We start from the raw sequence: 227379 nt of genomic DNA, 5'->3' as shown, positions 1-227379 counted from the left end.
CGGGGAAGCCGCCGTACCCGAGGAAGTTCGACTTCGCGCCGTGCTCGGCGATCACCTTGCGGGCGACGTCGTCCAGGTCCTTGGTGGTGGCGCCGGGCACCGCGGCCTCACGGGTCGCGGCGTGGATGGCGGCGACGACCAGGCCCGCCTCACGCATCTTCGCGATCTGCTCGGGGGTCTTGATCTGCACCATGGGGCTTCCGCTCTCCGTCATCCGTCGAAACCGGCTACGTACACGAACCGGGTACGTAGACAACACTACGGCCGCGGTCCCCCGAACGGGCACCGCGGCCGAAACAGCGTAGTGGCTACTTGTCGCCCTGAAGGGCGTCCATCGCGCGCTTGGTGACCTCGTCCACCTTGCCGAGCGCCGAGATCGTGACGACCAGGCCCTGGGCCTTGTAGTGGTCGATGATCGGCTCGGTCTCGCGGTGGTACACGTCGAGCCGCTTGCGCACGGTCTCTTCCTTGTCGTCACCGCGCTGGTAGAGCTCGCCGCCGCAGACGTCGCAGACGCCTTCCTGCTTCGGCTTGCTGTACGTCACGTGGAAGACGTGGCTGGAGTCGTTGCGGCAGATGCGGCGGCCCGCGATGCGCTTGACGACCTCGTCCTCGGGGACCTCCAGGTCCAGGACGGCGTCGAGCTTCTGGCCGTCCGCCTTCAGCGCCTCGTCGAGCGCCTCGGCCTGCGACACGTTCCGCGGGAAGCCGTCCAGCAGGAAGCCGGCCTCGGCGTCCTGCTGCGCCATGCGGTCCTTCGCCATGCCGATGGTCACCTCGTCGGGGACGAGGTTGCCGGCGTCCATGTACGCCTTCGCCTGCTTGCCCAGCTCCGTGCCCTGGCTGATGTTGGCGCGGAAGAGGTCGCCCGTGGAGATGTGCGGGATCGACAAGTTCTTGGCAAGGAACGCGGCCTGCGTTCCCTTGCCCGCACCGGGCGGCCCGACGAGGACGATTCGCATCAGCGGAGGAACCCTTCGTAATTGCGCTGCTGGAGCTGGCTCTCGATCTGCTTCACGGTCTCCAGACCCACACCCACGATGATGAGGATGCTCGTCCCGCCGAACGGGAAGTTCTGGTTGGCCCCGAAGCCCACCAACGCCATCGTCGGCACGAGAGCGATCAGACCCAGATACAGCGAACCCGGCCAGGTGATCCGGTTGAGTACGTAGCTCAGATACTCAGCGGTCGGTCGGCCAGCCCGGATGCCCGGGATGAAGCCACCATACTTCTTCATGTTGTCCGCGACTTCCTCGGGGTTGAAGGAGATCGCGACGTAGAAGAAGGCGAAGAAGACGATCAGAACGAAGTACGTGGCGATGTAAATCGGGTGGTCACCCTTGGTCAGGTTCGCCTCGATCCACTGCTTCCATCCCGAGTTGCCGCCCGCGAACTGGGCGACCAGCGCCGGAATGTAGAGCAGCGAAGAGGCAAAGATCACAGGGATGATGCCCGCCTGATTGACCTTCAGCGGGATGTACGTCGACGTTCCGCCGTAGGAACGGCGGCCGATCATGCGCTTCGCGTACTGGACCGGAATACGGCGCTGGGCCTGCTCGACGAAGACCACCAGGCCGACCATGACCAGACCGACCAGGATGACGGTGCCGAACTCGATCCAGCCGCCGGCCAGGTCGCCCTGCTCCTTGATGGCCCACAGGGCGCTCGGGAAGGTGGCGGCGATCGAGATGAACATCAGGATCGACATGCCGTTGCCGATGCCGCGGTCGGTGATGAGCTCGCCGAGCCACATCACACAGGCCGTACCGGCGGTCATGGTGATGACCATGGTGACGGTGACGAAGATCGACTGGTCGGGGACGATCTCGCTGGCGACCGGGCAGCCCTGGAAGAGGGTGCCGGTGCGGGCGGTGGCCACCAGGCCGGTGCCCTGAAGGATCGCGAGCGCGATGGTCAGATAGCGCGTGTACTGCGTGATCTTCGCCGTGCCGGCCTGGCCCTCCTTCTTGAGGGCCTCGAGCCGCGGGATCACCACGGTCAGCAGCTGCAGAATGATGCTCGCCGTGATGTACGGCATGATGCCGAGCGCGAAGATCGTGATCTGCAGCAGCGCGCCACCGCTGAACATGTTGACGAGACCGAACAGGCCCTGGTTCGCATTGGCGTTGTCAATGCAGGCCTGGACGTTGCGGTAGTCGACACCGGGGATCGGCACATTCGTACCCACCCGGTAGATCACGATGATGCCGAGCGTGAAGAGCAGCTTCTTGCGCAGGTCGGGCGTCTTGAACGCCCGGGCGAACGCGGTGAGCACGGTGCCTCCTGCGACCCCCGCGCGCGTGCGTCAGAGGTGGTGGTCTGAGGTTCGACGAATACGTATCAGTCAAGAAAACCGTGCGGACAGACCGCACGGAGCTTAGACAGTGCACGCCACCTTACCGGCGACCGTGCCCCCCTTGGAACGACCAACCGGGGATGCCCCTTTTGTGGGGCATCCCCGGTTGGGAATCGCTCATGTCATCGACACGTCTGAGGGAATATCAGACGAGCTCGGTGACGGTACCGCCGGCGGCGGTGATCTTCTCCTTGGCGGAGCCGGAGACGGCGTCGACCGTCACCTGCAGCGCCACGGTGACCTCACCCTGGCCGAGGACCTTGACGAGGCTGTTCTTGCGAACGGCACCCTTGGCGACGAGACCCTCGACGGTGACCTCGCCACCCTCCGGGTACAGCGCGCTCAGCTTGTCGAGGTTCACGACCTGGAACTCGGTCTTGAACGGGTTCTTGAAGCCCTTGAGCTTCGGGAGACGCATGTGGAGGGGCATCTGGCCACCCTCGAAGCGCTCCGGAACCTGGTAACGGGCCTTGGTGCCCTTGGTGCCACGACCAGCGGTCTTACCCTTGGACGCCTCACCACGACCCACACGGGTCTTGGCGGTCTTGGCGCCCGGGGCGGGCCGGAGGTTGTGGACCTTCAGCGGGTTCTGCTCCGCCATGTCAGTCGACCTCCTCAACCGTCACGAGGTGGCGGACGGTGTGCACCATGCCGCGGAACTCGGGGCGGTCCTCCTTGACGACCTGCGTGTTGATGCCCTTGAGACCAAGGGAGCGCAGGGTGTCGCGGTGGTTCTGCTTGCTGCCGATGTACGACTTCGTCTGCGTGATCTTGAGCTGTGCCATTACGCACCCGCTCCCGCACGCGCACGAAGGAGAGCCGCGGGGGCGACGTCCTCGAGGGGCAGACCACGGCGAGCCGCGATCTCCTCGGGACGCTGCAGGCCCTTGAGGGCCGCCACGGTCGCGTGCACGATGTTGATCGCGTTGTCGGAGCCCAGGGACTTCGACAGGATGTCGTGCACGCCCGCGCACTCGAGCACGGCACGCACCGGGCCACCGGCGATAACACCGGTACCGGGGGAAGCAGGCTTGAGCAGGACGACGCCCGCGGCCTTCTCGCCCTGGATCGGGTGCGGGATGGTGCCCTGGATACGGGGGACCTTGAAGAAGTGCTTCTTGGCCTCCTCAACGCCCTTGGCGATGGCGGCCGGCACCTCCTTGGCCTTGCCGTAACCGACACCCACGGTGCCGTCACCGTCGCCCACCACGACCAGCGCGGTGAAGCTGAAGCGACGACCACCCTTCACAACCTTGGCGACGCGGTTGATCGCGACAACGCGCTCAACGTACGCGGTCTTCTCGGCGGCAGCAGCGCCACCGTCGCGACCCTTCCGGTCCCGCCGCTCGCCGCCACCGGCACCGCCACCGCGGCGCTGGGGTCCAGCCATTGGAATTACCTCTCTCTGTTTCCGCTAGCTACGGAACCGACTCAGAACTTGAGTCCGGCTTCGCGGGCGGCGTCCGCCAGGGCGGCGATGCGCCCGGCGTACTGGTTACCACCACGGTCGAACACGACAGCCTCGACACCGGCGGCCTTGGCGCGCTCGGCGACCAGGGCGCCGACCGACTTGGCCTGCGCGGACTTGTCGCCCTCGGCGCCGCGGATCGTGGTGTCCAGGGTCGACGCCGACGCCAGGGTGTGACCCTTGATGTCGTCGATGACCTGGGCCACGATGTGGCGGTTGGAGCGCGTCACGACCAGGCGCGGACGCTCAGCCGTACCCGAGATGTGCTTACGGATGCGGATGTGACGACGCTTGATGGCAGCACGCTTGTAAGCGTCGCCCTTAGCAATCTTGACACCGTATGCCATGGCTTACTTACCCGCCTTTCCGACCTTGCGGCGGATGACTTCGCCTTCGTACTTGACGCCCTTGGCCTTGTACGGGTCGGGCTTGCGCAGCTTGCGGATGTTGGCCGCAACCTCGCCGACCTTCTGCTTGTCGATGCCCTCGACCGAGAACTTGGTCGGCGACTCGACCTTGAACGAGATGCCCTCGGGCGCCTCGACCAGGATCGGGTGGCTGTAGCCGAGCGAGAACTCCAGGTTGGAGCCCTTCGCCAGGACGCGGTAACCGACACCGCTGATCTCGAGCTTCTTCACGTAACCCGTGGTCACGCCGGTGATCATGTTCGCCACCAGCGTGCGGGACAGGCCGTGCAGGGCCTTGTTCTGACGCTCGTCATTGGGGCGGGTGACGTTGAGAACGCCGTCCTCGCCCTTAGCGATCTCGATCGGCGCGACAACGGTGTGGGTCAGGGTGCCCTTGGAACCCTTGACCGTGACCGTGCGGCCATCGATGGTGACGTCCACGCCGGCGGGAACCGTGATGGGGAGCTTGCCAATACGCGACATTAGCTATTCCTCCGTTCCCGACTACCAGACGTAGGCGAGGACTTCCCCACCTACGCCCTTCTTGCCTGCCTGCTGGCCGGTCAGGAGACCGTGCGACGTGGAGATGATCGCCACGCCGAGGCCGCCGAGGACCTTCGGCAGGTTGGTGGACTTCGCGTAAACCCGGAGACCGGGCTTGGAGATCCGCTTGATGCCCGCGATGGAGCGCTCACGGTTCGGGCCGAACTTCAGCTCGAGAACGAGGTTCTTGCCGACCTCGGCGTCCTCGACCTTCCAGCCCGTGATGAAGCCCTCCTGCTGGAGGATCTCCGCGATGTGCGACTTGATCTTGCTGTGCGGCATAGCCACGGTGTCGTGGTACGCCGAGTTCGCGTTACGCAGACGAGTCAGCATGTCCGCGATCGGATCAGTCATGGTCATGAATTGGCCTTCGGCCTCTCTCGCCGGGGTTTCCTATCTGCGCCATCCCTCTCCCCACTCATGGGCGGGACGGGTGCGGCGCGGGGACCTACGGCGTAGTAAGTCGTACGGGGCGGCGGGCGCCCAACCACACAAGCCTAAGCCATGTGCGGCCGGGCCCCTGCCGACCCATTGCTTACCGAGAGCCTCCGGTAATCCCTCAAGTCCTCAGGACAGAAGGGAATTACCAGGAGCTCTTGGTCACGCCCGGCAGCTCGCCACGGTGAGCCATCTCACGAAGGCACACGCGGCACAGGCCGAACTTGCGGTACACGGAGTGCGGGCGGCCGCAGCGCTGGCAGCGGGTGTACGCACGCACACCGAACTTGGGCTTACGAGCAGCCTTGGCAATCAGAGCCTTCTTCGCCATCTCGCTCACGCCTCCTTGAACGGGAAGCCGAGGTGACGAAGGAGGGCACGGCCCTCGTCGTCGTTGGTCGCCGTGGTGACCACGGTGATGTCCATACCCCGGACGCGGTCGATCTTGTCCTGGTCGATCTCGTGGAACATGACCTGCTCCGTGAGACCGAAGGTGTAGTTGCCACGGCCGTCGAACTGCTTGGGGGACAGACCACGGAAGTCGCGGATGCGCGGGAGCGCGAGCGACAGGGTGCGGTCCAGGAACTCCCACATGCGGTCGCCACGGAGCGTGACGTGGCAGCCGATCGGCTGGCCCTCGCGCAGCTTGAACTGCGCGATGGACTTCCGGGCCTTCGTCACGGCCGGCTTCTGACCGGTGATCGTGGTCAGGTCGCGGATGGCGCCGTCGATCAGCTTCGAGTCACGGGCGGCGTCGCCGACACCCATGTTGACCACGATCTTGACCAGGCCGGGAACCTGCATGACGTTCTCGTACGAGAACTCCTCACGCAGCTTGCCCGCGATCTCCTCGCGGTACTTCGTCTTGAGACGCGGAGTGGTGGTGGTCGTCATCAGATGTCCTCACCCGTCCGCTTGGCAACGCGGATCTTGTTGCCCTCGTCGTCGAAGCGGTAACCGACGCGCGTGACGACCTTGTTGCCGTCCTTCTCCACGACCAGCTGGACGTTGGAGACGTGGACGGGGGCCTCGGTGGTCACGATGCCGCCGGCCTGCGAGCCGCTGGCGGTCGGGCCGGCCTTCGTGTGCTTCTTGACCCGGTTGACACCCTCGACCAGGACGCGCTCGTCGCGCGGGTAAGCGGCAATGACCTTGCCCTGCTTGCCCTTGTCCTTACCGGTGATGACCTGGACCAGGTCGCCCTTCTTGATCTTCATGCTTACAGCACCTCCGGCGCGAGCGAGATGATCTTCATGAACTTCTTCTCGCGCAGCTCACGGCCGACGGGGCCGAAGATACGGGTGCCGCGAGGGTCGCCGTCGTTCTTCAGAATGACGGCGGCGTTCTCGTCGAAGCGGATGTACGAGCCGTCCGGACGGCGGCGCTCCTTGACGGTGCGAACGATGACCGCCTTGACGACGTCACCCTTCTTCACGTTGCCACCGGGGATCGCGTCCTTGACGGTGGCGACGATGACGTCACCGATGCCCGCGTAGCGGCGACCCGAGCCACCGAGAACACGGATGGTGAGGATTTCCTTCGCACCCGTGTTGTCGGCGACGCGAAGTCGCGACTCCTGCTGGATCACGTCTATCTCCTGTTTGTCTGCCGGTTCCCGGCAGGGGCTTCGCTCTTACGAGCTGGGCCCCTGCCGAGCCTGGCGGAACTGATCCGAGGGGAAACCCCCTCGGAAATTACTTGGCCTTCTCGAGGATCTCGACGATGCGCCAGCGCTTGGTCGCCGACAGCGGACGCGTCTCCATCAGGAGGACGCGGTCGCCGACACCGGCAGCGTTCTGCTCGTCGTGCGCCTTGAGCTTGTTCGTACGGCGGATGACCTTGCCGTACAGCGCGTGCTTGACGCGGTCCTCGACAGCGACGACGACGGTCTTGTCCATCTTGTCGCTGACGACCAGGCCCTCACGGGTCTTGCGGAAGCCGCGGTCGGTCTTCGTCTCAGTCACGTTGCTCTCGCTCATCAGGCGCTCTCCACCGTCTCGATGCCCAGCTCGCGCTCACGCATCAGGGTGTAGATCCGCGCGATGTCCTTACGGACGGCCTTCAGCCGGCCGTGGTTCTCGAGCTGACCGGTCGCCGCCTGGAAGCGGAGGTTGAACAGCTCTTCCTTGGCCTCGCGAAGCTTGGCGACAAGCTCCTCGTTGCCCAGCTCGCGCAGCTCGGACGCCTTGGTACCGGCCGACATCACGACTCACCTGCCTCGCGCCGGACGATGCGGCACTTCATCGGAAGCTTGTGAGCAGCGCGGGTGAGCGCCTCACGAGCAATCTTCTCGTTCGGGTACGACAGCTCGAACATCACGCGTCCGGGCTTGACGTTGGCGACCCACCACTCCGGCGAACCCTTACCGGAACCCATGCGGGTCTCGGCAGGCTTCTTGGTGAGGGGGCGGTCCGGGTAGATGTTGATCCAGACCTTGCCGCCACGCTTGATGTGACGCGTCATGGCGATACGAGCGGCCTCGATCTGACGGTTCGTCACGTACGCCGGGGTCAGCGCCTGGATGCCGTACTCGCCGAACGCAACCTGCGTGCCACCCTTGGACATACCGCTGCGCTTCGGGTGGTGCTGCTTGCGGTGCTTGACCCTACGGGGGATCAGCATTTCGGTCAGGCCTCCGTTCCGGTGCTCTCGGCAGCCGGAGCGGCAGCGGCGGGAGCGTCGGCCTTGGGGGCCTCGGCAGCCGGCGCGGACTGCTGCTGCGGCTTGCGACCGCGGCCGCCACGCTCGCCACCACGGCCACCGCGGGCCGGGCGGTCGTTGCCGCCACGGGCCGGACGGTTGCCGGCGCGGGCAGCGGCGTTCTCGGCGCGGACCTCGGCGATGTTCTTGACGTCGCCCTTGTAGATCCAGACCTTCACACCGATGCGGCCGAAGGTCGTCTTGGCCTCGAAGAAGCCGTAGTCGACGTTCGCGCGGAGCGTGTGCAGGGGCACGCGGCCCTCGCGGTAGAACTCCGAGCGGGACATCTCGGCGCCGCCGAGACGGCCACCACACTGGATCTTGATGCCCTTGGCGCCCGCCTTCATCGCCGACTGCATGCTCTTGCGCATGGCACGACGGAAGGAGACGCGGGAGGACAGCTGCTCCGCGACGGCCTGGGCCACGAGCTGAGCGTCGACCTCGGGGTTCTTGACCTCGAGGATGTTCAGCTGGACCTGCTTGCCCGTGAGCTTCTCGAGGTCACCGCGGATGCGGTCGGCCTCGGCGCCACGGCGGCCGATGACGATGCCGGGACGAGCGGTGTGGATGTCCACACGCACGCGGTCACGGGTGCGCTCGATCTCCACCTTCGAGATGCCGGCGCGCTCCATGCCGGACGTCATCATCCGACGGATGGCGACGTCTTCCTTGACGTAGTCCTTGTACAGCTTGTCGGCGTACCAACGCGACTTGAAGTCGGTCGTGACACCGAGCCGGAACCCGTGCGGGTTTACCTTCTGGCCCATTACCGGGTTCCTTCCTTGCTGCTGACGACCACGGTGATGTGGCTGGTCCGCTTACGGATCCGGTAGGCACGGCCCTGGGCGCGCGGCCGGAACCGCTTCAGGGTCGGGCCCTCATCCACGTACGCCTCGCTGATGACCAGCGTGGAGGCGTCGGTGTGGTCGTAGTTGTGCGCGGCGTTGGCAATGGCGCTGTCCAGCACCTTGCCGACCGGCACGCTCGCGGCCTGCGGGGCGAAACGCAGGACCGCCTGAGCCTCCGTGGCGTCCATGCCACGGATGAGGTCCACCACGCGGCGGGCCTTCATGGGCGTGACGCGGATGTACCGCGCCTGGGCCCTGGCTTCCATGGTTGTCCCTTCAGTGTTCGTCATAGTCGTTCACACCCCGCTTAGCGGCGCTTCGACTTGCGGTCGTCCTTGACGTGGCCGCGGAAGGTGCGGGTCGGCGAAAACTCACCGAGCTTGTGGCCGACCATCGACTCGGTGACGAACACCGGGATGTGGGTCTTGCCGTTGTGCACCGCGATCGTGTGACCCAGCATGCTGGGGATGATCATCGAGCGCCGGGACCAGGTCTTGATGACGTTCTTGGTGCCTGCTTCGTTCTGGACGTCCACCTTCTTGATCAGGTGGTCGTCGACGAAGGGCCCCTTCTTGAGACTGCGCGGCATCTAAACCCGCTCCTAGCGCTTCTTGTTCGACTTGCGGCGGCGGACGATGTACTTGTTGCTCGCCTTGTTGCGATCACGAGTACGACCCTCCTTCTTGCCCCACGGCGAGACCGGGTGGCGACCACCGGAGGTCTTGCCTTCACCACCACCGTGCGGGTGGTCAACCGGGTTCATCACGACACCACGCACGGTCGGGCGGACGCCCTTCCAGCGCATGCGGCCGGCCTTGCCCCAGTTGATGTTCGACTGCTCGGCGTTGCCGACCTCGCCGATGGTGGCGCGGCAGCGCACGTCGACGAGACGGATCTCGCCGGACGGCATACGAAGGTGCGCCATGGCGCCTTCCTTCGCGAGCAGCTGCACGGAGGCACCCGCGGAGCGGGCGAACTTCGCGCCGCCGCCGGGCCGCAGCTCGATGGCGTGGATGGTCGTACCGACCGGGATGTTGCGCAGCGCCATGTTGTTGCCGGGCTTGATGTCGGCACCGGGGCCGCTCTCAATCCGGTCACCCTGCTGCGTGCCGCGCGGGGCGAGGATGTAGCGCTTCTCGCCGTCCGCGTAGTGCAGCAGCGCGATGCGCGCGGTGCGGTTGGGGTCGTACTCGATGTGCGCGACCTTGGCCGGCACGCCGTCCTTGTCGTGACGACGGAAGTCGATCACGCGGTAGGCGCGCTTGTGTCCGCCACCCTGGTGGCGAACGGTGATCCGACCGGCGTTGTTACGGCCGCCCTTGCTGTGCAGCGGGCGGACCAGCGACTTCTCCGGCGTGGACCGCGTTACCTCGACGAAGTCGGCGACGCTGGAGCCACGACGGCCCGGCGTAGTCGGCTTGTACTTGCGGATTCCCATTTCTCAGTCCTCGTCCGATATTCGGACCAGGGCACTCCGTTAGGAGGCCTGGCCGAAGATGTCGATACGGTCGCCCTCAGCAAGGGTCACGATGGCGCGCTTGGTGTCGGCACGCTTGCCGAACCCGGTGCGCGTACGCTTCCGCTTGCCCTGACGGTTGATCGTGTTGACGCCGGTGACCTTGACCGAGAAGACCGCCTCGACGGCCTGCTTGATCTGGGTCTTGTTGGCGCCCGGAGCCACGATGAACGTGTACTTGCCCTCGTCGAGCAGCGCGTACGACTTCTCGGAGACGACCGGCTTGACGAGGACGTCGCGCGGGTCCGAGAAGGACTTGCTCAGCGGGGTGGGCTCAACGGCGATCTTGCCCTCGGTCGCGATGCGCTTCGCCTTGGCGACGCGCGCGGCCTTGGCGGCCTTCGCAGCCTTGGACGCGATGCTCTGGTGACGGATGGCCATCAGGCTTCGCTCCCTTCGGTGTCAGTGGCCTTCGGGCCGGACACGAAGGACTCGAACGCGGCCTTGGTGAAGACCACGTCGTCCGAGACGAGCACGTCGTACGTGTTCAGCTGGCCCGGCTCCAGGATGTGGACCTGGGGCAGGTTGCGGGCGGAGAGCAGCGAGGCCTCGTCCGAGCGCTCGATGACCAGGAGCACGTTCTTGCGCTCGCTGACCTTGCCGAGCAGGCTCTTCGCGGCCTTCGTCGAGATCTCGCCCTCGACCACGCCGGAGACGACGTGGATGCGGGAGTTGCGGGCCCGGTCGGTGAGGGCGTGACGCAGAGCGGCGGCCTTCATCTTCTTCGGGGTCCGCTGCGAGTAGTCACGCGGCACGGGGCCGTGGACGACGCCACCGCCGGCGAACTGCGGCGCACGGGTCGAACCCTGGCGCGCGCGGCCGGTGCCCTTCTGGCGGTAAGGCTTCTTGCCACCACCACGGACTTCACCGCGGGTCTTGGTCTTGTGCGTGCCCTGACGGGCAGCCGCCAGCTGCGCGACGACGACCTGGTGGATCAGCGGGATGCTGATCTTCTCGACGTCGAAGATCTCCGCGGGGAGCTCGACGGTCCCGGCCTTCTCGCCGGCAGGCGAAAGGATGTCAATGGTGCTCATGGGTTACCTCAGGCCCCCTTGGCCGCGGTACGGACCAGGACGAGGCCGCCGTTCGGACCAGGAACTGCGCCCTTGATGAGCAGCAGACCCTTCTCCGCGTCAACGGCGTGGACGGTCAGGTTCTGGGTGGTGACCCGCTCGTTGCCCATGCGGCCCGCCATGCGCATGCCCTTGAAGACACGGCCGGGGGTGGCACAGCCACCGATGGAACCGGGCTTGCGGTGCACGCGGTGGGCACCGTGGGACGCCTTGCCGCCGTGGAAGTTGTGACGCTTCATCACACCGGCGAAGCCCTTGCCCTTGCTCTTGCCGGTGACGTCGACCTTGATACCGGCCTCGAACGTCTCGGCAGTCAGCTCCTGGCCGAGGGTGTACTCGCTGGCGTCAGCGGTACGGATCTCGACGAGGTGGCGACGGGGGGTCACGTCGGCCTTGGCGAAGTGGCCCTTGAGGGGCTTGTTCACCTTGCGCGGGTCGATCTCGCCGAAGGCGATCTGGACCGACTCGTAGCCGTCGCTGTCATTCGTACGGACCTGGGTAACGACGCAGGGTCCGGCCTTGACCACGGTCACCGGGACGACACGGTTGTTCTCGTCCCAGACCTGGGTCATGCCGAGCTTCTCGCCCAGGATGCCCTTGATCTGCTTGGTCATCTCTCTCGCGCCCTTCAGAGCTTGATCTCGATGTCAACGCCGGCCGGAAGGTCCAGGCGCATCAGCGAGTCAACGGTCTTGGGCGTCGGGTCGAGGATGTCGATCAGGCGCTTGTGCGTGCGCATCTCGAAGTGCTCGCGCGAGTCCTTGTACTTGTGCGGCGACTTGATGACGCAGTACACGTTCTTCTCAGTGGGCAGCGGCACCGGGCCCGCGACCGACGCACCAGTACGGGTCACCGTCTCGACGATCTTCTTCGCCGAGGAGTCGATGACCTCGTGGTCGTAGGCCTTGAGCCGGATGCGGATCTTCTGTCCCGCCATGGCTACTTAGTAGTCCTTCGTCTCGAAACGCTCTGGCTCCCGGAAGGCCCTTTTTTCTACTTCCTCCGACCCACGCGGTCGGGCGTGTCGCAGTCCCGCTCACACAGATCTCCCGAAGGATTTCCCTGCTAGGGGCTGCGGCCCTCGATGACCGCGGGTCCGGGGGAAGAAACCCACCGGGCGCCTGGTTGAACCACCGCACTGCACTTCCCGAAAGATTCCCGTACGTCCGCCACAGCGCTGCCTTACGGCAGATGGGGCGACGAGTACTGTGGGACTCGCTTCCGGTCCTCCCGGCGGGAGGCGCACAGCATCGGCACTCAACCGAGCAACCTGAACAGTGTGCCATACGTGGGATGCCGAAGGCCAATCGGGGCGAACTGTCAAGCTGCCACGGCCGGGATCGCGTACGCAAAGAGCCCCGCTCACCCAGAGGTGAACGGGGCTCTTCGCTGCGCTCAGTTCAGAGCGACCGGGTCTCCCCGATCCGCAAGCAAGCGAACTTACTTGTTGATCTTGGTGACCTGGCCGGCGCCGACGGTCCGGCCACCCTCACGGATGGCGAACTTCAGGCCCTCTTCCATGGCGACGGGCTGGATGAGCTCGACGGTCATCTCGGTGTTGTCGCCCGGCATGACCATCTCGGTGCCCTCGGGGAGGGTCACGACGCCGGTCACGTCCGTGGTGCGGAAGTAGAACTGCGGGCGGTAGTTGTTGAAGAACGGGGTGTGACGGCCACCCTCGTCCTTCGACAGGATGTAGGCCTGGGCCTCGAACTCGGTGTGCGGCGTGACCGAACCGGGCTTGATGATGACCTGGCCGCGCTCGACGTCCTCGCGCTTGATGCCACGGAGGAGCAGACCGACGTTCTCACCGGCCTGGCCCTCGTCGAGCAGCTTGCGGAACATCTCGATGCCGGTGACCGTGGTGGTGGTCTTCTCGGTCTTGATGCCGATGATGTCGACGGTCTCGTTGACCTTGAGGATACCGCGCTCGATACGACCGGTGACGACGGTGCCACGACCGGTGATCGTGAAGACGTCCTCGATCGGCATCAGGAACGGCTTGTCGACGTCGCGCTCGGGCTCCGGGATGGACTCGTCCACGGCCTTCATGAGCTCGAGGACCGAGTTGCCCCACTCCTTGTCGCCCTCGAGGGCCTTCAGAGCGGAGACCTTGACGACCGGAACGTCGTCGCCCGGGAACTCGTACTCGGAGAGGAGCTCGCGGACCTCGAGCTCGACGAGCTCCAGGATCTCCTCGTCGTCCACCATGTCGGCCTTGTTCAGGGCGACGACGATGTACGGAACGCCGACCTGGCGGGCCAGGAGCACGTGCTCCTTGGTCTGCGGCATCGGGCCGTCGGTGGCGGCGACCACGAGGATGGCGCCGTCCATCTGCGCGGCACCCGTGATCATGTTCTTGATGTAGTCCGCGTGACCGGGGCAGTCGACGTGCGCGTAGTGACGGCCCTCGGTCTGGTACTCGACGTGCGCGATCGAGATCGTGATACCGCGCTGGCGCTCCTCGGGAGCCTTGTCGATCTGGTCGAAGGCCGAGGCCTCGTTCAGGTCGGGGTACGCGTCGTGCAGCACCTTGGTAATGGCGGCCGTGAGGGTCGTCTTACCGTGGTCAATGTGACCGATGGTGCCGATGTTGACGTGCGGCTTAGTCCGCTCGAACTTCGCCTTCGCCACTGGGTCCTCCTGTGGAGTGGTTCTGTACGCCTTGCTTCATCGGCGCCAGGTGATCTTTGCTGGGAAGCCAGCCGCCGGGGTTCTCGCCTCTTGGGGTCGAACCCCGACGGATGGTGTCAAGCCTAAAGCGTGAACTCGGGTGAGTTACTCGCCCTTGGCCTTCGCGATGATCTCCTCGGCGACGTTCCGCGGAACCTCGGCGTAGGAGTCGAACTGCATCGAGTAGCTTGCGCGACCCGACGTCTTGCTGCGGAGGTCTCCGACGTAGCCGAACATCTCCGAGAGGGGCACGAGGCCCTTCACGACGCGGGCGCCACTGCGCTCCTCCATGGCCTGGATCTGGCCACGGCGGGAGTTGATGTCGCCGATGACGTCGCCCATGTAGTCCTCGGGCGTGGTGACCTCGACGGCCATCATCGGCTCGAGCAGCACGGGCTTGGCCTGCCGCGCGGCCTCCTTGAAGGCCTGCGAACCGGCGATCTTGAAGGCGAGCTCGGAGGAGTCGACCTCGTGGTAGGCACCGTCGAGAAGCGTGACGCGGACGCCCGTCATCTCGTAGCCCGCCAGGATGCCGAACTGCATGGCCTCCTGCGCACCCGCGTCCACCGACGGGATGTACTCCCGCGGGATGCGGCCACCGGTGACCTTGTTCACGAACTCGTACGACGCGTCGCCGTCCGTGATCGGCTCGATCGCGATCTGCACCTTGGCGAACTGACCAGTACCACCGGTCTGCTTCTTGTGGGTGTAGTCCACGCGCTCGACGGCCCGACGGATCGTCTCGCGGTACGCGACCTGCGGCTTGCCGACGTTCGCCTCGACGCGGAACTCGCGCTTCATGCGGTCGACGAGCACCTCGAGGTGAAGCTCGCCCATACCACCGATGATGGTCTGGCCGGTCTCCTCGTCCGAGTGGACCTGGAAGGAGGGGTCCTCCTCCGAGAGACGCTGGATGGCGACACCCAGCTTCTCCTGGTCGCCCTTGGACTTCGGCTCGATGGCGACCTGGATGACCGGCGCCGGGAAGTCCATGGACTCCAGGATCACCGGCTGCTTGTCGTCACAGAGCGTCTCACCCGTGGTGGTCTGCTTCAGACCCATGACGGCGACGATGTCACCGGCGCCCACCGACTCGATCTCCTCACGCTTGTTCGCGTGCATGCGGTAGATCTTGCCGATGCGCTCCTTCTTGCCCTTGACGGAGTTCAGCACCGCGGTGCCGGAGTCCAGGCGACCGGAGTAGATCCGGACGAAGGTGAGCTTGCCGAGGTGCGGGTCGCTCGCGATCTTGAACGCGAGGGCCGACAGCGGCTCGTCGTCGGACGGCTTGCGCTTGACGACCTCCTCCGGGTCCTTCACGCCGTGGCCCTCGATGGCCTCGACGTCCAGGGGGGAGGGGAGGTAGCGCACGACGGCGTCGAGCAGGGGCTGGACGCCCTTGTTCTTGAACGCGGTGCCGCAGAAGACGGGGGTGACGGTGGTGTCGCCGCCCTTGCCCGAGGCGATGGTGATGCGACGGATCGCCGCGTACAGCTGCTCCTCGGTGGGCTCCTGGCCCTCGAGGTACAGCTCCATCATCTGCTCGTCGTTCTCGGCCACGGCCTCGAGGAGCTTGCCGCGGTACTCGTCGGCAGCCTCGGTGTGCGTGTCCGGGATGTCGACGATGTCGTAGGCCTCGCCCATCTTGGTCTCTGCGGACCAGACGAAGGCCTTCATCGTGACGAGGTCGACGACGCCCTTGAAGTCAGCCTCCGCGCCGATGGGCAGCTGCATGACGATCGGGGTCGCACCGAGGCGGTCGACGATCATGTCGACGCAGCGGTGGAACTCGGCACCCGTGCGGTCGAGCTTGTTGACGAAGCAGATGCGCGGAACGCCGTAACGGTCCGCCTGACGCCACACGGTCTCGGACTGGGGCTCAACGCCGGCGACGCCGTCGAACACCGTGACAGCACCGTCGAGCACGCGGAGCGAACGCTCCACCTCGACCGTGAAGTCGACGTGCCCGGGGGTGTCAATGATGTTGATCGTGTGGTCGACATCGTTCAGCGGCCAGTGACAGGTGGTGGCAGCAGAGGTGATCGTGATGCCACGCTCCTGCTCCTGCTCCATCCAGTCCATCGTGGCAGCGCCGTCGTGGACCTCACCGATCTTGTACGAGACACCGGTGTAGAACAGGATCCGCTCGGTGGTCGTCGTCTTGCCCGCGTCGATGTGGGCCATGATGCCGATGTTGCGCACCTTGGCCAGGTCAAGTGAAGTGGTAGCCATGTTGGCTCAGTCTTCTCTCGGTCTCGATGTGGGTAGCGACTACCAGCGGTAGTGCGCGAAGGCCTTGTTGGACTCGGCCATCTTGTGCGTGTCCTCGCGCTTCTTCACAGCGGCACCCAGGCCGTTGGAGGCGTCGAGGAGCTCGTTGAGCAGACGCTCGGTCATGGTCTTCTCGCGACGGGCGCGGGAGTAACCGACCAGCCAGCGCAGGGCCAGCGTGTTGGCACGACCGGGCTTGACCTCGATCGGAACCTGGTAGGTCGCACCACCGACGCGGCGGGACTTGACCTCGAGGGTCGGCTTGATGTTCTCCAGCGCGCGCTTCAGCGTGATGACCGGGTCGTTGCCGGTCTTCTCGCGCAGGCCCTCCATGGCGCCGTACACGATGCGCTCGGCGGTGGAGCGCTTGCCGTTCAGCAGCACCTTGTTGATGAGGGAGGTCACCAGAGGAGAACCGTAGACCGGGTCGATGATGACCGGGCGCTTCGGGGCGGGGCCCTTACGAGGCATTCTTACTTCTCCTTCTTGGCGCCGTAGCGGCTGCGGGCCTGCTTGCGGTTCTTGACACCCTGGGTGTCGAGCGAACCGCGGATGATCTTGTAGCGAACACCAGGCAGGTCCTTCACACGGCCACCACGCACGAGCACGATGGAGTGCTCCTGCAGGTTGTGTCCCTCACCCGGAATGTAGGCCGTGACCTCGATCCCGGAGGTCAGACGCACACGCGCGACCTTACGGAGGGCCGAGTTCGGCTTCTTCGGGGTGGTCGTGAACACACGCGTGCAGACGCCACGGCGCTGGGGCGAACCCTCGAGTGCGGGCGTCTTGTTCTTCTCGACCTTGTCCTGCCGGCCCTTGCGGACCAGCTGCTGGATCGTAGGCACTACTTCTCCGGTTTCTGTGTGCCGAATAGTAAAGCTAACCTGGAACGTTGCCGACCCACGCGGTCGGGTGTGTCGAATGCTGCAGACTCCCGCCGCAAGACGGAAAGAAGCGCAGATTACGGCGGCCGTTCTCGGACTCCCGCTGCGGTTGAGGACACGCGCGCGAGCCCAGGCACACCCCAGGCACAAGGTCTGAGCGTACCTACCTCATCGAGTTCGGTCAAAACAAATGCGGTGGGGCGCGACACGCCGGACATCTGCGCCGATCAGCACCGCCGCAGAAAGTCCTTGATCAATTCGACGTCCGCCTGGTCCTTCGGCCGGAGCGAGCGCTCTTTCCAGACGAGGATCTGCGACAGCGGGCAGAACGGGATGCCGGAGACCCACTCCGCGCCCGCGATCAACTCGTCCGGCCCCGGCGTGCCCGGCAGCCACTGGTCGAAGACCTCGATGTCCCCGTCGCAGAGCAGCACCATGCGGCCGTGCCCGGAGGGCGCCGTGACCGGCTCGGCCAGCCCGGCGGCGATCTTCCATGCGGCACCCCGCGCGACGACGTCCAGATCGCCGATCCGGTCCCTGATGCCGTGTGCCAGCAGCGCGCCACTGCCCGCCACGACGTAGTCCGCGGTCGGCAGGTCCAGGGACAGCAGCTTCCGGACCAGAGGGTGCCTTCTCAGCTCCACGGCGGCGTCTCCTAAAGGACGGGCAGCCCGACCGCTGAGCGAGCAGCCATGCTCATCGCCAGCGAGGCGATGACACTGGCCAGCGTACCGATGAGGAAGTACTCGGACGCGTGTTTGCCGTGATCGTTCGTAGGGACACGGGCCAACGACTTCGCCGCAAGCACCAGGGCCGCGGCCTCCGGCCGGCCCGCGGCGAGGAACGCGAAGAGAAGTCCTCGTTCCAACAGTCCGATCGCCCGGCCCGCGCTCATGAATTCCACGGCCGCCCTGCGCTCCGGACTGTCCGGCAGCGCCAGGATCTCCCCGCGCACGGGCCCGGTAGCCGCCTTGGCCAGGGCCCCTCCCCCGAATACGGAAATGAGTGCGGCCGAAAGGAAGACGGTCACCTTGTCACTGAGGAACAGGTCCTTGGAGAGGGGTGCCACCGTCGCACCGGCGGACCACGCCGCGAGGGCCGCGGCCACCACGAGGGCCGCGACGCTCGCCCGCCGCGTACGGGCCAGCCGCCCCACCATCAGAGGCATCGTCACGGTGACGCCAGGCTCCGGCAGGCCCGCGGGGTGCTTCCACAGCACGCCTCCCAGAGACAGCAGGACGGCCACCGCCAGCGCCAGCCACGCCCTGTCCTCGCCGACGTACGGCGCTGCCGCGTAGAGCCCGTAGACCGACGTGAAGAGGACCGTCCCCCAGGGGCGCGGGCCCTGCCACGCGAGGCCCAACGGGATCAGAACCGCGGCCGCCAGACCGAAGGACAGCCGAGCCGTCTCCACACCCCTACCCCCAACTCCCCTGTGGTGCGCGGGACTTGGTCCAGCGCGACGCCGCCACGCATCCTAGCCACCACAACGCCGAAGGGCGCCCACCCCACCCACGGGATAAGCGCCCTTCAACAGAACCTCTAAGCCTTACTGGTTGTAAGGCCCGTAGTCGTAGTCCTCCAGCGGAACGGCCTGGCCGGAGCCCGTGCCGAACGGGGAGTAGTCGATGTCGTCGTAGCCGACGGCCGAGTACATCGCGGCCTTGGCCTCCTCGGTCGGCTCGACCCGGATGTTGCGGTAGCGGGACAGACCCGTACCGGCCGGGATGAGCTTACCGATGATGACGTTCTCCTTGAGGCCGATGAGGCTGTCGGACTTGGCGTTGATCGCCGCGTCCGTCAGAACTCGGGTCGTCTCCTGGAAGGAGGCGGCCGACAGCCAGGACTCCGTCGCCAGCGAGGCCTTGGTGATACCCATCAGCTGCGGACGGCCGGAGGCCGGGTGGCCGCCTTCCGTCACGACCCGACGGTTCTCGGTCTCGAACTTCGAGCGCTCGACGAGCTCGCCCGGCAGCAGCTCCGCGTCGCCGGACTCGATGATCGTCACGCGGCGCAGCATCTGCCGGATGATGATCTCGATGTGCTTGTCGTGGATCGACACACCCTGCGAGTTGTAGACCTTCTGGACCTCGCCGACCAGGTGGACCTGGACCGCGCGCTGACCGAGGATCCGCAGCACGTCGTGCGGGTTGGTGGCACCGAAGGTGAGCTTCTGGCCCACCTCGACGTGGTCACCCTCGCGCACCAGGACCTTGGCACGCTTCGAGATCGGGAACGCCGTCTCGTCGCTGCCGTCGTCCGGGGTGACGACGATCTTCTTGGTCTTCTCGGTCTCCTCGATGCGGACACGGCCCGCGGCCTCGGAGATCGGGGCGACACCCTTCGGCGTACGAGCCTCGAAGAGCTCGACGACACGAGGCAGACCCTGGGTGATGTCGTCACCGGCCACACCACCGGTGTGGAAGGTACGCATCGTCAGCTGGGTACCGGGCTCACCGATGGACTGGGCGGCGATGATGCCGACCGCCTCACCGATGTCGACCAGCTTGCCGGTGGCGAGCGAACGGCCGTAGCAGAAGGCACAGGTGCCGACCGCGGACTCACAGGTCAGGACCGAGCGGGTCTTGACCTCCTCGACGCCGTTGGCGACCAGGGCGTCGATGAGCACGTCACCGAGGTCGACGTTGGCCGGCGCGATGACCTTGCCGTCGATGACGACGTCCTCGGCCAGCATGCGGGCGTACACGGACGTCTCGACGTCCTCCGTCTTGCGGAGCACGCCGTCCTCGCCACGGACCGCGATCTTCAGCTTCAGACCGCGCTCGGTGCCACAGTCCTCCTCGCGAATGATGACGTCCTGGGAGACGTCGACCAGACGACGGGTGAGGTAACCGGAGTCGGCGGTACGAAGGGCGGTGTCCGCAAGACCCTTACGGGCACCGTGCGTCGAGATGAAGTACTCGAGCACGGAGAGGCCCTCGCGGAACGAGGCCTTGATCGGACGCGGGATGGTCTCGTTCTTCGCGTTCGACACCAGACCACGCATACCGGCGATCTGACGCATCTGCATCATGTTTCCTCGGGCACCCGAGTCAACCATCATGAAGATGGGGTTCGTCTTGGGGAAGTTCGCGTTCATCGCCTCGGCGACCTCGTTGGTCGCCTTGGTCCAGATCGCGATGAGCTCCTGCGTGCGCTCGTCCTTGGTGATCAGACCGCGCTCGTACTGCTTCTGGACCTTCTCGTCCTGGGCCTCGTAGCCCGCGACGATCTCCTTCTTGGCCTCGGGGACCACGACGTCGGAGATGGCCACGGTGACGCCGGAACGGGTCGCCCAGTAGAAGCCCGCCGCCTTCAGGTTGTCGAGCGTCGCCGCCACGATGACCTTGGGGTAGCGCTCGGCGAGGTCGTTGACGATCTCGGAGAGCTGCTTCTTGCCGACCGAGTAGTCGACGAACGGGTAGTCCTCGGGCAGCAGCTCGTTGAAGAGCGCGCGGCCCAGGGACGTACGCAGCCGGAAGCTGTCGCCCTGCTGGTACTCCTGCTCGCCCTCCTCGGCGACCGGCGGGGTCCAGCCGCGCGGCGGGATGGTGCCCACCGGGAAGCGGATGTCGACGGTCGACTGGAGCGCCAGCTCGCCGGCGTCGAACGCCATGATCGCCTCGGCGACGGAACCGAACGCGCGGCCCTCGCCCTTGGTGTCACGGAGCTCACCGTCGGTGGTGAGGAAGAACAGACCGAGGACCATGTCCTGGGTCGGCATCGTCACCGGACGGCCGTCGGCGGGCTTGAGGATGTTGTTCGAGGACAGCATCAGGATGCGGGCCTCGGCCTGCGCCTCCGCGGAGAGCGGCAGGTGGACGGCCATCTGGTCACCGTCGAAGTCCGCGTTGAACGCGGTGCAGACGAGCGGGTGGATCTGGATGGCCTTGCCCTCGACCAGCTGCGGCTCGAAGGCCTGGATGCCGAGGCGGTGCAGCGTGGGCGCACGGTTCAGCAGAACCGGGTGCTCGGCGATGACCTCTTCGAGGACGTCGTACACGACCGTGCGGCCGCGCTCGACCATCCGCTTGGCGCTCTTGATGTTCTGCGCGTGGTTCAGGTCGACCAGGCGCTTCATCACGAACGGCTTGAAGAGCTCCAGCGCCATGGCCTTGGGCAGACCACACTGGTGCAGCTTCAGCTGCGGACCGACGACGATCACGGAACGCGCGGAGTAGTCCACACGCTTACCGAGCAGGTTCTGACGGAATCGACCCTGCTTACCCTTCAGCATGTCGCTGAGGGACTTCAGCGGACGGTTGCCGGGGCCCGTCACCGGGCGGCCACGACGGCCGTTGTCGAAGAGGGCGTCGACCGCCTCCTGGAGCATGCGCTTCTCGTTGTTCACGATGATCTCGGGGGCACCGAGGTCGAGAAGGCGCTTCAGGCGGTTGTTGCGGTTGATCACGCGGCGGTACAGGTCGTTCAGGTCGGAGGTCGCGAAGCGGCCACCGTCCAGCTGCACCATCGGACGCAGGTCCGGCGGGATGACCGGCACGCAGTCGAGCACCATGCCCTTGGGGCTGTTGCTGGTCTGCAGGAACGCGGAGACGACCTTGAGGCGCTTGAGCGCACGGGTCTTCTTCTGGCCCTTGCCGGTACGGATGATCTCGCGGAGGCGCTCGGCCTCCTCGTCGAGGTCGAAGGTCTCCAGGCGCTTCTGCAGGGCAGCGGCACCCATGGAGCCGTCGAAGTACGTGCCGAAGCGGTCACGCAGCTCGCGGTAGAGCAGCTCGTCGCCCTCGAGGTCCTGGACCTTGAGGTTCTTGAAGCGGTTCCACACCTCGTCGAGACGGTCGATCTCGCGCTGGGCGCGGTCGCGCAGCTGCTTCATCTCGCGCTCGGCGCCCTCGCGCACCTTGCGGCGCACGTCGGCCTTGGCACCCTCGGCCTCGAGCTCGGCCAGGTCGGTCTCGAGCTTCTTGGCGCGGGCCTCGAGGTCCGAGTCGCGGCGGTTCTCGATCTGCTGACGCTCGACGGAGACGTGCGCCTCCAGGGACGGCAGGTCGCGCGTACGGCGCTCCTCGTCCACGAACGTGATCATGTACGCGGCGAAGTAGATGACCTTCTCGAGGTCCTTCGGCGCCAGGTCGAGGAGGTAGCCCAGGCGCGACGGGACGCCCTTGAAGTACCAGATGTGCGTGACGGGAGCGGCCAGCTCGATGTGGCCCATCCGCTCACGGCGCACCTTGGCGCGCGTGACCTCGACGCCACAGCGCTCACAGATGATGCCCTTGAAGCGGACGCGCTTGTACTTGCCGCAGTAGCACTCCCAGTCCCGGGTCGGACCGAAGATCTTCTCGCAGAAGAGTCCGTCCTTCTCGGGCTTGAGGGTGCGGTAGTTGATGGTCTCGGGCTTCTTGACCTCGCCGTGGCTCCACTGACGGATGTCGTCCGCGGTGGCCAGGCCGATCCGGAGCTCGTCGAAGAAGTTGACGTCGAGCACTATGCGTCAATCCCTCTCAGGGTCGTGTCTCAATCATGGTCTGTACGGGGTCCGGGGCGGGGCCGGGATCTCGCGGGGAGATCCCGGCCAGACCCGTCAGACCTCTTCGACGCTGCTCGGCTCGCGCCGGGACAGGTCGATGCCGAGCTCCTCCGCCGCGCGGAAGACGTCCTCGTCGGTGTCGCGCATCTCGATGGACATGCCGTCCGAGGACAGCACCTCCACGTTGAGGCACAGGGACTGCATTTCCTTGATGAGCACCTTGAAGGACTCGGGAATGCCGGGCTCGGGGATGTTCTCGCCCTTGACGATGGCCTCGTAGACCTTCACGCGGCCGGTCACGTCGTCGGACTTGATCGTCAGCAGCTCCTGGAGGGCGTACGCGGCGCCGTATGCCTCCAGCGCCCACACCTCCATCTCACCGAAGCGCTGACCACCGAACTGAGCCTTACCACCCAGCGGCTGCTGGGTGATCATCGAGTACGGACCGGTCGAGCGGGCGTGCAGCTTGTCGTCGACCAGGTGGTGCAGCTTCAGGATGTACATGTACCCGACCGAGATCGGGTCCGGGAACGGCTCGCCGGAGCGGCCGTCGAACAGCTGCGCCTTGCCGGACGGAAGCACCATGCGCTCGCCGTCGCGGTTCGGGATCGTGTGCTGCAGCAGACCGGCGAGCTCGTCCTCACGCGCACCGTCGAAGACGGGGGTGGCGACGTTCGTGCCCGGGGCGACCTGGTCGGCACCGATGGCCTGCAGGCGCTGCGCCCACTCGTCCGCGAGGCCGGAGACGTCCCAGCCGCGGCTGGCGAGCCAGCCGAGGTGGATCTCCAGGACCTGTCCCGGGTTCATTCGGGACGGCACACCCAGCGGGTTGAGGATGATGTCGACCGGAGTTCCGTCCTCGAGGAACGGCATGTCCTCGATCGGAAGGATCTTCGAGATGACGCCCTTGTTGCCGTGACGGCCGGCGAGCTTGTCACCGTCCGTGATCTTGCGCTTCTGCGCCACGTAGACACGAACCAGCTGGTTCACGCCCGGCGGCAGCTCGTCGCCCTCTTCACGGTCGAAGACGCGGACGCCGATGACCTTGCCGGTCTCGCCGTGCGGCACCTTCAGGGAGGTGTCACGGACCTCGCGCGCCTTCTCACCGAAGATCGCGCGGAGCAGACGCTCCTCCGGGGTCAGCTCGGTCTCACCCTTGGGCGTGACCTTGCCGACGAGGATGTCGCCGGCGATGACCTCGGCGCCGATGCGGATGATGCCGCGCTCGTCGAGGTCGGCGAGGACCTCCTCGGAGACGTTCGGGATGTCCCGGGTGATCTCCTCGGGGCCGAGCTTGGTGTCACGGGCGTCGACCTCGTGCTCCTCGATGTGGATCGAGGAGAGGACGTCGTCCTGCACGAGGCGCTGCGACAGGATGATCGCGTCCTCGTAGTTGTGACCCTCCCACGGCATGAACGCCACGAGCAGGTTCTTGCCGAGGGCCATCTCGCCCTCTTCGGTCGCGGGACCGTCGGCCAGGACCTGGCCCTCGATCACGCGGGCGCCCTCGTCGACGACGACCTTCTGGTTGACGGAGGTGCCCTGGTTCGACCGGGAGAACTTGGCGATGCGGTACGTGGTGTACGTGCCGTCGTCGTTCGTGACGGTGACGTAGTCCGCGGAGACCTCCTGGACCACACCCGCCTTCTCGGCCTTGATCACGTCACCGGCGTCGGTGGCGCAGCGGTACTCCATGCCGGTGCCGACGAGCGGCGCCTCGGCCTTGATGAGCGGCACGGACTGGCGCATCATGTTCGCGCCCATGAGGGCACGGTTGGCGTCGTCGTGCTCGAGGAACGGGATCATGGCGGTCGCGACCGACACCATCTGGCGCGGCGAGACGTCCATGTAGTCGACGTCGTCACCGGGGACGTAGTCGACCTCGCCGCCACGGCGGCGGACCAGCACGCGGGCCTCGGCGAACCGGAGCTCGTCGGTCAGCGGCGCGTTGGCCTGCGCGATGACGAAGTGGTCTTCCTCGTCGGCGGTCAGGTAGTCGACGTCGTCGCCGACGACACCGTCGGTGACCTTGCGGTACGGCGTCTCGATGAAGCCGAACGCGTTGATGCGGCCGTACGAGGCGAGCGAACCGATCAGACCGATGTTCGGGCCTTCGGGCGTCTCGATCGGGCACATGCGGCCGTAGTGGGACGGGTGCACGTCTCGGACCTCGAAGCCGGCCCGCTCACGGGAGAGACCACCCGGGCCGAGGGCGTTCAGACGACGCTTGTGCGTCAGCCCCGACAGCGGGTTGTTCTGGTCCATGAACTGGGACAGCTGCGACGTACCGAAGAACTCCTTGATCGACGCCACCACAGGGCGGATGTTGATCAGGGTCTGCGGCGTGATCGCCTCGACGTCCTGGGTGGTCATGCGCTCGCGCACGACGCGCTCCATACGGGCGAGACCCGTACGGACCTGGTTCTGGATCAGCTCACCGACGTTACGGATACGGCGGTTGCCGAAGTGGTCGATGTCGTCGGTCTCGACCATGATCGTGCGGCCGGACTCGCCGACCGTCTCGGTCTCACCGGCGTGCAGCTTCACCAGGTACTTGATGGTCGCGATGATGTCGTCCGTGGTGAGGACACCCGCGTCCAGCGGCTCGTCGGCGCCGAGCTTCTTGTTGACCTTGTAGCGGCCGACCTTCGCGAGGTCGTAGCGCTTCGGGTTGAAGTACAGGTTCTCGAGCAGCGTCTGCGCGGCCTCACGGGTCGGGGGCTCGCCCGGGCGCAGCTTGCGGTAGATGTCGAGCAGCGCGTCGTCCTGACCCTGGGTGTGGTCCTTCTCCAGGGTGGCGCGCATGGACTCGTACTCGCCGAACTCCTCCAGGATCTGCTCGGTCGTCCAACCGAGGGCCTTGAGGAGGACGGTGACGGACTGCTTGCGCTTGCGGTCGATGCGCACACCGACCATGTCGCGCTTGTCGATCTCCATCTCCAGCCAGGCACCGCGGGACGGGATGACCTTGGCCGAGAAGATGTCCTTGTCGGACGTCTTGTCGATGGAGGAGTCGAAGTAGACACCGGGCGAACGGACGAGCTGCGACACGACGACACGCTCGGTGCCGTTGATGACGAAGGTGCCCTTGTTCGTCATGAGCGGGAAGTCGCCCATGAAGACCGTCTGGGACTTGATCTCGCCGGTCTCGTTGTTGGTGAACTCGGCGGTGACGAAGAGCGGGGCGGCGTACGTGAAGTCGCGCTCCTTGCACTCGTCGATCGAGTTCTTCGGAGGCTCGAAGCGGTGGTCGCGGAACGTCAGGGACATCGACCCGGAGAAGTCCTCGATCGGCGAGATCTCCTCGAAGATCTCTTCCAGACCGGACTTGGTGGGGACGTTCTGTCCGCTGTCCAGAGCCGCCTCGACACGAGCCTTCCAGGCGTCATTGCCGAGCAGCCAGTCAAAGCTCTCGGTCTGCAGCGCAAGAAGGTTCGGAACCTCGAGGGGCTCCTTGATCTTTGCAAAGGAGATGCGCAGCGGGGCGGTGCTTGCGCCGTTGTTCGTATTCGCGGTCGAGGCAGTGCGCGAGGCGGCCAAGAGGGGGTCCTTCCGAGGGCTCGGACTCACTACGCGCGTACCGGTCCCAGGCTGGACACAGAGACAGAAATCCCTGGTCAGGGAAGTTTCGGTCCACAGTGCTGAAGCATGGGCATGCCCCTGGTGACGGGCAGGAGGCAGCTAACAGGCAGCGCAAAGGGTCAGTGTAGCCAGTTGGCCCACTGATGTCCAGTGCGGGTTCTGGGAGACCCTCGTTGTTCTCAACCCCTGCTGCAAGCCACGCCCTCGATGCACATCGATACTGCCCTCTTCGCCGCCGATCCATGCCTCGGATGCGGATCGTTGTGACGACGCGTCCTGAGAATTGCGCGCTGCGTGCGGTTCGTCAAGGCCCCCCTGCCCCGACCGGGCCCCGACGAGGCCCCGAGATCGTCACCGTCACGGGCCGTCCGGAGGCACAACGAAGATCACCATACTCGCCGCGACCGACAGCGCAAGGCACCCGCCACGAGAGCCCCCGGGAACGCCGAAAGGCGACCACCCACATGGGTGATCGCCCTAGGCGACCCGTTCGTTACAGCGTTTCCGCTACGACGGGTGAAAAGAGTCGGACGACTCGTGAAGTCACTTGACCTCGACGGAGGCGCCGGCGCCCTTGAGGGCCTCGGCGGCCTTCTCCGCGGCGTCCTTGGCGACCTTCTCGAGGACCGGCTTCGGGGTGCCGTCGACGAGGTCCTTGGCCTCCTTCAGGCCCAGGGAGGTCAGCTCACGCACGACCTTGATGACCTGGATCTTCTTGTCGCCAGCGCCGGTGAGGATGACGTCGAACTCGTCCTTCTCCTCGACGGCCTCGGCGGCGCCGCCAGCGGCACCACCGGCGACGACGACCGGCGCGGCAGCGGCGGCGGTGACGTCGAACTTCTCCTCGAAGGCCTTCACGAACTCGGAGAGCTCGATGAGGGTCATCTCCTCGAACTGCGCGAGCAGGTCGTCCTGGGACAGCTTCGCCATGGTGGCGTCCTTCCACTAATTCGGCTGGTGCCGGATGTACATGTGAGGCGGGCGTACGTTCGGCCCGCTACGACCTCCGCCTACGCGGCGGTGGTCAATGCGCGAGCCGAGTTACTCGGCACCGCCCTGCTCGGCCTGCTTGGCACGAAGCGCCTCCGCGGTGCGGACGAACTTCGACGGCAGCGCCTGGAAGACAGAGGCAGCCTGCGACTGCTTGCCCTTGAACGCGCCGGCCAGCTTGCTGAGCAGAACCTCGCGGGACTCGAGGTCCGCAAGCTTCTTGATCTCGTCGGCGGACAGCGCCTTGCCGTCAAGGACACCGCCCTTGATGACGAGGTTCGGGTTCTCCTTGGCGAAGTCACGAAGACCCTTCGCCGACTCCACCGGGTCACCGGTGACGAAGGCGACCGCCGTCGGACCCGTGAAGAGGTCGTCCAGCGTGTTGATCCCGGCCTCGTTGGCCGCGATCTTGGTCAGCGTGTTCTTCACCACGGCGTACTCGGAGTTCTCACCGAGGGAGCGGCGCAGCTGCTTCAGCTGGGCCACGGTGAGACCCCGGTACTCGGTCAGCACGGCGGCGTTCGAGCTGCGGAACTTGTCCGTGAGCTCGGCTACCGCGGCAGCCTTGTCGGGCGTCGGCATAGAGCGTCGGCCTCCTTCCGGGTGATGAGGACCGCTCAAAAGGAGGCTGGGAAAACGAAACGCCCCGGCGCAGGCGCACGGGGCGTGAGCTCGACCGGACGGAATCCGGGAGCACTTCCACAGTCACCTGCGCGGGTCGTCCGCAATTCAACGGATCCTTCGGCCACCGTACGCTCTTTCGAACGCACAGCAACGACCAGCGGTCTTTGGCTTCTGTGGAAGAGTACGCGAACGAGTCCGCGTCAAGCAAATCCGGTCAGGAGGCCGCCGGAAGGGCGGTCGACGGCTGCCCGGAGGGCCGCCGGGAGGGCGGCCCGGAGGCCCCGGCGGAGAGACGCCGGGAAGTCGCTCAGGAGGCGGTCAGGAGGCCGCTCAGAAGCCGCTGTCCGAACCGGCGCCGGAACCCGCACCGGCCTTGCCGATCTCCTTGAACATCTCCATCAGGTCGAAGGTCTGACCGGCCGGCGGGGCGGTCACCTTCGCGGCGGCGCCGTAGTCGGAGAAGGTCTGCGACATCTTCATCGTGCCCTCGGGGCTCTTGATGTCGACGTCCATGCGGACGGGCAGGTCGTCCTCGTTGACCCAGACCTCGGTGTCGTAGCCCTTGATGCCGCTCTTCTCGATGTTCTTGAACAGCTTCTCGCGCTCGCTCTTGCTGAGCAGGTCGTCGAGGTTCTTGTTCGTGTTCATCATCTCCTTGACGGAGAGACGGCCCTTGTAGCGCTGGGTCTGGACGCCGTCGACCTTCGCGGGGCCGACGTGCTTCAGGTTCGGCGACTCCAGGAGCATCGCGAGCTGCGCCGCCGGGTCCTGGTTCATGCTGTCCAGGCCGCTGGTCATCTGCTTCGCCATCTTCTCGTCGCCCGCCTGCTCGGCGATGGCGTTGAGGTCCATCTTCATCCAGCGCTTGCCGTCCATGTCCTTGGCCGCGGCGGCGCCCATGTCCATGTACATCACGTTGTCGCGCCAGAGCATGCGGACCTTCTCCGGGGCGTTCGGGTCGCCCTCGGTGAGCGCCGAGCCCGTCATGGTCACGTCCATGACCGTCGGGTCCCAGCCCATGACGCCGGACATCTTCATGTCACCGCCGCCGTCCATCGCGGCCGGCATCGACATCGTCATCTCGACCTTGGCCGACTTGGCGGCCGAGGTCTTCTTGTACGCGGCCGTGATGACCTCGGTGACCTGCGAACGGGACTGGGTCTTGGCCGAGTCCCCCGCCCCCTTGTCGGCCTTGTCGTCGCCACCGCAGGCGACCGCACCGGTACAGAGCACCGCGGTGGTGAGCACGGCACCCACCGCGCGCCGGCGTCCCGCGCGTCCGCGCATTACATCAACAGTCATGACCCCACCCCTAGGAACACATGATCGACACATTTCTGAGTGCCGAGGGTACCTGAGGGGTGAGGGAGCCGGCCTGCGGGTTCTTCGCGGGCTAGGCGGCGGGCTGCTTGTTCATGAGGTCCTTGAAACTCATGGTGTCCGAGGCCGGGGGCTTCTGGACGTCCAGCCGCGTGCCGTAGTCGCTGTAGTGGGCCGTCTGCTCGAAGGCGCCGTTCTTGGTGTCGGCCTTCTCGACCTTCTTGACCAGCAGGTCGTCGTCGTCGACCCAGATGTCGATCGACTCGGTGGTCATGCCGGTCTGCTCGAACTGCTTCTTCAGCTCGGCGAGTTGGTCCTCGTCGAGGTTCGCGCTCTTGGCCGTGAAGTCCGCGACGTCGACCTTGCCGGAGTAGTGGGTCGCCTTGGTGCCGCGGACCTCCTCCTGCCCCACGCGCTTCACGTCACCGGAGGCCAGCAGCATCTTCACCGACTGGTTCGGGGTGGTGTTCTGCATCTGGTCCTTGAACGCCTGACCCGCGGCGCCGCTCATCTCGGCCAGCGTGTCGTAGTCGTACGCGAGCCAGTGCTTGCCGCCGCCGGCCTGGGCGGCGAACGTGTCGCCCATGTTGGCGTAGAAGCCGTTCTTCAGATAGCGGTAGTCGATCTTCGACTGGCCGAGCTGCTTCATCTGCTCGGCCTGCGTACCGCCGGTGAAGGTGACCGTCACGTTGCCCGTGATGCCGTCCTTCCAGCCCATGACGCCCTTCATGTCCATGGTCGACTGCGTGCCCATGGTGGTCGTGCCGTCGACCCGGGCGGTGTCGGCCTGGTCGGTCGTCTTCTCGACGCTCCGCAGCGCGGCGATCGGGCTGACGCTGATGCCGCCCTTGTCGTTGCCCCCGTCCGCCTTGTCGGAGGAGCCTCCCGAGCCGCCCGAACCGCAGGCCGCGACGCCCGTGAGCGCGGCGGCCACCGCTATCGAGAGACCGGCGCGGCGCATGGTCGTGCTGTTCATCTAGTCCCACCCCTTGGCATTCGTGGTGAGCCTGCACGCTAGCGCAGGCCGCTGACAGCCCTGTCCCCAAAGCCCCCTGTACAAACAGGACGGGCCCCGCACCTCGAAAGGTTGCGGGGCCCGTCCACAGAACGCGTACGCGACGCGGCTGCCGTCAGATTCAGACGGCGGCCGGGTCCTCCTCGACGAGGAGGTTGCGGGTGCGGTTCGAGTCCAGCGGAATGCCGGGGCCCATCGTGGTGGTGATGGCGGCCTTCTTGATGTAACGACCCTTGGCGGCCGACGGCTTCAGACGGAGGATCTCCTCCAGGGCCGCGGCGTAGTTCTCCACCAGCTTGGTGTCGTCGAAGGACACCTTGCCGATGATGAAGTGCAGGTTCGAGTGCTTGTCGACGCGGAACTCGATCTTGCCGCCCTTGATGTCGTTGACAGCCTTCACGACGTCGGGGGTAACGGTGCCGGTCTTCGGGTTCGGCATCAGACCACGCGGACCGAGCACGCGGCCGAGGCGGCCGACCTTGCCCATGAGGTCCGGGGTGGCGACGACGGCGTCGAAGTCCAGGCGACCCTTGGCGACCTCGTCGATGAGCTCGTCGGCGCCGACGATGTCGGCCCCAGCGGCTTCCGCGGCCGCAGCACGGTCACCGGTCGCGAAGACCAGGACCCGGGCGGTCTTGCCGGTGCCGTGCGGGAGGTTCACGGTGCCACGGACCATCTGGTCGGCCTTGCGCGGGTCGACGCCCAGACGCATGGCGACCTCGACGGTGCCGTCGAACTTGGTCGCGGAGGTCTCCTTGGCGAGACGGACGGCCTCGAGCGGGGCGTACAGCTTCTCCCGGTCGATCTTGGCGTCCGCAGCGCGGAGAGTCTTGCTGCGCTTCACTTCTGCTCCTGGTGTGGTTCAGGTATGGAGTCGTGGTGCGGGCCAGCGCTTGGCCCTACCACTGAGAAAGGTCAGACGGGGAGGAGGCTCAGCCCTCGACCGTGATGCCCATGGAACGGGCGGTGCCGGCGATGATCTTCGACGCGGCGTCCAGGTCGTTGGCGTTGAGGTCTTCCATCTTGGTCTGCGCGATCTCGCGGATCTGCGCCTCGGTGACCTTGGCGACCTTGGTCTTGTGGGGCTCGCCGGAGCCCTTCTCGACACCAGCGGCCTTGAGGATCATCTTGGCGGCCGGCGGCGTCTTGGTGACGAAGGTGAAGGAGCGGTCTTCGTAGACCGTGATCTCCACCGGGATCACCCAGCCACGCTGCGACTCGGTCGCGGCGTTGTAGGCCTTGCAGAACTCCATGATGTTGACGCCGTGCTGGCCCAGCGCGGGACCGACCGGCGGGGCCGGGTTGGCGGCACCAGCCTGGATCTGGAGCTTGATCAGCCCCGTGACCTTCTTCTTCTTGGGAGGCATTGCTCTCTCCGGGTCCTAGTGAGAGTTTTCAGCCGACCATCCGGTCATCCGGATGGAGGCATACCGCACAAAGATAACGGGTATCGTCGCGCAGCTAAAAACCGAGCAGGTCAGACCGGCTTTGGCAGCCCGTCTGACCTGGTCGGAGGCGTATGTTCCAGCGGAAGCTAGTTCTTCTGGATCTGGTCGAAGCTGAGCTCGACCGGGGTCTCGCGACCGAAGATCTCGACGAGGCCCTTGACCTTCTTCGAGTCGGCGTTGATCTCGTTGATCGTCGCCTGCAGCGTCGCGAACGGGCCGTCGGTGACGGTGACCGAGTCGCCCACCTCGAAGTCCAGGACCTGGACCTCGACCTTGCGCTGCGGAGCGGGCTTGCCCTCGGCCTCGGCGGCCTCGCGGGCGGCCTTCTCCTCGGCCTCCGGGGCGAGCATCTTGACGATCTCGTCCAGGGTCAGCGGGTACGGGTCGTAGGCGTTGCCCACGAAGCCGGTGACGCCGGGGGTGTTGCGGACGACGCCCCAGGACTCGTTCGTCAGGTCCATGCGCACCAGCACGTAGCCGGGGAGCTTGTTCTGACGGATGGTCTTGCGCTCGCCGTTCTTGATCTGCGCGACCTCTTCCTGCGGCACCTCGGCCTGGAAGATGAAGTCCTCGACGTTCAGCGAGACGGCACGCTGCTCGAGGTTGGTCTTCACGCGGTTCTCGTAACCGGCGTAGGTGTGGATGACGTACCACTCGCCAGGGAGGGTGCGGAGTTCCTCGCGGAGGGCGACGATCGGGTCGACCGGCTCGGCCTCCTCCTCGTCGGTGACCTCGGCGACGGCTTCCTCGTCCTCCTCGGACTCGACGACCGCCTCGGCGTCGCCCTCCAGGTGGATGGCGGCCTCTTCGGCGGGCTCGCCGGCGGCGGCGTCGGCAGCTTCGGCCTGATCCGGCTCCTCGGCGTCCGCCGCCTCGACGATGTCGATCTGGTCCTCCACGGACTCCGCCGACTCGATGGCGTCGTTCAGGTTCGGGTCAGACACGGTGGCTGCTTCTTCCTGGATACATGGGGTGGAACACGCGAATAGGGGCGCCGGGAACGGCGCCCTTCGCTCTCGGCTCAGCCGAAGATGTACTTGACAGCGTGGCTGAAGCCATAGTCAATCACGGTCACGAGGCCGATCATGATGACAACGAAGACGATCACCACTGTGGTGTAGGTGGTGAGCTGACTGCGAGTCGGCCAGACGACCTTGCGGAGCTCCGCGATGATCTGCCGGTAGAAGAGCGCGAGACGGCCGAAGGGGCCCTTCTTGCCGCGCTTGCCGCCCTTGCGGGCCTTCTTCTTGGAGTCCGGCGCCTCGTCCTGGGCATCAGGCATGTCGATGGAGCCCACGGCGTCCGTCACGCGTCCTCACCTGATTCCGGGTCGTGGCCGTGCCGCGCCCGGTTGAGCCGCACGGCGGTGCATTGCAGTACGTACATGCGCACACATCCTGGCGAAGGAGTGTGTAGCAGGGCCGGAGGGACTTGAACCCCCAACCGCTGGTTTTGGAGACCAGTGCTCTACCAATTGAGCTACGACCCTTTGGTTTTCCCCAACCTACCGCATCCGCCCATGTGCACGGAGTGCGCTGAGAGGAGCGGCCGGTGAGGGCCAACGAGCAGTGAGTGTACGTGGTCCGAGGCCCTCCGTCGAACAGAAAGGGTTCCGATGGTCTTGGAATCCCGCGTGCCGGGGTCGTTTCGGGTCTGGAACGATGGGGCCATGAGCGCTGCTACTCCTCCGACCGAGCGCCGGGTGTCCGCGCGCATCGGCGCGATCTCCGAGTCCGCGACCCTCGCCGTCGACGCCAAGGCCAAGGCCCTCAAGGCCGCCGGGCGCCCGGTGATCGGCTTCGGCGCGGGTGAGCCCGACTTCCCCACGCCGGACTACATCGTCGAAGCGGCCATCGAGGCCTGCAAGAACCCGAAGTTCCACCGGTACACGCCGGCCGGCGGGCTGCCGGAGCTGAAGGCCGCGATCGCCGCGAAGACGCTGCGCGACTCGGGCTACGAGGTCGACGCGTCGCAGATCCTGGTGACCAACGGCGGCAAGCAGGCCATCTACGAGGCGTTCGCCGCGATCCTCGACCCGGGTGACGAGGTCATCGTCCCGGCTCCCTACTGGACGACGTACCCGGAGTCGATCCGTCTCGCCGGCGGTGTCCCGGTCGAGGTCGTCGCCGACGAGACCACCGGCTACCGCGTGTCCGTGGAGCAGTTGGAGGCCGCGCGCACGGAGCGCACGAAGGTCGTGCTCTTCGTGTCGCCGTCGAACCCCACGGGTGCCGTCTACAGCGAGGCCGACGCCGAGGCGATCGGCCGCTGGGCCGTCGAGCACGGCCTGTGGGTCATGACCGACGAGATCTACGAACACCTCGTCTACGGAGACGCGAAGTTCACCTCGCTCCCCGCGATCCTGCCCGAGCTGCGCGACAAGTGCATCGTGGTCAACGGCGTCGCCAAGACGTACGCGATGACCGGCTGGCGGGTCGGGTGGATCATCGGCCCGAAGGACGTGGTGAAGGCCGCGACGAACCTCCAGTCGCACGCCACGTCCAACGTGTCGAACGTCGCGCAGGCCGCCGCGCTCGCCGCCGTCTCCGGAGACCTGGTCGCCGTCGAGAAGATGCGCGAGGCCTTCGACCGGCGCCGCAAGACCATCGTGCGGATGCTCAACGACATCGAGGGTGTCTTCTGCCCGGAGCCCGAGGGCGCCTTCTACGCGTACCCCTCGGTGAAGGGCCTCATCGGCAAGGAGATCCGCGGCAAGCGCCCGCAGGACTCCGTCGAGCTGGCCGCGCTGATCCTGGAGGAGGCCGAGGTCGCGGTGGTTCCGGGCGAGGCCTTCGGGACGCCGGGCTACCTGCGTCTGTCGTACGCGCTCGGCGACGAGGACCTCGTCGAGGGCGTCTCGCGGATCCAGAAGCTGCTCGCCGAGGCCCGCGACTGACCTTCGCGGCGTTTCGCGGCGGTTCGCGGCGATTCACGGCGGAAAACAGCGCTCCACGCGTGCGTGCGGGCCGTCTCTCCCTCCGGAGAGGCGGCCCGTTTCTTCGTTCGGGAAAGGTCCCGAAGGTGGAAAGCCGCTACCGGGACGCCGCACCCGTACGGCAAGATCCTGGAATGGAGCGTGTACGAGACGTAAGAGAGCTGCCGAAGGCCCATCTGCACCTGCACTTCACCGGGTCGATGCGGCCTTCCACCCTGCTCGAGCTCGCCGACAAGTACGGCGTGCGGCTCCCGGAGGCGCTGACCGGCGCCGAGCCACCGAAGCTGCGCGCCACGGACGAGCGCGGGTGGTTCCGCTTCCAGCGCCTCTACGACGCCGCGCGTTCCTGTCTGCGCGAGCCGGACGACATCCGGCGCCTGGTGCGCGAGGCCGCCGAGGAGGATCTGCGGGACGGGTCGGGCTGGCTGGAGATCCAGGTCGACCCGACCTCGTACGCGCCGCGTCTGGGCGGTCTGATCCCCGCCCTGGAGATCATCCTGGACGCGGTCGAGAGCGCCTCGCGCGAGACCGGCCTCGGGATGCGCGTCCTGGTCGCCGCGAACCGCATGAAGCACCCGCTGGACGCCCGCACGCTGGCACGCCTCGCCGTGCGCTACGCAGACCGGGGCATCGTCGGCTTCGGGCTGTCCAACGACGAACGCCGGGGCATGGCGCGGGACTTCGACCGGGCCTTCGCCATCGCGCGCGACGGCGGCCTGCTCGCGGCCCCGCACGGCGGCGAGCTGACCGGGCCCTCCTCGGTGCGGGACTGCCTGGACGACCTGCACGCGGGGCGGATCGGGCACGGGGTGCGGGCCGCCGAGGACCCGCGGCTCCTGAAGCGGCTCGCCGACCGGGGCGTGACCTGCGAGGTGTGCCCGGCCTCCAATGTGGCGCTCGGCGTCTACGAGAAGCCCGAGGACGTGCCGCTGCGGACGCTCTACGACGCCGGGGTGCCGATGGCGCTCGGCGCCGACGACCCGCTGCTCTTCGGGGCGCGTCTGGCCGACCAGTACGAGATCGCGCGCCGGCACCACGACTTCACCGACGCCGAACTGGCCGAGCTGGCGCGGCAGTCGGTGCGCGGCTCGGCCGCCCCGGAGGACGTACGGGCGAAGCTGCTCTCCGGAGTGGACGAGTGGCTGGCCGACTGACGTCGCCGGTCAGCTGATGCCCTTCAGGAGGGTGCGGGCGAGGCCCGCGGCGAACTCGTCGACGGGCTGCGGGGGCTCCTTGCCGACCGTGGCGTCGTAGGCGAAGGAACGCTGCGCGCAGGCGCCCAGGAGGAGCGAGGCGGCCGCGAAGGTGTCGGCGTCGGGGGCGATGCGCCCCGCGTCGCGTTCGGCGCGCAGATAGGCGTCGAGGGCCTCGATGGGCATGTGGGGGCCCGTGCCCATCTCCCGCATGGAGTCCTCGTGGCGGCGCTTGAGCTTGGTCTCGGCGTACAGGGACGCGGCGATCGGGAAGCTCTCCGCGTAGAAGTGGCTGGCCAGCCGGGCGATCTCGGTGAGGTTCTCCTCCACGGTGCGCTCCCCCGGCTCCTCGATGAGCTGGCGCAGGCGCGGGTTGAGGCGTGGCAGTCGCTCCTGGAGGACGCTCACGAACAGCTCCTCCTTGCTCGCGAAGTGCTTGTAGAGCGCGGCTTCGGAGCAGCCCGCCGCCTTGGCGATCTCCTTGGTGGTGGCGCGGGCGAGGCCGAGGGTGAACATGAGTTCGTGGGCCGCGTCGAGGATGCGGGCCCGGGTGGGCTTCTGCTGCATGGCCGTCCAACCAGGCTTGACGAGTGGGTGAGTACTTACTCACCCTAGTGGTGAGTGAACACTTACCCACCCGAGGAGGGTGCGCGATGAAGCTCACGGTGTTCGGTGCCACCGGCGGCGTCGGCAGGGAGATCGTCCGGCAGGCGCTCGCGGCGGGCCACCAGGTCACGGCCGTCGTCCGCGATCCCGCGCGGCTGGAGGTGACGGGAGAGGGCCTGGAGGTCGTCCGGGCGGACGTGCGCGACCCCGAGGCGCTGCGCCCCGCGGTCGCGGGGCGGGACGCGGTGCTCTCCGGGCTCGGCGCCCGCAGGCGCGCCGACGCGGGCACGGGGATCGCCACGGAGCTGACGCGCTCCGTGGTCCGCGCGGTGGAGGCGGAGGGGGTGCGGCGGCTCGTGGTCGTGAGCGCGGGCCCCGTGGGCCGGGAACCGGCGGACTCGCCGCTCCTCGACCGTGCCCTGCGCGTCGTGATCGGCAGGATCTTCAAGGATGTGTACGCCGATCTGACCGTCATGGAGGCCGAGCTGGCGAACAGCGCGACGGACTGGACGTCCGTGCGTCCCCCGCGGCTCCTGGACAAGCCCGTGACCGGCACCTACCGCAGGGTCGTGGGCGGCTTCCCGCGCGCGGGGCGCACGATCGCGCGCGCGGACGTGGCGCACGCGATGCTGGCCGCGGTCGACGATCCGGCGACGGTGAAGCAGGGAGTGGGAGTGGCGTACTGAGCCCCTCTTCCAGGAGAGGGGCCCGCAGGCCGGCTACAGGCTGACGCCCACCGTCACCGGTTCGTTGACCAGCGTGATCCCGAAGGCGTCCCGCACGCCGGCGACGACCTCGCGGGCCAGCGCCAGGAGGTCCTCGGTGGTGGCGCCGCCGCGGTTGGTGAGGGCGAGCGTGTGCTTGGTGGAGATGCGGGCCCTGCCCTCTCCGTAGCCCTTGGTGAAGCCCGCCTTGTCGATGAGCCAGGCGGCGGAGGTCTTCACGTGGCCGTCGCCCGTCGGGAAGGCCGGCGGGGCGACGGCCGCCCCGAGGCGCTCCTCCACGCGCGCGTGGAAGGCGGCGAACTCGGCATCGGTGAGGATCGGGTTGGTGAAGAAGGACCCGGCCGACCAGCTGTCGTGGTCCTCGGGGTCGAGCACCATGCCCTTGCCCGCGCGGAGCTTCAGGACGGTCTCCCGCGCCACCGCGGCGGGCACCCGCTCGCCGGCCTCGACGCCGAGCGTGCGCGCCGTCTCCGGGTACTTGATGGGGGCGCTCATGCCCTGCGCGTCCTCGAGCGCGAAGCGGACCCGCAGGACCACGAAGCGGTCGGGATCGGCCTTGAAGCGACTGTGGCGGTACGAGAACGCGCACTCGGCGTTCGGAATCACGACCGTCTCATGCGTCTTCCGGTCGTACGCGATCACCTCGGTGATCGTCGACGAGACCTCCTGGCCGTACGCCCCCACGTTCTGGATCGGCGTCGCGCCCGCGGAGCCGGGGATCCCGGCGAGGCACTCGATGCCCGCGAGGCCGGCCTCGACGGTGCGGGCGACCGCGTCGGTCCAGACCTCACCGGCCGCCAGCTCCAGCTCGGTGCCGTCGAGTGCGAAGCCCCGGGTCGCGATGCGCAGGGCGGTGCCGTCGAAGCCCTTGTCCCCGATGACCAGGTTCGAGCCGCCGCCGATGAGCAGCAGCGGGGTCCCGGAGTCGTCGGCCTCCCGGACGGCGGCGATCACCTCGGCGTCGGTCGTCGCGGTGATCAGACGGGTCGCGGGGCCGCCGAGACGGAAGGTCGTCAGCGGGGCGAGCGGGGCATCGTGGAGTTCCTGCACGTGCTCAAGAGTACGAGAACGGCCCCGCCGGTTCGGGCGGGGCCGTTCTCGTAGGGGTCGCTCAGGCGGCGACCAGCTCGCCCTCCGGCTTCACGGAGCCCTCTTCGGGGGCCTTGGGCGCGGGTCGGCCGGACGGGATGAACAGCGCCGCCACGGCCGCGAGGACCACCGTCGCGGAGCCCACCCACAGCGCGGGCTCCAGGCCGTTCACGAAGTCGCCCGCGGACGCGTAGCCGCCCTGCGCCGAGAAGATCGAGGACATCACGGCGATGCCCAGGGCGCCGCCGACCTCGCGAAGCGCGTTGTTGGAGCCGGACGCGATGCCCTGCTCGTGCGTCCGGACGCTGGACATGACCAGGTTGGAGGCCGGGGCGAAGAACAGGGACATCCCGACGCCGCTGATGATCAGGGCCGGCAGCTGCACGGCGTACGAGGCGTCGGGCGCCACCACGGCGGCGTACCAGGCCAGGCCCAGGGCCTGGAGGAAGAGTCCGGCGGCGACGACCGGGCGGCCGCCGATCCGGTCGGAGAGGTAGCCCGCGAGCGGCGAGACGAGCATCGGCATCCCGGTCCACGGCAGCATCCGCAGCCCCGCCTCGGTGGGCGAGTAGCCGAGCACGATCTGCATGTACTGGCTGAGCAGGAAGATCGAGCCGAACATCCCGAGGAACATCAGCAGGCTCGCGGCGTTGATCCCCGAAAACGCACGACTACGGAAGAGGCGCATCGGCAGCATCGGCGCCTTGTTGTGGATGCCGTGGTGGACGAAGCCGCCCAGCAGCGCGACGCCCACGGTCATGCTGGTGAGCACGGTGACACTGGACCAGCCGTCCTGGGGACCGCGCACCAGGGCGTAGACGATTCCGAAGAGACCGCCGCTGGCGAGCAGGGTGCCGGCGATGTCGAGGCGCGCGCCCGCGCCGCGGGACTCGGCGAGACGGAGGCGGGCGAGCGGCAGCAGGGCGGCGCCGAGCGGGACGTTCAGCCAGAAGATCCACTGCCAGGAGACGTGCTCGGTGAGGCTGCCGCCGATCAGGGGGCCACCGGCGACCGCGAGGCCGTTCACGGCGCCCCATATGCCGTACGCCATACCGCGCTTCGCCTCGGGCACGGCCGCCGTCAGCAGGGTCAGCGTGAGCGGCATCATGATCGCGGCGCCGACGCCCTGCACCGCGCGGGCCGCGATCAGCTCGTCGATGCCGGGCGCGAGGGCCGCGGCGGCGGAGGCCCCGGTGAAGACCGTGACGCCGATGATGAAGAGCCTGCGGCGGCCGAAGCGGTCGCCCAGGGCCGCGCCGAACATGAGCAGCACGGCGAAGGTGAGGGTGTAAGCGCTCACCGTCCACTCCAGGTCGTGCAGCGCTCCCCCGAGGTCCTCGCGGATGGCGGGCAGGGCGGTGGTGACGACGAGGTTGTCGAGCGCCGCCATGAACCCGGCGACGCTGGTGATGACGAGGGCCCAGACCGCTCCCCCGCGTTGTGCAGTCTTCTCTGACATCGCTTCCCCCAAGGTTAGTTATTGATGACTAACTTTCATGGGCACAAAAACGCGCCCCTGCGACACGCGCACTCACTTCACTTGCCACACGCTTCACTTGCCGGACGGCTTCACCGCCCGGGCCGTACGCACTCACCCCTTGGGCTGCGCCGACTCGTAGAAGCCGGTCCACACCCGGTGGTCGCGCTGGAAGCCCATCGACACCAGGACATTGACCAACATCCCGTACGCGAGGAACTGCGTCGTCTCGTCGACCTCCGCCCCCAGCGCGAGGAGGACCGTGTCGTACATCTCCATCCAGGCGGCCCGCAGCGCGGAGCCGAGTTCGTGGTCGCCGGTCGCCTCCGCGGCGGCCGTGGCGACGTACATCTGCATCTGCATGAGCAGCTTGTCGGGGTCCTCGGCGATGAGCGCCTGGTAGGCCTGGCCCATGGCGTGCACGGCCTCCTCGGCGTCCAACCCCTCGGCCGCCGCCCTGAAGACCTCCGTGACCTCCTGGCAGCAGCGCTCGGCCGCGGCCAGGAAGATGGCCTGCTTGCCCGGGAAGAGCCGGAAGAGATACGGCTGCGAGACACCCACGCGCCTGGCGATCGACTCCGTGGAGGTGCCGTTGTACCCGGCGCGGGCGAACTCGACCATCGCCGCGCGGATGACGCTCTCGCGCCGCTCCTCTGCGCTCATCCTGACCATGCGAGTAAGTTAGTGTCCAATCACTAAGTAGTCAAGGTCACGTCGGGGATGCCCCTCTTCCACCCATGCGTAAGGGGCGCCCCCCAGTGGAGAACGCCCCTTACCTACGTCCACGTAGAGGAGTGACAGCCGTCAGGCCAGCTGCACGACCGCCCGCGACATGCCGAGCACCTTCTGGTCCCCGCTCTTGGCGAGGAGGTCGACGCGCACGCGGTTGTCGTCCAGCTTGACCGCGACCTTGGCGCTGACGTCGATGGTGGCGCCCTTGTCGTCGTTCGGAACCACGACCGGCTTGGTGAAGCGCACGCCGTACTCGACGACCGCGGCGGGATCGCCGACCCAGTCGGTCACGACGCGGATCGCCTCGGCCATGGTGAACATGCCGTGCGCGATGACGTCGGGAAGCCCGACCTCGACCGCGAACTTCTCGTTCCAGTGGATCGGGTTGAAGTCCCCGGAAGCGCCCGCGTACCGCACGAGAGTGGCACGCGTCACCGGGAAACTCTGGGTCGGCAGCTCGGTGCCGACCTCGACGTCGTCGTACGAGATCTTCGCCGTCATCGCCTCACGCCTCCTCTGCCGCACGCGCGACGAGCTTGGTCCAGGCGGTCACGACGTGCTCGCCCGCCTCGTCGTGGACCTCACCGCGGATGTCCAGGACGTCATTGCCCGCGAGCGACTTGATCGACTCGATGGTCGAGGTGACCGTGAGCCGGTCGCCCGCACGCACGGGGCGCGTGTAGGCGAACTTCTGGTCGCCGTGGACGACACGGCTGTAGTCGAGGCCCAGCTGCGGGTCCTCGATGACCTGTCCCGCGGCCTTGAAAGTGATCGCAAACACAAAAGTCGGCGGAGCGATCACGTCCGGGTGACCGAGCGCCTTGGCCGCCTCCGTGTCGATGTACGCCGGATTGGCGTCCTCCACCGCCTCGGCGAACTCACGGATCTTCTCCCGGCCGACCTCATAAGGATCAGTGGGGGGATAGGACCGCCCCACGAAGGACTGGTCGAGCGCCATGGACTCGGCACCTCCTGCGGTTGGTTTCGTAAACGACGCGAGGCCGCCCCCACAAACGGGGACGGCCTCGTGTTCGAGCCTGTGTTTAGCGCGTTTCGCGGTGCGCAGTGTGCGCGTTGCAGCGCGGGCAGTGCTTCTTCATCTCAAGACGGTCCGGGTTGTTACGCCGGTTCTTCTTGGTGATGTAGTTCCGCTCCTTGCACTCCACGCAGGCCAGCGTGATCTTCGGGCGGACGTCGGTGGCAGCCACGTGAGTGCTCCTTGACGGACGGATGGACGGATGAACGCAAAAAAGAGTAGCCGATCGAAGGACCGACCCCACAATCGGCTACTACCCGTAGCGGTGACCGGACTTGAACCGGTGACACAGCGATTATGAGCCGCTTGCTCTACCGACTGAGCTACACCGCTGCGATGCCGGATCCCCTCGCCCGAGAGCGAGGATCACGCGACATCAGAGCCCCAATGCGGAATCGAACCGCAGACCTTCTCCTTACCATGGAGACGCTCTACCGACTGAGCTATTGGGGCGAGCGATGAAGACATTACACGCTCGGTCGCCGATCGCCCAAATCCGTTTCGCCAGGGCCGTCCGGGGGCATCGGGGAGCCCGCCCCAGGAGTCCGCGAGCACCCCATCCGTGCGCTCGCACCACACCGGTACGACTATTCCGCTCCTCCTCGAAGCGGGCCTTTCGCCGTCCTAGGCTCGACGCACGCTGCGTGATCTTGATGCCCTTGAACGACTTGCAGCCGCCCCCGAACCTCAGGAGCGCGATGCCCGACAGCCAGCCGCAGCAGCCCCACTCCTCCGGCTCGTCCGGCCCTTCCGGTTCCTCCGGCTCCTCCGGGTCCTCCGGTTCCGACCCCGCGGGCTCCGGGGCCGTGCTGCTCTGCGGCGCCCGGCTCACCGACGGCAGGACCGTGGACGTCCGGCTCGGCGGCGGGCGCATCGAGGCGGTCGGCACGGCCGGCAGCCTGAGCGCCCACGGCTCCCGTGTGGACCTCGGCGGCTACCTCCTGCTGCCCGCCGCCGCGGAACCGCACGCGCACGGCGACACGGCGCTCTCGGCGGACACGGCGGGCCCGGTCTCCTACGACGTCCCCGACGTGCAGCGCAGGGCCACCGAGGCCGCACTGCTGCAGCTCGGGCACGGCGCCACGGCGCTGCGGTCGCACGTGCGGATCGGTGACGTCCAGGGGCTCGGCCCGATGGAGGCGGTGCTGCAGGCACGGCGCTCGCTGCGGGGTCTGGTCGATCTGACGGCGGTCGCCGTGCCGCGGCTGCTGACCGGCGTCGCGGGCGCCGACGGGCTCGCGATGCTGCGGGACGCGGTGAAAATGGGCGCCTCCGTAGTGGGCGGCTGTCCCGATCTCGACCCCGATCCCACGGGGTACGCGGAGGCGGTGCTCGACATCGCCGCGGAGCACGGCTGCCCGGTCGATCTGCACACGGACGGTGACGATCCGGCCCGGCTCGGGCGGCTCGCGGCGATGGCAGGCGGGCTGCGGGCGGGCGTGACCTTCGGCCCGTGCGCCGGTCTTGGGCGGCTGCCCAGGGACGTGGCCTCGCGCACCGCCGAGCAGCTCGCGGCGGCCGGCGTGACGGTGGTGTGCCTGCCGCAGGGCGGGTGCGGCGGCGCGGAGCGGCGCGGCACGGCTCCCGTGCGGCTGCTGCGGGCGGCGGGGGTGCGGGTCGCCGCGGGCAGCGGGGCCATGCGGGACGTGTCGAACCCGGTGGGGCGCGGGGATCCGCTGGAGGCCGCGTACCTGCTGGCCTCGCGCTGCGGACTGCGGCCCGAGGCGGCGTACGACGCCGTGAGCGGGGCGGCGCGGACGGCCATGGGGTTGCCCGAGGTGCGGGTGGAGGCGGGTTTCCCCGCGGAACTGCTCGCCGTGCGCGGGGACCGGCTCTCGGGGGCGCTGTCGCTCGCGTACAGCCGGATCGTCGTGCACCGAGGGCGCGTTGTGGCGCGGACCAGCGCGGTGCGCGAGTACTGCGACTCGGCTGCCGCGGTGGCGCTGGACCTGCCGCGCCAGGGGCGGTCGACGGGGGCGGCTCCTGGGCGTCCGAAGGGCGACGAGAGCGCGTCCTGAGACGCGTACGGCAGGCCCGTCGGCCCCGCAGTCTCCCGTGCCTGCACGCGCGCGTGGAGCGCGCGCGTCCGCCCTGTCGTACGGTCGGGAGTATGCGCATTGTCATCGCTGGAGGTCATGGACAGATCGCGCTGCGGCTGGAGCGCCTGCTCGCCGCGCGCGGCGACGAGGTCGCCGGACTGATCCGCAGCGCCGGGCAGGAAGCGGATCTGCGCGCGGCCGGCGCCGAACCGGTGCTGTGCGACCTGGAGTCGGCGTCGGTCGACGAGGTCGCCGGACACCTGCGCGGCGCCGACGCGGCGGTCTTCGCGGCGGGCGCGGGGCCGGGCAGCGGCGCCGACCGCAAGAACACCGTGGACCGGGGCGCGGCCGTGCTCTTCGCGGACGCGGCCGAGCGCGCCGGAGTGCGGCGCTACGTGGTCGTGTCGTCGATGGGCGCCGATCCGGCCCACCAGGGCGACGAGATCTTCGACGCCTATCTGCGGGCCAAGGGCGAGGCGGACGCGTACGTACGCGCGCGTGCCGCCCTGGACTGGACGATCCTGCGCCCCGGGATGCTGACGGACGACGCGGGCACCGGTCTCGTGCGCCTGGAGGCGTCGACCGGGCGCGGGCCGATCCCGCGGGACGACGTCGCCGCGGTGCTCGCGGAGCTCCTGGAGACGTCGGCGACGGCCGGCCTGACGCTGGAGCTGATCAGCGGCTCCATGCCGGTGTCGGTGGCGGTCAAGTCGGTGGCGGGGAACTGATCACGGCCCCAGGAGGGCCTCCTGGGGCCCTCCTGAGCGCCTCTCAGAACAGCGGGAGCTGGCCGGGGCAGTCCGGGACCACATAGCCGTCCAGGGCGGGCTGCGCGGCGCCCAGCTGGGCGTGCCTGCGAGAGCCAGGACAGGAGATCAGGTCACCGGCGCCCCGCGGGCCCGGCGGGTCGTGGCGGGCGAACCGTCCGCCCACGACGGCGATCTCGCGGCGGCACTCCGGACAGTTTCTGCGACGGGACGACATGGGCCCATTTTGTGCCCAGTGCGCTCCGGAGGCATACGAAAAGACCCTCCCCGTCTTGCGTTTCCGCAAGTCGGAGAGGGTCTCCTTCGTGTGGCGGCGCCAGGATTCGAACCTGGGAAGGCTGAGCCGGCAGATTTACAGTCTGCTCCCTTTGGCCGCTCGGGCACACCGCCTGGGTTGCTGCCCTGGTCTCCGCTTTCGCGGCGCTCCGTGGCAACGACGTAAACGATACCTGATGCACAGGGGTGCTTCGCCACCCGATTGATCGGCACCCCGCGCGGGGGCGATGGCTAGGCTTTGCGGATGCGGCAGGCGTCAGTCGGCCGTGTATCCGCTGAGTACGCACACCCCGATACAAGGAGCCACAGGACATGGCCGACTCCAGTTTCGACATCGTCTCGAAGGTCGAGCGGCAGGAGGTCGACAACGCCCTCAACCAGGCCGCCAAGGAGATCTCGCAGCGTTACGACTTCAAGGGCACGGGTGCCTCGATCTCGTGGTCCGGCGAGAAGATCCTGATGGAGGCGAGCGGCGAGGAGCGGGTCAAGGCGATCCTCGATGTCTTCCAGTCCAAGCTGGTCAAGCGCGGCATCTCGCTGAAGGCGCTGGACGCGGGCGAGCCGCAGCTGTCCGGCAAGGAGTACAAGATCTTCGCCTCGATCGAGGAGGGCATCTCCCAGGAGAACGCCAAGAAGGTCGCGAAGATCATCCGCGATGAGGGCCCCAAGGGCGTCAAGGCGCAGGTCCAGGGCGACGAGCTGCGCGTCAGCTCGAAGAGCCGGGACGACCTTCAGGCCGTGCAGGCGCTGCTCAAGGGGCAGGACTTCGACTTCGCGCTGCAGTTCGTGAACTACCGGTAGGTCCGGGCGGGTCGGCGGTTCGGTGCCGGCCGGTCGGTTGCGGGAGTACGACGAAGGGCGGGCACCCCGGTGGGGTGCCCGCCCTTGCTGCTGGCCGCAGATCGAGGGAACGGTTCCTCAGCGGCGTGAGTGGCCGAAGAGGATGCGGTAGGCGACGAGCAGGACGAGTGAGCCGCCGATGGCGGCGGCCCAGGTGGCGCCGTCGTAGAAGTGGTTCTCGATCGGACGGTCGAGGTAGCGGGAGGAGATCCAGCCGCCGATGAACGCGCCCGCGATGCCGATGACGGTGGTGCCGATGAACCCGCCCGGGTCACGGCCGGGCAGCAGCAGTTTGGCGACGGCTCCGGCCAGCAACCCCAGAACGATCCAACTGACAATGCCCATACGGTGACCTGACCTTTCTGGCGCGGTGAGCTTCTCTGCGCTGCTGCCCTGAAGGACGTCTCCGTAAAGGTGTCCGGTTGCGGTGATCCGCACGATGCGGCGTATGACACAGCAGGCTGAGCCCCCCTCGGACGCTCGGGGGAGCCGGCTCACGCGCGCGTGCGGGCGTCCTGCCAGGCCGGCAGGTCCGCTCCGTCGTTGTCCTCCTCGTACCAGCCCGTGCCGTCGAGCCATGAGGTGAGCCAGGACGTGAGGCTCGGGGAGTCGACGAACCAGGCGTGGCGCGGGTCGCCGCCGTTGGGCTCGAAGAGGAGGACCTCGGCGGTGTCGCTGCGGCAGTCCACGCACGCGTACATCGCGCAGCCCCAGTGGGATATCGGCAGGACGCCCTCCGGCCAGCCCCAGTCGGAGGCGCGCATCCCGACGTACTTCTCGACGACGGCGGGCTCGCCTCCGGAGGACTTGCCTTCCAACAGGGGCAACAGGCCGTACTCCGGACCGAATCCGCCGTCTCCTATGCGGGTGTAGAGCGCGGCGAGCAGCGGCGGCAGGGCGAAGCCCAGGGTGGCCTCGGCGCGGGCCAGGGTGTCGGCGTCCGCGGGGGCGGGCAGACAGTCCCAGCCCCAGGGGCGGCCGGCGCGCGCCTCGGCGGCGACGCGGGCCAGCAACTGCTCGGTCTCGGTCATGAGTTCATCGTGGACCACGGCACTGACAATCCGCCCTGAGCGGCCCCTCCCCCGCCCCTGCCCCGCCCCCGGCGGCCTTCTCTCCGGTCCGCTCCCAGCGCCACCGCCCGCTCGCCCGTCAGGCCAGGACGACCTCGACGCCCGACAGGGCGAGGCGGTCGAGGAGTTCCTCGAAGCACGGCGGACGGTCGTCCGTGCGGGGTGTGACGCCCAGACAGGTCCCGGCGACGTGTGCGTCGTGCCAGACGAGGGTGAAGGGCGGCACCGCGCCCGTGCCGCCGCGCAGGCGCCGCGAGAGGGTGTCCAGGTCCCGCCCGGCGTAGCCTCCGGGCCCGTCGAGTGCCTCGCCGAGCGCGCAGTAGAAGGCCGGCTCGTCGGTGATGTGGCGGCCGTCGAGGTGGTACGTGGCTCCCGGCCCCGCGACCGGGCCGTGCCGCCCCGGTGCCCGCCGCGCGACGGCCAGCCAGTGGGCGCGGCCCTCCGCGCCGTGGCGCGCCCAGAGGTTCGGCTCGGTGGGGCGGCCGCCCCACCAGGTGTCCCAGACCTCACCGGCGGCGCGCGGGGGCCGTACGGTCCACGGGTCCAGGGTGAGGTCGACGAGGCCGCGCCCGCGCGCGGACGGGATCCAGGCGACGACCTCGCCCTCCACGGCGTGTTGCAGCGTCTGGCCGAGGCGGCCCAGGCGCAGCACGGATCCGTGCCCGAGGTCTCCCCTGCCGCTGCCCAGCGCGTCCTTCAGGGCGCCGCGCGGCGAGCAGCCGAGCAGTCGTACGGGTGGCTCGGCGAGCTCCTCCAGCGGGCCGTCACGCGCCTCGTCCCGCCCTCCGAAGACGGCCGGCCGGAGCGGCAGTTGATCGGCGAAGAGGTGCTCCGCGTCCGCGCACAGGGCCCAGATCGTGTCGTACGGAGCCGCCTCGGGGTCGTACGCGGCGAGGGCGTACCTGGGCCGTCGCACCGGAGTGCGCCCGCTCTAGTAGCGCGCGGCGAACGGCTGGTCGGTGCGGACGATCTCGCGACCCAGGGGCAGCAAAGAGACCGGGATCAGCTTGAAGTTGGCGACGCCCAGGGGGATGCCGATGATCGTGACGCAGAGCAGCACGCCCGTGACGATGTGGCCGAGGGCGAGCCACCAGCCCGCGAGTATCAGCCACAGGACGTTGCCCACGCAGGAAGGGGCGCCCGCGTCGCGGCGCTCCACCGTGGTGTAGCCGAAGGGCCACAGGGCATAGCGGCCGATGCGGAAACTGGCCAGGCCGAACGGGATGCCGATGATCGTGATGCAGAGCAGCACGCCCGCGAAGAGGTAGCCCAGGAACATCCAGAAACCGCAGAGGACGAGCCATATGACGTTGAGGATTGTCTTCACTGCTGGCGACCTGCCATCTGCTCGAGTCGGGCGATGCGCTCCGCCATCGGCGGGTGCGTGGAGAACATCTTGGACATGCCCTGCCCCGGACGGAAAGGGTTCGCGATCATCATGTGACTCGCCGTCTCCAGACGGGGCTCGGGCGGCAGCGGCAACTGCTTTGTCCCCGCGTCGAGTTTACGCAGGGCGCTCGCGAGAGCGAGAGGGTCGCCGGTGAGCTGCGCGCCGGACGCGTCGGCCTCGTACTCCCTGGAGCGGCTGATGGCGAGCTGGATGATGGAGGCCGCCAGCGGACCGAGCAGCATGATCAGGAGCATCCCGAAGATGCCGGGGCCGTCGTTGTCGTTGGAGCGGCCCACCGGGATCAGCCACGCGAAGTTGACCAGGAACATGATCACGGAGGCCAGGGCGCCCGCGACCGAGGAGATCAGGATGTCGCGGTTGTAGACATGGCTGAGCTCATGGCCGATGACGCCGCGCAGCTCGCGCTCGTCGAGGATCCGCAGGATGCCGTCGGTGCAGCACACCGCGGCGTTGCGCGGATTGCGGCCCGTCGCGAACGCGTTCGGCGCCTCGGTGGGCGAGATGTAGAGGCGGGGCATGGGCTGGCGGGCCTGGGTGGAGAGCTCGCGGACCATGCGGTACAGCTCGGGGGCCTCGAACTCGCTCACCGGGCGGGCGCGCATCGCGCGCAGGGCGAGCTTGTCGCTGTTCCAGTACGCGTACGCATTCGTGCCGAGCGCTACGAAGAGCGCGACGATCAAGCCCGTACGCCCGAAGAAACTGCCGATGACAAGGATGAGCGCGGACAGTCCCCCGAGGAGTACGGCGGTCTTCAATCCGTTGTGCCGGCGGTGCACGGTACGCCCTCCTGGTGGTGCGTGGGGGAACCCTCTACTGACTGGTGCTTCCACTGTTCAGTGGACCCTCCCGTACTGGTCAACGCCAGGCGGGGAGCACTAGTTCCCTTGTGCACGCAGGAGCGGTGTAGGCCGCGCGGGTGACGGCCCGGCGGCGGTCGTGGCCGGCGGGCGGGCCCTCGTGGGCGGACGGGTCAGAACAGGCCGGTGTCCGAGAACCTCAGGACCAGCTGGGGCGCTCCGGAGAGAACGATCCCGAGGATCGCCGTCAGCGCGATGGCCGCGGTGAGCGGGGCCGGGACGCGGTGCCTGACCGGCTCGCCCTCGGGGGCGCGGAACAGGAGCGCGGTCCACTGGAGGTAGTAGAACAGCGCGATCACCACGTTCACGGCCATCACGACGGCGAGCCAGCCCAGGCCCGCGTCGACCGCGGCCGAGAAGACCGTGACCTTCGCGAAGAGGCCGATGATGCCGGGCGGCAGGCCCGCCAGGCAGAGCAGGAAGAAGGCGAGGACCAGGGCGGCCAGCGGGCTGCGGGCGTACAGGCCGCGGTAGTCGCTGACGCGGTTCAGGCGCTGGGTGCGGCCGACGAGGGCGGCCACGGCGAAGGCGCCGAGGTTCACGGCCGCGTACATCAGGGCGTAGGCGACGGTGGAGCCGATGGCCCGCTCGGCGGCGGCGCCGTCGTCGGCGTATCCGGCGGCGGCGATCGGCACCAGGAGGTAGCCCGCCTGCCCGACCGAGGACCAGGCCAGGAGGCGTACCGCGCTGTACGCGCGCGTGGCCTGCTGGCGCAGCGCCGCCACGTTGCCCGCGGTCATGGTGAGCGCGGCGAGGACGGCGAGCGCGGGGCCCCAGACGTCCGCGTACGAGGGGAAGGCGACGACGGTGACGAGGATGAGCCCGGTGAAGCCGACGGCCTTTCCGACGACGGAGAGGTACGCGGCGACGGGCAGGGGCGCGCCTACGTAGGTGTCGGGTACCCAGAAGTGGAAGGGCACGGCCGCCACCTTGAAGGCGAAGCCGACGAGGGTGAGGGCGACGCCGGTCTGGGCGAGCGTGTGCAGCTGCCCGTCGACGTCCTGGAGCTCGGTGGCGATCTCCGTGAGGTGCAGGGTGCCGGTGGACGCGTACACGAAGCTGACGCCCATGAGGCTCACGGCGGTCGCGGTGACCGAGGAGAGGAAGAACTTCAGGGCCGCTTCGGAGGAGCGCTTGTCGCCGCGCCTGAGGCCGACGAGGGCGAAGGCGGGCAGGGAGGCGACCTCCAGGGCGACGATGAGCGTCGCCAGGTCGCGCGAGGCGGGCAGCAGGGCGGCGCCCGCGGCGGAGGAGAGCAGCAGGAACCAGTACTCCCCCGCGGGCAGTTCGTCCCCGGAGTCCTTGAGGGTGCTCATGGAGAGCAGCGCGGCCAGCAGGGCGCCGCCGAGGACCAGCAACTGGATGACGAGGGTGAAGCGGTCGGCGGTGTAGCTGCACGCGTGCGTGCCGCCGCCGGTCAGGCAGAAGGTCGAGCGGTCGTCGTCCAGGAGGGGCAGCAGGGCGAGCGCGGCGGCGGCCAGGCCCGCCACGGAGATCCAGCCGAGCAGTGCCTTCTTGCCGTCGGCCACGAAGAGGTCGGCGACGAGGACGAGGAGGCCGACGACCGCCGCGATGGTCGGCGGCGCGATCGCGAGCCAGTCGACGGACTGGACGAGGCTTGCGGCGCTTTCGGCGGCCACGGTCACGACTTGCCTCCAGTGAGGAGCTTCTGCACGGCGGGGTCGGTCAGGCCGAGGAGAGCCGCGGGCCAGAGTCCGGCGAGGACGGTGAGGGCGACGAGCGGGGTCCAGGCGGCGAACTCGTAGCCGTGGACGTCGGCGAGGGCCTTGGGCGCGGGGCCGTCGGGCGCGGGCTGCGACATCGGGCCCATGCAGACACGGCGTACGACGACGAGCATGTACGCGGCGGTGAGCAGGGTGCCGAAGGCGGCGATCGCCATGAAGGTGAGGAACGCGGGGCGGCTGAGGTCGTCGGCGGGCCTGAACGCGCCGAACAGCGCGAGCATCTCGCCCCAGAACCCGGCCAGGCCCGGCAGGCCGAGCGAGGCGACGGCGCCGAAGGCGAGGAGGCCGCCGAGGCGGGGTGCCTTGCCGTAGAGCGCGGCGCCGGACTCCTGCGCGAGGGAGTCGAGGTCGGTGGTGCCGGTGCGGTCCTTCAGCGCGCCGACGAGGAAGAAGAGCAGGCCGGTGATGAGGCCGTGGGCGATGTTGGCGAACAGCGCGCCGTTCACGCCGGTCGGGCTCATCGTCGAGATGCCGAGCAGCACGAAGCCCATGTGACCGACGGACGAGTACGCGATGAGGCGCTTGAGGTCGCCCTTCGCGCCCTGCCGGGCGAGCGCGAGGCAGGCGAGGGAACCGTAGATGATCCCGACGACCGCGAAGGCGGCGAGGTACGGCGCGAACTCCCGCATGCCGTCCGGCGCGACGGGCAGGATGATCCGGACGAATCCGTACGTACCCATCTTCAGCAGCACGCCGGCCAGCAGGACCGAGCCGACGGTGGGCGCGGCGGTGTGGGCGTCCGGCAGCCAGCTGTGCAGCGGCCACATCGGCGTCTTGACCGCGAGCCCGATCCCGATCGCCAGAACGGCGATGACCTGCACGGATGTGGTCAGGCCCCGGCCGTTGTCAGTGGCGAGTGCCACCATGTCGAATGTGCCGGACTTGAGCCCGATGAGGAGCAGGCCCAGCAGCATGACGACGGAGCCGAGCAGCGTGTAGAGGATGAACTTCCAAGCGGCCCGGACCCGTTGCTCACCGCCCCAGCGGGCGATGAGGAAGTACATCGGGATGAGCACCATCTCGAACGCCAGGAAGAACAGCAGCAGATCGAGGACGGCGAAGGTCGCGAGGGTGCCTGACTCGAGCACGAGGATCAGTGCCACGAATGCCTTGGGGGACGGGCCCGACGGCATTTTGAAGTAGCTGTAGAGCGCGCAGAGGAAGGTCAGCAGCGCGGTCAGGACCAGAAGGGGGAGCGAGATGCCGTCGATGCCGAGGTGGATGCGCACATCGAGTGCGGGGATCCAGCTGATATCGGTCGTGGCCTGCATCTTCGACGGCTGGTCGTGGTCGAAGCCGAGCGCGAGGACGATCGCGGCGACGAGGATCGCGCCGGTCACGGTCACGCCGTGGCGCAGCACGGCCTGGTCGGGGGACTTCCCCTTCAGTCCGGGCGGGGCCGGCAGGAGAGCCGCCACGGCGCCGATGAGCGGGCCGACGACGATCAACGCGAGAAGGAACTGCATCACGGACTCACTGATACCGATCACGGCTGCTCACGCTCCGGCGGTGGCGACGAGGACGGCGGCGACGGCCAGGACGACCGTGCCTGCGAGCAGCGCGCTCAGATAGGTCTGCACATTGCCGGTCTGGGCGCGGCGGACCGCCGCGCCGAGCCAGCGGGGTGCCGCGCCCGCGCCGTGCACGTACGTGTCGACGACCGCGCGGTCGAGGAAGCGGACGAGGCGCGCGGATGCCTGGACGGGCCGTACGAACAGGGCGGTGTAGACGGCGTCGAGGTGGAAGCCGACGGCGGCGTGCCGGTGCAGCGGGCCGAGCAGCAGCCGGCCGGGGTCGGCCGGGTCGGGCGCGGAGGCGACGTCGCCGTACGCGGGGGCATGGGTGGCGATGGCCTCCGCCTCGACCTGGCCGCCGTCGCCGTCCGCAGTGGCGGCGACGGCGCCCATCGGGACGCGGGCGGCGAGCGCCGTGGTGTGGCGCCAGGCCCCGTAGGTGACGAGGCCGCCGACAAGCGCGAGGCCCGTGCCAAGGACGGAGGTCGTGAGCGTCGGGGTGAGCGAGTGGCCGTCGAACCAGTCCGGCAGGGCACCGACGGACAGACCGAAGGCAAGGGAGGGGACGGCGAGCACCCAGAGCACGGCCGTCATCGCGACGGGCTGCTTCCCGTGGTCGGGGGCCTGCGCTCCCCTGCCGTGGAAGGCGAGCAGCCACAGGCGCGTCGCGTAGGCGGCGGTGAGAAGGGCGGTGAGCAGACCGGCGACGAGGACGATCCAGCCCGCGGCGGTGGGCGCGGACTCGGCGTGGCCCGTGGCCGTGTGCTCGGCGGCGCCGAGCACCGCCTCCTTGGAGAAGAAGCCGCTGAACGGCGGGATCGCGGCGAGCGCGAGGAGCGCCACGGTCATCGTCCAGTACGCGTCCGGGATGCGGTCGCGCAGGCCCTTCATGCGGGACATGGCGGCCAGCGAGTTGGTGCCGGCGGCATGGATGATCACGCCCGCGGCGAGGAACAGCAGCGCCTTGAAGGCGCCGTGCGACAGGAGGTGGAAGACGGCGGCGCCGCGGTCGCCGACGGCGAGCGCGCCGGTCATGTAGCCGAGCTGGCCGATCGTCGAGTACGCGAGGACGCGCTTGATGTCGTCCTGGGCGAGCGCCGCGAGGGCCGAGCCGGCCATCGTGACGGCGGCCATGACGGCGAGGACGACCAGGGCCGCGGCGGAGGCGGCGAAGACGGGGAGGAGCCGGGCCACGAAGTAGACACCGGCGGCGACCATCGTCGCGGCGTGGATCAGCGCGGAGACGGGCGTGGGGCCCGCCATCGCGTCGGGCAGCCAGGTGTGCAGCGGGAACTGCGCGGACTTGCCCGCCACGCCCGCGAGGAGCAGCAGGGCGATCAGGGTCGGGTGGTCGAGGCCGCCGTCCGCGACCGTCGCGAGGATCGTCGTGATGCGGAAGGAGCCGGTGTCCACGGCGAGCGCGAACAGACCGATCAGGAAGGGGACGTCGCCGAGCTTGGTGACCAGGAAGGCCTTCAGGGAGGCGGCGCGCGCCTCGGGCGTCTCCCAGTAGTGGCCGACCAGGAAGTACGAGCAGATGCCCATGATCTCCCAGCCGACCAGGAGCACCATCAGGTCGCCGGAGTAGACGACGAGCAGCATCGCGGAGGTGAAGAGGGAGACGAGAGCGGCGTACGAGGGGTAGCGCGGGTCGTCGCGCAGGTAGCCCGTCGAGTAGATCTGCACGCAGGAGGCGACGACGCCGACCAGGACGGCGACGAGGGCGGCGAAGCCGTCGACGTGCAGGGCGAGTTCGATGGGGACCGAGCCGGTCGGGGTGAGCTCGGTGGCGGCGTCCAGCGCGGCCGTCCCGCCGCCGGTGCCGCCGCCCTGGCGGACGGCCACGAGCACGGCGAGCACGAGGGCCGTCAGCGTGGGCAGCACGGCGAGGGGGCGGACGAGACCGGGGACCCTGCGGCCGAGCAGCAGGCCGGCGGCCGCGCCCAGGAACGGCAGGAGGGGGACGAGGACGGCGAGGGTGGTCGTGGTCACGCGGTGGCCTCAGCCTTCTGCGACGTCTGCGCCTGCCGGGACTTCGGGGCGGGCTCCTCGGCTGCGCCCTCGGCGTCGTCGCCGCCGTCGGGGCCGTCGGGGAGCTCGGCGGTGTCGCGGAGGTCGTCGACGGCGGAGCTGCCGCGGTTGCGGTAGACCGCCAGGACGATCGCGAGGCCGATGCCGATCTCGGCGGCGGCGATGGCGATGGTGAAGAGGGTCAGGGCCTGGCCGGCGTGGAGGGAGTCGCGGAGCCAGACGTCGAAGGCGACCAGGTTGAGGTTGACGGCGTTGAGCATCAGCTCGACGGACATCAGGACCAGGATCGCGTTGCGGCGGGCGAGGACGCCGTAGAGGCCGACGCAGAAGAGGAGGACGGCGAGGACGGCGGGATAGGCGAGGTGGAGGTGCATCAGCTGTTCTCCTCCTGGTCCTGAGCGACTTGGTCCTGGGCGCCTTGGCCCTGGGCGCCTTGGCCCTGGGCGCCTTGGCCCTGGGCGCCTTGGCCCTGGGCGCCTTGGCCCTGGGCGGCCTTCTTGCGGGACAGGACAATCGCGCCGACGAGGGCGGCGAGGAGGAGGACCGAGAGGGCCTCGAAGGGAAGCACCCAGTGCCGGAAGAGGATCGATCCGGTGACGTCGGTGGAGCCCTGGGCGGCGCCGTCCAGGTCGATCACCGTGGTGCGGAAGGCGTCCACGACGACCCAGACCAGGGCGGCGGCAGCGGCGAGGGCCACCGCGAGCGCGACCGGACGGTTGCCCGAATCCGCGTCCGGGGAGCGGCCGATGGGCGCCCTGGTGAGCATCAGTCCGAACAGGAGGAGGACGACGACGGAGCCGACGTAGATGAGGACCTGCACCCAGGCGATGAACTCGGCGGTCAGCAGGAGGTACTCGACGGCGAGCCCGCCGAGCGCGACCACCAGCCACAGCGCGGCGTGCACCAGCTGCTTCGTCGTGACCGTGATGACCGCCGCGCCGAGGGTGACGAGGCCGACGAGCAGGAAGGCGATCTCGACACCGGTCGGGGACAGGAAGCCGTGGGTCTCGGCGGCCCGGGCCGCCGTCGTGGAGGCTGCTGCGAAGGTCACGCGTCCCCCTGCGGTCCGGGCTCGGACGTCTCCTGGGCGGCGGCGAGCTTGTCCGCGGCCTTGCGGGCGGCGGCGAGTTCCTTGGGCTCCTCGGCGCCGGGGTCCAGGGCGGGCGGGGCCGGGACCGTCCACATCCACTCGCGCAGCTTGTCGCGCTCGTGGGTGAGTTCGTGGATGTCGGTCTCGGCGTACTCGAACTCCGGGGACCAGAAGAGAGCGTCGAAGGGGCAGACCTCGATGCAGATGCCGCAGTACATGCAGAGGGAGAAGTCGATGGCGAAGCGGTCGAGGACGTTGCGGCTGCGCTCGCGGCCGCCGGGGGCGGCGGGCGGGACCGTCTCCTTGTGGGAGTCGATGTAGATGCACCAGTCGGGGCACTCGCGGGCGCACAGCATGCAGACCGTGCAGTTCTCCTCGAACAGGCCGATGACGCCCCGGGTGCGGGGCGGCAGTTCGGGCTGGACGTCCGGGTACTGCTCGGTGACGGACTTCCGCGTCATCGTGCGGAGGGTGACGGCGAGGCCCTTGGCCAGGCCGCTTCCTGGGATCGGGGGCACTAGTTGATCGCCACCTTCACGATTCCGGTGAGCGCGATCTGCGCGAGGGCGAGCGGGACGAGGAGGGTCCAGGAGAGCTTCTGGAGCTGGTCCTCGCGGAGACGGGGGTAGGACACGCGCAGCCAGATGACCACGAAGGCCAGGACGGCCGTCTTCAGCAGGGTCCAGACCCAGCCGAGGCCGTCGGCGCCCCACGGGCCGTGCCAGCCGCCCAGGAACAGGACGGTGGTCAGGCCGCACAGGACGACGATCCCGGCGTACTCGGCGAGGAGGAAGAGGGCGAAGCGCAGACCCGTGTACTCGGTGTAGGCGCCGAAGATGATCTCGGAGTCGGCGACCGGCATGTCGAAGGGCGGGCGCTGCAGTTCGGCGAGGCCCGCCACGAAGAAGACGAGGGCGCCGACGATCTGCCACGGCAGCCACCACCACTCGAAGGCGTCGACGATGCCGGGCAGGGAGACCGTTCCTGCGGCCATCGCGACCGAGGCGGCGGCGAGCAGCATCGGGAGTTCGTAGGCGAGGAGCTGGGCGGCGGTGCGCAGGCCGCCGAGGAGGGAGAACTTGTTGGCGCTGGCCCAGCCGGCCATGAGGGAGCCGAGGACGCCGACGCCCATGACGGCGAGTACGAAGAAGATGCCCGCGTCGACGACCTCGCCGACGGCGCCCTCACCGGGGCCGATCGGGATCGCGATCAGGACGAGGAGGTAGGGCAGGAGGGCGATCGCGGGGGCGAGCTGGAAGATGCGGCGGTCGGCCTCGGCCGGGACGACGTCTTCCTTCTGGGCGAACTTGACGCCGTCGGCGACGAGTTGGGCCCAGCCGTGGAAGCCGCCCGCGTACATGGGGCCGAGGCGGCCCTGCATGTGGGCCATCACCTTGTGCTCGGTCTGGCCGATCACGAGGGGCAGGACCAGGAACACCGCGAAGACGATGACGAGGCGCAGGGCGACGTCGAGGGCGTCGTTCACTCGGTGCCTCCGGTGCGGTCGCTGTCCTGCGGGGCGGGTGCGGGCGGGCGGTCCGCCGCCGGCTCGGGCTTGGGGTCCGGGTGGGAGCCGGGCTTGGGGTCCGGGTCGGCGCCGGACTTGTGGTCCGAGTTGGCGCCGGACTTGTGGTTCGGGCTCGGGTCCGGTTCCGACTTCGGTTCCGCGCTGGGCTCCGGCTTCGGGTCCGCGTTCGGCGTCGGCTTCAGGTCCGCGTTCGCGTTCGGCGTCGGCTTCAGGTCCGCGTTCGCGTTCGGCGTCGGCGTCGGCTTCGGCTGCTCCGGGGTGTCGAACGCCGGGCGGGCGTGGTGCCACGGGGCGTCGGAGCTGCGCGGGGTCGACGGCTGCGCGGCCTTGGGCTTCGCCTCAGGGGTGGCTGCGGGCTGCGCCTCGGAGGCGGCTGCGGGCCTCTCCTCAGGGGCGCCTGCGGGCTTCGCCTCGGGTTCGGCCTTCGAGTTCGGCTCGGGAGAGGCGTCCGGGACCGTCGCCGGAGTCGCCGGCGTCGCCGTCCGCTGCGATGCCGAGCCCTGGCTCGCGCTGCGCGAGCGCCTCGGCGGGCGGGCCGGGGCCTCCGGCTGCCCTGCGGAGGCGGCCTCGCCCGTAGGGGGAGCCTCCCCCGCGGGGGCCACCTGGCTCGCCGAGCCCTGGCTGGCCGAGCGGGTCCGGCGGGGCGGGCGTTCACCGGCGGCCGCCGCACGACCGGCGGCACCGGCACCGGCCCCCGCCGCCCTGCCCGCGGCCCCCGCGCCCGCGGCGCGTCCCGCGCCGCGGGCCGGGCGGGCCGGGGCGGCGGGGAGCTGGCCCTTCAGCGGACCCCACTCGTTCGGGTCGGGCACGCCCGGAGGCAGCATCTGGCGGCGCTTGGGGCCGCCGTGCTCGGACTCGCCCGGCTCCTTGGCGCCCGGCCAGGCCTTCGCGACGCGGGCCGCGAGCACGAAGTCCTTGCGCAGGGGGTGGCCTTCGAAGCTCTCGGGCAGGAGCAACGGAGTCAGTCCGGGGTGGCCCTCGAAGGTCACGCCGAACATCTCGTGGGTCTCGCGTTCGTGCCAGGCGGCGCCCGCGTAGACGTCGACCGCGGAGGCGAGCGCGGGCGCGTCGTGCGGGACGGTCGTGCGCAGGAGGAGCCGGCGTACCGGTGAGAGGGCGACGACGTGGGCGGCGACGCGGAAGCCGGTGCCCGGTTCGTCGACGGCGCTCAGCCAGTCGAAGTAGGTGCAGGAGAGCGTGGTGCGGGCGGTCTCCAGGGCGGTGGTCCAGGAGGCGGGCGGGACGTCGACGGTCAGGACGTCGTACGACTCCTCGGCCGTGGCCTCCGCGCCGAAGAGCTCCTCGACGGGGCTCGGCAGCCAGCCGGTCATGTCGTGGCCTCCCCCGGCGTCTTGGCGCCCCCCGGCTTCGTGACGTCCCCCGGCTTCGTGACGTCCCCCGATGCCGTGGCCTCCCCCGGGACGGGCGCCTTCACGAGGCCGCTCCGCAGGGCTGCGGTGGAGGGGCGGGCGCCGGATCCGTTGCCGTACCGCTCCCCCAGCGATTCACGCGCGATCTTCTCCTGGAGCTTGAGGATGCCCTGGAGCAGCGCCTCGGGGCGGGGCGGACAGCCGGGGACGTACACGTCGACCGGGATGATCTGGTCGACGCCCTTGGTCACGGAGTACGAGTCCCAGTAGGGGCCGCCGCAGTTGGAGCAGGCGCCGAAGGAGATGACGTACTTCGGTTCGGGCATCTGCTCGTACAGACGCTTCACGGCGGGGGCCATCTTGTCCGTGACCGTGCCGGACACGATCATCAGGTCGGCCTGGCGCGGGCCCGGCGCGAACGGGATGACGCCGAGCCGGATGAAGTCGTGGCGCGCCATGGAGGCGGCGATGAACTCGATGGCGCAGCAGGCGAGGCCGAAGTTGAAGACCCAGAGCGAGTAGCGGCGGCCCCAGTTGAGGACCACCTTCATCGGCTCGGGGGCGAGGCGGGCGAGCGCGCCCAGCTTCTTCGGCTCGGGGAGCAGAACGGGCTCGGGGGTCACGTCCACGTCAGGACGCCCTTCTTGTATGCGTACAGCAGGCCTACGGCGAGGAAGCCGAGGAAGATGAACATCTCCACGAGCGTCGTCGCGCCGTAGCCGGGCGCGGCGAAGACCGTCGCCCAGGGGAAGAGGAAGATCGAGTCGACGGCGAAGATCACGTAGAGGAACGCGTAGACGTAGTAGCGGACCTGGGTGTGGGCCCAGCCCTCGCCGACGGGGTCGACCCCGCACTCGTACGTCAGGAGTTTCTCCGGGGTGGGCACGACGGGGCGCAGCAGCCGTCCCGCGCCGAAGGCGACGGCGACGAACAGCACGCCCACGACGGCGAGCAGTCCGACGACGGAGTACGACTGGTAGTAGCTCGCCGCGACGTTCGTCACGTGCACGTCAGCCCCTCACTCCCTGACCGTCCTCGACCGTGATCTGTTCGACGATCTGTACGCACGGGAGTCTAGGGCCTGCTAAAGCTTCGGTAAGCAGAGCGTCACGCATCCGTCAGGGCACGGCGTCACGGTTCGGACAGGTACGGCGGCCCCCGGCGCGGCGCCGCGTGGTGGGGTTATCCCCCCGTCGTCCTGGCGGCCGCCCTCATGGCGTCGCGGCGGCGGTCCGTGCACTCTTGCGCGTATGACCGCACGCACGACGTCCCCGCAGGACCCGCTGGACCGGAAGGACCGGAAGGACCAGCAGGACCCGCACAACCGGCTGGACCCGCAGGACCGGCAGGACCGGCAGGCCCCGCACAACCGGCAGGCCCCGCGCGGCCCGCGCGACCAGCCGCTGCCGCGCCCGCGCTTCGCGTACGACGGGCACACCCGGAAAGAGCTCGCCCACCTCCTGGTGAACCTCCCGGTGGGGGTCGCCGGTTTCGTCTACGCGGTGACCGCGCTCGCTCTCGGCGTGGGCCTGACGGTGACGGTCATCGGTCTGCCGCTGCTCGCGGCGGGGCTGGCCGGCGCGCGCCTGTTCGGCAGGGCGGAGCGGGCACGGGCCAGGAAGCTGCTCGGCCTGCGGATCGACGAGCCGAGCCCGATGCCGCGGCTCGGCGGGCACGGGTTCCTGAGCTGGCTGTGGTCGAGCCTGAAGGACCCGGTGGGCTGGCGCACGCTGCTGTACGCGTTCATCCGGCTGCCCTGGGGCGTGCTGACCTTCGCCGTCGTCGCCGCCGGGCTCTTCGTGCTCTGGCCCGTGCTGCCGTTCATCGCGCGCGGGCTGACCAACGTCGACCGGGCGATGGTGCGCGCCCTGCTCTCGCCCTCCGACGAACTGGAGCGGCGCATCGCCGAACTGGAGTCCGACCGCGGGGTGGTCGTGGACACCGCCGCCGCCGACCTGCGCCGCATCGAACGCGATCTCCACGACGGCGCGCAGGCCCGCCTGGTCGCCCTCGCCATGGGGCTCGGCCTCGCCAAGGAGAAGCTCCTGGAGGACCCGGAGGTGGCGGCCTCGATGGTCGACGAGGCGCACGGCGAGGTGAAGCTGGCGCTCCAGGAGCTGCGCGACCTGGCCCGCGGCATCCACCCCGCCGTCCTCACCGACCGCGGCCTGAACGCCGCGCTGTCCTCGGTGGCCTCGCGCTGCACCGTGCCGGTGCAGGTGACGGCCGACCTGCCGGCCCGCCCGGCGGCCGCGATCGAGGGCATCGCGTACTTCACGGTCTCCGAGCTCCTGCAGAACATCAGCAAGCACAGCGGGGCCAGGTCCGCGAGCGTCGAGGTGTGGCGGGCGGACCACCGGCTGCTCATCCAGGTGCGGGACGACGGGCGCGGCGGGGCGCGGCTGGACGGCGGCACGGGCATGGCGGGCCTCGCGGACCGGCTCGGCGCGGTCGACGGCCTCTTCGTGATCGACTCGCCGCCGGGCGGGCCGACGACGATCACGGCGGAGCTGCCGTGGCGCGACCGCGCCGCCTAGGGGACACGGCGACCCGCCGTGCCCGCTCGCGCCGCGACCGAGGCATCCGTCCGCGCGGCGCAGGCGTCTTCCCAGGGGTAGGGAAAACCCCCGGTTCGGAACGCCGACACGCTCCATGGTCCGGAGCCGCCCCGGCCGCGAGGCTGGAACCAGGACATCCAGACGGCCCAGGACGTCCGGACAGACAGCCCGGGACGTCCAGACAGACAGCCCGGGGCATTGAGACAGCCCAGGACGTCCTGACAGCCGACGACATCAGGCAGCCCAGGACATCAGGCAGCTGGGACAGACCCGCCGGAACAGACTTGAGCAGAAACGGACGGCAGCGATGGCCACGGATTACGGACAGGGGTACGCGCGGATGGACCGGCCGGACTTCCGGGGAACCGACGTCGAGGGGCGGCGCCACCGCCTGCCCGCCGGACTGCGCGCCCCGATCGAGGCCCGCACCTGGAAGGAGCTCGGCTACACCCTGCTGAGCGTGCCGATCGGCATCGCGTCCTTCGTCCTGGCGATCACGATGCTCTCGCTCGGCGTGGGCCTGCTGATCACGTTCATCGGCATCCCGGTGCTCGCGGCGGGTCTGGCCTGCTGCCGCGGCGTCGGCGCACTGGAGCGGACGCGGGCCCGCGCGCTGCTCGACCTGGAGGTCTCGGCTCCGGAGCCGCTGCGTCCCAAGGACGGCGGCGCGCTGGCGCTGATGGGCGCCGTCCTCAAGAGCGGCTCGTCCTGGCGGCACGTGCTCTACTCGCTGATGCTGATGCCGTGGTCGCTCTTCTCGTTCATGGTGGCGCTGCTCTTCTGGTCGTACGGCTGGCTGATGCTCACCTACCCGCTGTGGTTCTGGCTCTTCCCGATGTACGGCGGCCAGGACGGCATCCAGCTCTACAACGACCACGGCCACAGCATCTACCTCGACAACCCCTTCGAGATCGGGATCACCGCCGCGACGGGTCTGCTCGTCACGCTGGCCACGCCGTGGATCCTGCGGGCGCTGACGACCGTGGACCGGCTGCTGGTGCTCGGCCTGCTCGGCCCCTCGCGGCTGGCGACCCGCGTGGTCGAACTGGAGTCGGACCGCGGGGTGGTCGTGGACACCGCCGCCGCCGACCTGCGCCGCATCGAACGCGATCTGCACGACGGCGCGCAGGCCCGTCTGGTCGCCCTCGCCATGGATCTGGGCCTGGCCAAGGAGAAGCTCGCCGAGGACCCGGAGGCCGCGGCGCGCATGGTGGACGAGGCGCACGGCGAGGTGAAGGTCGCCCTCCAGGAGCTGCGCGACCTGGCGCGTGGCATCCACCCCGCCGTCCTCACCGACCGCGGCCTGGACGCGGCCCTGTCCGCGCTGGCCGCCCGCTGCACCGTCCCGGTCCAGGTCGAGGTGGACCTGGCGAGCCGTCCGGCGGCCGCGATCGAGGGCATCGCGTACTTCACGGTCTCCGAGCTCCTGCAGAACATCAGCAAGCACAGCCGCGCGACACAGGGCTCGGTCGACGTCTGGCGGACCGAGAACCGGCTGATGCTCCAGGTCACCGACAACGGCGCCGGGGGCGCCGACGTGAGCGCGGGCTCGGGCCTCGCGGGCCTGGCGGAGCGGCTCGACGCGGTCGACGGGATCCTGGTCGTCGACTCGCCGGCGGGCGGTCCGACGACGATCACGGCGGAGCTGCCCTGGCGGCAGGCCTAGTCGGCCGCCGACCTCGCCGCCACGGGTGTCCCCCGCCCCCTGTTCGTACACCGGACCGGGGGCGGGGGTCTGCCGTGGGGCCGGGCCGCGTACGCACCGAGCGGGGCCGACGCCGCGTACGCACCAAGCGGAGCCGACGCCGCCCGCACACCAAGCGAGGCCGACGCCGCGTACGCGCAAACGGAGCCGACGCCCCGTACGCACAAGCGGAGAGGGACCAGCGCGTCGGCCTCATGACACCGGACGGGAACCGGACCAGAACCGGGCCGGAACCAGCGTGGCACCGGAGACGAACCGGCACTGAACCAGGCCGGCACCGGAGCAGAACCGGCGCGGCACCCGGGAGCGCGGCGGCCCCGCCCGACCAGGCACGGGGGCCGTCAGGCCGATGACAGCGCCGTGTCAGACCGTCGGGGCAGTCTGGCGAGCGGCCGGTGGTCCGCCACGGATCGCGCGATACTGAGGTGCCGGGTTCGTCCGACGCGAGGGGTGTCGGGCGGGTGCGGGACGGACAAGCGCGCCGGGGGGCCAAAAAGTGGAGGAAAAAGTGCGGGTGGTCATCGCCGAGGATTCAGTGCTGCTTCGGGAGGGCCTGACCCGGCTGCTGACCGACCGCGGGCATGACGTGGTCGCTGGTGTGGGTGATGCCGAGGCACTGATCAAGACAATCACGGACCTGGCGGCGCAGGACACGCTGCCGGACGTGGTCGTCGCGGACGTTCGGATGCCTCCCACCCACACCGACGAGGGGGTGCGGGCCGCGGTGCAGCTGCGTCAGCTGTACCCGGGCCTCGGGGTCCTGGTCCTTTCGCAGTACGTCGAGGAGCAGTACGCGACCGAGCTGCTCGCCGGCTCCAGCCGGGGCGTGGGGTACCTGCTCAAGGACCGGGTCGCGGAGGTGCGGGAGTTCGTCGACGCGGTGGTGCGGGTCGCCCAGGGGGGCACGGCGCTCGACCCGGAGGTCGTGGCGCAGCTGCTCGGCCGCAGCCGCAAGCAGGATGTCCTCGCGGGGCTTACACCGCGCGAACGCGAGGTACTCGGCCTGATGGCCGAAGGACGGACGAACTCGGCGGTCGCCCGGCAGCTCGTGGTGAGCGACGGCGCCGTCGAGAAGCACGTGAGCAACATCTTCCTGAAGCTCGGCCTGTCCCAGAGTGACGGGGATCACCGCCGGGTGCTCGCGGTCCTCACCTACCTCAACTCCTGATCAACTGACACTCTGTCAGATAAGTCGGGATCGGCGAGGACCATCGACGAGGCCATCGACGAGGACCTCGGACAGGCACCCCACCCGTCACGCACGGCCAGAGAGACAGCAAGAGCCACAGAGGCAGCCAGAGAGCCGGCGAGAGCCGGAGAGTCGGCAAGAGCCGGAGAGTCGGCAAGAGCCAGAGACAGCCAGAGACAGTCAGAGACAGCCAGAAAGAGCCAAGACAAGTCCTAGAACCAAAGGATGAGCGGGGGCGGCATCAATGAAAGGCCGGGGGGCGAGGCAAACCATGGCAAACCAGTGCATCACGGCGTCTCAAAAGTGCGTCCGGAATGCGAGCGACTCCGGGAAGGCGACCCTTACAGACGTAGGGTGGACCTTGGGAACGCTGGTCGTCCTGGCGTTTCCGCTCAGTCGCCTCGAGGGAGGTCCAGTTCAGTGACCAGCCAGGTCAGTAGCCAAGCCGAGCAGGCCGACGGAGCAGTCGTCGGAGAACAACGCAAGCCTGCGGGTGACAAAGATGTGCGCCGACTGGACCGGGTGATCATCCGCTTCGCGGGTGACTCCGGTGACGGCATGCAGCTCACGGGCGACCGGTTCACTTCGGAGACGGCGTCCTTCGGCAACGACCTGTCGACGCTGCCGAACTTCCCGGCCGAGATCCGGGCCCCCGCCGGCACGCTGCCCGGCGTCTCCTCCTTCCAACTGCACTTCGCCGACCACGACATCCTCACGCCGGGCGACGCGCCGAACGTACTGGTCGCGATGAACCCGGCGGCGCTGAAGGCGAACATCGCCGACGTGCCGCGCGGCGCGGAGATCATCGTGAACACCGACGAGTTCTCCAAGCGCGCGATGCAGAAGGTGGGTTACGACCAGTCGCCGCTGGAGGACGGCTCCCTGGACGGCTACAGCGTGCACCCGGTGCCGCTGACCACGCTGACGGTGGAGGCGCTCAAGGACTTCGACCTCTCGCGCAAGGACGCGGGCCGGTCCAAGAACATGTTCGCGCTCGGCCTGTTGTCGTGGATGTACCACCGGCCGACCGAGGGCACCGAGCGGTTCCTGCGGGCCAAGTTCGCCAAGAAGCCGGAGATCGCCGAGGCGAACATCGCGGCGTTCCACGCGGGCTGGAACTTCGGCGAGACGACCGAGGACTTCGCGGTCTCCTACGAAGTCGCCCCGGCCGCACAGGCGTTCCCGACCGGCACCTACCGCAACATCTCCGGGAACCTGGCCCTGTCCTACGGTCTGATCGCGGCGGGCCGCCAGGCGGATCTGCCGCTGTACCTGGGCAGTTACCCCATCACGCCGGCCTCCGACATCCTGCACGAGCTGTCGAAGCACAAGAACTTCGGCGTGCGCACCTTCCAGGCCGAGGACGAGATCGCGGGCATCGGCGCGGCGCTCGGCGCGGCGTTCGGCGGCTCGCTGGCCGTCACCACGACGTCCGGCCCCGGTGTGGCGCTGAAGTCGGAGACCATCGGCCTCGCCGTCAGCCTCGAACTGCCGCTGCTGATCGTGGACATCCAGCGCGGCGGCCCCTCGACCGGCCTGCCGACCAAGACCGAGCAGGCGGACCTGCTCCAGGCGATGTACGGGCGCAACGGCGAGGCGCCGGTGCCGATCGTGGCCCCGAAGACGCCCGCGGACTGCTTCGACGCGGCACTGGAGGCGGCCCGCATCGCGGTGACGTACCGGACCCCGGTCTTCCTCCTGAGCGACGGCTACCTGGCCAACGGCTCCGAGCCCTGGCGGATCCCCGAGGTCGACGAACTGCCCGACCTGCGCGTGCAGTTCGCCTCGGGTCCCAACCACACCGACGTCGACGGCACCGAGGTGTTCTGGCCCTACAAGCGCGACCCGCAGACGCTCGCCCGCCCGTGGGCGATCCCGGGCACGCCGGGCCTGGAGCACCGCATCGGCGGCATCGAGAAGCAGGACGGCACGGGCAACATCTCCTACGACCCGGCCAACCACGACTTCATGGTCCGCACCCGGCAGGCCAAGGTCGACGGCATCGACGTGCCCGACCTGGTGGTCGACGACGCGAACGGCGACGCCAGGACCCTTGTCCTCGGCTGGGGTTCGACGTACGGGCCGATCACCGCGGCGGTCCGCCGGCTGCGCGCGGCGGGCGCGCCCATCGCCCAGGCGCATCTGCGCCACCTGAACCCCTTCCCGCGGAATCTGGGCGAGGTCCTGAAGCGTTACGACAAGGTGGTGGTCCCCGAGATGAACCTCGGTCAGCTCGCCACGCTGATCCGCGCGAGGTATCTGGTGGACGCGGTCTCGTACAACCAGGTCAACGGAATGCCGTTCAAGGCCGAGCAGCTCGCCACGGCTCTCAAGGAGGCCATCGATGGCTGACACGAAGACGGCCGAGTCGGAGGGGACCGGGAGCACGATCGAAGCGCTTTCCCTGGTGCCCAAGGCCGAGGCCAAGCAGTCCATGAAGGACTTCAAGTCCGACCAGGAGGTGCGCTGGTGCCCCGGCTGCGGCGACTACGCCGTGCTGGCCGCGGTGCAGGGCTTCATGCCGGAGCTGGGCCTGGCGAAGGAGAACATCGTCTTCGTCTCCGGCATCGGCTGTTCCTCCCGCTTCCCGTACTACATGAACACGTACGGGATGCACTCCATCCACGGCCGCGCCCCGGCCATCGCCACCGGCCTCGCCTCCTCGCGGCGGGACCTGAGCGTGTGGGTGGTCACCGGTGACGGAGACGCCCTCTCCATCGGCGGCAACCACCTCATCCACGCGCTCCGCCGCAACGTGAACCTGAAGATCCTGCTCTTCAACAACCGGATCTACGGCCTCACCAAGGGCCAGTACAGCCCCACCTCGGAAGTCGGCAAGATCACCAAGTCGACGCCGATGGGGTCGCTGGACGCGCCCTTCAACCCGGTCTCGCTCGCGATCGGCGCCGAGGCGTCGTTCGTGGCGCGGACGGTGGACTCCGACCGCAAGCACCTCACGCAGGTGCTCCGCGAGGCCGCGGCGCACCCCGGCACCGCACTGGTGGAGATCTACCAGAACTGCAACATCTTCAACGACGGCGCCTTCGAGGTCCTCAAGGACAAGCAGCAGGCCGAGGAGGCGGTGATCCGCCTGGAGCACGGGCAGCCGATCCGCTTCGGCACCGACCTGTCGAAGGGCGTCGTGCGCGACGCGGCGACCGGCGACCTCAAGGTCGTCGCCGTCACGCCGGAGAACGAGGGCGAGATCCTGGTCCACGACGCGCACTCCACGTCGCCGACCACGGCCTTCGCGCTCTCCCGGCTCGCCGACCCGGACACGCTGCACCACACGCCGATCGGCGTCTTCCGCAATGTCGAGCGCCCCGTCTACGACACGCTCATGGCCGACCAGCTCGACACCGCCATCGAGCAGAACGGCAAGGGCGACCTGGCCGCGCTGCTCGCCGGCGGCGACACGTGGACGGTCGTCGGCTAGCCCGAACCACTCGCCGCGAAGCCCGGTCCTGTCCCTTCAGGACCGGGCTTCGTCGTACGCCGCGCGCGCCTTCTGTACGTCGTCCATGCGCCGTTCCGTCCAGGTGGCGAGGGTCCTGACCTGCTCGGCGGCCTCGCGGCCCAGCTCCGTCAGGGAGTAGTCGACGCGGGGCGGGATGACCGGCTTGGCGTCGCGGTGCACCAGGCCGTCGCGCTCCAGGGTCTGCAGGGTCTGGGTCAGCGACTTCTCGCTGACGCGGCTCGTCTCGTCGATGGCGCGGCGCAGCTCGCTGAAGCGGTACGAGCGCTGTTCGAGGGCGATCAGGACGAGGACGCCCCAGCGGCTGGTGACGTGCTCCAGGACGAGGCGGTAGGGGCACATCGCCTCGACGCGCGGCTTCCGGTTACTTACGGCCATGCAAGTACCTTACTTCAAGGTGGGTACTTACGAATAGTTAGTGCCGCAGCTAGGGTGGGTTCCAGACCGCACCGAAGCGTTACCCATCAGGAGATTTCAGACATGAGCATCGTCGTCACCGGAGCCACCGGACACCTGGGCCGTCTCGTCGTCGAGGGCCTGCTCACCGCGGGCGTCCCCGCCGGGGAGATCGCGGCCGTCGTACGCGACAAGGGCAAGGCCGCCGACCTCGCCGAGCGCGGCGTCGAGCTGCGCGTCGCCGACTACAGCGCCCCCGAGACCCTGCGCGGCGCGTTCGCCGCGGGCGACCGCGTCCTGCTGATCTCCGGCAGCGAGGTCGGCCGCCGGGTGCCGCAGCACCGCGCCGTGGTCGACGCCGCGCGCGAGGCGGGCGTCGCGCTCCTCGCGTACACGGGCATCCTCGGCGGCCCCGAGGCCGACTTCGACCTGGCGGCCGAGCACAAGGAGACCGAGCGGCTGATCCTCGACTCCGGGCTGCCGCACACCTTCCTGCGCAACGGCTGGTACCACGAGAACTACACCGAGCACCTCGCCCCGGTCCTGGAGCACGGCGCCGTCGTCGCCTCCGCCGGTGAGGGCCGGGTCGCCTCCGCCGCGCGCGCCGACTACGCCGCTGCCGCCGTCGCCGTGCTGACCGGCGACGGCCACGAGGGCAAGGTCTACGAACTGAGCGGCGACGTCGCGTGGAGCTTCGCCGAGTACGCCGCCGAGGTCGCGGCGCGGAGCGGCAAGGACATCTCGTACGCGAACGTCCCGGCCGAGCAGCACCTCGCCGTGCTGACCGGCGCCGGGGTGCCCGAGCCGATGGCCGCGGTCCTCGTCGACGTGGACGCGGCCGTGGCGCGCGGGCGGCTGGCCGGGACGAGCGGGGAACTGGCGCGGCTGATCGGGCGTCCGACGACGCCGCTCGCCGACGCCGTGGCCGCCGCGCTGCGCGGCTGAGAACCGATCCTCCGATGTCATGAGCGTCTCTTGTTTACGGGCATGACAGGTGACCGCTTCCGGCGCTACCTTCAGTGGGGCAGTGTGGGACTGCCGCGCACCGAGGAGGGGCCGTGGACAGCGGAGCAGCCGGGCAGTCGAGGAACGAGCAGCGCATAGGCCTGCTGAACGGCTTCGCCGCGTACGGGATGTGGGGCCTCGTCCCGCTCTTCTGGCCGCTCCTCAAACCGGCCGGGGCGGGCGAGATCCTCGCCCACCGGATGGCCTGGTCGCTCGTGGTGGTCGGCGCCGCGCTGCTCTTCGTGCGGCGCTGGGACTGGGCGCGGGAACTGCTGCGCCAGCCGCGCAGGCTGGGCCTGGTGGCCATCGCCGCGGCGGTCATCACCGTCAACTGGGGCGTCTACATCTGGTCCGTGAACTCCGGCCATGTCGTCGAGGCGTCCCTCGGCTACTTCATCAACCCGCTGGTCACCATCGCCATGGGCGTCCTGCTGCTCGGCGAGCGGCTGCGGCCCGTGCAGTGGGCGGCGGTCGGCGTCGGAGTGGCGGCCGTGCTGGTGCTCGCGTTCGGATACGGCAGGCCGCCGTGGATCTCGCTCTGCCTCGCCTTCTCCTTCGCGACGTACGGCCTGGTGAAGAAGAAGGTCAACCTCGGCGGCCTGGAGTCGCTGGCCGCCGAGACCGCCGTGCAGTTCCTGCCCGCCATGGGCTACCTGGTGTTCCTCGGCACGCAGGGCGACCTCGTGTTCGGCACGGCGGGCGCCGGGCACGCGGCGCTGCTCGCGGCCACCGGTGTGGTGACCGCCGTGCCCCTGGTCTGCTTCGGGGCGGCGGCCATCCGGGTGCCGCTCTCCACCCTGGGGCTGTTGCAGTACCTCGCGCCCGTCTTCCAGTTCGTGCTCGGCATCGTGTACTTCCACGAGGCGATGCCCGCCGAGCGGTGGGCCGGCTTCGCCCTGGTGTGGCTCGCCCTCTCGCTGCTCACGTGGGACGCGCTGCGGACGGCGCGACGCAACGCGGCGAAGCTGGCGGCGGCGCGGCGGGAGGCGGCGACGGCGACGGCGCCTTCCGGGGTGACCGTCGGCGCCACTGGTAGCACCAGTAGCACTGGATCCACTGGCACTGCCGACACCGCCAGCAGCACTGGCACCACAGGAACCACCGGCACCGCTCGCGAGGAGCGGGAACCGGCGGTCTGACGGCCGCCCTCCCCGCCCGCGTCAGGCCCAGGAGCCCGCTGCCGCCGCCGACTTCACGTACTCCGAGAAGTCGCGCGGCGGGCGGCCCAGGGAGCGACCGGCGACCGCCGGATCACCGGGCGCAGGGCGCACCCGCCGGGCGGGCGTTCGTCGGTGCGCCGACGGCGGCGGGCCGAGCGCTGCCCGCGACCGGGCGCGCGGACCTGCCTCCGTCCCTGCCCCTGTCCCTGTTCTTGTCCGTGTCCCTGCCCCGGCCCCGGCCCCGGCGCACCCCGACCGCCGCGACGACCGTGCCCAGGGCCACCATGACCACCGGCACGACCAGCGCCCACCGGAACGCCGACAGGTCCGCCTCGGCGCCGCCACCCGCGCCCTGGTGCGTGGCGCCCGCCGCTACCAGGCCGTGGACGGCCGTCACCGCGGATATCCCGATCGCCGCGCCGAACTGCGTGGCGGTCTGCAGCAGCCCGCTCGCCAGGCCCTGCTCCCGCTCGGCCACGCCGTCCGTCGCCGCGATCAGCTGCGGGCCGAGCGTGAGCGCGAAGCCCGTCCCCGCGAGGAGCAGCGTCGGGAACATCGCCAGGTAGGGCCAGTCCATGCCGACCGGCAGGAAAAGGGCGTAGGCCGCGAGGGCCATCAGGAAGCCGCCGAGGATGACACGCGCGTTGCCGAACCGCCTGACCAGGCGCGGGGTGAGCGTCGGCGACAGGAACACGTCACAGCCCAGCACGACCATCGCGACGGCGGTCTGCCAGGACGACCAGCCACGCAGCTCCTGGAGGTAGATCGTCAGGACGAACTGGAAGCCCATGAAGGCCCCGAGGTACAGCAGCGCGCCGAGCCCGGCCCGCACCACGGACCCCGTACGGAAGATCCCGAGCCGCACCAGCGGGTCCGCCGCACGCCGCTCGATCCGCACGAAGAGGCCGAGGAGCAGCAGTCCGGCGCCCATCGCCCCGACGATCGACGGCCAGTCGGCAAAGCCGTGTTCGAGCCGGACGATGCCGTACGCGAGCAGGAGCATCGCCCCGGCCGCCGTGGCCGCGCCCGGCAGGTCGAACCCGCGCGGGCCGTGCGTGCGCGCGGCCCCGGCCCGCTCCTTCGGGGCCTCCCCCGGGATGAGCCGCAGCGCCCCCGCGAGAATCACGCCCGCGACGAGCACCGGCGTGAAGAACACCCACTGCCAGCCGAGTTCGGTGAGCAGCCCGCCCACCACCAGGCCGAGCGAGAAGCCGCCCGCCGACGTCCCTGCGAAGATCATCAGCGCCCTGTTCCGCTCGGGTCCCTCCGCGTACGACGTGGTGATGATCGACATCGCCGCCGGTGTCATGAACGCCGCGGCCACCCCGGTCACGAACCGCGCCACGACCAGCATCCACCCCTCGGTCGCGAATCCGCCGAGGCCGGAGAAGGCCATGAAGACGCCCAGCCAGAGCAGGAACATCCGCCGCCTGCCGAGCAGATCGGCCGCACGGCCGCCGAGCAGGGTGAACCCCGCGTACCCGAGGACATAGGCGCTGACGACCCACGCGGCCGTCCCCGTCGACAGGCCGAGGTCGGCCCTGATCGCCGGGATCGCTATCGCCAGCATGGCGATGTCGATGCCCTCCAGGAAGATCGTGCCGCAGAGGACCAACAGCAGCGCCCAGGCGCGTGCACTCATGAGGGAACTCCTTTGTCGGCATGGGCAGTTGCCCCGACGGGGGCGTGAGTGGTTACTCGAATGAGGGTCGGTTCCCTCTTGTAACCAATGGAATCCTGCGGCACCATCGGGAGCCATGGAAGAAGGCACTTCAAAGTCACCGAGTAACCCCGGAGTCACCGTGGACCACGAGGGCGCCGCCAACTACGAGAGCGCCGTGGACTACGGGGAGGCCGATCCCTTCCAGTGGGACACCCGCGAGGACTGCCAGGTGCGGCAGATCCTCGACCGGGTCGCCGACAAGTGGTCCCTGCTGGTCATCGCGCTCCTCGACCGCCGCCGTCTGCGCTTCACCGAACTGCGTCGCGAGATCGACGGGATCAGTCAGCGGATGCTGACGGTCACGCTGCGGCAGCTGGAGCGCGACGGCCTGGTCAAGCGCACCGTGCACCCCGTCGTACCACCCCGGGTCGAGTACGAACTCACCCCGCTCGGCGGCACCTTGCACCACACGATCCAGGCCCTGGTGTCCTGGACCGAGGAGCACCAGAACGAGATCGCCGCGGCGCGGGCCGACTACGACGCGCGGACCGCCGAGGAGGAGGCCGCGGTCGTCTGAGGAAGGCCGGGCCTCGCGGGCGCGAGCGCCTCCGGGCCCGTGCCGCCGGCGCGCCGCGCGGTCAGGAACAGGGAGACCACCCAGAGCAGTCCCAGGTCGATGCCCAACTCGATGACGGCAGCGAACTGGTCCATCGTGAACTTGAATATCTGGCCGATCAGGATGTCCGCGAGCAGCGCCGCCTGGAAGAGCCGGAAGGCGGCCCGCCGGTCCCCGCGCAGCCGTATCAGCCCGGCGATCCCCAGGGTGGCCGAGACGACCTCGGTGAGCGCGACGGCGAGGTTGGCGCCCGCCTGCGGCTCCTGGAACAGCTGACCGCCGAAGAGGTCCACGGACATCCAGACGGCGAACAGCAGCGCCTCGGCCAGCAGCAGGAACACGGCCAGCCCCAGCACGATCCGGGTCCGCGCCAGCCACCGCAGCGCGCGCCCCGCGCCGGACGCTCCCGTCCGCCACCACGAGGGGGCGGCGGGCGGTCGCGCGGGGACGGCGGCGAGCAGTCGCGCCAGCGCGGCGTCCACCTCGCGGTCCGAGCCCTCGACGAGTCGTATCGCCGCCCGGCGCTGCTCGTCCGTGAGGCCCGTGGTGACGCCGGCCAGGGCGAGGTCGGCGGCGTTCGCCGTGCGCTGCCGGGTGTCGAGCGTCCCGGGGTCCGCCGCGCGGCGGCGTATGCGGTGGGTGAGGAGGAGCAGCAGGGCGAAGCTCACGTAGATGATTCCGGCGGCCGGTTGGTAGAAGTACCCCGGCTCGTCCGTGATCTGCTTGCCGACCTCGTCGATGAAGAGCCCGAAACCGACGCCGCCGACGAAGGCGCCGGCGAGCCGGGCCGCGCGGCCGAGGAAGCCGAGCGTGAGCAGGATCGCCGCCATCATCAGCAGCCCGCCCCACAGCATGTGCGCGATGTGGATCCGGCTTCCGTCGCCCCCGCCGAGCTTGGGATAGCCGGCCTGGGCGAGGAAGGCGCGGGTGACGAGGACCGTGGCGATTCCGGTCAGCGCGAAGACGTTGACGTACACGGCCGCGTCCGTGGCGCGCACGAGCGATCGGCGTCGTCCTTCCGGCATGGCCCCGCCCCTCCCCTCCGGCCCGACTCCCCTGTCCGGCCATTCCAGAGTGACGCGAGCGACACCGCCGCGTGATCGGGGACCACCCCGAACCGACCCTCAATCACCCCCTAGGTGAGGGGAGTTCACGGACGACCGCGGAGCCCGCCGCGAACGCCTCCGCGCGATCCCCGCAATCCCTCGCACCGGAGACCTGTAACCGATATAACTGGTTACATGACCACCCTGCACTGGAAGCTCGTCATCGACGCCACCGACCCGCACGCCCAAGCCACTTTCTGGGCCGAGACGTTGGGATACGAGGTCGAGGACAACAGCGCGCTGATCGACCGGCTCCTCGGCCTCGGCGCGGCACCGAAGGAGGCGACCGTCGAGTTCCGCGGCCGCCTCGCCTGGCGCGACCTCATCGCCGTCCGCCACCCCGACGACCCCTACGACCAGGACAGCGGCACCGGCCTGGGCCGCCGGATCCTCTTCCAGCGCGTACCCGAGACCAAGACCGGCAAGAACCGCCTGCATGTCGACGTGCACTCCGAACCGGGCCGCCGCGACGACGAGGTGACCCGCCTCGAAGGTCTGGGCGCCGCCGTGGCACGGCGCGTGGAGGAGCCCGGCGGCGAGTGGGTGGTGATGACGGACCCGGAGGGGAACGAGTTCTGCGTCCACTAGCGTCCGCCAGCGCCTACTGGCGTCCGCGGGTGGACACGCGTGACTCCACCTCCGACACCGCCTCCGCCTCCAGCCGAGCCCCCAACCCAGGCCCAGGCCTCCGCAGCATCTCGACCAGCGCCGAGACGCTGTGCTCGCGGTGTCCCTCCGCGACCGCCCGGCGCACCAGGTCGTTCATCGGGGCGAGCCAGGAGACGTCGACGCCGCCCTCCTCGGCGATCTCCTGGTCGTACGCGGCCCCGTCGTGGAAGACACCGACGGTGGAGGCCGGGCGGGTGTAGTCGCCGGAGTCGATCTCGTCCGCCAGCGTCGGCAGGATCGAGGCGATCATCTCCAGCCACTTCACCTCGTACCGCACCATCGAGCCGACCTCCAGGCCGCGCGCCTGGAGCAGCGCCGCCCCCTGGAAGAAGCCGATGAGCGCGGGGAGCAGCGTGCTGCCCACCGCCAGCTCGTAGAGGGCGGCGAGGTCCGGCTCGGTGCCGAGGTGGACGGTGTCGCCGCCGAGCACCCGCAACGTCTCCTCGTACGCGTCGAACGTCGCCCGGTCACCGGCGTAATAGAGCAGCGTGTCCGGTGCGCCCACGGCGGGCGGCACGTTCTTGACGGCGCCGTCGAGGAACCGCGCGCCCCGCTCCGCGGCCCACTCGGCCATGCGCCGGGCGCCCGACGGCGTACCGGAGTTGAGCGTGACCAGGGTGCGCCCGGCGAGCGCGTCGGCGGCCGGTTCCAGGGCGGAGAGCGTCGCTTCGTACGTCGACAGACAGGCGATGACCAAGGGGCTCGCCGCGACCGCCTCCTCGACCGTGGCCGCGTGCGCCGCGCCCTTGGCGACGAGCGGCCCCGCCTTCTCCGCGCTGCGGTTCCACACGGTCGTCGGATGCCCGGCCTCGACGAACGCCTCCGCCAGAGCCGTCCCCATCAGACCGAGCCCGATGAGCGTCACGCGTGTGCGCGTGCGCGCGTGGGTGTCGTTTCCGTCCGCCATGTCCTCTTCCCGCGTTGGTGGTTGATCGTCCCGACCGGTCTCCTCATGCTGGGACCGACGTCGCACAACGCTCAAGTACGCACTAATAAGTGCGTACTCACCATTTGGTAAGCCGGGAACGTCGACGAGGGAGGCCGTCCGGCATGTCACCGCAGTCGCGCGCGCACCGGTCCCTCCTCGCCGTCTGCGGCGCCTTCGCCCTGCTGTCGCTCGCCCTCGTCCCGCTCACCCTGCCCCTCGGCTGGGACGAACTCGTCTACGCCAGCCGCTTCTCTCCCTACGCACCGGAGACACCGTTCAGCGCGCCGCGTACCCGGGGCGTGCCGTTCCTCGTGGCGCCCGTGGCCGCGTGGAGCGACTCCGTCGTGCTGCTCAGGGCATGGCTGACGCTGCTCGCGACCGCCGGCCTCTACCTGGGCTTCCGCCCCTGGCTGCGTGTCCTGCACCGGCCCTCGGCGACCGCCGTCGCGGCCGGTCTGTACGGCACCCTGTGGATCACGCTGTTCTACGCGAACGCGGCGATGCCCAACCACTACACCGCCATGGGCGCCGCCGCGGCGGTCGGCCTCTTCCTGTGGCCGCGCCAGTCGCCCGCCACGTACGCGGGGATCGCCGCCGGTCTCGCCCTTGCCGCACTGATGCGGCCCAACGACGGCGCCGCCGTCGGCGTCCCCCTCCTGCTCGCCGCGCTGCTGGTTCCCGCGTGGCGGGGGCGGGGCCGCGTGCTCGCCGTGCTCGGCGGGCTCGCCGCGGGCGTGCTGCCGTGGGTCGTCGAGGCGTACGTCCGCTTCGGCGGTGTCCGCGAACGGCTGGCGCTCGCCAGCGAGGTCCAGGGCCATCTGCGCCCGCTGCTCTCCTTCGTCCATCAGCTCACGGTCCTGGACGGTCCGCTGCTCTGCCGCCCGTGCGACGGCGACGGCCTGCGTCCCACGGCGGCGGGGTGGTTGCTGTTGCTGACGGTCCTGGTGGGGGTGGGGTTGTGGAGCGTGCGGGGCGGGGGTGTGGGTGGGGGCGGTTCGGCTACCGGTGTGGGTGGCCGCGGTACGGACACCGGTGTGGGTGGCAGCGGTACGGACACCGGTGCGGATGGCCGCGGTACCGGTACCGGTCCAGGTACCCGTACCGGTATCCGAACCGCCCCCACCGCCCTCCGCGACTGCCTGCTGGCCGTCGCCGCCGCACTGACCTCCGCCCTCCCCTATCTCCTCCTCGTCCCGTACGCCGCGCCCCGCTTCCTCCTCCCCACCCACGCCCTCCTCGCCCCGGCCGCGGCGCTCGGGCTGCTCGTGCTGGCCGACCGGGCGCGTGCCGCGCGGTGGCCACGGGCCGCGACCGCCGCCCTGGCCCTGGCCCTCGCCGGCCATCTCACCGCCCAACTCCTCCTGGTCCACGGCAACGCCCGGATCCAGGCGGGCGCCCGCGGCGACTGGGCACGGGTCGCCGCCGTCCTCCACGAACACGGCGTCGGCGGCACGGACAGGGGGACCGGTACGGGTACCGACACAGACACGGGTACGGGTACCGACACAGACACCGGCACGGGTACGGGTACCGGCACCACCCCCTGCGTCCTGCGCGGCAACACCTCCGTGATCCCCATCGCGTACGCCTCCGGATGCGTCCCCGGCAGTCCCGGCGACGGGCGCCGCCCCACCGCCCTCGTCCTGCGCCAGGCGGCACCCCCGCACTGGGCCCGCCACTGGCCACGCCATGCCGTGCCGGACACCTACGCCCCCGGATGGGTCGTCCACGTACGCCCGTGAGGCTCCACCCCCGCCGCGGCGATCCGCCCGACATCCGCCCGCCGCGCCCCGATATCCGGAACTCCCCGTCCGCACAAAGCCCTTGACGCGACGTGAACCTCCCCCTCACCATCAGGGCACTCGGAAACCCGTACGCCCCACGCGTACCCCCCACACGGAATCCGGAGACTCCACATGAAGCTGTCCGTTCCCGGACGCGCCGCCGCGGCCGCAGTCATAGCCGTCGGCGGACTGGTCGCCACGACCGCGATATCCAACGCGACGCCCGCACCGAAGTCGGCCACGCCTCAGGCGTCCGCACCGAAGGCGGCCGCCGCGCCCGACATCTCCGTCGACAACGTCAAGGCCCACCTCGCCGACCTCCAGTCCGTCGCGGACGCCAACGGAGGCAACCGCGCCCATGGCAGCGCGGGCTACAAGGCCTCCATCGACCACCTGAAGAAGAAGCTCGACGACGCCGGATTCACCACCTCCGTACAGGAGTTCACGGCGAGCGGCGAGACCGGCTACAACCTGATCGCCGACTGGCCGGGCGGCGACGAGGGCCAGGTCGTCATGGCCGGCGCCCACCTCGACAGCGTCTCCGACGGGCCCGGCATCAACGACAACGGCTCCGGGTCCGCCGCCGTCCTGGAGACCGCGCTCACCGTGGCCCGCGAGAAGTACGAGCCCAAGAAGCACCTGCGGTTCGCCTGGTGGGGCGCCGAGGAGATCGGCATGGTCGGCTCCTCGCACTACGTCGAGAGCCTGCCCGCCAGCGACCGCACGAAGATCAGCGGCTACCTGAACTTCGACATGCTCGCCTCCCCGAACGCCGGGTACTTCGTCTACGACGACGACCCCACGATCGAGAAGACCTTCAAGGACTACTACGCGGGCGTGAACGTCGCCACGGAGCCGGACGACGAGGGCGACGGCCGCTCCGACCACGCGCCCTTCCAGCAGGCGGGCGTCCCGGTCGGCGGCCTGTTCTCCGGCGCCGAGACCACCAAGTCGGCGGCCCAGGCGGAGAAGTGGGGCGGCACGGCGGACGAGGCGTTCGACAAGTGCTACCACTCGTCGTGCGACGGGGCGTCGAACATCGACGCGAAGGCACTCGACCGCAACAGCGACGCGGTGGCCTACGCGGTGTGGGGCCTGTCCTCGTAATCCCCCTCGCAGTCCCCCCTCGTAGCCGAACCTCCCCTTAACCCAACCTCCCCGTAACCGACCCCCCTCACAATCGAACCCCCTGGACGACATTGGATGCGCGTGCATATAGTGCACACGCATCCAATCGTCGTGCGCAAGCACTGGCGAGCGACAAGCGTCCCCAGGGGGATCCCATGACCCGCAAGTTCCTCTTCGTGCTCGGCAGCGCCCGCCCCGAGGGCAACTCCGAGCTCCTGGCCCGCAAGGCCGCCGAGCAGCTGCCCGCGGACGTCGAGCAGCGCTGGGTGAACCTGGCGGAGCTGCCCCTGCCCGACTTCCGGGACCAGCGGCACGACGACAGCACCCCGCGGGCCCTCGCCCGCCCCACCGAGGGCAACGAGGCACTGCTCCTGGACGCCACCCTCGACGCCACCGACATCGTCATCGTGTCGCCGCTGTACTGGTACTCGCTGTCGGCCACCGTCAAGCGCTACCTCGACTACTGGGACGCCTGGCTTGAGACCCCGGAGGCCCACTTCAAGGACACCCTGAAGGGCCGCACCCTGTGGGGCGTGACGGCGCTCGCGCACCAGGAGGAGGAGGTGGCAGAGCCGCTGATCGGCACGCTGCGCAACTCCGCCGCCTACTTCCCGATGCGCTTCGGCGGCGTCCTGCTGGGCAACGGCACCCGGCCCGGCCACGTGCTCGACGACACCGAGGCGCTGGCGCGCGCCAAGACGTTCTTCGCGCAGGAGCCGCCGCTGGCCCGCTACCCCTACGACCAGGCGTAGTCACCCACGGCCAGGCGCAGCCACCCCTGGCCAGGCCCGGTCACGCCCGACCGGTCACGCACGGCCGGTCACGCTCACGCCAGCACGTCCTTCGCCCCGAACCGCGCCCACGCCGCCGAGCCGAAGACGGCCGCGTACAGGCCCTGCATCTGCAGGTTCTTGACGATGTCGTCCCAGTAGACCGGCTCGCGCATCAGGTCGGCGAAGGACAGCCAGTAGTGCGAGAAGAAGTACGGGTGGAGGGCGTGCAGCTGCGGTATCTGGTCGAGGATCTGGACCGTGATCAGCAGGCCGACGGTCGTCGCCATCGCCGCGATGCCGCTGCTGGTCAACGTCGACACGAACAGCCCGAGCGCCGCCACGCCGACCAGTGACACGGCGACGGCGAGCGCGATGAGCAGGGCCCGCAGCAGCCCGTCGCCGAAGCTCATACGGGTACCGGAGATCGTGGTGACCTCGCCCAGCGGGAAGAGCAGCGCGCCGGTCGCGAGCGCGGACGCGGCGACGACCAACGTGGCGACCAGGCAGAACGTCAGCGCGGTCGCGTACTTGGCGATCAGCAGCCGGGTCCGGCCCGCGGGCGCCACCAGGAGATAGCGCAGCGTGCCCGCGTTCGCCTCGCCCGCGACCGCGTCGCCCGCGACGACGCCGACCGCCATCGGCAGGAAGAACGGCAGCGTCGCGGCGAGCGCGGTGAAGACCAGGAACAGGCCGTTGTTGGTGACCTGCGCGATGAAGGCGGGCCCGCCGCCCTCACCGCCCCCGCCGACCGTCGAGCCGTCGCTGGTCTCGATCTTGACGGCGACGCCGACCAGGACGGGCACCGCGGCGAGCACCACGAGGAGCGCGAGGGTCCGCCAGCGCCGGAAGGTGATCGCGAGCTCGCTGCGGAAGAGCCCGAACGTCCAGACCCACCGCTGCTCGCGCGCACCGCCCGGCGCGGTTCCGGGTACGTCCATGACCTCAGCCCGCGACATCGAAGCCCTCCCCGGTCAGTGCCACGAAGGCGTCCTCCAGCGAGGCCCGCTCCAGGCCGAAGCCGCGGACGCGGACGCCCGCCCGGACCAACGCGGCGTTCAGCTCGGCCAGTTCGACGTCCCCGCCCGGCGGTTCGCCCGTCACCCGGTCCTCCGCCACGACGAGATCCGCCACGCCCTGCTCCTTCAGGACCCGGGCCGCCTCGCCCGGATCCGGTGTCGTCACGACGAGCCTGCCGCGCGCGCCCGCCGCGAGGTCGGCGACCGGCCCCTGGGTGATCAGGCGGCCCCGGTTCATCACGGCCGCGTGCGTACAGACCTGTTCGATCTCGTCGAGGAGGTGCGAGGAGAGGAAGACGGTCGTGCCCTCCGCCGCCAGCTCCCGCACCAGGGTGCGGATCTCGCGCATGCCCTGCGGGTCGAGGCCGTTCGTCGGCTCGTCGAGGACGAGGAGCCTGCGCGGCTGGAGCAGTGCGGCGGCGAGTCCGAGCCGCTGCTTCATGCCGAGGGAGTACGCCTTCGCCTTCTTGCCGGCGGCCGCGGTCAGGCCCACCCGGTCGAGGGCGGCTTCGGCGCGGCGCCGGCGGGTGCGGGGGTCGGCGGCCGGGTCGGCGGAGTCGTAGCGCAGGAGGTTGTCGCGGCCGGACAGGAAGCCGTAGAGGGCGGGGCCCTCGATGAGCGCGCCCACGTGCGGGAGCACGGTGCGGGTGGCGCGGGGCATGGGGCTGCCGAGGACGCGGGCGGTGCCGGAGGTCGGCGCGATGAGGCCCATCAGCATGCGGATGGTGGTCGTCTTCCCGGAGCCGTTCGGTCCGAGGAAGCCGAAGACGCTGCCTTCGGGGACGGTGAGGTCGAGCCGGTCGACGGCGAGGTGTTTTCCGTAGCGCTTGGTGAGCGCGCGGGTCTCGATGACGCTCGGCGTCTCGTGCCGCGCCGACGGCCCTCCGGTGGTACCCGGCACCGCTCTCCTCCCGTCGAGCCGACTGGCTCTGGTGTACGTGTGCCCGGTGCGGCAGCGCGCCGGACCGGGTGGTGGGGCTGCCCGCCGCCGCGGCGGACCGAGGGGTGGCCTCCCCTCGGTCCGCCGCGGCCGCACGCCTACTGCGCCGCGTTCGCCGCCTTCACGAGCGCGTCCTTGGTGACCGCGCCCACGTAGACCTTGCCGTCGTCGGTGACGAGGGCGTTGATCAGGCGGGTCGAGAAGACCGTGCCGGAACCGAACTTGCCGCTCACCTGGTCGCCCAGCGAGTCGAGCAGCTTCTGCGCGTCCGGCGGGACGTCGCCCGAGCCGGCCGTCGGCAGGCCCTGGCCGCCCGGCAGCTTCAGCTCGGCGATCGTGCTCCAGCCCTCGCCGACGACGTTCAGGCCGTTGAGGTCCTCCTCCTTGAACTCCTTGCCGCCCTTGGCGTTCTCGCCCTTCGGGCCGCGCTTCCCGTCGGCGTGGTCGTCGGCCTCGGTGACCTTGGCGCCCTTCGGCGGCGTGAAGTCGAAGGTGGCCGCGGACGGCTTGCCGAAGTCGACCTTGGTGAAGCCCGCGTCGATGACGGCGGCGCCGCCGGAGGCAGGGGTCAGAGTGAACTTGAGCGGCGTACCGGTCTTGGCGTCCACGGCGACCGTGATCTGGCCGACCGTCGAACCGGACTGCTTCGGCTTGACGACCAGGCGGTACGCGTCGCGGCCCGCGACCTGCGCGGTGCCGTCGACCGTCACGGAGGTCGTGCTGTCCACGGCCTTCAGTGCCTGCTCGGCGAACTCGGCCGGGGTGGAGGGAAGTTCGCCCTTCAGGTCCTTGGGCACGTCCTTGCCGGTGCCCTTGCCGCCCTTGTTCGAGGAGTCCGTCCCGGCCCCCGCGTCCTTCGCGTGGTACGCCTCGTTCGACTTGCTGTCGTAGGCCCACACGTCGTCGCCGTTGTGGATCAGGCTGTACTCGGCGGCGTCCTCCAGGACGGACACCTTCTGCTTGTCGGGGCCGTCGGCGGCGACGCGCAGCGTGTGCGTGCCGGACGCCAGCTCCATCAGCTTGCTCTTGGGGTCGGCCGCCGAACCCTTGCTCTCGCCGTCGTCACCGCCGCCCGCCGCACCGCCGGCGAGACCGCCCGCCATGCCGCCCATCGACGGCAGGCCGAGATCGGTGCTGATCTTGACGTTGCCGGAGAGCTGCTGGGTGTCCGACGCGGCGATCTTCTCGATGAGTTCCTGGGCGGTGATCTTCGGCAGATCGGGGTCGCCCGAGGTGGCGAGCGCCGGGACGAGCCCGATGGTCGCCGCCGCCACCCCCGCCACCGCGACCGGGACGACGTACCGGGCCGCCTTGCGGCGGCCGGCGCGCAGATCCCCGGCCTCACTGGTGTCCTGCTCCGGTTCGTACGGTGCCATTTGTGCCCTACCTCCGTGGTCGGCGGCGGCCTTCTCCCAGTACGTGCCCACGTCCACCCCGCGCCGCCATTCTCACCCGAATTGGTCAGGAGTGGTGGTCCTTGTTCGCTTCCATACGACCAAATCGGCCGACAAGAAGCGTCAGACCCCGGGCGCAACTCCACGTACTGCCCTGGGATGACACACAAGGGCGGCGCCTCCCCCGTCCCGTAGGGGTAGGCGCCGCCGATCGTCGGGGGCATCAGGGGTGTTCGCCTCCGCGCACCGCGGACAGCCACGTCAGCGCACCACGGGCACGCGCGTCAGTGCCGCACGAACTCCCTCATCAGCGCCGCACGAACACGTAGTCGGCCTGGTACGGCACGCCCACGATCTCGCCCGGCGTGCAGGCGCGCGTCGGCTGGACGCCGCCGACCGTGTTCAGCCGGAGGATCTCCACCGTGTCGGCGAGCAGCCCGCCGCGCTTGCCGATCCGGGTGGCCCCGAGGTCCAGCTCGGGGATGTTCCCGTCGCCGTTCGGGGTCTTGGAGACCAGCCGGCCGGTGACGCCGCTGCCGTCAGAGGCGACCCACTGCGGGGTGCCGGAGCCGGGCGCGGTGAAGCGGTGCGCGATGTTCCGTTCGAGCCTGGCCCGTACGTCGCGCTGCGCGAAGGCGGGCGCCTTGGAGCCGTCACCGGCCTTCTTGCACGCGTAGATCTGCTCGCCCTTGACCACCGAGGCCTGGAAGCCGGCCGACGCGTGCCGGAAGTCGACGTCCGCGCTCAGCTTGTTGAGCTGGCCGCGGACGGCGCCGCCCGGGAACTCGGCCGTGTGCAGGTTGGCGTAGAAGCGGTGCGGGTCCGCCTTCAGGCGGGCGAGCACGCCGGCGTCATCGACCCGGACCGTGCCGGTGACGGTGTTGCCCTTGATCTTCGCGAGCAGCCCCGTGAAGTCGACCTTGACGGCGCCGTTGGTGCCCTTCGCTCCCTCGTGGAGGTGCAGGGCGGTGGGCCTGCCGGTGCCGCGCCAGGTGACGGCGACCGAGACCTTGTCCCCCTTGACCCGGACGAACTCCAGCGCGCGCCCGTCCTTGTCGCCGACGGCGGGCCCGCCCTGCACCGGCACCTCGTTCGCGCCGTTCATGCTCGCCGCGAGGACCGATCCGCCGCTCCGGCCCGCGGCGCTCCCGGTGGCCCGCTCCCCGGTGGCGCCGCTCGCGCTGCCCGGCAGGACCGCGACGGCCACGCCGGCCGCGAGGACGACGGCGGCACTCGAGGCGATCAGGGCGCGGCGCCGGCCGGTCCCTCCCGGCGTACCGCTGGACGCGCTGCTGGACACGCTGCTGGACGTCCTGCCGGACGTACCGCCGGACGCGCTGCTCGGCGTACCGCCGGATATACCAAAGGCACTCATGTCGTGACTTCTCCCCGTACCTGAGCCGACGCCCCCTGCGTCGGCTTCCGGCGAGAAGTACGGAATGGATCCGAGCCTGGACTCAATCCAGGACGGACCCGTCATGTGACGTGAATCACATGCGCGAGGTGAGGTCTGGGCGCTCAGCCCGCCCGGTGCACCACCAGGTCACAGAGCTCCACCAGCGCCGCCTTCGCATCGCACTCCGGCAGCGGGGCCAGCGCGGCGCGCGCGTCCTCCGCATAGCGCACGGTGTCCCTGCGGGCGTGCTCCAGCGCGGGGTGCACCCGCAGCCGGGCGAGCGCCTCGGCGTGCCGGGCGTCGTCGGTGAGGTCGGAGTCGAGCAGCTCGCTCAGCGCGATGTCCTCGGCGAGGCCGAGCCGCGCCACCCGCTCGCGCAGCCGCAGCACCGGCAGCGTGGGGATGCCCTCGCGCAGGTCCGTGCCCGGCGTCTTGCCCGACTCGTGCGAGTCGGAGGCGATGTCGAGCACGTCGTCGGCGAGCTGGAAGGCGACGCCGAGCCGCTCGCCGTACTGCGTCAGGACGTCCACGACGGTCTCGTCGGCGCCCGACATCATCGCGCCGAACCGGCACGCCACGGCGACCAGCGAGCCGGTCTTGCCGCTGAGCACGTCGAGGTAGTGGTCGACCGGGTCGCGGCCCTCGGTGGGCCCCGCGGTCTCCAGGATCTGGCCGGTGACCAGGCGCTCGAAGGCCTCCGCCTGGATGCGGACCGCCTCCGGGCCGAGGTCGGCCAGGATGTACGAGGCGCGGGCGAAGAGGAAGTCACCGGTCAGGACGGCGACGGAGTTGCCCCAGCGCTGGTTGGCGCTGGCGACGCCGCGGCGCACGTCCGCCTCGTCCATCACGTCGTCGTGGTACAGCGTCGCGAGGTGCGTGAGCTCGACGACCACGGCGGAGGGCACGACACCCGGCGCATAGGGATCGCCGAACTGCGAGGCGAGCATCACGAGCAGCGGGCGGAAACGCTTTCCCCCGGCGCGCACGAGGTGCTGGGCGGCCTCGGTGATGAAGGGGACCTCGCTCTTGGTGGCCTCGAGCAGGCCCTCCTCGACAGCCGCCAACCCTGCCTGGACATCGGCTTCGAGAGCCTGGTCCCGCACGCTCAGCCCAAAAGGCCCGACGACGGTCACGAGAGGTTCTCCTGTCTGCTGACGATCACATGGCGAACTCGGTCGATCATTGGATCTCGGTCGATGACACGGTTTGTCGATGTGTCGCTGCCATCACTCAAGTCAGCGTATCCGGTCGACTTTCGATCACGGCGAGCACCTGCCCGCCCGTCGCCCGCCGCCACCCCGGTCAAAGCGGTGCGAGGCGTTCCGCCCGCACCCGACGACCGTGACCGGGCGGAGTGCGTTCTCCCCCGGTATGTTCTTGATCTGCCTATAGGACCGAGAAGAGACATCACACACCAGAGGAACCGTAACAACCGGGAGAACCCGCTTTGTCCCGTCCCACGGCCGAGTACGAGCCGCCCGCAGAGCCGCCGACGGACCCGCCGCCGGGCGACGACCACGCCTTCTTCGGGCAGCCGCGCGGCCTGCTCACCCTCTCCGGCCTGGAGGTCTGGGAGCGCTTCTCGTTCCTCGGCATGCAGGCCATTCTGGTCCTCTACTTCGCCGACTCGGTCGCGAACGACGGCATGGGGATGGACCCCGGCACGGCCGCGTCGGTCTCCGCCGCGTACGGAACGCTGGTCTATCTGGTCTCCGTGGCGGGCGGCTGGCTCGCCGACCGCATCCTCGGCTCCTACCGCGCGGTCCTGTGGGGCGGCGTCCTCATCGCCTGCGGCCACTACTCGATGGCCGTGCCGACCCCGACCATGACGTGGGTGGGGCTCGGCCTGATCAGCGCGGGCACCGGCCTGCTCAAGCCCAACGTCGCCTCCATGGTCGGCAAGCTCTACCGCACCGAGGACGAGCGCCGCGACGCCGGCTTCGCGCTGTACTACATGGCGATCAACGTGGGCGCCTTCGCGGGACCGCTGATCACCGGCTGGCTCGGCGACCACAAGGGCTGGCACTGGGGCTTCTCCGCGGCCGCGATCGGCATGACCTTCGGTCTGATCCAGTACGTGGCGGGGCGCCGCCACCTGGCCGGGCGCAAGGCCTCCGCGGAGTTCGCGCTGCCCCGGGACGCGATGCGCCGGGCGGTCCTGACGATCGTCGCCGGGCTCGTCGCCGTCGCCCTGCTCGCGGGCGTCCTGGCCGCCGTCGGCTGGCTCACCATGGACCGCTTCGTCGACCTGCTCACCCTCGTCTCGGTGATCGCGCCGGTCGTCTACTTCGCGGTGATGTTCCGCAGCCCGCGCGTCACCCGCGAGGAGCGGGGCCGGCTGCGCCCCTACGTCGTCCTCTTCCTCGCCTCGGTCGTCTTCAACTTCATCCTCTTCCAGGCGTACTCGACGATGATGCTGCTGGCCTCGACGAACGCGCGCACGTCGATCCTCGGCTTCCACTTCCCCGCCAGCTGGTACGCCTCCGCGCTCGGCGCCTTCGAGGTCGCGCTCGCCCCCGTGGTCGCCGCCGCCTGGGCGCGGATGGGCCCGCGCCAGCCGCACGCCTCCAACAAGATCGCGCTCGGCGTGATCCTGGGCGGCCTGTCGTTCCTGCTGATGGTCCTGCCCACCTCCGGGCACAGCGGGGACTCGTACCGGATGGCCGCCTGGTGGATCGTCGGCTCCTACCTGCTGCTCGGGCTCGGCGACGTCCTCCTGGAGACCTCGGGCATGTCGGCGACGACCAAGCTCGCCCCGAAGGCCTTCGCCAGCCAGACGATGGCGCTGTGGTTCCTCTCCCTCGCGCTCGCCAACGGCATCCAGGCACAGGTCGTGAAGTTGTACGGAGAGGTCTCCAACCCCGCGTACTTCGGCGTGAACGGCGCCGTCGCCGTGGTCGCGGGCCTCGCCGTGATCGCGCTCGCGCCGTGGCTGCGCCGCACCATGCACCCCGTCCACTGAGGGCACACCGCCCGCCGGGGACATCCCGTCCACTGAGGTTCCTCCCATGCCGCACCCGAAGATCCGCACCGACTTCCCGTACGAGACCGCCCACGAGGACGTCCGCGTACCCCTCGCGGACGGGACCAGGCTCTACGCGCGCGTGTGGCGCCCGGTCACCGACGAACCCGTCCCCGTGCTCCTGGAGTACCTCCCCTACCGGCTCAGTGACTGGACGGCGCCGCGCGACCGGCAGCGCCACCCCTGGTACGCGGGCCACGGCTACGCCTCCGTGCGCGTCGACGTCCGCGGGCACGGCAACAGCGAGGGCCTGCCCACCGACGAGTACTCGGCGCAGGAGCTCGCGGACGGCGTCGAGGTGGTGAACTGGCTGGCCGCGCAGCCCTGGTCGAACGGCAGGGTCGGCATGTTCGGCATCTCCTGGGGCGGCTTCAACTCCCTCCAGATCGCGGCGCTCGCGCCCGAGCCGCTCAAGGCGATCGTCACGGTCTGCTCGGCGGACGACCGCTATGACAACGACGTGCACTACATGGGTGGTTCCGTCCTCGCGGTGGACATGCACGCCTGGGCGGCGACGATGCTCGCCTTCGTGTCGCGCCCGCCGGACCCCCGGTTCGTGGGCGACGCATGGCGCGAGATGTGGCTGACGCGCCTGGAGGCCGTCGACCCGTTCATCCACACCTGGCTGGACCACCAGACCCGCGACGCGTACTGGCGGCACGGCAGCGTCTGCGAGGACTACTCCGCGATCGGCGCCGCGGTCCTCGCGGTGGGCGGCTGGCACGACCCGTACCGCGACACGGTCCTGCGCCTGGTCGAGCACCTCCCCGACGACCGCGTACGCGGGCTGATCGGCCCCTGGTCGCACCAGTACCCCGACCGCGGCCTGCCGCCTGGACCGGCGATCGGCTTCCTCCAGGAGACGCTGCGCTGGTGGGACCACCACCTCAAGGGCATCGACACCGGAGTGATGGCCGAGCCGAAACTCCGCTCCTGGATCAGCGATTCGCATCCACCGGCGACGGTGTACGAGGAGATGAAGGGCGGCTGGGTCGGCGACCCGGCCTGGCCGTCACCGAACGTCACACCCGTCACGTGCGCCCTCCAGGGCAGCCCCCTTCTCGTGAACTCCCCCCAGCACACCGGCCTGGACGCCGGCCGCTTCTTCCCCTTCGGCAACGACGCCGACCTGCCGCCCGACCAGCGGGACGAGGACGCGAAGTCGGCGTGCTTCGAGTTCGAGGTCCCGTCCGAGGTACGCGTCCTCGGGCGGCCCAAGGTGACGCTGCGGCTGCGCATGGACGTGCCCTACGGCCAGGCCGTCGCCCGCCTCTGCGACGTCGCGCCCGACGGCTCGTCCACCCTGGTCACCCGGGGCGTGCTCAACCTCTCCGCCCGGCACGGCAGGGACCGCGCCGACGCCTGGCCGCCCGGCGCCACCGAGGACGTGGCCTTCGAGCTCAACGGCATCGGCCACACCTTCCCGGCGGGCCACCGCATCCGCCTCGCGGTCTCCTCCGCGTACTGGCCCTGGATCTGGCCGCAGGCGGACTCGGCGGGCTTCACCCTGGAACCGGTGGGCAGTTCCGTGGAACTGCCCGTGCGCGAGGGCGCCCCGGACCCCTCGATCACCTTCGAGGCACCCGAGCAGTCGGAGCCGCTCGGCGTGGTCCATCCGGCCACCCTGGACGGACAGCGCCCCGAACGCCTGGTCGTACGCGATGTCGCCAAGGGCGAGTGGCGCCTGGAGGTCGACCCGCGGTACGGCGGCACGCGCGTGTACCCCGACGGCCTCGAATTCACCGAGGACGCCCTGGAGACGTACACGATCCAGGAGAACGACCCGCTGAGCGCGCGCACCCGCTCGGACTGGACCATCCGCCTGCACCGCCCCGAACTCGCCTGGGACGTGACGGTGGAGACGCGCTCGGAGATCACCTGCGACGCGGCGGACTTCCTCACCGCGAACGAGGTGGTGTGCCGGGAAGGCGGAGAGGTCGTCTTCCACCGGACGTGGGAGCAGCGGATCCGCCGGACCGCGGGCTAGCCGCGATCCGGCCGTCCCGCAGGAGGCGTTCGAGCACGACGGCGATGCCGTCGTGCTCGTTCGAGAGGGTCAACTCGTCCGCCACGAGCTTGAGTTCGACATGGGCGTTGGCCATGGCCACGCCGTGCGCCGCCCACATGAACATCGGGATGTCGTTGGGCATGTCCCCGAAGGCGACCGTGTCCTCGGCCGTCAGACCGAGCCGCTCGGCGGCCAGCGCGAGCCCGGTCGCCTTGGTCACCCCGCACGGCTGGAGCTCCACGGTGCCGGGCCCCGACATCGTCACCGTCGCCAGCGAGCCCACCGCGCCCCGCGCGACCGCCGCCAACTCGTCGTCCGCCAGCGTCGGATGGCGCAGCAGCACCTTGCTGATGGGCGCCTCCCACAGCACCCCGCGGCCGGGCACGCGCACCGCGGGCAGCGTGGGGTGCGGCATCTCGTACCCCGGCTCGATGAGCGTGAGGCCGTCCACGCCGTCCTGGTCCACGGCCGCGTAGACCTGCCCGACCTCCGCCTCGATCTTGCCGAGCGCGGCCTCGGCGAGCTCGCGGTCGAGGGTCACCGACCACTCCATGCGCTCCGCCCCGGCGTCGTACAGCTGGGCTCCCTGCCCGCAGACGGCGAGGCCCACGTAGCCGAGGTCGTCGAAGAGGGGCCGTACGCGCGGCGCGGGCCTGCCGGTCACCACGAGGTGCCGGGCGCCCGCCGCCCCGATGGCGGCCAGGGCCCGCCGCGACCGGTCGGAGACCGTGTCGTCGCCGCGCAGCAGCGTCCCGTCCAGGTCAGTGGCAATGAGGGCATATGCGTGGGGAGCGGCCATGATCCAGAGAATACGGATCCTGGGCCCGACCGGAAGCGGCTTGACAAGGTGCGTGTGAAGCTGGGGGCGTCCGTGGCCTTCCTGGTTCACCGGAAAGCGGAAGAACACATTCCACATCAAGCGCCGTGACCATGCCTGATGCCTCCGCCGACGCGACGGACGGCGCCGCCACGGACATCGCCGAGGCCGTCGAAACCGTCGGAATCCCGATGCGCGGACCGGGGAGTCGCGACGTCGACGTGCGCGAGCGGCTGGCCCGTCACCCACCGGACTCCCCTTCGAGAGGGCCGATCCCCGCACCGGTGATGACCGGTGACCGCACCGGCGCTGACCGGTGGCCGGCCCCGCGTCACCGGCGAGGCGCCGCCGCCGTCACCGGTGACGCGCCGCCAGATGCCGTGCCAGGCGCGGTGAGGCGAACTCCGTTCCGCACACGAACCGCATCACCGGGCCGAACGACGAGCCGCCCAGCATGCCGGTGAAGTACAGGCCCGGCACCGACGACACGTACCCCGCGCCCAGCTTCGGCGTGCCCCGGCTCGCCGCGAGGCGGGCCCGCAGACCGTGGCCGAGGAAGTCCATCGCCGCGAGGTCCACGCGGTACCCGGTCGCGGCGATGACGTGATCGGCGCCCAGCTCCACCAGGCGGCCGTTCAGCCTCTCGACCGACAGGACGGGCTGTCCGTCCCGCACGCGCGTGGACCTGATGCGGCGCACCTCGCGCACGTCGACCTTGCCCTCGAAGCGGTCCCGCAGCCACCACGCGCCCAGCGGGCCAAGGACGCGCCGCACCAGGAAGTGCCTTGCCTGGGGCGGCAGATGGCGGTACGGGTCGGCGTGGTAGCTCAGTGCGTACAGCGACCAGGCCCGGCCGAAGGGCGACTCCGGGCGGAACCTCGGCTGCCGCCAGGGCGGCGCGCCGAAGGACACCGAACCCCGGCCGCGGGCCACCACCCGCACGCGCGCGCCCGCTTCGGCGGCGAGCGCGGCCGTCTCCAGGGCGGACTGCCCGGCCCCCACCACGATCAGGTCGCGCCCCGAGAAGCGGGACAGGTCGTGGTGCTGGGAGCTGTGCGAGACAGGACCTGTGGGGGTGGGCCCGTCCGGCACCGCCTCCGCGAGCTCGCGCGGCAGGCGCGAGAGCCCGGACAGGCCCGTCGCGACGACGACCGCGCGCGCGGTGAACGACTCCCCGGAGTCCAGCTTCAGGTCGAAGCCCCCGGCACGCCCCGCCCCTCCCGGACCGCCCGCCCCCCGACGGTCGACCGAGACGACCCGCACCCGCTCCAGACCTGGCACGAGCTCCTGCCGGAACCACTCCCCGTAGCCGACGAAGGTCTCCACCGGGATGATGTCCTCGTCCGTGACCAGGCGCGGGATGCCGGCCGCGTCGCAGTAGTCGACGAGGGTGTGGCCGCGCTGCGGGGCATCGATGTTCGAGGCCACGGGGGTCGATTTCAGCAGCATCCCCTGGGGCATGTGGGCACGCCAGCTCACCATCGGCTCGCCGAACACCCGCACCGGGATGCCGCGCGCCCGTAGGTGGGCGGCGGTGGACAGACCGTACGGCCCGGCCCCGATGACTGCTACCGGTTGCATCACGAAGTCCCTCCCCAGGACGTCACTCTGTACATGTGTCTACTTCGTGGTGGTGCGTATTGCTGTGGTGCGGTGGTGCGCGTACCGGCTCGCGCCGGTGGTGCGAGCGCCTCGCCCGGCGGCCCGCGCGAGCGGCTACCGCGCCGTGGCACCGCTGCCGCGGCGCTGGGTGCGCCACAGCTGGTAGAGGTGCTTCGCCCCCGGCCGGACGAACCGCGCGAGCATCGTGAAGAACGGCAGCATGTCGTCCGGGGCGAGCCACGCCAGCTCGGTGCCGCTCGCGCGGGCGGGCGCGTGCGGCGTCGTGTACCCGCTGCGGCGGTACGCGACGAGGGCGGGCAGGTCGATGTTCTCCACGACGTACCGATGGCCGGTGCGTTGGTTCCCCTCGGGGACGGCGCGTCCCGTCAGGTCGAGATGCATGGCACGGACGACGTCCATTCCCGCGTCGCTCTCGAAGAGCCGGAACTGGGCTCCCATGCGGGGGTTGAAGTCGAGCAGTTTGTACTGACCGTCGCGCCGGTCGAAGCGCAGGTCCAGGTCGATGATGCCGGTGAAGCCGATCTGCTTGATGAAACGCGTGGCGAGGTCCGCGAGTTCCGGGTTGTCGACGACGTACGCGTTCGCCGTCATCCCCGCGTGCGGCGGCCACGAGCGGACCTTGACGCCCGTGAACAACGCGCGCGGGACACAGTCCGCGCCGAAGTACCCGTGCACGATCCAGTCCTCGGCGTCCTCCCTCGGCAGGTACTCCTGGAGGATCACGCCGGGCCGCTCGCCCCAGTCGCGCGCGAGCGCGAGCAGACCCTCGGGGGTCCCGATGCGGGTGGTGCCGTTCACCGCGGGCCGTTTTCGACGGGTGAAGGCCTCCCGGTTCTTGGCCACCACCGGGAAGCGGGCCGTACGGGCGAAATCCACGATGTCCGCCTGGCTTTCGGGGAACACCGCGACCGGCGAGGCGATGCCGTGCTGCACGCACAGCTCGTGCAGACCCTGCTTGCTGGCGAGCCGCCGCGGAAGTTCCGCTTCCACGCGCGGGAAGAGGAATCCGCCGAACCCGGTGTCCTGTGCGGACAGCTCGTCCTGGTGCTCGGCGATCAGGACGGCGGCCTCTTCGTCGGTGGGGATGAGCACGGCCGGCCTGCCGATCCTCCGGCCGACGCGCAGCAGCCCCTCCACCAGGCGTTCCGGCTCTTCAGTGCCGGTGGTGGACCAGGGGAAGGCGCGGGTGAGGTGCCGGGACGCGGCGGCGGGGGTGTAACGGTCCTCCGTGATCGCGTACATGGGGACGCCGAGCCTGCCGAGGCTCCTGATGGCGCCCACGCCGCCGTGGTGCAGGGGATAGTCGCCGAACTTGACGATCAGGCCCGGGACATTCCGGTTCGGCGAGCACGGCACACTGCTGGTCTTCATGGCCACGGGTCCCCCCACGTACGCCCGATCCGACCCGGACCCACCCCGTCCGCGTCCGTGTCCCGCCAAGGACGCTAAGCCGGAATTGACCACTCCAGCAAGACTTATTCGGACATTACGAACTCTTTAGGCACTGCCGAAACAGGGGGGTCCACACGTAACGTGTGGCACATCCCTATGGAAAGCGAGGCAGGTACGCATGTCCGAGCAGACCCCGCTCGACCCGGCCGCCGGTGACTCCACCGGACTCCCCGAGGGTGGCTCCACCGGCCTGCCCGGGGGCGACCCCTTCGGCCTGCCCGAGGGCGACCCCTTCGGGCCGCACAACCTCCCCTACGGCGTCTTCTCCCTGGCCGGGGAGGAGGACGACCGGCGCAGGGTCGGCGTGCGACTCGGCTCGTACGTCCTGGACGCGGGCGCCGCGGCGGCCGCGCTCGGCTCCCCCTACGTCTCGCTCCTGGCACGGCCCACGCTGAACCCGCTGCTCGCCGCGGGCCGCACGGCCTGGTCCGACGTACGGCGCGCCCTGACGGCCTGGGTCACGGTCCCGTCCCACCGCAACACCGTGCGCCCCTTGCTGCACCCCCTCTCCGAAGTGACCCTGCACCTGCCGTTCGAGGTCGCGGACTACGTCGACTTCTACGCCTCGGAGAACCACGCGACGAACCTGGGCAAGATGTTCCGCCCGGACTCGCCGACCCCGCTGACGCCCAACTGGAAGCACCTGCCCATCGGTTACCACGGCCGCTCCGGCACCGTCATGGTCTCCGGTACGGATGTCGTACGCCCCACGGGCCAGCGCAAGACGCCGACGGACGAGACGCCCGTCTTCGGCCCGTCGGTCCGGCTCGACATCGAGGCGGAGGTCGGCTTCGTCGTCGGCGCGCCGTCGGCCCACGGGACCCCCGTTCCCCTGACGGACTTCCGGGAGCACGTCTTCGGCCTCACGCTCCTCAACGACTGGTCCGCGCGCGACATCCAGGCCTGGGAGTACGTCCCGCTGGGGCCGTTCCTGGGCAAGTCCTTCGCCACCTCGGTGTCCGCGTGGATCACCCCGCTGGAGGCACTGGACGCGGCACGCGTCGCTCCCCCGGAGCGCACGCATCCGCTCCTGCCCTACCTGGACGACTCCGCGGAGACGGTGGACGAGCCCGGCGGCTACGACCTGCGCATCACGGTGACGCTGAACGGCCGGGTCATCTCCGAGCCGCCGTTCGCCGGCGTCTACTGGACGGCCGCGCAGCAGCTGGCGCACATGACGGTCAACGGCGCGTCGCTGCGCACCGGCGACCTCTACGGCTCGGGCACGGTCAGCGGCACCTCGGCCGACCAGTACGGCTCCCTGATCGAGATCACCTGGAACGGCCGCGACCCCCTCGAACTCCCCGACGGCAAGCGGACGTTCCTGGAGGACGGCGACGAGGTCACGCTCTCCGCGTGGGCGCCGGGCCCCGGCGGGACCAGGGTCGGCCTGGGCGAGGTGACGGGCCGCATCGCGTCGGCGCGCTGAGCCGGGCGCCCCGATCGCAGGGGCAGCGCGAATTTGTACCGACTGCTTGACACAAGCCCCCGAGCGAGGTGAACTTGTACTCAGCGCTTGATACAAGCGGGCGCTGAGCACAGGGCCGGACCGACCACCCGGCCCCACTCACTCGGGGGTTCACGCATGCACGGCACCGATACCGACACCCGCACCGCGCCACCGCTCCCACCGGAAGCGGCCGCGCGCGCCCGCGTGGATCTGTACGCACGCTGGGCCGGCCTCGCCGCCGGAGCCGCCGCCGCGTGGGCGGTGGCCTCGCGCGACGACGGCCTGGGCGTCGGGATCCTCTACGCCATACCGGCGTTCGGCCTGTGCGCCGTCGCCGGTGTCCTCCTCGGCGACGCGCTCACCCCGCCGCCGCGCGGTCCGGTGCGCAGCGCGGGCCTCACCCCGCGCAGGGCCCGCGACTATGTGCCGCACCGCGTGCTGCGCTTCCTCGCCGCGCAGGCGCTCGCGCTCGTCGCCCTCCTCGCCGTGGCGGCGGCCGTCGCCGCGCCGGACGACCAGGGCCGCGCCGGGCGCTCTCTCTCCGCCACCTGCCAGGGCCTGACGCAGACGGTCGGCCCGTGGCCCGGACTCTTCTACGGCGCCCCGGTCCTGGCCTCGCTCGCCGTCGGCACGGCCGCCTGCGCGTGGTCCCTGCGCAGAATCGCCCGCCGCCCTTCGGAGGAACAGCCGCGCCGCGACCGGGCGTTGGCGATCACGGCGGCCTGGGGGCTGCTGGTCTCCACTCCGCTGCTCGGCGCCGCCACGTTCGCCGCAAGCTCCCTGCTGAGCCTCGACTGCATGGGCACGTCCGGCTCGGCCTGGCTCCTGATCCCGGTGGCGCTCTGCGCCATGGCGACCATGACGTGGTGCCTGACCACGATCGTCTTCCCCCGGGCCGACCGCCGATGACGGGCCAGGGCGCGGGCCCCGCCGTCCGGGTCGACACCACCAGCCCCGTGCCGCCCTACGAACAGATCCGGGCCCAGCTCTCCGCCCTGATCACCTCGGGCCGCCTCCCCCAGGGCGAGCGCCTCCCACCCGTCCGCCAGCTCGCCGCCGACCTGGGCCTCGCGGCGGGCACGGTGGCCCGCGCCTACCGCGAACTGGAATCGGCCTCCCTGATCCAGACCCGCCGAGGCGCCGGCACAAGAGTGGCCCCCCTCCCGGCGGGCCCGCCCCACACCGACCCGAGCCGACTGACCTCGCTGGCACGCGAGTTCACCCAGGCGGCGCGGGCCCTGGGAGCGGACGACACGGAGGTGCTGCGGGCGGTGAGGGAGGCACTGGCAGAGGGCTGAGCCCCGACTCCGGGACCCGCCTCCTAAGACGCCCAGTCCGGCTCCTCGTCCCCCCAGTCCGGCTCCATGTCGTCGGTCAGGGGCAGGTCCGGGCCCGTGGACGCGTCGGCACCGGCGGGTGCGCCGCCCCCGGCTCCGGCCGCCGGCGCGTTGCCCAGGAACTCGGCGACGACACCGACCACCCCCTCGCCGTACGTCGCCCGCTTCTTCTCGCCGACTCCGCTGATGCCCGCGAGGTCACCCACCGCCGCGGGGCGCAGGGAGGCGATCTCCCGCAAGGTGGCGTCGTGGAAGATGACGTACGCCGGGACGCCCTGCTCCTTGGCCTGTGCGGCGCGCCAGGCGCGCAGGGCCTCGAAGAGCGGCACGGCCTCCTGCGGCAGCTCGGCCGCGGCAGCCGCCGACTTGGCCTTGCGCTCGCTCTTGGACGCCCGCGCGGCGGGAGCCCGCTTCGGCTCCTTGCGCAGCCGCACCTCCCGCTCGCGGCCCAGAACGGAACCGCTCGTCTCGGTGAGCACCAGCGTGCCGTACTCCCCCTCGACCGCGATCAGGCCCTGGGCCAGCAGCTGCCGCACCACGCCCCGCCACTCGGCCTCCGCCAGCTCCTCGCCGATGCCGAAGACGGAGAGCTGGTCGTGGTCGAACTGGATGACCTTCGCGGTCTTCTTGCCCAGGAGGATGTCGATGATCTGGCCCGTGCCGAACTTCTGGCCGCGCTCGCGCTGGAGACGCACGACGGTGGAGAGCACCTTCTGCGCCGCGACCGTGCCGTCCCAGGTCTCGGGCGGGGTGAGGCAGGTGTCGCAGTTCCCGCAGGACTGCTCGGCCGCCTCCTGGCCGAAGTAGGTGAGGAGCTGGGCGCGGCGGCACTGGGCCGTCTCGCACAGCGCCAGCATCGAGTCCAGATGGGACGCCGCCCGCCGGCGGAACGCCTCGTCGCCCTCGCCGCCCTGGATCAGCTTGCGCTGCTGGACGACGTCCTGCAGGCCGTACGCCATCCAGGCCGTCGAGGGCAGGCCGTCGCGACCGGCGCGGCCCGTCTCCTGGTAGTACCCCTCGACCGACTTCGGCAGGTCGAGGTGGGCGATGAAGCGGACGTCCGGCTTGTCGATGCCCATGCCGAAGGCGATCGTGGCGCAGACGACGAGGCCCTCCTCCCGCAGGAAGCGGGACTGGTGGGCCGCGCGCGTGCCGGCGTCCAGGCCCGCGTGGTACGGGACGGCCTCGATGCCGTTCTTGCAGAGGAACTCGGCGGTCTTCTCGACCGAGTTGCGCGACAGGCAGTAGACGATGCCCGCGTCGCCCGCGTGCTCCTCCTTCAGGAAGGACAGGAGCTGCTTCTTCGGCTCGGCCTTGGGCACGATGCGGTACTGGATGTTGGGCCGGTCGAAGCTCGCCACGAAGTGCTTGGCGTCCGGCATGCCGAGCCGCTGGGTGATCTCCCGGTGCGTGGCGTGCGTCGCCGTGGCCGTCAGGGCGATCCGCGGCACGTCCGGCCAGCGCTCGCCGAGCAGCGACAGGGCCAGATAGTCCGGGCGGAAGTCGTGGCCCCACTGGGCGACGCAGTGCGCCTCGTCGATGGCGAAGACGGAGATCTTGGCCCGCCCCAGAAGCTCCAGGGTCGAGTCCAGGCGCAGCCGCTCGGGGGCGAGATACAGCACGTCGAGCTCGCCCGCGAGGAACTCCGCCTCCATGACGCGGCGCTCGTCGAAGTCCTGCGTGGAGTTGATGAACCCGGCCCGCACGCCGAGTGCCCGCAGGGCGTCCACCTGGTCCTGCATCAGCGCGATGAGCGGGGAGACCACCACGCCTGTGCCCGGCCTGACCAGGGCCGGGATCTGATAGCAGAGGGACTTGCCGCCGCCGGTCGGCATGAGGACGACGGCGTCCCCGCCGCCCACCACATGCTCGATGATCGATTCCTGCTCGCCACGGAACGCGTCGTACCCGAAGACGCGATGGAGCGTCCGCAGTGCGTCGCTCTCCGTCACCGAACCCGCCACCGGGTCCGGTGCCGTCACCTCGCTCATGCCCTTGATCCCATCCATCGCCCTGTCCCCCGCCGTACCGGTCGTCCCCGTCGTACGTCCTGCCTCGACCACTGCCTCCACGATAGGGCTCCGCACCGACAGCCCGGAAAGTTATCCACAGGCCCGCACCCGCCACACGCCACCGCCCGGCACCCCAGTCGAACAGGGTGCCGGGCGGCGGCGTACGGAAGGGCGCGGCTAGCGGACGAAGACCCCCGCCTGGCTCGCCAGGTCCAGGAAGTACTGCGGGGCCACACCCAGCACCAGCGTCACCGCGACGCCGACGCCGATCGCCGTCATCGTCAGCGGCGAGGGCACGGCGACCGTGGGGCCGTCCGCCTTCGGCTCGCTGAAGAACATCAGGACGATCACGCGGATGTAGAAGAACGCGGCGATCGCCGACGACAGGACACCGACCACGACCAGCGCGCCCGCGCCGCCCTCCGCCGCCGCCTTGAACACCGCGAACTTCCCGGTGAACCCGGACGTCAGCGGAATGCCGGCGAAGGCGAGCAGGAAGACCGCGAAGACCGCCGCGACCAGCGGGGACCTGCGTCCGAGCCCCGCCCACTTGGACAGGTGCGTGGCCTCGCCGCCCGCGTCCCGCACCAGCGTGACGACGGCGAAGGCGCCGATGGTCACGAAGGAGTAGGCACCCAGGTAGAAGAGGACGGAGGAGACGCCGTCGGGGGTGGTGGCGATGACACCGGCGAGGATGAAGCCCGCGTGCGCGATGGACGAGTACGCGAGGAGCCGCTTGATGTCGGTCTGGGTGATCGCGACGATCGCGCCGCCCAGCATCGTGATGATCGCGACGCCCCACATGACCGGCCGCCAGTCCCAGCGCAGGCCCGGCAGGACCACGTACAGGAGACGCAGGAGCGCGCCGAACGCGGCCACCTTCGTCGCGGCCGCCATGAAGCCGGTGACCGGCGTCGGGGCGCCCTGGTACACGTCCGGGGTCCACATGTGGAACGGCACCGCGCCCACCTTGAAGAGCAGCCCCATCACGACCATCGCGACGCCGATCAGGAGCAGCGCGTCGTTGCCCATGGTGTCGGCGAGCGCCGGGTCCACGGTCTTCACGTTGCCCTCGACGACGTTCGCGATCGTCGCGTACGAGACGCTGCCCGCGTAGCCGTACAGGAGCGCGATGCCGAAGAGCGTGAACGCCGAGGCGAAGGCGCCGAGCAGGAAGTACTTGACGGCGGCTTCCTGCGACATGAGGCGCTTGCGGCGGGCCAGCGCGCACAGCAGGTACAGCGGCAGGGAGAAGACTTCCAGCGCGATGAAGAGCGTCAGGAGGTCGTTGGCCGCGGGGAAGACGAGCATGCCGCCGATGGCGAAGAGCGCCAGCGGGAACACCTCGGTGGTGGCGAACCCGGCCTTGGTGGCGGCCTGTTCGCCCTCGCTGCCCGGCACGGAGCCGGCCTGCGGGACGAACGAGTCGACGCGGTTGCCGTGCGCCACCGGGTCCAGGCGCCGCTCGGCGAAGGTGAAGATCGCGACGAGCCCCGCGAGCAGGATCGTGCCCTGAAGGAAGAGCGCCGGACCGTCGACCGCGATCGCGCCCATGGCCGCGATCTGGGCCTTCGTCGTGCCGAAACCGCGGGCGGCGAGCCCGACGACCGCGGCGAAGGCGGCGGCCAGGGCGACCACGGAGACGAACAGTTGGACGTAGTAACGGGACTTGCGTGGGACGAAGGCTTCGATGAGCACTCCGATGACGGCCGCGCCGATGACGATCAACATCGGCGAGAGCTGCCCATACTCGATCTTGGGCGCGTCGATCTTGTCGATCGGATCGGCCGCCATTGTCCACAGGCTGTGGACGGCTGATGCGCTCACTTGGCCGCCTCCACCTCGGGCTTGGGGTCCTTCTTCTGTACGTCGGACATGGTGTGCTTGACCGCCGGGTTCACCAGGTCGGTGAGCGGCTTCGGGTAGACCCCGAGGCCGATCAGGAGCGCGATCAGCGGGGCGACGACGACCAGTTCACGCACCCGCAGGTCGGGCATGGCCGAGACCTCCGCCTTCACGGGGCCCGTCATCGTCCGCTGGTAGAGGACGAGGGTGTACAGGGCGGCGAGCACGATGCCGAGGGTCGCGATGATCCCGACCACCGGATAGCGCGCGAAGGCACCGACCAGGACCAGGAACTCACTCACGAAGGGCGCGAGCCCCGGCAGCGAGAGCGTGGCGAGACCGCCGATCAGGAACGTGCCCGCGAGCACCGGGGCGACCTTCTGCACGCCTCCGTAGTCCGCGATCAGGCGCGAGCCGCGCCGCGAGATCAGGAAGCCGGCGACCAGCATCAGCGCGGCGGTCGAGATGCCGTGGTTGACCATGTAGAGCGTCGCGCCGGACTGGCCCTGCGAGGTCATCGCGAAGATGCCGAGGATGATGAAGCCGAAGTGCGAGATCGACGCGTACGCCACCAGGCGCTTGATGTCGCGCTGGCCCACGGCGAGCAGTGCGCCGTAGATGATGCTGATCAGCGCGAGGACGAGGACGACGGGCGTCGCCCACTCGCTCGCCTCGGGGAAGAGCCCGAGGCAGAACCGCAGCATCGCGAAGGTGCCGACCTTGTCGACGACGGCCGTGATCAGTACGGCGACGGGGGCCGTGGACTCCCCCATCGCGTTCGGCAGCCAGGTGTGCAGCGGCCACAGCGGCGCCTTCACCGCGAAGGCGAAGAAGAAGCCGAGGAACAGCAGCCGCTCGGTGTTGGTCGCCATGTCGAGCGAGCCGTCCGCGCGCGCGGCGGAGATCTCCTGGAGGGAGAAGTTCCCCGCGACCACGTAGAGCCCGATCACCGCGGCCAGCATGATGAGGCCGCCGACCAGGTTGTAGAGGAGGAACTTCACGGCCGCGTACGAGCGTTGGGCCGAGGCGTTCTCGTCGCTGCCCGTGTGGGCACGGTCTCCGAAGCCGCCGATGAGGAAGTACATCGGGATGAGCATGGCTTCGAAGAAGATGTAGAAGAGGAAGACGTCGGTGGCCTCGAAGGAGATGATCACCATCGCCTCGACGGCCAGGATCAGGGCGAAGAAGCCCTGGGTGGGACGCCAGCGCGACGACTTGGTCTCCAGGGGGTCGGCGTCGTGCCAGCCCGCCAGGATGATGAAGGGGATCAGCAGGGCGGTGAGCGCGATGAGCGCGACGGCGATGCCGTCCACCCCGAGCTCGTAGCGCACCCCGAAGTCCTTGATCCAGGAGTGCGACTCGGTCAGTTGATAGCGGTCGCCGTCCGGGTCGAACCGCACCAGGACGGTCACGGCCAGCGCGAGCGTGGCGAGCGATACCAGCAGCGCGAGCCACTTGGCGGCGGTCCGCCGGGCGGCCGGAACGGCTGCCGTGGCGATCGCGCCGACCGCGGGCAGGGCCGCCGTCGCTGTCAGGAGAGGAAAGGACATCGGTATCAGACCGCCCTCATCAGCAGGGTCGCGGCGATGAGTACCGCAGCGCCGCCGAACATCGAGACCGCATACGAGCGGGCGTAGCCGTTCTGCAGTTTGCGCAGCCGGCCGGAGAGGCCGCCGACCGAGGCCGCCGTGCCGTTGACGACTCCGTCGACCAGGGTGTGGTCGACGTAGACCAGGGACCGCGTGAGGTGCTCGCCGCCCCGCACCAGGACGACGTGGTTGAAGTCGTCCTGGAGGAGGTCGCGGCGGGCCGCGCGGGTGAGCACCGAGCCGCGCGGGGCGGTGACCGGGACGGGCCGGCGCCCGTACTGGACGTAGGCCAGGGCGACGCCGATGACGAGGACCACCATGGTGGCGCCCGTGACGGTGGCGGCGCTGAGCGGCGAGTCGCCGTGGTCGTGCCCGGTGACCGGCTCCAGCCAGTGCATGAAGCGGTCGCCGATGCTGAAGAAGCCACCCGCGAAGACCGAACCGAAGGCGAGCACGATCATCGGGATCGTCATGGACTTCGGGGACTCGTGCGGGTGCGGCTCGTTGCCCTCCGCGTCGGGCTGCCAGCGCTTCTCTCCGAAGAAGGTCATGATCATCACGCGCGTCATGTAGTACGCGGTGATGGCCGCGCCCAGGAGCGCCACCGAGCCGAGGATCCAGCCGTCGGTGCCGCCCTTGGCGAACGCCGCCTCGATGATCTTGTCCTTGGAGAAGAAGCCGGAGAGCCCCGGGAAGCCGATGATCGCGAGGTAGCCGAGGCCGAAGGTGACGAAGGTGACCGGCATGTACTTCCGCAGGCCGCCGAACTTCCGCATGTCGACCTCGTCGTTCATGCCGTGCATGACCGAGCCGGCGCCGAGGAAGAGCCCGGCCTTGAAGAAGCCGTGCGTCACCAGGTGCATGATCGCGAAGACGTAGCCGATGGGGCCGAGGCCCGCGGCCAGGATCATGTAGCCGATCTGGGACATCGTCGACCCGGCGAGGGCCTTCTTGATGTCGTCCTTCGCGCAACCGACGATCGCACCGAACAGGAGCGTGACCGCTCCGACGACGGTGACGACGAGCTGGGCGTGCGGGGCGGCGTTGAAGATCTCGCCGGAGCGGACGATCAGATAGACACCGGCGGTCACCATCGTGGCGGCGTGGATCAGGGCCGAGACCGGGGTCGGGCCCTCCATCGCGTCACCCAGCCAGGACTGCAGCGGGACCTGCGCCGACTTGCCGCACGCGGCGAGCAGCAGCATCAGGCCGATGGCGGTGAGCTTGCCCTCGCTGGTCTCGCCCGTCGCCTCCAGGACGGGCCCGAAGGCGAACGTCCCGAAGGTGGTGAACATCAGCATGATGGCGATCGACAGGCCCATGTCGCCGACCCGGTTGACCAGGAAGGCCTTCTTCGCGGCGGTGGCCGCGCTGGGCTTGTGCTGCCAGAAGCCGATCAGGAGGTACGAGGCGAGGCCGACGCCCTCCCATCCGACGTACAGGAGCAGGTAGTTGTCGGCGAGGACCAGCAGGAGCATCGCCGCGAGGAAGAGGTTCAGGTAGCCGAAGAAGCGGCGGCGCCGCTCGTCGTGCTCCATGTACCCGATCGAGTAGATGTGGATCAGGGTGCCCACACCGGAGATCAGCAGGACGAACGTCATCGACAGCTGGTCGAGCTGGAAGGCGACGTCCGCCTGGAAGCCCTCGACGGGGATCCAGCTGAACAGGTGCTGCGACAGGGTGCGGTCCTCCGCGCCCTTGCCCAGCATGTCGGTGAACAGCACGACGGCGACGACGAAGGAGGCGGCCGCGAGCAGCGTGCCGAGCCAGTGGCCCGCGCGGTCCAGGACCCGCCCGCCGCACAGCAGTACGGCCGCTCCGAGCAGAGGCGCCGCGACGAGCAGCGCGATCAGATTCTCCACTTTTCAGCGACCCCTTACAGCTTCATCAGGCTGGCGTCGTCGACCGAGGCCGAGTGGCGGGAACGGAACAGCGACACGATGATCGCGAGCCCGACCACGACCTCCGCGGCGGCGACGACCATCGTGAAGAAGGCGATGATCTGGCCGTCGAGGTTGCCGTGCATCCGGGAGAAGGCCACGAACGCGAGGTTGCAGGCGTTGAGCATGAGCTCGATGCACATGAACACCACGATCGCGTTCCGCCTGATGAGCACGCCGGTCGCGCCGATCGCGAACAACAGGGCGGCGAGATAGAGGTAGTTGACGGGGTTCACTTCGACGCCTCCTCGGTCCGCCCGATGTCGGTCCGGCGCAGGTCGGTCCGCTCCAGGCGGTCGGCCGAGCGCTGTTCCAGCGCCCGCAGGTCGTCCAGGGCCTCGTCCGACACGTCACGGATCTGGCCGCGCTCGCGCAGCGTGCGGTTGACCGTGAGCTCCGACGGGGTGCCGTCGGGGAGCAGTCCCGCGATGTCCACGGCGTTGTGCCGGGCGTAGACGCCCGGGGCCGGCAGCGGCGGCAGGTGCTTGCCCTCGCGCACGCGCGCCTCGGCCATCTCGCGCTGGGTCCTGGCGCGCTCGGTGCGCTCGCGGTGGGTCATCACCATCGCGCCGACCGTCGCCGTGATGAGCAGGGCGCCGGTGATCTCGAAGGCGAAGACGTACTTGGTGAAGATGAGGGACGCGAGGCCCTCCACGTTGCCCCCGGCGTTCGCCTTGGCGAGGCCGTTGAACTCCTTCACCGAGGCGTTCCCGATGCCCGCGAAGAGCAGCACCGCGAAGCCGAGCCCGCACAGGGCGGCCAGCCAGCGCTGCCCCTTGATGGTCTCCTTCAGGGAGTCCGCGGCGGTGACGCCGACGAGCATGACCACGAAGAGGAACAGCATCATGATCGCGCCGGTGTAGACGACGATCTGGACGATGCCCAGGAAGTACGCGCCGTTGGCCAGGTAGAACACCGCAAGGATGATCATGGTCCCGGCCAGGCAGAGCGCGCTGTGCACGGCCTTCTTCATGAGGATGGTGCACAGGGCGCCGATGACGGCGACCGTGCCGAGCACCCAGAACTGGAAGGCCTCGCCGGTGGAGGTGGTGTAGGCGGCGAGCTCGCTCATGCCTCGGCCCCCTCCGACTCGGGGGCCTTCTCGCCCTTGGAGACGGCGACTTGAGGAACCGTCCCCGGCGCGGCCTCGGTCACCAGACCCCGGTAGTAGTCCTGCTCGTCCATGCCGGGGAAGATCGAGTGCGGCGAGTCGACCATGCCTTCGTCGAGGCCGGCGAGCAGCTGTTCCTTGGTGTAGATGAGGTTCTCGCGGCTGCTGTCGGCCAGCTCGAACTCGTTCGTCATCGTCAGCGCGCGCGTGGGGCACGCCTCGATGCACAGGCCGCACAGGATGCAGCGGGCGTAGTTGATCTGGTAGACGCGGCCGTACCGCTCGCCGGGCGAGTACCTCTCCTCTTCGGTGTTGTCCGCGCCCTCCACATAGATGGCGTCCGCGGGACAGGCCCAGGCGCAGAGCTCACAGCCGACGCACTTCTCCAGGCCGTCCGGATGGCGGTTCAGCTGGTGCCTGCCGTGGAAGCGGGGAGCGGTGGTCTTCTGCTGCTCCGGATACTGCTCGGTCAGCCGCTTCTTGAACATGGCCTTGAAGGTCACGCCGAAGCCCGCGACGGGGTTCTGGAACCCCTGCTTCGATTGGTTCGACTCGTGTGACTCCTGGTTCGACTCAGCCATCGGACGCCTCCTTTCCGTCACTTCGGGTTCCGTCACTTTGAGTATCCGGCCCACCACTGACAATCAACTCCCGCTCCTGGCGCGAGCGTCGGCGCGGAACGGGTGGCAGAGTCTGTCCGGGCAGCGGCGGCACGGGGAATCCGCCCGCCATCGGGTCGAACGCGACCGGCCGCTCCTCGGCCGCCGCTTCCTTCTCGCGCTTGTCGCGGAAGATGTCGACGACCACGGAGAGCAACAGCAGTGCGATGACGCCGCCGCCCACATAGAGCGCGATCGAGGTGAAGTCGTAGTTCTCGTTCCGCATCGCCCTGACCGTGGCGACGAGCATCAGCCAGACGACCGAGACCGGGATCAGGACCTTCCAGCCGAGCTTCATCAGCTGGTCGTAGCGCACGCGTGGCAGCGTGCCGCGCAGCCAGATGAAGAAGAACAGCAGCAGCTGGACCTTGATCACGAACCAGAGCATCGGCCACCAGCCGTGGTTCGCGCCCTCCCAGAAGGTGCTGATCGGATATGGGGCCCGCCAGCCGCCCAGGAAGAGCGTGACCGAGACCGCCGAGACGGTGACCATGTTGACGTACTCGGCGAGCATGAACAGCGCGAACTTGATGGAGGAGTACTCGGTGTTGAAGCCACCGACGAGGTCGCCCTCGGACTCCGGCATGTCGAACGGCGCGCGGTTGGTCTCGCCGACCATCGTCACGATGTAGATGAGGAACGAGACGGGCAGCAGCAGCACGTACCAGCGGTCCGCCTGCGCCTCCACGATCGCCGACGTCGACATCGACCCGGAGTAGAGGAAGACCGAGGCGAAGGCCGCGCCCATCGCGATCTCGTAGGAGATCATCTGCGCGCAGGAGCGCAGACCGCCCAGGAGCGGATACGTCGATCCGGAGCTCCAGCCCGCCAGCACGATGCCGTAGATGCCGACGGAGGCGACCGCGAGGATGTAGAGCATCGCGATCGGCAGGTCGGTGAGCTGCATCGTGGTGCGCTGGCCGAAGATCGAGACTTCGTTGCCCGCGGGCCCGAAGGGAATCACCGCGATCGCCATGAAGGCCGGGATGGCCGCGACGATCGGCGCGAGGACGTAGACCACCTTGTCCGCGCGCTTGACGACGACGTCTTCCTTGAGCATCAGCTTGATGCCGTCCGCGAGGGACTGCAGCAGACCCCAGGGGCCGTGCCGGTTGGGGCCGATGCGCAGCTGCATCCAGGCGACGACCTTGCGCTCCCACACGATGGAGAAGAGGACCGTCACCATCAGGAACGCGAAGCAGAAGACCGCCTTGACGACGACCAGCCACCAGGGGTCGCGGCCGAACAGGGACAGGTCCTCCGCCGCAAGCACCACAGTGTGCGTCACGACGTCACCTCCGGGGCCTCAGTGGGCTCCGGCAGGACCGCCGGGCCGATGCGGACGAGGTCGCCGGGGTGCGCGCCGGTGTCCGAAGTGACGCCTCCCCCGGCCGAGTTCAGCGGCAGCCAGACCACGCGGTCGGGCATCTCCGTGATCTGGAGCGGGAATTCGGTCGTCCCGGCGGGACCGGAGACGGCGAGGACGTCGCCGTCCTTCACGCCCGCCTCGACCGCCGTGGCGGCCGACACGCGCGCGTGGGCGGCGTGCCGGGTGCCGGCCAGCGCCTCGTCGCCGATCTGGAGGAGGCCTTGGTCGAGCAGCAGCCGGTGTCCGGCGAGCACGGCCTCACCCGCGGCGGGCCGCGGCGGCTGGGCCCCCGTCTCCAGGGGCTCCGTGGCGTGCGGCCCGTCCCAGCCGCCGAGCCGCTCCAGCTCGCGGCGCAGGGTCAGCAGGTCGGGCAGGCCGAGGTGGACGTCGCCCGCGTCGGCCAGCATGTGCAGCACGCGCGCGTCGGTCGGCGCCAGCCTGCGCGTCATCTGGTCGGGCTTGAGCGCGGCGTCGAACATCCGCACGCGGCCCTCCCAGTTGAGGAAGGTGCCGGGCTTCTCCGCGACCGCGGCGACCGGCAGCACCACGTCGGCACGCTCGGTCACCTCGCTGGGCCGCAGCTCCAGCGAGACCAGGAAGCCGACCTCGTCGAGCGCCTCACGCGCGCGTGCCGGGTCCGGCAGGTCGGCGACCTCGACACCGGCCACCAGGAGGGCGCCGAGCTCGCCGGTCGCGGCGGCCTCGACGATCTGGCCGGTGTCGCGGCCGAAGCGGTGCGGGAGTTCGGCGACGCCCCAGGCGGACGCGACCTCCTCCCGCGCGCGCGGGTTGGTGGCCGGGCGCCCGCCGGGCAGCAGCGACGGCAGCGCGCCCGCCTCGATGGCGGCCCGCTCCCCGGCCCTGCGCGGGATCCACACCAGCTGGGCGCCGGTCGCGGACGCGGCGCGGACGGCGGCGGTGAGCCCGCCCGGCACGGCCGCGAGCCGCTCGCCGACGACGATGACCGAGCCCGGTGTGCGCAGCGCCTCGGCGGCCTTGGTGCCCTCGTCCGCGAGCCCCACGCCCGCGGCGAGCGCGTCCAGCCACTCCGTCTCGGTGCCGGGCGCCGAGGGCAGCAGCGTGCCGCCCGCCTTCTCCAGGCCCCGGGTGGCGTGCGTGGCGAGGGAGAAGGTGCGCTGGCCGTGCTTGCGCCAGGCCTTGCGCAGCCTCAGGAAGACGCCGGGCGCCTCCTCCTCGGACTCGAACCCGGCGAGCAGCACGGCGGGCGCCTTCTCCAGGAGGGCGTACGTGACGCCGCTCCCGTCCAGGTCCCGGCCGCGCCCCGCCACCCGGGCCGCGAGGAAGTCGGCCTCCTCGCTGCTGTGCACGCGCGCGCGGAAGTCGATGTCGTTCGTGTCGAGCGCCACGCGCGCGTACTTGCTGTACGCGTAGGCGTCCTCGACGGTGAGCCGGCCGCCGGTGAGCACGCCGGCCCGGCCGCGCGCGGCGGCGAGACCGCGGGCCGCGGCCTCCAGGGCCTCGGGCCAGCTCGCGGGCTCCAGCTCACCCGTCGACGCGTCGCGCACCAGCGGAGTGGTCAGCCGGTCGGGCTTCTGCGCGTACCGGAAGCCGAAGCGCCCCTTGTCGCACAGCCACTCTTCGTTGACCTCGGGGTCGTCCTGCGCGAGGCGCCGCATGACCTTGCCGCGCCGGTGGTCCGTGCGGGTGGCGCAGCCGCCCGCGCAGTGCTCGCACACCGACGGCGACGACACCAGGTCGAAGGGCCGGGAGCGGAAGCGATACGCCGCCGAGGTCAGCGCGCCGACCGGACAGATCTGGATGGTGTTCCCGGAGAAGTACGACTCGAAGGGGTCGCCTTCGCCGGTGCCCACCTGCTGGAGGGCGCCGCGCTCGATGAGTTCGATCATCGGGTCGCCGGCGATCTGGTTGCTGAACCGGGTGCAGCGCGCGCAGAGCACGCACCGCTCGCGGTCGAGCAACACCTGCGTGGAGATCGGCACCGGCTTCTCGTACGTGCGCTTCTTGCCCTCGAAGCGGGAGTCCGGGTCGCCGACCTGCATCGCCTGGTTCTGGAGCGGGCACTCGCCGCCCTTGTCGCAGACCGGGCAGTCCAGCGGGTGGTTGATGAGCAGCAGCTCCATCACGCCGCGCTGGGACTTCTCCGCGACGGGCGAGGTCAGTTGCGACTTCACGACCATGCCGTCGGTGCACGTGATGGTGCAGGAGGCCATCGGCTTGCGCTGGCCCTCCACTTCCACGATGCACTGGCGGCAGGCGCCCGCCGGGTCGAGCAGCGGGTGGTCGCAGAACCGGGGGATCTCGATGCCGAGCAGTTCGGCGGCCCGGATGACGAGCGTCCCCTTGGGGACGCTGATCTCGATGCCGTCGATCGTCAGCGAGACGAGGTCCTCGGGCGGAACCGCCGCCTCCCCGCCCCCGGAGGGAGCGCTATTAGTGGTCACTGTCATGCGTTCACCTCCGTGGTGTGGGCGGGCCGGTCGGCCCAGAGGGTCGACTTGGCCGGGTCGAAGGGGCAGCCCCTGCCGGTGATGTGCTGCTCGTACTCCTCGCGGAAGTACTTGAGCGAGGAGAAGATCGGCGAGGCGGCGCCGTCGCCGAGGGCGCAGAAGGACTTGCCGTTGATGTTGTCGGCGATGTCGTTCAGCTTGTCGAGGTCGGCCATGACGCCCTTGCCGGCCTCGATGTCGCGGAGCAACTGCACGAGCCAGTAGGTCCCTTCGCGGCAGGGCGTGCACTTGCCGCAGGACTCATGGGCGTAGAACTCGGTCCAGCGGGTCACGGCCCGCACGACGCACGTCGTCTCGTCGAAGCACTGGAGCGCCTTCGTGCCGAGCATCGATCCCGCGGCGCCCACGCCCTCGTAATCAAGGGGTACGTCGAGGTGCTCGTCGGTGAACATCGGCGTCGAAGAGCCGCCCGGCGTCCAGAACTTGAGGCGGTGGCCGGCCCGCATGCCGCCGCTCATGTCGAGCAGCTGGCGCAGTGTGATGCCGAGCGGGGCCTCGTACTGGCCGGGGCTGGTGACGTGGCCGCTGAGCGAGTAGAGCGTGAAGCCGGGCGACTTCTCGCTCCCCATTGACTTGAACCAGTCTTTTCCTCGATTGAGGATCGCGGGAACGGATGCGATCGACTCGACGTTGTTCACCACAGTGGGGCACGCGTAAAGGCCCGCGACGGCCGGGAAGGGGGGACGCAGTCGCGGCTGGCCGCGGCGGCCTTCGAGCGAGTCGAGCAGCGCGGTCTCCTCACCACAGATGTACGCGCCCGCGCCCGCGTGCACGGTGAGTTCGAGATCGAGTCCGCTGCCCAGGACGTTCTTGCCGAGGTAGCCCGCCGCGTAGGCCTCGCGCACGGCCTCGTGCAACCGCCGCAGCACGGGCACGACTTCACCGCGCAGATAGATGAAGGCATGCGAAGAGCGGATCGCGTAGCACGCGATCACGATCCCCTCGATGAGGGAATGCGGGTTCGCGAAGAGGAGCGGGATGTCCTTGCAGGTCCCGGGCTCCGATTCGTCGGCGTTGACAACTAGATAGTGCGGCTTGCCGTCTCCCTGGGGGATGAACTGCCACTTCATCCCGGTGGGGAAGCCCGCGCCGCCGCGGCCGCGCAGGCCCGAGTCCTTCACGTACGCGATGAGGTCGTCCGGCTCCATCGCGAGGGCCTTGCGCAGACCCTCGTAGCCCTCGTGACGCCGGTAGGTCTCAAGGGTCCAGGACTTCTCCTCGTCCCAGAAGGCCGAAAGGACCGGTGCGAGCAGCTTCTCGGGGCTGGTGTCGTTGTTGATCTCGGCTGCCAAGGTCATCACTCCCCCTCCTCGGCGGTCGGTCCGGCCGGGTGGGCCGGGTCGGATGCCGAGGTCTGCTGCGGTGCGTCATTGGAGCTGAGGTGCTCGGCGGGTGCCTCGTCCTGGGGGCCGCCCGTGCGCGGGTGGACCACACGCGGCTGCGTGACCTCGCCCTTGGCCAGGCGCAGGCCGATCAGCGAGGCGGGGCCCGCGCCACCGCTCGCGTCGACGGCGCCGGGCCGCTCGTCGGGGAAGCCCGCGAGGATCCGGGCGGTCTCCTTGTACGTGCAGATCGGCGCCCCGCGCGTGGGCTCGACCGGTACGCCCGCGCGCAGGTCGTCGACGAGCTGCCTGGCGGACTCGGGGGTCTGGTTGTCGAAGAACTCCCAGTTGACCATCACCACGGGCGCGAAGTCGCAGGCGGCGTTGCACTCGATGTGTTCGAGCGTGATCTTGCCGTCCTCGGTGGTCTCGTCGTTGCCCACGCCGAGGTGCTGCTTGAGCTCGTCGAAGATCGCGTCGCCGCCCATGACCGCGCACAGGGTGTTGGTGCAGACGCCGACCTGGTAGTCGCCGGAGGGCTTGCGCCGGTACATGGTGTAGAAGGTCGCGACGGCCGTGACCTCGGCGGTGGTCAGCCCCAGCATGTCGGCACAGAACTGCATGCCGGTGCGTGTGACGTGGCCCTCCTCGGACTGCACCAGGTGCAGCAGAGGCAGGAGCGCGGACCGCGACCCCGGATAGCGGCCGATGATCTCCTTGGCGTCCGCCTCCAGCCGGGTGCGCACCTCGGCCGGGTAGTCGGGGGCGGGGAGTTGGGGCATGCCCAGGCTGACGCCCGTGCCCTGCTCTGAAGGAGTGGTGGTCACCGGTCGACGCCTCCCATCACGGGGTCGATGGACGCGACGGCGACGATGACGTCGGCGACCTGGCCGCCCTCGCACATCGCAGCCATGGCCTGCAGGTTGGTGAAGGACGGGTCGCGGAAGTGGACCCGGTAGGGGCGGGTGCCGCCGTCGGAGACGACGTGCACGCCGAGTTCGCCCTTGGGCGACTCGACCGCCGCGTACGCCTGACCCGGCGGGACCCGGAAGCCCTCGGTCACCAGCTTGAAGTGGTGGATGAGGGCCTCCATGGAGGTGCCCATGATCTTCTTGATGTGGTCGAGCGAGTTGCCGAGTCCGTCCGGGCCGAGCGCCAGTTGCGCGGGCCAGGCGATCTTCTTGTCGGCGACCATGACCGGGCCGGGGGCGAGCCGGTCGAGGCACTGTTCGACGATGCGCAGCGACTGCCGCATCTCTTCGAGGCGGATGAGGAAGCGCCCGTAGGAGTCGCAGGTGTCGGCGGTCGGGATGTCGAAGTCGTACGTCTCGTAGCCGCAGTAGGGCTGGGTCTTGCGCAGGTCGTGCGGGAGACCGGCCGAGCGGAGCACGGGACCCGTGGCGCCGAGCGCCATGCAGCCGGCGAGATCGAGATAGCCGACGTCCTGCATGCGGGCCTTGAAGATGGGGTTCCCGGTGGCGAGCTTGTCGTACTCCGGGAGGTTCTTCTTCATCTGCTTCACGAACTCGCGGAGCTGGTCCACGGCGCCCGGGGGCAGGTCCTGGGCGAGTCCGCCGGGCCGGATGTACGCGTGGTTCATCCGCAGGCCGGTGATGAGTTCGTAGATGTCGAGAACGAGTTCACGATCTCGGAAGCCGTAGATCATGATCGTGGTGGCGCCGAGCTCCATGCCGCCGGTGGCGATGCACACCAGGTGCGAGGAGAGTCGGTTCAGCTCCATGAGGAGCACGCGGATGATCGAGGCGCGGTCCGGGATCTGGTCCTCGATGCCGAGGAGCTTCTCGACCCCGAGGCAGTACGCCGTCTCGTTGAAGAACGGCGTCAGATAGTCCATGCGCGTGACGAACGTGGTGCCCTGGGTCCACGTGCGGTACTCGAGGTTCTTCTCGATGCCCGTGTGGAGATAGCCGATGCCGCAGCGGGCCTCGGAGACGGTCTCGCCCTCGATCTCCAGGATCAGGCGGAGCACACCGTGGGTGGACGGGTGCTGCGGCCCCATGTTGACGATGATGCGCTCGTCGTCGGCCTTGGCCGCGGACTGGACGACCTCGTCCCAGTCGCCGCCGGTGACTGTATATACAGTCCCCTCGGTCGTCTCACGGGCGGAAGCGTGTGAAGTGCTCATCAGCTGTACGACCTCCGCTGGTCCGGAGCCGGGATCTGGGCGCCCTTGTACTCGACGGGGATGCCGCCGAGGGGGTAGTCCTTGCGCTGCGGGAAGCCCTGCCAGTCGTCCGGCATCATGATCCGCGTGAGCGCGGGATGGCCGTCGAAGATCAGGCCGAAGAAGTCGTACGTCTCGCGCTCGTGCCAGTCGTTGGTCGGATAGACCGGGACGAGTGAGGGGACGTGCGGGTCGGCGTCGGGCGCGCCGACCTCCAGGCGGATCAGCCGGTTGTGGGTGATCGAGCGCAGGTGGTAGACGGCGTGCAGCTCGCGGCCCTTGTCGCCGGGGAAGTGCACCCCGCTCACGCCCGTGCAGAGCTCGAAGCGCAGGGCCGGGTCGTCGCGCAGGGTCTGGGCGACGCGGACGAGGTGCTCGCGCGCGATGTGGAAGGTGAGTTCGCCGCGGTCGACGACCGTCTTCTCGATGGCGTTCTCGGGGACGAGGCCCTGTTCCTCCAGGGCGCCTTCCAGTTCGTCCGCGACTTCGTCGAACCAGCCTCCGTAGGGGCGCGCGGTGGCGCCGGGCAGGGTGACGGTGCGGACGAGTCCGCCATAGCCGGAGGTGTCGCCGCCGTTGTCGGCGCCGAACATGCCCCGGCGGACGCCGATGACCTCGCCGGCCTCGTCGCGCGGGGCGGGGACGCCGTTGCCGTTCAGGTGCTCGTCGTGCGCGTCGCTCACCGCAGCAGCCCCTTCATCTCAATGGTGGGGAGCGCCTTGAGGGCCGCCTCCTCCGCCTCGCGGGCCGCTTCTTCCGCGTTCACGCCGAGCTTGGAGCCCTGGACCTTCTGGTGGAGCTTGAGGATCGCGTCCATCAGCATCTCGGGGCGTGGCGGACAGCCCGGCAAATAGATGTCAACGGGGACGACATGGTCCACACCCTGCACAATCGCGTAATTGTTGAACATCCCACCGGAAGATGCGCAAACCCCCATGGAGATGACCCACTTGGGGTTCGGCATCTGGTCGTAGACCTGCCGCAGGACCGGCGCCATCTTCTGGCTCACCCGGCCCGCCACGATCATCAGGTCCGCCTGGCGGGGCGAACCGCGGAAGACCTCCATGCCGAAGCGCGCCAGGTCATAGCGCCCGGCGCCGGTCGTCATCATCTCGATGGCGCAGCACGCGAGGCCGAATGTGGCGGGGAACATGGATGACTTGCGCACCCAGCCCGCGGCTTGTTCGACGGTCGTCAGCAGAAAACCGCTCGGCAGTTTCTCTTCGATTCCCATGGTCTTGGCCCCTCAGCCCTTCAGTCCCATTCCAGGCCGCCGCGCCGCCATACGTACGCGTACGCGACGAAGACGGTGAGCACGAAGAGCAGCATCTCCACGAGCCCGAAAATCCCCAGCGCGTCGAAGGTGACGGCCCAGGGGTAGAGGAAGACGATCTCGATGTCGAAGACGATGAAGAGCATCGCCGTCAGGTAGTACTTGATGGGGAATCGCCCACCACCGGCCGGCGTCGGCGTCGGCTCGATGCCGCACTCGTAGGCCTCGAGCTTTGCGCGGTTGTACCGCTTTGGACCGATAAGCGTGGCCATGACCACGGAGAAGATCGCAAAGCCTGCCCCGAGGGCTCCCAGCACGAGGATGGGCGCATAGGCGTTCACGCTCCTCGCTCCTCTCAGTCGGCACTGACTGTTGGCGGTTGCGTCGGACCCGGCCCTGAATCCCATCGAAGATCGCTTACATGTGAAGCAGGTCACAAGCCCAACTGCCCCGCATCTTATGCCCGGCGGTCTGTGATCTGCGACACGGGGTACGACAACGGCTTTGTGATCTCCACCACCTGACGAAGGATCATGAAGTCGGATGAGCGGTGATCTTCGTACGCGAAGCGCCTGAGTGATCACTAGAGGTGACATCCTGACGCGTCATGCCTGGTCGAAGGGGTGTCGCCCTATCAAGAGATGGCGCTTGCAGGCAAATTGGCGCTGGACTCGATCAGTTGATAGAGGAGCCGCGTTCACACTTTGGCGGCAGAGGTGTGGACGGATGTGGACGCGTGCGCCGATTCACGAGCGGGACGCGCGAACCGAACCGCACTCCGCCACCCTCCCCTCGCGGGAGGAGTCACCCCCTCACGGGACCCCCTCTCACGAGAGAGGCCGCGCCCTTCCCCCCTCCCTCGCGCGCGAGGCCCCCGTCGAGCACCCGGCGACGGTTTGGAATCCGCCCCAAGGGCACCCGAAGGGCACAGGGCGAGCACCTGGAGCGCACCCGGAACACACCTGGGGCGCACGCGAAAACTCCGGGAGATCTCAGGGAGGTCTCAGCGAGATCTCAGGGAGACCCCGGAGGGGGCACCCGTGTGACCTGTGCCACAGGGCCCCCCGTGCCGAATAAGCCGGGCTTGGCCATCCGCCTCAACCGGTGGTAGACCGTGGGCAATTCGGACGTATCGCAGAAAACCCATGATCACAGGCGTGATCAGCGCTGTCCGGATTGCCCGTTACGGCGTCAATAAGAAGCGACACGCCCGGGATTCGGGCACGCGAACCGCAACTGTGGCGCAGCACACGTTTCTTGAAGGGAACCGTGGGTCCCTGATAGCGGTTGGTCTCATGTCCCACACCGCTCACATACCCAGCCACCGGAAGCCCCGTCGCAGCGCCACGAAGGTCGCCCTGCGCGCCGGAGTTGCCGGTGGCGTCCTCAGCACCCTGGCAGTGGCCGCGGCGGCCGGTACGGCGAACGCGGCCGAGCCGGTGACCGAGACCATCGAGATGCCCACGCTCTCCACCGATCTGTCCGCACAGATCGCGCAGTCGGCGGACGCCACCCAGCAGGCCGCCGACACCTACGAGTCGCGCGCCGAGCAGGACGCGGCCGCCTCCAAGGCCGCCAAGCAGGCCAAGGAAGACCGCGCCAAGGCCGAGAAGAAGGCCGAGGCCGAGCGCAAGGCCGAGGAAGCCGCCAAGAAGAAGGCCGAGGAGGAGCGCGCCTCGCGTTCCGCCGAGCGCACGAACCTCTCCACCCAGTCCGGTGGCGGTTCCTCCGCGAGCTCCGCCGACTCGGTCGCCCCGGCCAGCGGCAGCGTCGGCTCGGTCATCAGCTTCCTGAAGGCCCAGCTGGGCGACGCGTATGTGATGGGTGCCTCGGGCCCCAACGCCTGGGACTGCTCCAGCCTCGTGCAGGCCGCGTTCAAGCAGGCGGGCGTGGACCTTCCGCGCGTCTCGCAGGACCAGTCGACGATGGGCACCGAGGTCGGCACCTCGAACCTGCAGGTCGGCGACATCCTGTACTGGGGCGGCAAGGGCTCCGCGTACCACGTGGGCGTGTACATCGGTAACGGCCAGTACCTGGACGCCGCCAACCCCGGCAAGGGCGTTGTCATCCAGGACCTGTCCGGTTACCCCGCCTCGGGCGCCGTGCGCGTCCTCTGAGGGCCGCACACAGGCTTACGACGAAGGACCGGAGCCCCTGGCGGGGTTCCGGTCCTTCGCGCGCTCTCAGCGCCCTCTCACGCCCTCAGCGCCGCCGCGCGCCCTCCCGGAACGCCTTGCGTACGGAGGGACGGTCGACCCACATCGTCAGGAGCGTCGTCCCGAGGGCGGCCCAGAAGAGCACGGTGGGCAGTCCGCGTTCGGTCCACGGCACCAGGGTGAGCAGCAGCGTGCACGCCATCACGGCGGCGGACTGCCCGGCGGCGAGCCGCGCCCATCCGTCGCGGCGCAGCAGGGAACGCACGTTCAGGCGGACGCCCTTGCGCCGCCGGTGGAACCGCAGCGCCGCGCCGAGCAGCCAGATCACGGTGAGCGGCACCAGGTCCCACAGCCGCTGGCCGAGGGCGAGCGGCAGGTCGCGCGGGGTCTCGCCGTCCGTCGTGAAGAGGTCGAGGCCCGAGGCGATGAGGGCGAGGCAGAGCAGGGCGAGCCAGCGGGTGCCGCGCAGCATCCGGTAGGTGGCGGCGTCGAGTTGGTCCCGCATGTCCGCCGACTCCGGGGCGACGGCGAGCGCGTCGGCGTACAGGTCGGCGGCGTCGGCCGCCCGGACGCCCGGTGCCTCGGCGGCCCGGCGCGTCTGCCCGGCCAGCGCCTCCGCGTGGGTCGGGTCGAGCCGCAGGATGGCGCGCTCCATCGCGTCGGCCGTGTCCGTGTCCCCGGAGAGGCCGGCGATGAACAGCGCCTTCTCGTACGGGCCGATCTCCTCGGGGGCGAGCCGGATCGCCTCCTGGACCAGTTCCCTCGGCTCCCCCGCCACCGCGTCGATATCGGCGGCCTCGATGCGGCCGGTCGCGAGCTCCTGGCCCCGGCGGACGATGTTCCGCCGGAAGAGGAGATCGGCGAGCATCGAGTAACTGCCCCAGAAGTGCGGGCTGAGCCGGATCGCCGTGCGCAGCGCCGCTTCCGCTTCGTCGAAGCCCCGGCCGCTCAGGCGCAGCGCCTGTGCGTGCACGAGCAGCACGTTGACGTTCTCGGGCGTGAGCCGCAGGGCCCGCTCGGTCGCCTCCAGTGCCTGGTGCGGGCGGTCGGCCCCCAGGTGGCAGCGGGCGAGCTGCTCCCATGCCGCGACGTCGTCGGGCTCCTCGGCGAGCCGCCGCCCGAGGAGCTCCACCGCCTCGTCGTTCCGCCCGAGGGACACGAGCCCCTCGGCCCGCTCGACCGCCTGGTCCAGACTCATAGTTTCCGCTTCTTCTTCAGGTACGTGACGAGGTCGTCGTAGGCGCCGCCCTCGTTCGCGTACATCGCCACGTTGCGAGCCGACGCGAACCACGGGTCGGCGGAGGGCACGGTCTGCTTGACCGCGCCGAGGAGATCCTTCATCCCGATCATGCGGATGGTGCCGGTGCGCGCGGAGTCGAGCAGCGCGCTCTCGGCGGCCACCTCGCAGACGTGCGCGAGGTCGGCACCGGAGAGGCCTTCGGTGGCCTTGGCGAGCTTGCCCAAGTCGATGTTCTCGATGGGGCGTTCGCGCAGGTGGTAGCGGAGAATGGCCTCGCGGGCCGGGGTGTCGGGCGGCAGCACGAGCAGGGTGCGGTCGAAGCGGCCGGGGCGGCGCAGGGCGATGTCGACGTCCCAGGGAACGTTCGTCGCGGCGAGCACGAAGACGCCCTCGTTGGCCGCGGCGTCGACGCCGTCGAGCTCGGTGAGCAGCTGGTTGACGGTGTTGCGCATGCCGCTGCTCTGGGTGCGGCTGCGCTTGCCGCCCAGGGCGTCGAGCTCGTCCAGGAACACGACGCAGGGGGCCTGGCGGCGGGCGGTCTCGAAGACCTCGTGCATGTTGCGTTCGGAGTTGCCGATCCACATGTCGAGCACGTCGTTGACCGACACCGACAGGAAGCCGGCGCCGAGTTCACCGGCGACGGCGCGGGCGATGAAGGTCTTGCCGCAGCCGGGAGGCCCGTACAGGAGAAGGCCGCCGCGCAGGCTCTTGCCGTACAGCTTGCGCAGTTCGGGGTTGCGCAGCGGGGCGAGGAACGCGGCTTCCAGGCGGTCCTTCACGTCCTGCATGCCGCCGACGTCGGCGAGCCGTACGGCACCGGGCGCCGCCGTGTCCTCGACGTCCCACGCCTCCGCGTCGCCGGGGTCCCCGCCGCCGTCCTCGGCGAGCGGTGCCTCCACGAACCGGGGCGGGACGGCGTCGCCGACCTGGTCCTCGGCGGCCCGCCAGTCGAAGCCCCGCGGCGCGGCGGGAGCCCGTGCCCCCGGCGCGGCGGGAGCCTGCGTCACCGACTCGCCAGGAGTCTGCGGTGCCGGGGGCATCCCCATGGCCCGGCCCATCAGCTCCCGGGCCTGGGCGTCGCCCGGCGCGTGCTGGAGGGCGACCGCCACCTCGGCCACCGCGTCGTCGGTGTGCCCCGCGTCCAGGAGGAGTTGGGCGAGGTGCAGGCGGAGCGGCACGTCCTGGGGCGCCGCCGAGACAGCGGTGCGCAGACTGGCTATGAGGGGGGAATCGGCCGACATGGCGCCCACTGTACGAAGCGGGCGCCACTGTCGAGCGGGCGGGCTCAGGCTTCGACGGCCAGCTCCCCCATCGCGCCCCAACCCTCGTTCGGGATGTCGGCGTTGATGATCTCGGGGGTCGCGGCGATGAGCCCGGCCATCGTCTCCAGGCCCGCCTTGAAGTGGTCGGACTGCACGTGCACCGCGCCCGCCTCGGCGTCCCGGAAGCCTTCGAGGAGGACGTACTGGTTCGGGTCGTCGACGCTGCGCGACCAGTCGAAGAAGAGGTTGCCCTCCTCGGCGCGGGTGGCGGCGGTGAACGCGGCGGTGCGCTCCAGCCAGGACTCGACGTGCTCGGGGCGGACGGTGAACTTGACGGCGATGAAAATCATGCGGCCAGCGTGCCTCGGAACCGACGGGTGGGGCAAACCGGGCGCACACGCCTCTGACCAGCGTCGGAGTACCCACCCCGAAGAACCCGGCGCGGTGACCGTGCGGGGCGCCCCGGGACCTGCCCGCGGCGCCCCGGCACTCACGCCTTCGGAGCCACCTTGCTCAGACCGTTGATGACACGGTCCATCGCGTCGCCGCCCGTCGGGTCCGTGAGGTTCGCCAGCATCTTCAGCGTGAACCGCATCAGCATCGGGTGGGTCAGGCCGCGCTGGGTGGCGATCTTCATGACCTTCGGGTTACCGATGAGCTTCACGAAGGCGCGGCCCAGCGTGTAGTAGCCGCCGTAGGTCTCCTTCAGCGTCTTCGGGTAGTGCTGGAGCGCCAGTTCCCGCTGGGCGGGGGTGGCACGCGCGTGTGCCTGCACGATGACGTCGGCGGCGATCTGGCCGGACTCCATGGCGTACGCGATGCCCTCGCCGTTGAACGGGTTGACCAGGCCGCCCGCGTCGCCGACCAGGAGCAGGCCCTTGGTGTAGTGCGGCTGGCGGTTGAAGGCCATCGGCAGGGCGGCGCCGCGGATCGGCATCGTCATGTTCTCCGGGGTGTACCCCCAGTCCTCCGGCATCGAGGCGCACCAGGCCTTGAGGACCTCGCGCCAGTCGAGCTCGCGGAAGGCCTTGGAGGAGTTGAGGATGCCGAGGCCGACGTTGGACGTGCCGTCGCCCATGCCGAAGATCCAGCCGTAGCCGGGAAGGAGACGGTCCTCGCCGGGGCCGCGGCGGTCCCACAGCTCCAGCCAGGACTCCAGGTAGTCGTCGTCGTGGCGCGGCGAGGTGAAGTACGTGCGGACCGCGACGCCCATCGGGCGGTCCTCGCGGCGGTGCAGGCCCATGGCCAGCGAGATCCGCGAGGAGTTGCCGTCGGCGGCGACGACGAGCGGGGCGTGGAAGGTGACCGGGGTCTTCTCCTCGCCGAGCTTGGCGTGCACGCCGGTGATGCGGCCGGTGCGGTCGTCGATGATCGGTTCGCCGACGTTGCAGCGCTCGTGCAGGCGGGCGCCCGCCTTCTGCGCCTGCCGGGCGAGCTGCTCGTCGAAGTCGTCGCGCTTGCGCACCAGGCCGTAGTCCGGGTACGAGGCGAGCTCGGGCCAGTCCAGCTGGAGCCGCACGCCGCCGCCGATGATGCGCAGGCCCTTGTTCCGCAGCCAGCCCGCCTCTTCGGAGATGTCGATGCCCATCGACACGAGCTGCTTGGTGGCGCGCGGGGTCAGGCCGTCGCCGCAGACCTTCTCCCGCGGGAACGCCGTCTTCTCCAGAAGGAGGACGTCGAGTCCGGCCTTCGCCAGGTAGTACGCCGTCGTCGAACCGGCGGGCCCGGCTCCGACGACGATGACGTCCGCGGTGTGTTCGGAGAGGGGCTCGGTCACGGCGGGTTCTCCCCAGGGCTAGAGATCTGTGTGCCGACCGGCACGGGCTACGCGCAGTCTATGAGGCGGCGCCGATCCGTCGGCCGAAGGGCCACGTGCGAGCGGGGCACGGCACTTCCGACCCGTGGGGCGCCAGGGCTACCCTGCCCGTACCGCAGGGGGTGACAACTGTGCGCATACCGCCCGAGACACCGGGGCCGCCCGGGACGCCCGAGGTCCGTGTGCCGCGGCTGACCGGCCTGATGGCGCTGGACGCCCGCGAGACCGCGGCGCGGCACGGCGTGCGGCTCGTGGCGCCCGACCGCCCCGGCTTCCACGACGTCGTCGTCGACCACGTCGTACGCCAGTACCCGCCCCCGGGCGTCGCGGTGCCGCACGGCGCCGCCGTCACCGTCTGGTTCGACCTCGGACCCGGCGAGGGCGAGGGCGGCGCGGGCGTGCGCGAGCCGCGCCGCCCGGGGCCGCCGGACGGCGGGCTGCGCGCGGAACTGGACGAGCCGGGACACGAGCCGGGGGTGCCGGCGGCCTGGTGACCGCCGGGCACCGAAGGCTCCGGGCGGGTCAGTCCGTGAGGCGCCAGGTGTCCAGCGCGGTCGCGTGCGTCTTCGCGCCCTCGCCCGCGGGCCAGAAGTCCGCGCGCCACGAGAGCTGGATCGCGTACTCCGTGCCGTTCTCCGCGATGTAGCTCTGGTTGACGGCGTGGATCTCGCGGCCCGCCTCGTCGGTGTACGTGTACTCCCAGATGGCGCCGCTTCGCCCCTGGAAGGTGTTCGTCTCCAGCCGGATGCGCCGGTAGTCCGACTTGTCCGGGGCGGACTTGGTGTGCTTCTCGATGTTCGTGAAGTTCTCGTACGAGGTGTACGGCGCGTCCGCGACGACGCCGACGAGGAACTCCTCGCGGCCGGTCGACCCCGCGTAGGTGATCTGGCCGGGGCGCTCCGGGTTCACGGCCTGGCGCGTCCAGCCCTCGGGCACCGCGAAGGAGAACCCTTCGGGGTCGGTCACCCGCTCGGACCCGTCCGGGGCCTCGGGCACGCCGTTCACCCCGGCGTCCGCGCCGCCGGTCGACTCCGCGCTCGGCCGGGGGCTCTGCGGGGCCACCGGGCTCGGGGACCGGCTCGGCTCCTGGGACCGGCTGACGGCGGGCCGGTCGTCCTTGCCCTTGCCGTCCGCCGTGTCGTCGCCGGTGTCCTGCCAGAGCAGGATGCCGGCGGCCGCGCCACCGCCGACCACGAAGGCACCGGCGATGGTCGCCACCCACACACCGGCCCGGCCGCGCGGCTTGGCGGCGGAGGGCGGCTGCCCGCCGAGGTGGACGAGGTGCGGGGCGTAGGGAGGAGTGGCTCCCTGCTCGTACGAAGGAGAAGGAGTGGGGGTACCGGCCGGGGGCGTGCCGGGAACGGCGGCCGGGGCCGGGGTCGTGCCGTGCGCCGGGGTCGCGCCCTGCACCGGGGTCGCGGCACGGGCGTCCGGCGCCGCCAAGGGCGCCTGCATCGGCGGCATCCCGGCCGCCCCCACCGGCGGCGTCCCGCCCCGCTGCCCCGCCATCTGCAGCAGATGGGGCGCGAGCAGCGTCGCGGGGAAGACCCACAGCAGGCCGAACAGCAGCGTCTCCGGGATGCTGAGTCCGGCCTCGACACCGCCGCTGCCGGACGTGCCGCCCGACCCGCCGAGGCCCGAACCCCCGCCGAAGGCCTGTCCTGACACCTCGACGCCGAGGCCGCTGAAGGCGGCGAGCAGCAGGACGAGGCCGAAGAAGAGCCCGGCGGCGAGGAGTTGCTCGCCGCGGTGCGCGCAGCGCCGGGCGGCGAACACGCCGATCGTCAGCGCGCAGACCAGGCCGAGCGCCAACGCCCCCACGATCGCCCAGTCGTTGGTGACGTCCCCCAGTTCGGACAGACCGAACGACTCGCTCTCGTACCCGCTCCCGTACATCGAGCTGCTGCCCCGCACCGTCGCCTCCGCTCCCCCGCCCCAGCCGAGGCCGAGCGCCGTGACGGCGAGGTTCGGCAGGACGAGGAGCGCGAGCAGCAGCGGTGAGACGTCGGTGTCGTCGAGGTCGGTGAGTCCGGCCAGGTCGTCGACCTGGGTGAGGCTGATGAAGGCGACGACCGAGCAGAGCGCCAGCACCACGAGCAGGGCGCGCAGCGCGGTGCCGGTGGCCCGGAGGAAGGCCTGCGCGCCGGGCCGTGCGGCGAGCCGGTGCGCGAGGTCGGCGCGGCACAACACCCCGCAGGAGACGGCGAGTCCGAGCACCAGCGCGCCCAGCGCCGCGAGCACCGGCGACGCGGACAGCTCGACGCCCTCGATCTCGGGCTGCGCGAACAGGGCGAGCGCGAGGACGCCCACGGTCACCAGCAGCGCGACCCGCACGGCCGCTTCGAGCCCCGTGGTGGTGCCGCCCCGCCCGGCGCCGCGCGCCACCATGCGGGTGCGCAGGACGCGTACGCCGACGAAGAGGGCCACGATCCACAGCAGGGTCACCGTGAGCGGGACGAAGTGCAGGCTCGCGGTGCCTTCGAGCGCGGAGCCCGAACTGTCCGAGCCCAGGCCCGCGTCCGTGCCCAGGCCCGAGCCCATGCTGTCGGAGCCGCCGAAGAGCGGCTTCTGCTCACGGCCCGTCACCTCGAAGCCGCCGCCGACCGCCTTGAGCAGCAGCGCGAGGGCGATCCGCAGACGGTCGGTGAAGCCGACGACGACCTCGTCGTCCTGCCCGTACGCCGGGATCGCCAGGGACATCGCCCCGACGAGCAGCAGCGCCACGGGCCACAGCGCGGCCTGCACGGACCCGGCCCAGTCCCCGCGGAACGTACGGCCGAGGAAGGCACCGACGGGCGAGGGCGCGGTGGGGGCGGCGGCCGGGGCGTGGACCGGCGGGGGCGGCGAGGCGGGGGCCGCCGCCGGAGCCGCCGCCGGAGCGGGTGGCGTGTCCAGTGCCGTCGCCTCGTGCGGCGCGGGTTCGGGCGCCGTCGGCTCGGGCGCCGCGGGCTCGGGCGCCGCCGGTTCCGCGAGGCGCTCTTTGCCGCACTTCATGCAGAAGCGGGCCTCTTCAGGAGCGGGAGCCCCGCAGTGTGGGCAGTACGACGCCATCGAAACGCTCCGTCGGTCCAGGAGTTCACCAGCAAGAGACCGTCCCGTAAGAGCCGCATAAGGAAACGGGAGGGTCGCAACAACGGACACATCTTGCCCGTCGGCCGGTTCCCGTCGGTGCGGGATCCGTGTTCTCAACTGAAGCGTTACGCGGCGCGGTTCACCCGTGCGCCCCGCCAGGCGGTGGTCAGCCCTGCTTGAAGCCCCGGTGCAGCGCCACGACGCCGCCCGTCAGGTTCCGCCAGGCCACCTTCGACCAGCCCGCGCCCTGCAGCCGCGCGGCGAGCGCGGGCTGGTCGGGCCAGCTGCGGATCGACTCGGCGAGGTAGACGTACGCGTCCGGGTTGGAGGAGACCGCGCGCGCGACCGGCGGCAGCGCGCGCATCAGGTACTCCTCGTAGACCGTGCGGAAGGGCGCCCAGGTCGCGTGCGAGAACTCGCAGATCACGACCCGTCCGCCCGGCTTCGTCACGCGGTACAGCTCGCGCAGCGCGGCGTCCGTGTCCTGGATGTTGCGCAGCCCGAAGGAGATGGTGACGGCGTCGAAGGTGTCGTCCTTGAACGGCAGCTTCGTCCCGTCGCCCGCCGTGAACGGCATCCAGGGGTGGCGCTGCTTGCCGACCCGCAGCATGCCGAGCGAGAAGTCGCAGGGCACGACGTACGCACCGGCCCGGGCGAAGGGCTGCGAGGACGTGGCGGTGCCCGCGGCGAGGTCGAGGACCTTCTGCGCGGGGCGCGCGTCGACCGCCTTGGCGACCTCCTTGCGCCAGAGGCGGGCCTGGCCGAGGGAGAGCACGTCGTTGGTGAGGTCGTACCGTTCCGCCACGTCGTCGAACATCGTGGCGACTTCGTGCGGCTGCTTGTCCAGGGTGGCTCGGGTCACCCGGCCTATTGTGTCAGGCCGGTCTTCTGCCGTGGCGGCGCCCTTCTCGCCTGCGGCGAGCCCTTCGCACACGCGTCTGCCCGGTGCGGGCTCCCTGGCGGGTGCGGGCCCGTCGTCGGCCGGTCGCGTAGTTCCCCGCGCCCCTGAAGGGGCTACCCGTGCCTCAGCGGGACCGGTACACCAACCTGCCGCCGATCACCGTCGCCACGCACGTTCCCGGTCCGCGGCGCACCAGTTCCGCGCGGTCGGCCACGTCGAAGACCGCGAAGCGGGCCGGGCCGCCCTCGGCCAGGGGCGGGAGCAGGACCAGCGGGGTCGGGGAGAGGGACGGGGGCCCCGGCAGCCGCGGCGGACGGGCGCCCACCGCGAGGCCCGCCCTGCGGACCGCGTCCAGGACGGGCCGGGCCCGCAGCTCGCCCGCGACGGCCACCGTGCCGTGCGCGAGGAGCCGCTGCACGCCGCGCCGCGCGCTCGCGCCGAGGCGGGCGGGGTCGGCCCGGAAGATGCCCGCCGCGCGCTCCCCGCCGATGGGCTCGGTGCCCAGCCGGTCGGCCTCGCGCGGGTCGGGGTGGTAGGCGGCCTCCAGCAGCTCGGGGCCGTACGGGTTGAGCAGCCCCGGCGTCAGGATGCCGGGCCAGCGCCGGACGCGGGCGGTGGGGTGCGCGGCGGCCAGTTCGTCGTACGGGCCGACGGCGGCGATGGTCGCGCCGTCGGCCAGGACCGCCGCCTCCGGGGAGCGCTCGGCGACGTGAAGGGTCAGCAACAGGGCCTCAGTTGCCGGCGAGGAGCTTGAGCTCCGGGTGCGCCGTGCCGCCCTCGATCGCCGTGGAGGAGATGTGCGAGGCGACGCGGTCGTCGACCGGGTCGTTCGCCGGGTCGTCGTGCACGACGAGGTGCTCGTACGTGGTGGCGCGCTGGGCCGGGACGCGGTCCGCGGTGCGGATCATCTCGATCATCTCGCGGAGGTTGTTGCGGTGCTTGGCACCGGCCGAGGAGACCACGTTCTCCTCCAGCATCACCGAGCCGAGGTCGTCCGCGCCGTAGTGGAGCGTGAGCTGGCCGGCCTCCTTGCCGGTGGTCAGCCAGGAGCCCTGGATGTGCGCCACGTTGTCGAGGAAGATCCGCGCGATGGCGATCATGCGGATGTACTCGAAGATCGTCGCCTGGGTGCGGCCCTTGAGGTGGTTGTTCTCGGGCTGGTACGTGTACGGGATGAAGGCCCGGAAGCCCCCGGTCCGGTCCTGCACGTCGCGGATCATGCGCAGGTGCTCGATGCGCTCGGCGTTCGTCTCGCCGGTGCCCATGAGCATGGTGGAGGTGGACTCGACGCCGAGGTTGTGGGAGATCTCCATGATCTCCAGCCAGCGCTCGCCGGACTCCTTGAGCGGGGCGATGGCCTTGCGCGGCCGCTCCGGGAGCAGCTCGGCGCCGGCGCCCGCGAAGGAGTCGAGACCGGCGGCGTTGATGCGCTGGATCGCCTCCTCGACGGAGACCTTGGAGATGCGGGCCATGTGCTCGACCTCGGACGCGCCGAGGGAGTGGATGACCAGCTGCGGGAATTCCTTCTTGATCGCCGAGAAGTGCTTCTCGTAGTACTCGACGCCGTAGTCGGGGTGGTGCCCGCCCTGGAACATGATCTGCGTCCCGCCGAGCTCGACCGTCTCCGCGCAGCGGCGCAGGATGTCGTCGAGGTCGCGGCTCCAGCCCTTCTTGGTGTCCTTCGGGGCGGCGTAGAAGGCGCAGAACTTGCAGGCCGTCACGCAGACGTTCGTGTAGTTGATGTTCCGCTCGATGATGTACGTCGCGATGTGTTCCGTACCCGCGTAGCGGCGGCGGCGCACGGCGTCGGCGGTGGCGCCGAGCGCGTGCAGCGGGGCGTCGCGGTAGAGGTCGAGCGCCTCCTCGGGAGTGATCCGTCCGCCTGCGGCGGCACGGTCGAGGACGGACTGGAGGTCGGCCTTCTCGGTCACCGGGGGTCCCTTTCGTAAGGGTTGCGGACGTACCGGGCCAGCGTACGCCAGCCCTCCCGGCCCTCCGACGTCAGGCGGCGTACGCCCCCAGGAGCAGCCCGACGAACGCGCCCGACACCAGGAACGGGCCGAACGGGATCGCCGTCTTGCGCCCGGCACGGCGGGCCACCACGAGCCCCACGCCGTACAGCGAGGCCAGCAGGAACCCGGCGAACGTCCCGAGCAGCAGCACCCCCCAGCCGTACCAGCCGAGCACCGCGCCGAGCGACAGGGCCAGCTTCACGTCGCCGAAGCCCATGCCGTTGGGGTTGATCAGGAAGAGGACGAAGTACGCGCCCGCGAGCGCGAGCGCCCCGTACAGCGCGCCGAGCCAGCTGCCGCCGTGCTCGGGCAGCAGCGCCGCGCCGCCGAGCAGCGCGAGCGCGGCGCCCGCGAGCGGCAGCGTGAGCACGTCCGGCAGCCGGTGCACGGTGAAGTCGACGACGGCGAGAAGCACGCCGAAGGGCGCGAGCAGCAGCCAGACGCCCAGCTCGGGCCGGGCGCCGGTGGCGGCGGCGAGGGCGGCGCAGACGAGGGCGGTGGCGACGACGGTGCCGGAGGTGCGGGGTCCGTACCCGCCGCCGTCCCGGCTCCGCGCGAGCCCGACCCACGAGGTCAGGGCCTGCCCCTCGGGAGTCTCCCCGCGCCATCCCTCACCGGCCGGCACGGAGAGCCGGTAGGCGGCGCGGGGCACGAGAAGCCCGGCGAGGGCGCCCCAGAGAAGGGCGCCCACGATGAGAATCAACTGCAAGGCTTCCGTCGCCCCCTCACTGCCGTACGGGGGGCATCAGCCGACGGCCGTCAGGCCGGTACGCCACGTCGGCAGGAGCTCGTCGAGCAGCGCCTCCGTCCGGGGCGGCAGTCCACGCGCCCCGCTCCGGGCGACGAGGTCGGCGGCCACCTGCTGGAGCCGCGCCGGGTCCTCCGTCGCATGCGTGGCCCGCAGCAACTCGTTCCAGAGCCGCTCGTCTCCCGGCGCGGAGCCGAGCGCCGCGTTCAGCGCCTCGATCGCCTTCTCGGCACGCCCCTTCTCCAGGTGGAACTCGGAGAGGGCCAGACCGATGTCGGCGACGAGCAGCGGCAGCTGGGCGTCGATGATCTCGTGCGTGAGCCAGCCGTACCGGCCCTGCGGCCGGTCGGCGAGCAGCGGCCCGCGCACCAGCACCAGCGCGTCGGTGAGCATCCGCCCGCGCACCGCGCGGTTGCCTGCGCCGCGCCCCTGCGTGGCCTCGTGGTAGAGCGAGCGCAGCACGTCGAGGTCGGACACCACGGACTTGGCGAGCGTGAGCCGCCCGGTCCGGTCCGCCCGCAGCCGCGGCGAGCCGTCGGGCTCGGTGCCGAGCCACTCGCGCAGCCGCTCGACGAGCGCGTCGCGCACGTCGTCGGTGACGCCGCGCGGCCACAGCGCGGAAGCCAGCACCCGCGGGTGCACCCCTTCGCGGTGCAGCAGCAGAAGGGCCAGCGCCTCGTGCATCAGCGCGCTGCGCTCGCCGTCGGGGGTGTCGAGGCCGATGATCTCGTACGTACCGACGAGGCGGGCGTAGACCGCGGGCCTGCCCTGCTCGGTGACGTCGACGAGGAACGGCGGGGCGACCGCCGCGGAGCCGTCGCCGGGGCCGCCGGGGCCCGTGGCGCCGTCCGGGTCGGCGTCCGTGAAGAGCTGGACGACGGCGCGCTGCTGGGCCTCGGGCAGCGTCTGGGCGGTCAGTTCGAGGCCGAGCAGCGGCGCGAGCAGCTTGCCGTCCCGGGTGATCTCCATCTCCCAGGCGGCGCCGGGCAGGTCGCCCGAGTCCGTGCCGACGAGGTAGCCGATGCCGAGCCGGCCGGCGTCGGCGGCGAGCTCGGCGAGCGTGACGGCGTCCTCGCCGGTCGGCTCGGCGGCGAGCAGCACGAGGTGCGGGGCCCAGCGGGTGTGCTGGGCGGGGCCGGTGCGGCCGGTGAGCACGGAGTCGTGCCCGGCGGCGCCGAGCGCGCCGCGCCGCTGCCGCGTCTCGGCCTCCATGGTCTCGATGAGCGCCTCGACGTCCTCCAGGTGGCGAAGGCGGTTGGGCGCGAGCGGGGTGAGGTCCTGGCCGAAGCCGACGAGGGTGATGGTCATGCGGTCCGACCAGCCGTTGGTGGCCAGCTCGGCGGCGACCGAGGCGAAGACGGCGGCGCGGTCGGTCGCGCTGCCGCTCAGCGAGACGATGCCGGGCACGGACTCCAGGTTGAGCAGCAGCCGGGAGTCGTCGAGGGTGCCGAAGCTGACGAGGCCGGGGTAGGGGGCCGCGGTGTCCACGTCCTCGTACCGCTCGGCGTCGGTGCGCGCCAGCATCCAGAACGTCTGGTCCTGGCCGAGCTGCCAGGGCGCGGGCGGACGGCCCGCGGGCTGGGCGAGCTGGAGGTGCAGATCGCCGTTGCTCAGCCAGGCCGCGTACACGGTCGGCAGGGCGCGGTTCTCCTCGGCGAGCGAGGCGGCGAGCCCGCGCAGCGACAGGTCGAGCAGGCGTACGCCGTCGGGGTCGGCGCCCACGAGCAGCGCGTCCTGCACGTCGGCGGCGGCGCCGGTCGGCGTCGGCGGCTGCATGCCGCGGCGCCCGCCGACCGCGCCCATGGCGGACTGCCACAGGGCGTGCCGGCGGCGGCGGCCGAGCGCGCCGAGCAGGCCGGCGGCGAGGAGGGGCGCGCCGAGGAGTGCCTCGGGCAGCCCGAAGTCGAAGCCCTCGGACTCGCTGCCGGTGGTGGCGGAGGGCGCCTCGGCGGCGGGGGCGTCGGGGGTGGCCGGGGCCTCGGGCATGGCGGGGGTGGCGGGCTGGGCGGGCCGCTGCTCGGGCAGGACGATGTGGGCGGTGTCGCGGTCGACGGAGCTGCCGCCGCCCTGTTCCTGGCCACCCTGTTCCTGGCCACCGCTCCCCTGCTGGTGGTCCCCGGTCTTGGAGTAGTCGGAGATCTGCTCCTTGACGTCCTGGGAGACCTTCGGGGCCTCGTCGGGCATCTCGACGAGCTCGCCGCCGTGCGCGTCCGCGGGCATCTCCATGATCCAGCCGGGCCGGATGAGGCTGGCCTCGGAGAGCCGGGAGCCGTCGGGCTGCTCGCGGTCCTTGTTGAGCTGGTAGATCTCCTTGTACCGGCGGCCGTCGCCCAGGTGCCGCTCCGCGATCTCCCAGAGGGAGTCGTGGTGGCGGCCCTCGGGGGGCTGGATCCGGTAGTACTTCGTATCCCCGTCCTTGGCGCTGCTCCCGCCGTCGGCGTGCGCGGCGGCCTGGTCGGCCTGCGCGGCGAGCGCGTCGGCGGCGGTGGCGGCGGCCTGCTGCTGCTCCTGCCCGAACAGACCCGGGGTCTGCTGGGCGCTCGCGGCGGTGGCGGGCTTCTGGTTCCCCTCCAGCGACTGCCCGAACTGCGAGAGCCCCGGCGCGAAGCTGGCGGCGGTGGCGCCGACGAGCAGCAGGGCGGCGACGAGCTGGCGCGCGAGCATCTGGCTGCCGCCGGCACCGGGCACCCGGTTCGGGATCCCCACGCCGGAGAGCGCGGCCTTTATCTCGACGAGCACGCAGGCGGTGAACTGCGCCCAGGCGAACCAGACGACGACGGTCAGCACGTTGATGAACGTGCCGACGGTGATCTCCTGCTGCAGCCAGCTCAGCGAGGGCGCGCCGTTCGGCAGCGGCCATCCCACGAAGTACGCGAGGGCTCCGGGCACGCCGACCAGGAGCACGGCCAGCGCGACAAAGGCGAAGAACGCCTTGACGAAGTCCCCGAAGGAACGCCGGCGCCGCGGCAGAGGCTGCGGCGTCCGGTTCCGCGGGGCCTGCGGATTCGGCGGGCTCGTCGAGCGTCGTGAGGTGGTGCGCGCCATGGCGGGTGTCCTGGGTTCCTGTGGGGAGGAGTGGATGGGATGGGACGTGGTGGTACGTGATGAGACGTGCTGCAGGCTGCCGCGGGGTGGTGCCGGGTGGTGCCGGGTGATGCAGGGTGATGCCGGGTGATGCAGCGTGACGAGAAAGGTGCGGGGAGCCTACGGGGTGATGGTACGGAAGGTGTCGGAGCGCAAACAGGGGCGGAGCCCAGGACGTCGACCCGTTTGACAACCACTCGCCCCAAAAGCCCGATTCGCGCTCGGGGCGCCGGGGAGGGCGCCGCCCTCGCGGGGCGCATGACCAGACGCGGCGGCACAGCGCTGCCGCCGCCGCGCGTCACAGTTCCGGCACGGAATGCCTCCGGCCACGTAGGGAATGCCCCGATGGCGCACGGAACACCGCTGACACACTGGGAGCAGGGCGCACACTAGGACCGGCGCACACGGCGAACGGCCGTCGGCAGGGGGGAAGACACTCATGGGCAAGGGCAAGAGCGACCTCGCGGTTCCGCTCACCGACCTGGAGGACTACGGCAGCCGGCTGCGCTCCATCAAGGACCGCATGAACCGCACGAAGAAGATCTTCGAGTCCTACCGCGACGACATCGGCGACGGCGGCGTCTACGACTCCCTGGACGACTTCGAGTCCAACTGGGAGGACGGCCGCGAGGACATCGGCCAGCAACTGGACCAACTCGCGGACCTCTCCGACGCGGTCGTACGCGAGTTCAAGAAGCTGGACGACGACCTGGCGAAGAAGGTGAACGACGCGGTGAAGATGAACGAGAAGGGCGGGGGCGGCAAGGGCAAGACCGACGGCAAGTAGCCCGGTCCCCGGGGCGGGTTGCCTGGCTTCCTGGCTTCCTGGGTCAGGCGAGGGGGTCCTCGAAGCTGACGAGGTCGACAACGTTCCGCAGGATGCGGCGGTAGTCGTCACGGCGGTGCACGGCCTGCGTGCTCAAGGTCAGCACGGCGAGACGCCTCCCGTCCGGGTGGGGCAGGTGGGCGTGAACCTGGAGCAGCGGTCCCGCCGACCCGAACCCATGGACGCCGACGGGCGTCAGCACCGCCTCACGGAGACTGACCGGACCGCAGGCGACGCCCTCGACGTACTCGATACGGGCCTCCCCCTCTCCGCCCGACGCGACGGCCCGCGCGGCCGTGACGGAGGGCGGGGCGAGGGCGACGTCCCGCCAGGAGAGGGTGAGAAGGGACAGCAGAGGCTGTCCGGCACGCCCGCCTCCACCGCTGTCACGACCCACGCCATCCATGCCATCCACGCCATCCACGTCGTCGCGATGGAGACCGATGGCGCAGTAGACCGTCCCTGCCTCACAGAGCACCGACAACAACTGCTGCGCGGCACCGACCTGTCCCAGGAACCGCTGCCGGGCGAGCTCGTCGGGCGCCGAGTCCAGAACAGGCGCCAGCGCGGTACGCAACGCGTCCCTCCCGGACGCGTCCGGGACGTTCAGCAGAACGTCCAGCGGTACGACGGTGAAGCCGGCGGGCTCCGCGAACCAGATGTCGGCTTCGGGATCGCGGGCGGAGTCGTCGATGACGAACGACGACGAGGGCGGCGGATCGGTCCGCATGTGGCGATGTCCCCTACGTACGAGGCGGATACGGCGACGGGCAGCTGACGGCTGACGGCTGACGGCTGACGGCTCGATTCAGCGGGGCGGTGACTGGGGGTGCGCGGGCTCGGGAACGCGGGCGCCTGCGCGGCGGGCGCGGTCGAGGGCGACGGGGTCGGCGTTCCAGTCGACCGTGGGAACCCGGGTGTCCCAGCGGGCGGAACGCTGGTAGAGGAAGTGCAGCCGTCGCGGGGCATTGCCACCCCGCCCCGGGGCGGCGACCACCGCATAGAAGCGGGGGTCACCGGCGAACCACAGGGGTTCGATCTGCCCCTTGAGCTCCGGCTTGGTCTTGTTCGTACCAAAGCGCCGGACCCACCACAGGACTCGCATGTTGGCCAGGAAAAGAAGGGGAACCCCCTCTTCCGGCTTGTCCGGGTTGGGAATCTCGTACCAGAGCTCGTCCTCGTCCGCGCGCGGGTGCTTGGTCCTACCGCGCGGGACGTCGTGGAGCAGTTGCCACGGGTACTGCTGGAGCACGCGCTTGATGTTGATCGACCATGGGAAGTAGCCGATTTGCAGCACGGCGCGGTAGGTCGCGTACAACATCAACGGAATGAAGAGCACGAAATACACCGGCGACAGGAAAGAGACCGGCACCGCCAGGCACGCAATCCACACCACGCCCCAGCCAACCAATCTGCAGGGGATCGTGACCATGTGCAGAATCCAGGCGCGCCGCGTCGGCGAATGATCCCACGCGACTCGAACTTCAGTTGGGTGCATGCGAATCAATCCCTCTGAGCGAGAACCTACCGGCCAAAGACGTGCCGCGCGATATCCACGATTCCACCACCATCGACGCCGAGCCGTGCACCATCGATACCCGCCACAGCGCCTCCCTTGATTCCGTCGTCATCGGCATCGGCCATCTTCATCCCAAGACCCGTAGCTGCTGTGGCTGCACCCAATGAAGTCGAGGTGACCTGCACCGTCTTGATGACTGGTTCGGCGCGCGCCCCACGAATCGTCGATGCGAGCAGGGCGTTCTCCAGACTGGAGACGGACTTGGCCCCGTCCATGATCTCGCCCCCGAATCGGGCGAACTTCTGGCCGACCGTCACCGCTTCCCCCATGCCGCGCACCGCAGCAGCCCCGCCCCTGGCCACTGCTCCCAGCCCGGGAACGGCCCCGAGTGCGTCCCCGCCCACCGTGACCAGGTTGCTCCAGAAGTCCTGGTCAAGCTCGCCCTTGGTGAACCCGTCCTTCAGGGACGCCCATACGTCCGGATCCTGGGTGACGCGCAGTGCCAACGCCCCCGCACTCAACGCCGCCGCAGCCAGCAAAAGCACCGCCGCCGCCGTCCCGCCCGACACCACGAACAGCGCCACCAGGCCGACCACCGCCGCGACCGTGCTGAGGATGTCGGGAAGGTTCTCCTTGACCCAGTCCAGTGCCGACTCGAACCAGCCCGGCTCGTGCGGGGCGAGCTCGTCCGTGGCGTCACGGATCTTCGTGGCTCGCCGGCCCGCCTTCTCCTCGTGCTCGTAGGCGAGCTTCCGCGCCCTGCCGAGGATGCGCTCCAGCTCCGCCTCCGCGTCCTCCACACGGGCGTTGGCCCGCGTCAGCGCCTTCTTCGCGCTGTCGTGGCCCGCCCCCTGCTTCCCGTCCAGGTCCGGATCGTCACCCGCCGTCTCCGCGGCGCCCTTCGCCTTGCGCAGAGCCTCACGCGCGTCCTTCGCGTCCTCGTTCAGCCGTTTGGCACGGGACTGGAGGCCCTCCAACTCGCCTTCCCAACGGGACAGCTGCCGAGCGGCCCTGCCGATCGAATTCGCCGCGTTCTGAAGGTTCTTCGGCAACGGTCCGTCCTGCAACTGCTCCCGATAGGCGACCGCCGCGTCACCCTCCCAGTAGCTGCCGTCCATCAGCTTCGTGACCACTGCGTGGGTGTCGTCGAGGACTTCGGCGCAGCTGACGAGCTTCTTGTGGAGGGCCCTGACCGTGTCGCGATCCCCCGGGACCGGATTGAAACCGAGCGCCGGATAGTCCGGATTCTTGACCTCTCGGCCTGGCTCCGGCAGGACAGGCGGAGACTTCAGCCCTTCGGGGAGATCCGCGTTCCTGCCCGCGGGGGACTTCCCGTACGGGTCACCCTCCAGCCTCGGCGTGACCGTCATTTCCCGCCCCCGCCACGCTTGGACTCAGCCTTCTCCCTGGATTTCCTCATCGCCTCTTCCAAGGCCTTGTCGACCTCGAAGTAGCTTTCCTTGTTCTTGTTGATGATCTTCGCGAGGTCCTCGGTCTGCTCGCCGATCTGTTCCGTCCCGTACTTCCAGTCGTCCTGGAAGTCCTCACAGGCGCTGTCGAGATCATCCGTGCCCAGCCCGGAAACCGTGGCTTCGGACAGAGCCTTGCGCAGGCCCTTCAGCGAATCGTTCGACTTGTTCAACAGCCTCGCGAACCTGTCCAGTTCGGTGCCGTCGACCCTCAGCCTGGCGGCCATGCGGTACGTACGCTCCCTTCACACGGCGATCAGCGGTGGACGGCGATCAACGGTTGACGGACTGGATCTCCTGGACCGTCATGGCACGGGACGTCTCGAACGTGCCGTCCGGCAGGTCACCCCTCGCTCCCCCTGTGCCCCGCCAGGAAATGCCCCAGGTGATGGACGCCTTCAGCTGGTGCGGACGGCCGCCCGTGGCACGCAGATAGCTGATGCCGCACGGCGGCGGTCCCGCCTCGGCCGCGCCCCTGCTGTACGGCGTACCGATGCTGCCGTCCTCGTTGATCCCGCAGTCCCCGGAGGCGGGATGCGTCTCGGCGTCCCCCGTGCCGGGCTCCAGGTGCAGCGCCACCGGGCGGGCCGTCGTCACCGCCCACAGGCCCGTGCCGGGCAGGTCCGCGCGGACCGTGACGTCCCTGAACGTCCCCTTGTCCAGCCACGCCCAGGTCGGCAGGTTCACCGTCGACCGCCCCCGCGGCCGCAGTTCGACCTCGGTGTCCGGGACCTTGATCCTGTCGTACGCGAAGGCCGCGAGGGTCTCCGGCGTGGGGGCGTTCTTGTCCTTGGGCACGGTGCCGGCGTCCTGCCAGAACATGATGCGGCCGCAGTCCCACGCCCTGGAGTCCTGGTACATGCCCTCGCGGACCGTGCTGCGCCAGAACATGCCCTTCTTGCCGAGGTTGTAGTTCTCGTAGCCGTCGGCGCGGGAGTCCCCGGAAGGGTTCAGGTCGACGCCGCTGTCCGCCTCTCCCTTCTCGTAGTGGTCCACCCAGAGGCCGTTGCTCCACCACACGTGCGCGTTGACGAGCCCGCCCTCGCCGGTCGCGACCGCGTCCTTGAGCTGCCGTGGCGTGAAGACCGGCTCGTACCAGCACGCCGGGGGCCGCCAGTCGGGGTCCACAGCGGTGAGCGCGCCCACGGAGGCCTTGGCCGTACGGCCGCCGGGGTAGCTGAGCCTGATCTTCGAGTGGGAGACGGAGGCCATGAGCGAGCGGCCGGAGGCGGCGCCGTGTACGGACTGACCGGGCCTGTGCCCGCCCGTCGACTCCTCCCCTCCCCCGCCGATCGCCAGGGCGGCGGAGGGAAGCGACACGGCGGCCGTCACGAGCAGCCTCAGGACTCCACGAGCGGTGTGTCGGCCGAGACTCACTTGCGGCAGCCCCCTCGTTCCGTCTCCACGGCCGAGGTCTGCCACACGCCGTCGGCGCTCTTGCCCAGCCGCGTGCGGTACTGGACCGTCGGGTCGTCACCTTCCGGGGTTCCTTCGACCTTGCCCGTCCTGTTGTTCCGGGTGAACGCCTTGGCCTCGTCCACGCAGTAGAAGAGGACACCGAAGCCCTCGTTGCTGATGTGGACTTCGGGGTCGAAGACCCGCACGCTCCCCTTGAGGCCGAGGCCCTCGTAGGTCTTCACCCACTGCGGGGCGGACTTGAGGGCCGCACCCGTACTGAAGAACGTCAGCGAACTGTCCTGCGGGCTGCCCGCGATGATGGCGGCGTATCCGGCGCGCAGCCGTTCCTTTCCGTCGTCCAGGATCGACTGGAGCTTCGGGTCGCCGGTCGTCCAGCCCTCGAAGTTCGTCCGAAAGGACTTGGGGAGTGTGATCGTGGGGCGTTTCGCACCCGACTCCGTCGCGGGCGAGGCAGACGGGCTGTCCGTGACGGCCTGCTCCGCTCCCTTGATCTTGTCCGAACCCACGTCACCTCCTCCGGAACCGCAGGCGGACAGCAAAAGCACCGCAGACGTGGTGAGAACGGCCGCGACGAGCCGGGCAGGGCGGTTCACTCGGGTCTCCTGGAGGGTGGGGGCACTCAGGCGAAGGTCACGCCGACCACCATGGTCCAGTCGCACCGGAGCCGTCCCTGCCATGTCCGGCGCGGCAGAACCCCCGCGCCGCAGCCCGGAAGGCCGTCGCGGCCGGGCGCAATCCCGCCTGGCATAGGCGGAAATTCATCATCAATACGTGTGATCAGCCGACGCACACGCCGGTTGCCGCCCCTCCCCCAAGGCGACACCGCCCCACCTCCACCCCACAAAGCCCTTACGTAGCAAGGTGATTCCAGCGATCAGGGAGGGGCAGACCCGATGGACGGGTTGGGGCCGGATGACGCCCGGGAGACAGCCGGATACCGACTGCGGGCCCGGTTCGCCTACGTAGTGACGGCCCCCCCCCATGGAAGCCGGAGTGACGCCCGCCCCGCCGGGGTCGGCGAGGGAGGGCCTCGTCCTGCCTCAGCCGACCTCGTTCTCCGCGGCCGCACGGCCCTTCACGGTGACGTCCCCGCCGTAGAACATGCCCGTGAACACCGGGCTGTAGGTCATCTGGACCTCGACCTCGACCTGCTGCGCGTTCGCCGTCACGCAGTGCGTGTTCGCCACGTCGGAGGCGATGAGACCGGCCTCCTCGACGAAGGCGCGGACCCGGGCGCCGCAGTTCTGGTAGTTGATCGGGGCGCCCTTGGCACCCTCGTAGATGCCCTCGGTGTCGAGATCCTGCGCCGCGTAGCGCGCGGCCTGCTCCGCGATGTCGGCGGCCCGCTCGCGCTTGGAGATGGAGAGGCCGCCGTCGATCACGAACGCGGACAGCGTGAGGAAGACGATCGCGAAAATGATCACGGCTCCGGCGCCCGAGCCCCGGTCGTCGAGGCGTGCGCGGCGGGACGCGATCCAGTCGCGTACGACGGCTTCACAGGAAGGACGCGTCACGCCGACCTCCGGTACGGGTCGAGCGGGGAGCTGAAGCTGGCCTCCAGCGTCGTGGGGATGTCCAGGCCGAGCATCGCGAGTCCCCGGACCTCACAGCTCACTTCCACCGTGAAGAAGGGGTCCACGTCGGGGTCGAAGCCGTCGCTCTTCTGGACGACGGAGACCGGGCCCGAGCAGACGTCCGCGAGATCGGCCCGCGCCGCCTTCCTCGCCTCGGCCATCGCCGTGCCGTGCTCCTTCTGGATCGAGCCCGCGCGTGCCGCGTCCCGGGCCGCGCCGTCGATGGCGCCCCGGCCGTCGACGAGCTGACCGAAGGCCACCAGGACCAGGATGAAGAGGATCATCACGGGGGCGAGGATCACGACCTCGACCGTCGAAAGACCGCGGTCGTCCCGCAGCCCGCGGCCGTCCCGCGCGTCTTGGCCGCCCCGCAGCCCGCGGCCGTCCCGCGCGTCTCGGCCGCCCCGCAGTGCGCGGCCGTCACCGCACCGACCGCGGGCAGCGCTCAGTACCCGTCTGCGGGCTTCGGCCCGCACGTCGCGTACGTTCCGCATCAGCCGCCCTCTTCCACGAACCGCTCCACCGGTCCCGACGACTCCGCGTGCACCGTCAGGTCGAGTCCGGGAAAGACCGTGGGCACGCGTGCCGTGATCTCCACCCCGACGGTGTTCTGCTCCGGCTGGATGGTCTTCACGTTCGGGCCGAGCACCAGCTTCGGGCCGAGCTGGCGGATGTAGGCGTCCGCGACGTCGCCCGCCTCGCCCCGCCAGCCGCCGGGGTTCTCGTCCGCCGTGGCACGGGCCTTGCGCGCGCCCGCCTGGGCCGCGGCCTGGGCGACGTGGTCCGCGAAGAAGTACAGCGCGAACTGCACCGTCGCGAAGATCATGAAGAAGAGCACCGGAGTGAGCAGCACGAACTCGATCGCGGTCATGCCGGATTCGCCGCGGGTGGAGGCGGCCTCCACCCTGCGGCGCACGAATCCACGCATTCTCCGCACCCGAACCCCCGTCGTCCTTCCGATGTCCTCAGCTGCCGGTCAGCGGCGGCCCGTCGGCGGCCGCCGGTCGTCAGTTCTCTCGCGTGCCGCGGATCAGCAGGTGCTGCCTGCGTCGGCGCCCTTGATGCAGTCGCTGACCTTGTCGGCGCCACCCTTGAGCGCCGCGTTGATCACCGCCGCCACCACCCCCACGATCGCCACGACGACCGCCGAGATGATGACCCACTCGACCGCCGAAGCGCCCCGGTCCAGCTCTCCGGAGCGGGCGCGCTGCACGCGGCCCTGAAGGAAGGTGATCATGAAGTCCAGACCGGGGATCCCGGTGCTGAAGTTGCGTCCGTTCATTCCGTCCATGATGAGGTGTCCTCTCAGATTCGGTGGGGGGAAAAGCGCCGGCCCCCGTTGTCGCCGGCGCCCCGTCGTCGTGGGATCGCTGCCGCTAGACCTGGAACACGCGCATCGCCGCCGGGAAGATCAGGAAGACCAGGAACCCCGCGCACAGCAGCAGCTGCGCCACCAGCATCGACTGGGATTTCTCGCCCGCACTGCCCTCGATCTCGGCCAGCTCGCGGTGCCGCATCGTCTCCGCGCGGGAGGCGAGCGACTCGCGCACCTTCGCGCCGTCGTCCGCCACCAGCGCCAGAGACGCCGACAGGTCCTTCAGCTCTTCGACGCCCAGTTCCTCGCCGAGCGAGCCGAGGGCCTGCCACTGGCTGACGCCGGTGATGCGGGCGTCGGCCAGAGCGCTTCGGATACGTTGCGTCGCCCATCCGTCGGAGACTTCCGCCGCCGCCATGAGCGCCTCGGGGAGGCCACGGCCGCCCGCGAGGCTCATCGACACCAGGTCCAGATAGGCGCCGATGACGCGGCGCAGGTCGCGCCGCTTGTCTGCCGCGTCCCTGCGTACTTCCAGGTCCGGCAGGAAGAAGAAGAGCGCGCCGAACATCAGCGCGAGCCACACCGGGATGATCGGGCTCTTGCCGAAGCCGAGCGTCCAGATGACGGCGAAGAGGAACGGGCCGAAGAACACGCCGACCGCGGCCAGCAGCACCTTCGTCGCCAGGAACTTCTCCCAGCTGCGGTCAAGGACCGCGAGGTCGGCCCGCAACGACCGCTGCTCCCAGCCCTGTTGGAGGTAGAACTCCGCGACCCGCTGCCCCACGCGCGAGCGCATGGTGCCGAACCGGCCGGGGCTCTCCGTGTCCGCCGTGGCCCGCTGCGACTCGTACGCCGCGCCGCGCGCCCGCATCGCGTCGATGCGGGCCACCGTGGCGACCGCGCTGCGCTTCGACGGCATCAGGGCGCGTACGAGGGCGAAGATGCCGAGGCCGAGCACCGCGCCGATCACTATCGGCGTCGTCAGGCTCATCGACGTACCCCCTCGGAGGAGTTGGTGTAGCCCGGGACCTGCTGGGTCGCGCCCGGCCGGCCGAACTGCGGCGCCTGGTCCTGGCCGACGGCCGCCTGCTCACCGCCGGCGCCGCGCGGGCGCACGAACTGCACGCCCGGCTCGTCCTTGATCAGGAAGCGGTCCGGCGTCTCCACCGTCGACAGCTTCCGCAGCCACCAGAAGCCCAGCGCGAACAGCGCGCAGACCATGGCGAGCACGAGCTGGCCGACCGCCGTGCCGTACGGCGCGACGAACTCGCGGTTGAAGATGGACAGGCCGAGGACGAACGCGACCGAGACCGCCACGACGATCTGCACCGAGCGGCGGGTCGACGCGCGCTGCGCCATGACGCGCTGGCGCATGTCGACCTCCTCGCGCGCCGACTTGGCGAGCGCGCCGAGGACCTGGCGCAGGCCGGGGCCGCGCAGCTTGGCGTTGAGGATCAGGGCCGCGACGATGATGTCCGCCGAGGCGTCGTCGATCTCGTCGGCGAGGACCTGGAGGGCCTCGGGGAGCGGGGTGCGCGCCCGCAGGCGGTCCACCAGGGCGTCCAGGTGCGGACGGAGCACCGGCGCCGCCGCACGGGCCGACGCGGGGATGGCCTGCTCCAGGCCGACCGCGCCCGCGATGGTGTCGCGGAGGGATTCCGTCCAGGCGGCCAGCGCCTCGACGCGGCGCATCTGCGCGCGCTCCTCCGCCGCGCCGCCGAAGAGCTTGTCCCAGAAGAAGACGAGGATGCCGGCCGCGAGGCCCGCCACCGCCCAGCGGGTCAGGAGCAGCACGACCAGGCCCACGCCGATCGCCGCCGAGCCGCGCCGGCCGACGAAGCGGATCAGTTCGCTCGCGCGCTCGCTCGCCCGGTTCTTCTCGTGCGCGGGCTTGACGGGCAGGCCGCGGATCGCGAGCGCGAGCAGCGCGAGACCGCCGCCCGCGGCGACGCCGCAGCCCAGCGCGTACAGGACGGGCAGCGAGAACAGGCCGCCCATGGAGCCCAGTGAGTTCATGTCGTGCTCACCCCCATTGCCCGGCGGGGCGGTAGCCGAACGCGGCCAGCTCGTCCATGCAGGCGATCGGCGCGTGCGCGACGACACGGCCGTCCGGCGCCTCCGCGAAGACCTCGCTGGACAGTACGCGGCCGTCGACGCCGTTGACCTCGCGGACCGAGGTCACCATGCGCTGGAGCTTGCCGCCGGACTGGTAGTTGTTGCGCCGCTGGATGAAGACGACGAAGTTGACGGCGCCCGCGACGAGCATCTGGCTCGCCTCGATGGGCAGCCGCTCGGAGGCCTGCAGCGCGTACGTCGAGATGCGGTTGAAGACCTCGCTGGAGCTGTTGGCGTGGATCGTGGAGAGCGAGCCGTCGTTGCCCTGGGACATCGCGTTCAGCATCGTCACGATCTCGTCGCCGAGCACCTCACCGACGATGACGCGGGAGGGGTTCATACGCAGGGAGCGGCGGACCAGCTCCGCCATCGAGATCTCGCCCTGGCCCTCGGAGTTGGGCAGGCGCTCCTCGAAGGCGACGACGTTCGGGTGGAGGTCGGCGAAGGTGTCGAGGCCTAGCTCCAGGGCGCGCTCGACGGTCACCAGGCGCTCGTGCGGCGGGATCTCGTTGGCGAGGGCCCGCAGGAGCGTGGTCTTTCCGGCGTTCGTCGCGCCCGCGATCATGATGTTCTTGCGGGCGCGGACCGCGCAGGCCAGGAAGTGGCCGATCTCCGGGGTGAGCGTGCCGTTGCCGACGAGGTCGGACATGAAGACCTTGCCCATGCGGGCGCGGCGGATGGAGAGCGCGGGGCGGCGCGTGACGTCCATGACCGCCGACAGACGCGAGCCGTCGGGCAGGCGCAGGTCGAGCTGCGGGTTCGCCGAGTCGAAGGGGCGCGAGGACAGACCGGAGTAGGCGCCGAGCACCTGGATGAGCTCGACGAGCTCCTCGTCGGTCTCGGCGACGGGGTCGGCCTTGGTCTCGCGGCCGTCGGCGAATCCGACGAAGACCTGGTCGCAGCCGTTGATGTCGATGTTCTCGACCTCGGGGTTGTCGAGCAGCGGCTGGAGCCGCCCGACGCCGAAGAGCGCGGCGTGCACGGCGGCCGCGTACTGCTCCTCGGTCTCCGCGTCGAGCGGGGTGCGCCCGGCGTTGATCTCCGCGCGCGCGTACTCCTCCAGGATCTGCGCGATGACGGCGCGGGCGTAGTGCCGCTCGTCCTCGCCCGACATCGGGGTGACGCCGGAGACCTGGTCGAGACGCCGCTGCTCGGCGATGCGGTCACCGGCGTCCTGCCGGAACCGCTTGACCAGCTGGTGGTCGACGGGCGTGCTCATCGGCCCGCCCCGGGCTGCTGCGCGACCGGGTTGGTCCAGGCGGCGCCATACTGCTGGTAGAGGTCGACGGTGACCTTGCGGGCCGACCGGATCAGCAGCGACTTGTCGAGCCGTCCGCGCTTGCGGCCGGCCAACTGGTCGGCGCCCGCCGGGTCGTCGGCGAGCGTGCCGACGACGCGGGCGCCGGTCTGCGCGGCCGCCAGCATCTCGTTCACCTGGTGGACGAGCTTGGCCGAGGTGGAGGGGTCGGCGATCAGGAGGACGCCGATGAGCGGCTGGGCGAGCGTGGCGGCGCCGCGCGGCCCGCCGTGCAGCTTGGCGGCGAGGGCGGCGGCACGGTCGCGGACGCGCGCGAGGGCCTCGGGCTCGGTGCGCGAGACGAGCAGCACGAGCGCGGCCTGCGGGAACAGTTCGACGGCCGGGGTGTCACCGCTGATGCGTCCGCAGTCGGCGATGACGTCGGCGGGCGCGTGCGGGGAGTCGGCGAGCTGCGAGAAGGCACGGCCGAGGGTGGGCCAGAGCCCGGCGAGCCCGGCGGCCTGCTCGGCCACGCCGAGACCGACGAGAACCTCGAGGCCGCCGCTCAACGGCTGGACGTGGTCCCAGAGTTGGTCGGGCACGAGGCCGCGGCGGGCGGTGGCCGCTATCGACAGCATGCCCGTGTTGGGGTTGAGCGGTCCGCCGTGCGCGGCGGCACTGCGGTAGACCAGGTCGCCGCCCGCGGGGTCGGTCTCGGCCACCAGCACGCGGCGCGGCCAGACGGCGGCGAGCGCGACGGCGGCGGTGGTGACGCCGGGAGACCCCTTGTCGGCGGCGAGAGCGATGAGCGCCATGTCTCTTCTACTCGCCTCTAGTTGCCGGAATCGGAGACACGCGCGACGACGACCTTGCCCTCGGACGCCGCGCTGGCCAGAGCCGCGACCTCCTCCTGCGGGACAAGGAGGGTGATGCTCAGGTTGCCCGTGCTCACGGTGGCGTCGCTCTTGGCGGCGATGGTGTTCACCTTGGCGGAGGCGACCAGCGGCGTACCGGAGGTGCCGCTGCCGGTGCCCTTGCCGGTGGAGGTGCCGGAGACGACGGGGAAGGCGGAGACGGTGTCGCCGGCCTTCAGGTCGGAGGGGTACTGGCCCTCCTTGAGGGAGAGGCCCACGGAGGCCTTTCCGGCGGGCAGCCCGCTCTTGGCGCCGAACATCTCGCCGACGGCGACGACGCCACCGGGGATGGTGCTCTTGGCCTTGAGCTTGGTGAGGGCGCCGCGCTGCTCCCACTTCACGTAGTGGATCGAGGTGTCCTCGGCGACCATCACGGAGGCGATGTTCTCGCCCTCGACGGGCGACTCGCCCGCCGGGATCTCCTTGGTCACCTTCACGACCTCGACGCGGTCACCGGCGCGCAGCACGAGCACGGTGGCGCCGAGCGCGCCGACGAGGATGAGGAGAACGGCCAGCGCGGCCAGTGCCGGTTTGCGCTCGCGAGGCGGCGCGGGAAGGCGCTCACCGACTCCGGGCTGAGCCGGCGCGGCAGAACGGTTGTTGCCCGCCCCCGTACGCTCCTGGATCTTCACGCAACTGCTCCCCGCACGCCCAAGAAGATTCGGTCAATTTCCGTCATCCGTGACACTCGCGATGATCTGTGGCGCTCGCGACTTCTCTCGCTCGCGCGACGTCCCCCGCTCGCCCCGGGCGGGCTATTCAGCCCCGGAGCCAGTGTCAAGTCATCGCACCGTATCAGCAGCACATAAGCCCCTCAAGGCGCGTTAAAGATCGCGAAGCTCACAGCCGCCATCGTTATCCACGCGCAATCCGCGCGCTCTGGTTCCACCCGGTTCCACGGTCATTCCTGGGCCGCAGGAGTTCACGTGCGTGTGCGTACGCGAAGATCGACGCTTTGCACAACGGGCGGCGCGGGGCCCGGTGACAGAGCCCCCACCAACCTCACACACGGCCCTCGCCGGGCCACACCGTGATCCATCGGCGAGAAGGGGGACGCCGGAAGGGGTGGCCCCGGTTCCCGCCTGCTACACCTCGGGGCGGGGACCGACCGAAGAGATTCGGCCGCGTTTCGGGCATCCGCACGGAAAGGTCGCGGCTTCTCCGCAGGATCCACGCAACCCTGAGGGGTGAATGCGGGGGCGAAGTGGGGCACGGCGAGGCGGTATCGACGTTTTGGGCGAATTGCACGTGATGCCGGAACTGTCGCCACCGGTACGGGAGTTGCCGCGCCGCAGCCTGTCACGGCGGAGCCACGGACGCACCCACCGCAATGAACCCACCCGCCCCATTCCCCCTCTCACATTCCGCGCGAAGGTTCGCGAGGAATGACGGGAAGACGAATTGGTTGAACACCTGACCAATTCACGGGCTGACCACCCGAGTTGCTGTCCGACCGCCACTCTGGTCCGGACCTTTCGCACGCACAACTGCCCTGCACCGCAGCGCGCTGCACCGCACCGCAACGCACCACCCCGCAACGCACCGAGATGCAGAGCGAATTCAAGTACCGCAATTCCTGTCGTACGAAAGAGAATCCACCCCCCATGAGAACTTCCGCACGCAAGACCAAGAAGTCCGTGTCCACGTCCGTGGCCGCAGGGCTCGCCGCGACCGGCGCCGCCCTGGCGATGGTCGCCACCTCCGCGCCCGCCGCGCACGCGATCATCGGCGGCACCGAAGTCTCCAACGACGCCTACCCGTTCATGACGGCACTCCTGGACAAGGGTCCGGGCAGCGCGCTCGACCGCCAGTTCTGCGGCGGCAGCCTGGTCACGCCGGACACCATCGCGACGGCGGCGCACTGCCTGGTCGACGAGGCGGGCAAGCCGGTCAAGCCGAAGACGCTGCAGGTCGCGGTGGGCCGCACGGTCCTCTCGTCCAAGCAGGGCCAGATACGCAACATCGCCAAGGGCGGCGTCCTCGTGCACCCGCGCTACCTCAAGGGCCAGGAGGCGTACGACGTCGCGTTCCTCCAGCTGGAGAAGCCGGTGCGCGGCATCTCCCCCGTGGCGCTCCCCACGCAGGGCACCGACGCGCTGATCCGCCCGGGCCAGAAGGCGACGGTCGCGGGCTGGGGCAACACGGACACGGAACTGCCCCACACCCCGGACCGCCTGCGCCAGGTGAAGGTCCCGATCCTCTCCCACGCGGAGTGCAGGACGAGCTACAAGGAGTACGACTCCAAGGTCAACTTCTGCGCCGGCGTGGAGACCAAGGACTCCTGCCAGGGCGACAGCGGCGGCCCGATCTTCCGCAAGGTCCCCGGCCGCCAGGCCCCGATCCTGGTCGGCGTCGTCTCGTACGGCGACGGCTGCGGCGCGCAGGGCGCCCCCGGCGTCTACACGTCCCTGAGCTCGGACAAGCTGTGGAAGACGCTGGGTGACTCGGCGTCGGCGAAGAAGGTGAAGAGGGGGCTGAACCGGCGCTGAGGTGCGCAGGGCCCGGAGCACGTCTTCACGCACTCCGGGCCCTGCCATCAAAGATTCAGCAGCGCCAGTCCTCACCGGCGCTGCTTGGTCCGCCTCTCAAAGAGGGGCCGGTGCTCGGTGCGCTCAGCCCTACTGCCCCGTCACCCAGGCCGTCATCCGGTCGACGACGGCCGCCAGCTGCCCCGCGTCGCCCAAGCGCAGATGCTCATCGGTCACGTGGCCGTCGGACATCTCTCCCAGCTGCAAGTGCGCTTCGCCGGTTTCCCACACCGTCAGTTCCGCGAGACGCTCGGGCCCGTCGACGCTGAGGGAAGCCCCTTGCTTGACGCGACCGGGCACGGGACCCTGCCAGGAGACCTCATACCGCGAAGTGTCGAGCTCGGCGACCAGCCGGTCGTACAGGGCGAGCAGGTCAGTGAGCTCCACCGGTGAATTCCTCCTTGGTCATGATCTTCTCAATGTTCCGCACCTCGGGGAACTCCGGCAGAGGCAAACCCTTGCGGGCGGCCATTCTGCCCCGAAGGGAATTCGGGCCTTCGATCTGGGACCAGCCGGGTTCGCCGCCGGGGCGCAGGGAACTCAACGGTACGTCGTACTCCACATAGCTCGTGCCCGGCGCCGCCTGACGCCCGTACGCAGAGGGATCCGGCGGATTCGCCACGTAGGAACGGTCACCCGCTCCCGGCTGAACCCTGCCCTCCGACACCATCTTGTTGTACTCGTCGTCGGACATCCAACGCCCCACACGCGTCCACTCCTCGTCGACCTCGTCGCAGGAGAGCCCGAGCGGGTCCACCCATGCGGTGGGATTGGGGACATAGGAGTGGTGATTCGGTGCCGGAGCGAGGCCGAGCGGATCAGGCGACTGATAACGCGCCGTATCCGGCTCGTAATAGCGAAAATGGTTGTAGTGAAGTCCCGTTTCCTCGTCGAGGTATTGGCCGGGAAAACGGAGAGGGCACGTTGCGCCACCGCGGGAATCACCGGTCACACGCGATCTGCCGGTGGAACTTCCCCAGAGAGCGTGGGCAGAGCTCCATGCCACCGATCCGCTCTCGTCGACCAGCTCTGTGGGTGTGCCGGTGAGGTCGGTGATGATGGCGTAGAAGCGGGCGTCGATCTCGTCCTGCGGAACCTCCACCCCGGTGTCCAGTGCGCGGTGCTCGCTCTGCGCGACGGGACGCAGCGAATCAGGCTTCCACTGCCACGTGGTGACGTTCTTCTCTCGTGTGCTTCCGTCGACCCGCACCTGTTCAGCGATTCGCGCGCCGTCCCAGACGAACGAGATGCGTTCGAGCTCCCGTCCGTCCGCTCCGTGGTGCCGCTTCTCCACACGGCGTCCCAACGGGTCGTAGCGATAGTGCCAGGTCGTTCCGTCGGGGACGGCCGCACGCACGAGCCGGTCCTCGGCATCCCATGCGTACGTCCAGACCCGGGACTTCCCGGAGAGGAGTTTCTGGGACTTACGGACGGTCCGACCCTGGGCGTCGTACTCATAGAAGGTGCGCCCCGCACGGTGCAGCAAGGTGCCGCTGTAGTGCCTGTCGCCCTGCACCGCGGAGTCGGCCGCGTCTCCTTCGCCGGCGGTGGGCCAGGAAGCCGATGAGACATTCCCCGAGCCGTCGTACGCGTAAGACTCGGACCAGTCCTTGCCGTTGACCTCGACCACACGGCCGGCCCGGTCCAGAACCAGACCTCGCGTGCTCCCGTCCTGCTCCGCGATCCCCGCGAGGTGCCCGTCCCGGTGGTAGCGGAAGTCTCGTCCCCATGCGGAGCCAGCGGCCGCAGCGCCCATGAGCGACTGCCGCGTCAGCCGATGATTGTCGTCCCACTCCTGCGCGAGCAGCACGCCCGGGAAGAGCAGCCGTTCGACCTCATGGCCCGATCCGTCGTAGGCCATCTCCATGCTCCGCTGGGCCACGCGCAGCCCGGTGGGACGGTTGCCTGCGTCGTACTCCCAGATGGCGGGGACGCCGCTGGGAGTGGTGAAGCTCGTCCTTCGACCGTTCGCGTCGTAGGAAGCCCTCGTGGACGCCCCGTTGCAGCTCTCCTCGACAACCCGGCCCAGACGGTCACGGACGAAGTGGATCCGCGTGTGCTCGTTCTCGGCTCCGATGAGTCGGTCCGCGGTGTCGTACGCGTACGTGGTGATGCGGTCGTCGCAGCTCTGCTCGACCACCTTGCCCATCGGGTTGCGGATGAATCGGGTGGTCTGCCCCGCGCCGTTGACCCGCTCCGCCAGCCTCCTCGCGGCGTCGTAACGGTAGGCGAGGGTACGACCGTTGAAGTCCGTCTCGGTGACGACGTCGCCGACCGAGTCTCGCGCGTAGGACCACACCAGGTCCCGCGCGTCGCGTACCTCTCGAAGACGGAGCTCGGTGTCATAAGTGAACTCGAACCGCGAGTCGTCGGGGTCGATCCGCGCCGTAGTCAGGTTGAAATGGCCGGTCTCGAAGCGGGTCAGGGCTCCACCAGGGGCCCGGTGCTCCACCAGGTTCCCTTCTCCGTCGTGGCCCCAACGCTCGGTGGTGCCATCCGCGTTCACCCTGCGGCTGAGCTTGCCTTCAAGCGTCCACGTCAGTGCGGTCGTGCCGCCCAGCTGATCCCGTACGGCGACTATCCGGCCGAACGTGTCCCGTTCGAACCTGGTCGTCCAGCCCAGTGGGTCGATCTCCGCGACAGGCAGTCCGTGGGCGTCGCACTCGATCAGGCGCTCCGCTCCCAACGCGTCCACCACCGCAGCCAGGTGGCCCTGCCCGTCGTAGCGGTACCGCGTCGGGGAGCCGGTGGGGTCTGTGGTCTCGACCAGGTTGCCCCGCTCGTCGTAACGGTGCCGCCAGACAGCTCCGTCGGAGTCGACGACCTCGACCGGTAGCCGCAGCTCGTTGAACGTGGCACTGAGCCCGGCTCCGTCCGGCCGCGTCACCGAGGTGAGGTTGCCGTATCCGTCATGGGTGTACTCGGTACGCGCCCCGTTCGCGTCGGTGCTCGACGTGAGGTTGTTGTACCGGTCCCATTCGTTGCGCCTGACGTTTCCAAGCGCGTCGGTCTCCGCCGTGACCTGGAGCAGATCGTTGTAGTCGTAAGTGGTGGTGAAGCCCAGGCTGTCGGAGTACCTCGTGCGTCGCCGTTCCGTGTCGTACGCGACGACGCAGTCGAGGAAGCCGTCGGCACCCTCGCCCCTGACGACACGGTGCCGCTCGTCGTACGTGAAGCGGTACCAGGAGCCATTGCGGTCCGTCCATGACGAGATGCGGGACTCGTCGTCATAGGCGAGGCGGAAAGGAAGCCCACTGGAGTTGTAGATCTCGGTCAGATTGCCACGGTCGTCGTACGCGTAGCGCAACAGCTCCGTGTCGTCCGGCTTCCCGCAAGCGGTGTCGCCCTTCACCCCCTGCGTCCCGGGCACACTGATGCGGATGATCCGGCCGCCCTCGCTCTCGACCACGACGCGATGTCCACCGGAGTGACGCATCGCCGTGGGAGTGCCGTCCTGCTCACGGTCCACGGTGACGCGGTGACCGTTGCGGTCCGAAATCGCCCGCAAGGGAAGTGTGAAGGCGGCTTGGTCCGCCCCTGCGCGGTCGAGCGGGGAGAAGTGACGGACGTGCCCGGTGCCGGGGTCGGTGATCCGCAGTGGCGCGCTGCCGCCGTCCCACTCCAAGGGCCAACGAGGACCTTCGGCCGGCATGACCACGGCCCCGGGGCTCGGGACCGGGTAGGACAAGATCATGCCGTCCTCGCTCGCGAACAGGACACCCTGCTCATCGAGCTCGAGGCGCTCGTCGAGGGTGGAGGCCCACGACTCGCCGAAGTACCGCCCCCACCGGTAGGTGGACAGGTGGGTACGGCGCAGGACCATCGGCAGCAATCCCGGAAGCGCGAAGTCCGTCTTACCCATGATCATTTCGCCCGTGACCATGTCGATGGGGTCGCCGTTCTTGCAACGGCCCTTGGTGGGCTTGCTCTTGGCGACCGCGTCGTCGGCGCCCTTACGGAGCCCTCCCTTGCCCAGCCCCTTGGCCATCCCCTTGAGACCGCCCTTGGCCAAGCCCTTCATGCCCTTGGCGAGTTTGGCGGCGGTGGTGAGGCCCTTGCCGCCCGGGATGCAGTCCATGGCGGCGAAGGCCACATCCATCAAGGTGGCTTGGCCTTTCGCGTATTTACTTAGTGTGTCCGCGAGGACAATGGCGCCCGCGACGATGACGATCGCGGCGAGGATCGGGCCGCCCACGATCATCGCGATGACGCCCACGACGGCGACGACGACCTTGCAGACGGCGACGATGGTGTCCCAGTTGTCGGAGACCCAGTCGCCGATCTCCTCCCACCACTTACGGTTCTGGATCCCCGCGTCGGAGGCCTCGTCGATCTTCCGCTTGGCGGTGCCCGCCGCGTCCTGCCGGATCTTGCGGGCGTCCTCGGCCATCTTCTTCGCGGCCTCAAGCGCGCTCTGCGCGGAGTCGACGTCGCCCTGCGCGGACTTCTGTGCCTTCTCGGCGGAGGCGGCGTTGCGGGTGGCGGCCTTGACCTTGTCCGGATCCGGCTTGGGCACGTCCTTGCCGGGCTTGTCCTGATACTTGTCGGCTTCCTTGCCGGCCTTGTCCACCCAGGAGTCCGCCGAGGACAGCCGGGTCTTGGCACTGCTGAGATCGGCCTGGGCCTCACGGCCCTTCACCAGGGCCTTGTCGGCCATGGTCTGGGCACGCTCCAGTTCCGGCCAGTACCCCGACAGCGCGTCGCCCGCCATCTCATAGCTCTTCTTGAGCTTCTTCAGCTTGCTCGGCGCGTCCTCGAACTTCTCCGTGAACGCCTCGGCCGTCTGCCCGGCCCACTGCAGGATGGCGTCCTCGCCCGCCATGCCCTTGATGTCCCGCAGGACTTTGCCCACGTCATCGGCGAAGTCATGCAGACTCCCGGCGAGCTTGCGCACCCGCTGCGGATCACCCGGCGTCGGATCCTTGTCCAGGTCCAGGACGTGCCAGTCCGACGGCCGATGGCCCCCCATGTCTCTACCCCCGTCACGTTTGCAACTTCGATCACCGTACGCGAGTACGAAGCTACTAGCCGAGACATGACAGGTGGAAGGCGATCGGCCCCCAGGCGCGTCCCCGTCGGTGGCGTACCGGCGCTTCCTGCTCCGCGAATTACTCCGCGAAGCGGAACGTAGAAGTCACCGCGTCGAAGATGTCGAAGAACGAGTCCGCGAGGTCGAGGATCTGGCTGCTGCCCGAGACCAGGGCGACCTTGCCCTGTTCGCCCGGGAGCGGGATGAAGGTCTGCATCAGGACCACGCGCATCGTGCGGTCGTCGCCGGTCACGGTGACGTCCTCCACGCCGTACGTGCGGGCCGCGAGGCCCACGCCCGGGATGTCGACCGTCGTGACCTTGCGCCACGCGTCGCCCTCGCGCTTGGCCTCGCGCACGCCGAGCTGGGCGACGATGCGCTCGGGGTCCGTCGGCAGGACGTCGCCGTTCGGGGTGCGGGCGCCGACCAGGGAGACGGTGACCGAGCCCGTGATCGGCGTATCGCCGCCGAAGCTCTCCGCCATGCAGCCGCAGTACAGCGCCCCGGACTGCCACGCGTCCTTCGACGCCTTGCGCAGGAACGCCTCGAAGGTGTCGCGGTGCGGGGCCAGCTCCGGGCGGGCGCGGACCCGGTCGTTGAGCATCTGCCGGATGGCGGCGTCGCGCGACTCGGGACGCACGTCGAACTCCCACCACGTCTCCGGGACCTTGATGCTGAATCCGCCGCGCGCGATGGTCTGCGGTGCTGTGTAGCGGGCCATGGCTGGCACCCTCTCCGTCCCCCGGTCCGTCCCCCGGTGTGGCTGTTCTCCGGTCGGCCAGCCTACGTGGGCTATTCCCCGGTGGCTCCGTCGATCCGCTCCCTCAGCAGGTCGGCGTGGCCGTTGTGCCGGGCGTACTCCTCGATCATGTGCGTGAGGACGTAACGCAGCGAGTACGTGTCGTCACGGAAGTCGACGGTCGTGTCCAGGGAGTCCAGGACGTCCACGATCGCGCGGGAGCGCGCGCACTCGGCGTGCCAGACCTCGAACGCCTCGTCGGGGTCGGCGTCCGTCACGTCGAAGTCGGCGTGCTCGCCGGGGACGCGGCCCTGCCAGTTGGACGTGAGGGCCTCGCCGTTCAGGACGTTGCGGAACCAGCTGCGCTCGACCTCGGCGAGGTGCCGGACCAGGCCGAGCAGCGACATGTCCGAGGGCGGCACGGACCGCTCCCTGAGCTGCTCGGCAGTCAGGCCCGCGCATTTCATCGCGAGGGTTTCCCGTTGGTACTGCAGGAAGGCGGTCAGCGAGGCGCGTTCGCCCGCGACGGCGTGCGGGGGTTCGGTTCTCCGGGGCGCCTGGGGCAGGGTCTCGTCGGGCATCGGGCCATCATGCCGAGGGGGCGGCGGGTGGCGCTCGGGATTTCGGGGCGGGGCCACGTGTCTCCTACGTCACTGACGGCGCACCCACCGCTTCTGTAGCGTCGGACTCTCTGAACGCTCTCAAAAACCCTCGCCCCACCGGGAGTTGCCCGTGAAGCGCCGCCGTGTCCTGCCCGCCGCCACCGTCTCACTGACGGCGGCCACCGCTCTGCTCCTGACCGGGTGCGGAGGTGACGACGGTGATTCCGCCGACGGCGCGAAGGGACGGGAGTCGCAGGGCTCCTCACGCGCGGACGGCGACGGGAGCGGGGGCGGGGGCGGCTCCGCGGCGCCGGAAGTCGACCGCCCCGCCATGCATTTCCCCTCGGACATCAAGCTCACCTTCGAGAAGACGGAACTCTCCGACCCGAAGGAGGCCGCGGCGCTGAAGGACGCCGAGAACTACGCGCGTTCCACCGTGTACGGAATCGTCAAGCAGGACCCGGAGAACGCGGCGTACAAGTTCTACTCGGTGCCCAAGAGTCCCGCTCGCGAGTACGGGAAGTACCAGATCGGCAAGCACGCGTCGGGCGACCTGAGCCTGGCCGGCCAACGGCGCCACAGCGACGCGAAGGTCCGCCCGGAAGGGCCGGAAGGGAGCGGGGGCCGAAAGGGATTCGTCGTCACCTTCTGCTCCGACGAGAACGGCATCAAGGGGAAGGACCTGAAGTCCGGGGAGACGTTCTCCTTCGAGCCGGGCCCTCAGAACAAGTGGTTCTGGACCATCGACATGGTCCCCTCGAAGGACAAAGCGGGCCTTTGGCTCGCGAACCGTGTCGACGTGAAGACCAAGGCGGCGCAGTGCGGATAGTCGGCGCACGAATCGGCCGTTTTCACCCGGGATATCGGATATCGGATATCGGTGTCCGACCGGCGAGACATTCGCCGGTCGGCAAAGTTGGCCCTGGCGAAGGCCCTGGCCACTTCAGTACCTTCGGATGGCTTGTCGAACTGTCGCCCCCATGGGAGTCACACGTGAACCGCAGCCGCCTCCGCCCCATCGCCGTCTCACTCACGGCCACCGCCGCCCTTCTGCTCACGGCGTGCGGGGGCGGGGACGGGGACGGGGGCTCGGGGAAGGACAAGATCGCCGGGGCGGACGGGGGCGCGGAGAAGAGCACGTCGCCGAGCGACAAGGCCGGCAAGGACGCCGACATCATCCGGCCGGAGATGCAGTTCCCCTCGGACGTGGAGCTCGTCTTCGACAAGGGCACCGCGACCGCCGAGCAGTCCGCGGCACTGGGTGACGCCCAGAACTTCGTACGCGCCGTCATCTACGGAATCGTCAAGCAGAACGCCGACGACGCCACGTACAAGTTCTACTCGGAGATCCAGAGTCCCGCGTGGAAGTACGCGAAGCAGCAGATCAAGGCCAATGTCGACGCCGGCGTGACGGTCACCGGTGAGAGCCGTTACACCCGTACGCAGGTGAAGCCCGTCGAGGGCACCAAGGACGTCGTCGTCACGTTCTGCAGCAACGACTCGAAGTTCTACAGCAAGGACGTCAAGAGCAAGAAGACGCTCCGCACCAAGGAAAGCCTCAGGGACTACTCCCACTGGCAGATCGGCATGACTCCGGCGCACAAGACCAAGGGTCTGTGGCACGCCAAGGCGATCCAGGTGCAGGAATCAGCATCCCAGTGCAGGGGATGACGGGGACAACGGGGATAACGGGGAAAATCATGCGTAAGGCACTCACCGTATCGGCAATCTGTGCCTCTCTGATCGCGCTGACGAGCACTCCCGCCATGGCGGGCCTCGGGCCGGGCCGCGGAACCGCGGAAGCCACCGAAGGCCCCGACCGCACCTACGGGGCGAAAGTCACCATCAAGTACACGTCCTCCGGAAAAGGGGGAAACGGTTCGGGCCCTGTGACATCCGTCGACCCCAACTGGACGCCTCCCGCTTGCTGGTACGCCCCGGAGTGGAAGGCCACCGAGTTCCGGGACTGGCGGCAGCGTCTGAACTACATCGCGGTGCACGACCCGGGGGCCGGTGATGCCCGTACGGAGATCTCGGACGAGAACGAGAACTACGCCCGCGGCGATTACGACAACTTCAACATCGACAAAGAGAAGGAAGGCATGTGGTGGGGTGCGCAGCAGAACCCCGATGCCCCGCTCGATGAGCAGATGAAGTGCGACCGGGATCCGTTCTGGGTCAAGAACGGCGAGATACCGGAGGACGTTCCCGAGGTCATCAAGCCGGAGACCCTCGCGGGCCTCGCCTACAACCAGATCCAAGTCCCCGGCACCAAGGTGTCCCTCGCCCCCGGCGGCGCCTCCAAGGTGAACCTCCCCACCTGGGCCTGGCTCGACAAGGGTGAGTTCAAGCCCGTGTCCGTCACCGCCTCGCTCGACGCCCCGGGGCTGCACATCGAGGCGACCACCACCGCCACGCCCGTCTCGCTCACCATCAAGCCCGGCACGGACGACGCCAAGCTGCTGCCCGGGTCCGGTACGTGCGAGATCAACGACGACGGTTCGATCGGCGAACCGTACGCGAAGGGCAAGGCGAAGCAGACCCCGCCGTGCGGCGTCGTCTACCAGCGCTCCTCGGGCGACGGCACGTACGACCTCCAGGCCACCGCGACTTGGGAGATCACCTGGGAGGGCACCGGCGGAGCCAAGGGCACGCTGCCCAACGGCGAGTACGGCAACGACCAGGCCGTCAAGGTCGAGGAGATCCAGTCGGTCAACCGCTGAGGAGAGTTGACGGACGGGGATGGGCGGGGATGGACGGGGATGGGCCGGGGGGCGGCCGGCCGCACGCCCCGTCCCCCCGCACCCCTCATCACAGCCCCATCACCATCCTCGCCCTCATGGGCAACCGATCCGTCGCGGAAGTAAAGTGCGCCGAATGGATGAGGGGGACATCGGGACCATGGAGGCTCGGAACACAGGGGTTGCCGCCGCTCGCAGGCGGTGGCGGCGCGGGATTCGCAGTTTGCCCCTCCTCGCCGCCTACGTCTGTCTGCTCCTCCTCGGCACCGCGCTCACCGCTGCCGTCACCGCCGCGCCAGCCCACGCCACGAACAGCACGGACACCACCGCCACCACGGCCCACACCGCCACCACCCCCCGCAACAGCACCGGTACCCAAGCCACCACCCTCGCCGCCCACCTCCGCAAGAACCCCGTCTACCTCACCGACCAGCTCCCCCGCGCCGTCCCCCGCTCCACCGCCCCCGACTTCGCCGAGGTCGCCGAGCGGATCACCGAGCGGATCGGGGCTCGGACCTACGTGATCGTGCTGCCCGAATCCGGGACCTCCATGGAGAGCAAGGCCCTTCTCGGTGCCGTGCACGACCGGGTCGGGCGGGATGGGCTGTACGTGCTCGTCGACGAGCACTCCGTCGCGCAGGCCGTCGCCTTCGGGGTGCGCGCGCCCGCTGATGCCGCCTGGACGGCTCAGCTCTATGAACTTCCGTACGACGCCGGGCCGTTGCTCAGCTTCCAGCGGTTCGCCGATGTCGTCACGCTGGACGCGGACAAGGCCTCGAAGCGGGCCGAGGCCGCCCGTGAGAAGCATGCCCCCCGCGGTGCGAACGGTGGCGGCGGCGAGGAGCCCGAGCAGTTGCACATCGGTCCCACCGACCGCCGCAACCAGTCCTTCGTCACCGGCATCGCGCTCACCGGCCTCCCGCTGCTCGTCCTGTTGATCTCCCCGTACGTACGCCGATGGTGGCGGCGGAGGGGAACGTCGGCCGCGGACGTCGTCCCCCTGAGCAAACCCGTCTCCCTGGGCAAAGCCGTCTCCCTGGGCAAGGAGGACGGGGACTCGCCCCGGCCCCGCACTGGGCCCCGCCCCCGCCCCCGCCGGCTCCACTGGATCGAGGCCGCCGTCGCCGCGGCCCTCGCCGCCGCCGTCGCGGTCACGGCCACCGTCCTCTTCGACCAGACCACCTCCAGCGCCGCTCCCCCGCCCACCGCCGCCGACATGGCCTCCCGCGTGGACCGCGTCACGGACGGGCTGCGCCGCTCCCCGGTCTACAGCGACCCCGAGAGCCCCCGCCCGCTCACGGCCCGGCAGCTCTCCGACCTCCGTTCCCGTATGAAGGACGCCGACTACGGGCCCGTGCACGTCGCCCTCGTGCCCCAGACGACCGAGGACGAGTCCGGCGGCGACCCCGACGCCTTCGCCGACACCCTCCACCGCGAGCTCGGCAAGTCCGGGGTGTACGTCGTCGCCGATCCGCTCTCGGGCGACATCGACGTCGTCACGTACGGCGTACGCATCGACGCGAACCGCGTCGCCTTCGACCTGCCCGACGGCATCGCCTACGACGACGCGGACGACCGTTCCGCCGACCACCGGCTCGGTGAACGCCTCGGCGAACTCCTGACGTTCCTCGACGAATCGCCCCGCACGGACGCCCCAGAGACCTCGTCGGTCGGCTCCGGGGCGCCCGACCCGGTCGAGGACACGGCCCTGCCCCGCCTCTTCAGCACGGACTTCTGGCCCGGCCTCCTGGTGGGCGCGGTCGGGGCCCTGATCGTCCTTCTGGTGGTCGCCACCGTTCTCGGGATTCTGCGGCGCGCGGTGCCGGGGCTGCGTCCCCGCCGTCCCGGCATGGTGCGCACGGACGCAGGGAACGCGGACGAGGTCCGCATCGCCTTCCACGCGCCCACCGAGCCCACCGCCGCCTACCTCCGGCGGACCGCCCACGAGGAACTCGGCGCCCTGGGCTCGGAGTTCGACCCGGACGCGGCTCTGCCCTCCGCGCTCCGCACCCGCGTCTGGGACTGCCTCGACACGGCCACCCTGCTCGCCGACCGTGCCGCGGGCGGGCCCGACGGCCGTGTGGACGACGACGTGCCGCCCGCGGATCTCGCCGCCGCCGTCACGCTCGCCCGCATGGGCCGCGCCGCCCTCGCGAGCGGCGACACCAGCAAGCCGTGCTGCGCGCTCAACCCGCTGCACGGCCCCGCCACGGGCTGGCGCGACGCCCAGTACGCGCCCGAGGACACCCGGCGCCGCACCCTTCCCCTCTGCGACCCCTGCCGCACCTTCGTCGCCGAGAGTCCGGGCCTCGCCCACACCCGGCGCCTCACGCTGCCGCCGGCCGGCGGCGGGCGCGGCGCCGCCCGCGTCCTGTACGAGGACGCCGCGGGCCCACTGCCCGCCGCCCGCAAGGGAGTTCCCCGACTCATCCGCCAGGTACGGGAGTACGCCGGTGTCCAGTGACCCGAACCCTCCGAAGCGCCGTCGTCGCCCGGCGGCATCCGTCGCCGCGGCCCTCGCCGCCGCCGTCCTGGCCCTGCTGACGGCCACCGCGCCCGCGCTCGCCGCGTCACCCGGCCCCGGCCCCGGCCCCGGCCCCGGCCCCGGCGAGAAGATCGCGGAGGCGCTGGTCGAATCGCCGGTGTACGTCGATCCCTCGTACGCCGCGTCCGCCGTGACTCCCGCCCGGCAGAAGGAACTCGTCCGGCAGATCGACGCGACCGGCCTGCCCATCAAGGTCGTCCTCGTGCCGCTGGCCAAGGGCGACGCGTACAACGGCGACGCGGACACGCTGGCGGGCGTCGTACGCGACCGCCTCACGGACCGCAGCCCCGAGGCGGGCGGTGACCTCGTCCTCCTGACCACCGACGGCGAGTGGCGCGACTCGATCCGCGGCCATGAGTGGCCCGGCGACGCGCACCAGGCCGAGGCCGCGGCGAACGCCGTCGACCTCATGGACGAACTGGACGACGCGGGCCTCGCGGACCGGGCCGCCGAGGCCATCACCATGATCAAGCGGGGCAACGGCAAGGCGGAGTACGAGAAGCAGACGAAGAAGCTGGACGAGGACCTGGACCAGGACCGCGACGCCGCCGACAGGAACGAAGGCGGAGGCGGGAGCGGAGGCGACGGGAGCGGGCCCTCTTGGTCACTCATCACGGCCGTCGCCGCGCCGACGCTCGCTCTCGCGCTCCTCGCGGCCTTCCTCGTACGTTCCGCACGCCGCCGTCGCACCACCGCGGCGACCGGCGCCTTCGCCTTCCCCCAGGCCGTCTTCGCCGCCGCCCGCGCCGCCGACGAGGCCGAGCTGCGGCGGCGCGCGGAGGCGGAGGTCCTCGCGCTCGGCGAGGCCGCGCGGGCCGCGGACACCTCGGGCACGCCCGGTCTCCAGCGGGCCCTGGACGCGTACGACGCCGCGAACACCGTGCTCGACGGGGCGCGCGGGCTGCCCGACCTGGCCGGGGTGCTCGCCCTGGTGACGGAGGGCCGCGACGCCCTGGCCGGGGCGGCGGACCCGCTCCCCCTCTGCTTCTTCAACCCCCTGCACGGCCGCGCCGTGCGCACTGTGACCTGGCGCCCGCTCGGCCGCCGCGACCAGCTGCGCGTCTCGCCCTGCGCCGACTGCGCCGCCGCGGTGCGCGCCCGCCGGGCCCCCGAGGTGCTCACGGACACGGCGGGCCGCGACGGCCGCGCGATCCCCTACTTCGAGGCCGACGCGGAGAGCAGCGTGTGGGCGGCCACGGGGTACGGCTCACTCACCGGCCCCGACCCGGACGACGGGCTCGCGCGGCGGGTGGGGCGGGGGGACTTCTCGCGAGGGGGCATCTCGCGGAGGGACGGTTCGTGAGGGGGACGGTTCGCGGAGGGACCGCTCGCGGGAGCACGGCTGAGGCCGAACTCCGGTGCCCCCCGTGGTCATCCGCCCCGTCAGCCCGCCGCGGCGGCCACGCTGATCCGCCCGGCGAACGCGTCGAGCTCGTCCATGGCGCCGAGCACCCGTCGGGGGTCCGGGGCGCGTATCGCCTCGTCCACGCCCGCTCTCATGGGGATGCGGACCTTCGCGAGGCCACGGGAAAGGCTCAGCCGATCACGGCTTCCGGGCCGCCAGGACACGGAACTTGGGCAGCGCCCACTGGGTGAGCGGCGCCGCCAGCGGGATCAGTACGTAGAAGATCGAACCGGTGGCGAACCCGGTCAGACCGTTCAGCAGGGCACTGGCGAAGACCACCACCGGGATTCCGACGTCGCGCTGTGGTGAGCGCTCGTACTTCAGGATCAGTCCGATCACGAACGCGGTGGCGACGGCACTCGCGGGCCCCAGCACGTACCGCAGGACGACCATCGCGACGTCGTCCGACGCGGCGCCCGCGATCATGGCCGCGCAGTACAGGAGCGGGGGGACGAGGGAGATCACGCGCACCACGCCGACATCCTTGGCGTAAGCCCGCTCCGCCTCCTCGGCCGCCCTCTCCTTCTCCTCGCGGCTGCGGTCGAGCGCGGCGAAGTAGCGCGAGCCGGGCTCCCGCCGACGGCCGCGGCCCTCCCGGTGCTCCCGGCCCTCCTGACTCCCCCGGCTCACCAGGTGGATCCGACTTCGACGGTGTACTCGTTCTTGTAGTCCTTGTAGTCCTGGAACGACGCGAAGTACAGCTTGTCGGTCACGGTGTCGCCGGCCCGCGGCAATGCTTGGATTCCGTCACGGGGCCACGCCTGGCCCCGGTCACGGAAGCCCGCCTGACCTCAGTCATGCGGAACCTCCTCCACCACCGTCTCCCCGAACCGCCACGACCCCCGGTTCCCCGTCGCCTCCGCGCGCAGGCCCATCTCCCAGGCGATGCGGGCGGCCCGCCCGTGAGACACGTCGGGGAACTCCTCCGGCGGCACCTTGATGTACCCGCGCCGGTCGGCGGGATACGTACGCAGTGCCTCGCGCAGCCTCTCCTCCTGCTCGCCCGGCGCCGAGCGACCGCCGTTGCCGGCCTCGCGTACGGCGATGCAGCCCCGCCGGGTCATCCAGGCGACGGAGCCGAGAGCGGCCAGGGCCAGCGCCCCGGCGCCGAGCAGCTCGGCCGTGGCGTCCGCCTGCCCCGGGGTCTGCGGTGCGAGATCACCGTCCGGATCCTCTACGACGGTGAGGACCTGGCCGACGTCATAGAGGTCGGATGTCGTCTGCATCTCCGGGCCAGGGACCCTGGTGCCGTCCTGGTGCTCCAGGGTGTAGTGGGAGAGACGGCCTTTGCGGCCCTGAGGCGGGTCAAGACGTTCCTTCACGACCGTGGCGGTGACCTGTTCGCCACGCCCCTGAAGAGTGAGGTCGTCGCGCGCCATGCCGACGACGTGAGCCGCCGACGCGGAGGCGAACACGATGAACACCGCCGCGTAGGAGCTGGACTCCTTGGCCCCCAGCTTCTTGATGAACACGACAAGCAGCACGCCATGCGCAATCCAGAGGGGGATCTGGACAAGGGGGCCGAAGTCGTCCGCGACGAAGAACATGCCCACGATCACGGCGAGCACGTAGCAGCTCGTAGCGAGCGCCCACAGGAGGCGGTATCGCAGGCGCGCCGCGCCCACGTCACCCTTCGGATCGGCACTCACGCAGCTTCTCCGTTCATCAGGATTCGGGCTGCTCGGAGAACGGCCCTCATCGGGAATCGGGCCCGTCGGCCGACGAGGTGCCGTCCAAGGTCGGCTCCTCCGCCGAGACCGATTTCATGATGCCGCTGAGCATGTCGAGGTACTCGCTCCAGTGCTCTCTGTCCTCGGTCATGAAGACGAAGAGGACCGATCCGGGTCCGGTCCTCAGCGGCACGCAGACCTGCACCTGCCGGATCGTCGTGGGAAGGGGGTCGTCAAGGCCGAAGAGAACGCCCGGCAGTTGCAGGTCCTGATCCCGGATGCACAGGGCGGACGGACCGTACGGCAAAGCGATCAGCGCGACCTCGGCGTCCGGATACCGCTCGTGCCACTGGACGGCTGTGCGCCTGGCCGACCCCTGCCTGTCCTGGCTCTCCGGGCCGACGTCCGGTCGCTCCACGATGACGGACAGGGTTCCCTGGGAGAGCTCACCATCCGGCATGCGGACGAGGCAGGCCGAAATGTGCTCGGCTCCCGCCGCGATCACGGTCTGGAGTGCGTACTCCCCGGAGACGACCATGCTGAGCTTCTGCTCGGGCGTGGCGTCGGCGAACAGCCCGTCCACGCCCTCGGCCAACCGGAGCATTCGCTCCTCGGCGCCCTCCTCCAGATCGAACTCCCTGAAGCCCGGGGGAAGTTCGAACCAGAAGTCGGGGACCTCCGTAGGGGAGGGTGCGATCAGAGAGCCTGCGGCAGACGACGTGCCGGCCACTGTCTGACCGGCGACCAACGCCGAGTCGGCGGCTTCCATCAGTCCGTCAACTCCCAGGCTCCCAGACCGATGGCGCTGCCGATGGCGACGGTTCCGCCGAACTTGCCGCCGCCGGTTCCCGTGGCGATGTTGGCCACGCCTGTACCCCAGGTCGCGGCGTCGTACTTGCCGGTGCTCGTCCCGTACGCGTTGACCGCGGTCGGCGCGGTCCAGGCGAGCTGGGCCGCGGCCTGGACTCCTTCCGTGGTGGTCAGGGCCGCGCCGCGTGAGACTCCCAGCTTGCTCGCGGCGGCCATGATGGGCTTGTCGATCACCTTGGCGACCGGGTCCGCCTCCTTCGCCAATCTCTTCGTGACGGAAGTCGCCGTCTTGATGCCGACCTTGCTGCCCTTGGCGAAGCCCCCGGCTGATCTCGCCGCCTTGGCGCCGGCCAGGGCGCCGCCGAAGCCAGGCACCGCCCCCAGCGCGTCGCCACCCAGCGTGAGCCAGTTGCCGATGTTCTTGCCGGTGGGCGGGTAGAGCCCATTCCACCCATAAGCCGCCGCATGCGCGAAGAGTGCGACGGCGCTCAGCCCGACGGCCAGCGGCGCGAGCACCGGACAGAAGATGGCGATGACGCCGATGACGGAGGCCGCGACGGTGATCCAGTCCGCGTGACTCTTGATCCACTCGCCGATGTCGGCGAAGACGTCCGCCAGCTGTCCCGGCAGGTCGGCCAGCGCCTTGCCGAGGCTTTCGAGGGCGTTGCCGAGCTTCTCCCACATGCCGGGCTCGTTCGGCGCGATGTCCATCGCGGACTTCAGGCGATCGGCGATCTCCTTGCCGTACTCCTGATAGTTCTTCTTGATCCGGCGGCCCTTGCGGCGGAGCTCATCGAGTTCGAGGTCCTGGGTGTTGATGGCCCGATTGGCCTCTTTGACCTTGCCCTCGTGGTCCTTGGAGTCCTTTTCCTTCTTGTCCGCGTCCTTGAGCTCGTCCGCCTTGTCGTACGCGTCCTTCAGCGCCTTGCTGGCCACGGCCGCCTCGGCCTCCAGCTTCACGGCGGCCTTCTGCTTGCGCTCCATGTACTCGGCCCAGTCGGCCAACGCGGAGGCGGCGTCACGGAAGGAGTCGCGGGCCTCGTCCATCTTGGGGCGGAATTCGTCGTCGAACTTCTCCCGGAAGCCCTCCGCGGCCTTGCCCTTCCAGTCACCGACACCCGTGCCGTGCAGCACATGGCAGATCTCGACGAGCGCCTTCGCCGTCTTACCGACCTTCTTGGCCACGTCGTCGGCCACCGAGTGGTCGCCGGGACAGGGCACGAACCCCAGGGCGGGGAAGTCCTCAAGTACCGCTTCAGCCATGGCTACTTACCGCTCCCCTCGCCCTTGCCCTTGCCTTTCTCCCCGACCTTGGCGAGCTCGTCGTCCAGCTTCTCGAAGGACTCCTTGATCTTGAGCAGCGCCTCGGACGCCTTGCCGGAGAACTTCGTCAGCCGCTTGATCCCGTACGACCACTCGTCCCCGAAGTCGTCCATGCGCCGGGCGAGTTCGGGCACACCCATGGCGTCGCCGGTGACCCTCTCCATGTCCCGGCCCGGCTGTTTCATCAGGTCCGCGATGTGGTCGAGGTTGTGCCGTACGCGGTTCAACACCGCGTAGTCGACCGCCAGATCACTCATACCGATCCCCCGTCAACCCGTACTACTACACCCCTGTAGAGGAAAGCTATCATTGCCCGCACAGCCCCATCACGCCCCATCGCGCGCGGGTACGTGGACGCTCGAGAGCCGAGGTGCTCACGACTCGACGCGACCACCCGCCACCGAATTCGCATCAGTCATCCGTCAACGCCAGGGCAATTCATGCAGCCATAAAGAAGACCGGAAATACGTGGGATTCCATTCCCACCTTTTCTCGCTGCATGATGAAGCTAACATTCGCACAGGGAGACTTCCGCCCACTGGACGGGAAATTGACGGATCGCATACGCAGTCGCGCCGACTGAAACCGCGCCCGAACCTCCTCCGGCGTCGCGCCTCTAGTCGCACTGGCAAACGGGTACCGAACACCCGATACCCGGAAGCAACAAGCCAGACAGGGCCTCTCCACACGGGTTCTTCGCATCACGACACGATGACGGTCAACGAAAAGTCATGACTTGCCCGGAGATCTCCTCTGGCGGCGTCGGCAGCCCCTTGGATAACGTCGGCCCGTTGGAGACGCCATACGGGGAGAGTCCGCAGTGTCAGACCCAGACTTGACGGTCGATTTCGAGTTCCTCGCGGATTCGGAGCGCAAGCTCGGGCAGCTCAAGAAGACGTTCGAGGACATCGAGAAGCGTCGCGACGAGATGAACAAGCACTGGGGCTCCGGTGAGATCGCCGGGGCCATGGGTGATTTCGTCGACAACTGGGACGACTACCGCACCAAACTCGTCGAAGGCCTCGACTCGGTCGGCAAGCTCGTGTCCGGCACGAAGAAGGCATTCGAGGATCTCGAGAAGCAGCTGGGCAAGCGCAACGAGAAGAAGCCGAAGAAGTGACGACAGCGACATCCAAGCGCCGCCCGACGGACTGGCACCCGCTCTGCGACTCCGATCCGGTCCCCGGAGACCCGGAGGAGATCCGCGACGAGGTCAAGCACATGGTCTCGGTCGCCGAAAAGCTCCGGGCCCAGGCCAAGAACCTCAAGACCCTGAGCGAGGAGGACAAGCTCAAGGGGAAGTACGTCAAGCGGCTGCGCGAGGACTCCTCCACGCTGGAGAAGCACATGCGGGAGGTGGCCGGCCGCTACGAGCGCGTCCACGGCCACCTCACCACCTGGGCCAACGAGCTGGAGGACTTCCAGTCCGACGCGGACGACGTCCTGCGCCGGGCCAAGGAGAAGCAGGACGAACTCGAGACGGAGAAGGCCAAGAAGAGCGAGTCCGGCGACAAGGACACCCCGAATCCTTCGGTCAGCGGGACCGACCACGATCCGCTGCAGAAGTACCGCACTCAGCTGGACACCGTCACCGGTGATCGCGACACCCGTGCCAACCACCACGCGGGCAAGATCAGGGACGAGATCGACGACGTCATCGAGGACTCGTGGTGGGACAACGTCAAGGGGTGGTTCCACGACAACGCGGACTGGATCAAGACGGTCCTCGACGGACTCGGTTGGATCGCCACCATCGCGGGCATCGTCGCCATCTGGATCCCCGGCCTGAACGTCCTGGTACTCGGGATCGCCGTACTGACCATCCTGACCAGATCCATGCTGGTCGCCTCAGGAGACGCATCCTGGACCGACCTGGCCTTCGACGTCGGCGGCCTGCTCCTGATGGGCATCGGCCGCGGCGGCATCAAGCTGCTCAAGGGCGCGAACAAGGTCACCAGTACTGCGGCTCAGACCAGCCGGACCGCCGGGCTCAAGACGGGTCTCAGGTCGCACAAGGGGATGCTGAACGACCTGAGCAAGGCGATGGCGGGCGCGCAGGACGACGTGTCCCGGAAGTTCTTCTCGGACCTCCGCCACTTCACCCTGAAGAAGATCTCCAGGGAGGCCGGTCTGGTGGCCAAGGGCCCGACCGAGGTGTCCACGGCCTCCAAGTGGCTGCACCTCGGTGACGACGAGGCGGCCGGCCTGTTCGGCCAGCTCCGCTCGAACAAGGGTGCCTTCCCCGACGCCGTCGCGGGAGGAGCCTCCAAGCTCGGCCACGCGGGATACGTGGCGTCCGTGGGCGCCGCGTACGGTGGCATGGGCGTCGACGTCATGGACAAGTCGCTGAGCAAGAGCGACTCCATCGGCTGGCTGGACCAGCAGGGTCTGGTGCCGGGAGACAAGCCGTACAACGAGGACTACAACACCTGGAAGGAAAGCGGCTGGATGCCCGCCCCTGACACTCACTGGTGAAAAATCAGGTATGCCACCGGTCGACGCGGCAGAGAAAGCAGGAGACATGGCCGAGTCCCTCAGAGAGCAATTGGGCACGGGTCCCAATTTCAGAGTGCGCGTGACCATCATCGGCGCGCTGGTGTCCGTCGTCCCGCTGATCGGCATCGCGCTTCTGGTCCCGGACGGCAGCCGGGACGTCTTGTTCTGGATCTACTGGTTGCTGCTGACGGGATGTCTGCTCAACCTGGTGTGGATCCTGATCAAGAACCCCGTGCCCAGCAGGCGCCCCCCACTGTTGACCCGCGATCTCGCCATGGGCTGGGCACTCCTGTTGCCCAGTCTCTTCAGCTCCTTCTGGCCGGGAATCGTCGGAGCCCCCCTGTTCACCGTGCTGGTCGGCGCGACCTCGGTCGCAGAGAAGATGCGGAATCGCAGTGCAACACCCTGAAGACCCGGTGGCTCAGCCGGCGAGTTCCGTCGGGTCCGCCCGCGTGCCCAACGGCTTCAACCTCGTTCCACCGCCCGGCTGGGACACCATCCCGCTCCAGTCCGGAACCAGGGAAGCGATCCAGCGGATCGTGCGGAAGTCCGTGGCTCAACTCCCCGTGGGATTCCCGAAGGACGACATCCCCAAGGCCCGGCTGAAGCTCACGAAAGAGTTGAAGGAGACGGTGCGGCAGGCCCGTAAGTCCGACGGCCTGTCGCTCTACCTGCCCGTCGAGCCCATGCACGGAATGATCATCCCGGCATCGTTCGTTGCCTCCGAGCCGCTGACAGCCCCGCGGACAGGCATCGGGCCCGAGGCCGTACTCAGGGACTTGGCACGCGACGCGGAGAACGCGTCGGTACGCGAACTCGACGGAACGGCCGCCGTACGCACCCTGCAGAAGCTGCCCGCCGACCCCGCCAAGGGAGTAGAGGTGCCGTCCTGGCAGGTGCAGTACACCGTGCCGATCCCTGACAGTGCCCCCGCGCAGTGGCTGACGTTCTCCTTCAGCACGCTGGTCGCGCCGGACATGGACACCGAGTTCACCGAGACCCTGGTCGAACTCTTCGACGCCGTGATGACCACCTTCCGCTGGAGCTACGCATGATGATCGTCGTGACCGACTCCGACCCGGGCGTGTGGTTCCACATGCCGCTCACCGGCAGCAAATCGGAGTTCGCCCAGTGGCTGGACATGCACCTCGACGCGGTCGGCCTGGTCCACCGGCGCAAGCTCACCTGGCGTGAGAAGCGGCAGACGAAGAAGTTCCTCGAGGGCTCGGCCGCGATGCTGCGCGATCGGGTCGGGGCGGAGCAGGCGTTCGTCTTCGGGCCGATGCCACCGCAGGCCGCGCCGCTGGTGCTCTTCACCAAACAGTTCGCCTGCGATGAAGCGCACAGCCCCGAGCACCTCACCACTCTGGCCGTCCCCGCCCCTTCGGCTGCTCCGGGCCAGCGAGTGGAGACATCGTCGTTCACCTCTCCTCACTTCGGCGAGGGCCTGCGCTGCCTGCGCAGCTGGACCGGGCCCGACGGTGGCCTGATGCTCTCGGTCACGTACGCGTGGAACGACCCGGCCAACGACATCGACCTGGTCCTCAAGGGCCACTACGACGATCCGGCCCTCCTCGAAGCCTCCTTCGACGCCATCGACGACTTCGCCCGCACGATCCGACTGACCCCGGCCTCCGTGTGACCGTCGCCTTCTCCCTCGACACGGACAGCGACGCCACCGTCTGGCTCGGCATGCCCGTCCTCGGCGAAGGCCTGCTCGCCGCGCGGCGGCGCAAGAAGTGGGCCCGCCGCACATCGGAGCTGCTGTGGGCGCTCGTCGACGACGAGCCGGTCGACGCGAAGCAAGTCAAATCGCTGACGCATGAGTTGGAGACCACCGCCGAGGCGATCCCACGGACCGTGCCGGTGCACCAGCTCTTCCTCTACGTTCCGGACCCCCGCCAGGACTTCCTCATCCTCCTCGTGCACGCGGGCCCGAGCGAGGGCGCCGTCGACACGACGCTGGACGAACTGGTCCAGAAGAACGAGCCGGGCGCCGCCAGGCCTCCCGAGGTCATCGACTTCGACACCGAGCGCCTGGGCCGCGGCAAGCGCTCGATCCGACACTTCTACGCGTCCAAAGCCGAGGCCATGTGCTGCTCGGTGAACTACGCCTGGCGCATCGAGTCGCTCGGCATCGACGTCATCGTGCGGACGGTCGGTGAAGAGGTCGAGCGCATCACGTCGAGCATCGCGGACTTCGACGCATTCGCCCGAAGCCTTTTCGTGAACCCGGACGCTTGACGCTCCACGGCAGCCGAATCCACTGGCCTGTAAGCGAGTTGGGCTCCCTCATACCCGGCGGCATCCCCTACCAGTAAGGGACGTCGGCGCACAGTCACCTGTCGGCGACGAACGAGCCCATCCCGCGCGTGGTGACGATGAGGCCCTCCTCGCGGAGGGCGGCGGTGGCCTTGCGGACGGTGTCGCGAGCGACGCCGAACTCCTGCTCCAGCTTCACTTCGGAGATCAGCGCGCGCTCCGGGTACTCACCGCTCGCGATGCGCTCCCGGATCACCTCAGCGATCTGCTCCCACTTCGGCCTGGTCGGGTTGAATTCGAACACAAGCGAACTGTACGTACCGCCGTGCATCCGTTCATAGAGAGCCCCCTTGCTGGATATGGGTAGACAGGGGTCTGCAGATGACCCTACGGTGAACACAAGAGACCCCGGCGACGGATGGAGCCGTCCCGGGGCATGGCCGAACGCTTCAAAGGAGCGCCGACATGCTCGACTCTATCGCCCACCTCCTGAGGTGGGTTCTTGCTCTTGGCACCCCGCGCCCCCGCGCCCGCCGCCACGCCCTGTACCTGGCCACCCTCGGTATCGACGTGGGCCCGGACCACATCCACGGCGTACGGGTGGCCAGTCGGTGACGCCGCGCCCGCCGGTACGGATGTGCGTCCGCTGCCGCCGCACGACCGACGCCCCGGTCCTGATCCACGAAGTCCACGCGGCCACGGGCCCCGGCTTCAACGTCTACGCGTGCCAGGCCTGCGCCACGCTCTACCCTCCGCCCACCGACGCGCTGGAACTCCTCGCCACCATGCCCCGCCCCCGCCCCTCCCGGATGACGATCCGCGTCTACCGGGTCACTGGCGAAGGCGCGGCGATCGAGGACCGGCGCGAGACCCGCACCTGGACCGGCAGCAGCATCGACCCGCCGCCGGGCACCTCGACATGCCCGACGTGCGCCTGCCCGAGGTGCCGTCCCGCATAGCGCCGGCGAACACACGCCGAAACCCGACGACCCCGGCAGCCACAAGGCCGCCGGGGTCTTCCCCTGCCGCGCCCTTCGCGTCACGACACGGTGACAGTCGGCCGGGATGCGGCATCTTGTCCCGCTATCGAACCTGGCGGATCAACAACCACGCAGTTAACGTCGACCCGTTGGAGACACCCCTCGCCCCACCGGGAGCCGACCGTGAACCGCCGCACCATGCCCGTCACCGCCGCGCTCGCCGCGACCGCCGCCCTGCTTCTGACGGCCTGTGGCAGCGGGGACGACGGTGACTCCAAGGACAAGGACAAGATCGCCGGAGCCGACGAGAACTCGGCGAAGCCGGAGAAGTCCGAGGAGGCGTCGGGCGCCCCGGCCGCGGACAAGCCGGACGGCGTCGACGTATCGCTGCCCAAGAGCATGAACCTCGTCTTCGACTGGAACAAGCCGAAGGACAAGAACGAGGCGGCGGCGATGGACGACGCGGCCAACTACATGCGCGCCATCTACCGGGGCGTCGACAAGCGCACGACCAAGGACGCAGCCGTGACCGCCTACTCCACCGGCGACGGACTGCACTACGCGAAGGTGCAGATCAACAGCAGGATCGACGGCGGCTGGACGGCCACCGGCACCCGGCGCCACTACCAGGCCACCACCCGCTCGGGCCCGAACGGCAAGTCGGTGGAGGTCGCGTTCTGCGTGGACTCCAGCAAGTTCTACGGCAAAGAGGTCAAGAGCGGGAAGGTCCTGAAGAGCGAGCCCAGCATCAAGGACTTCGACCACTTCAAGATCGTGATGGTCAAGTACCCCACGGGTGACGACCTGTGGCAGGCCTCCAAGGTGTTCGTCGAGACGAAGGCGCAGAAATGCCAGTGAGCAGATCACGGCTGACAACGGCCCTCGGCAGCGGCGCGGCGACCCTGGCTCTCGCTGTCGGCACCATCACCTTCGCAGAGTCGGCATACGCGGCGGAGCCGTCCAGCAACGGCGACGGCGGCAGCACCGAGCAAAAGGGCGGCACCGACGAAACCGGCATCTACGCCGCCGCGAAGGTCCAGTACTCCGGCGCCGTCACCAAGAGCGGCGGCAGCGGCAACGTCGCTTCCGCGGACGTCAATTGGACTCCGCCGCCCTGCTGGTACGCACCGACGTACGGCGCCAAGGAATTCAAGAAGAAGATGTCCAAGGACCTCAAGGACGCCGCGGGCGCGCCCGGGATGACCGGGCACGCGGGCGCGGCGATCGCCGAGCTGCGGCGGCACTACGAGGACGACTACGGCTGGACCGATACCCCCGGCTACAAGGACTACAACGTCGACAAGGACGGCGAGGGGATGTTCTGGGCCGCCGTCGAGAACCCGGACGAGCCGGACATCCTCAAGCGGAGCTCGTGCAGCGACATTCCCTTCTGGGTCGAGAACGGCGAGGCCCCGCCGGCCCGGTACGAGCAGGCCATCTCCCCCGAGATCCTCGCCGGCCTCGCCTACCAGCACATGGAGCTGCCCAAGACGAAGGTCACCCTGGCGCCCGAGAACAACACCAAGGTGAACCTGCCCACGTGGGCCTGGCTCGACAAGGCCGCCTTCGACGAGGTCCGGGCGACGGCCGCCGTCGACGTCCCCGGCTTCAACATCCAGGCGACGACGACCGCGAAGCCCAAGTCGCTCACCCTCGACCCGGGCACCGAGGACGCCACGACCCTCCCCGCGAACGGTGAATGCCCCATCGTCGGCGGCAGGATCGGCGAGCCCTACGCGAAGGGCAAGTCCAAGGAGACCCCGCCCTGCGGCATCGTCTACCGCCGCTCGTCCGCCGGCGGCACGTTCCCGCTCAAGGCCGCCCTCACCTGGGAGATCAGCTGGACGGGGACCGGTCAGAACGACCCGGTCGGCATGCCCGACGGCACGATCGAGGTCGTGCAGGACATCGCGGTCGAGGAAGTGCAGTCGGTCAACCGGTGATCGCGGCGCCGCCCCTGCGTCGCGCCACGGCATCGGCGGCGGACACGACCACGGCCGACACGCGGCGGCCTCCGGGAAGCACCCACGCCCTCTAGAGAAGGAGCACGGCTCACATGTCGAACGAAGAAGATCGTGATCCCGGTCCGTGGGAGTACAGGGCTCATGCGGGAACCATCAGGAAGATGATTCCCGGCGATGTCATCGCCGCGGTACCGGCTGCCCGGGAGGCCGCCGAATCCGAGGGCCGCCGGTTGCAGTTCGACTTCTTCGACGACGACGCGGTCCTGAAGATGCTTCGCCTTCGCCATATCGACGACGAACAGCTGCGCAGCTCCGGGGTGAAAGCCGGAGTCCCCACCGCTTTGATCCTCTGCGGGCTCTTCTTCTACTGGGGCGGCTACGTCCAGTACTGGGAGTCCTCCAAGAACCAGTCCCTCTTCTACGCAGGGGCAGGCGTCGTCGTCGCGTGCACTCTCGCGTTCTTCATCACCAAGGCGATCCGGCAATGGAGCAACCGCCCTCGCCAGAAAGTCCGGGCCAGGGCGGCCGCGTACCGGAAGATCGCGCACATCGCGGCGGAGAACGGCGGCGATGTGCCGACCTTCTACCCGCACTACGGGCCGTACCCCTTCGCCGCGAATTTCCACGCGGATGCCGCCGAGCTCGACCTGCCGGAGAAGAACAGGTTCTGACGAGTTCCCTCCCCGGCTCACTCCGTTCAGGTCTTGGCGAGCGCCGTCACATCACCCAGCGCAGCGAGCCGGCCATGGCATCACACAACTGCTCCATGGGGCCGGACATCCCTGTGAGGGGCGCCGAGAAGGACAGCACCAAGTAGCCCGTCCCACCCGGCACATGGACGTGGATGTCCAGACTCGTGGCGCCCCGCACGCGCACAGCGGTGCCCGCAGCGAGATCCACCACGGACACCTGACGCCCGGCGTCGCCTTCGGGCTCTCTCGCTTCGAGCCACGTCGCGTACTTCCGTGGGTCCGCGGGCGTCTCTCTCAGCGGCACCAAGGACACCAGCAGCGAGGCGGGCAGGCCGCCGTTCTGCGAGGTCGTCAGCAGGAAGAACTCCATGGCACCCCGCGCCCGGCCTGCCTCGGCGGTGTTGCGCAGGGTGGTCCATACGTTCCGTGCGAGGTCCGGGGCGACGCCGCGTCCCTGCGCCTGGCGGTCCACGAAGGTCTTGAGCTGCCCGCGCCAGCGGTCTTGCGTGAGGTCGACGCGAAACCACTCGCGGGGGACCAGCAGACGGTAGTCCTTGGGCGCCGCGGCACGCGGCGAGGCCGCGGCCTCCGGTGATCCGCTCACCCCGGCATCACCAGCGGCAGTCCCTGCCCGTCGAAGAACCGGACGCTCTTCACGACACCGGCGAACATGGCGGAGAAGGTGTCCCACCCTTCGGGTGTCGGAGTTCCCATTTCCAACAGCAGCACGGTCTGATTGCTCAGCGGAATCTGAACCTGGATGAACTGCGTCCAGATGAATTCTTCCTTCCCCGACTCCGTGAGGCTGCCGTCCACACCGGCCTGCCGCGCGCCGATGCAGGTCACTGCCGGACCGCAGGGCAGCTTCACCTCGTCGACCTGCCCGATCTCCAGGTGTCGCATCGTGGTGGCGAGGAATCCCACCGGCTCGGCCCCGGCTCGTTCATCCAGATCCACGAGGCTGACGTTCAACGTGGCCGTGCAGCGGACACCGTCGACCTCCGTCGCGACGAAACCGGCGTACTGGACCCCCGCATCGATGTATTCGTCATAACTGGCCCCGCACATGGCGGCCCACTCGTACTGCACTTCCTCGCTGCCCCCGGGCAGCGCCCGCCGGGCCAACTCCAGGAGCTTGTCCACGAGTTCGTCGGGGCTCTCCGCCTCGAAGGGAAGCTCGAGGAACCCTTCGGGCATGACCCAGCGGACTTCGATGCCGTCGTTTCCCGCGAGACTGCGTCGGCTGTCCTCGATGGTGTCGGTCATCAGCTGTGGAACCTACTCTCGGTCTGCATGACTCCGAACACGATCTAGGCCGCCAGGGCCGCGTTGAACGGCTTCGGCGAAGCACGGGGCGTCGGTGAAGGTTGAGGAGAGGGAGAAGGCGTGGGAGCAGGAGCGGGAGTGGGCCGGGCCGGCTTCGGCTCCTGATATCCGGTCGTCCCGCCGTTCTCCCCGGTCGCCATCCGATGCAGGGCACTCGCGAGACCTGCCCCCTTGATGACCCCTGTGATCTTCAGGCCTTCGATGGCGGGCTTCCCGAAGCGCGCGCGGGTACTGTTGACGATGGTCACGCCGACGCCGTTCATGAACTTGTGCGCGACACCACTGGTAGCGGCTTTCCCGCTGAAGCTCCCGAAGCCCTTGAGCTTCGACAGGCCCTTGAGGCCCTTGAGCGCCGTGAACCCCTTCAGGGCACCGAGTCCCGGCAGCACTCCCAGTACGTCGGTGCCCAACTTCATGAAGTCGAGCTTTCCTCCGCGCGCCTTCATGTCGTACGCATGGCCGGCGAGTGCGGCGGCGCTGGTCACCACGGCGAGGACGGTGAAGAGAGGAACCAGGAACTGAAGGGGTGGCACGAAGGCACAGATCACCGCGAGCACGGACAGGACTGCGGAGATGTTCGAGAGCGTGTCCGCCCAGTCCGCGAGGAAGTTCATGAAGCCGCCGGGGTCCCGGACATCGTCGTGGTGCACGACGTTCTTGATGTGCCGAGCGGCCTTGTCCCCCGCGTCGTCGTAGATGTCCCTGGCGTCCTTCACTGCCTTTCTCGCACTGCCGAGGCCGCGTAGGGCTTCGTCACGCTTGTCGACCCAACGGTCGTAGTCTTCTTTGTCCGCCGCGGGGATGTTGCGGGTGGGGTACTTCTCCTCGTACTTCTTCACCTCGCGATCCGCGAGATCGTGATCGTCCTTGGCATCGCGATAGTCGCTGAGCGCCTTGTCGGCCTTCCGCTGAGCCCGACGCATTTCGCTGGCGAACTCGTCCGATTCCCCTTCACGGACTTTCTCTCCGACGGCCTTGGCGGCCTCGTCGTAGCGCTCGTAGGACTTCTTCAGCTTGTCGGCGGTGCCGCCGGCCATGTCATGGAAGCCCCTGCCGGCCTCGCTGTCCCAGCCCTCCACAGAGGAGAGCGCCTTGATGACCCGGGACTGCTCGTCGATCATGTCGGCCATCTTGCGCAACTTGCGCCCCAGTTCGGCCACTTCCTCCGGATCGCCCGGCGTCGGGTCGTCGTGCCACAGCGGCGGCCAGTCGGAATCCGTCCTGCTCACTTCTTGCCCTTGCCCTTCGCCTTGGCGTCCCGGATGGCCTTCGCCAGCTCATGGTCGATCTCGTCGTACGTCTTCGCGGCAGTCGAAGTGAACTCGGCCAGCTTCTCGAGTTCCTTCATGAGTTTCTTCCTGGTCTTCTTCCAGGTGTCACCGAACTCCGAAAAGGCATCCTTGAGGCCGCCGTGCCCCACGGCATCCCCGTACTCGTCCGCAGGATTTCCGTTGCGCTCGAACTCGTCGTGAATCCTGCCCAAGTCACGTGAACACTTCTTGATGGCGGCGAGATCTGCCTTGGTGTGGTCCCCCACGAAGTCCACTTCCCTTCCCACTGATTCCGGCTGACACCCGCACGAGGCCGGGTACGGCCACCGGGCACACCCGGACAGCACTTTTTGTGCCGTTCATGCCAATCACTGCGTTGTCGCCCCCTCGATCCGAGGGACGAGAAGGGGCGGTCACGCACCTGGGGCGGGACCGGAAAACAGCGGGAGGCCGTCATGCCGCACGAGGGCAATCGGGTCTTCGGCGGTGACTCGCAGAGCAACACCCCGCACGGCGCGGCACGTCGACATGGCCCCCCGTCTCCCCCTCAGACGGCGATGCGCCCCGGCGACCGACGACAGAGTCGCCCTGGCCGCCCTCCCTGGAAGCCGACGAGGGGCGCCCCGACCATCGGCAGGGGCGCCGCCCGGTCCACGGACCGTGGCACCGAGCGCGCCTCGCGGCTCCGGGACCGGCTACTTCCGCGCAGCCTTCCCCAGCTCATCATCGATCTGCTCGTACTTGTCGGCCGCGTTGGTCAGGTAGTCGCCCATGCCGTCCAGGCCCTCGAGGGTCTTCTTCGCGCCCTCGACGAACTCGTCGAAGTTCTCGTCGAACGCCTTCGAGGCGCTCTTGGTGACGAAGCCCGTCTCGACGAGGTTCTTGATGTACTTCTTCAGGCCGTCCAGCTTCTCGTTGAGCTTGTCCTTCTCCTTGACCACGTGCTTGGCCGCGTCTCGCATGTCCTGATATGTGACATCAAGGTCCTTGGCCATGAGGCTCACTCCTAATCGAATCGATCAACTCGCCGCAGGGCCAACCCCCGTGGCAACCCTTGAACGCTCGAACGGATGATGCGATAGATGCGATCTTCCGCTCGCGCGCCAGCAGCTTACGGGTGGGGCGGATGGGATCACAGTCCGGTTCAGTCACAGCTCTGCTATGAGCAAGTGCGAAGCGCTACCGGCCGCGGTGCCTTCGGTTCCGGTACGAGGGCGCCTTCGGTTCCGGTACGAGGGTGCGTGCGGCACCGGTGTGCCAGTGCGTGCGGCACCGGTGTGCGGGTGCGTGTGGTTCCGGTATGAGCCTGTGCACAGGCCGTTGCCTGCGGGAAGGGGGGAGCGGATATCGTCAGGCCCATTGTTCAGCTCCGGGGAGGACGATCGTGCGCCTGACTCTGACCGTCGTCGATCCGTTCGGCGGGGGCACCGCCGACGTGGTTCTCGACGCCGATCCCGAGTCCACCGTGCAGGACATCGCGGTGGAACTGGCCCGTCAGGTCGGGCACAGCGGCGCGCAGGTCATTCCGATCGGGCAGGGCCAGCACCATCACCAGGTCCCCGCCGGGAACGCGCCGATGGTCTACGTCGACGGGTACGCCGTCGACCCCGCCGCCACCGTCGTCACCTCGCCCCTGCGCGAAGGCGCCGTCGTGAGTCTGAACGACCCCGCGGGGTGCCTGCCCGGTGAGCCCTCCGGGCTCGTCGAGCTCCGCGTCGCCGGCGGGAGCGCCGCCGGCGCGGTGCACCGGCTCGGCATCGGGCGGTACGACATCGGCAGCGGGCCCGCCTCGTACCTCCGCGTCGACGACCCGGAGATGCCCGCCCGCGCGCTGACGTTGTCAGTTGCAACCGACGGCACCTGCCAGGTCACCCTGCACGGGAGCGACAAGGACAAGGAGGGCGTGACCGTCGACGGCGCCCCCTTCGGCGAGGAGAAGGAAGAGCCCGAGCCGACCACGGCCGTCCCGCTCGAGGGCGAGTCCAAGAAGGACCGGAAGGCCCGGGAGAAGGAGGAGAAGCAGGCGCGGAAGGAGTGGAAGGAACGGAAGGAGGCGCGGGCCAAGGCGCGGGCCGCCGGGCCGCGCGACACCGTTCCCTGGCCCCTCGGCGCCCAGGTCGCCGTCGGCAACACCCTCTTCGAGCTCGTCCGCTACACCCCGCCGAACGCCGCCCTGAAATGGTCCGAGGACGGTGCCGGGCTCGACTACAACCGGCCCCCGCGCCTGCGTCCGCCCGAGCGGCAGACCACCTTCCGGCTGCCCACCCCGCCCCGGGAGTTCGAGGCGCGTCCGCTGCCCTGGCTGATGGCGCTGTTCCCGCTGGTCGGTGCCGTCGTCGCGGCGATGATCTTCAACCGCTGGTACTACCTGATCATGGCGGGACTGAGTCCCATCATGCTCTTCGGCAACTACTTCATGGACAAGAAGCACGGGCGCAAGTCCCATGCGAAGCAGGTCAAGGAGTACAAGGAGACCAAGGCGCGGATCGAGAAGGACGCGCAGGACGCGCTGGTCGCCGAGCGGCTCGACCGGCGCAACGCCGTCCCCGACCCCGCCGCCGTGCTCGCGCTCGGCACCGGGCCCCGTACGCGGCTGTGGGAGCGGCGGCGCACGGACGGCGACCACCTGCTGCTGCGCTTCGGCACCGGACAGCTGCCCTCCGAGGTCGTGCTCGACGACCCCGAGAAGGACGACCACCGGCGCCAGGTGACCTGGAAGATCGAGGACGCCCCCGTCGCGCTGCCGCTGAAGGGGCTCGGCGTCATCGGCATCGCCGGGCCCGGCGACTCCGCCACCGCGCTCGGCCGCTGGGCCGTGGCCCAGACCGCGACGCTGCACAGCCCCATGGACGTCCAGTTCTACGTCCTGACCGAGAACACCTCGCAGGACAGCTGGGACTGGGTGCGCTGGCTGCCGCACGCCCGTCCCTCGGGCGGCCAGGACATCAACGTACTCATCGGCACGGACGCCGAGACCGTCGGCGCCCGCGTCGGCGAACTGACGCAGATCCTCGACGCGCGCGTGAAGGCCGCCGAGGAGAACAAGGGACAGGGCGCCAACTTCAGCGACCCGGACATCGTCGTGGTGTGGGACGGGTCGCGGCGGCTGCGGTCCCTGCCGGGTGTGGTGCGGATCCTGCGCGAGGGGCCCTCCGTCGGCATGTACGCGCTGTGCCTCGACTCAGAAGAACGGTTCCTGCCGGGTGAGTGCCAGGCCTTCGTGGTCGCCGAGCCGAAGCCGGACCCGAACGCCTACGGCCAGGCAGCCCTGCAGCGTCCTCCCAACGCTCCCGCGCAGCCCCAGCAGGCCCCCGGCGGCTTCCCCTCCTTCCAGGCCTGGCACACCACCGCGCCCGACCCGCAGCAGTCCAGCGGCCCGCAGGAGCTGAGGCTGCGCGTCGAGATGTCCGGCGCCGAGCGGCTGAGCGACGTACGGCCCGACTTCGTGACGCCCGCCTGGTGCCTGCGCCTGGCCCGCTCCGTGTCGCCGCTGCGCGACATCAGCGGCGAGACCGAGGACTCCGCGCTGCCCGGCGCGAGCCGACTGCTCGACGTGCTGCAGCTGGAGCCGCCGACGTCCGGCGCGATCACGGCCCGCTGGCAGGCGGGCGGGCAGTCGACGATGGCGGTCATCGGTGAGTCGTACGACGGCCCGTTCGGCATCGACATGCGCAAGGACGGCCCGCACGGTCTCATCGCGGGTACGACCGGTTCCGGTAAGTCGGAGCTGCTGCAGACGATCGTGGCCGCGCTCGCCGTGGCCAATACGCCCGAGAACATGACCTTCGTCCTCGTGGACTACAAGGGCGGTTCCGCGTTCAAGGACTGTGTGAAGCTGCCGCACACCGTCGGCATGGTCACCGACCTCGACGCGCACCTCGTCGAGCGCGCCCTCGAATCGCTGGGCGCCGAGCTGAAGCGGCGCGAGCACATCCTCGCCGACGCCGACGCGAAGGACATCGAGGACTATCAGGACCTGGTGCGCCGCGACCCTTCGCACGCCCCGGTGCCCCGGCTCCTCATCGTCATCGACGAGTTCGCCTCCATGGTGCGCGACCTGCCCGACTTCGTGACGGGTCTGGTCAACATCGCGCAGCGGGGCCGTTCGCTCGGCATTCACCTGCTGCTCGCGACCCAGCGGCCCTCCGGTGTCGTCTCCCCCGAGATCCGCGCCAACACCAACCTCCGCATCGCGCTGCGCGTGACCGACGGCGGCGAGTCCAGCGACGTCATCGACTCCCCCGAGGCCGGGCACATCTCCAAGAACACTCCGGGACGCGCGTACGTGCGTCTCGGGCACGCCTCGCTGGTGCCCTTCCAGTCGGGCCGCGTCGGTGGCCGCAGGCCCGGCGCCGCCGACCCCACCGTGCTCGCGCCCTGGGTCGACGCCCTGGACTGGTCGGCGCTCGGCCGTGCCTCGCTGGTGAAGCCGAAGGCCGAGGCCCGCCAGGAGGAGGAGATCACCGACCTGAAGGTGCTGGTCGACGAGATCATCGAGGCCAACAGGACCCTCGGCATCCCCGCCCAGCACAGCCCGTGGCTGCCGGCGCTCGGCGAGACGCTGCTGCTCGACGAGATCCCGGTCCCCGCGGCCCTCACCGCCCCCGGCTCGCTCGCCCCGGCCGCGTACGGCATCGAGGACCTGCCCGCCGACCAGGCCCGCCGCCCGGTCGTCGTGGACTTCAAGACCTTCGGCCACCTGATGATCGGCGGCGCCCCGCGCTCCGGCCGCTCGCAGGTGCTGCGGACGATCGCGGGCTCCCTGGCCCGCACCCACTCGTGCGCCGACGTCCACCTGTACGGCATCGACTGCGGCAACGGCGCGCTGAACGCCCTGACCCGCCTGCCGCACTGCGGCGCCGTCGTCGGCCGTAACCAGACCGAGCGCGTGGTGCGCCTGATCAACCGCCTCAAGGGCGAACTCTCGCGCCGCCAGGACCTGTTGGCGGACAAGGGGTACGCGGACATCGGCGAGCAGCGGGCCGACGTCGGCGAGGACGAGCGCCTCCCGCACATCGTCGTGCTGCTCGACCGCTGGGAGGGCTGGCTGCCCACGCTCGGCGAGGTCGACCACGGCGCGCTGACCGACGAGATCACCACGATCATGCGCGAGGGCGCGAGCGTCGGCCTGCACATGGTGATGACGGGTGACCGGCAGATCCTGGTGGGCCGCATCTCCTCCCTCACCGAGGACAAGTACGGCCTGCGCCTCGCGGACCGCTCCGACTTCTCGACGCTCGGCATCCCGGCCCGCAAGGTCCCCGAGGAGATCGCGCCGGGCCGCGCGTTCAGGAACGAGTCCGGCACCGAGACGCAGTTCGCGCTGCTCTCCGAGGACTCCACGGGCCAGGGCCAGGCCGCCGCGATCACCGCGATCGGCGAGCAGGCCGCGGCCCGCGACGCCGACGTGCCGCGCCACCGGCGCCCGTTCCGCGTCGACACCCTGCCGAGCCGCATCTCCTTCGACGAGGCGTGGGAGCTGCGCGACCCGGACGCCTCGCGCTCCAGGCTGTGGGCGCTGGTGGGCATCGGCGGCGACGAGGTCATGGGCTGGGGCCCCGACCTCGCGCAGGGTGTGCCCGCGTTCGTCATCGCGGGTCCGGCCAAGTCGGGCCGCTCGACGGTCCTGATGAACATGGCACGCTCGTTCCGCGCCCAGGGCGTACGGCTGGTCGTCGCCGCGCCGCGCCAGTCGCCGCTGCGCGAACTGGAGGGCACGGACGGGGTGTTGAAGGTCTTCACCGGCGACGACATCGACGAGGACGAGTTCGAGGAGCTCATCGACGAGGCGGACGCGTCCGTCGAGGACCCGGTCGTCGTCCTCATCGACGACGCCGAAATGCTGGAGGACGCCGACGCGGCGAGCCAGTTCAAGCGGATCATCCAGCGCGGCACCGAGAAGGGCCTCGCGCTGGTCCTCGCCGGTGACGAGGAGGACGTGTGCAGCGGCTTCTCCGGCTGGCAGGTCGACGCGAAGAAGGGCCGCCGGGGCATCCTGCTCTCCCCGCAGGAGAGCTCCAGCGGTGACCTCATCGGCCTCAGGATCTCGCGCAGCCTGGTCGGCGGCCCGATCGCGCCGGGCAAGGGCATGCTGCACCTCGGCAACGGCGAGCTGGCGACGGTGACGACTCCGCTGTAGGGCGGCGGGATCCGGGGGGCCGGTCATGGGTGGTTCGGCGAGGAGGGCCCGGCGACGCGCCGCCGGGCCCGCGCTGCGGTACGCGCATGTGCCGGGGGCGAGGACCTCCGGCCGGTCGGGGAAGCGGAACCCCGAGCGGGGCGAAAGGAGGCGCATCAGCCTGCGCTCCGTGGGCTTCGCCTGCATGGTGATCGCCTGCGTGACCGCGGGGTCTGCGGTGTTCGTTCTCGGCCCCATCCGGTGGTCCGGCGCGATGTGGCACTCCCTGGCGCCGGACTGGCCCGGCGAGGGCTACGGCTTCGCGGCTACGGCGGGACTGCTCCTGCCGGTGGCGGGCGCCCTCGCGATCGTCCCGTTCACCCGTGTCGACTGGCGCAAGGACAAGGTGCGTTCGGCGCTCTGGACTGCCGCCGCGCTGCCCGGGTCGGGTGCGACGCTCCTCATCGCGTCCCTCGCGATGCAGACGATCAAGCCGAAGCGCAGCCGTCGGAACGGGGCGTGCTCCTCGGCGGACGAGTACTGCTGGATCAGCGGCCACTACCCCTACGTATGGCTCGTGGGCCTCGCGGCGACCGTCCTGGCCCTGGCCGCGCTCGCGGGGCTCTACGACCTCCGCACCAAGCGCCGCAGGGCCCGGCTCACTCCGTCCGCGACAGCCGAGCCCCTGGATCCCCCGCGTCCGGATCGTCGGACGCGTACATGAGGTCCTTGCCGTCCGGGCGCAGATACACCGTGTGAGCCGTCTGCGCGCACTGGCCGCCGTTGCCCTTCGCCCCCTTGCCCGTCGCCACCAGTTCCTTCTGCGTGACGGACGTGAGGGTGAGGACGTCCGTGCAGGTGTTGCCGATCGGGTCGTTCTGGAGGACCGTGCCGACCCGCTCCCCCGGCTTCGCCTGGCGCAGGGTGACCGTGAACGTGCCGAGCGGGACCGCGCCGTCGCTCGCGGCGGCCTTGCCGCGCCACTGGCCGAGGTAGGCCTCGGGGACCTTGCCGGTACTCGGCGAGGCGGATCCGTCGGCGGGGTCGCTGGGGGTCGCGGTCGCGGCGGGCGGCCGGCCGCCCGCGTCGTTGTTCGTGTCCTCGTCCTTCGGCAGCATCCCGAAGACGAAGACCGAGCCGACCGTGACGGCGGCCAGCGCGCCCGCCACCGCGAGGGCGACCGTGCAACTGACCTTGCGCCCGCGGCCGTCGGGCCCGTCGGGCGCGGAGGTGGCGGCCACCGAGACGGAGAGCTTTCCGGGGGCGGGCTCGGAACGGGGTTCCGGCACCGCGACAGGGGCCGCGTCGGCGTACGCGGGAGAGGGCGCGGAGGGTCCGGAGGATGCGTACGCAGGGTCCGGCGGCCCGAACGTCCCCTCCACGGAAGGGGTGTTGAAGGCCACCGGCCCGGAAGGAGCGTCCACGGCGGCCGAAGCCGGGGCAGCAGCCGCACCCGCACCCGTGTCCAGGTCGAGGAGCCGCACCGCGCTCCGGCTCACCCGCTCCACGACGGGACCCGGCAGCCAGCCCGCCGCCACCAGCGCCGCCGCGCCCTGCGGGGCGAGGCTTCGGGCGAGTTCCTCGGGGCGGGGCCGCGCGGTCGCGTCCTTGGCGAGGCAGGCCGCGGCGAGCTCCCTCAAGTCACCGGTCAGCGCACCCAGTTCGGGCTCCTCGTGGACGACCTTGTAGAGCAGTGCGGCCGAGGAGTCGCCGGGGAAGGGCGACTCGCCCGTCGCGCCGTACACGAGCACGGCCCCCAGTGAGAACACGTCCGCCGCGCCCGTGACGCCCTTGCCGAGGATCTGCTCGGGCGCCATGTAGCCGGGCGAGCCGATGGAGACGCCGGTGGAGGTCAGTGAGGCCGTGCCGTCGGTGGCCCGCGCGATGCCGAAGTCGATCAGGCGCGGCCCGTCCAGCGTGAGCAGCACGTTGGAGGGCTTCACGTCGCGGTGGACGAGCCCCAGGCCGTGCACGTGCGCCAGCGCCTCGGCGAGGCCCGCGCCCAGGACGCGTACGGAGTGCTCGGGCAGCGGCGCCCCCTCCCGCACCGCCTCCGTGAGCGAGGGCCCGGCCGCGTACCCCGTGGCGACCCACGGCACGGACGCCTCCGGGTCCGCGTCCAGGACGGGCGCCGTCCAGTCGCCGCCGACCCGGCGCGCGGCGTCGACCTCGCGGCGGAAGCGGGCGCGGAACTCCTCGTCGAGCGCGAAGTGCGGATGCACGACCTTGACCGCGACGGTCCGCCCGCCCGCGCTGCGCCCCAGATAGACCCGGCCCATGCCGCCCGAGCCGAGCCGGCCGAGCAGCCGGTAGGGACCGATCGCGGTGGGTTCGTCGGCTTCGAGCGGATGCATGACGTTGGCCTCCCCCGTTGGCCGCCCCCGGACACGTGGCCTCCCCCGGACACGCGGCCGGACGCGCGCGTCTCGCCACTCCGGATCAGCGTAGTGCGGCGGCCGCCGGGGAACGCCTCCGCCCGCATTCCCCTCTACATGTGAGTAATGACCGCATTCATCCTCTACGTCCCCGCTCCGAGGTCCCCATGAACCGCCGCCGCCCCGCCACCACCGCCCTCGCCGCGACCGCCGCGGCCCTGGCCTCGGCCCTGCTCCTGTCGGCCTGCTCCTCCGACAAGGGGCAGCCGATGAGCTTCGACGACCCGAAGGCGTCGGCCGCCCCCGGGCAGGCGCGGAGCGCGGCGGCCGCCAAGACGCTGCTCCCCACCGGTCCCAGGGCGGCCTTCACCACCGAGAGCACCCTGGAGGACGGCACCAAGATCGGCGTGACCACGCTGAAGGGAAAGAAGTCCGGATTCACCGGCAAGGTGTGGGTCTGGGCGCCCAAGCAGTACTTCGACCCGAAGTACGCGCACAGCGGCTTCCCCGTACTGATTGCCCTGCCCGGCGGCAACGGCTACCCCAACAACTATTGGATGGGGACCGACCTGAAGCTGGAGAGCAGCATCGCCAAGTGGTCACAGGAAGGGAAGAGCCTGCCGTTCATCGTCGTGATGCCCGTTCTCAATCCGGACGCCAAGAACTATTACGACGGCAGTGATATTCCGGGACAGCCGAAAATGGGCACGTGGATGACGGACGACGTACCCGATTTCGTCAAGGCGAATTTCCGTACGTTCAGGTCCCGTGACGGCTGGGCCTTCATGGGCTCCTCGTCCGGCGGCTTCGTCGGGCTGAAGTCCGTCCTGAAGCACCCCGACAAGTTCCGCGCGGTCATCGCGAGCGGCCCCGACACCGTCCCCGACTCCCCCCTGTGGGCCGGGCACGAGAAGGAGCGCCGGGCCAACGACCCGGAGCGGCTGGCCAGGCACCTCGCCGACCGCAAGGGCCCCGAGGTCGACCTCGCCTTCCAGATCGGCACGGAGGAGTCCGGCCAGGCGAACCTGCGGTCCTTCATCAAGACGTACGGGAAGGGCCCCGTGAAGACGCGGCTCAACGTCATCCAGGGCGGCGGCCACAACGCGCGCACCTACGTCCCCGCCATGGCCGACGGCCCCATCCAGTGGATCAGCGGGCACATGCAGGCGCCGATCCCGAACGACTGAGCACCCCCCGGAGCCCCCCCCCGAGGGCCTACGGCGCCAGCAGCTCCACGCGGACGTCCGCCGGGAAACCCGTCGTCGGGCCGACCCGGCGGGCGAACTCGCTCACGCCCGCGAGCTGCTCTCCGCCGAAGCGGAAGTCGAGCGTCGTGAAGTACCGCTCCAGGACGCCGGCGTCGAAGGACTCCCAGCGCGCGGCCTGCTCGGCGACCTTCGTGACCTCGGCGAGCGAGAGGTCGCGGGAGGACAGGAAGGCCTGGTGCACCTCGCGCACGACCTCCGGTTCGCGCGCCGCGTAATCGCGCCGCGCCGCCCAGACCGCGAAGACGAACGGCAGCCCCGTCCAGTCCTTCCACATCTGTCCGAGATCGTGCACCTCCAGGCCCAGGCGCGGCGCGTCGATCAGGTTCGCGCGCAGCGCCGCGTCGCCGATCAGGACGGCGGCGTCCGCCTCCTGCATCATCAGGCCCAGGTCGGGCGGGCAGGCGTAGTAGTCGGGCCGCACGCCGTACCGCTCGGCGAGCAGCAGCTGCGCCAGCCGCACGGAGGTGCGCGAGGTCGAGCCGAGCGCGACCCGGGCGCCGTCGAGGCGGTCCAGCGGCACCTGCGAGACGATCACGCAGGACATCACCGGGCCGTCGCAGCCGACCGCGAGGTCGGGGAAGGCGACGAGGTCGTCGGCGTTCTTGAGGAACTCGACGAGGGTGACCGGCGCGATGTCGAGGTCGCCCCGCACCAGCTGCTCGCTGAGCTTCTCCGGGGTGTCCTTCGTCAGCTCGAAGTCGAGGAGCGTCCCGGTCCGCGCGAGCCCCCAGTACAGGGGCATGCAGTTCAGGAACTGGATGTGGCCGACGCGGGGCCGGGGAATGCGGCGGGAGTCGGGCGGCTGTTCGGCGCCCGCCCCCGCGAAGGCGTCCAGGGGAGAATTGTCCACATCGGCGAGGCTAGCCCCACTGCGGTACGGTGCGGCCGCTGGGGCCCGGGTGCGCCCCGTCAACACCGTCGGGAGCCCCATCAAACCTCCGGGTGACGTGATCTTGCCCCCTATTGCATTCGGCTGGCTGCGTGCTAAGCTCGCCGCAAGTTGCAGTTTGGTTTCCCTTGCAGTACAGAGCCTGCGGAGCATGTGACCCCGCGGGCTCTCGTCGTTTTCAGACTTATGCAGTTGTTTAAACAATCGCTGGTTCTGGAGCAGGGCAACCCTTTGGCCCAAGGAGGGCTTATGGCTACCGGAACCGTGAAGTGGTTCAACGCTGAAAAGGGCTTTGGCTTCATTGCCCAGGAAGGCGGCGGCCCGGACGTCTTCGTCCACTACTCCGCGATCAACGCGAACGGCTTCCGCTCCCTCGAGGAGAACCAGGCCGTTTCCTTCGACGTGACGCAGGGCCCGAAGGGTCCGCAGGCGGAGAACGTCACCCCCATGTAATCGGACGCCCCACGTGAGTGGGGCGTGTGATTGCTCCGGTGACCAGATCCGGAGATGGATAGCAGTACCCAAGGAGCCCTGCTCCCTCGTTCGCGAGGGAAGCGGGGCTCCTGCCTTTTTCCGGCCCGGGGGCCTCAGAGGGACGCCCGGGCCCTGACCGCGTCCGCCGGATCCCAGCCCTCGCCGGGGACGGACGCCAGGAGCAGCCTCGTGTACGGGTCCTCGGGGGCGGTCAGGACCGCGTCCGTGGGGCCCTGTTCCACCACCCTGCCCCGGCGCATCACCAGGACCTCGTCCGTGACGTGCCGCACCACGGCCAGGTCGTGGCTGACGAAGACCAGGGCCACCCCGGTGTCCCCGCGGATCTCGTCCAGCAGCGTCAGGATCTGGGCCTGGATCGAGACGTCCAGCGCGGCGACGGCCTCGTCGAGGACGAGGATCCTCGGGTCCACCGCGAGCGAGCGCGCGATCGCCAGGCGCTGGCGCTGCCCGCCGGACAGCTCCCTCGGGCGGGCGCCGGCCTCCCTCGCGCCGAGGCCGACCCGGTCGAGGAGCTCTGCCACACGGCTCTCGTCCCCGCCGTGCAGGCGCAGGGCCGTGCGGACGCACTCCGTCGCGGTGAGGCGTGGGTCCAGGGAGATGTAGGGGTCCTGGAAGACCATCTGGATCTCCCGGGCGCGGGCCAGTCTCGCCTGTTTCCCTCGGGGGGTACGGGCTTCGCGGGGGCGGCCCGCGACGGTGACGGTGCCCTTGTCCGGGCGGACCAGGCCCACGAGCATGCGGGCCACGGTGGTCTTGCCGGAGCCGGATTCGCCGACGATGCCGAGGGCTCCGCCCCGGGGGACGGTGAAGGTGACCGCGTCCGCCGCGGTGTGGCTGCCCCCTCCGGGGAGGGGGTACGCCTTGGTGAGGCCTCTTGCCTCCAGCAGGGTGTGTGTGGTCATCCGTGGCTCGCCTTGTCTGTAGCGGTACTCGGCAACGGGGGTTGTGCCCAGGGGACAGGGCAGTTGACCGTTCCGCCGTCCTCCAGTCGCTCGGGTTGCGGGCGCTGTGTCTCGCAGGAGGGCTCCGCCCTGTCGCACCTCGTCACGAACGCGCAGCCCTCGAAGCTGTCCGACAAGGAAGGGGGGCGGCCCGGGATGGGGGTCAGGGGGTGGGATTCGGTCAGGGTCGGGGAGCAGGACAGGAGGCCCTGGGTGTAGGGGTGGGACGGGGTCGTGAACAGGGCCTTCGCCGTGCGTTGTTCGACCACTCGGCCCGCGTACATGACGTACACGCGGTCGCAGTACGCGGCCGCCAGGTGCAGGTCGTGGGTGATGAGGAGCAGGCCCAGGTCGCGGGTGGCGCGCAGGGTGCGCAGGAGGGCGAGGATCTCCGCCTGGGTCGTCACGTCGAGGGCGCTGGTCGCCTCGTCGGCCAGGAGGAGGCGGGGTTCGGCGGCCAGCGCGCCCGCGATGACGACGCGCTGGAGCATGCCGCCGGAGAGTTCGTGCGGGCGCTGGCGCAGGCGGCGTCGCGGCTCGGACAGGCCCACCGCTTCCAGGAGTTCGGCCGCGCGGGCGCGGGTCGCGCCGCGTTCGGTGAGGAAGTCGCCGATGCGGCGCACCGGGTTGAGTGCGGCGCGCGGGTCCTGGTGGACCATGGCGACGGGTCCGGCGCGGTGGGCGCGGAGCCGTTCGCCGGTGAGGGCGAGGACGTCCGTGCCGGCGAAGTCGACCGAGCCGGTCGCCGTCGCGCCCGGCGGGAGCAGTCCGATGGCCGCCTTCGCCGTCGTCGACTTGCCGGAGCCCGACTCGCCGACCAGGCCGACGACTTCGCCGGGCGCGACGTGGAGGGAGACCTCGTCGAGGACCGGGCGCGCGGCGCCGGGGAGGTGGACGGTGAGGTCCGTGATGTCGAGGAGCGTCATGGCTCACTGGCTCCCTAGCCGGTCGGCGGCCCAGACCCCGACCACGTTGAAGGACACGACGACGAGGGCGATGGCGGTGCCCGGCACCATGGCGGGCAGGAGCGCGCCCTGCACGATGGCGGCCTGGCCCTCCTGGACCATCAGGCCCCAGTCGGAGGACGGGGGTTGGGCGCCGAAGCCCAGGTAGGAGAGGGTCGCCAGGGACATCAGGGCCTCGCCGAAGAGGACGACGAGGTAGCCGAGGACGGCCCGCGCCAGGTTCGGGACGACGTGCGCGGCGCAGATGCGGGCGCCGCCCATGCCGAGGACGCGGTAGGCGTCGACGTACGGCTTGCGCGCCTCCGAAAGGGCCAGGGAGCGCGTGTACTTGGCGATGGTGGGGGTGAAGGCGAGGCCGAGGGCGAGGACCGAGGTGGTCGTGCCCGCGCCGAAGACGGCGATGATCAGGACGGTGAACAGCAGGCCGGGGAAGGCGTACATCACGTCCGTGAGGCGGGAGACCAGGGCGTCCACCCAGCCGCCGCGCCAGGCGGCGAGCACGCCGAGCGTGACGCCGAGGGCGGCCGCGACGGCGAGCAGCAGCACCGGGGCGATCAGGCTGGTGCGGGCGCCGTACAGGGCGCGCGAGAGCAGGTCCTGGCCGGAGGAGTCGGTGCCGAGGAGGTGCTCGCCGCCGGTGCCGACCAGCGAGGCGGAGAGGTCGATGGCATCGGGGGCGTAGGGGGCGAGGAGCGGGGCGAGGAGGGCCGCGAGGACCACCAGGGCGAGGAAGGCGCCGGCGGCCGTGACGCCGAGCGGGCGCCGGGCGCGGGCGGCCGGCGGGGTGAGGGCCAGGGCGGGGGTGGTCATGACGTGGCTCCCTTCACTCGGGGGTCGAGCAGCGGGTGCACCAGGTCGACCAGCGTGGTCACGACGATGTAGCCGGTGACCATGAGCAGCAGGACGGCCTGGGCGACCGGGAAGTCGTGGGTGTTGATGGCGCCGACGAGCAGCGAGCCGATGCCGCTGATGCCGAAGGCCGTCTCGACGACGACGGTGCCGGCGAGCATCCCGGCCATGACGAGTCCGCACATCGTGACGATGGGGCCCAGCGCGTTGCGCAGGACGTGGCGGCGGACGATGTCCCGCTCGGGCACGCCCGAGGCCCGTGCGGCCTCGACGTGGTCGGAGGCGGCGGCGTCGGCCATGGCCTGGCGGGTGACGCGGCTGATGATCGCGAGGGCGCCGAGCGCCAGCGACAGGGCGGGCAGGGTCAGATGGTGGAGGGTGCCGGTGAGTCCCTCGCCGCTGCCGGTCACCGGGAACCAGCCGAGCCGTACGCCGAAGAGCGAGACGAGCGCGATGGCGGCGACGAAGGAGGGGACGGAGGCAGCGAGCGTGGTGCCGCCGACGACCAGTGAGTCGACCCAGGTGGCGCGCTTGACGGCGGCGAGGACGCCCGCGCCGACGCCGAGGACGACGAAGAGCACGGTGGCGTACGCGACGAGCTGGAGCGTGGTCGGGAAGCGGGCCGCGACGAGGTCGGCGACCTGGTCGCTGTACTTGAAGGACCGGCCGAGGTCGAGGTGGACGCAGTCCCACAGCCAGCGCCCGTACTGGACGACGAGCGGTTCGTCGAGGTGGTACTGGGCGCGGACCGCTTCGAGGCGTTCGGGGGTCAGCTTGTCGCGGCCGCCGGCGAGGAACACCGCGGGGTCGCCGGGCGCCGCGTACACGGCGGCGAAGATGACGAACGACGCGGCGAAGAGGGTGGCCGCCAGGCCCGCCAGGCGGCGGGCGATCCGGGACAGGAGCGAGGTCATGCCGGTCACCTAGCCCTTCTTCGGGCCGAGTTCGGCGGCCCACGGGTAGTAGAGGTAGGACTGCGAGGCCGGCGGGCCCGTCAGGCGGTCGTCGAGGACGAGCGCGGTGGGCACCTGGGCGAGCGGGATCCACACGGCGGCGTCGACGAAGCGGCGCTGCACGTCGACGGCGAGTTCGGCCCGCTTCGCGTCGTCGAGGGTGCCGAGCGCCTCGCGGACCCGCTTGTCGTACGTGGCGTCCTTGAAGCCGACCCAGTTGTTGGAGGAGTCGGAGAGGCCGTTGTCGTAGAAGCCCATGGGGTCGGCCTTGGAGATGTACCAGTCGCCGACCAGGACGTCGATGTCGGCGCGGGCCCGCGGGTCGCTGTAGAACTCCTCGAACTGGGCGGTGGGCACGGTCTTGATCTGTCCCTTGACGCCGATGCGCTGGAGGGCGGCGCGGACGGCGTTGGCGACGACGGTGCGGCCCTGGCTGCTGTCGGTGCCGATGACGACGGGGTCGGCGGGGGCGCCCGCGGCCCGCACGAGCTTCTTGGCCTCGGCGAGGTCGGCGGCGGTGGGCGTGGCGGGCGCGAGGCGGTCGAGCTTCTTCTGCGCGGCGGCGAACCGGGACTTCTCGTAGCCCCACGCGCCGGAGCCGACGGGGGTGGCCCAGGGCTGGACGAGGCCGCCGTAGCCGGAGCGGGCGATGCCGGTGCGGTCGATGGCCAGGGAGAGGGCGCGGCGGATCTGCGGGTCCTTCAGGCCGCCGCGCGCGGTCGGGATGAGGACGAGGGAGGCCGTGGAGGGGCCGTAGTACTGGTCGATGCCCTTGGTGGTGCGCAGGGCGGACGCGGTGTTGGGGGACTCGGCGTAGGCGCCGTCGGCGGCGCCCGTCCTGAGGGCGTTGACCAGCGCGCTGTCGGAGGCCCAGCGGAAGGTCACCCGGCCGGTGTGCGGCTTCTTGCCCCAGTACCCGTCGTACGCCTTGATGGTGAGGGAGTCGCCGGACTTCCAGCCCGCGAGTTCGTACGGACCCGAGCAGGCGTCGGGCTGACCCGGCGTGCCGAACTCCTTTCCGGAGGCGGTGACTTGCCGCTTGTTCCAGACGATGCCCGCGTCTCCGGCGAGCGCCTTGGTGAAGAGGGCGTCGGGGGACTTGAAGCGGACGGTGATCTCGCGGGCGCCGGTCTTCTCCATGGAGCGGACGTTGCCGAACTCGTCGGCCTGCTCCATGTCGGGGTCGGCGTGCCGCTTCAGGCTCCACAGCACGTCGTCGGCGGTGAGCTCGGAGCCGTCGTGGAAGGTGACGCCGTCGCGGACGGTCAGGACGAGGGTCCTGTCGTCGGGGGTGCGGGCCTTGGTGGCGAGGTGCGGTCTGATGCTCATGTCGGGCTGGAGCTGGTAGAGGCGCTCGCAGACGTTGGTCAGGACGACGCGGCCCGCGCTGGAGCCCTGGGTGTCGAGGTCGAGCGAGTCGGGCTCGTCCTCCAGGAGCCAGTCCGCCTTGTCCAGCTGCCCTTTGGCGGCGGGGGTGGTGGCGGTCAGCCTCAGCTTCGCGGCGTCGGCGGGCGCGCCGCCCGGGGCCGTGGTGTCGGCGCCCGCGCACGAGGCGGTGGCGAGCAGGGCGGTGGCGGCGAGGGCCGCGGCGGCGGCGCGGCGGCGGTGTCCCGGGGTGCTCATGAGGGGTCTCCGTACGGGCCGTCGTAGAGGTTCCAGGGCAGGTGCTGGTAGTCGCGGTCGCAGGGGGTGCCGGCGGTCACGTGGTAGTCGCCGCCGGTCAGGTCCACGCAGGAGGAGACGAGTGTGGTCCAGTGCTCGACGGCGGGGCGGCGCGGGTCGGGGTGGGTGCACAGCGACTCGGGCAGGCCGAGGTGGTCGGACATGGCCTGCTTGATCAGCTTCAGGGACTCGTCGGGTCCGGTGGCGGAGCGCAGGGCCCTGAGGCCCTGTTCGGCGCGCGGGACGCGGACGAGGGAGTCGGAGGACAGCGGCCGGTAGTCGGCGGCGAGGGCGGCGGGGACGCCGGCCTGGTAGTGGTTGCCGTGCACGAGGAGGCCGTCGGTGGGGTACATCCAGCCGTGCCCGGCGGGCGTCGTCTCCAGGTCGACGGCGAAGCCCTCGCGGCAGGTCAGCAGCGCGTTGCTGGCGATGTGGGCGCGGGTGCGGCAGAGCACGTCGAGGGCGTCGGTGATGGTGGCCTGGTCGAGGACGCCGCGGCGCACCACGGTCTGCGGGAGGCCGACGGCGTCGTCGAAGCGGCCGCCGAGGCCGTTGGCGTTGAGGGCGATGCCCGCGGAGTTGGCGCCCTGGCGGCCGATCTGTCCGGCCTCGACCTGCATGATCAGAGTGGGTTTCGGCGGCTGTACGACGCGCAGCATGACGACGGTGTCGGCGACGCCCGCCCGCCAGTCCCAGTTCTGTCCGGCGTAGACGCGGCCGTCGCCGCTGGCCTCTCCGTAGGCGGCGAAGGAGGTGCAGCCCTCGGCGGGCTCCTCCTCGGCGGGCCCTTCCTCGGTGGTCATGTCCGCGAACGACTTGTCGTAGATGACCTCGCCGCGGGCGTTGAGGGCGAGCACGTCGAGCAGGGTCACTCCGGCGCCCTCGGCGATGCCCCGCATCTCGTCGACGAGGTGGGGGGCGTGGGCGCGCACGGGGTCGAGCCAGCGGGCGGCCCGTGCGGTGACGCGGTCCCAGGTCAGCCCGGCCGACCGGCCGAAGGCCTCCTCGTAGTAGGTGAGCGCGGCGCGTATGCGGGGGCGGACGGCCTCGCCGTACTGGCGGCCTCGGTCGGTCGGCGTACCGGAGATCTCGATCACGGGGAGCGTGCGGGGTGCCATTGTTCTCCTAGCGACGGAGAGGTCCGGCGACCGGCGTGCTGTAACGTCGGTTACGAGATTCTCTCCTCTTGGAATGCGTTGCCCAGGAGAGTAACCGCCGTCACACGAGAGTCAATAGCCGTAATGGAAATTTCAGAGGGCATGGAGCGGCTCCGCTCCGCCGTGCGCGACCAGTGGGAGAGCCTGTCCGCCTCCGAGCGTGCGGTCGCCCGGTACCTGGCGAGCGCGCCGCCCGAGTCCCTGCTCTTCGCGAGCGCGCAGGAGCTCGGCACGGCGAGCGGCACCAGCAACGCCACGGTCGTCCGCGCGCTCCAGCGCCTCGGGTACGCGGGGCTGCCCGCGCTCAAGCGGGAGCTGGCGTCGGACTTCACCTCCGCGGTGGCGCCCGAGGTCCGCCTCAAGCAGCGCATCGCGCACGTGGGCCGGGACCTCGGCGACATCTGGGGCGACGTCTTCGACGAGGCGCAGGAGCGCATCGAGCACGCCCGGCGCCTCACCCCGGACGACGCGCTGCGCACGGCGGTCGGGGCGCTCGCGGAGGCCGGCGAGATCCACTGCTACGGCGTCGCGGCGTCCGAACCGGCCGCGCGGCACCTGGCGTTGGCGCTCGGCCGCATCGGCCGCCGCGCCCGCCACACCGGCGAGACGGGGTTCGCGCTCGCCGACGCCCTGCTCGGCATCCGCCAGGGCGACGCGGTGGTGATCTTCCAGCCGGGCCGGGCACTGACCGAGCTGACGGTCCTGATCGAGCGGGCGCGGGCGGTCGGCGCGCGGGTCGTCCTGGTCACGGACGAGCTGGCGGAGCTGTACGGCGCGCGGGTCGACGCCGTCCTGACCGCACCGCACACCCCGACGGGCATCACGACGGAGGCGCTGACCGCGCTGGTGGTCGCGGACGTCCTGCTGCTCGCGCTGACCACGCTCGACGAGGCGCGGGCGGTCGACACCTCTCACCAACTGACCGCGCTGAGGGAGCAGTTGCTGTCACCGAAGCCGCGGAAGGGCTGACGTCCGCGTACCGCTCAGACGTGCTGCATGATCAGCACGAACGTCGTCCCGGGCACCAGCGCCTCGTACGCGTGCGGCACGTCCCCCCGGTACGACATGTAGTCGCCGGGACCCAGCTCCACCGCCTCGCCGCGCGGCCCCGCGAGCAGCCGGCCCGTGCTGACGACCAGGTGCTCCACCGACCCCGGGATGTGCGGGTCGGACTCGCGGGCGGCGCCGGGCTCCAGCGCGCCGTGGTAGATGTCGCGCCGCACGCCGGTGGGCCCGGCGGAGAGCAGCGTGCCCGCATAGGAGGAGTTCTCCGCGCGCATGGTCGGCCCCTCGCCCGCGCGGATCACCGTCACCGCGGGGGCCGGCGACTCCACGAGCACACTGAACGGCACCCCGAGCGCGACGGCCAGCGCCCAGAGCGTCTCGATGCCGGGGTTGCCGGTGGCCGCCTCCAGCTGGGACAGCGTGGACTTGGCGATGCCCGCGCGTTTGGCCAGCTCGGAGAGGGAGAGTCCGGCCCTGGCGCGCTCGCGGCGCAGGGCCGCTGCGACCCATTCGCGGGGCATGCGGGACCCGTCGGTCGTCACGTCGTTCGCTCCTGATTCTCCCCGTGCGTTCGCTGCAGGGGACCGATCGTTCGGCTTGACGAACGCACCCCATCGACCCCATCCTACGACCCATGCGTTCGCCACACCGAACAGAAAGCCCGCCACACCGAACGGACGAGGGTGTCGTCCGCCTCTCCCAGCTGCCTCCGGGCGTCCTGCGCGACATCGCCCTCGTCTGGCTCGCCGACGCGGTCGTCGGCCTCTCCTTCGGCGCCATCGCCGTCGCGGGCGGACTGCCGCTCTGGGTGCCGGTGGTCATGTCGCTGCTCGTGTACGCGGGCTCCGCCCAGTTCAGCGCGGTCGGTATCCTCACCGCGGGCGGCGGCCCGGTGGCCGCCGCAGCCACCGGGCTGCTGCTCAACTCCCGTACGGCGGCCTTCAGTCTGGCCCTCGCCGACGACCTCGGGCGGTCCTGGGCGGCGCGGCTGATCGGCGCGCACCTCGTCACCGACGAGACCGCCGCGTTCGTGCTCGCCCAGAAGGGGAGCACGCAGCGCAAGGCCGCGTTCTGGATATCCGGCATCGGCCTGTTCGTCGCCTGGAACCTCAGCGTGCTCGTCGGCGCCCTCGCCGGATCCGCGCTCGGCGACACCGACCGGTTCGGACTCGACGCCGCGTTCCCCGCGGTGCTGCTCGCGCTGGTGCTGCCCGCGCTGCGCGCCGACAGCGCCGCCCGACGGGCCTCGGCGGCCGGCGCCGTCGTCGCGGTGCTCGCCGCGCCGCTGCTGCCCGCCGGGGTGCCGGTGCTGCTCGCCCTGCTCGGCCTGCTCGCGGCCCGCCGCGGGCCCCGCCGCCCCCGCCCCGCCGACCCGAGGAGCGCCGCGTGAACGCCACGCTCGCCTGCGTCCTGGCCCTCGCCGCGGGCACGTACGCCTTCCGGCTCGCCGGGCCCGTCCTGCACGGCCGCGTCGAACTCCCCGCCCGCGTGCAGGAGTTGCTGACCGTCGGCGCCACCGTCCTGCTCGTCGCGCTGCTCGCCACCGGCGCGCTCACCGAAGGACAGGGGTTCGCGGGGTGGGCCAGGCCCGCCGGGGTCCTGGTCGGCGGGGCGCTCGCCTGGCGCAGGGCGCCGTTCGCCGTGGTCGTGATCGGCGCGGCGGCGGCCACGGCGCTGCTGCGGCTTGCGGGGGTTCCGTAGCCCGTGACCCCGCCGCGGTCACGGGCGTTCCGTGGCCCCTCCCCGATCAGGGGGCTTCCATGGCCCCGCTCCGGTCACGGGGCTCCCCGGCCTCCGCGTGGATCGTGTCGTGGCCCGCGTCGTGGAGCGCGTCGTAGAGCGCGTCCACGACCTGCGCGTACCGCTCCGTCACCGCCTTCCTGCGGACCTTCAGGCTCGGCGTGAGCAGCCCGTCCGTCACCGTGAAGTCCTCGTCCAGGACGGCGAATCCGCGGATGCGGGCCGGGCGCGAGACCGTCGCGTTGGCGGCGTCCACGGCCTCCTGGACCAGGGCACGCACGCGGGGGTCACGGGAGTGCGGCTCGGCGAGCGTCACCTTCTCCCGCGCCGCCCACCCGGCGATCTCCTCCGCGTCCAGCGTGATCAGCGCCACCGGGTAGGGCCGCCGGTCCCCCACCATCACCGCGCGCGAGACGAACCGCGAATTCTGCACGGCGAGTTCGCTCAGCGACGGCGTGAGGTTCTTGCCGCCCGAGGTGATGATCAGGTCCTTCTTGCGGCCGGTGATCGACAGGAAGCCGTCCTCGTCGAGGACCCCCAGGTCACCGGTGTGCAGCCAGCCCTCGTCGTCGACGGTCTCGCGCGTGGCCTCCGGGTTGTTGTGGTAGCCGGGGAAGACCATGGCGCCGCGCGCGAGGACCTCCCCGTCGTCCGCGATGCGCAGTTCCACGCCGTCGACGGGACGGCCGACGGTCCCGTGCCGCACCGAACCCGGATGGTTGAGGGTGAGGACGCCCGCCGACTCCGTCATGCCGTACCCCTCGTAGACCGCGATGCCGCAGGCCCGCAGGAAGTCCAGGGTGTCCGGGCCGATGGGCGCGCCGCCGGTGACCGCCCAGCGCACCCGCCCGCCGAGCGCCTGTCTGACCAGGCCGTACAGCGCCTTGTCGGCGGCTTCGTACGCGTCGCGCAGCTCGTCGGGCAGCACGCCGTCGGCGGCGAGGACTCCGATGCGGACGGCCTCCTCGAACCGCTCGCGCCCGCCCTCCTGCGCCTCGGCGAGCGAGAGCACCACCGACCGGATCTTCTCGAACAGCCGTGGTACGGACGGCAGATGGGTGGGCCGGGCCTCGGCCAGCTCGGCGACGACGTCCTCGACGCGCCCGCCGAAGAACGTGAGCGCGCCGCCCTCGATGAGGGTCGTGAACTCGATGAGCTGGGCGAGCAGATGGGCCAGCGGCAGATAGAGGTACGTCGAGTCGCCGGGCCCGCCCTCGATGAGCGGCACGGTGGCGGCCTGCACGGCCCGCAGGTTCCCGTGGGTGAGCAGACAGCCCTTGGGGAGCCCGGTGGTGCCCGAGGTGTAGATGATGGTGGCCGCATCGGTGGGGCGCCGGGCCTCGGCGCGGGCCAACAGCGCTCCGTTGGCGGCCGGTTCGCCGAGCTGACCCGACTCCCCCAGCCCGACCAGCTCGCCCGTCCCGGCCAGCTCGCCCGGCTCCTCGCCCATGAGGACCACGTGCCACACCCCGGGCAGCCGCCCCCGCAGCCGCTCGACCTTCGCCGCCTGGGCCGCGTCCTCGCAGATCACCACCGCCGCGCCCGAGTCCGAGAGGACCCAGGCGACCTCCTCGTCGCCCGCCGTCGGATAGACGGGGACCACGACCGCGCCCGCCGCAAGGACCCCGAAGTGGGCGCAGGTCCACTCGGGCCGGGTCTCGGCGAGGATCGCCACGCGGTCGTCCGGGCGCACGCCGAGCGCGAGCAGGGCCCGGCCCACCCGGCGCGCGGCGTCCCCGAGGCCGGCGTACGACAGTTCGTTCCACACCCCGGCGCGCCGGAAGCGCAGGGCCGGCAGATCACCGTGCCGGTCGGCCGCCCACTCGGTCAACAGGGCCAGGGTCGGCGGCAGTTCGCCCGCATCCCGCATGCAGTCCTCCGCACTCTTCCGCTCCATACGCACGACGCTAAGGAGCGAACCACGGACACGGGATGACGGGAAGCGTCACCACCGCTGGCCTGCGCGCTCAGCCCGGCGCTACCGTCGTGTACATGGCCAGGCGGACGATCACCGTGCACCATGTGCGGGCCGTGCTGCGCGGCGCCGAGCGGCACGGCGTGGACACCGTGCCGCTGCTGCGGGGCGCGGAGATCCCGCCGCTGCTCCTCGGCGACGACCGGGCCCGCGTCACGGCCCCGCAGTTCGTCCGGCTCTTCCGCGAGCTGTACCGCGCCACGCAGGACGAGTTCCTGGGCCTCGGCGCCGCCGTCAGCAGACCGGGGACGTTCGCGATGATGTGCCGGGCCTCGCTGGGCTGCCGCGACCTCGGCGCCGCCGTGCAGCGGGGCGTCACCTTCTACGGCCTGTTCCCCGGCGGACCCGACCTCGTCCTCGAACGGCACGGCGACGAGGCCGTGTTCGGCGTCCGCAACGAACTGGACCAGGACTACTTCCTCGCCGAGTGCCTCGTCATCATCTGGCACCGCCTGTGCAGCTGGCTGATCGGCCGCCGCATCCCGCTGCGCTGGGCCGAGTTCGGGCATCCGCCGCCTCCGCACAAGGACGAGTACGAGGTGCTCTTCGGCTGCCCCGTCCGCTTCGGCGCCGGGCGCACCGGCGCCGGTTTCACCGCGCACTGGCTGGACGCCCCGCTGGTCAGGGACGAGGCGGCGCTCGACGAGATGCTGCGCGGCGCGCCCTTCGAGCTGCTCACCCGGCGCGAGTACGGCACGACGGTCGCCGAGCAGGTGCGCCGCGTCCTCGCGCGTTCGCTGCGCTCCTCGCCGCGGCTGCCCTCCCTCGGCGAGATCGCGGCGCGGCTCGCGGTCAGCCCGGCGACGCTGCGCCGCCGCCTCGCCGAGGAGTCCACGTCGTACCAGCAGTTGAAGGACGCGGTGCGGTGCGACGCGGCGATCGCCGGTCTTGCCGAGGGCGGCGAGCCGATCGCGGAGCTCGCGGCGCGCCTCGGCTTCTCCGAGGACACGGCCTTCCACCGGGCGTTCCGGCGGTGGACGGGGACGACCCCGGGGGCGTACCGCACGGAGACGGAGCACTCCGGCGCCGCCCTGCCCGCCTACGGTTCCTCGCGGTCCCCCGGGGAGGCGTCGGGGTCGTCGACCGCGTCGGACGGCGGCACGTCCGCCGGTGCCCCGGGGGGCGGGCCCGGCGGCTGAGGCGGCGGTCCTTCGAGCACCGCGCCGTTGACCGAGCCCCCGCCGCCGGGCATCTGCGTCTCCCCCTCCACCTTGCCGAGCCGCTTGCTGGTGCGGCCGAGCGCGATCAGCACGGTGATCAGCGAGGTGGAGCTCCCCTCGATGCGCCGCGTGTACCGCACGGCCTCCTCGTAGGCGGCGTGCGCCTGCGGCAGCAGGTCCTGGGCGTCGTAGCCGTCGCCCATGTCCTTGAGGACGGTGGCGTACCAGCCGGGGTCGCTCTCGCCGTCGACGAGGCGGAGCACGGCCTGACAGGCGGCGACCCCTTCGGCGTAGGCACCCTCCACGCCCCGGTCGCCCAACTCCTCGTACGTGAGCGCCATGTTGTGCAAGACGGCCGCGCGCCGCTCGACGTCCTCGATGTCCGGCACCTCGGCGGCGAGCTCCCCGAGCACCTCCCGCGCCTCGCCCGTCTCCCGCATCGTGACCAGGGTGTTGGCGAGGGCGGTCATCGTGGTGGCGAGGTCGCTGGGGTTGCCTGCCCGCTTCTTGTACGAGACGGACTGCCGGAAGTGCTCGGCGGCCTCCTTGAGGTCGTGGGCGTCGCGGTAGGTGTCGGCGATGTCGTGCAGGATGACGCCGTAGACGCCCGGCGACTCCTCCGGGTCGGTCAGGTCGCGCGCCTCGTGGAAGCACGCGAGCGCCTGCTCGAACCGTGCGGGCCGCCGCGGGCTGGTCTCTTCCGGCATGGTGGAACTCCGTTCGGGGTCGAGGGGCGGGTTCCCGCGGTCTTCGGGGAGGTACCGGCCGCGGCCGATCAGGACGGGGGAGAGGCGCGGGGCGCCGCACGCGGTCCCGACGCGGGCGGCGCGGCCGGGCCCGGTCTCCAGGAGGCGGGCGGCGGCCTGCGACATGGCGGGCGGGAGGTCACCGGGGCCGGCGGCGCGTGCTGACGGGGCGGCCGTGGTCCACGACGCTCCCGGCGACGGCCCGGCGCGCCCTCGGCACCGGCGAGGTTCGCGTCCGTGCGGACCGGGCGGGCCGAGCGGGCCGAGCGGGCCGTGCGGGCCGTGCGGGCCGGTGCGGCCCCTTCGCGGGCGGGGCCGCACCGGCCGGACCACCGGGCCATCGCGCGACGGCCGCCGCTCCCGCGGCCGCAAGCGTTGTCATGGCGTCACCGGGCATCGCCGCACCCCCATCGTCCCGGGCCCGCGGCTCCCCCCGTCGTCCCGAGCCCGCGGCTCCCCCACAAGGAACGTAGCGCCGGTGCGGCCACCTGGATACCTGCGAGCCGGGGTCAACGAAGGTGAGCGTCCCGGTCAGCCCCGTCCCTACTGGCCGGTCACTACGGTCGAAGCCGGAACACCCCGGTCCCTGAGGACAGTTGGGAGAGCCGCATGCACACACGCACCAGTCTCGGAGCATGGGCGGTGGCCGCCGCGCTCGGCCTGTCGGCCGTCACCCCGCTCGCCGCCCACGCCGCCGAAGACGCCGGCACCGGGTCCCCCGGCGACGTCGTGAGCGCCGAGCCGAGCAGCTTCCATCCCCTGCCTGGCCAGCCGACGAACACCAAGGCCTGGAAGATCCACTACCGCTCGACCACGGCGACGGGTGAGCCCGACACCGTCTCCGGCACGGTCATCGTGCCCCAGGACGGCCGCACGGGCCCGCGCCCCCTGATCACCTACGCCGTGGGCACCGTCGGCGTCGGCGACCACTGCGCGCCCAGCGCCGGATTCCCCCGGGGCACCACCCTGGAGGCCAACCTCATCCAGCAGCTCACCCTGCGCGGCTGGGCGGTGGCCGTCACCGACTACGAGGGCCTCGGCACCCCCGGCGACCACACCTACACGGTGGGCCGCGCCGAGGGGCACGCCATGCTGGACGCGGCCCGCGCCGCGATCCACCTGCCAGAGGCGGGCCTCGGCGAGGACACCCCGGTCGGCATCATGGGCTACTCGCAGGGCGGCCAGGCGTCGTCGTGGGCGGCCGAGCTGCACGACTCCTACGCCCCCGAACTCGACGTCAAGGGCACGGCGACCGGCGGCGTCCCCGGCGACCTGCTGAAGGTCGCGAAGGCCAACGACGGTTCGTACGGCTCGGGCCTGATCTTCATGGCGGCGATCGGCCAGAACGCGGCCTTCCCCGAGCTGAGGCTCGACTCCTACCTGAACACGGCGGGCCGGACGCTGCTCGGGGCCCTGAAGAACACCTGCGTGGCGGACGGCGCGGTCCTCGGCTCCTTCAAGTCGGTCGACTCGATGACGACGAAGAACCCCCTCGACCAGCCCGACTGGCAGAACCGCCTGCGCCAGTCGCAGGTCGGCACGCACAAGCCGGACGCGCCGGTGTACCTGTACCACGCGCTCGCCGACGAGCTCATCCCGTACGGCGTGGGCAAGCAGGTGCGGGCGGACTGGTGCGCGCGGGGCGCGGACGTGGAGTGGCACACGGTGCCGGTCGGCGAGCACGTCAGCGGCGTGATCACGCAGTCGCCGCTGGCGGCGCAGTGGCTGGCGGACCGGTTCGCCGGGAAGCCGGCACGCGGCAACTGCTAGGCGCGGCAGGACGGTCGGGGCGGCCCGTGGGGGGCCGCCCCGACCGTCCTGCCGGGATCGGCTACTTCCCGTACTTCACCGTGACCTTCCTGGTCTTGGCGTGCCAGGTCAGCGTGCCGCCCTGGAACCACTGGCGCACGTCACGCCCGCCGTCGACCCGCTTCTCGCCCGACCTCGGGTAGCCGAGCCTGCCGCGCTCCCAGCCCCGCTTCTGCCACGCGGTGCGGAAGGCGCCCCACACGGGCTGCATGCCGGTGCTGGGCGAGTAGTAGAGCGAGCCGCCCTGGTAGTGCTGGAAGCCGCCGCCCTTCGGCAGGGCGCGACGGTCGGTCGTCGGACACTTCAACCGCCCCTTTGCACCGCCCAGTTGCTCCCACTTCTTGCGGAACCCGCCGGTCGGCATCTTCGCGCACGGCGGCTTCGGCGGCGCGAAGCGGGCGACGAGGCGGTGTCCGGCGTTCATGGCCAGCGACATGTCCCGTGCCGTGTTGGAGTGCGGCCTGCCGTCCAGGGTCCAGCCCGCGAAGGTGTACCCGGCCGCCGGATACGCCCGCACGACCACCCGGGTCCCGCTCTTGTAGGGCCCCCAGACGAACGCCCGCGTGGTGCCGCCCTTCCCGGGCGACGAGCCCAGGGTGAGGGTGTGACGGGGGCGCGGCGCGGCCGGGGTGCGGTAGTCGCCGACCAGGCGGGTGGTCTCCCGCAGGACGCGCGTCTGGTCGTTGTCCCGGTCGCCGAGGGGCTGTCCGTCGTAGCGGTTGCGACTGTTGGCGTACTGGTTGACCTGCTCGCACCACTTCTTGCCCGCCGCGCAGTTCCATTCGTACGCCATGATCGTGGAGTACTTCTGGTCGGGCGTGATCCAGCCGGTGTTGTACGGGTACGTCGTACTGGGCGTGCCCCGGCCGTACTTGTCGTTGCGGAGCGTCCAACGGTCGTGGTCCAGGCCGAGGTTGTGGCCGATCTCGTGGCTGACCCCGTCGGTGAGGATGGCCTCCATGCCCTCCACGGCGAAGGCCTGGTCGTCGGTGCCGGGGCCCGGCGCGTCGGGGCGGTGGGCGAGGCCGCTGCCGCCGTTGTCCGCGAGGACCAGCACGGTGTCGGCCGCGTGCTGCTCGCGCAGCGCCGCCGCGGTGGCGCCGATCTTCCGGTCCTTCGGGTCGGACAGGCGGTCGAGCATGGTGCCCGGGTCCTTCTCCGCCGCCGCGTCCCGGAAGCCGGTGACCTCCTGGACGTGCACGACGTCGATGCTCGCCGTCACGCCGCTGTCCGACAGGGCGCGGTTCATGCGGGTCTCGATGGTGGAGGCGGTCGCCCGCAGACTGCGGAACTTCAGGTCGCCGCGCGCCTTCGCCGCCTCGGTGGGCGTGAACAGGAGCAGCACGTCGACGACGGCGGGCCCGGCCCGGTCGGGCCTCGCGCGGCCGGGCACCCGGCCCGCCTTGTCCCCGGAGTCGACCGTGTCGTCCGCCGTGTCCCTGGGCAGCTTGGAGAGGTCCCACTCCTCGAAGACGGCGGTGCTCGGCCGCCCCTCGGCGGGATGCACGGCGTACGCGCCCCGGGGCCCGAGGTCGGCGAAGCCCTCCAGGGCGATCGGCTTGCCGCTGTCGTCGCCCGCGCAGGCGTTGGTGACCTCGACGCGCACCTGGTGGTCGGGGTGGCCGACCTCGTGCCCCTCCCAGGAGATGGTGCCCTCGCCGTCGTCCATGGAGTGGTCCTCGACGACGCGGGCGGTCACGTCGTACGGGAAGAAGGTCAGCGTCGACTCCTGCGGCGGCCCCGCCTCGGGCCGGTCGCAGAGGTACGCGAAGTGCGCGCGGCGCAGCTCGACGGAGGCGGTCCGCACGACCCAGGGGTCGCGCTCGTCGTCGGTGCCGGGCGGGGGCGCGGCGGCGGTGGGCGCGGCGAGGCCGAGGGTGACCGCGAGGACGGTCAGGGCGGTCGCGGTGGAGCGGGTGGTTCTTCGCCTGGGCGGGTGGCTGGGGCGGGACATCGGAGGGTGCCTCCTCGGGTCCGGATACCGGCGGGTGTCCCGGTCCACATGGGAGGGCGCGCGGGGCGGGGGCGGGGCGGCTCGCGGGGGCGGGGCCCGGATTCACCTGGCTGACCCGTCGAAAAGGAGTAGGCGGCTCCGTGCCGCCGCCCCTAGGATCTTGGGATTCACGGGTCCGCGCGGGCTCACGCACGCCCGCGCGGGACCTTTCGAGAAACCGGGGGGAATCTCGCCGTGCTCGTCGCGCCCACGCTCCTGTCCCTGGCACTGCTGGCCCTGTTCGTCCTGGCCATGAAGGATTCCGACGCGCGGCCGTGGCAGCCGGCGTCGGAGCCGGGGGCGGAACCGGAGGGCCCAGGAGAGGGAGCCGCCCGATGACCCCGCAGTCCACTCCGTCCGCGCGGCCCGCACCCGCCTCACCGGCGTCCCCCGCCGCGCCCCTGACTCCTCCGCCGGGCGACCCCTCCCACGCCGACCCGGCACCCGGCCCCGACTTCGTGACGCCGGTCGACAACCTCTTCGTACGCACCCACATGGGCGTCCCCGAGATCGACGCGGACACCTGGACGCTGACGGTGGAGGGCCTGGTCGAGCGGCCCCTGCGCCTGGACCTGCCCGCCGTACTCGCGCTGCCCGCCCGGCAGTTGACCGCCGTCCACGAGTGCTTCGGCAGCCCGTTCCGGCCCGACGTGCCGACGCGCGCGGTGGCCAACGTGGAGTGGACGGGCTTCCCGCTCGCCGCGCTCCTGGACCGCGCCCGCCCGCTGCCCGCCGCCCGGCACGTGGTCCTCGAGGGCGCCGACACGGGGTCCTTCCAGGGGCAGGACGCCCTCTCCTACCTCAAGGACCTCCCGCTGGAGACGGCCCACCGCGCGGTGTTCCTGGCCCACGGCATGAACGGCGAGCCGCTCCGGGCCCGCCACGGCCACCCGCTGCGCGCCGTGGTCCCCCGCATGTTCGGCACGAACTCGGTGAAGTGGCTGACGCGGATCGTCCTGACGGACGAGCGGCCGGAGCACATGTTCACGACGACGTTCTACACACGGACACCGCCGGGCGACGACACCCCGCGGCCGGTGCGCGAGGTCGACGTCAACAGCAAGATCCTCTCGCCCGCGCCGGACGCCGAACTGCTGCCGGGAACCGTGACGTTCAGGGGCCGCGCCTGGAGCACGACGGAGATCGTCCGGCTCGACGTCTCCGTCGACGGCGGCCCGTGGGAGCCCGCCACGCTCGACGTGCTCGGCGCCGAGCCGACCTGGCAGGGCTTCTCCCTGCGCCGCACGCTCGGACCGGGCCCGCACACGGTCCGCTCCCGCGCGACGGACGCGGCGGGCCGGGTGCAGCCGCCGCCGGGTTCCCGCAACTCGGTCCACGAGGTGCCCTTCTCGACGAAGGCCCGCCGACGGCTGTCCGGCGACGGCTGAGCGGCACGCCGACGGCCGTGCCCGCCCCACACGCCTGGGCGTGCCACGCCCCCATGACCGCACCGGGCCACGGGACGGCCTCCCGCCCTCGCCCTCGGACCGCGGCACGGCCCAAACGGGCCTTGCCGAGGGCGTGTTCGGTGAGGCCCCAGGTGCCGGAGAGGCGTCGGCGAGATGGCATTCTTCGCTCGCAGGCACGCAACGCCCAAGAGTCCTTGGCCCTGATCGAGAAGACGCCGGGAGCGCCATGAACACCGAGCAGCTCACATGGTCCACGTCCAGTCACAGCGGCGGCGAGGCGGGCTCCTGCCCCGTCGCCCCCACCACCTGGTCCCCCTTCCTCACGTACGCGGCGGCCTGACATGGGGGACGGCGCCGATATCGACGAGCACCTCGTACGGGCCCTGCTCAAGGACCAGTACCCGCACCTGTCCGACCTCCGCATCCGCCCGGCCGTCAGAGGCTGGGACAACGAACTCTGGCGGCTGGGCGACGAGTTGGCCGTACGGATCCCCCGTACCGACCGCGCCCCCGAGCTGCTCCGCAAGGAGCACCGCTGGGTGCCCGCCCTCGCCCCGGGGCTCCCGCTCCCCGTGCCGACGCCCCTCCACCTCGGTGAGGCGTCCGACCGCTTCTCCAAGCCGTGGACGGTCGCCAAGTGGGTGCCGGGCGAACCGGCCGACCGTACGCCGGTCAGTCGGCCGGAGGACGCGGCGGACGCCCTCGCCGCCTTCCTCCGCGCGCTCCACACGCCCGCCCCGGACGACGCCCCGGCCGCCGAGACGCGGGGCGTGCCCCTGGAGCTCCACGCCGACGCGGTCGAAGAGGGGCTGCGGGAGCTCGCGGCGGAAGGCGTCCCGCCGGGCGCCCGCGACGTGTGGCACGCGGCCCTCACGGCGCCCAAGTGGGAGGCACCGCCGCGGTGGCTGCACGGCGACCTCCACCCCGCGAACGTCGTCGTCACCGACGGCACCCTCTCCGGCGTGATCGACTTCGGCGAACTCTGCGCGGGCGACCCGGCGACCGACCTCGCGGCGGCCTGGCTGCTGCTGCCCGCGGGCGCGACGGACCGCTTCTTCGCGGCGTACGGCCGCGCCGACGAGGCGACGGTCCTGCGCGCCCGCGGCTGGGCGGTCTGCACCAGCCTCGGCCTGCTCTCCGTCGGCCGCAAGGGTGATCAGGGTCTGCCCGGCGGCAAGGTGACCTGGGGCCACGCGGGCCGGGCGGCACTGCGCCGGGTGACCGCCCCCTAGCCGGACCCCGCGTCTAGCCGGACCCCGCGTCCACGGCCTGCGCCTCCGCCGCCGCGAGGGCACGGACCGCCTCCTCCCGTACCTCCGGCGCGGCGTCGGCCCCGGTCCGCTCCCTGATCAGCGGCAGCGTCCCCGGATCCGCGGGCCGGCCGAAGGCCAGGACGCGGAGCGCGGCGATGCGGACATCGGCGGACGGGTCCGCCACGGCCCGGTCGCGCGCGGCCTCGGCGGTGGCGTCGGACGCGTCGGCGACGGCCAGCCAGCGCAGCGCCGAGCGGCGGATCTTCGGCTCGGGGTCGAGGAGGGCACGGTCGCGCAACAGGTCGTGCGTGCCGGGGTCCGCACCCCGCTGGGCCCCGAGGAGACCGAGGGCGAGGCGGCGTACGCCCTCGTCGGGGTCGGAGACGGCGAGACCTGCGACCGTCTCCCAGCCGCCGGCCGCGGAGCCGGGCAGGCGGCCGAGCGCCTCCAGGGCCGCGCGCCGGACCGAGGCGGCCGGGTCCTCGACGGCACGGGCGCGGAGGAGGTCCCCCGCGTCGTCCCGGCCGGTCAGCAGCCGCGCCGCCACGCACCGGACGTCCTGGTCCGGGTCGGTGACGGCGCGGTCCCCGACCAGCCGCCAGGTATCGGAGTCCTCGCCACGGAAGCGGGCCAGCTGCTCCAGGGCCACCTCGCGGGCGAGACCGTGAGGCGCCTCGACCGCCAGGTCCCGGGCCACCTCCCAGGTGGACTCCTCGGTGTGGCACAGCTCCGTGAACAGCTGGAGGGCAGAGGCCCGGGCGGAGCCATCGGGGTCGTCGAGGGCCCGGTCGCGCAGCAGCTCCCGCGCGGCGGCGTCGCCCCCGAACCGGTCGCGCACGGCGAGCAGCGCGAGTTGGCGCAGATCACCGCTCTCGTTGTGCAGCGCGCAATCACGCAGCAGCCGCCACTCGGGGTCGCCCTCCTCCGGACGCACGATCCACCGCAGCAGAACGCTCTCCTGGACGTACTCGGACGGGTCGTGCCACAGGCGGTCGCCCACCAGCTCGCGGGAGCGGACACCACTGTGCCGGGTGGCCATCAAGAAGTGCAGCGCCTGCGACCTCACGATGTCGGACGGGTCGGCGACGGCACGGGCGTACAGCAGCTCCACGGTGGCGCGCTGCCATCCCCAGCCGCGGTCCAGCAGGAACAGCGCGGCGCCCCGGACATGGCTCGCGGGGTCCCGGACGGCCACGTCGGCGACCGTGTCGCGCGTGGCGAAGTGCGTGCCCCAGCACAGGGCCAGCGCCCGCAGGGCCGAGGAACGCACCCCGGGATCGGCGGCGGCGTCCAGCTCGGACCGGACCAGCCGCAAGGTCTCGTCGTCCGTCCGCAGCCGGGCCAGCGCCCGCAACGCCGCGCCACGGACGCGCTGATGGGGGTCGGCCGTGACGCGGTCCCGCAGCAGGGCGACCGTCGCGGACTCGTCGTGCACCGGTGCGGCGACGAGCGCGGACAGCACGGACTCGCGCACCCATTCGCTCGGGTCGGCGACCGCCCGCTCCCTCACCAGGTCGCGCGTGGCGGCCTCGTCCCACCGGTGCTCGACCAGGATCCGCAGGGCTTCCTTGCGGGTGTCGGCGGCCCGGTCGCCGACGGCCCGGTCGCGGATCAGCTCCCATGTCGCGGCCTCGCCGTCCCACCGCCGCGCCAGGTGCCGCAGGGCCTCGCCCTGCACCTGCGGGGTATGGCCGTGCACCGCCATGACGCGGAGCGGCGCGTCCCCCGCGTACAGCGCGCACGCGATGCGTATGGACACCTCCGCGGCCCGCGCGTACTGCCCCCGCAGATGGAACCACCGCAGAAGACGTGACCGGCCGCTCCAGTGCGGCGAGAAGAAGCCGAACGCCGTGATGGCGTCGTCGAGTTCGGGCAGGTCGTCGCTGTCGGGCGCCACCCCCTCCAGCTCCGCGATCACCGCGTCGACGACCGCCCTGCTCTGCGCCGCCAGCGGCCCGACCCGCCGCACCTCCGCCAGCGCGCGGACGGCCAGCACGAGGAACCGCGAGTCGGTCCAGGCGGTCCGGTGCCGGTGCAGGTCCAGCAGGCGGTCGACCGCCGCCGCGGCCTCCGGCTCGCCGATCCGCCCGGCCAGGAGCAGCAGCACCTCGTGCCAGGCCGGATCCGCCGCGCGCCGGGCGAAGATCTCCTCGACGAACTCCTCCCGCCCCCAGGCGCGCTGTCGCGTGTACCGCCGGTCGATGTCCTCCGCCGCCAGGTACTCCAGGAACGCCCGGTGCACGAATCCGTACACCCCGCTCCCGTAGTGGCTCAGGATGAAGTTCCGCTCCCGGAACTGCCGGACCATGGTCCGCGCCGCCGCCACGGCCTGCGCGACCGGCAGTTCGTACTGCTCGCACAGGTACGCCCTGAACGTGGCGAGGAGTTCGTCCGAGTGGATGTGGTTGCCCGCGATGCCGCCCCGGCCGTCCTGCATCCGGCGGGCGACGAGGCGCAGTAGCTCGTGCCGGTCCTCGTCGCCGAGGTACGCGAGGGTCTCGGCGTCGGCGGGCGCCCGCAGGTGCTTGGCGTGCTCGTCCCAGTGGGCGACGAGGACGGCGACCGCGTGGCGGTAGACGCCCTGCCGGTCGCGGGGCAGCTCCCGGCGGCGGCCGATGATGGCCAGGATGGTCAACAGCAGCGGATTTCCCGCGAGTTCGCGCACCGGACGCGAGTGGTCGACCGCCTCCCTGAGGCGGCGGCACAGCCGCTCGGCCCGTTCCGCGTCGTGCGGGCACGCGGTCGCGTACCACTGGCGCGCGAAGCGGCCGATCTGTTCGACGCTCAGGTCCTGGATCATGTGGTGGGCGAAGTCGGCGCGCTCCAGGACGCCCCGCTGGTATCCGATCACCCGCGAGGTCACGACCACCCGCACCCCGGCCGACCGGTGACGGCTCGCGAAGTCGGCGATGCGGTGGGCGACCTGTTCGCGCGCGGCGGGGTCGAAGAGTTCGTCGAGCCCGTCGAAGACGGCCACCACCCGTCCCTCGGCGAGGAGCCGGTCCAGCACCGGGCGGGGCGGCGCCAGGCCCTTCGCCCGGTGCAGGTGGTCGAGGAAGTCCTCGAAGGTACGGTCCCGCCAGGGCCCGGCGGCGTACTCGCGCAGCTCCACGACCAGCGGGACGCGGCCCACGAGCGGTGCGAGGGGCCCGGGCGCCGTGCCGCCCGTCAGGGCCAGCGCCACCAGGTGCGCCAGGGTCGACTTGCCCGCGCCCGGGTCGCCGAGCAGCACCGTCCGATCCGCCCCGGGAGCGGCGAGGACGTCGAGGACCTCCCGCACGGGCCGCTCCAGGTAGGCCCGCCGGGCGCGCTCCAGCGTCCGCGGGTCCGGTTCGAGATCCGGCGGGAGCAGCTCGGCGGGCCATTCCCCGGACTCCAGAAGGCGGTTGACGAGGTCGCGGGGCAGCTCCACCGGCGGCGGGTCGGCCCGGACGAGCGGCGGCACGAACACCGCGCTCAGCTCGACCGGCGGATGGTCGCCCTCCTCCGTGGGGATCAGGACGTCCAGGTCGAGGCGGCCGTAGCACTCGCGCACGCGGGTCGCGTACTGGCACAGGGCCGCGTCGACCTCCTCGGGGGACACCTGCGGCGGGCCCGGGAGCGGCGGGGCCTGCCGCACGACGATCTGCTGCCCGACGTGCGTGTGGGTGTGGGTGTGGGTCACGCTGCTGTGGGGGCCGATGGCGTTGCCCGTGACGGGGCCGCCCGCGCCGATCGCCCCGTCGCCGCGTACGTCGACCCGCTGCCGCCGCGCCGGCGGAACGGCCCCTGTCTCCCCGTTCTCCCCCGAACTCACCGCGTCTCGGCCTCACTTCCGTCGCCGAACGCGTTCCCACGTACGTCACCGCCGGAGGCCACGGCTCCCTCGCCACGGGCGGAGACCGTGCCGCCCGGCGAGCCCGCACCGCCGGACGACGGCGGCTGCCCGCCGACCGCCCTGCTGCTGTCTCCGAAGGCGTTCCCCGTCACGTCCCCGCGCGCCGCCACCGCACCGCGCCCCCGGGCCCGTACGACGACATGAGCGCCACCCCCGCCGCCTCCGCCCGGCCGCGTCAACGCGTGGGCGGAGAAGCCCAGTCCGGCCAGTCCAGCGACCGCGCCCACCAGGCTCGCCGCACGGTCGGCGGTGTCCAGGTCGACCAGGACCGCCACCAGCGTCAGCCCGAGCGCGGCCAGCGCGCCCGCCACGGCGACGGTCCACATCACCGCCCGCCGAGTCCCCGACATGACCCGCCACCCCGCTTCCGCACGAACGCCCGCAGCCGACGCCCCGAAACTAGCGCGACCGCGGGCCCTGCCCGTACGGCTTCCTCAACTCCGCGTACCGGAAGCGTTCTTCAGTCCCGCGGCAGCAGCCACGCGGCGAGGGCTGTCGTCGCGCACAGCAGGAGTCCGACGACGATCAGAGCCGTCCGCATGCCCGCCACCGAGAACCCGTCGCCGCCGCCCGCGAGCAGCGCGCCGAAGAGGGCCACGGACATCGCACCGCCCGTCTGGCGAAGGGAGTTGAGCAGCCCGGAAGCCGTGCCCGCGCGCTCGCCGGGAACGGCGTCCATGAGCTGGGCGGTGAGCGCAGGTACGGCGAACGCGCCGCCGAGGCCGGTCGGGACGAGCAGGAGCAGGACGAGCCACAGCGGGGTGTCGGCGGTCAGCGGGACGAGCACGAACATGGCGAGCGCGAGGACCGCCTGCCCGACGACGATGACCGGCCGCCGCCCGAACCGCTCGGCGGCGCGCGGCGAGACGAGGTTGGTGCCGGTGATGAACGCGGCGAGCGGCACGAACATGAGGCCCGCCGCGACACCCGACATGCCGCGCAGCTGCTGGTAGTAGAGGCCGAGGAGGAAGGTCACGCCGTAGAACCCGGCGTTCACGGCGAAGCCGACCGCGAGGGCGACGCCGACCTGCCGCTGCCGCAGCAGCGTGAGCGGGACCATGGGCGCGGGGTGCCGCTTCTCGGCGGCCCTGAAGGCGAGGGCCGAACCGGCCGCCACGGCGAACGCGGCGAGCACCGGCGCGCTCGTCCACCCCAGGTTCCCGCCCTCGATGACGGCGAACGCGAGCCCGGCGAGGGCCAGGACGGCGGTCGCCTGTCCGGCGAGGTCGAGCGGCGCGGGGCGGCGGGGCGAGCGGGCGGTACGGGCGAGCAGGGCGAGGATCACCGCGCCCACGGGGAGGTTGAGCAGGAAGACGGAGCGCCACCCGGCGCTCTCCGTGAGCAGCCCGCCGAGCACGGGCCCGACCGCGACGGCCGCGGAACCGCCCACCGTCCACAGCGCGATGGCGCGGGCCCGGCGGCGCGGGTCGTCGTACGCCTGCCGGATCAGCGCGAGCGAGGCGGGCATGACGACGGCGGCGCCGGCGCCCTGGGCGACGCGGGCCGCGATCAGCGCGCCGATGCCGGGCGCGAGGGCGCAGGCCAGCGAGGCGGCGGTGAACAGCCCCACGCCCCAGGCGTACGCGCGTCTGGCCCCGGCCCGGTCGGCGAGCGCCCCCGCCGAGAGCATCAGCGCGGCGAACATCAGCGTGTAGGCGTCCACGACCCACTGGAGTCCCGACATGCCCCCGTGCAGGGTGGCGCGGATGTCGGGCAGGGCGATGTTCACGGCCGTGACGTCGATGGTGATGACCGTGAAGCCGAGCAGGGAGGCGAACAGCGCGAGGGAGGAGGAGCGGGGGGAACGGGCGGGGGCCGAGGTGGAAGTTCTGGGGGCTGTGGGGGTGGTGAGGGTGGTGGTCATGGGGTGGGGACTCCTGCGGTCGGGACGGGCGGAGTGACGGTCGGGACGGGTGGGCGGGCGGCGGTCGGGACCGGCTGAGCTGCGGTAGGGACCGGCTTGAGCTGCGGTCGGGGCTCGTGTCGCGGGCTGCGGCGTACGACCACGGGCGACGGCGTACGACCACGGGCGCCCCGGAGAGCGCGGCGCACAGGGGCGGACGGGCGGACGGGCGGACGGCAGGGCCACCGTGGCCGCGGCCCGGCGCCTCGCACCCCCTGGGCCACGGTGGCCGAGCCGTCCGCAACGGGATCCACTCTGCGCCGATGTCCCGCGCGGTGGCAGGGCGCGTCTCACCGGGGTACCGCGTTCCAGGCCCTGACACGGCCCCCCACGTCCGCCGTCCGCCAGGGACAATGAACGGATGACGGAAAGCACACCGCCCGCGGCGCCCGCGACCGGCACGGAACTGGGCCGCTACCTGCGCGCCCGCCGCGCCCGCGTCACCCCCGCCGAAGCGGGCCTGCCCGCCGGTGCGGGCATCCGCCGCACCCCGGGCCTGCGCCGCGAGGAGCTCGCGACCCTCGCCGGGGTGAGCGTCGACTACTACACGCGCCTGGAACGCGGCCGCGAGACGAACCCGTCGACCGCCGTCATCGACGCCCTGGCCCGCGCCCTGCGCCTGACGGGCGACGCCCACGACCGCCTGCACGACCTGGCCGAGCTGGCGTCGGGCCGCCTGACCGAGCCGCACCCCACGGCCGACCACACGGTCCGCGAGTCCACCCTGCGCATGCTGGAGGCGCTGGCCCCGCTGCCCGCGTACGTGGTGAGCAGGCACAGCTACATGCTGGCCGCCAACGCCGCGGGCCGGGCCCTGCTCCCCGGCCTGTGGGACTGGCCCGCCGAGCAGCGCAACGTCACCCGCTATCTCTTCCTGCACCCCGTGGGCCGGGTGCTCTACCAGCCCTGGGAGGAGACGGTCGCCACGTCGGTGGCACACCTGCGCGCGGTCGGCGGCACCGACACCGACTCGCCGCAGCTGACCAACCTGGTCGGCGAACTCCTGCTGAAGTCACCGGACTTCGCGCGGATCTGGGAGCGGTACGACGTGCGCGAGCGCGGCGGCGGCCTCAAGACGTTCGCGCATCCGAAGGTCGGCACGATGACCCTCACGTACGAGGTGATGACGCTGGCGCGGGCGGGCGGCCAGCGCATGGTGGTCTACCAGGCCAAGCCGGACACCCCGGACGAGAAGGCGATGCTGGCCCTCGCCCCGGAGGACTGACCGCGCCCGTTCCCCCGGGCCCGGCTCACTCCGAGGAGTCGGCCGGGCAGGAGCTCCCGCTCTTGGGCGTCTCCCCGTACAGCAGGAACCCGTCGACCTTGTCCCGCACGCACCGGGAGCCGAGGTAGCCGGTGTGCCCGTCGCCCTTGTTGTCGAGGACGACCGCCTGCGGGCCGAGGCGCCGGGCGGTCTCCTCGGTCCACCGGTAGGGCGTGGCGGGATCGCCGCGCGTGCCGACGAGCAGCAGCTTCGGCGTCTTCACGTCGCGTACGTCGTCCCGGATGTAGCTGGTCCCTGCGGGCCGCCCGAAGCAGAGCAGCACGGGCATCAGCATCGACCGCCCGAAGACGGGCGACGCCTCCTCGAACTCCTCCTGGAGCCTGCCGATCTCCTTCTCCAGGCTCGCGGCGTCGGGCCGGTCGGGGTCGTCGGCGCAGTTGACGGCCATGAGGGCGGCGCTCATGTTGTCGAGGGGTACGTCGCCCCGCCCCGGGAACGCGTTCGCGAGCCCGCCGCTCATCCGGATCAGCGCCCGCGGGTCCCCGTCGGCGAGCAGCGCCCCCAGGGCCTGCGAGAGCGCGGGCCAGGCCTGCCTGCTGTAGAGCGCCTGGCTGAGGACGCCGACGACGTCCTGGCCGGTGAACTCCTGGCCGTCCAGGGACTGCAACGGCATCTCGTCCATGTCCTGGACGAGCCTGACCATGCTGTGCCGCGCGGCGCGCGAGTCCGTGCCGAAGACGCAGCCGGCGTTGCCGGTGCACCAGGCGAGGAAGTTGTCGAGCGCGGTCTGGCGGCCCTCGGCGGTCGCGAGGGACTGCTCGGCGACGGGCTCGGTCAGGGTGTCCACGCCGTCGAGGACCATCCGCCCGACCTTCTTCGGGAACTGGGCGGCGTAGACGGCGCCGAGCCGCGTCCCGTAGGAGAAGCCGAGGTAGTTGAGCTTCTTGTCGCCGAGCGCCTGGCGCATGACGTCCAGGTCGCGGGAGACGTTCACGGTCCCCATGTGCGGCAGGACCGGCCCGGACTTGGCCGCGCACTCCTTGGCGACCTTGCGCAACTCGTCCAGGACGGCGGCCGGGTCGTCGGAGTCCTCGGCCGTGGGGTCGGCGTTCTCCTCGGCGTCGCCGCAGCTGACGGGCTCGCTCAGGCCGACCCCGCGCGGGTCGAAGGAGACGATGTCGTAGCCCTTGCTGAGGAAGCCGAACTCCTTCTGCGACATGGCGAGCGCGGAGACGCCGGGGCCGCCGGGGCCGCCGAAGTTGAGCAGCAGCGAGCCGCGCGGCTTGCCGCTCGCGCTGGACTTCATGCGGATCATCGCGAGGTCGACGCTCCCGGCCGCCGGGTTCGCGTAGTCGAGCGGGACGGTCACGTGCCCGCACCTGACGTCCTTGGCGCGGCCGGTGGACTCGGCCTCGGCCTTGGTGTCGTCCTTGCAGGCGGCCCACTTGATCTTCTGTGTGTAGAACCGGGACAGATCGGGCCGGCCGCTCCCGTCATCGGCGGCCGAGGCCAGTCCCGGCGCGCCCGTTGCCACGACGACCAGAACGGTCGCGCCGGCGACTGCACAGGCTCCGCGCACGGCAACCTCCCAGGGTGTGCCCCTCGCTCACCCTAAGCGCGCCGGGGACCCCCCGCCCGTCCAGCACGGTCACCCTCCGTGACCGCCGTTCCGCGGCTCCTCAGCGCAGGCCGCCGTTGACGGGGATGACCTGCCCGGTGACGAACGCCGAGTCCGGACCGGCCAGGAAGGCCACGACCCCGGCGATGTCGGCTCCCTGGCCCAGGCGCCGCAGCGGGGTCACCGCCGCGAGGGCCTGCCGGGACCGCTCGTCGTGCAGCGCGCGGAGCATGTCGGTGTCCACGGTGCCGGGGGCTATGGCGTTGACGGTGATGCCGCGGGGGCCGAACTCCTGCGCGGCCGTCGTGGTGAACCGCTCCAGGGCGGCCTTGCTGCCCGCGTACACGGCGGCGCCGGGAGCGGCCATGGCCGCGGCGATGCTGGAGATGTTGATGACGCGGCCGCCGTCCCGCAGGACGTCCAGGGCGTGCTGCATGACGAAGAACGGTGCTCTGGCGTTCACCGCCATGAGCCGGTCGTAATGGCTCTGCGTGGCCTTGGCGATGTCGAGTTGCTCGGGGTCGGCGGCGTTGTTCACGACGATGTCCAGACCGTGGAGCAGGCTGTCCGCCGTGTCGACCAGACGCCGGACCTGGTCGAGGTCGGCGAGATCGGCCCGCACGGCATGGGCCGTCCCGCCCTCGCCGCGGACCTCCGCCGCGCACGTGTCGGCCGCGGCGGTGTCACGGTGGTATCCGAACACCACGGCCGCTCCCTCGGCGGCCAGCCGCTGGACCACGGCCCTGCCGACGCCGCGCGAGCCTCCGGTGACCAGGGCGGTCCGGCCGTTCAGGGTTCCCATGTCTCAGTCTCTCCGTGTGGGGATGAGGGGTGTGCCGTCCTGCTCGACGAGGTCGGGCAGGAGGCCGATCTGGTCGTGGAGGACGGCGTTGTCGCCGATGTGGCCGCTCATGCTCCGCAGCCGGTGCACGCGTCGGAGCACCGCCGCGCGCCGCACCCTGTCGCCGTCCGGGAAGGTGGGCCCGTACCCGGCGACGAAGGCCTCCCACAAGGACGCGTAGTCGAGGTTCTCCGGTCCGTGGTGGGCGCTGTTCCGGGCGACCGTGACCGATGTCGACAGCGCCTCCGCGAGGGCGCCGACGTCGAGTTCGGGTCCGCCGCGGCCCATCTCCGCGCTGACCAGGACGTGCGCGGTGCCGTCGCGGTGGTCCGCCACGACGACTCCGGGGGACAGCGTGCCCAGGACGATGCCGCTCGGCCCGGCCGCCGCCTCCTCGGCCCAACGGAGCAGGTGCGCGCACCGGTTCGCGCCGATGCGACGGACGACCCGGTCCGACAGCGCGTCGGGCCGACGGCTCAGCCAGTCGGTCAGTCCGCCGAGCCAGGCCGCGGACCGGGGCAACTCCGTTGGTACCGGCCGCTCGTGCAGGGTCCGGACCGCCTCACCCACCCGGCGGGCGACGTCGGCGTACTGCTTCGGTACCGCGGCGCCGGCGAGCATGTGCCAGCCGATGCTGACGCTGTCGGGCAGTTCGTAGACCAGGTCGTGCTGCTCCGTCGCCCGGGGGACGGCGAAGCGGACGGTGCTCCCGGCGGAGAGTTCCCCGAGGAGCCGGAGCACGGCGGGCGGCGGCAGATCCGTCGCCTTGACGGTGCTCTCGCCCGGGACCCGGTGCCAGTGGAAGACATGCGGGCCACGGCGTACGACGCGGGTCGTCGACGCGCGTGTGCCGTAGGAGACGACGACGGGCTCGTCCGTTGCGGATGACACCTCGCGCCCTTTCGGTGAGGGCTCCGGGAGGCCCCACGAAGGGACCTCCCGGAGCTGCGTTTCCCCGACTCAGCAGTCGAAGATCAGCGTGGTGGTGGTGATGACCGGCGTGGCGGTCGTGATGGAGGCCGTGGTCTCCGGACCCTCCGTGCCGGCCACCTGGGCCACTTCGTTGCCGTCCGTGTACGTGCGGTAGCCGCTCACCAGGGACTCGGCGGGGTTCTCGATCTTCATGGTTTTCTCCTTGTTTCTCGGTTTTTCTGGGTTTTTCTCGGTTTTCCCCGTGTTTCTCAGGGTTCTCCGCCCCGCGTCGGCCGTGACCGGCGTCAGCGGGCGGAGAGTCATGGGGCGACAGACGGGCTGTCGCTGTTGCGGTACGGACGCCCGGGATCGGCGCCCGCCGCGTGAAGGGCCCGGCCGACCGACCGCGCGAGCGGGGTGCCGTGCAGGGAGTGCTCGACGAGGCCGTCGGCGTAGGCGCGGGCCCGGTGCTGACCGAAGCTGAGGCGCCGGACGGCGCCGGGGTCCGGGTGCGGCTCCCAGGCGATCGCGACACCGGGACCGATCCGGCGGGCGAAGGGCGAGACGGCGGGCGCCAGGCCCTCCCCCGCGGGGCCCGCCGCCACGTCGGCCAACGCCTCCAAGGCGGTCCCGGTGCGCCCACCGAGGTAGACGACCATCGCGTCCTTGCGCGGATACCGGTCCGGGTGCGCGAGCACCTTGGCCTGGTAGGGCACGCCGAGTTCCTCCAGCCGGCGCAGCGCCGTGCCCCAGACCGTGCTCGCCGCCTCCGGGCGGGCGATGTGCAGGTAGACCCGCAGGACGGGCGGGGCGTGCCCGCGCGGCTGCCGCGTGCCCAGCACGGCCAGGAAGCCCGGGGAGAGCGCCGGACGGCACGGAGGGAGCTCGACGGTGACGTCGCCGCCCTCAGGCAGCTCGACGGTGACGTCACCGCCGTCCCCCGCTCCCCCCGTTTCCCCTGCTCCCCCCGTTTCCCCCGCTTGCACAGGGGGCGCGGTGCGGACGAGCGCGCGGGGCACCGTCACCCGTACCCCTTGCAGCACGACGGTCGTCTCGTCGCCGCCGTTCTCGGCGGCGGCGGGCGCGAGTCGGGCCGGCACGCGGCACGCGGAGTGCGGAACCGCCCGCTTGAGGCCCGCCACGAAGGCGTCGTCGGACAGGTCACGGGGGTGCGGCGTCGCTTCGCCCGCGCCCTGATGAAGCGTGCGGTAGAGATGGTCCCCGAGGCGTTCGCGCAGTGCGCGGAGGCTGTCCGCGCGGATCTCGGTGCCCGCGACCCACGCCGTCAGGTCGTGCGCCCGCACGGTGACCGCCTCGGAGATCTCGGCCAGCCCGGGGGGCTCGGCGGGTCCAGGAGCCTCTGCCAGGGCGGAAGTTGCTGCCGGGCCAGACGTCCCTGCCAGGTCATGGGTCCCTGCCGGTCCGGAGGTCGTACTCATACCGCCTCCATTCCGAGGACGGAGACGAACGCGGCCGGGGTCGCCAGGGCGGTGCGGCCCACTCCCGCCGCGGCCCGGTGCACCGGGGAGAGGTCGGAGCGGAAGGCGGCCGCGGCCATCACGCGGTCGAAGAGGTGCCAGCCGGCGAAGCCGACCGCGCGCACCGCGAGCCCCTCGTCGGGAGCCGACCGCACGGACCGGTACCCCTCGGCGAACGCGATCAGTGTCGGCCGGGCCTCCTCCAGTCTCCGTACGCCCCTGGTCATGATCTCGTCGTGCGCCCGGCCCGGGTCCCCCGCGTCGCCATCGCCCTGCGGGAACTCCTCGTCCGCGATGCCGACGACGCTCCGGAAGAGGAACTCGCCGACCACCGCGCCCACGTCCCGGGCCCCGTCGCCCCGCCGGAACTCCTCCCAGTCGGAGAGGAGCAATTCATCCCCCTCGACGAGAATCTGATCCAGCCTCAGATCTGCGTGTATGGGAACTGCCGGAGCGCGTTTCTCGTCTTCCCTGAGGCGCTGCACCGATTCCGCCATCACACCGTCCCCCTGAACGATGCGCCAAAGGGCGACGAGCCCTGCGCTGCTCTCCAGATACTGGCTCATCGACAAGGTGGTGAGGAACCGCCGGTCGGGCAGCGGCAATGGCTCATGGGGGACCTTTTCGGAGGGCACGGGCAGCGAATGCAGTTCGCCGAGCGCCTGCCCCAGTCTGCGGGCGAGTTCGGGCCCGAATGCGCCGTCGGCGACCGCGTCGGCCGCCGTACGACTGTCTTTCAGCCACTGCGTGACGTGAATTCCCCGGCTCGCGTCGCTCGCCAGCGGAGTCGGCCACCGCAGGTGCCGCAAGGGCAGCTCCCCGCCCAGTCGTTCGAAGCGCCCGGCCCGCTCAAGGCCCGCTCCCGACCGGCCCGCGACACGGATGCGCTTGGCGAAGACATCGGTCCCGCCGGTCGTCGTGCCGGCCACGTTCTGGTTCCGGCCGGGGAAGGTCACCACGGTGTCCGGCAGGAACTCCCCGTATCCCGCCCGACGAATGAACTCTGCTATCTCCGCATCCGGCATACCTAGACTCTGCCGGTCGACGAGATGCCGGAACAAGCATTTTGAAGATCTTCGAAAAGCGTTTACCCCGGGGATATGGGCTGCGACGTACGATGCGTTCAGCCATGCGCGACGGGGGCGCGCGGCACGAACGGGGGAAAGAAATGAACACCTATTCAAGGTTGCAGCTCGGAAGCCTTTCCGAGCTGCGCATCCATGTCGTTCCGCATCCGGGGGCGAGTCTGCTCTCGCTCGTCGCGGACGCGTTCGGACAGCGGCGGCACGCCGTTCCCGGCCCGGCGCGCCGGGCGGTTCACGCCGGTGCTCCTGCGCACGCCGAGGCGACGCTGCGTCCGCTCTTCGCGCCCGAGCATCCGGCCATACCCGACTGTCTGACGCCGACGGGCAGCATGTCCCACGAAGCCGCGGACCACCATCTGGAGCAGCTGCGGGACTTATCGGCCGACACGCTCCTGGCGGACCTGGAGGCGGACTTCGGCGGCGACGTCCCCCCGCAGTGGCGGCACGTGATCGAGCACCCGAAGCGCTGGCTCCAGGGCTATGCCCAGGTCATGCAGCGCACCTGGCAGACCATGGCACCGGTGTGGACGGCGGCCGGCGACGCACTGCGCCGCGAGGCCGAGCGGGTGGGCGGCTCCGTGGCCTACGGCCGCCCGGAGTTGGCGCTGTCCGCCCTCAGCCCGCGCTACCGCCTCGACGGCACCGTGCTGCAACTGCCGGACAAGCACCCCGAGGACTTCGACCTCCTCGGGCGCCGGCTGGTCCTCGTGCCGGTCGCCTCCGGCAGCGACGCGTCCCTGTTCGCGTTCGACGGGGAGGACACCGCCTGGGTGGGCTACCCACTGCCCGGCCTGGATTCGCTCTGGTCCGGCCGCTCGCCGCAGCCCCGGGCGAGGCGCCGGGACCCGGCACGGCTCATCCTGGGCGACGCGAGGGCCGCGATCCTCCGTGCGACCAGCGCGGCCACCCACATGGGGAACCTGTCGTCGGCCCTGGGCTACGCGCCCGGAACGGTGTCCCACCACTGTGCGCGACTGGAGGACGCCGGCCTCATCCACCGGCGCCGGCAGGGACAGCACGTGGTGGTCCGCCGTACTCAACTGGGCAGTGAGCTGCTTGACTTGCTCACTCACTAGGGCCCGGGGGGAGCTCCCCCAGCCCTCACTCCCTCTCCAGGACGGCGGTGACGCCCTGCCCACCGGCCGCGCAGATGGAGATCAGCCCGCGTCCGGGCCGCCCGCGCTCGGCGAGGAGCGCGGCGAGGGTGGCGACGATGCGGGCGCCGGTGGCGGCGAAGGGGTGCCCGGTGGCGAGCGAGGATCCGGCGACGTTGAGCCGTGCGCGGTCCACCGTCCCGAGTCCCCGCTTCTCCCAGGCGGCGAGCGTGGCGAGCACCTGTGAGGCGAAGGCCTCGTGCACCTCGACGAAGTCGAAGTCCGCGAGGCCGAGCCCGGCCTTCTCCAGCATGCGGGGCACGGCGTACGCGGGCGCCATCAGCAGCCCGTCCTCGCCCTCGGCGACGTCCCCGTGGACGAAGTCGACGGCGGCGGTCTCGCAGGCGGTGAGGTACGCGAGCGGGGCGAGGTCCCGCGCGGCGGCCCACTCCTCACTGGCGAGCAGCGCGACGGCGGCGCCGTCGGTCAGCGGCGTGGAGTTGCCCGCGGTCATGGTGGCGGAGCCCGCCCGGACCCCGAACACGGGCTTGAGCCGCGCGAGTTGCTCGACGGACGAGCCGGGCCGCAGGTTCTGATCGCGTTCGAGCCCCCGGAACGGCACGACGAGATCGTCCAGGAACCCGCGCTCGTACGCCGCCGCGAGCCGCCGGTGGCTGAGCGCGGCGAGCTCGTCCTGGGCCTCGCGCGTGATGCCCCAGGCGCGCGCGGTCACGGCGGCGTGCTCACCCATGGAAAGTCCGGTGCGGGGCTCGGCGTTGCGCGGGATGTCCGGTACGAGATGCCCGGGCCGCACCCGCGCCAGGGCCTTGACCCGCGCGCCGGCCGACCGGGCCCGCCGCGCGGCCAGCAGCACCTTGCGCAGCTCGTCGTTGACCCCGAGCGGCGCGTCACTCGCGGTGTCGGACCCGCCGGCGATCCCGGACTCGATCTGCCCGAGCATGACCTTGTTGGCGACGGAGATCACGGCCTGGAGCCCGGTGCCGCAGGCCTGCTGGAGGTCGTAGGCGGGGGTGCGGGAGTCGAGCCCGGAGCCGAGGACGACCTCGCGGGCGAGATTGAAGTCCCGGCTGTGCTTGAGTACGGCGCCCGCGACGAACTCCCCGACGTCACCGGCCCCTTGGAGCCCGAACCGCTCGACGACCCCGTCGAGGGCGGCGGTCAGCATGTCCTGATTCGAGGCGGTCGCGTACGGCCCGTCGGAACGGGCGAACGGAATACGGCTGCCACCGATGACGGCGACGCGGCGAACAGAGGGAAGACTCATGTCTCGACCAGCTCCTGACCCTTGAGTAACCTTACTCGGAAGTAAATTTACGACCGAGCTGGGAGTTGGACAATGGCCGACCGCTACCTGACCTTCACCGGCACTGCGCCCGGCCGCTTCCTCACCCGCCGCCTGGGCCTGCCCCGGCCGACGGCGCTGCGCCGCTGGTCCCCCGAACACCCCACGCTGGGCGGCGAACTGACGCTCCTCACCGCGGGCGAGTCCACCCACACGGCGGACCTCCGCACGCTCCTCACCGCGGCGGGCCACTCCCCCACGCCCACAACTCCCGAGCGCCCCACGGCAGTTGTCCTCGACGCCACGGCCGTGACGACGGTCGACGGGCTGCGCGACGTGCACGCGGCGCTGCACCCGGTGGTGCGCACGGTGGCGGACAACGGCCGCGTCCTGGTCCTCGGCACGCCCCCCGACCCCGCGGACCACCACCAGTCGGCGGCCCAGCAGGCCCTCGAAGGCTTCATACGGTCCCTCGCCAAGGAACTCGGCCGTGGCCGCACGGCCACGCTCGTCCGCGTCCCCGGCCCGATCGGCACCGCCGAGTCGACCCTCCGCTTCCTCCTCTCCCCCAAGTCGGCCTACGTCACCGGCCAGGTGATCGAGACGGGTCCCGCCGAGTCGGTCGCGGCCCCCGCCGACTGGGACCGCCCCCTCGCGGGCCGCACCGCCCTGGTGACGGGCGCGGCGCGGGGCATCGGCGAGGCGGTGGCGGAGGTCCTCGTCCGCGACGGCGCCCGGGTGACGCTGCTGGACGTCCCCGGCGCCCGGGAGGACCTGACCCGCGTGGCCGAACGGCTCGGCGGCACGGCGCTCCCCCTCGACATCACGGCGCCCGACGCCGGCGAGCGGATAGCGGCGGCGCTGCCCGACGGGCTCGACGTCCTCGTCCACAACGCGGGCATCACGCGTGACCGCAGGCTGGCCAACATGGCCGCGGACCGCTGGAGTTCGGTCCTGGACGTCAACCTCGCGGCGGTCCTCTCGACCACGGACGCGCTCCTGAAGACGGGCACGGTCCGCCCCGGCGGCCGGATCGTCGCCACGGCGTCGATCGCCGGGATCGCGGGGAACGCGGGCCAGACGAACTACGCGGCCAGCAAGGCGGGGATCGTCGGCCTGGTCCGGGCGCTCGGGCCGCGGGCGCTCGCGGAGCACGGGGTGACGGTGAACGCGGTGGCGCCCGGCTTCATCGAGACGAAGATGACGGCGGCGGTTCCTCTCTTCATCCGTGAGGCGGGGCGACGGATGAACTCCCTTGCGCAGGGCGGACTTCCGGTGGACGTCGCCGAGACGACGTCCTGGCTGGCCCAGGGCGGCCTGAACGCCCAGACGATCAGAGTCTGCGGCCAAAGCCTCTTGGGCGCCTGACCCTTGCCACGCGGGGTGGGCGCCGCCTTCCCCTCACCCGGCATGGTCCGGCTGCGCCGGGGCGGGTGCCATCTTTACCGCCACCCGGCACCGGGGCTGTGCCCGCCTGCCCCGGGCTTGGTGCCTCCTTGATCGCTGCCCGGCACGGTCCGGCTGCGCCGGGGCTGGAGCCACACTTCCCGCCACCCGGCACCGTGGGCTGTGCCCACCCGTTCCGCCCTGCGGAACGCCTGCCCACAGCGGGGACGGCCACATGCCCACCGCGCCGCTGCCCACAGCAGGGGCGGCTACCCGGCCAGTGCCGCCGACCGCAGCGGGGGCGGCCGCATGCCCACCGCGCCTCCGCGCACAGCGAGGGACCGGCGGCAGGTTGCCCACCGGGCGCGGCGCGGGCGCACCGGCCCCCACCGGGCCGCACGCGCCCGACCGGCCCGAGGGGACGTGGGGGTATGTGCGAACGGAGCACTGAGCCAGCTCTGGCGTCTTTGTCCGTTGGGCGGGGCGCAGGGATGGCGAGTACGCACATACCCCCGCGGCCCCGCCCCACAGACGGACAAAGGGCGCACGCACCGGCAGACGCCAACACCGCCCACCCACACACGAACCCAAGGCGCAGCACCCCCAAGGCGCCCCCGCCAGAAAAGGTCACCGCATGGACAGCAGCAGCCTCTCCCTCGCCCGCGCCGCCCTCCAGTCCCCCTTCAAGCGCCCCCGCCCCGACGCCACCGCACCCGACACCCGCCTCACCACGACCCTCACCCCCGACCCCCACCACCTCACCGCCTACGAACGCACCTGCGGGTTCGCCACCGGCACCGGACGGGAACGGGACGTCCTCCCCCTCACCTATCCCCACGTCCTCGCCTTCCCCCTGGCCATGCGTCTGATGACCGCCCGGGACTTCCCGCTCCCCCTCCTCGGCCTCGTCCACACGTCGATCGACATCACGCAGCACCGCCCCCCGCACCCCACCGAGGAGATGCGACTCGACGTACGGACGACCAAGCTGGGCCCCCACCGACGCGGCACCGAAGCCACCGTCACCACCACCGCGAGGTCAGCGGCCGACGAACTCCTCTGGGAGTCCACCAGCACCTACCTGGCCCGCCACAAGACAGCGTCGAGCACCGCACCCGCAGCCAAGCCGCGTCCCCGGACGGAACGACCCGAGGCCACCCACACCACGGAATGGCGTCTCGGCCCCGACCTCGGGCGCCGCTACGCGGCCGTCAGCGGCGACCGCAACCCCATCCACCTGCACCCCCTCACCGCCCGCCTCTTCGGCTTCCCCCGGGCCATCGCCCACGGCATGTGGACCGCGGCCCGCTGCCTGGCGGAGCACACGGCCACCCAGCCCGAGCCCCACGCCCAGCCCCCGACCCACACCCAGACCCAGACCCAGACCCACGCGCACGTCGACTTCAAGGCCCCGGTCCTGCTCCCCGCCACGGTGACGTACACCGCCCACGGCCCGTCCCGCTTCGAACTCCGCGGCCCCGACGGCACGTTGCACCTCACGGGCGAGGCACGAACCACGACCTGACCTACGACGAAGACGGGGCCGGAGCCCAGCGCCGCCCCTCCATGAGGCCCCCCAGCCCGGACCACGCGAAGTTCATGAGGGTGGCCGCCGCCTCCTTGGCGGAGACCGACGGATCCGTGTTGGCCCACCCCGCCAACGACTCCGCCGCCCCCACCAACGCCTGCGCGAGCCCCGCGACCTCCCGCTCCCGCAACGACGGGTCACCGTGCGCCGACCGCGCCGCCTCCGCGATCAACGACGTCACGAACGCGAGGATCTCCTCCCGCATCGCGGCCACCTCGGCCGCGAACGGCTCCCCCTGGGTCCGCGCCTGGCTGTGCAGCACGGCCCACCCGTCCGGCCGCTCGGCGGTGTGCGCGAAGAACGCCCGGAGCCCGTCCCACAGTTGACGGTCGGCGGGCTCGCCGGCCGCCGCGCCCGCCGCGTCCCGCACCGCCTCGACCAGCGCCGCCGCCTCCCGGCGTATGCACGCGCTGAAGAGGTCTTCCTTCGAGTTCAGATAGAGGTACACCAGCGGCTTCGAGACCCCGGCCAGCTCCGCGATCTCGTCCATGGACGCGGCCCGGTACCCCCGCTGCCCGAAGATGCTCACCGCGGCGTCCAGCATCTGCCGCTCCCGCACGGCCCGCGGCATCCGCGTCTGCTTGCCCCGCCGCTTCACACCCACAGCACTCCCCCCACCCACAGCACCCACCGCACCCGCCGCGTCCGCCTCGCCCACCACGGCCCCCGCCTTCCCACACTGTCCGGTCACAGGTCAGCGTACGGTCAACGGAACCCGCCGAACGATTACCGGATGAGCCCCCCGCCCACGCGAAAGCCCCGCCCCCGATCATTCCGGGGACGGGGCCGACACACGAACACTCAGGCCGCCGCGGGCACCGCCCGCGACGAGGACGGGGACGACGCCTCGTCGAAGTCGTCAAGCGGCGACGACCGGCACCAGCGCCTGTCCGGCGACAGCCGTAACCACATGTTGTGTATGTACGTTGTTCAGTGCGCAGGCAAGTCGTCCGCTACCAGGGGTGGGGCATGGCCAGGCCGAAGCGTGTGGGGATCTACGTCCGGATCAGCAAGGACCGCAAGGGGCAGGAACTCGGCATCCAGCGCCAGGAGAAGGCGTGCCGAGAGCTATGTGAGCGCATGGAGTGGGGCGTCTTCAAGGTCTACCCCGAGAACGACATCTCGGCTTCGACCACGAGCAAGAAGCGCCGCCCCCGGTACGCCGAGATGATGCGGGACGCCCGGGACGGGATCATCGACGGTGTCGTCGTCTACTCCATCGACCGTCTGACGCGCCGCATCGGCGAACTCACCAGCTTCCTGGAGGAGATGAAGGAACAGGGCTTCGCCTTCGCCACGACAGAAGGTGAGGACACCCAGACAGCCAACGGCCGCATGATCCTCACCATCAAGGGGGCCGTGGCTCAGCAGGAGACCGAGCGGATGTCGGAGCGGATCAACAATTCCCTGCTCCAGCGTCGCGAGCAGGGCAAGCCGCACGCAGGCGGCAAGCGGCAGTTCGGGTTCAAGGACGGGACATGCTTCCGGCAGCTGGACGACCAGGAAGCCACACTCATCCGTGCCGGATACCGGATGCTCATGGACCGCACACCGAAGACTCCAGGTGACGTGGCGCGCTCCTGGAACGCGGAGGGGTCGACGACGCCACAGGGCGGAGTCTGGACGATCAATGCCGTCAAGCGGGTCTTCCGGGCCGAGCGAACGGGAGGCATCGTCACTCACAAGGGCCGCGACATCGGTGACAGCATCTACGGTGCCCCGCTCACACGCGAGCAGTGGGAGACCGTCCAGGCAGTCCTGGACGGTCGCGCCACTCCATCCGCACCGGGCCAGGGCAAGCGGAAGCACGTGTACTCAGGGTTCCTTCGGTGCGGATCCTGCAAGTCGACCATGCGCGTCCAGTGGGCGACCATCCAGGGACGTACGTTCCGACGGACGTTCTGCCACTCAGGCCAACGCAACCCGAGCGGGGGCCTCGGCTGCGGGAAGGTCAACCGCAAGTACGAGTGGATCGAGGAGCGCTTGAACGAGGTCGTAGAAGCCGCCTTGACGCAGCGCGAGCCACAGCAGTCGCCCGCGCCAACAGAGGATCTGTCGGGCGAGATCAGCCTGCTGGAGGATCGCATTCGCGCGATGCGAGGCAGGTGGAAGGCAGGCCGGATGGAGGACGAGGACTACTTCGACTCGCTGGCCCACCTCCGCGACGAACTCCAGACGCTCCGCGCACGTGAGGCCGCGACGGTCGTACGGCAGTCGCGTGCCGAGACCGATGTCTGGGCGGTCTGGCAGGACGACACCATCGAGAACCTCGAACGTCGCCGGGCGATCGTCGCCAGCGTGATCGACAACGTCGAGGTCTTCAGCGTCGGGCGAGGAAGGCGCAAACCTCCCGAGATCGATTCCATCAAGATCACGCCGGTCGGCGCCGAGGAGCAGAGCCCTTCGGAATGACGGTCCCGGCATGGTCCGCCCGGTAGCCGTCGACGACAGCCGACAGCAGCCGTCTTTCCTCAAGACTCAGCCGACCGACCGTCATGGTGGAATGCCCGCTGGAACCAGGAGAAGTAGCTCAGCTCCCCGCCGGCGCGCCGGCACAAAAGCGCGTGCCCCCACACCTGTCCGAGTGTGGGGGCACGCGCTGATACGAGCCAGAGAGCGTCAGGCGGTGGCAGGCACCGCGCGCGACGAAGGCGACTCGTCGAAGTCGTCGATCGGCGAGGACGAAGCGCTGTTGTACGCCTCACGGTCGAGGATCTTCTCCCGCGCGGCCACGATCACCGGCGTTACAACTTGCCCGGCAACATTCGTGGCCGTGCGCATCATGTCCAGGACCGGGTCGATGGCGAGGAGCAGGCCCACGCCCTCCATCGGGAGGCCGAGCGTCGACAGGGTCAGGGTCAGCATGACCGTGGCACCCGTCAGGCCCGCCGTCGCGGCCGAGCCGACGACCGAGACGAACGCGATGAGCAGGTACTCCTTGATGCCCAGGTTCACGTCGAAGATCTGCGCGACGAAGATCGCGGCGATCGACGGGTAGATCGCGGCGCAGCCGTCCATCTTCGTGGTCGCGCCGAAGGGCACGGCGAAGGACGTGTACTCCTTCGGGACGCCGAGGCGCTCGGTGACCTTCTGGGTGACCGGCATGGTGCCGACCGAGGAGCGCGAGACGAAGGCCAGCTGGATCGCGGGCCAGGCGCCCTTGAAGAACTGGAGCGGGTTGACCTTGGCGACGAACGCGAGCAGCAGCGGGTAGACGCCGAACATCACCAGGGCGCAGCCGATGTAGATGTCCGCGGTGAAGGTCGCGTACTTGCTGATGAGGTTCCAGCCGTAGTCCGCGATGGCGAAGCCGATGAGGCCGACGGTGCCGATCGGGGAGAGCTTGATGACCCACCACAGGGCCTTCTGGAGCAGCGCGAGGACCGACTCGGAGAGCTCCAGGATCGGCTGGGCCTTGTCGCCGATCTTCAGGACGGCGATACCGGCGACGGCGGCCATGAAGACGATCTGCAGGACGTTCAGCTCGGTGAACGGCGTGATGACGTCCGTCGGGATGATCCCGGTCAGGAAGTCGATCCAGGAGCCGGCGTGGTCGGGGGCCTTGCCGTCCTTGGGGGTCAGGCCGGTGCCGGCACCCGGGTTGGTGATCAGGCCGATGGCGAGGCCGATGACCACCGCGATCAGCGAGGTGATCATGAACCAGAGCAGGGTGCGGCTGGCCAGACGCGCGGCGTTGTTGACCTTCCGCAGGTTGGTGATCGACACCAGGATCGCGAAGAAGACGAGCGGGGCGACCGCGAGCTTCAGGAGCCCGATGAAGGTCTCACCGACCTTGGAGAGGGTGGTGACGAGCCAGTCGACGTCCTGGTTGCGGGCGATCCAGCCGAGCAGGACGCCGAGGACGAGACCGCCGAGGATCTGCGCCCAGAAGGGGATCTTGAGGAACTTGGGTATCCGGAAGCCGGACTGGGGCTTCTCGGGCTGGCCGGCCTTGTCGGCGGGCGTCGCGGAGTTCGCGGACACGGACACACTCCGGTGAGGTAAGTCAGGGAGACGGGGACGTACGGGAGCGGCGACCGCGAAGGGTCAGCGTCGCCGCTGCAGCGGGGGTCACGATTCAGACGTGACAGGCCGCGGACATGCAGCGGCAGAGGTCGACATGCAGGCGCGCCACGAGCGGGACGCTCATGGCGTGACGGTGCGCTGCTGCTGTCTTCATGTCGAATACGTTAACACTCGTACTTTGAGAACATCAAAGGTCTTGTTTGAGGTAGACGGGGAAGCGGAACGGTTCCTGTCATGTGGCCGAGGGGCCCACCACCCGCACGCGACGGCCCCACCACCCCCAACTGCCCCCCGACGCAAGGAACCCCGGTTCCGGAGCGACACGCTCCGGAACCGGGGTCCCCAAAGTTCTCTGTGACGAGGCTTACAGCCCCATGCTCACGAGCCCTGCGTCTGCGCGCGGGCCGCGTCGTCCGCGACGTCCTCCTGGCTGCGGTTCGCCTCCAGGTTCGCCTTGGCGCGGTCCACCCGCGCGACGACGTTCTCCGAGGCGCGGTCCCGCTCCTTGCGGAGTGCCACGAAGCTGATGGGCGCGGAGATGACCAGCGACAGCAGGAGCACCCATAGCAGGTTGGAGTCGCCCAGGCCACGCGGCAGGATCTCGGAGTAGACGAGGCCCCAGACGACCAAGAAGCAACCCACGAAGATCCCGAGGCGCATCAGCGTGTAGCGGAGCATTTCAATCCACTCTTCCGTTCCGAAATGGGCCCGAGCTGGACGAGCCTCTCCAGTGAAGCACGCGCGGGCCCCTTCGCGGCAAGCGGGTACGTCAGACCGGGCCGCCGCTCCGCACGGGCGACCGGTCCTCGTCGGGGCGGCCCTGCGCCGCACGCCGGTTCTGCAGGCCGCGCGCGAGACTCGTCCCCACCCGCTGCTTGAGCCAGCGCAGGGCCTGGAGGCTGCCCACGGCGTGGTCCAGGTGGTAGTAGAGGCGGGGCGGCACGTGCGGCAGGAGCGGCGAGTGCCGCTGTCCGAGCAGGGCGAACATCTGGTGGGGTTCGAGGCCGATGTAGCGCGGCAGGTTCTCGTACCACTGGGCGCTGTGCCGGGCGGCGCTCTGCACCGCGAGCAGGGCCTGCTTGCGCTCCCTTTCATACGTCGCGAGAGCACCCGGCACCCCCTCCGGGGCGGCGACGTCCCCCAGCGCGCGGGCCAGGCTCATGGCGTCGCGGAGCGCCAGGGTGGTGCCCGCGCCGATCGAGTAGTGGGTCGTATGCGCGGCGTCACCGATCAGGACGAGGCGGTCGTGCGACCAGGTCGCGTTGGTGACGGTCGGGAAGGTCTGCCACTGGGCGGGCCCGGCGCCCGTGCCGCCGAGCAGCTCGTGGCCGTCGAGCAGGTCGGCGAAGAGCTTCTCCAGCAGGCGCAGGGCGTCGTCGTGGCCGAGCCGGTCGAGGCCGAGCCCGGTCCAGGTCTCGGTGGAGCACTCCACGACGCAGGTGCTGCGGTCCTCGCCGAAGCCGTAGGCGTAGCACCAGATCCACCCGTGGTCGGTCTCCACGAAGCCGAAGGTGAAGGCGGTGAAGACCCGGGTCGTGCCGAGCCAGATGAAGCGGTTGGCGCCGGTGGAGATCTGCGTGCCGAACTGTGCGGCGTGTTCGCCGCGGAGCCTGCTGTGCGCGCCGTCGCCCGCGACGACGAGGTCCGCGTCGGGCAGCGCGTCCCGCGTCGTGATCTCCGTGCCGTACTCGATGCGGACCCCCAGCGACCGGGCGCGGTCGGCGAAGATCGAGCGCAGCAGGTGGCGGCCGATGGCGTGTCCGGGGTCCCCGTCGTGAGCGGTGGTCCGGTCGCCGATGCGGGCGAAGCCGCCCTTCCAGCGCACGGACTGTTCTTCGATGAGGCGTGCGGACTCGGGATCGTGGGCGGTGAGGTCCTCCAGGAGATCGGGCCAGTACGTCACGCCCCAGCCATGGCTGGTGCCGGCGTCGTGCCGCTCGTACACCGTGATCTCGTGGGCCGGATCCCGGAGCTTGGCGAGGAGGGCCAGGTACAGAGAGGCAGGACCGCCGCCGACGCAAACGATCTTCACATGGGCTCCCGAGGGGTCTTCTGTTCGCTACGTGCAGGGCCGCGGACGAAAGGGCCCGGCTTCCCCGGGGCCGCCCGACGGCTGCGCGGGAGAAGCGTCCACAGAAGAACAACGTAGGCGCCGCCGAAAGGATCACGGCTGAAGACCGGCCCGGTGTTGACGCCTGCACCGGCCATGTACCGGGCGCCCGCACCGCCCCCCGCACTGCCCCCGCACCGGACGAGTCCGCCTCCGGCGCTGCCATGGCGCCGAGGACGGACTCGTCGGATCGCTCCGGAACCCTCCGGAACTCGCCCGGAAAGGAGTACGGACCGGTCGCGCGCCTACTGGACGGCGGGCAGCGCGTTCGTGACGGGGGCGACCAGGTCGGTGACCTGGTGCAGCTCGTTCAGCCGCTGGAGTCCGCCGAGCTGGCTCTCGACCGTCGGCACCTGGGCGCGCTGCTCCTCGGGGATGCCGGAGGTGCCGAGGGAGTCGACCGCGCTGAGCACCGAGGGCGTCCCCGCCTCGTGGGTGTGCGTGGCCGCCTGGGCGGCCGGGGCGGCGAGGGCCGCGGCTCCGGCGGCCAGCGAGACGGCGGCGAAGATACGTCGTGCTGATGTCATGCCCTCAGCAACGGGTGAACCGCCCCGAGGACACGGGTCCCGTCCTTCTCTCACTCATCTGCCGGGCGGCGCGGCCCGGCGCGCACCGGGCCCGTACGCCCCGCGCGGCGCCCGCGGGACGGAGGCCCCTCGTCCGGCCTACCCGCCCCGGGATTCCCGTGACAGTACGTCACCCCAGGTCAACGGCGCTCGGACCCGGG

Annotated in this window: 215 protein-coding genes, 4 tRNA genes and 1 pseudogene (1 of these 220 only partly in view); 59 read left to right on the top strand and 161 right to left on the bottom strand. The window is 70.5% G+C overall.

Annotated elements, in window-relative coordinates:
- The 41 genes from map to AB0L89_RS23510 form a co-directional block, all read right to left on the bottom strand.
- Nucleotides 1-193, bottom strand: partial view of a type I methionyl aminopeptidase gene (gene map, locus AB0L89_RS23710; protein ID WP_365144071.1) — the 5' end (the start) only. It extends 644 nt beyond the left edge of the window; the window shows 193 of its 837 coding nt (coding positions 1-193); the start codon lies at nt 191-193; its stop codon lies off the left edge, out of view.
- 115 nt (nt 194-308) lie between these two features.
- A complete protein-coding gene (locus tag AB0L89_RS23705) occupies nt 309-962 on the bottom strand; it encodes an adenylate kinase (protein WP_365144068.1) in 654 nt (217 codons plus the stop codon).
- Nucleotides 962-2275, bottom strand: a complete 1314-nt coding sequence (secY, locus tag AB0L89_RS23700) for a preprotein translocase subunit SecY (RefSeq protein ID WP_055698231.1) — start codon at nt 2273-2275, stop codon at nt 962-964. The genes AB0L89_RS23705 and secY overlap by 1 nt, the downstream gene beginning before the upstream one ends.
- Nucleotides 2276-2501: 226 nt before the next feature.
- Nucleotides 2502-2957, bottom strand: coding sequence for a 50S ribosomal protein L15 (gene rplO, locus AB0L89_RS23695; RefSeq protein ID WP_055564835.1), 456 nt, complete (start codon nt 2955-2957; stop codon nt 2502-2504).
- 1 nt (nt 2958) lies between these two features.
- A complete protein-coding gene (gene rpmD, locus AB0L89_RS23690) occupies nt 2959-3141 on the bottom strand; it encodes a 50S ribosomal protein L30 (protein ID WP_005481207.1) in 183 nt (60 codons plus the stop codon).
- Nucleotides 3141-3746, bottom strand: coding sequence for a 30S ribosomal protein S5 (rpsE, locus tag AB0L89_RS23685; RefSeq protein WP_016645168.1), 606 nt, complete (start codon nt 3744-3746; stop codon nt 3141-3143). The genes rpmD and rpsE overlap by 1 nt, the downstream gene beginning before the upstream one ends.
- 41 nt (nt 3747-3787) lie before the next feature.
- Nucleotides 3788-4171, bottom strand: a complete 384-nt coding sequence (gene rplR, locus AB0L89_RS23680; protein ID WP_055553510.1) for a 50S ribosomal protein L18 — start codon at nt 4169-4171, stop codon at nt 3788-3790.
- 3 nt (nt 4172-4174) lie between these two features.
- A complete protein-coding gene (rplF, locus tag AB0L89_RS23675; RefSeq protein WP_365144062.1) occupies nt 4175-4714 on the bottom strand; it encodes a 50S ribosomal protein L6 in 540 nt (179 codons plus the stop codon).
- Nucleotides 4715-4735: 21 nt separating this feature from the next.
- A complete protein-coding gene (gene rpsH, locus AB0L89_RS23670; protein ID WP_018528360.1) occupies nt 4736-5134 on the bottom strand; it encodes a 30S ribosomal protein S8 in 399 nt (132 codons plus the stop codon).
- A 223-nt stretch (nt 5135-5357) separates the two neighbouring features.
- Nucleotides 5358-5543 (bottom strand): type Z 30S ribosomal protein S14, encoded by a 186-nt coding sequence (locus tag AB0L89_RS23665; protein WP_003956452.1) that lies wholly within the window; start codon nt 5541-5543, stop codon nt 5358-5360.
- Between the two features lie 5 nt (nt 5544-5548).
- Nucleotides 5549-6106 carry a 50S ribosomal protein L5 gene (gene rplE / locus AB0L89_RS23660; RefSeq protein WP_365144058.1) on the bottom strand — a complete coding sequence of 186 codons (558 nt, stop codon included), beginning with the start codon at nt 6104-6106 and terminating at the stop codon, nt 5549-5551.
- A complete protein-coding gene (gene rplX, locus AB0L89_RS23655; RefSeq protein ID WP_016645174.1) occupies nt 6106-6429 on the bottom strand; it encodes a 50S ribosomal protein L24 in 324 nt (107 codons plus the stop codon). Before rplX ends, rplE begins: the two co-directional genes overlap by 1 nt.
- 2 nt (nt 6430-6431) lie before the next feature.
- On the bottom strand, nt 6432-6800 hold the full coding sequence (gene rplN, locus AB0L89_RS23650) for a 50S ribosomal protein L14 (protein WP_003974257.1): 369 nt from the start codon (nt 6798-6800) through the stop codon (nt 6432-6434).
- A gap of 106 nt (nt 6801-6906) precedes the next feature.
- Nucleotides 6907-7191 (bottom strand): 30S ribosomal protein S17, encoded by a 285-nt coding sequence (gene rpsQ, locus AB0L89_RS23645; RefSeq protein WP_055564830.1) that lies wholly within the window; start codon nt 7189-7191, stop codon nt 6907-6909.
- Nucleotides 7191-7415, bottom strand: coding sequence for a 50S ribosomal protein L29 (rpmC, locus tag AB0L89_RS23640; protein WP_017949657.1), 225 nt, complete (start codon nt 7413-7415; stop codon nt 7191-7193). Before rpmC ends, rpsQ begins: the two co-directional genes overlap by 1 nt.
- Nucleotides 7415-7834 carry a 50S ribosomal protein L16 gene (gene rplP / locus AB0L89_RS23635; RefSeq protein WP_055698227.1) on the bottom strand — a complete coding sequence of 140 codons (420 nt, stop codon included), beginning with the start codon at nt 7832-7834 and terminating at the stop codon, nt 7415-7417. Before rplP ends, rpmC begins: the two co-directional genes overlap by 1 nt.
- Before the next feature lie 5 nt (nt 7835-7839).
- Nucleotides 7840-8679 (bottom strand): 30S ribosomal protein S3, encoded by an 840-nt coding sequence (gene rpsC, locus AB0L89_RS23630; RefSeq protein WP_055698226.1) that lies wholly within the window; start codon nt 8677-8679, stop codon nt 7840-7842.
- Nucleotides 8679-9026 carry a 50S ribosomal protein L22 gene (gene rplV, locus AB0L89_RS23625; RefSeq protein WP_009997296.1) on the bottom strand — a complete coding sequence of 116 codons (348 nt, stop codon included), beginning with the start codon at nt 9024-9026 and terminating at the stop codon, nt 8679-8681. Before rplV ends, rpsC begins: the two co-directional genes overlap by 1 nt.
- 41 nt (nt 9027-9067) lie before the next feature.
- Nucleotides 9068-9349 (bottom strand): 30S ribosomal protein S19, encoded by a 282-nt coding sequence (rpsS, locus tag AB0L89_RS23620; protein ID WP_363089032.1) that lies wholly within the window; start codon nt 9347-9349, stop codon nt 9068-9070.
- 12 nt (nt 9350-9361) lie between these two features.
- Complete coding sequence (gene rplB, locus AB0L89_RS23615) at nt 9362-10198, bottom strand: 50S ribosomal protein L2 (RefSeq protein WP_055698225.1); 837 nt, start codon at nt 10196-10198, stop codon at nt 9362-9364.
- Nucleotides 10199-10237: 39 nt separating this feature from the next.
- Nucleotides 10238-10657: a 50S ribosomal protein L23 gene (rplW, locus tag AB0L89_RS23610; RefSeq protein WP_055564827.1), complete on the bottom strand. Its 420-nt coding sequence runs from the start codon at nt 10655-10657 to the stop codon at nt 10238-10240.
- Nucleotides 10657-11310 carry a 50S ribosomal protein L4 gene (rplD, locus tag AB0L89_RS23605; RefSeq protein WP_365144049.1) on the bottom strand — a complete coding sequence of 218 codons (654 nt, stop codon included), beginning with the start codon at nt 11308-11310 and terminating at the stop codon, nt 10657-10659. The genes rplW and rplD overlap by 1 nt, the downstream gene beginning before the upstream one ends.
- An 8-nt stretch (nt 11311-11318) precedes the next feature.
- Nucleotides 11319-11963: a 50S ribosomal protein L3 gene (rplC, locus tag AB0L89_RS23600; RefSeq protein ID WP_055698223.1), complete on the bottom strand. Its 645-nt coding sequence runs from the start codon at nt 11961-11963 to the stop codon at nt 11319-11321.
- Nucleotides 11964-11977: 14 nt separating this feature from the next.
- Nucleotides 11978-12286: a 30S ribosomal protein S10 gene (gene rpsJ, locus AB0L89_RS23595; RefSeq protein WP_003948644.1), complete on the bottom strand. Its 309-nt coding sequence runs from the start codon at nt 12284-12286 to the stop codon at nt 11978-11980.
- A gap of 503 nt (nt 12287-12789) precedes the next feature.
- Nucleotides 12790-13983: an elongation factor Tu gene (gene tuf, locus AB0L89_RS23590; RefSeq protein WP_365144045.1), complete on the bottom strand. Its 1194-nt coding sequence runs from the start codon at nt 13981-13983 to the stop codon at nt 12790-12792.
- 144 nt (nt 13984-14127) lie between these two features.
- Entirely contained in the window at nt 14128-16254 is a 2127-nt protein-coding gene (gene fusA, locus AB0L89_RS23585; protein ID WP_365144041.1) for an elongation factor G, read from the bottom strand.
- Between the two features lie 39 nt (nt 16255-16293).
- Nucleotides 16294-16764, bottom strand: coding sequence for a 30S ribosomal protein S7 (gene rpsG / locus AB0L89_RS23580; RefSeq protein ID WP_003974303.1), 471 nt, complete (start codon nt 16762-16764; stop codon nt 16294-16296).
- 2 nt (nt 16765-16766) lie between these two features.
- Nucleotides 16767-17138, bottom strand: a complete 372-nt coding sequence (gene rpsL / locus AB0L89_RS23575; RefSeq protein WP_003948652.1) for a 30S ribosomal protein S12 — start codon at nt 17136-17138, stop codon at nt 16767-16769.
- Nucleotides 17139-17404: 266 nt separating this feature from the next.
- A complete protein-coding gene (locus tag AB0L89_RS23570) occupies nt 17405-17821 on the bottom strand; it encodes a hypothetical protein (protein WP_365144037.1) in 417 nt (138 codons plus the stop codon).
- An 11-nt stretch (nt 17822-17832) separates the two neighbouring features.
- Nucleotides 17833-18591, bottom strand: coding sequence for a hypothetical protein (locus AB0L89_RS23565; RefSeq protein WP_365144035.1), 759 nt, complete (start codon nt 18589-18591; stop codon nt 17833-17835).
- Nucleotides 18592-18726: 135 nt separating this feature from the next.
- On the bottom strand, nt 18727-22626 hold the full coding sequence (locus AB0L89_RS23560) for a DNA-directed RNA polymerase subunit beta' (protein ID WP_055698218.1): 3900 nt from the start codon (nt 22624-22626) through the stop codon (nt 18727-18729).
- A gap of 96 nt (nt 22627-22722) precedes the next feature.
- Nucleotides 22723-26208 (bottom strand): DNA-directed RNA polymerase subunit beta, encoded by a 3486-nt coding sequence (rpoB, locus tag AB0L89_RS23555; RefSeq protein WP_365144032.1) that lies wholly within the window; start codon nt 26206-26208, stop codon nt 22723-22725.
- Nucleotides 26209-26793: 585 nt separating this feature from the next.
- Entirely contained in the window at nt 26794-27180 is a 387-nt protein-coding gene (rplL, locus tag AB0L89_RS23550) for a 50S ribosomal protein L7/L12 (protein ID WP_365144029.1), read from the bottom strand.
- A gap of 111 nt (nt 27181-27291) precedes the next feature.
- Complete coding sequence (rplJ, locus tag AB0L89_RS23545) at nt 27292-27822, bottom strand: 50S ribosomal protein L10 (RefSeq protein ID WP_055698216.1); 531 nt, start codon at nt 27820-27822, stop codon at nt 27292-27294.
- Nucleotides 27823-28194: 372 nt separating this feature from the next.
- Complete coding sequence (locus tag AB0L89_RS23540) at nt 28195-29166, bottom strand: hypothetical protein (RefSeq protein WP_365144026.1); 972 nt, start codon at nt 29164-29166, stop codon at nt 28195-28197.
- A gap of 91 nt (nt 29167-29257) precedes the next feature.
- Nucleotides 29258-30160, bottom strand: coding sequence for a hypothetical protein (locus tag AB0L89_RS23535; protein ID WP_365144023.1), 903 nt, complete (start codon nt 30158-30160; stop codon nt 29258-29260).
- Nucleotides 30161-30320: 160 nt separating this feature from the next.
- Nucleotides 30321-31043: a 50S ribosomal protein L1 gene (gene rplA / locus AB0L89_RS23530; RefSeq protein WP_055698213.1), complete on the bottom strand. Its 723-nt coding sequence runs from the start codon at nt 31041-31043 to the stop codon at nt 30321-30323.
- Between the two features lie 88 nt (nt 31044-31131).
- Nucleotides 31132-31566 carry a 50S ribosomal protein L11 gene (gene rplK / locus AB0L89_RS23525; protein WP_055698212.1) on the bottom strand — a complete coding sequence of 145 codons (435 nt, stop codon included), beginning with the start codon at nt 31564-31566 and terminating at the stop codon, nt 31132-31134.
- A 167-nt stretch (nt 31567-31733) separates the two neighbouring features.
- Nucleotides 31734-32591: a transcription termination/antitermination protein NusG gene (gene nusG / locus AB0L89_RS23520; protein WP_365144019.1), complete on the bottom strand. Its 858-nt coding sequence runs from the start codon at nt 32589-32591 to the stop codon at nt 31734-31736.
- A 77-nt stretch (nt 32592-32668) separates the two neighbouring features.
- Nucleotides 32669-32956, bottom strand: a complete 288-nt coding sequence (gene secE, locus AB0L89_RS23515; protein ID WP_055698210.1) for a preprotein translocase subunit SecE — start codon at nt 32954-32956, stop codon at nt 32669-32671.
- Nucleotides 32957-33063: 107 nt separating this feature from the next.
- Nucleotides 33064-33136: transfer RNA gene (locus AB0L89_RS23510), tRNA-Trp, on the bottom strand.
- Nucleotides 33137-33316: 180 nt separating this feature from the next.
- Here AB0L89_RS23510 and AB0L89_RS23505 point away from each other — a divergent pair.
- Nucleotides 33317-34543, top strand: a complete 1227-nt coding sequence (locus AB0L89_RS23505; protein WP_365144016.1) for a pyridoxal phosphate-dependent aminotransferase — start codon at nt 33317-33319, stop codon at nt 34541-34543.
- A gap of 173 nt (nt 34544-34716) precedes the next feature.
- Nucleotides 34717-35736, top strand: a complete 1020-nt coding sequence (locus AB0L89_RS23500; RefSeq protein ID WP_365144013.1) for an adenosine deaminase — start codon at nt 34717-34719, stop codon at nt 35734-35736.
- A 9-nt stretch (nt 35737-35745) separates the two neighbouring features.
- Here the strand turns inward: AB0L89_RS23500 and AB0L89_RS23495 are convergent, their stop codons facing one another.
- Entirely contained in the window at nt 35746-36342 is a 597-nt protein-coding gene (locus AB0L89_RS23495; RefSeq protein ID WP_365144010.1) for a TetR/AcrR family transcriptional regulator, read from the bottom strand.
- Nucleotides 36343-36428: 86 nt separating this feature from the next.
- Here AB0L89_RS23495 and AB0L89_RS23490 point away from each other — a divergent pair, with 86 nt between their 5' ends.
- Nucleotides 36429-37067: an NAD(P)H-binding protein gene (locus AB0L89_RS23490; protein ID WP_365144008.1), complete on the top strand. Its 639-nt coding sequence runs from the start codon at nt 36429-36431 to the stop codon at nt 37065-37067.
- A gap of 33 nt (nt 37068-37100) precedes the next feature.
- On the opposite strand, the pseudogene AB0L89_RS23485 reads toward AB0L89_RS23490, so the two are convergent.
- From AB0L89_RS23485 to AB0L89_RS23450, 8 genes and pseudogenes are all read right to left on the bottom strand, one after another.
- Nucleotides 37101-38174, bottom strand: a pseudogene (locus AB0L89_RS23485) (UDP-N-acetylmuramate dehydrogenase); the annotation flags it as partial.
- A 43-nt stretch (nt 38175-38217) separates the two neighbouring features.
- Nucleotides 38218-39654 (bottom strand): MFS transporter, encoded by a 1437-nt coding sequence (locus tag AB0L89_RS23480; RefSeq protein ID WP_365144005.1) that lies wholly within the window; start codon nt 39652-39654, stop codon nt 38218-38220.
- 132 nt (nt 39655-39786) lie between these two features.
- Nucleotides 39787-40335: a helix-turn-helix domain-containing protein gene (locus tag AB0L89_RS23475; RefSeq protein ID WP_365144290.1), complete on the bottom strand. Its 549-nt coding sequence runs from the start codon at nt 40333-40335 to the stop codon at nt 39787-39789.
- Nucleotides 40336-40476: 141 nt separating this feature from the next.
- On the bottom strand, nt 40477-40905 hold the full coding sequence (locus tag AB0L89_RS23470; protein WP_365144002.1) for a MaoC family dehydratase: 429 nt from the start codon (nt 40903-40905) through the stop codon (nt 40477-40479).
- A gap of 4 nt (nt 40906-40909) precedes the next feature.
- Nucleotides 40910-41362, bottom strand: a complete 453-nt coding sequence (locus AB0L89_RS23465) for a MaoC family dehydratase N-terminal domain-containing protein (protein WP_365143999.1) — start codon at nt 41360-41362, stop codon at nt 40910-40912.
- A gap of 85 nt (nt 41363-41447) precedes the next feature.
- Nucleotides 41448-41612, bottom strand: a complete 165-nt coding sequence (rpmG, locus tag AB0L89_RS23460; protein WP_003948671.1) for a 50S ribosomal protein L33 — start codon at nt 41610-41612, stop codon at nt 41448-41450.
- An 88-nt stretch (nt 41613-41700) separates the two neighbouring features.
- Nucleotides 41701-41773, bottom strand: a tRNA-Met gene (locus tag AB0L89_RS23455).
- A 47-nt stretch (nt 41774-41820) separates the two neighbouring features.
- Nucleotides 41821-41893 (bottom strand) — tRNA-Thr (locus AB0L89_RS23450).
- A gap of 245 nt (nt 41894-42138) precedes the next feature.
- Between AB0L89_RS23450 and AB0L89_RS23445 the strand changes: the two genes are divergently transcribed.
- Entirely contained in the window at nt 42139-43458 is a 1320-nt protein-coding gene (locus tag AB0L89_RS23445) for an amidohydrolase family protein (RefSeq protein WP_365143996.1), read from the top strand.
- Between the two features lie 92 nt (nt 43459-43550).
- Entirely contained in the window at nt 43551-44207 is a 657-nt protein-coding gene (locus AB0L89_RS23440) for an SDR family oxidoreductase (RefSeq protein WP_365143993.1), read from the top strand.
- Nucleotides 44208-44250: 43 nt separating this feature from the next.
- On the opposite strand, the gene AB0L89_RS23435 is transcribed toward AB0L89_RS23440, so the two are convergent.
- Together AB0L89_RS23435 and AB0L89_RS23430 are read right to left on the bottom strand one after the other, a co-directional pair.
- Nucleotides 44251-44463 (bottom strand): hypothetical protein, encoded by a 213-nt coding sequence (locus tag AB0L89_RS23435; RefSeq protein WP_365143990.1) that lies wholly within the window; start codon nt 44461-44463, stop codon nt 44251-44253.
- Between the two features lie 91 nt (nt 44464-44554).
- Nucleotides 44555-44636 (bottom strand) — tRNA-Tyr (locus AB0L89_RS23430).
- A 198-nt stretch (nt 44637-44834) separates the two neighbouring features.
- Here AB0L89_RS23430 and AB0L89_RS23425 point away from each other — a divergent pair.
- A complete protein-coding gene (locus AB0L89_RS23425) occupies nt 44835-45323 on the top strand; it encodes a YajQ family cyclic di-GMP-binding protein (RefSeq protein WP_223776178.1) in 489 nt (162 codons plus the stop codon).
- Nucleotides 45324-45440: 117 nt separating this feature from the next.
- Here the strand turns inward: AB0L89_RS23425 and AB0L89_RS23420 are convergent, their stop codons facing one another.
- The 15 genes from AB0L89_RS23420 to AB0L89_RS23350 all read right to left on the bottom strand — a co-directional run bounded on the left by AB0L89_RS23420 (nt 45441) and on the right by AB0L89_RS23350 (nt 58987).
- Nucleotides 45441-45707, bottom strand: a complete 267-nt coding sequence (locus AB0L89_RS23420) for a GlsB/YeaQ/YmgE family stress response membrane protein (RefSeq protein WP_365143987.1) — start codon at nt 45705-45707, stop codon at nt 45441-45443.
- Between the two features lie 149 nt (nt 45708-45856).
- The gene (locus AB0L89_RS23415; protein WP_365143984.1) at nt 45857-46393 is read right to left on the bottom strand and encodes an SMI1/KNR4 family protein; all 537 of its coding nucleotides are present in this window, start codon (nt 46391-46393) and stop codon (nt 45857-45859) included.
- Between the two features lie 118 nt (nt 46394-46511).
- Nucleotides 46512-47348, bottom strand: a complete 837-nt coding sequence (locus AB0L89_RS23410) for a hypothetical protein (RefSeq protein ID WP_365143982.1) — start codon at nt 47346-47348, stop codon at nt 46512-46514.
- 15 nt (nt 47349-47363) lie between these two features.
- Nucleotides 47364-47759, bottom strand: coding sequence for a YccF domain-containing protein (locus AB0L89_RS23405; RefSeq protein ID WP_365143979.1), 396 nt, complete (start codon nt 47757-47759; stop codon nt 47364-47366).
- Entirely contained in the window at nt 47756-48619 is an 864-nt protein-coding gene (gene htpX, locus AB0L89_RS23400; RefSeq protein WP_055698192.1) for a zinc metalloprotease HtpX, read from the bottom strand. Before htpX ends, AB0L89_RS23405 begins: the two co-directional genes overlap by 4 nt.
- Nucleotides 48620-48813: 194 nt before the next feature.
- On the bottom strand, nt 48814-50346 hold the full coding sequence (locus AB0L89_RS23395; protein ID WP_365143976.1) for an NADH-quinone oxidoreductase subunit N: 1533 nt from the start codon (nt 50344-50346) through the stop codon (nt 48814-48816).
- Nucleotides 50343-51935, bottom strand: a complete 1593-nt coding sequence (locus AB0L89_RS23390) for an NADH-quinone oxidoreductase subunit M (protein WP_365143973.1) — start codon at nt 51933-51935, stop codon at nt 50343-50345. The genes AB0L89_RS23395 and AB0L89_RS23390 overlap by 4 nt, the downstream gene beginning before the upstream one ends.
- Nucleotides 51936-51941: 6 nt before the next feature.
- Nucleotides 51942-53951, bottom strand: a complete 2010-nt coding sequence (locus AB0L89_RS23385) for an NADH-quinone oxidoreductase subunit L (protein WP_365143970.1) — start codon at nt 53949-53951, stop codon at nt 51942-51944.
- A complete protein-coding gene (gene nuoK, locus AB0L89_RS23380; RefSeq protein ID WP_365143967.1) occupies nt 53948-54364 on the bottom strand; it encodes an NADH-quinone oxidoreductase subunit NuoK in 417 nt (138 codons plus the stop codon). The genes AB0L89_RS23385 and nuoK (AB0L89_RS23380) overlap by 4 nt, the downstream gene beginning before the upstream one ends.
- Nucleotides 54364-55041 (bottom strand): NADH-quinone oxidoreductase subunit J, encoded by a 678-nt coding sequence (locus tag AB0L89_RS23375; RefSeq protein WP_365143964.1) that lies wholly within the window; start codon nt 55039-55041, stop codon nt 54364-54366. The genes nuoK (AB0L89_RS23380) and AB0L89_RS23375 overlap by 1 nt, the downstream gene beginning before the upstream one ends.
- A complete protein-coding gene (locus AB0L89_RS23370) occupies nt 55038-55598 on the bottom strand; it encodes an NADH-quinone oxidoreductase subunit I (protein WP_365143961.1) in 561 nt (186 codons plus the stop codon). The genes AB0L89_RS23375 and AB0L89_RS23370 overlap by 4 nt, the downstream gene beginning before the upstream one ends.
- A complete protein-coding gene (locus AB0L89_RS23365) occupies nt 55598-56566 on the bottom strand; it encodes a complex I subunit 1 family protein (protein ID WP_365143958.1) in 969 nt (322 codons plus the stop codon). Before AB0L89_RS23365 ends, AB0L89_RS23370 begins: the two co-directional genes overlap by 1 nt.
- Complete coding sequence (locus tag AB0L89_RS23360) at nt 56563-57939, bottom strand: NADH-quinone oxidoreductase subunit C (protein WP_365143955.1); 1377 nt, start codon at nt 57937-57939, stop codon at nt 56563-56565. The genes AB0L89_RS23365 and AB0L89_RS23360 overlap by 4 nt, the downstream gene beginning before the upstream one ends.
- Nucleotides 57936-58607: an NADH-quinone oxidoreductase subunit B family protein gene (locus AB0L89_RS23355; protein WP_365143952.1), complete on the bottom strand. Its 672-nt coding sequence runs from the start codon at nt 58605-58607 to the stop codon at nt 57936-57938. Before AB0L89_RS23355 ends, AB0L89_RS23360 begins: the two co-directional genes overlap by 4 nt.
- Nucleotides 58598-58987, bottom strand: coding sequence for an NADH-quinone oxidoreductase subunit A (locus AB0L89_RS23350; RefSeq protein WP_055547887.1), 390 nt, complete (start codon nt 58985-58987; stop codon nt 58598-58600). The genes AB0L89_RS23355 and AB0L89_RS23350 overlap by 10 nt, the downstream gene beginning before the upstream one ends.
- Before the next feature lie 241 nt (nt 58988-59228).
- Here AB0L89_RS23350 and AB0L89_RS23345 point away from each other — a divergent pair, with 241 nt between their 5' ends.
- The 5 genes from AB0L89_RS23345 to AB0L89_RS23325 all read left to right on the top strand — a co-directional run bounded on the left by AB0L89_RS23345 (nt 59229) and on the right by AB0L89_RS23325 (nt 66866).
- The gene (locus tag AB0L89_RS23345; RefSeq protein ID WP_365143949.1) at nt 59229-60515 is read left to right on the top strand and encodes a sensor domain-containing protein; all 1287 of its coding nucleotides are present in this window, start codon (nt 59229-59231) and stop codon (nt 60513-60515) included.
- Nucleotides 60516-60843: 328 nt separating this feature from the next.
- Complete coding sequence (locus AB0L89_RS23340; protein ID WP_365143946.1) at nt 60844-62202, top strand: sensor domain-containing protein; 1359 nt, start codon at nt 60844-60846, stop codon at nt 62200-62202.
- Nucleotides 62203-62749: 547 nt separating this feature from the next.
- Nucleotides 62750-63409: a response regulator transcription factor gene (locus AB0L89_RS23335; RefSeq protein ID WP_365143944.1), complete on the top strand. Its 660-nt coding sequence runs from the start codon at nt 62750-62752 to the stop codon at nt 63407-63409.
- Between the two features lie 441 nt (nt 63410-63850).
- Nucleotides 63851-65782, top strand: coding sequence for a 2-oxoacid:acceptor oxidoreductase subunit alpha (locus AB0L89_RS23330; RefSeq protein WP_365143941.1), 1932 nt, complete (start codon nt 63851-63853; stop codon nt 65780-65782).
- Entirely contained in the window at nt 65775-66866 is a 1092-nt protein-coding gene (locus tag AB0L89_RS23325) for a 2-oxoacid:ferredoxin oxidoreductase subunit beta (protein ID WP_055697353.1), read from the top strand. The genes AB0L89_RS23330 and AB0L89_RS23325 overlap by 8 nt, the downstream gene beginning before the upstream one ends.
- Nucleotides 66867-66902: 36 nt before the next feature.
- Here AB0L89_RS23325 and AB0L89_RS23320 read toward each other — a convergent pair whose 3' ends face one another.
- Nucleotides 66903-67283 carry a helix-turn-helix domain-containing protein gene (locus tag AB0L89_RS23320; RefSeq protein ID WP_365143937.1) on the bottom strand — a complete coding sequence of 127 codons (381 nt, stop codon included), beginning with the start codon at nt 67281-67283 and terminating at the stop codon, nt 66903-66905.
- A gap of 102 nt (nt 67284-67385) precedes the next feature.
- Between AB0L89_RS23320 and AB0L89_RS23315 the strand changes: the two genes are divergently transcribed.
- Both AB0L89_RS23315 and rarD read left to right on the top strand, forming a co-directional pair.
- Nucleotides 67386-68246 carry an SDR family oxidoreductase gene (locus AB0L89_RS23315; protein WP_365143934.1) on the top strand — a complete coding sequence of 287 codons (861 nt, stop codon included), beginning with the start codon at nt 67386-67388 and terminating at the stop codon, nt 68244-68246.
- Nucleotides 68247-68434: 188 nt separating this feature from the next.
- Nucleotides 68435-69445, top strand: a complete 1011-nt coding sequence (gene rarD / locus AB0L89_RS23310) for an EamA family transporter RarD (protein ID WP_365144287.1) — start codon at nt 68435-68437, stop codon at nt 69443-69445.
- A gap of 112 nt (nt 69446-69557) precedes the next feature.
- Here rarD and AB0L89_RS23305 read toward each other — a convergent pair whose 3' ends face one another.
- Entirely contained in the window at nt 69558-71108 is a 1551-nt protein-coding gene (locus AB0L89_RS23305; RefSeq protein WP_365143931.1) for an MFS transporter, read from the bottom strand.
- Between the two features lie 115 nt (nt 71109-71223).
- Here AB0L89_RS23305 and AB0L89_RS23300 point away from each other — a divergent pair, with 115 nt between their 5' ends.
- Entirely contained in the window at nt 71224-71706 is a 483-nt protein-coding gene (locus AB0L89_RS23300) for a helix-turn-helix domain-containing protein (RefSeq protein ID WP_365143928.1), read from the top strand.
- On the opposite strand, the gene AB0L89_RS23295 is transcribed toward AB0L89_RS23300, so the two are convergent.
- Nucleotides 71664-72770, bottom strand: a complete 1107-nt coding sequence (locus AB0L89_RS23295; protein WP_365143925.1) for a hypothetical protein — start codon at nt 72768-72770, stop codon at nt 71664-71666. The two genes, AB0L89_RS23300 and AB0L89_RS23295, sit on opposite strands and share 43 nt — an antisense overlap.
- A 216-nt stretch (nt 72771-72986) precedes the next feature.
- On the opposite strand from AB0L89_RS23295, the gene AB0L89_RS23290 reads away from it, so the two are divergent.
- Nucleotides 72987-73439: a VOC family protein gene (locus tag AB0L89_RS23290; RefSeq protein ID WP_365143922.1), complete on the top strand. Its 453-nt coding sequence runs from the start codon at nt 72987-72989 to the stop codon at nt 73437-73439.
- Nucleotides 73440-73452: 13 nt separating this feature from the next.
- On the opposite strand, the gene AB0L89_RS23285 is transcribed toward AB0L89_RS23290, so the two are convergent.
- Nucleotides 73453-74427, bottom strand: a complete 975-nt coding sequence (locus AB0L89_RS23285; protein WP_365143919.1) for an NAD(P)-binding domain-containing protein — start codon at nt 74425-74427, stop codon at nt 73453-73455.
- A 143-nt stretch (nt 74428-74570) separates the two neighbouring features.
- On the opposite strand from AB0L89_RS23285, the gene AB0L89_RS23280 reads away from it, so the two are divergent.
- The 3 genes from AB0L89_RS23280 (at nt 74571) to AB0L89_RS23270 (ending at nt 78112) form a co-directional block, all read left to right on the top strand.
- Nucleotides 74571-76190: a hypothetical protein gene (locus tag AB0L89_RS23280; protein ID WP_365143916.1), complete on the top strand. Its 1620-nt coding sequence runs from the start codon at nt 74571-74573 to the stop codon at nt 76188-76190.
- 174 nt (nt 76191-76364) lie between these two features.
- Nucleotides 76365-77339, top strand: a complete 975-nt coding sequence (locus AB0L89_RS23275; protein ID WP_365143913.1) for a M28 family metallopeptidase — start codon at nt 76365-76367, stop codon at nt 77337-77339.
- A 176-nt stretch (nt 77340-77515) separates the two neighbouring features.
- A complete protein-coding gene (locus tag AB0L89_RS23270) occupies nt 77516-78112 on the top strand; it encodes an NAD(P)H-dependent oxidoreductase (protein ID WP_365143910.1) in 597 nt (198 codons plus the stop codon).
- Nucleotides 78113-78186: 74 nt separating this feature from the next.
- Here AB0L89_RS23270 and AB0L89_RS23265 read toward each other — a convergent pair whose 3' ends face one another.
- The 5 genes from AB0L89_RS23265 to AB0L89_RS23245 all read right to left on the bottom strand — a co-directional run bounded on the left by AB0L89_RS23265 (nt 78187) and on the right by AB0L89_RS23245 (nt 84012).
- Complete coding sequence (locus AB0L89_RS23265) at nt 78187-79071, bottom strand: ABC transporter permease (RefSeq protein WP_365144284.1); 885 nt, start codon at nt 79069-79071, stop codon at nt 78187-78189.
- 4 nt (nt 79072-79075) lie between these two features.
- Nucleotides 79076-80050 (bottom strand): ABC transporter ATP-binding protein, encoded by a 975-nt coding sequence (locus AB0L89_RS23260; protein ID WP_365143907.1) that lies wholly within the window; start codon nt 80048-80050, stop codon nt 79076-79078.
- A 137-nt stretch (nt 80051-80187) separates the two neighbouring features.
- On the bottom strand, nt 80188-81465 hold the full coding sequence (locus AB0L89_RS23255; protein ID WP_365143904.1) for a DUF2092 domain-containing protein: 1278 nt from the start codon (nt 81463-81465) through the stop codon (nt 80188-80190).
- Nucleotides 81466-81790: 325 nt separating this feature from the next.
- A complete protein-coding gene (locus AB0L89_RS23250) occupies nt 81791-82858 on the bottom strand; it encodes a CHRD domain-containing protein (RefSeq protein WP_365143901.1) in 1068 nt (355 codons plus the stop codon).
- Nucleotides 82859-83001: 143 nt separating this feature from the next.
- Nucleotides 83002-84012, bottom strand: a complete 1011-nt coding sequence (locus AB0L89_RS23245; protein ID WP_365143898.1) for a polyprenyl synthetase family protein — start codon at nt 84010-84012, stop codon at nt 83002-83004.
- A gap of 314 nt (nt 84013-84326) precedes the next feature.
- On the opposite strand from AB0L89_RS23245, the gene AB0L89_RS23240 reads away from it, so the two are divergent.
- Together AB0L89_RS23240 and AB0L89_RS23235 are read left to right on the top strand one after the other, a co-directional pair.
- Complete coding sequence (locus tag AB0L89_RS23240; protein WP_365143895.1) at nt 84327-85841, top strand: peptide MFS transporter; 1515 nt, start codon at nt 84327-84329, stop codon at nt 85839-85841.
- A 46-nt stretch (nt 85842-85887) separates the two neighbouring features.
- Nucleotides 85888-87888 carry a CocE/NonD family hydrolase gene (locus AB0L89_RS23235; protein WP_365143892.1) on the top strand — a complete coding sequence of 667 codons (2001 nt, stop codon included), beginning with the start codon at nt 85888-85890 and terminating at the stop codon, nt 87886-87888.
- Here AB0L89_RS23235 and AB0L89_RS23230 read toward each other — a convergent pair.
- From AB0L89_RS23230 to AB0L89_RS23220, 3 genes are all read right to left on the bottom strand, one after another.
- Nucleotides 87800-88708, bottom strand: coding sequence for an HAD family hydrolase (locus AB0L89_RS23230; protein ID WP_365143889.1), 909 nt, complete (start codon nt 88706-88708; stop codon nt 87800-87802). The genes AB0L89_RS23235 and AB0L89_RS23230 overlap by 89 nt on opposite strands.
- A 372-nt stretch (nt 88709-89080) precedes the next feature.
- Complete coding sequence (locus AB0L89_RS23225) at nt 89081-90310, bottom strand: NAD(P)-binding domain-containing protein (RefSeq protein WP_365143886.1); 1230 nt, start codon at nt 90308-90310, stop codon at nt 89081-89083.
- Between the two features lie 132 nt (nt 90311-90442).
- A complete protein-coding gene (locus AB0L89_RS23220; RefSeq protein ID WP_365143883.1) occupies nt 90443-91720 on the bottom strand; it encodes an ATP-grasp domain-containing protein in 1278 nt (425 codons plus the stop codon).
- Nucleotides 91721-91919: 199 nt separating this feature from the next.
- Here AB0L89_RS23220 and fahA point away from each other — a divergent pair, with 199 nt between their 5' ends.
- The 3 genes from fahA to AB0L89_RS23205 all read left to right on the top strand — a co-directional run bounded on the left by fahA (nt 91920) and on the right by AB0L89_RS23205 (nt 94549).
- Complete coding sequence (gene fahA, locus AB0L89_RS23215) at nt 91920-93230, top strand: fumarylacetoacetase (protein WP_365143880.1); 1311 nt, start codon at nt 91920-91922, stop codon at nt 93228-93230.
- Between the two features lie 156 nt (nt 93231-93386).
- On the top strand, nt 93387-94160 hold the full coding sequence (locus AB0L89_RS23210; protein ID WP_365143877.1) for a hypothetical protein: 774 nt from the start codon (nt 93387-93389) through the stop codon (nt 94158-94160).
- Entirely contained in the window at nt 94157-94549 is a 393-nt protein-coding gene (locus AB0L89_RS23205; protein ID WP_365144281.1) for a GntR family transcriptional regulator, read from the top strand. Before AB0L89_RS23210 ends, AB0L89_RS23205 begins: the two co-directional genes overlap by 4 nt.
- Before the next feature lie 23 nt (nt 94550-94572).
- Here the strand turns inward: AB0L89_RS23205 and recQ are convergent, their stop codons facing one another.
- The 15 genes from recQ to AB0L89_RS23130 all read right to left on the bottom strand — a co-directional run bounded on the left by recQ (nt 94573) and on the right by AB0L89_RS23130 (nt 112723).
- Complete coding sequence (gene recQ / locus AB0L89_RS23200; protein WP_365144278.1) at nt 94573-96579, bottom strand: DNA helicase RecQ; 2007 nt, start codon at nt 96577-96579, stop codon at nt 94573-94575.
- A gap of 198 nt (nt 96580-96777) precedes the next feature.
- Complete coding sequence (gene nuoN, locus AB0L89_RS23195; RefSeq protein WP_365143874.1) at nt 96778-98427, bottom strand: NADH-quinone oxidoreductase subunit NuoN; 1650 nt, start codon at nt 98425-98427, stop codon at nt 96778-96780.
- Nucleotides 98424-99995 (bottom strand): NADH-quinone oxidoreductase subunit M, encoded by a 1572-nt coding sequence (locus tag AB0L89_RS23190; protein WP_365143871.1) that lies wholly within the window; start codon nt 99993-99995, stop codon nt 98424-98426. The genes nuoN and AB0L89_RS23190 overlap by 4 nt, the downstream gene beginning before the upstream one ends.
- Before the next feature lie 5 nt (nt 99996-100000).
- On the bottom strand, nt 100001-101896 hold the full coding sequence (nuoL, locus tag AB0L89_RS23185) for an NADH-quinone oxidoreductase subunit L (RefSeq protein WP_365143868.1): 1896 nt from the start codon (nt 101894-101896) through the stop codon (nt 100001-100003).
- Between the two features lie 14 nt (nt 101897-101910).
- Nucleotides 101911-102210: an NADH-quinone oxidoreductase subunit NuoK gene (nuoK, locus tag AB0L89_RS23180; RefSeq protein ID WP_055529377.1), complete on the bottom strand. Its 300-nt coding sequence runs from the start codon at nt 102208-102210 to the stop codon at nt 101911-101913.
- Nucleotides 102207-103046, bottom strand: a complete 840-nt coding sequence (locus AB0L89_RS23175; protein ID WP_365143865.1) for an NADH-quinone oxidoreductase subunit J — start codon at nt 103044-103046, stop codon at nt 102207-102209. The genes nuoK (AB0L89_RS23180) and AB0L89_RS23175 overlap by 4 nt, the downstream gene beginning before the upstream one ends.
- Nucleotides 103043-103666: an NADH-quinone oxidoreductase subunit NuoI gene (nuoI, locus tag AB0L89_RS23170; protein WP_365143862.1), complete on the bottom strand. Its 624-nt coding sequence runs from the start codon at nt 103664-103666 to the stop codon at nt 103043-103045. The genes AB0L89_RS23175 and nuoI overlap by 4 nt, the downstream gene beginning before the upstream one ends.
- A complete protein-coding gene (gene nuoH / locus AB0L89_RS23165; RefSeq protein WP_365143859.1) occupies nt 103659-105032 on the bottom strand; it encodes an NADH-quinone oxidoreductase subunit NuoH in 1374 nt (457 codons plus the stop codon). The genes nuoI and nuoH overlap by 8 nt, the downstream gene beginning before the upstream one ends.
- On the bottom strand, nt 105029-107542 hold the full coding sequence (locus tag AB0L89_RS23160) for an NADH-quinone oxidoreductase subunit G (RefSeq protein WP_365143856.1): 2514 nt from the start codon (nt 107540-107542) through the stop codon (nt 105029-105031). Before AB0L89_RS23160 ends, nuoH begins: the two co-directional genes overlap by 4 nt.
- Entirely contained in the window at nt 107539-108900 is a 1362-nt protein-coding gene (gene nuoF, locus AB0L89_RS23155) for an NADH-quinone oxidoreductase subunit NuoF (RefSeq protein ID WP_365143853.1), read from the bottom strand. The genes AB0L89_RS23160 and nuoF overlap by 4 nt, the downstream gene beginning before the upstream one ends.
- The gene (nuoE, locus tag AB0L89_RS23150) at nt 108900-109751 is read right to left on the bottom strand and encodes an NADH-quinone oxidoreductase subunit NuoE (protein ID WP_365143850.1); all 852 of its coding nucleotides are present in this window, start codon (nt 109749-109751) and stop codon (nt 108900-108902) included. Before nuoE ends, nuoF begins: the two co-directional genes overlap by 1 nt.
- Nucleotides 109748-111070: an NADH-quinone oxidoreductase subunit D gene (locus AB0L89_RS23145; RefSeq protein ID WP_365143847.1), complete on the bottom strand. Its 1323-nt coding sequence runs from the start codon at nt 111068-111070 to the stop codon at nt 109748-109750. The genes nuoE and AB0L89_RS23145 overlap by 4 nt, the downstream gene beginning before the upstream one ends.
- Nucleotides 111070-111792 (bottom strand): NADH-quinone oxidoreductase subunit C, encoded by a 723-nt coding sequence (locus AB0L89_RS23140; RefSeq protein WP_365143844.1) that lies wholly within the window; start codon nt 111790-111792, stop codon nt 111070-111072. The genes AB0L89_RS23145 and AB0L89_RS23140 overlap by 1 nt, the downstream gene beginning before the upstream one ends.
- Complete coding sequence (locus AB0L89_RS23135; protein ID WP_055696888.1) at nt 111789-112343, bottom strand: NADH-quinone oxidoreductase subunit B family protein; 555 nt, start codon at nt 112341-112343, stop codon at nt 111789-111791. Before AB0L89_RS23135 ends, AB0L89_RS23140 begins: the two co-directional genes overlap by 4 nt.
- 20 nt (nt 112344-112363) lie before the next feature.
- A complete protein-coding gene (locus tag AB0L89_RS23130) occupies nt 112364-112723 on the bottom strand; it encodes an NADH-quinone oxidoreductase subunit A (RefSeq protein WP_003992243.1) in 360 nt (119 codons plus the stop codon).
- Between the two features lie 954 nt (nt 112724-113677).
- On the opposite strand from AB0L89_RS23130, the gene AB0L89_RS23125 reads away from it, so the two are divergent.
- Nucleotides 113678-114499, top strand: a complete 822-nt coding sequence (locus AB0L89_RS23125; protein WP_365143840.1) for a C40 family peptidase — start codon at nt 113678-113680, stop codon at nt 114497-114499.
- Between the two features lie 85 nt (nt 114500-114584).
- Here the strand turns inward: AB0L89_RS23125 and AB0L89_RS23120 are convergent, their stop codons facing one another.
- The 4 genes from AB0L89_RS23120 to AB0L89_RS23105 form a co-directional block, all read right to left on the bottom strand.
- Nucleotides 114585-115736 (bottom strand): tetratricopeptide repeat protein, encoded by a 1152-nt coding sequence (locus AB0L89_RS23120; protein ID WP_365143837.1) that lies wholly within the window; start codon nt 115734-115736, stop codon nt 114585-114587.
- A complete protein-coding gene (locus tag AB0L89_RS23115) occupies nt 115733-117019 on the bottom strand; it encodes an ATP-binding protein (protein ID WP_365143834.1) in 1287 nt (428 codons plus the stop codon). Before AB0L89_RS23115 ends, AB0L89_RS23120 begins: the two co-directional genes overlap by 4 nt.
- A 44-nt stretch (nt 117020-117063) precedes the next feature.
- Nucleotides 117064-117390: a putative quinol monooxygenase gene (locus tag AB0L89_RS23110; protein ID WP_365143831.1), complete on the bottom strand. Its 327-nt coding sequence runs from the start codon at nt 117388-117390 to the stop codon at nt 117064-117066.
- Nucleotides 117391-117530: 140 nt separating this feature from the next.
- Nucleotides 117531-118817 (bottom strand): geranylgeranyl reductase family protein, encoded by a 1287-nt coding sequence (locus tag AB0L89_RS23105; protein ID WP_365143828.1) that lies wholly within the window; start codon nt 118815-118817, stop codon nt 117531-117533.
- Between the two features lie 170 nt (nt 118818-118987).
- Between AB0L89_RS23105 and AB0L89_RS23100 the strand changes: the two genes are divergently transcribed.
- Nucleotides 118988-119350 carry a PASTA domain-containing protein gene (locus AB0L89_RS23100; protein WP_365143825.1) on the top strand — a complete coding sequence of 121 codons (363 nt, stop codon included), beginning with the start codon at nt 118988-118990 and terminating at the stop codon, nt 119348-119350.
- Nucleotides 119351-119378: 28 nt separating this feature from the next.
- On the opposite strand, the gene AB0L89_RS23095 is transcribed toward AB0L89_RS23100, so the two are convergent.
- The 6 genes from AB0L89_RS23095 to AB0L89_RS23070 form a co-directional block, all read right to left on the bottom strand.
- Nucleotides 119379-121907 (bottom strand): zinc-ribbon domain-containing protein, encoded by a 2529-nt coding sequence (locus tag AB0L89_RS23095; protein WP_365143822.1) that lies wholly within the window; start codon nt 121905-121907, stop codon nt 119379-119381.
- A gap of 187 nt (nt 121908-122094) precedes the next feature.
- Nucleotides 122095-122790, bottom strand: coding sequence for a demethylmenaquinone methyltransferase (locus AB0L89_RS23090; RefSeq protein ID WP_365143819.1), 696 nt, complete (start codon nt 122788-122790; stop codon nt 122095-122097).
- A gap of 163 nt (nt 122791-122953) precedes the next feature.
- Nucleotides 122954-123553 (bottom strand): hypothetical protein, encoded by a 600-nt coding sequence (locus tag AB0L89_RS23085; RefSeq protein ID WP_365143816.1) that lies wholly within the window; start codon nt 123551-123553, stop codon nt 122954-122956.
- Nucleotides 123554-123560: 7 nt separating this feature from the next.
- Nucleotides 123561-124760, bottom strand: a complete 1200-nt coding sequence (mqnC, locus tag AB0L89_RS23080; RefSeq protein ID WP_365143813.1) for a cyclic dehypoxanthinyl futalosine synthase — start codon at nt 124758-124760, stop codon at nt 123561-123563.
- A 70-nt stretch (nt 124761-124830) separates the two neighbouring features.
- Nucleotides 124831-125532 (bottom strand): A24 family peptidase, encoded by a 702-nt coding sequence (locus tag AB0L89_RS23075; RefSeq protein ID WP_365143810.1) that lies wholly within the window; start codon nt 125530-125532, stop codon nt 124831-124833.
- 54 nt (nt 125533-125586) lie between these two features.
- Nucleotides 125587-128634 (bottom strand): BTAD domain-containing putative transcriptional regulator, encoded by a 3048-nt coding sequence (locus AB0L89_RS23070; RefSeq protein WP_365143807.1) that lies wholly within the window; start codon nt 128632-128634, stop codon nt 125587-125589.
- A 478-nt stretch (nt 128635-129112) separates the two neighbouring features.
- Between AB0L89_RS23070 and AB0L89_RS23065 the strand changes: the two genes are divergently transcribed.
- A complete protein-coding gene (locus AB0L89_RS23065; RefSeq protein ID WP_365143804.1) occupies nt 129113-129460 on the top strand; it encodes a hypothetical protein in 348 nt (115 codons plus the stop codon).
- A gap of 43 nt (nt 129461-129503) precedes the next feature.
- On the opposite strand, the gene AB0L89_RS23060 is transcribed toward AB0L89_RS23065, so the two are convergent.
- From AB0L89_RS23060 to AB0L89_RS22990, 15 genes are all read right to left on the bottom strand, one after another.
- Nucleotides 129504-130229, bottom strand: a complete 726-nt coding sequence (locus AB0L89_RS23060; RefSeq protein WP_365143801.1) for a hypothetical protein — start codon at nt 130227-130229, stop codon at nt 129504-129506.
- A gap of 78 nt (nt 130230-130307) precedes the next feature.
- Nucleotides 130308-130997: a hypothetical protein gene (locus AB0L89_RS23055; protein WP_365143798.1), complete on the bottom strand. Its 690-nt coding sequence runs from the start codon at nt 130995-130997 to the stop codon at nt 130308-130310.
- Nucleotides 130998-131023: 26 nt separating this feature from the next.
- Nucleotides 131024-132388 (bottom strand): putative T7SS-secreted protein, encoded by a 1365-nt coding sequence (locus AB0L89_RS23050; RefSeq protein WP_365143795.1) that lies wholly within the window; start codon nt 132386-132388, stop codon nt 131024-131026.
- Nucleotides 132385-132714, bottom strand: coding sequence for a hypothetical protein (locus AB0L89_RS23045; protein ID WP_365143792.1), 330 nt, complete (start codon nt 132712-132714; stop codon nt 132385-132387). The genes AB0L89_RS23050 and AB0L89_RS23045 overlap by 4 nt, the downstream gene beginning before the upstream one ends.
- 46 nt (nt 132715-132760) lie before the next feature.
- Complete coding sequence (locus tag AB0L89_RS23040) at nt 132761-133864, bottom strand: hypothetical protein (RefSeq protein ID WP_365143789.1); 1104 nt, start codon at nt 133862-133864, stop codon at nt 132761-132763.
- Nucleotides 133861-134412 carry a hypothetical protein gene (locus tag AB0L89_RS23035; protein ID WP_365143786.1) on the bottom strand — a complete coding sequence of 184 codons (552 nt, stop codon included), beginning with the start codon at nt 134410-134412 and terminating at the stop codon, nt 133861-133863. The genes AB0L89_RS23040 and AB0L89_RS23035 overlap by 4 nt, the downstream gene beginning before the upstream one ends.
- Before the next feature lie 534 nt (nt 134413-134946).
- Entirely contained in the window at nt 134947-135420 is a 474-nt protein-coding gene (locus tag AB0L89_RS23030) for a pilus assembly protein TadG-related protein (protein ID WP_365143783.1), read from the bottom strand.
- Nucleotides 135417-135854 carry a TadE/TadG family type IV pilus assembly protein gene (locus AB0L89_RS23025; protein ID WP_365144275.1) on the bottom strand — a complete coding sequence of 146 codons (438 nt, stop codon included), beginning with the start codon at nt 135852-135854 and terminating at the stop codon, nt 135417-135419. Before AB0L89_RS23025 ends, AB0L89_RS23030 begins: the two co-directional genes overlap by 4 nt.
- A gap of 119 nt (nt 135855-135973) precedes the next feature.
- Entirely contained in the window at nt 135974-136408 is a 435-nt protein-coding gene (locus tag AB0L89_RS23020; protein ID WP_365143780.1) for a TadE family protein, read from the bottom strand.
- Nucleotides 136409-136510: 102 nt separating this feature from the next.
- On the bottom strand, nt 136511-136762 hold the full coding sequence (locus tag AB0L89_RS23015) for a hypothetical protein (protein WP_055698677.1): 252 nt from the start codon (nt 136760-136762) through the stop codon (nt 136511-136513).
- Between the two features lie 94 nt (nt 136763-136856).
- The gene (locus AB0L89_RS23010) at nt 136857-137786 is read right to left on the bottom strand and encodes a type II secretion system F family protein (RefSeq protein ID WP_365143776.1); all 930 of its coding nucleotides are present in this window, start codon (nt 137784-137786) and stop codon (nt 136857-136859) included.
- Complete coding sequence (locus tag AB0L89_RS23005; protein ID WP_365143773.1) at nt 137783-138811, bottom strand: type II secretion system F family protein; 1029 nt, start codon at nt 138809-138811, stop codon at nt 137783-137785. The genes AB0L89_RS23010 and AB0L89_RS23005 overlap by 4 nt, the downstream gene beginning before the upstream one ends.
- A 7-nt stretch (nt 138812-138818) precedes the next feature.
- Nucleotides 138819-140129, bottom strand: coding sequence for an ATPase, T2SS/T4P/T4SS family (locus AB0L89_RS23000; protein ID WP_365143770.1), 1311 nt, complete (start codon nt 140127-140129; stop codon nt 138819-138821).
- Nucleotides 140126-140962, bottom strand: a complete 837-nt coding sequence (locus AB0L89_RS22995) for a hypothetical protein (RefSeq protein ID WP_365143767.1) — start codon at nt 140960-140962, stop codon at nt 140126-140128. The genes AB0L89_RS23000 and AB0L89_RS22995 overlap by 4 nt, the downstream gene beginning before the upstream one ends.
- A gap of 17 nt (nt 140963-140979) precedes the next feature.
- Entirely contained in the window at nt 140980-141693 is a 714-nt protein-coding gene (locus tag AB0L89_RS22990) for a hypothetical protein (RefSeq protein ID WP_365143765.1), read from the bottom strand.
- A 972-nt stretch (nt 141694-142665) separates the two neighbouring features.
- Between AB0L89_RS22990 and AB0L89_RS22985 the strand changes: the two genes are divergently transcribed.
- On the top strand, nt 142666-143550 hold the full coding sequence (locus AB0L89_RS22985) for a serine protease (protein WP_365143762.1): 885 nt from the start codon (nt 142666-142668) through the stop codon (nt 143548-143550).
- 129 nt (nt 143551-143679) lie between these two features.
- Here AB0L89_RS22985 and AB0L89_RS22980 read toward each other — a convergent pair whose 3' ends face one another.
- From AB0L89_RS22980 to AB0L89_RS22965, 4 genes are all read right to left on the bottom strand, one after another.
- Nucleotides 143680-143976, bottom strand: coding sequence for a hypothetical protein (locus AB0L89_RS22980; RefSeq protein ID WP_365143759.1), 297 nt, complete (start codon nt 143974-143976; stop codon nt 143680-143682).
- Nucleotides 143963-148558, bottom strand: a complete 4596-nt coding sequence (locus tag AB0L89_RS22975; RefSeq protein WP_365143756.1) for an RHS repeat-associated core domain-containing protein — start codon at nt 148556-148558, stop codon at nt 143963-143965. Before AB0L89_RS22975 ends, AB0L89_RS22980 begins: the two co-directional genes overlap by 14 nt.
- 139 nt (nt 148559-148697) lie before the next feature.
- A complete protein-coding gene (locus tag AB0L89_RS22970) occupies nt 148698-149339 on the bottom strand; it encodes a hypothetical protein (RefSeq protein WP_055698660.1) in 642 nt (213 codons plus the stop codon).
- Between the two features lie 71 nt (nt 149340-149410).
- Nucleotides 149411-149938 (bottom strand): DinB family protein, encoded by a 528-nt coding sequence (locus AB0L89_RS22965; protein ID WP_365143753.1) that lies wholly within the window; start codon nt 149936-149938, stop codon nt 149411-149413.
- Nucleotides 149939-150089: 151 nt separating this feature from the next.
- Here AB0L89_RS22965 and AB0L89_RS22960 point away from each other — a divergent pair, with 151 nt between their 5' ends.
- The 5 genes from AB0L89_RS22960 to AB0L89_RS22940 all read left to right on the top strand — a co-directional run bounded on the left by AB0L89_RS22960 (nt 150090) and on the right by AB0L89_RS22940 (nt 156548).
- Nucleotides 150090-150788 carry a hypothetical protein gene (locus AB0L89_RS22960; RefSeq protein WP_365143750.1) on the top strand — a complete coding sequence of 233 codons (699 nt, stop codon included), beginning with the start codon at nt 150090-150092 and terminating at the stop codon, nt 150786-150788.
- Between the two features lie 164 nt (nt 150789-150952).
- Nucleotides 150953-151630 (top strand): hypothetical protein, encoded by a 678-nt coding sequence (locus AB0L89_RS22955; protein WP_365143747.1) that lies wholly within the window; start codon nt 150953-150955, stop codon nt 151628-151630.
- Nucleotides 151631-151848: 218 nt separating this feature from the next.
- Nucleotides 151849-152682: a hypothetical protein gene (locus tag AB0L89_RS22950; RefSeq protein ID WP_365143744.1), complete on the top strand. Its 834-nt coding sequence runs from the start codon at nt 151849-151851 to the stop codon at nt 152680-152682.
- Nucleotides 152683-152923: 241 nt separating this feature from the next.
- Nucleotides 152924-155164, top strand: coding sequence for a hypothetical protein (locus tag AB0L89_RS22945; protein ID WP_365143741.1), 2241 nt, complete (start codon nt 152924-152926; stop codon nt 155162-155164).
- Nucleotides 155154-156548 carry a hypothetical protein gene (locus tag AB0L89_RS22940; RefSeq protein ID WP_365143738.1) on the top strand — a complete coding sequence of 465 codons (1395 nt, stop codon included), beginning with the start codon at nt 155154-155156 and terminating at the stop codon, nt 156546-156548. Before AB0L89_RS22945 ends, AB0L89_RS22940 begins: the two co-directional genes overlap by 11 nt.
- 240 nt (nt 156549-156788) lie before the next feature.
- Here the strand turns inward: AB0L89_RS22940 and AB0L89_RS22935 are convergent, their stop codons facing one another.
- From AB0L89_RS22935 to AB0L89_RS22915, 5 genes are all read right to left on the bottom strand, one after another.
- The gene (locus tag AB0L89_RS22935) at nt 156789-157280 is read right to left on the bottom strand and encodes a hypothetical protein (RefSeq protein WP_365143735.1); all 492 of its coding nucleotides are present in this window, start codon (nt 157278-157280) and stop codon (nt 156789-156791) included.
- A gap of 161 nt (nt 157281-157441) precedes the next feature.
- On the bottom strand, nt 157442-158299 hold the full coding sequence (locus tag AB0L89_RS22930; RefSeq protein WP_365143732.1) for a hypothetical protein: 858 nt from the start codon (nt 158297-158299) through the stop codon (nt 157442-157444).
- A 46-nt stretch (nt 158300-158345) separates the two neighbouring features.
- Nucleotides 158346-158924, bottom strand: a complete 579-nt coding sequence (locus AB0L89_RS22925) for a hypothetical protein (RefSeq protein WP_365143729.1) — start codon at nt 158922-158924, stop codon at nt 158346-158348.
- Between the two features lie 164 nt (nt 158925-159088).
- A complete protein-coding gene (locus tag AB0L89_RS22920) occupies nt 159089-160393 on the bottom strand; it encodes a putative T7SS-secreted protein (protein WP_365143726.1) in 1305 nt (434 codons plus the stop codon).
- Nucleotides 160394-160395: 2 nt separating this feature from the next.
- On the bottom strand, nt 160396-160710 hold the full coding sequence (locus tag AB0L89_RS22915; protein WP_365143723.1) for a hypothetical protein: 315 nt from the start codon (nt 160708-160710) through the stop codon (nt 160396-160398).
- A gap of 563 nt (nt 160711-161273) precedes the next feature.
- On the opposite strand from AB0L89_RS22915, the gene AB0L89_RS22910 reads away from it, so the two are divergent.
- From AB0L89_RS22910 to AB0L89_RS22885, 6 genes are read left to right on the top strand one after another with little or no spacing between them, the layout of a single operon-like run.
- Nucleotides 161274-161573 (top strand): hypothetical protein, encoded by a 300-nt coding sequence (locus tag AB0L89_RS22910; protein ID WP_365143720.1) that lies wholly within the window; start codon nt 161274-161276, stop codon nt 161571-161573.
- On the top strand, nt 161570-162928 hold the full coding sequence (locus tag AB0L89_RS22905) for a hypothetical protein (RefSeq protein WP_365143717.1): 1359 nt from the start codon (nt 161570-161572) through the stop codon (nt 162926-162928). Before AB0L89_RS22910 ends, AB0L89_RS22905 begins: the two co-directional genes overlap by 4 nt.
- Nucleotides 162929-162974: 46 nt before the next feature.
- Entirely contained in the window at nt 162975-163358 is a 384-nt protein-coding gene (locus tag AB0L89_RS22900) for a hypothetical protein (protein ID WP_365143714.1), read from the top strand.
- Between the two features lie 7 nt (nt 163359-163365).
- The gene (locus AB0L89_RS22895; protein WP_365143711.1) at nt 163366-164004 is read left to right on the top strand and encodes a hypothetical protein; all 639 of its coding nucleotides are present in this window, start codon (nt 163366-163368) and stop codon (nt 164002-164004) included.
- Complete coding sequence (locus AB0L89_RS22890) at nt 164001-164591, top strand: hypothetical protein (RefSeq protein ID WP_365143708.1); 591 nt, start codon at nt 164001-164003, stop codon at nt 164589-164591. Before AB0L89_RS22895 ends, AB0L89_RS22890 begins: the two co-directional genes overlap by 4 nt.
- The gene (locus tag AB0L89_RS22885; protein ID WP_365143705.1) at nt 164588-165193 is read left to right on the top strand and encodes a hypothetical protein; all 606 of its coding nucleotides are present in this window, start codon (nt 164588-164590) and stop codon (nt 165191-165193) included. Before AB0L89_RS22890 ends, AB0L89_RS22885 begins: the two co-directional genes overlap by 4 nt.
- A gap of 94 nt (nt 165194-165287) precedes the next feature.
- On the opposite strand, the gene AB0L89_RS22880 is transcribed toward AB0L89_RS22885, so the two are convergent.
- Nucleotides 165288-165515, bottom strand: a complete 228-nt coding sequence (locus tag AB0L89_RS22880; RefSeq protein WP_365143702.1) for a GntR family transcriptional regulator — start codon at nt 165513-165515, stop codon at nt 165288-165290.
- 161 nt (nt 165516-165676) lie between these two features.
- Between AB0L89_RS22880 and AB0L89_RS22875 the strand changes: the two genes are divergently transcribed.
- From AB0L89_RS22875 to AB0L89_RS22855, 5 genes are all read left to right on the top strand, one after another.
- Nucleotides 165677-165826: a hypothetical protein gene (locus tag AB0L89_RS22875; RefSeq protein ID WP_365143699.1), complete on the top strand. Its 150-nt coding sequence runs from the start codon at nt 165677-165679 to the stop codon at nt 165824-165826.
- Complete coding sequence (locus AB0L89_RS22870; RefSeq protein WP_365143696.1) at nt 165823-166170, top strand: hypothetical protein; 348 nt, start codon at nt 165823-165825, stop codon at nt 166168-166170. The genes AB0L89_RS22875 and AB0L89_RS22870 overlap by 4 nt, the downstream gene beginning before the upstream one ends.
- Before the next feature lie 204 nt (nt 166171-166374).
- Nucleotides 166375-167049 (top strand): hypothetical protein, encoded by a 675-nt coding sequence (locus tag AB0L89_RS22865; protein WP_365143693.1) that lies wholly within the window; start codon nt 166375-166377, stop codon nt 167047-167049.
- A complete protein-coding gene (locus AB0L89_RS22860; protein WP_365143690.1) occupies nt 167040-168134 on the top strand; it encodes a hypothetical protein in 1095 nt (364 codons plus the stop codon). The genes AB0L89_RS22865 and AB0L89_RS22860 overlap by 10 nt, the downstream gene beginning before the upstream one ends.
- Nucleotides 168135-168247: 113 nt before the next feature.
- Nucleotides 168248-168826 carry a hypothetical protein gene (locus AB0L89_RS22855; RefSeq protein WP_365143687.1) on the top strand — a complete coding sequence of 193 codons (579 nt, stop codon included), beginning with the start codon at nt 168248-168250 and terminating at the stop codon, nt 168824-168826.
- Nucleotides 168827-168872: 46 nt separating this feature from the next.
- Here AB0L89_RS22855 and AB0L89_RS22850 read toward each other — a convergent pair whose 3' ends face one another.
- The 5 genes from AB0L89_RS22850 to AB0L89_RS22830 all read right to left on the bottom strand — a co-directional run bounded on the left by AB0L89_RS22850 (nt 168873) and on the right by AB0L89_RS22830 (nt 172439).
- The gene (locus AB0L89_RS22850) at nt 168873-169451 is read right to left on the bottom strand and encodes a hypothetical protein (RefSeq protein WP_365143684.1); all 579 of its coding nucleotides are present in this window, start codon (nt 169449-169451) and stop codon (nt 168873-168875) included.
- A complete protein-coding gene (locus AB0L89_RS22845; RefSeq protein WP_365143681.1) occupies nt 169448-170113 on the bottom strand; it encodes a hypothetical protein in 666 nt (221 codons plus the stop codon). The genes AB0L89_RS22850 and AB0L89_RS22845 overlap by 4 nt, the downstream gene beginning before the upstream one ends.
- A 44-nt stretch (nt 170114-170157) precedes the next feature.
- A complete protein-coding gene (locus AB0L89_RS22840; protein ID WP_365143678.1) occupies nt 170158-171402 on the bottom strand; it encodes a putative T7SS-secreted protein in 1245 nt (414 codons plus the stop codon).
- Nucleotides 171399-171710 carry a type VII secretion target gene (locus AB0L89_RS22835; protein WP_365143675.1) on the bottom strand — a complete coding sequence of 104 codons (312 nt, stop codon included), beginning with the start codon at nt 171708-171710 and terminating at the stop codon, nt 171399-171401. Before AB0L89_RS22835 ends, AB0L89_RS22840 begins: the two co-directional genes overlap by 4 nt.
- A gap of 429 nt (nt 171711-172139) precedes the next feature.
- On the bottom strand, nt 172140-172439 hold the full coding sequence (locus AB0L89_RS22830) for a WXG100 family type VII secretion target (RefSeq protein ID WP_320590242.1): 300 nt from the start codon (nt 172437-172439) through the stop codon (nt 172140-172142).
- Nucleotides 172440-172828: 389 nt separating this feature from the next.
- On the opposite strand from AB0L89_RS22830, the gene AB0L89_RS22825 reads away from it, so the two are divergent.
- Nucleotides 172829-177583, top strand: a complete 4755-nt coding sequence (locus AB0L89_RS22825) for an FtsK/SpoIIIE domain-containing protein (protein ID WP_365143672.1) — start codon at nt 172829-172831, stop codon at nt 177581-177583.
- Nucleotides 177584-177752: 169 nt separating this feature from the next.
- Nucleotides 177753-178286 carry a hypothetical protein gene (locus tag AB0L89_RS22820; RefSeq protein ID WP_365143669.1) on the top strand — a complete coding sequence of 178 codons (534 nt, stop codon included), beginning with the start codon at nt 177753-177755 and terminating at the stop codon, nt 178284-178286.
- Here the strand turns inward: AB0L89_RS22820 and AB0L89_RS22815 are convergent.
- Nucleotides 178222-179916: a protein kinase gene (locus tag AB0L89_RS22815; protein WP_365143666.1), complete on the bottom strand. Its 1695-nt coding sequence runs from the start codon at nt 179914-179916 to the stop codon at nt 178222-178224. The two genes, AB0L89_RS22820 and AB0L89_RS22815, sit on opposite strands and share 65 nt — an antisense overlap.
- Before the next feature lie 188 nt (nt 179917-180104).
- Between AB0L89_RS22815 and AB0L89_RS22810 the strand changes: the two genes are divergently transcribed.
- Nucleotides 180105-181124, top strand: coding sequence for an alpha/beta hydrolase-fold protein (locus AB0L89_RS22810; protein ID WP_365143663.1), 1020 nt, complete (start codon nt 180105-180107; stop codon nt 181122-181124).
- Nucleotides 181125-181152: 28 nt separating this feature from the next.
- Here the strand turns inward: AB0L89_RS22810 and AB0L89_RS22805 are convergent, their stop codons facing one another.
- Nucleotides 181153-181989, bottom strand: a complete 837-nt coding sequence (locus AB0L89_RS22805; RefSeq protein WP_365144272.1) for a menaquinone biosynthesis protein — start codon at nt 181987-181989, stop codon at nt 181153-181155.
- 354 nt (nt 181990-182343) lie between these two features.
- On the opposite strand from AB0L89_RS22805, the gene AB0L89_RS22800 reads away from it, so the two are divergent.
- Nucleotides 182344-182547, top strand: coding sequence for a cold-shock protein (locus tag AB0L89_RS22800; protein WP_006138897.1), 204 nt, complete (start codon nt 182344-182346; stop codon nt 182545-182547).
- Between the two features lie 134 nt (nt 182548-182681).
- On the opposite strand, the gene AB0L89_RS22795 is transcribed toward AB0L89_RS22800, so the two are convergent.
- From AB0L89_RS22795 to AB0L89_RS22770, 6 genes are read right to left on the bottom strand one after another with little or no spacing between them, the layout of a single operon-like run.
- On the bottom strand, nt 182682-183491 hold the full coding sequence (locus AB0L89_RS22795) for an ATP-binding cassette domain-containing protein (RefSeq protein WP_365143659.1): 810 nt from the start codon (nt 183489-183491) through the stop codon (nt 182682-182684).
- Nucleotides 183488-184456, bottom strand: a complete 969-nt coding sequence (locus AB0L89_RS22790; RefSeq protein WP_365143656.1) for an ABC transporter ATP-binding protein — start codon at nt 184454-184456, stop codon at nt 183488-183490. The genes AB0L89_RS22795 and AB0L89_RS22790 overlap by 4 nt, the downstream gene beginning before the upstream one ends.
- Nucleotides 184457-184459: 3 nt before the next feature.
- Nucleotides 184460-185305 carry an ABC transporter permease gene (locus AB0L89_RS22785; RefSeq protein ID WP_365143653.1) on the bottom strand — a complete coding sequence of 282 codons (846 nt, stop codon included), beginning with the start codon at nt 185303-185305 and terminating at the stop codon, nt 184460-184462.
- Nucleotides 185302-186258, bottom strand: a complete 957-nt coding sequence (locus AB0L89_RS22780) for an ABC transporter permease (RefSeq protein ID WP_365144269.1) — start codon at nt 186256-186258, stop codon at nt 185302-185304. Before AB0L89_RS22780 ends, AB0L89_RS22785 begins: the two co-directional genes overlap by 4 nt.
- Before the next feature lie 9 nt (nt 186259-186267).
- Nucleotides 186268-187920, bottom strand: a complete 1653-nt coding sequence (locus AB0L89_RS22775; protein WP_365143650.1) for an ABC transporter substrate-binding protein — start codon at nt 187918-187920, stop codon at nt 186268-186270.
- A complete protein-coding gene (locus AB0L89_RS22770; RefSeq protein ID WP_365143647.1) occupies nt 187917-189077 on the bottom strand; it encodes a C45 family peptidase in 1161 nt (386 codons plus the stop codon). Before AB0L89_RS22770 ends, AB0L89_RS22775 begins: the two co-directional genes overlap by 4 nt.
- Nucleotides 189078-189200: 123 nt before the next feature.
- Between AB0L89_RS22770 and AB0L89_RS22765 the strand changes: the two genes are divergently transcribed.
- On the top strand, nt 189201-190085 hold the full coding sequence (locus AB0L89_RS22765) for a MurR/RpiR family transcriptional regulator (RefSeq protein ID WP_365143644.1): 885 nt from the start codon (nt 189201-189203) through the stop codon (nt 190083-190085).
- Between the two features lie 14 nt (nt 190086-190099).
- Here AB0L89_RS22765 and AB0L89_RS22760 read toward each other — a convergent pair whose 3' ends face one another.
- The gene (locus AB0L89_RS22760) at nt 190100-190642 is read right to left on the bottom strand and encodes a helix-turn-helix domain-containing protein (RefSeq protein WP_365144266.1); all 543 of its coding nucleotides are present in this window, start codon (nt 190640-190642) and stop codon (nt 190100-190102) included.
- 113 nt (nt 190643-190755) lie between these two features.
- Between AB0L89_RS22760 and AB0L89_RS22755 the strand changes: the two genes are divergently transcribed.
- Together AB0L89_RS22755 and AB0L89_RS22750 are read left to right on the top strand one after the other, a co-directional pair.
- On the top strand, nt 190756-191511 hold the full coding sequence (locus AB0L89_RS22755; protein WP_365143642.1) for an AzlC family ABC transporter permease: 756 nt from the start codon (nt 190756-190758) through the stop codon (nt 191509-191511).
- Nucleotides 191508-191822, top strand: coding sequence for an AzlD domain-containing protein (locus AB0L89_RS22750; protein ID WP_365143639.1), 315 nt, complete (start codon nt 191508-191510; stop codon nt 191820-191822). The genes AB0L89_RS22755 and AB0L89_RS22750 overlap by 4 nt, the downstream gene beginning before the upstream one ends.
- A gap of 46 nt (nt 191823-191868) precedes the next feature.
- Here the strand turns inward: AB0L89_RS22750 and AB0L89_RS22745 are convergent, their stop codons facing one another.
- Complete coding sequence (locus AB0L89_RS22745; RefSeq protein WP_365143636.1) at nt 191869-193758, bottom strand: long-chain fatty acid--CoA ligase; 1890 nt, start codon at nt 193756-193758, stop codon at nt 191869-191871.
- Nucleotides 193759-193853: 95 nt separating this feature from the next.
- On the opposite strand from AB0L89_RS22745, the gene AB0L89_RS22740 reads away from it, so the two are divergent.
- The gene (locus AB0L89_RS22740; protein WP_365143633.1) at nt 193854-194975 is read left to right on the top strand and encodes an AraC family transcriptional regulator; all 1122 of its coding nucleotides are present in this window, start codon (nt 193854-193856) and stop codon (nt 194973-194975) included.
- On the opposite strand, the gene AB0L89_RS22735 is transcribed toward AB0L89_RS22740, so the two are convergent.
- Entirely contained in the window at nt 194876-195868 is a 993-nt protein-coding gene (locus tag AB0L89_RS22735) for a hypothetical protein (protein WP_365143630.1), read from the bottom strand. The two genes, AB0L89_RS22740 and AB0L89_RS22735, sit on opposite strands and share 100 nt — an antisense overlap.
- Before the next feature lie 483 nt (nt 195869-196351).
- On the opposite strand from AB0L89_RS22735, the gene AB0L89_RS22730 reads away from it, so the two are divergent.
- On the top strand, nt 196352-197512 hold the full coding sequence (locus AB0L89_RS22730) for a lipase family protein (RefSeq protein ID WP_365143628.1): 1161 nt from the start codon (nt 196352-196354) through the stop codon (nt 197510-197512).
- A gap of 61 nt (nt 197513-197573) precedes the next feature.
- On the opposite strand, the gene AB0L89_RS22725 is transcribed toward AB0L89_RS22730, so the two are convergent.
- Nucleotides 197574-199505, bottom strand: coding sequence for a M12 family metallo-peptidase (locus AB0L89_RS22725; protein WP_365143625.1), 1932 nt, complete (start codon nt 199503-199505; stop codon nt 197574-197576).
- Between the two features lie 374 nt (nt 199506-199879).
- Between AB0L89_RS22725 and AB0L89_RS22720 the strand changes: the two genes are divergently transcribed.
- Together AB0L89_RS22720 and AB0L89_RS22715 are read left to right on the top strand one after the other, a co-directional pair.
- Complete coding sequence (locus AB0L89_RS22720; protein WP_365143622.1) at nt 199880-200932, top strand: molybdopterin-dependent oxidoreductase; 1053 nt, start codon at nt 199880-199882, stop codon at nt 200930-200932.
- Nucleotides 200933-201294: 362 nt separating this feature from the next.
- Nucleotides 201295-202185 (top strand): phosphotransferase, encoded by an 891-nt coding sequence (locus AB0L89_RS22715; RefSeq protein WP_365143619.1) that lies wholly within the window; start codon nt 201295-201297, stop codon nt 202183-202185.
- A 13-nt stretch (nt 202186-202198) separates the two neighbouring features.
- Here AB0L89_RS22715 and AB0L89_RS22710 read toward each other — a convergent pair whose 3' ends face one another.
- From AB0L89_RS22710 to AB0L89_RS22700, 3 genes are all read right to left on the bottom strand, one after another.
- A complete protein-coding gene (locus AB0L89_RS22710) occupies nt 202199-206002 on the bottom strand; it encodes a HEAT repeat domain-containing protein (protein ID WP_365143616.1) in 3804 nt (1267 codons plus the stop codon).
- Nucleotides 205999-206433, bottom strand: a complete 435-nt coding sequence (locus AB0L89_RS22705) for a hypothetical protein (protein ID WP_365143613.1) — start codon at nt 206431-206433, stop codon at nt 205999-206001. The genes AB0L89_RS22710 and AB0L89_RS22705 overlap by 4 nt, the downstream gene beginning before the upstream one ends.
- A 110-nt stretch (nt 206434-206543) precedes the next feature.
- On the bottom strand, nt 206544-207947 hold the full coding sequence (locus AB0L89_RS22700; RefSeq protein WP_365143610.1) for an MFS transporter: 1404 nt from the start codon (nt 207945-207947) through the stop codon (nt 206544-206546).
- 400 nt (nt 207948-208347) lie between these two features.
- On the opposite strand from AB0L89_RS22700, the gene AB0L89_RS22695 reads away from it, so the two are divergent.
- The gene (locus AB0L89_RS22695) at nt 208348-209211 is read left to right on the top strand and encodes a helix-turn-helix transcriptional regulator (RefSeq protein ID WP_365143607.1); all 864 of its coding nucleotides are present in this window, start codon (nt 208348-208350) and stop codon (nt 209209-209211) included.
- 25 nt (nt 209212-209236) lie between these two features.
- On the opposite strand, the gene AB0L89_RS22690 is transcribed toward AB0L89_RS22695, so the two are convergent.
- The 6 genes from AB0L89_RS22690 to lxmK all read right to left on the bottom strand — a co-directional run bounded on the left by AB0L89_RS22690 (nt 209237) and on the right by lxmK (nt 215085).
- Nucleotides 209237-210790, bottom strand: coding sequence for an alpha/beta hydrolase (locus AB0L89_RS22690; RefSeq protein WP_365143604.1), 1554 nt, complete (start codon nt 210788-210790; stop codon nt 209237-209239).
- 100 nt (nt 210791-210890) lie between these two features.
- Nucleotides 210891-211631 carry a glucose 1-dehydrogenase gene (locus AB0L89_RS22685; RefSeq protein ID WP_365143601.1) on the bottom strand — a complete coding sequence of 247 codons (741 nt, stop codon included), beginning with the start codon at nt 211629-211631 and terminating at the stop codon, nt 210891-210893.
- A 3-nt stretch (nt 211632-211634) separates the two neighbouring features.
- On the bottom strand, nt 211635-212561 hold the full coding sequence (locus AB0L89_RS22680) for a hypothetical protein (protein WP_365143598.1): 927 nt from the start codon (nt 212559-212561) through the stop codon (nt 211635-211637).
- Nucleotides 212562-212630: 69 nt separating this feature from the next.
- A complete protein-coding gene (locus AB0L89_RS22675; RefSeq protein ID WP_365143595.1) occupies nt 212631-212795 on the bottom strand; it encodes an LxmA leader domain family RiPP in 165 nt (54 codons plus the stop codon).
- Between the two features lie 107 nt (nt 212796-212902).
- Nucleotides 212903-214021 carry a T3SS effector HopA1 family protein gene (locus tag AB0L89_RS22670; RefSeq protein ID WP_365143592.1) on the bottom strand — a complete coding sequence of 373 codons (1119 nt, stop codon included), beginning with the start codon at nt 214019-214021 and terminating at the stop codon, nt 212903-212905.
- Nucleotides 214018-215085, bottom strand: a complete 1068-nt coding sequence (gene lxmK / locus AB0L89_RS22665; RefSeq protein ID WP_365143589.1) for a class V lanthionine synthetase subunit LxmK — start codon at nt 215083-215085, stop codon at nt 214018-214020. The genes AB0L89_RS22670 and lxmK overlap by 4 nt, the downstream gene beginning before the upstream one ends.
- A gap of 143 nt (nt 215086-215228) precedes the next feature.
- Here lxmK and AB0L89_RS22660 point away from each other — a divergent pair, with 143 nt between their 5' ends.
- The gene (locus AB0L89_RS22660) at nt 215229-216221 is read left to right on the top strand and encodes a helix-turn-helix domain-containing protein (protein WP_365143586.1); all 993 of its coding nucleotides are present in this window, start codon (nt 215229-215231) and stop codon (nt 216219-216221) included.
- A 25-nt stretch (nt 216222-216246) separates the two neighbouring features.
- On the opposite strand, the gene AB0L89_RS22655 is transcribed toward AB0L89_RS22660, so the two are convergent.
- Complete coding sequence (locus AB0L89_RS22655) at nt 216247-217524, bottom strand: acetyl-CoA C-acetyltransferase (protein WP_365143583.1); 1278 nt, start codon at nt 217522-217524, stop codon at nt 216247-216249.
- Nucleotides 217525-217596: 72 nt separating this feature from the next.
- On the opposite strand from AB0L89_RS22655, the gene AB0L89_RS22650 reads away from it, so the two are divergent.
- Together AB0L89_RS22650 and AB0L89_RS22645 are read left to right on the top strand one after the other, a co-directional pair.
- Nucleotides 217597-218910, top strand: coding sequence for a 3-oxoacyl-ACP reductase (locus AB0L89_RS22650; RefSeq protein ID WP_365143580.1), 1314 nt, complete (start codon nt 217597-217599; stop codon nt 218908-218910).
- A gap of 652 nt (nt 218911-219562) precedes the next feature.
- Nucleotides 219563-220453 (top strand): MaoC/PaaZ C-terminal domain-containing protein, encoded by an 891-nt coding sequence (locus AB0L89_RS22645; protein WP_365143577.1) that lies wholly within the window; start codon nt 219563-219565, stop codon nt 220451-220453.
- A gap of 1 nt (nt 220454) precedes the next feature.
- On the opposite strand, the gene AB0L89_RS22640 is transcribed toward AB0L89_RS22645, so the two are convergent.
- Entirely contained in the window at nt 220455-221087 is a 633-nt protein-coding gene (locus tag AB0L89_RS22640) for a TetR/AcrR family transcriptional regulator (RefSeq protein WP_365144263.1), read from the bottom strand.
- 398 nt (nt 221088-221485) lie between these two features.
- On the opposite strand from AB0L89_RS22640, the gene AB0L89_RS22635 reads away from it, so the two are divergent.
- A complete protein-coding gene (locus AB0L89_RS22635) occupies nt 221486-222928 on the top strand; it encodes a recombinase family protein (protein ID WP_365143574.1) in 1443 nt (480 codons plus the stop codon).
- A gap of 207 nt (nt 222929-223135) precedes the next feature.
- Here the strand turns inward: AB0L89_RS22635 and AB0L89_RS22630 are convergent, their stop codons facing one another.
- The 4 genes from AB0L89_RS22630 to AB0L89_RS22615 form a co-directional block, all read right to left on the bottom strand.
- Nucleotides 223136-224500 carry a dicarboxylate/amino acid:cation symporter gene (locus AB0L89_RS22630; RefSeq protein ID WP_365143571.1) on the bottom strand — a complete coding sequence of 455 codons (1365 nt, stop codon included), beginning with the start codon at nt 224498-224500 and terminating at the stop codon, nt 223136-223138.
- Between the two features lie 420 nt (nt 224501-224920).
- Nucleotides 224921-225220, bottom strand: a complete 300-nt coding sequence (locus AB0L89_RS22625; protein ID WP_365143568.1) for a DUF4229 domain-containing protein — start codon at nt 225218-225220, stop codon at nt 224921-224923.
- A 91-nt stretch (nt 225221-225311) separates the two neighbouring features.
- Nucleotides 225312-226574 (bottom strand): FAD-dependent monooxygenase, encoded by a 1263-nt coding sequence (locus tag AB0L89_RS22620; RefSeq protein ID WP_365143565.1) that lies wholly within the window; start codon nt 226572-226574, stop codon nt 225312-225314.
- Nucleotides 226575-226897: 323 nt separating this feature from the next.
- Nucleotides 226898-227179, bottom strand: a complete 282-nt coding sequence (locus AB0L89_RS22615; protein WP_365143562.1) for a hypothetical protein — start codon at nt 227177-227179, stop codon at nt 226898-226900.
- Between the last annotated feature and the right edge of the window lie 200 nt (nt 227180-227379).

The sequence above is a fragment of the Streptomyces sp. NPDC052114 genome, from assembly GCF_040680155.1.
Lineage (GTDB): Bacteria > Actinomycetota > Actinomycetes > Streptomycetales > Streptomycetaceae > Streptomyces.
Note: the sequence above shows the minus strand (reverse complement) of the source record. Positions and strands in the feature narration are given on the sequence as shown.

Bases quoted from the DNA above. Each gene is read 5' to 3' on its own strand.
- AB0L89_RS22735 (WP_365143630.1), bottom strand. From the start codon at position 195,868: ATGTCGCAGGCCGCCGCCCGCCTCCTGGAGACCGGGCCCGGCCGCGCC.
- AB0L89_RS22615 (WP_365143562.1), bottom strand. From the start codon at position 227,179: ATGACATCAGCACGACGTATCTTCGCCGCCGTCTCGCTGGCCGCCGGA.
- AB0L89_RS23325 (WP_055697353.1), top strand. From the start codon at position 65,775: ATGGCTGACACGAAGACGGCCGAGTCGGAGGGGACCGGGAGCACGATC.
- AB0L89_RS22700 (WP_365143610.1), bottom strand. From the start codon at position 207,947: ATGACCACCACCCTCACCACCCCCACAGCCCCCAGAACTTCCACCTCG.
- rplV (WP_009997296.1), bottom strand. From the start codon at position 9,026: ATGGAAGCCAGGGCCCAGGCGCGGTACATCCGCGTCACGCCCATGAAG.
- AB0L89_RS23665 (WP_003956452.1), bottom strand. From the start codon at position 5,543: ATGGCGAAGAAGGCTCTGATTGCCAAGGCTGCTCGTAAGCCCAAGTTC.
- AB0L89_RS23060 (WP_365143801.1), bottom strand. From the start codon at position 130,229: ATGCGGACCGATCCGCCGCCCTCGTCGTCGTTCGTCATCGACGACTCC.
- AB0L89_RS23020 (WP_365143780.1), bottom strand. From the start codon at position 136,408: ATGCGTGGATTCGTGCGCCGCAGGGTGGAGGCCGCCTCCACCCGCGGC.
- AB0L89_RS22645 (WP_365143577.1), top strand. From the start codon at position 219,563: ATGGACAGCAGCAGCCTCTCCCTCGCCCGCGCCGCCCTCCAGTCCCCC.
- AB0L89_RS22650 (WP_365143580.1), top strand. From the start codon at position 217,597: ATGGCCGACCGCTACCTGACCTTCACCGGCACTGCGCCCGGCCGCTTC.
- AB0L89_RS23315 (WP_365143934.1), top strand. From the start codon at position 67,386: ATGAGCATCGTCGTCACCGGAGCCACCGGACACCTGGGCCGTCTCGTC.
- rplC (WP_055698223.1), bottom strand. From the start codon at position 11,963: ATGACCAAGCAGATCAAGGGCATCCTGGGCGAGAAGCTCGGCATGACC.
- AB0L89_RS23160 (WP_365143856.1), bottom strand. From the start codon at position 107,542: ATGACAGTGACCACTAATAGCGCTCCCTCCGGGGGCGGGGAGGCGGCG.
- recQ (WP_365144278.1), bottom strand. From the start codon at position 96,579: ATGAGCGAGGTGACGGCACCGGACCCGGTGGCGGGTTCGGTGACGGAG.
- AB0L89_RS23705 (WP_365144068.1), bottom strand. From the start codon at position 962: ATGCGAATCGTCCTCGTCGGGCCGCCCGGTGCGGGCAAGGGAACGCAG.
- AB0L89_RS23345 (WP_365143949.1), top strand. From the start codon at position 59,229: ATGACCGCACGCACGACGTCCCCGCAGGACCCGCTGGACCGGAAGGAC.
- AB0L89_RS23475 (WP_365144290.1), bottom strand. From the start codon at position 40,335: ATGAGCGCAGAGGAGCGGCGCGAGAGCGTCATCCGCGCGGCGATGGTC.
- AB0L89_RS22845 (WP_365143681.1), bottom strand. From the start codon at position 170,113: ATGACCGACACCATCGAGGACAGCCGACGCAGTCTCGCGGGAAACGAC.
- rplO (WP_055564835.1), bottom strand. From the start codon at position 2,957: ATGGCGGAGCAGAACCCGCTGAAGGTCCACAACCTCCGGCCCGCCCCG.
- fusA (WP_365144041.1), bottom strand. From the start codon at position 16,254: ATGGCTACCACTTCACTTGACCTGGCCAAGGTGCGCAACATCGGCATC.
- rarD (WP_365144287.1), top strand. From the start codon at position 68,435: ATGTGGGGCCTCGTCCCGCTCTTCTGGCCGCTCCTCAAACCGGCCGGG.
- AB0L89_RS22875 (WP_365143699.1), top strand. From the start codon at position 165,677: ATGCTCGACTCTATCGCCCACCTCCTGAGGTGGGTTCTTGCTCTTGGC.
- AB0L89_RS23480 (WP_365144005.1), bottom strand. From the start codon at position 39,654: ATGTCAGAGAAGACTGCACAACGCGGGGGAGCGGTCTGGGCCCTCGTC.
- AB0L89_RS22635 (WP_365143574.1), top strand. From the start codon at position 221,486: ATGGCCAGGCCGAAGCGTGTGGGGATCTACGTCCGGATCAGCAAGGAC.
- AB0L89_RS22765 (WP_365143644.1), top strand. From the start codon at position 189,201: ATGGAAATTTCAGAGGGCATGGAGCGGCTCCGCTCCGCCGTGCGCGAC.
- AB0L89_RS23495 (WP_365144010.1), bottom strand. From the start codon at position 36,342: ATGCAGCAGAAGCCCACCCGGGCCCGCATCCTCGACGCGGCCCACGAA.
- AB0L89_RS22800 (WP_006138897.1), top strand. From the start codon at position 182,344: ATGGCTACCGGAACCGTGAAGTGGTTCAACGCTGAAAAGGGCTTTGGC.
- AB0L89_RS23420 (WP_365143987.1), bottom strand. From the start codon at position 45,707: ATGGGCATTGTCAGTTGGATCGTTCTGGGGTTGCTGGCCGGAGCCGTC.
- AB0L89_RS23470 (WP_365144002.1), bottom strand. From the start codon at position 40,905: ATGACGGCGAAGATCTCGTACGACGACGTCGAGGTCGGCACCGAGCTG.
- AB0L89_RS23465 (WP_365143999.1), bottom strand. From the start codon at position 41,362: ATGGCGCTCGACCAGTCCTTCGTGGGGCGGTCCTATCCCCCCACTGAT.
- rplX (WP_016645174.1), bottom strand. From the start codon at position 6,429: ATGAAGATCAAGAAGGGCGACCTGGTCCAGGTCATCACCGGTAAGGAC.
- AB0L89_RS22785 (WP_365143653.1), bottom strand. From the start codon at position 185,305: ATGACCACCCCCGCCCTGGCCCTCACCCCGCCGGCCGCCCGCGCCCGG.
- AB0L89_RS23205 (WP_365144281.1), top strand. From the start codon at position 94,157: ATGACGGGCCAGGGCGCGGGCCCCGCCGTCCGGGTCGACACCACCAGC.
- nuoK (WP_365143967.1), bottom strand. From the start codon at position 54,364: ATGCACCTCCACCTCGCCTATCCCGCCGTCCTCGCCGTCCTCCTCTTC.
- AB0L89_RS22655 (WP_365143583.1), bottom strand. From the start codon at position 217,524: ATGAGTCTTCCCTCTGTTCGCCGCGTCGCCGTCATCGGTGGCAGCCGT.
- rpsH (WP_018528360.1), bottom strand. From the start codon at position 5,134: ATGACCATGACTGATCCGATCGCGGACATGCTGACTCGTCTGCGTAAC.
- AB0L89_RS23415 (WP_365143984.1), bottom strand. From the start codon at position 46,393: ATGACCGAGACCGAGCAGTTGCTGGCCCGCGTCGCCGCCGAGGCGCGC.
- AB0L89_RS22705 (WP_365143613.1), bottom strand. From the start codon at position 206,433: ATGTCGGGGACTCGGCGGGCGGTGATGTGGACCGTCGCCGTGGCGGGC.
- AB0L89_RS23500 (WP_365144013.1), top strand. From the start codon at position 34,717: ATGGAGCGTGTACGAGACGTAAGAGAGCTGCCGAAGGCCCATCTGCAC.
- AB0L89_RS22920 (WP_365143726.1), bottom strand. From the start codon at position 160,393: ATGGCTGAAGCGGTACTTGAGGACTTCCCCGCCCTGGGGTTCGTGCCC.
- AB0L89_RS23070 (WP_365143807.1), bottom strand. From the start codon at position 128,634: ATGGCGCGCACCACCTCACGACGCTCGACGAGCCCGCCGAATCCGCAG.
- AB0L89_RS23210 (WP_365143877.1), top strand. From the start codon at position 93,387: ATGCACGGCACCGATACCGACACCCGCACCGCGCCACCGCTCCCACCG.
- AB0L89_RS22755 (WP_365143642.1), top strand. From the start codon at position 190,756: ATGCGTTCGCCACACCGAACAGAAAGCCCGCCACACCGAACGGACGAG.
- AB0L89_RS22815 (WP_365143666.1), bottom strand. From the start codon at position 179,916: ATGCATCCGCTCGAAGCCGACGAACCCACCGCGATCGGTCCCTACCGG.
- AB0L89_RS22975 (WP_365143756.1), bottom strand. From the start codon at position 148,558: ATGGGGGGCCATCGGCCGTCGGACTGGCACGTCCTGGACCTGGACAAG.
- AB0L89_RS23505 (WP_365144016.1), top strand. From the start codon at position 33,317: ATGAGCGCTGCTACTCCTCCGACCGAGCGCCGGGTGTCCGCGCGCATC.
- AB0L89_RS23540 (WP_365144026.1), bottom strand. From the start codon at position 29,166: ATGACTGTTGATGTAATGCGCGGACGCGCGGGACGCCGGCGCGCGGTG.
- AB0L89_RS22670 (WP_365143592.1), bottom strand. From the start codon at position 214,021: ATGAGTACGACCTCCGGACCGGCAGGGACCCATGACCTGGCAGGGACG.
- rpsG (WP_003974303.1), bottom strand. From the start codon at position 16,764: ATGCCTCGTAAGGGCCCCGCCCCGAAGCGCCCGGTCATCATCGACCCG.
- rpsC (WP_055698226.1), bottom strand. From the start codon at position 8,679: ATGGGCCAGAAGGTAAACCCGCACGGGTTCCGGCTCGGTGTCACGACC.
- fahA (WP_365143880.1), top strand. From the start codon at position 91,920: ATGTCCGAGCAGACCCCGCTCGACCCGGCCGCCGGTGACTCCACCGGA.
- AB0L89_RS22965 (WP_365143753.1), bottom strand. From the start codon at position 149,938: ATGCCCGACGAGACCCTGCCCCAGGCGCCCCGGAGAACCGAACCCCCG.
- AB0L89_RS22625 (WP_365143568.1), bottom strand. From the start codon at position 225,220: ATGCTCCGCTACACGCTGATGCGCCTCGGGATCTTCGTGGGTTGCTTC.
- AB0L89_RS23145 (WP_365143847.1), bottom strand. From the start codon at position 111,070: ATGAGCACTTCACACGCTTCCGCCCGTGAGACGACCGAGGGGACTGTA.
- AB0L89_RS23440 (WP_365143993.1), top strand. From the start codon at position 43,551: ATGCGCATTGTCATCGCTGGAGGTCATGGACAGATCGCGCTGCGGCTG.
- AB0L89_RS23295 (WP_365143925.1), bottom strand. From the start codon at position 72,770: ATGCCGGAAGGACGACGCCGATCGCTCGTGCGCGCCACGGACGCGGCC.
- AB0L89_RS23005 (WP_365143773.1), bottom strand. From the start codon at position 138,811: ATGAACTCACTGGGCTCCATGGGCGGCCTGTTCTCGCTGCCCGTCCTG.
- AB0L89_RS23255 (WP_365143904.1), bottom strand. From the start codon at position 81,465: ATGGCACCGTACGAACCGGAGCAGGACACCAGTGAGGCCGGGGATCTG.
- AB0L89_RS23300 (WP_365143928.1), top strand. From the start codon at position 71,224: ATGGAAGAAGGCACTTCAAAGTCACCGAGTAACCCCGGAGTCACCGTG.
- AB0L89_RS22900 (WP_365143714.1), top strand. From the start codon at position 162,975: ATGGCCGAGTCCCTCAGAGAGCAATTGGGCACGGGTCCCAATTTCAGA.
- AB0L89_RS23110 (WP_365143831.1), bottom strand. From the start codon at position 117,390: ATGATTTTCATCGCCGTCAAGTTCACCGTCCGCCCCGAGCACGTCGAG.
- nuoF (WP_365143853.1), bottom strand. From the start codon at position 108,900: ATGACCTTGGCAGCCGAGATCAACAACGACACCAGCCCCGAGAAGCTG.
- AB0L89_RS23135 (WP_055696888.1), bottom strand. From the start codon at position 112,343: ATGGGAATCGAAGAGAAACTGCCGAGCGGTTTTCTGCTGACGACCGTC.
- AB0L89_RS22760 (WP_365144266.1), bottom strand. From the start codon at position 190,642: ATGCCCCGCGAATGGGTCGCAGCGGCCCTGCGCCGCGAGCGCGCCAGG.
- rpsS (WP_363089032.1), bottom strand. From the start codon at position 9,349: ATGCCGCGCAGTCTCAAGAAGGGGCCCTTCGTCGACGACCACCTGATC.
- AB0L89_RS22745 (WP_365143636.1), bottom strand. From the start codon at position 193,758: ATGGAGCGGAAGAGTGCGGAGGACTGCATGCGGGATGCGGGCGAACTG.
- AB0L89_RS23435 (WP_365143990.1), bottom strand. From the start codon at position 44,463: ATGTCGTCCCGTCGCAGAAACTGTCCGGAGTGCCGCCGCGAGATCGCC.
- AB0L89_RS23045 (WP_365143792.1), bottom strand. From the start codon at position 132,714: ATGGCCGCCAGGCTGAGGGTCGACGGCACCGAACTGGACAGGTTCGCG.
- AB0L89_RS22675 (WP_365143595.1), bottom strand. From the start codon at position 212,795: ATGAAGATCGAGAACCCCGCCGAGTCCCTGGTGAGCGGCTACCGCACG.
- AB0L89_RS22685 (WP_365143601.1), bottom strand. From the start codon at position 211,631: ATGGGAACCCTGAACGGCCGGACCGCCCTGGTCACCGGAGGCTCGCGC.
- rpsE (WP_016645168.1), bottom strand. From the start codon at position 3,746: ATGGCTGGACCCCAGCGCCGCGGTGGCGGTGCCGGTGGCGGCGAGCGG.
- AB0L89_RS22640 (WP_365144263.1), bottom strand. From the start codon at position 221,087: ATGCCGCGGGCCGTGCGGGAGCGGCAGATGCTGGACGCCGCGGTGAGC.
- AB0L89_RS23120 (WP_365143837.1), bottom strand. From the start codon at position 115,736: ATGAGTCTGGACCAGGCGGTCGAGCGGGCCGAGGGGCTCGTGTCCCTC.
- AB0L89_RS23340 (WP_365143946.1), top strand. From the start codon at position 60,844: ATGGCCACGGATTACGGACAGGGGTACGCGCGGATGGACCGGCCGGAC.
- AB0L89_RS23445 (WP_365143996.1), top strand. From the start codon at position 42,139: ATGCCCGACAGCCAGCCGCAGCAGCCCCACTCCTCCGGCTCGTCCGGC.
- AB0L89_RS22725 (WP_365143625.1), bottom strand. From the start codon at position 199,505: ATGTCCCGCCCCAGCCACCCGCCCAGGCGAAGAACCACCCGCTCCACC.
- rplP (WP_055698227.1), bottom strand. From the start codon at position 7,834: ATGCTGATCCCCCGTAGGGTCAAGCACCGCAAGCAGCACCACCCGAAG.
- AB0L89_RS22770 (WP_365143647.1), bottom strand. From the start codon at position 189,077: ATGGCACCCCGCACGCTCCCCGTGATCGAGATCTCCGGTACGCCGACC.
- AB0L89_RS23290 (WP_365143922.1), top strand. From the start codon at position 72,987: ATGACCACCCTGCACTGGAAGCTCGTCATCGACGCCACCGACCCGCAC.
- AB0L89_RS22970 (WP_055698660.1), bottom strand. From the start codon at position 149,339: ATGGCCCGCTACACAGCACCGCAGACCATCGCGCGCGGCGGATTCAGC.
- AB0L89_RS23490 (WP_365144008.1), top strand. From the start codon at position 36,429: ATGAAGCTCACGGTGTTCGGTGCCACCGGCGGCGTCGGCAGGGAGATC.
- AB0L89_RS23095 (WP_365143822.1), bottom strand. From the start codon at position 121,907: ATGGCGTCGTACTGCCCACACTGCGGGGCTCCCGCTCCTGAAGAGGCC.
- rplD (WP_365144049.1), bottom strand. From the start codon at position 11,310: ATGAGCACCATTGACATCCTTTCGCCTGCCGGCGAGAAGGCCGGGACC.
- AB0L89_RS22695 (WP_365143607.1), top strand. From the start codon at position 208,348: ATGACGGAAAGCACACCGCCCGCGGCGCCCGCGACCGGCACGGAACTG.
- AB0L89_RS22810 (WP_365143663.1), top strand. From the start codon at position 180,105: ATGAACCGCCGCCGCCCCGCCACCACCGCCCTCGCCGCGACCGCCGCG.
- rplJ (WP_055698216.1), bottom strand. From the start codon at position 27,822: ATGCCGACGCCCGACAAGGCTGCCGCGGTAGCCGAGCTCACGGACAAG.
- AB0L89_RS22780 (WP_365144269.1), bottom strand. From the start codon at position 186,258: ATGACCTCGCTCCTGTCCCGGATCGCCCGCCGCCTGGCGGGCCTGGCG.
- rpsQ (WP_055564830.1), bottom strand. From the start codon at position 7,191: ATGAGCGAGAGCAACGTGACTGAGACGAAGACCGACCGCGGCTTCCGC.
- AB0L89_RS23010 (WP_365143776.1), bottom strand. From the start codon at position 137,786: ATGAGCCTGACGACGCCGATAGTGATCGGCGCGGTGCTCGGCCTCGGC.
- AB0L89_RS22855 (WP_365143687.1), top strand. From the start codon at position 168,248: ATGTCGAACGAAGAAGATCGTGATCCCGGTCCGTGGGAGTACAGGGCT.
- rplW (WP_055564827.1), bottom strand. From the start codon at position 10,657: ATGGCCATCCGTCACCAGAGCATCGCGTCCAAGGCTGCGAAGGCCGCC.
- AB0L89_RS23265 (WP_365144284.1), bottom strand. From the start codon at position 79,071: ATGGACGTACCCGGAACCGCGCCGGGCGGTGCGCGCGAGCAGCGGTGG.
- AB0L89_RS22985 (WP_365143762.1), top strand. From the start codon at position 142,666: ATGAGAACTTCCGCACGCAAGACCAAGAAGTCCGTGTCCACGTCCGTG.
- AB0L89_RS23250 (WP_365143901.1), bottom strand. From the start codon at position 82,858: ATGAGTGCCTTTGGTATATCCGGCGGTACGCCGAGCAGCGCGTCCGGC.
- rplR (WP_055553510.1), bottom strand. From the start codon at position 4,171: ATGGCATACGGTGTCAAGATTGCTAAGGGCGACGCTTACAAGCGTGCT.
- AB0L89_RS22775 (WP_365143650.1), bottom strand. From the start codon at position 187,920: ATGAGCACCCCGGGACACCGCCGCCGCGCCGCCGCCGCGGCCCTCGCC.
- AB0L89_RS22915 (WP_365143723.1), bottom strand. From the start codon at position 160,710: ATGAGTGATCTGGCGGTCGACTACGCGGTGTTGAACCGCGTACGGCAC.
- AB0L89_RS23270 (WP_365143910.1), top strand. From the start codon at position 77,516: ATGACCCGCAAGTTCCTCTTCGTGCTCGGCAGCGCCCGCCCCGAGGGC.
- AB0L89_RS23115 (WP_365143834.1), bottom strand. From the start codon at position 117,019: ATGTCGGCCGATTCCCCCCTCATAGCCAGTCTGCGCACCGCTGTCTCG.
- AB0L89_RS23065 (WP_365143804.1), top strand. From the start codon at position 129,113: ATGGGCAAGGGCAAGAGCGACCTCGCGGTTCCGCTCACCGACCTGGAG.
- rplF (WP_365144062.1), bottom strand. From the start codon at position 4,714: ATGTCGCGTATTGGCAAGCTCCCCATCACGGTTCCCGCCGGCGTGGAC.
- rplL (WP_365144029.1), bottom strand. From the start codon at position 27,180: ATGGCGAAGCTGTCCCAGGACGACCTGCTCGCGCAGTTCGAGGAGATG.
- AB0L89_RS23425 (WP_223776178.1), top strand. From the start codon at position 44,835: ATGGCCGACTCCAGTTTCGACATCGTCTCGAAGGTCGAGCGGCAGGAG.
- AB0L89_RS23280 (WP_365143916.1), top strand. From the start codon at position 74,571: ATGTCACCGCAGTCGCGCGCGCACCGGTCCCTCCTCGCCGTCTGCGGC.
- AB0L89_RS22830 (WP_320590242.1), bottom strand. From the start codon at position 172,439: ATGGCCAAGGACCTTGATGTCACATATCAGGACATGCGAGACGCGGCC.
- AB0L89_RS23285 (WP_365143919.1), bottom strand. From the start codon at position 74,427: ATGGCGGACGGAAACGACACCCACGCGCGCACGCGCACACGCGTGACG.
- rpmD (WP_005481207.1), bottom strand. From the start codon at position 3,141: ATGGCACAGCTCAAGATCACGCAGACGAAGTCGTACATCGGCAGCAAG.
- AB0L89_RS22925 (WP_365143729.1), bottom strand. From the start codon at position 158,924: ATGCTCCGGTTGGCCGAGGGCGTGGACGGGCTGTTCGCCGACGCCACG.
- AB0L89_RS23175 (WP_365143865.1), bottom strand. From the start codon at position 103,046: ATGAGCGAGCTCGCCGCCTACACCACCTCCACCGGCGAGGCCTTCCAG.
- AB0L89_RS23305 (WP_365143931.1), bottom strand. From the start codon at position 71,108: ATGAGTGCACGCGCCTGGGCGCTGCTGTTGGTCCTCTGCGGCACGATC.
- AB0L89_RS22790 (WP_365143656.1), bottom strand. From the start codon at position 184,456: ATGACGCTCCTCGACATCACGGACCTCACCGTCCACCTCCCCGGCGCC.
- AB0L89_RS22730 (WP_365143628.1), top strand. From the start codon at position 196,352: ATGCACACACGCACCAGTCTCGGAGCATGGGCGGTGGCCGCCGCGCTC.
- AB0L89_RS23050 (WP_365143795.1), bottom strand. From the start codon at position 132,388: ATGACGGTCACGCCGAGGCTGGAGGGTGACCCGTACGGGAAGTCCCCC.
- AB0L89_RS22795 (WP_365143659.1), bottom strand. From the start codon at position 183,491: ATGACCACACACACCCTGCTGGAGGCAAGAGGCCTCACCAAGGCGTAC.
- AB0L89_RS23360 (WP_365143955.1), bottom strand. From the start codon at position 57,939: ATGACCGGCTGGCTGCCGAGCCCCGTCGAGGAGCTCTTCGGCGCGGAG.
- nuoI (WP_365143862.1), bottom strand. From the start codon at position 103,666: ATGGCTGAGTCGAACCAGGAGTCACACGAGTCGAACCAATCGAAGCAG.
- AB0L89_RS23055 (WP_365143798.1), bottom strand. From the start codon at position 130,997: ATGCACCCAACTGAAGTTCGAGTCGCGTGGGATCATTCGCCGACGCGG.
- AB0L89_RS23535 (WP_365144023.1), bottom strand. From the start codon at position 30,160: ATGAACAGCACGACCATGCGCCGCGCCGGTCTCTCGATAGCGGTGGCC.
- rplE (WP_365144058.1), bottom strand. From the start codon at position 6,106: ATGACGACCACCACCACTCCGCGTCTCAAGACGAAGTACCGCGAGGAG.
- rpsJ (WP_003948644.1), bottom strand. From the start codon at position 12,286: ATGGCGGGACAGAAGATCCGCATCCGGCTCAAGGCCTACGACCACGAG.
- AB0L89_RS23230 (WP_365143889.1), bottom strand. From the start codon at position 88,708: ATGGCCGCTCCCCACGCATATGCCCTCATTGCCACTGACCTGGACGGG.
- AB0L89_RS22860 (WP_365143690.1), top strand. From the start codon at position 167,040: ATGCCAGTGAGCAGATCACGGCTGACAACGGCCCTCGGCAGCGGCGCG.
- AB0L89_RS23000 (WP_365143770.1), bottom strand. From the start codon at position 140,129: ATGAGCACGCCCGTCGACCACCAGCTGGTCAAGCGGTTCCGGCAGGAC.
- rplB (WP_055698225.1), bottom strand. From the start codon at position 10,198: ATGGGAATCCGCAAGTACAAGCCGACTACGCCGGGCCGTCGTGGCTCC.
- lxmK (WP_365143589.1), bottom strand. From the start codon at position 215,085: ATGCCGGATGCGGAGATAGCAGAGTTCATTCGTCGGGCGGGATACGGG.
- AB0L89_RS23220 (WP_365143883.1), bottom strand. From the start codon at position 91,720: ATGAAGACCAGCAGTGTGCCGTGCTCGCCGAACCGGAATGTCCCGGGC.
- AB0L89_RS23015 (WP_055698677.1), bottom strand. From the start codon at position 136,762: ATGAACGGACGCAACTTCAGCACCGGGATCCCCGGTCTGGACTTCATG.
- AB0L89_RS22995 (WP_365143767.1), bottom strand. From the start codon at position 140,962: ATGGCGCTCATCGCTCTCGCCGCCGACAAGGGGTCTCCCGGCGTCACC.
- AB0L89_RS22660 (WP_365143586.1), top strand. From the start codon at position 215,229: ATGAACACCTATTCAAGGTTGCAGCTCGGAAGCCTTTCCGAGCTGCGC.
- rpmC (WP_017949657.1), bottom strand. From the start codon at position 7,415: ATGTCGGCCGGTACCAAGGCGTCCGAGCTGCGCGAGCTGGGCAACGAG.
- AB0L89_RS23235 (WP_365143892.1), top strand. From the start codon at position 85,888: ATGCCGCACCCGAAGATCCGCACCGACTTCCCGTACGAGACCGCCCAC.
- AB0L89_RS22740 (WP_365143633.1), top strand. From the start codon at position 193,854: ATGGCCAGGCGGACGATCACCGTGCACCATGTGCGGGCCGTGCTGCGC.
- AB0L89_RS22720 (WP_365143622.1), top strand. From the start codon at position 199,880: ATGACCCCGCAGTCCACTCCGTCCGCGCGGCCCGCACCCGCCTCACCG.
- AB0L89_RS22890 (WP_365143708.1), top strand. From the start codon at position 164,001: ATGATGATCGTCGTGACCGACTCCGACCCGGGCGTGTGGTTCCACATG.
- AB0L89_RS23275 (WP_365143913.1), top strand. From the start codon at position 76,365: ATGAAGCTGTCCGTTCCCGGACGCGCCGCCGCGGCCGCAGTCATAGCC.
- rplK (WP_055698212.1), bottom strand. From the start codon at position 31,566: ATGCCTCCCAAGAAGAAGAAGGTCACGGGGCTGATCAAGCTCCAGATC.
- AB0L89_RS23320 (WP_365143937.1), bottom strand. From the start codon at position 67,283: ATGGCCGTAAGTAACCGGAAGCCGCGCGTCGAGGCGATGTGCCCCTAC.
- AB0L89_RS23125 (WP_365143840.1), top strand. From the start codon at position 113,678: ATGTCCCACACCGCTCACATACCCAGCCACCGGAAGCCCCGTCGCAGC.
- AB0L89_RS22715 (WP_365143619.1), top strand. From the start codon at position 201,295: ATGGGGGACGGCGCCGATATCGACGAGCACCTCGTACGGGCCCTGCTC.
- AB0L89_RS23190 (WP_365143871.1), bottom strand. From the start codon at position 99,995: ATGTCCTTTCCTCTCCTGACAGCGACGGCGGCCCTGCCCGCGGTCGGC.